The 230,686-nt window shown below is 57.9% G+C and carries 219 protein-coding genes and 7 tRNA genes (2 of these 226 running past the window's edge); 95 read left to right on the top strand and 131 right to left on the bottom strand.

The genetic code is table 11. The features are described 5' to 3' along the window. Positions 1–595, top strand: partial view of a pyridoxal phosphate-dependent aminotransferase gene (locus tag JK621_RS23810; protein ID WP_212557914.1) — the 3' end only. Its footprint begins 620 nt before the window's first position; only the last 595 of its 1,215 coding nucleotides appear in the window; its start codon lies beyond the left edge, outside the window; the stop codon is at positions 593–595. Positions 596–702: 107 nt separating this feature from the next. After that, entirely contained in the window at positions 703–1,302 is a 600-nt protein-coding gene (yfbR, locus tag JK621_RS23805; RefSeq protein WP_006317020.1) for a 5'-deoxynucleotidase, read from the top strand. A 31-nt stretch (positions 1,303–1,333) separates the two neighbouring features. Here the strand turns inward: yfbR and JK621_RS23800 are convergent, their stop codons facing one another. From JK621_RS23800 to yfbV, 4 genes are all read right to left on the bottom strand, one after another. Then, positions 1,334–3,166, bottom strand: coding sequence for an SLC13 family permease (locus JK621_RS23800; protein ID WP_249337115.1), 1,833 nt, complete (start codon positions 3,164–3,166; stop codon positions 1,334–1,336). Positions 3,167–3,265: 99 nt separating this feature from the next. After that, positions 3,266–3,922 carry a sugar phosphatase gene (locus JK621_RS23795; protein WP_212557913.1) on the bottom strand — a complete coding sequence of 219 codons (657 nt, stop codon included), beginning with the start codon at positions 3,920–3,922 and terminating at the stop codon, positions 3,266–3,268. A gap of 16 nt (positions 3,923–3,938) precedes the next feature. After that, the gene (locus JK621_RS23790) at positions 3,939–4,433 is read right to left on the bottom strand and encodes a YfbU family protein (RefSeq protein WP_212560278.1); all 495 of its coding nucleotides are present in this window, start codon (positions 4,431–4,433) and stop codon (positions 3,939–3,941) included. 145 nt (positions 4,434–4,578) lie between these two features. Next, a complete protein-coding gene (yfbV, locus tag JK621_RS23785) occupies positions 4,579–5,034 on the bottom strand; it encodes a terminus macrodomain insulation protein YfbV (RefSeq protein WP_006317028.1) in 456 nt (151 codons plus the stop codon). Between the two features lie 356 nt (positions 5,035–5,390). Here yfbV and ackA point away from each other — a divergent pair, with 356 nt between their 5' ends. Both ackA and pta read left to right on the top strand, forming a co-directional pair. Further along, complete coding sequence (ackA, locus tag JK621_RS23780; RefSeq protein WP_212557912.1) at positions 5,391–6,593, top strand: acetate kinase; 1,203 nt, start codon at positions 5,391–5,393, stop codon at positions 6,591–6,593. 73 nt (positions 6,594–6,666) lie between these two features. Continuing rightward, positions 6,667–8,823, top strand: a complete 2,157-nt coding sequence (gene pta / locus JK621_RS23775; protein WP_212557911.1) for a phosphate acetyltransferase — start codon at positions 6,667–6,669, stop codon at positions 8,821–8,823. Positions 8,824–8,899: 76 nt separating this feature from the next. Here pta and yfcD read toward each other — a convergent pair whose 3' ends face one another. Both yfcD and yfcE read right to left on the bottom strand, forming a co-directional pair. After that, positions 8,900–9,457 (bottom strand): NUDIX hydrolase YfcD, encoded by a 558-nt coding sequence (yfcD, locus tag JK621_RS23770; RefSeq protein WP_004947308.1) that lies wholly within the window; start codon positions 9,455–9,457, stop codon positions 8,900–8,902. Between the two features lie 90 nt (positions 9,458–9,547). Continuing rightward, on the bottom strand, positions 9,548–10,099 hold the full coding sequence (gene yfcE, locus JK621_RS23765; RefSeq protein ID WP_212557910.1) for a phosphodiesterase: 552 nt from the start codon (positions 10,097–10,099) through the stop codon (positions 9,548–9,550). 302 nt (positions 10,100–10,401) lie between these two features. Between yfcE and yfcG the strand changes: the two genes are divergently transcribed. The 3 genes from yfcG to JK621_RS23750 all read left to right on the top strand — a co-directional run bounded on the left by yfcG (position 10,402) and on the right by JK621_RS23750 (position 12,449). Further along, the gene (yfcG, locus tag JK621_RS23760; protein ID WP_004947314.1) at positions 10,402–11,031 is read left to right on the top strand and encodes a GSH-dependent disulfide bond oxidoreductase; all 630 of its coding nucleotides are present in this window, start codon (positions 10,402–10,404) and stop codon (positions 11,029–11,031) included. 104 nt (positions 11,032–11,135) lie between these two features. Beyond that, positions 11,136–11,507, top strand: coding sequence for a dihydroneopterin triphosphate 2'-epimerase (gene folX, locus JK621_RS23755; protein WP_006317046.1), 372 nt, complete (start codon positions 11,136–11,138; stop codon positions 11,505–11,507). A 27-nt stretch (positions 11,508–11,534) separates the two neighbouring features. Further along, positions 11,535–12,449: a TIGR01777 family oxidoreductase gene (locus JK621_RS23750; protein WP_212557909.1), complete on the top strand. Its 915-nt coding sequence runs from the start codon at positions 11,535–11,537 to the stop codon at positions 12,447–12,449. A gap of 43 nt (positions 12,450–12,492) precedes the next feature. Here JK621_RS23750 and hisP read toward each other — a convergent pair whose 3' ends face one another. The 15 genes from hisP to JK621_RS23675 all read right to left on the bottom strand — a co-directional run bounded on the left by hisP (position 12,493) and on the right by JK621_RS23675 (position 27,144). After that, on the bottom strand, positions 12,493–13,266 hold the full coding sequence (gene hisP, locus JK621_RS23745; protein ID WP_006317049.1) for a histidine ABC transporter ATP-binding protein HisP: 774 nt from the start codon (positions 13,264–13,266) through the stop codon (positions 12,493–12,495). A gap of 18 nt (positions 13,267–13,284) precedes the next feature. Next, positions 13,285–13,989 (bottom strand): ABC transporter permease, encoded by a 705-nt coding sequence (locus JK621_RS23740; RefSeq protein ID WP_212557908.1) that lies wholly within the window; start codon positions 13,987–13,989, stop codon positions 13,285–13,287. Further along, the gene (locus JK621_RS23735; RefSeq protein WP_212557907.1) at positions 13,986–14,672 is read right to left on the bottom strand and encodes a histidine ABC transporter permease HisQ; all 687 of its coding nucleotides are present in this window, start codon (positions 14,670–14,672) and stop codon (positions 13,986–13,988) included. Before JK621_RS23735 ends, JK621_RS23740 begins: the two co-directional genes overlap by 4 nt. Positions 14,673–14,758: 86 nt before the next feature. Next, complete coding sequence (gene hisJ / locus JK621_RS23730) at positions 14,759–15,541, bottom strand: histidine ABC transporter substrate-binding protein HisJ (RefSeq protein WP_212557906.1); 783 nt, start codon at positions 15,539–15,541, stop codon at positions 14,759–14,761. A gap of 302 nt (positions 15,542–15,843) precedes the next feature. Beyond that, on the bottom strand, positions 15,844–16,416 hold the full coding sequence (locus tag JK621_RS23725) for a UbiX family flavin prenyltransferase (protein WP_126484197.1): 573 nt from the start codon (positions 16,414–16,416) through the stop codon (positions 15,844–15,846). 131 nt (positions 16,417–16,547) lie between these two features. Beyond that, positions 16,548–18,065, bottom strand: coding sequence for an amidophosphoribosyltransferase (gene purF / locus JK621_RS23720; protein WP_212557905.1), 1,518 nt, complete (start codon positions 18,063–18,065; stop codon positions 16,548–16,550). Positions 18,066–18,086: 21 nt separating this feature from the next. Beyond that, entirely contained in the window at positions 18,087–18,587 is a 501-nt protein-coding gene (gene cvpA / locus JK621_RS23715) for a colicin V production protein (protein WP_006317057.1), read from the bottom strand. Positions 18,588–18,941: 354 nt separating this feature from the next. Then, positions 18,942–19,715, bottom strand: coding sequence for a cell division protein DedD (gene dedD / locus JK621_RS23710; protein WP_212557904.1), 774 nt, complete (start codon positions 19,713–19,715; stop codon positions 18,942–18,944). Further along, the gene (gene folC, locus JK621_RS23705; protein WP_212557903.1) at positions 19,716–20,981 is read right to left on the bottom strand and encodes a bifunctional tetrahydrofolate synthase/dihydrofolate synthase; all 1,266 of its coding nucleotides are present in this window, start codon (positions 20,979–20,981) and stop codon (positions 19,716–19,718) included. A 207-nt stretch (positions 20,982–21,188) separates the two neighbouring features. Beyond that, the gene (gene accD / locus JK621_RS23700; RefSeq protein ID WP_212557902.1) at positions 21,189–22,097 is read right to left on the bottom strand and encodes an acetyl-CoA carboxylase, carboxyltransferase subunit beta; all 909 of its coding nucleotides are present in this window, start codon (positions 22,095–22,097) and stop codon (positions 21,189–21,191) included. A gap of 233 nt (positions 22,098–22,330) precedes the next feature. Further along, on the bottom strand, positions 22,331–22,993 hold the full coding sequence (locus JK621_RS23695; RefSeq protein ID WP_006317062.1) for a DedA family protein: 663 nt from the start codon (positions 22,991–22,993) through the stop codon (positions 22,331–22,333). 93 nt (positions 22,994–23,086) lie between these two features. Beyond that, positions 23,087–23,908, bottom strand: coding sequence for a tRNA pseudouridine(38-40) synthase TruA (truA, locus tag JK621_RS23690; protein ID WP_212557901.1), 822 nt, complete (start codon positions 23,906–23,908; stop codon positions 23,087–23,089). Further along, positions 23,908–24,918, bottom strand: a complete 1,011-nt coding sequence (locus JK621_RS23685) for an aspartate-semialdehyde dehydrogenase (protein WP_065506373.1) — start codon at positions 24,916–24,918, stop codon at positions 23,908–23,910. The genes truA and JK621_RS23685 overlap by 1 nt, the downstream gene beginning before the upstream one ends. A gap of 151 nt (positions 24,919–25,069) precedes the next feature. Further along, the gene (gene pdxB / locus JK621_RS23680; protein WP_212557900.1) at positions 25,070–26,191 is read right to left on the bottom strand and encodes a 4-phosphoerythronate dehydrogenase PdxB; all 1,122 of its coding nucleotides are present in this window, start codon (positions 26,189–26,191) and stop codon (positions 25,070–25,072) included. 179 nt (positions 26,192–26,370) lie between these two features. Then, positions 26,371–27,144 carry an AraC family transcriptional regulator gene (locus JK621_RS23675; protein ID WP_212557899.1) on the bottom strand — a complete coding sequence of 258 codons (774 nt, stop codon included), beginning with the start codon at positions 27,142–27,144 and terminating at the stop codon, positions 26,371–26,373. A gap of 123 nt (positions 27,145–27,267) precedes the next feature. Here JK621_RS23675 and JK621_RS23670 point away from each other — a divergent pair, with 123 nt between their 5' ends. Then, entirely contained in the window at positions 27,268–28,167 is a 900-nt protein-coding gene (locus JK621_RS23670) for a DMT family transporter (protein ID WP_212560277.1), read from the top strand. Here JK621_RS23670 and JK621_RS23665 read toward each other — a convergent pair. From JK621_RS23665 to JK621_RS23655, 3 genes are all read right to left on the bottom strand, one after another. Beyond that, on the bottom strand, positions 28,164–29,582 hold the full coding sequence (locus tag JK621_RS23665; RefSeq protein ID WP_212557898.1) for a sensor histidine kinase: 1,419 nt from the start codon (positions 29,580–29,582) through the stop codon (positions 28,164–28,166). The two genes, JK621_RS23670 and JK621_RS23665, sit on opposite strands and share 4 nt — an antisense overlap. Next, entirely contained in the window at positions 29,569–30,243 is a 675-nt protein-coding gene (gene tctD, locus JK621_RS23660) for a transcriptional regulator TctD (RefSeq protein ID WP_212557897.1), read from the bottom strand. Before tctD ends, JK621_RS23665 begins: the two co-directional genes overlap by 14 nt. Before the next feature lie 203 nt (positions 30,244–30,446). Further along, positions 30,447–30,773 carry a hypothetical protein gene (locus tag JK621_RS23655; RefSeq protein ID WP_212557896.1) on the bottom strand — a complete coding sequence of 109 codons (327 nt, stop codon included), beginning with the start codon at positions 30,771–30,773 and terminating at the stop codon, positions 30,447–30,449. A gap of 279 nt (positions 30,774–31,052) precedes the next feature. Here JK621_RS23655 and JK621_RS23650 point away from each other — a divergent pair, with 279 nt between their 5' ends. From JK621_RS23650 to JK621_RS23635, 4 genes are all read left to right on the top strand, one after another. Next, complete coding sequence (locus JK621_RS23650) at positions 31,053–32,033, top strand: Bug family tripartite tricarboxylate transporter substrate binding protein (protein WP_212557895.1); 981 nt, start codon at positions 31,053–31,055, stop codon at positions 32,031–32,033. A 14-nt stretch (positions 32,034–32,047) separates the two neighbouring features. Further along, a complete protein-coding gene (locus JK621_RS23645; protein WP_212557894.1) occupies positions 32,048–32,479 on the top strand; it encodes a tripartite tricarboxylate transporter TctB family protein in 432 nt (143 codons plus the stop codon). A gap of 11 nt (positions 32,480–32,490) precedes the next feature. After that, positions 32,491–34,008, top strand: a complete 1,518-nt coding sequence (locus JK621_RS23640) for a tripartite tricarboxylate transporter permease (RefSeq protein WP_212560276.1) — start codon at positions 32,491–32,493, stop codon at positions 34,006–34,008. Positions 34,009–34,574: 566 nt separating this feature from the next. Then, complete coding sequence (locus JK621_RS23635; protein WP_212557893.1) at positions 34,575–35,390, top strand: hypothetical protein; 816 nt, start codon at positions 34,575–34,577, stop codon at positions 35,388–35,390. A 297-nt stretch (positions 35,391–35,687) separates the two neighbouring features. Here JK621_RS23635 and JK621_RS23630 read toward each other — a convergent pair whose 3' ends face one another. After that, positions 35,688–36,683: a DMT family transporter gene (locus JK621_RS23630; RefSeq protein WP_212557892.1), complete on the bottom strand. Its 996-nt coding sequence runs from the start codon at positions 36,681–36,683 to the stop codon at positions 35,688–35,690. 294 nt (positions 36,684–36,977) lie between these two features. Between JK621_RS23630 and JK621_RS23625 the strand changes: the two genes are divergently transcribed. Next, positions 36,978–38,435, top strand: coding sequence for a PLP-dependent aminotransferase family protein (locus tag JK621_RS23625; protein WP_212557891.1), 1,458 nt, complete (start codon positions 36,978–36,980; stop codon positions 38,433–38,435). A gap of 8 nt (positions 38,436–38,443) precedes the next feature. Here the strand turns inward: JK621_RS23625 and JK621_RS23620 are convergent, their stop codons facing one another. From JK621_RS23620 to JK621_RS23605, 4 genes are read right to left on the bottom strand one after another with little or no spacing between them, the layout of a single operon-like run. Then, complete coding sequence (locus tag JK621_RS23620) at positions 38,444–38,944, bottom strand: protein disulfide oxidoreductase (RefSeq protein ID WP_212557890.1); 501 nt, start codon at positions 38,942–38,944, stop codon at positions 38,444–38,446. After that, a complete protein-coding gene (locus JK621_RS23615) occupies positions 38,937–39,653 on the bottom strand; it encodes a DsbA family protein (protein ID WP_212557889.1) in 717 nt (238 codons plus the stop codon). Before JK621_RS23615 ends, JK621_RS23620 begins: the two co-directional genes overlap by 8 nt. Next, the gene (locus JK621_RS23610) at positions 39,650–41,686 is read right to left on the bottom strand and encodes a protein-disulfide reductase DsbD family protein (protein ID WP_212557888.1); all 2,037 of its coding nucleotides are present in this window, start codon (positions 41,684–41,686) and stop codon (positions 39,650–39,652) included. The genes JK621_RS23615 and JK621_RS23610 overlap by 4 nt, the downstream gene beginning before the upstream one ends. 49 nt (positions 41,687–41,735) lie before the next feature. Continuing rightward, positions 41,736–42,101, bottom strand: coding sequence for a copper resistance protein (locus JK621_RS23605; protein ID WP_212557887.1), 366 nt, complete (start codon positions 42,099–42,101; stop codon positions 41,736–41,738). Between the two features lie 303 nt (positions 42,102–42,404). Here JK621_RS23605 and flk point away from each other — a divergent pair, with 303 nt between their 5' ends. Next, on the top strand, positions 42,405–43,436 hold the full coding sequence (gene flk, locus JK621_RS23600; RefSeq protein WP_212557886.1) for a flagella biosynthesis regulator Flk: 1,032 nt from the start codon (positions 42,405–42,407) through the stop codon (positions 43,434–43,436). Between the two features lie 4 nt (positions 43,437–43,440). Here the strand turns inward: flk and JK621_RS23595 are convergent, their stop codons facing one another. Beyond that, entirely contained in the window at positions 43,441–43,896 is a 456-nt protein-coding gene (locus JK621_RS23595) for a rhodanese-like domain-containing protein (protein ID WP_212557885.1), read from the bottom strand. A 92-nt stretch (positions 43,897–43,988) separates the two neighbouring features. On the opposite strand from JK621_RS23595, the gene JK621_RS23590 reads away from it, so the two are divergent. Further along, positions 43,989–45,422, top strand: coding sequence for a PLP-dependent aminotransferase family protein (locus tag JK621_RS23590; protein ID WP_432761916.1), 1,434 nt, complete (start codon positions 43,989–43,991; stop codon positions 45,420–45,422). Here JK621_RS23590 and JK621_RS23585 read toward each other — a convergent pair. Beyond that, on the bottom strand, positions 45,409–46,596 hold the full coding sequence (locus tag JK621_RS23585; RefSeq protein ID WP_212557883.1) for an MFS transporter: 1,188 nt from the start codon (positions 46,594–46,596) through the stop codon (positions 45,409–45,411). The two genes, JK621_RS23590 and JK621_RS23585, sit on opposite strands and share 14 nt — an antisense overlap. 196 nt (positions 46,597–46,792) lie before the next feature. Then, entirely contained in the window at positions 46,793–47,689 is an 897-nt protein-coding gene (locus JK621_RS23580; RefSeq protein ID WP_212557882.1) for an endonuclease/exonuclease/phosphatase family protein, read from the bottom strand. Positions 47,690–47,904: 215 nt separating this feature from the next. Here JK621_RS23580 and pepT point away from each other — a divergent pair, with 215 nt between their 5' ends. Next, on the top strand, positions 47,905–49,137 hold the full coding sequence (gene pepT / locus JK621_RS23575) for a peptidase T (protein ID WP_212557881.1): 1,233 nt from the start codon (positions 47,905–47,907) through the stop codon (positions 49,135–49,137). Positions 49,138–49,172: 35 nt separating this feature from the next. Here the strand turns inward: pepT and JK621_RS23570 are convergent, their stop codons facing one another. Then, a complete protein-coding gene (locus JK621_RS23570; RefSeq protein ID WP_212557880.1) occupies positions 49,173–50,285 on the bottom strand; it encodes an SLC13 family permease in 1,113 nt (370 codons plus the stop codon). A gap of 155 nt (positions 50,286–50,440) precedes the next feature. Here JK621_RS23570 and apbE point away from each other — a divergent pair, with 155 nt between their 5' ends. Next, on the top strand, positions 50,441–51,472 hold the full coding sequence (gene apbE / locus JK621_RS23565) for an FAD:protein FMN transferase ApbE (RefSeq protein WP_212557879.1): 1,032 nt from the start codon (positions 50,441–50,443) through the stop codon (positions 51,470–51,472). Between the two features lie 63 nt (positions 51,473–51,535). On the opposite strand, the gene JK621_RS23560 is transcribed toward apbE, so the two are convergent. Then, on the bottom strand, positions 51,536–51,757 hold the full coding sequence (locus tag JK621_RS23560; RefSeq protein ID WP_004947462.1) for a hypothetical protein: 222 nt from the start codon (positions 51,755–51,757) through the stop codon (positions 51,536–51,538). Positions 51,758–51,961: 204 nt separating this feature from the next. Beyond that, entirely contained in the window at positions 51,962–53,176 is a 1,215-nt protein-coding gene (gene fabB / locus JK621_RS23555) for a beta-ketoacyl-ACP synthase I (RefSeq protein ID WP_062868132.1), read from the bottom strand. Positions 53,177–53,346: 170 nt separating this feature from the next. Between fabB and mnmC the strand changes: the two genes are divergently transcribed. After that, positions 53,347–55,368, top strand: a complete 2,022-nt coding sequence (gene mnmC / locus JK621_RS23550; RefSeq protein WP_212557878.1) for a bifunctional tRNA (5-methylaminomethyl-2-thiouridine)(34)-methyltransferase MnmD/FAD-dependent 5-carboxymethylaminomethyl-2-thiouridine(34) oxidoreductase MnmC — start codon at positions 53,347–53,349, stop codon at positions 55,366–55,368. Between the two features lie 43 nt (positions 55,369–55,411). On the opposite strand, the gene JK621_RS23545 is transcribed toward mnmC, so the two are convergent. From JK621_RS23545 to prmB, 6 genes are all read right to left on the bottom strand, one after another. Further along, complete coding sequence (locus JK621_RS23545; RefSeq protein WP_212557877.1) at positions 55,412–55,693, bottom strand: YfcL family protein; 282 nt, start codon at positions 55,691–55,693, stop codon at positions 55,412–55,414. A gap of 148 nt (positions 55,694–55,841) precedes the next feature. Further along, a complete protein-coding gene (locus JK621_RS23540; protein ID WP_212557876.1) occupies positions 55,842–56,399 on the bottom strand; it encodes an elongation factor P hydroxylase in 558 nt (185 codons plus the stop codon). A gap of 66 nt (positions 56,400–56,465) precedes the next feature. After that, positions 56,466–57,266 carry a sulfite exporter TauE/SafE family protein gene (locus tag JK621_RS23535; protein ID WP_212557875.1) on the bottom strand — a complete coding sequence of 267 codons (801 nt, stop codon included), beginning with the start codon at positions 57,264–57,266 and terminating at the stop codon, positions 56,466–56,468. 201 nt (positions 57,267–57,467) lie between these two features. Further along, positions 57,468–58,295 carry a penicillin-insensitive murein endopeptidase gene (gene mepA, locus JK621_RS23530; RefSeq protein WP_212557874.1) on the bottom strand — a complete coding sequence of 276 codons (828 nt, stop codon included), beginning with the start codon at positions 58,293–58,295 and terminating at the stop codon, positions 57,468–57,470. Between the two features lie 5 nt (positions 58,296–58,300). Continuing rightward, positions 58,301–59,386 carry a chorismate synthase gene (aroC, locus tag JK621_RS23525; RefSeq protein ID WP_212557873.1) on the bottom strand — a complete coding sequence of 362 codons (1,086 nt, stop codon included), beginning with the start codon at positions 59,384–59,386 and terminating at the stop codon, positions 58,301–58,303. Between the two features lie 61 nt (positions 59,387–59,447). After that, a complete protein-coding gene (gene prmB / locus JK621_RS23520; RefSeq protein ID WP_126484253.1) occupies positions 59,448–60,380 on the bottom strand; it encodes a 50S ribosomal protein L3 N(5)-glutamine methyltransferase in 933 nt (310 codons plus the stop codon). A gap of 183 nt (positions 60,381–60,563) precedes the next feature. Between prmB and smrB the strand changes: the two genes are divergently transcribed. After that, positions 60,564–61,094 carry an endonuclease SmrB gene (smrB, locus tag JK621_RS23515; protein WP_212557872.1) on the top strand — a complete coding sequence of 177 codons (531 nt, stop codon included), beginning with the start codon at positions 60,564–60,566 and terminating at the stop codon, positions 61,092–61,094. 67 nt (positions 61,095–61,161) lie between these two features. On the opposite strand, the gene sixA is transcribed toward smrB, so the two are convergent. The 4 genes from sixA to JK621_RS23495 form a co-directional block, all read right to left on the bottom strand. Further along, a complete protein-coding gene (gene sixA / locus JK621_RS23510) occupies positions 61,162–61,644 on the bottom strand; it encodes a phosphohistidine phosphatase SixA (protein WP_065506402.1) in 483 nt (160 codons plus the stop codon). 408 nt (positions 61,645–62,052) lie between these two features. Beyond that, entirely contained in the window at positions 62,053–64,218 is a 2,166-nt protein-coding gene (fadJ, locus tag JK621_RS23505; RefSeq protein WP_212557871.1) for a fatty acid oxidation complex subunit alpha FadJ, read from the bottom strand. After that, entirely contained in the window at positions 64,218–65,528 is a 1,311-nt protein-coding gene (gene fadI, locus JK621_RS23500; protein ID WP_212557870.1) for an acetyl-CoA C-acyltransferase FadI, read from the bottom strand. Before fadI ends, fadJ begins: the two co-directional genes overlap by 1 nt. Before the next feature lie 189 nt (positions 65,529–65,717). Next, on the bottom strand, positions 65,718–66,014 hold the full coding sequence (locus tag JK621_RS23495; protein ID WP_126484261.1) for a YfcZ/YiiS family protein: 297 nt from the start codon (positions 66,012–66,014) through the stop codon (positions 65,718–65,720). Between the two features lie 405 nt (positions 66,015–66,419). On the opposite strand from JK621_RS23495, the gene fadL reads away from it, so the two are divergent. Continuing rightward, positions 66,420–67,742: a long-chain fatty acid transporter FadL gene (fadL, locus tag JK621_RS23490; protein ID WP_212557869.1), complete on the top strand. Its 1,323-nt coding sequence runs from the start codon at positions 66,420–66,422 to the stop codon at positions 67,740–67,742. A gap of 107 nt (positions 67,743–67,849) precedes the next feature. On the opposite strand, the gene mlaA is transcribed toward fadL, so the two are convergent. From mlaA to ccmA, 10 genes are all read right to left on the bottom strand, one after another. Beyond that, on the bottom strand, positions 67,850–68,611 hold the full coding sequence (mlaA, locus tag JK621_RS23485) for a phospholipid-binding lipoprotein MlaA (protein WP_212557868.1): 762 nt from the start codon (positions 68,609–68,611) through the stop codon (positions 67,850–67,852). Between the two features lie 35 nt (positions 68,612–68,646). Then, positions 68,647–69,858, bottom strand: a complete 1,212-nt coding sequence (ccmI, locus tag JK621_RS23480; protein WP_212557867.1) for a c-type cytochrome biogenesis protein CcmI — start codon at positions 69,856–69,858, stop codon at positions 68,647–68,649. Further along, on the bottom strand, positions 69,858–70,325 hold the full coding sequence (locus tag JK621_RS23475) for a cytochrome c-type biogenesis protein (RefSeq protein WP_126484267.1): 468 nt from the start codon (positions 70,323–70,325) through the stop codon (positions 69,858–69,860). The genes ccmI and JK621_RS23475 overlap by 1 nt, the downstream gene beginning before the upstream one ends. Then, positions 70,322–70,873 carry a DsbE family thiol:disulfide interchange protein gene (locus tag JK621_RS23470; RefSeq protein ID WP_212557866.1) on the bottom strand — a complete coding sequence of 184 codons (552 nt, stop codon included), beginning with the start codon at positions 70,871–70,873 and terminating at the stop codon, positions 70,322–70,324. The genes JK621_RS23475 and JK621_RS23470 overlap by 4 nt, the downstream gene beginning before the upstream one ends. Further along, complete coding sequence (locus tag JK621_RS23465) at positions 70,870–72,840, bottom strand: heme lyase CcmF/NrfE family subunit (RefSeq protein ID WP_212557865.1); 1,971 nt, start codon at positions 72,838–72,840, stop codon at positions 70,870–70,872. Before JK621_RS23465 ends, JK621_RS23470 begins: the two co-directional genes overlap by 4 nt. Then, positions 72,837–73,331 (bottom strand): cytochrome c maturation protein CcmE, encoded by a 495-nt coding sequence (gene ccmE, locus JK621_RS23460; protein WP_004947520.1) that lies wholly within the window; start codon positions 73,329–73,331, stop codon positions 72,837–72,839. The genes JK621_RS23465 and ccmE overlap by 4 nt, the downstream gene beginning before the upstream one ends. After that, positions 73,328–73,564 carry a heme exporter protein CcmD gene (gene ccmD / locus JK621_RS23455; protein ID WP_212557864.1) on the bottom strand — a complete coding sequence of 79 codons (237 nt, stop codon included), beginning with the start codon at positions 73,562–73,564 and terminating at the stop codon, positions 73,328–73,330. Before ccmD ends, ccmE begins: the two co-directional genes overlap by 4 nt. Continuing rightward, the gene (locus JK621_RS23450; protein WP_013813954.1) at positions 73,561–74,298 is read right to left on the bottom strand and encodes a heme ABC transporter permease; all 738 of its coding nucleotides are present in this window, start codon (positions 74,296–74,298) and stop codon (positions 73,561–73,563) included. The genes ccmD and JK621_RS23450 overlap by 4 nt, the downstream gene beginning before the upstream one ends. Positions 74,299–74,412: 114 nt before the next feature. Next, a complete protein-coding gene (gene ccmB / locus JK621_RS23445; protein WP_212557863.1) occupies positions 74,413–75,072 on the bottom strand; it encodes a heme exporter protein CcmB in 660 nt (219 codons plus the stop codon). Next, positions 75,072–75,692, bottom strand: coding sequence for a cytochrome c biogenesis heme-transporting ATPase CcmA (ccmA, locus tag JK621_RS23440; RefSeq protein ID WP_212557862.1), 621 nt, complete (start codon positions 75,690–75,692; stop codon positions 75,072–75,074). The genes ccmB and ccmA overlap by 1 nt, the downstream gene beginning before the upstream one ends. Positions 75,693–75,945: 253 nt before the next feature. Here ccmA and JK621_RS23435 point away from each other — a divergent pair, with 253 nt between their 5' ends. The 3 genes from JK621_RS23435 (at position 75,946) to dsdC (ending at position 78,222) form a co-directional block, all read left to right on the top strand. Then, positions 75,946–76,875, top strand: coding sequence for a formate/nitrite transporter family protein (locus JK621_RS23435; protein WP_212557861.1), 930 nt, complete (start codon positions 75,946–75,948; stop codon positions 76,873–76,875). Between the two features lie 129 nt (positions 76,876–77,004). Beyond that, positions 77,005–77,079: transfer RNA gene (locus JK621_RS23430), tRNA-Arg, on the top strand. A gap of 213 nt (positions 77,080–77,292) precedes the next feature. Continuing rightward, entirely contained in the window at positions 77,293–78,222 is a 930-nt protein-coding gene (gene dsdC / locus JK621_RS23425) for a DNA-binding transcriptional regulator DsdC (RefSeq protein WP_212557860.1), read from the top strand. A 168-nt stretch (positions 78,223–78,390) separates the two neighbouring features. Here dsdC and JK621_RS23420 read toward each other — a convergent pair whose 3' ends face one another. Further along, positions 78,391–78,681, bottom strand: a complete 291-nt coding sequence (locus JK621_RS23420) for a hypothetical protein (RefSeq protein WP_212557859.1) — start codon at positions 78,679–78,681, stop codon at positions 78,391–78,393. Between the two features lie 426 nt (positions 78,682–79,107). On the opposite strand from JK621_RS23420, the gene JK621_RS23415 reads away from it, so the two are divergent. Beyond that, positions 79,108–80,259: a porin gene (locus JK621_RS23415; RefSeq protein WP_212557858.1), complete on the top strand. Its 1,152-nt coding sequence runs from the start codon at positions 79,108–79,110 to the stop codon at positions 80,257–80,259. Positions 80,260–80,315: 56 nt separating this feature from the next. On the opposite strand, the gene mltB is transcribed toward JK621_RS23415, so the two are convergent. Further along, entirely contained in the window at positions 80,316–81,401 is a 1,086-nt protein-coding gene (gene mltB, locus JK621_RS23410) for a lytic murein transglycosylase B (RefSeq protein WP_212557857.1), read from the bottom strand. Between the two features lie 286 nt (positions 81,402–81,687). Here mltB and JK621_RS23405 point away from each other — a divergent pair, with 286 nt between their 5' ends. From JK621_RS23405 to ypdK, 3 genes are all read left to right on the top strand, one after another. Further along, positions 81,688–82,137: a DUF805 domain-containing protein gene (locus JK621_RS23405; RefSeq protein WP_212557856.1), complete on the top strand. Its 450-nt coding sequence runs from the start codon at positions 81,688–81,690 to the stop codon at positions 82,135–82,137. 75 nt (positions 82,138–82,212) lie between these two features. After that, positions 82,213–82,653: a hypothetical protein gene (locus JK621_RS23400; RefSeq protein ID WP_212557855.1), complete on the top strand. Its 441-nt coding sequence runs from the start codon at positions 82,213–82,215 to the stop codon at positions 82,651–82,653. 559 nt (positions 82,654–83,212) lie between these two features. Then, on the top strand, positions 83,213–83,287 hold the full coding sequence (gene ypdK, locus JK621_RS23395; protein WP_086012885.1) for a membrane protein YpdK: 75 nt from the start codon (positions 83,213–83,215) through the stop codon (positions 83,285–83,287). A 68-nt stretch (positions 83,288–83,355) separates the two neighbouring features. On the opposite strand, the gene JK621_RS23390 is transcribed toward ypdK, so the two are convergent. From JK621_RS23390 to JK621_RS23380, 3 genes are all read right to left on the bottom strand, one after another. Further along, on the bottom strand, positions 83,356–83,880 hold the full coding sequence (locus JK621_RS23390) for a cytochrome b (RefSeq protein WP_212557854.1): 525 nt from the start codon (positions 83,878–83,880) through the stop codon (positions 83,356–83,358). 109 nt (positions 83,881–83,989) lie between these two features. Next, positions 83,990–85,225 (bottom strand): alanine transaminase, encoded by a 1,236-nt coding sequence (alaC, locus tag JK621_RS23385; RefSeq protein WP_212557853.1) that lies wholly within the window; start codon positions 85,223–85,225, stop codon positions 83,990–83,992. Positions 85,226–85,342: 117 nt separating this feature from the next. Continuing rightward, the gene (locus tag JK621_RS23380; protein WP_212557852.1) at positions 85,343–85,882 is read right to left on the bottom strand and encodes a GNAT family N-acetyltransferase; all 540 of its coding nucleotides are present in this window, start codon (positions 85,880–85,882) and stop codon (positions 85,343–85,345) included. A gap of 171 nt (positions 85,883–86,053) precedes the next feature. Between JK621_RS23380 and JK621_RS23375 the strand changes: the two genes are divergently transcribed. The 3 genes from JK621_RS23375 (at position 86,054) to JK621_RS23365 (ending at position 89,831) form a co-directional block, all read left to right on the top strand. After that, on the top strand, positions 86,054–87,298 hold the full coding sequence (locus JK621_RS23375; RefSeq protein WP_212557851.1) for a DUF1479 domain-containing protein: 1,245 nt from the start codon (positions 86,054–86,056) through the stop codon (positions 87,296–87,298). A gap of 110 nt (positions 87,299–87,408) precedes the next feature. Beyond that, complete coding sequence (locus JK621_RS23370; protein WP_283249360.1) at positions 87,409–89,100, top strand: sensor histidine kinase; 1,692 nt, start codon at positions 87,409–87,411, stop codon at positions 89,098–89,100. Then, a complete protein-coding gene (locus JK621_RS23365) occupies positions 89,097–89,831 on the top strand; it encodes a LytR/AlgR family response regulator transcription factor (protein WP_013813970.1) in 735 nt (244 codons plus the stop codon). Before JK621_RS23370 ends, JK621_RS23365 begins: the two co-directional genes overlap by 4 nt. A 7-nt stretch (positions 89,832–89,838) precedes the next feature. On the opposite strand, the gene JK621_RS23360 is transcribed toward JK621_RS23365, so the two are convergent. Beyond that, positions 89,839–90,174 carry a DUF2502 domain-containing protein gene (locus JK621_RS23360; RefSeq protein WP_212557849.1) on the bottom strand — a complete coding sequence of 112 codons (336 nt, stop codon included), beginning with the start codon at positions 90,172–90,174 and terminating at the stop codon, positions 89,839–89,841. Between the two features lie 398 nt (positions 90,175–90,572). Between JK621_RS23360 and JK621_RS23355 the strand changes: the two genes are divergently transcribed. Further along, the gene (locus JK621_RS23355) at positions 90,573–91,799 is read left to right on the top strand and encodes an L-lactate MFS transporter (protein ID WP_212557848.1); all 1,227 of its coding nucleotides are present in this window, start codon (positions 90,573–90,575) and stop codon (positions 91,797–91,799) included. Positions 91,800–91,864: 65 nt separating this feature from the next. Here JK621_RS23355 and glk read toward each other — a convergent pair whose 3' ends face one another. Then, positions 91,865–92,830 carry a glucokinase gene (glk, locus tag JK621_RS23350; protein WP_349305402.1) on the bottom strand — a complete coding sequence of 322 codons (966 nt, stop codon included), beginning with the start codon at positions 92,828–92,830 and terminating at the stop codon, positions 91,865–91,867. Positions 92,831–93,175: 345 nt separating this feature from the next. Between glk and JK621_RS23345 the strand changes: the two genes are divergently transcribed. Beyond that, positions 93,176–94,423: an ion channel protein gene (locus JK621_RS23345; protein ID WP_212557846.1), complete on the top strand. Its 1,248-nt coding sequence runs from the start codon at positions 93,176–93,178 to the stop codon at positions 94,421–94,423. Here the strand turns inward: JK621_RS23345 and JK621_RS23340 are convergent. Next, the gene (locus JK621_RS23340) at positions 94,420–95,112 is read right to left on the bottom strand and encodes an aspartate/glutamate racemase family protein (RefSeq protein WP_212557845.1); all 693 of its coding nucleotides are present in this window, start codon (positions 95,110–95,112) and stop codon (positions 94,420–94,422) included. The two genes, JK621_RS23345 and JK621_RS23340, sit on opposite strands and share 4 nt — an antisense overlap. Positions 95,113–95,184: 72 nt before the next feature. Further along, complete coding sequence (locus JK621_RS23335) at positions 95,185–95,637, bottom strand: multidrug/biocide efflux PACE transporter (protein WP_212557844.1); 453 nt, start codon at positions 95,635–95,637, stop codon at positions 95,185–95,187. Between the two features lie 154 nt (positions 95,638–95,791). Here JK621_RS23335 and JK621_RS23330 point away from each other — a divergent pair, with 154 nt between their 5' ends. Then, positions 95,792–96,682 (top strand): LysR family transcriptional regulator, encoded by an 891-nt coding sequence (locus JK621_RS23330; RefSeq protein WP_212557843.1) that lies wholly within the window; start codon positions 95,792–95,794, stop codon positions 96,680–96,682. Here the strand turns inward: JK621_RS23330 and JK621_RS23325 are convergent. Then, positions 96,658–98,319, bottom strand: coding sequence for an alpha-keto acid decarboxylase family protein (locus tag JK621_RS23325; protein WP_212557842.1), 1,662 nt, complete (start codon positions 98,317–98,319; stop codon positions 96,658–96,660). The two genes, JK621_RS23330 and JK621_RS23325, sit on opposite strands and share 25 nt — an antisense overlap. A 249-nt stretch (positions 98,320–98,568) precedes the next feature. Between JK621_RS23325 and mgrA the strand changes: the two genes are divergently transcribed. Together mgrA and JK621_RS23315 are read left to right on the top strand one after the other, a co-directional pair. Next, positions 98,569–99,558, top strand: coding sequence for an L-glyceraldehyde 3-phosphate reductase (gene mgrA, locus JK621_RS23320; protein WP_212557841.1), 990 nt, complete (start codon positions 98,569–98,571; stop codon positions 99,556–99,558). Between the two features lie 232 nt (positions 99,559–99,790). After that, on the top strand, positions 99,791–100,195 hold the full coding sequence (locus JK621_RS23315) for a DUF2502 domain-containing protein (RefSeq protein ID WP_212557840.1): 405 nt from the start codon (positions 99,791–99,793) through the stop codon (positions 100,193–100,195). Positions 100,196–100,387: 192 nt separating this feature from the next. On the opposite strand, the gene JK621_RS23310 is transcribed toward JK621_RS23315, so the two are convergent. Continuing rightward, on the bottom strand, positions 100,388–101,611 hold the full coding sequence (locus JK621_RS23310; protein WP_212557839.1) for an Nramp family divalent metal transporter: 1,224 nt from the start codon (positions 101,609–101,611) through the stop codon (positions 100,388–100,390). Between the two features lie 378 nt (positions 101,612–101,989). On the opposite strand from JK621_RS23310, the gene JK621_RS23305 reads away from it, so the two are divergent. Continuing rightward, positions 101,990–103,177 (top strand): NupC/NupG family nucleoside CNT transporter, encoded by a 1,188-nt coding sequence (locus tag JK621_RS23305; protein ID WP_126484329.1) that lies wholly within the window; start codon positions 101,990–101,992, stop codon positions 103,175–103,177. Between the two features lie 108 nt (positions 103,178–103,285). Here JK621_RS23305 and JK621_RS23300 read toward each other — a convergent pair. The 3 genes from JK621_RS23300 to gltX form a co-directional block, all read right to left on the bottom strand. Then, positions 103,286–103,361: transfer RNA gene (locus JK621_RS23300), tRNA-Ala, on the bottom strand. Between the two features lie 60 nt (positions 103,362–103,421). Further along, a tRNA-Ala gene (locus tag JK621_RS23295) sits at positions 103,422–103,497 on the bottom strand. A gap of 254 nt (positions 103,498–103,751) precedes the next feature. Next, positions 103,752–105,167, bottom strand: coding sequence for a glutamate--tRNA ligase (gene gltX / locus JK621_RS23290; RefSeq protein ID WP_212557838.1), 1,416 nt, complete (start codon positions 105,165–105,167; stop codon positions 103,752–103,754). A gap of 292 nt (positions 105,168–105,459) precedes the next feature. On the opposite strand from gltX, the gene JK621_RS23285 reads away from it, so the two are divergent. The 4 genes from JK621_RS23285 (at position 105,460) to JK621_RS23270 (ending at position 105,849) form a co-directional block, all read left to right on the top strand. Next, positions 105,460–105,535: transfer RNA gene (locus tag JK621_RS23285), tRNA-Val, on the top strand. 40 nt (positions 105,536–105,575) lie between these two features. Then, positions 105,576–105,651 (top strand) — tRNA-Val (locus JK621_RS23280). Between the two features lie 39 nt (positions 105,652–105,690). Continuing rightward, a tRNA-Val gene (locus JK621_RS23275) sits at positions 105,691–105,766 on the top strand. 7 nt (positions 105,767–105,773) lie between these two features. Next, a tRNA-Lys gene (locus JK621_RS23270) sits at positions 105,774–105,849 on the top strand. A 166-nt stretch (positions 105,850–106,015) separates the two neighbouring features. Here the strand turns inward: JK621_RS23270 and dhbA are convergent. The 4 genes from dhbA to JK621_RS23250 are packed head-to-tail and all read right to left on the bottom strand — an operon-like array spanning position 106,016 to position 110,477. Continuing rightward, the gene (dhbA, locus tag JK621_RS23265) at positions 106,016–106,774 is read right to left on the bottom strand and encodes a 2,3-dihydro-2,3-dihydroxybenzoate dehydrogenase (RefSeq protein WP_212557837.1); all 759 of its coding nucleotides are present in this window, start codon (positions 106,772–106,774) and stop codon (positions 106,016–106,018) included. Beyond that, complete coding sequence (locus tag JK621_RS23260) at positions 106,774–107,628, bottom strand: isochorismatase (protein WP_212557836.1); 855 nt, start codon at positions 107,626–107,628, stop codon at positions 106,774–106,776. The genes dhbA and JK621_RS23260 overlap by 1 nt, the downstream gene beginning before the upstream one ends. 3 nt (positions 107,629–107,631) lie before the next feature. Then, the gene (locus JK621_RS23255) at positions 107,632–109,260 is read right to left on the bottom strand and encodes a (2,3-dihydroxybenzoyl)adenylate synthase (RefSeq protein WP_212557835.1); all 1,629 of its coding nucleotides are present in this window, start codon (positions 109,258–109,260) and stop codon (positions 107,632–107,634) included. Between the two features lie 8 nt (positions 109,261–109,268). Next, the gene (locus JK621_RS23250; RefSeq protein WP_212557834.1) at positions 109,269–110,477 is read right to left on the bottom strand and encodes an isochorismate synthase; all 1,209 of its coding nucleotides are present in this window, start codon (positions 110,475–110,477) and stop codon (positions 109,269–109,271) included. Positions 110,478–110,676: 199 nt separating this feature from the next. Here JK621_RS23250 and fepB point away from each other — a divergent pair, with 199 nt between their 5' ends. After that, positions 110,677–111,636, top strand: coding sequence for a Fe2+-enterobactin ABC transporter substrate-binding protein (gene fepB / locus JK621_RS23245; RefSeq protein WP_212557833.1), 960 nt, complete (start codon positions 110,677–110,679; stop codon positions 111,634–111,636). On the opposite strand, the gene entS is transcribed toward fepB, so the two are convergent. After that, a complete protein-coding gene (entS, locus tag JK621_RS23240) occupies positions 111,623–112,891 on the bottom strand; it encodes an enterobactin transporter EntS (protein WP_212557832.1) in 1,269 nt (422 codons plus the stop codon). The two genes, fepB and entS, sit on opposite strands and share 14 nt — an antisense overlap. A gap of 261 nt (positions 112,892–113,152) precedes the next feature. On the opposite strand from entS, the gene fepD reads away from it, so the two are divergent. Genes fepD through JK621_RS23225 form a run of 3 tightly spaced genes read left to right on the top strand, consistent with a single transcriptional unit; the run spans position 113,153 to position 116,051 of the window. Further along, positions 113,153–114,226 (top strand): Fe(3+)-siderophore ABC transporter permease, encoded by a 1,074-nt coding sequence (gene fepD / locus JK621_RS23235; protein WP_212557831.1) that lies wholly within the window; start codon positions 113,153–113,155, stop codon positions 114,224–114,226. Then, complete coding sequence (gene fepG / locus JK621_RS23230) at positions 114,226–115,251, top strand: iron-enterobactin ABC transporter permease (protein WP_212557830.1); 1,026 nt, start codon at positions 114,226–114,228, stop codon at positions 115,249–115,251. Before fepD ends, fepG begins: the two co-directional genes overlap by 1 nt. Next, a complete protein-coding gene (locus tag JK621_RS23225) occupies positions 115,248–116,051 on the top strand; it encodes an ATP-binding cassette domain-containing protein (RefSeq protein ID WP_212557829.1) in 804 nt (267 codons plus the stop codon). The genes fepG and JK621_RS23225 overlap by 4 nt, the downstream gene beginning before the upstream one ends. Positions 116,052–116,321: 270 nt before the next feature. Here the strand turns inward: JK621_RS23225 and JK621_RS23220 are convergent, their stop codons facing one another. The 3 genes from JK621_RS23220 to fes are packed head-to-tail and all read right to left on the bottom strand — an operon-like array spanning position 116,322 to position 121,853. Continuing rightward, positions 116,322–120,266, bottom strand: a complete 3,945-nt coding sequence (locus JK621_RS23220; protein WP_212557828.1) for an enterobactin synthase subunit F — start codon at positions 120,264–120,266, stop codon at positions 116,322–116,324. A gap of 32 nt (positions 120,267–120,298) precedes the next feature. Further along, positions 120,299–120,505, bottom strand: a complete 207-nt coding sequence (locus JK621_RS23215; RefSeq protein WP_212557827.1) for an MbtH family protein — start codon at positions 120,503–120,505, stop codon at positions 120,299–120,301. Beyond that, the gene (gene fes / locus JK621_RS23210) at positions 120,480–121,853 is read right to left on the bottom strand and encodes an enterochelin esterase (protein WP_212557826.1); all 1,374 of its coding nucleotides are present in this window, start codon (positions 121,851–121,853) and stop codon (positions 120,480–120,482) included. Before fes ends, JK621_RS23215 begins: the two co-directional genes overlap by 26 nt. A 309-nt stretch (positions 121,854–122,162) precedes the next feature. Here fes and JK621_RS23205 point away from each other — a divergent pair, with 309 nt between their 5' ends. Then, positions 122,163–124,442 (top strand): TonB-dependent siderophore receptor, encoded by a 2,280-nt coding sequence (locus JK621_RS23205; protein ID WP_212557825.1) that lies wholly within the window; start codon positions 122,163–122,165, stop codon positions 124,440–124,442. Positions 124,443–124,487: 45 nt separating this feature from the next. Here the strand turns inward: JK621_RS23205 and JK621_RS23200 are convergent, their stop codons facing one another. The 3 genes from JK621_RS23200 to budA form a co-directional block, all read right to left on the bottom strand. Continuing rightward, positions 124,488–126,083 (bottom strand): ABC transporter substrate-binding protein, encoded by a 1,596-nt coding sequence (locus JK621_RS23200; RefSeq protein WP_212557824.1) that lies wholly within the window; start codon positions 126,081–126,083, stop codon positions 124,488–124,490. 181 nt (positions 126,084–126,264) lie between these two features. Continuing rightward, a complete protein-coding gene (gene alsS / locus JK621_RS23195) occupies positions 126,265–127,950 on the bottom strand; it encodes an acetolactate synthase AlsS (protein ID WP_212557823.1) in 1,686 nt (561 codons plus the stop codon). A gap of 41 nt (positions 127,951–127,991) precedes the next feature. After that, positions 127,992–128,771 (bottom strand): acetolactate decarboxylase, encoded by a 780-nt coding sequence (gene budA / locus JK621_RS23190; protein ID WP_212557822.1) that lies wholly within the window; start codon positions 128,769–128,771, stop codon positions 127,992–127,994. Positions 128,772–129,295: 524 nt separating this feature from the next. Between budA and JK621_RS23185 the strand changes: the two genes are divergently transcribed. Continuing rightward, positions 129,296–130,255: a LysR family transcriptional regulator gene (locus tag JK621_RS23185; protein WP_212557821.1), complete on the top strand. Its 960-nt coding sequence runs from the start codon at positions 129,296–129,298 to the stop codon at positions 130,253–130,255. Here the strand turns inward: JK621_RS23185 and eutC are convergent. Together eutC and JK621_RS23175 are read right to left on the bottom strand one after the other, a co-directional pair. Continuing rightward, positions 130,234–131,025: an ethanolamine ammonia-lyase subunit EutC gene (gene eutC, locus JK621_RS23180; protein WP_212557820.1), complete on the bottom strand. Its 792-nt coding sequence runs from the start codon at positions 131,023–131,025 to the stop codon at positions 130,234–130,236. The two genes, JK621_RS23185 and eutC, sit on opposite strands and share 22 nt — an antisense overlap. Further along, positions 131,025–132,407 carry an ethanolamine ammonia-lyase subunit EutB gene (locus JK621_RS23175; RefSeq protein WP_212557819.1) on the bottom strand — a complete coding sequence of 461 codons (1,383 nt, stop codon included), beginning with the start codon at positions 132,405–132,407 and terminating at the stop codon, positions 131,025–131,027. The genes eutC and JK621_RS23175 overlap by 1 nt, the downstream gene beginning before the upstream one ends. A gap of 213 nt (positions 132,408–132,620) precedes the next feature. Here JK621_RS23175 and JK621_RS23170 point away from each other — a divergent pair, with 213 nt between their 5' ends. After that, entirely contained in the window at positions 132,621–133,169 is a 549-nt protein-coding gene (locus JK621_RS23170; protein WP_212557818.1) for a nucleotidyltransferase family protein, read from the top strand. Positions 133,170–133,228: 59 nt separating this feature from the next. Beyond that, positions 133,229–133,705 (top strand): FlxA-like family protein, encoded by a 477-nt coding sequence (locus JK621_RS23165; protein WP_212557817.1) that lies wholly within the window; start codon positions 133,229–133,231, stop codon positions 133,703–133,705. A gap of 1 nt (position 133,706) precedes the next feature. Here the strand turns inward: JK621_RS23165 and JK621_RS23160 are convergent, their stop codons facing one another. Beyond that, the gene (locus JK621_RS23160; protein WP_212557816.1) at positions 133,707–134,627 is read right to left on the bottom strand and encodes a LysR family transcriptional regulator; all 921 of its coding nucleotides are present in this window, start codon (positions 134,625–134,627) and stop codon (positions 133,707–133,709) included. 94 nt (positions 134,628–134,721) lie between these two features. On the opposite strand from JK621_RS23160, the gene JK621_RS23155 reads away from it, so the two are divergent. Beyond that, positions 134,722–135,714, top strand: a complete 993-nt coding sequence (locus tag JK621_RS23155) for a bile acid:sodium symporter family protein (protein WP_212557815.1) — start codon at positions 134,722–134,724, stop codon at positions 135,712–135,714. Positions 135,715–135,743: 29 nt separating this feature from the next. Here JK621_RS23155 and JK621_RS23150 read toward each other — a convergent pair whose 3' ends face one another. From JK621_RS23150 to zipA, 3 genes are all read right to left on the bottom strand, one after another. After that, a complete protein-coding gene (locus tag JK621_RS23150) occupies positions 135,744–135,959 on the bottom strand; it encodes a DUF3820 family protein (protein WP_004947672.1) in 216 nt (71 codons plus the stop codon). Continuing rightward, complete coding sequence (gene ligA / locus JK621_RS23145; RefSeq protein ID WP_212557814.1) at positions 135,959–137,980, bottom strand: NAD-dependent DNA ligase LigA; 2,022 nt, start codon at positions 137,978–137,980, stop codon at positions 135,959–135,961. The genes JK621_RS23150 and ligA overlap by 1 nt, the downstream gene beginning before the upstream one ends. 80 nt (positions 137,981–138,060) lie before the next feature. Then, on the bottom strand, positions 138,061–139,059 hold the full coding sequence (gene zipA / locus JK621_RS23140; protein ID WP_212557813.1) for a cell division protein ZipA: 999 nt from the start codon (positions 139,057–139,059) through the stop codon (positions 138,061–138,063). A 221-nt stretch (positions 139,060–139,280) separates the two neighbouring features. Here zipA and cysZ point away from each other — a divergent pair, with 221 nt between their 5' ends. The 5 genes from cysZ to crr all read left to right on the top strand — a co-directional run bounded on the left by cysZ (position 139,281) and on the right by crr (position 144,182). After that, positions 139,281–140,042, top strand: a complete 762-nt coding sequence (cysZ, locus tag JK621_RS23135; protein WP_212557812.1) for a sulfate transporter CysZ — start codon at positions 139,281–139,283, stop codon at positions 140,040–140,042. Positions 140,043–140,225: 183 nt separating this feature from the next. Then, entirely contained in the window at positions 140,226–141,194 is a 969-nt protein-coding gene (cysK, locus tag JK621_RS23130) for a cysteine synthase A (protein WP_004947678.1), read from the top strand. A gap of 397 nt (positions 141,195–141,591) precedes the next feature. After that, positions 141,592–141,849 (top strand): phosphocarrier protein Hpr, encoded by a 258-nt coding sequence (gene ptsH, locus JK621_RS23125; protein ID WP_024484477.1) that lies wholly within the window; start codon positions 141,592–141,594, stop codon positions 141,847–141,849. Between the two features lie 46 nt (positions 141,850–141,895). Beyond that, positions 141,896–143,623, top strand: a complete 1,728-nt coding sequence (gene ptsI, locus JK621_RS23120; protein WP_004947683.1) for a phosphoenolpyruvate-protein phosphotransferase PtsI — start codon at positions 141,896–141,898, stop codon at positions 143,621–143,623. A gap of 49 nt (positions 143,624–143,672) precedes the next feature. Beyond that, the gene (gene crr / locus JK621_RS23115) at positions 143,673–144,182 is read left to right on the top strand and encodes a PTS glucose transporter subunit IIA (protein WP_004947686.1); all 510 of its coding nucleotides are present in this window, start codon (positions 143,673–143,675) and stop codon (positions 144,180–144,182) included. A gap of 306 nt (positions 144,183–144,488) precedes the next feature. Here crr and JK621_RS23110 read toward each other — a convergent pair whose 3' ends face one another. Beyond that, positions 144,489–145,802, bottom strand: coding sequence for an ATP-binding protein (locus JK621_RS23110; protein WP_212557811.1), 1,314 nt, complete (start codon positions 145,800–145,802; stop codon positions 144,489–144,491). Between the two features lie 5 nt (positions 145,803–145,807). Beyond that, positions 145,808–146,488, bottom strand: a complete 681-nt coding sequence (locus tag JK621_RS23105; RefSeq protein WP_013814009.1) for a response regulator transcription factor — start codon at positions 146,486–146,488, stop codon at positions 145,808–145,810. Positions 146,489–146,663: 175 nt separating this feature from the next. Here JK621_RS23105 and JK621_RS23100 point away from each other — a divergent pair, with 175 nt between their 5' ends. Together JK621_RS23100 and JK621_RS23095 are read left to right on the top strand one after the other, a co-directional pair. Further along, positions 146,664–147,863, top strand: a complete 1,200-nt coding sequence (locus tag JK621_RS23100) for an efflux RND transporter periplasmic adaptor subunit (RefSeq protein WP_212557810.1) — start codon at positions 146,664–146,666, stop codon at positions 147,861–147,863. A 3-nt stretch (positions 147,864–147,866) separates the two neighbouring features. After that, the gene (locus JK621_RS23095; RefSeq protein WP_212557809.1) at positions 147,867–149,816 is read left to right on the top strand and encodes a MacB family efflux pump subunit; all 1,950 of its coding nucleotides are present in this window, start codon (positions 147,867–147,869) and stop codon (positions 149,814–149,816) included. Positions 149,817–149,819: 3 nt separating this feature from the next. Here the strand turns inward: JK621_RS23095 and cysM are convergent, their stop codons facing one another. The 8 genes from cysM to JK621_RS23055 form a co-directional block, all read right to left on the bottom strand. Continuing rightward, positions 149,820–150,701 (bottom strand): cysteine synthase CysM, encoded by an 882-nt coding sequence (gene cysM / locus JK621_RS23090; protein ID WP_212557808.1) that lies wholly within the window; start codon positions 150,699–150,701, stop codon positions 149,820–149,822. A gap of 155 nt (positions 150,702–150,856) precedes the next feature. Then, positions 150,857–151,945 carry a sulfate/thiosulfate ABC transporter ATP-binding protein CysA gene (gene cysA, locus JK621_RS23085; RefSeq protein ID WP_212557807.1) on the bottom strand — a complete coding sequence of 363 codons (1,089 nt, stop codon included), beginning with the start codon at positions 151,943–151,945 and terminating at the stop codon, positions 150,857–150,859. After that, a complete protein-coding gene (cysW, locus tag JK621_RS23080) occupies positions 151,935–152,810 on the bottom strand; it encodes a sulfate/thiosulfate ABC transporter permease CysW (RefSeq protein WP_212557806.1) in 876 nt (291 codons plus the stop codon). Before cysW ends, cysA begins: the two co-directional genes overlap by 11 nt. Further along, positions 152,810–153,643, bottom strand: a complete 834-nt coding sequence (cysT, locus tag JK621_RS23075) for a sulfate/thiosulfate ABC transporter permease CysT (RefSeq protein ID WP_126484382.1) — start codon at positions 153,641–153,643, stop codon at positions 152,810–152,812. The genes cysW and cysT overlap by 1 nt, the downstream gene beginning before the upstream one ends. After that, positions 153,643–154,665 carry a sulfate ABC transporter substrate-binding protein gene (locus JK621_RS23070; RefSeq protein WP_212557805.1) on the bottom strand — a complete coding sequence of 341 codons (1,023 nt, stop codon included), beginning with the start codon at positions 154,663–154,665 and terminating at the stop codon, positions 153,643–153,645. Before JK621_RS23070 ends, cysT begins: the two co-directional genes overlap by 1 nt. Positions 154,666–154,868: 203 nt before the next feature. Further along, entirely contained in the window at positions 154,869–155,768 is a 900-nt protein-coding gene (locus tag JK621_RS23065; protein ID WP_212557804.1) for a Dyp-type peroxidase, read from the bottom strand. A 202-nt stretch (positions 155,769–155,970) separates the two neighbouring features. Beyond that, positions 155,971–156,555, bottom strand: coding sequence for an RpoE-regulated lipoprotein (locus tag JK621_RS23060; RefSeq protein WP_212557803.1), 585 nt, complete (start codon positions 156,553–156,555; stop codon positions 155,971–155,973). Between the two features lie 129 nt (positions 156,556–156,684). Next, a complete protein-coding gene (locus JK621_RS23055) occupies positions 156,685–157,149 on the bottom strand; it encodes a DUF2919 domain-containing protein (RefSeq protein ID WP_212557802.1) in 465 nt (154 codons plus the stop codon). A 170-nt stretch (positions 157,150–157,319) separates the two neighbouring features. Between JK621_RS23055 and JK621_RS23050 the strand changes: the two genes are divergently transcribed. Further along, complete coding sequence (locus JK621_RS23050; protein ID WP_006317164.1) at positions 157,320–157,712, top strand: YgiW/YdeI family stress tolerance OB fold protein; 393 nt, start codon at positions 157,320–157,322, stop codon at positions 157,710–157,712. A gap of 67 nt (positions 157,713–157,779) precedes the next feature. Here the strand turns inward: JK621_RS23050 and JK621_RS23045 are convergent, their stop codons facing one another. Then, the gene (locus JK621_RS23045; protein ID WP_004947724.1) at positions 157,780–158,205 is read right to left on the bottom strand and encodes a GNAT family acetyltransferase; all 426 of its coding nucleotides are present in this window, start codon (positions 158,203–158,205) and stop codon (positions 157,780–157,782) included. A gap of 205 nt (positions 158,206–158,410) precedes the next feature. On the opposite strand from JK621_RS23045, the gene amiA reads away from it, so the two are divergent. From amiA to JK621_RS23030, 3 genes are all read left to right on the top strand, one after another. Continuing rightward, a complete protein-coding gene (gene amiA, locus JK621_RS23040) occupies positions 158,411–159,298 on the top strand; it encodes an N-acetylmuramoyl-L-alanine amidase AmiA (protein ID WP_212557801.1) in 888 nt (295 codons plus the stop codon). A gap of 62 nt (positions 159,299–159,360) precedes the next feature. Further along, positions 159,361–160,281 (top strand): oxygen-dependent coproporphyrinogen oxidase, encoded by a 921-nt coding sequence (hemF, locus tag JK621_RS23035; RefSeq protein WP_212557800.1) that lies wholly within the window; start codon positions 159,361–159,363, stop codon positions 160,279–160,281. Continuing rightward, positions 160,281–160,736, top strand: coding sequence for a YaiI/YqxD family protein (locus tag JK621_RS23030; RefSeq protein ID WP_013814021.1), 456 nt, complete (start codon positions 160,281–160,283; stop codon positions 160,734–160,736). The genes hemF and JK621_RS23030 overlap by 1 nt, the downstream gene beginning before the upstream one ends. Before the next feature lie 26 nt (positions 160,737–160,762). Here the strand turns inward: JK621_RS23030 and JK621_RS23025 are convergent, their stop codons facing one another. After that, positions 160,763–161,602 (bottom strand): ChaN family lipoprotein, encoded by an 840-nt coding sequence (locus JK621_RS23025; RefSeq protein WP_212557799.1) that lies wholly within the window; start codon positions 161,600–161,602, stop codon positions 160,763–160,765. 192 nt (positions 161,603–161,794) lie between these two features. Here JK621_RS23025 and mmuP point away from each other — a divergent pair, with 192 nt between their 5' ends. Together mmuP and mmuM are read left to right on the top strand one after the other, a co-directional pair. Next, entirely contained in the window at positions 161,795–163,204 is a 1,410-nt protein-coding gene (mmuP, locus tag JK621_RS23020; protein WP_212557798.1) for an S-methylmethionine permease, read from the top strand. Then, positions 163,194–164,132, top strand: coding sequence for a homocysteine S-methyltransferase (gene mmuM / locus JK621_RS23015; RefSeq protein WP_212557797.1), 939 nt, complete (start codon positions 163,194–163,196; stop codon positions 164,130–164,132). The genes mmuP and mmuM overlap by 11 nt, the downstream gene beginning before the upstream one ends. 49 nt (positions 164,133–164,181) lie before the next feature. Here mmuM and maeB read toward each other — a convergent pair whose 3' ends face one another. From maeB to JK621_RS22990, 5 genes are all read right to left on the bottom strand, one after another. Then, a complete protein-coding gene (gene maeB, locus JK621_RS23010; RefSeq protein ID WP_006327110.1) occupies positions 164,182–166,461 on the bottom strand; it encodes an NADP-dependent oxaloacetate-decarboxylating malate dehydrogenase in 2,280 nt (759 codons plus the stop codon). A 184-nt stretch (positions 166,462–166,645) separates the two neighbouring features. Then, a complete protein-coding gene (lysC, locus tag JK621_RS23005) occupies positions 166,646–166,819 on the bottom strand; it encodes an Rz1-like lysis system protein LysC (RefSeq protein ID WP_212557796.1) in 174 nt (57 codons plus the stop codon). Continuing rightward, a complete protein-coding gene (locus tag JK621_RS23000; RefSeq protein ID WP_212557795.1) occupies positions 166,800–167,183 on the bottom strand; it encodes a DUF2570 family protein in 384 nt (127 codons plus the stop codon). Before JK621_RS23000 ends, lysC begins: the two co-directional genes overlap by 20 nt. After that, a complete protein-coding gene (locus JK621_RS22995) occupies positions 167,180–167,581 on the bottom strand; it encodes a M15 family metallopeptidase (RefSeq protein WP_212557794.1) in 402 nt (133 codons plus the stop codon). Before JK621_RS22995 ends, JK621_RS23000 begins: the two co-directional genes overlap by 4 nt. Further along, the gene (locus JK621_RS22990) at positions 167,571–167,897 is read right to left on the bottom strand and encodes a phage holin, lambda family (RefSeq protein WP_062790035.1); all 327 of its coding nucleotides are present in this window, start codon (positions 167,895–167,897) and stop codon (positions 167,571–167,573) included. The genes JK621_RS22995 and JK621_RS22990 overlap by 11 nt, the downstream gene beginning before the upstream one ends. 298 nt (positions 167,898–168,195) lie before the next feature. On the opposite strand from JK621_RS22990, the gene JK621_RS22985 reads away from it, so the two are divergent. Then, complete coding sequence (locus JK621_RS22985; protein WP_212557793.1) at positions 168,196–169,695, top strand: glycosyl hydrolase family 18 protein; 1,500 nt, start codon at positions 168,196–168,198, stop codon at positions 169,693–169,695. 85 nt (positions 169,696–169,780) lie between these two features. On the opposite strand, the gene JK621_RS22980 is transcribed toward JK621_RS22985, so the two are convergent. After that, positions 169,781–170,722 (bottom strand): LysR family transcriptional regulator, encoded by a 942-nt coding sequence (locus tag JK621_RS22980; protein WP_212557792.1) that lies wholly within the window; start codon positions 170,720–170,722, stop codon positions 169,781–169,783. A 407-nt stretch (positions 170,723–171,129) separates the two neighbouring features. Between JK621_RS22980 and JK621_RS22975 the strand changes: the two genes are divergently transcribed. The 3 genes from JK621_RS22975 (at position 171,130) to tkt (ending at position 174,961) form a co-directional block, all read left to right on the top strand. Next, positions 171,130–171,723 (top strand): lytic polysaccharide monooxygenase, encoded by a 594-nt coding sequence (locus JK621_RS22975; protein ID WP_212557791.1) that lies wholly within the window; start codon positions 171,130–171,132, stop codon positions 171,721–171,723. Between the two features lie 275 nt (positions 171,724–171,998). After that, complete coding sequence (tal, locus tag JK621_RS22970; protein WP_212557790.1) at positions 171,999–172,949, top strand: transaldolase; 951 nt, start codon at positions 171,999–172,001, stop codon at positions 172,947–172,949. Positions 172,950–172,966: 17 nt separating this feature from the next. Then, entirely contained in the window at positions 172,967–174,961 is a 1,995-nt protein-coding gene (tkt, locus tag JK621_RS22965) for a transketolase (protein ID WP_212557789.1), read from the top strand. A 72-nt stretch (positions 174,962–175,033) separates the two neighbouring features. Here the strand turns inward: tkt and nudK are convergent, their stop codons facing one another. The 6 genes from nudK to napF all read right to left on the bottom strand — a co-directional run bounded on the left by nudK (position 175,034) and on the right by napF (position 180,102). Next, positions 175,034–175,609 carry a GDP-mannose pyrophosphatase NudK gene (gene nudK, locus JK621_RS22960; protein ID WP_212557788.1) on the bottom strand — a complete coding sequence of 192 codons (576 nt, stop codon included), beginning with the start codon at positions 175,607–175,609 and terminating at the stop codon, positions 175,034–175,036. A gap of 128 nt (positions 175,610–175,737) precedes the next feature. Next, positions 175,738–176,355 (bottom strand): cytochrome c-type protein NapC, encoded by a 618-nt coding sequence (gene napC / locus JK621_RS22955; RefSeq protein WP_212557787.1) that lies wholly within the window; start codon positions 176,353–176,355, stop codon positions 175,738–175,740. A gap of 11 nt (positions 176,356–176,366) precedes the next feature. After that, entirely contained in the window at positions 176,367–176,816 is a 450-nt protein-coding gene (napB, locus tag JK621_RS22950; protein WP_212557786.1) for a nitrate reductase cytochrome c-type subunit, read from the bottom strand. 52 nt (positions 176,817–176,868) lie between these two features. Further along, the gene (napA, locus tag JK621_RS22945; RefSeq protein ID WP_212557785.1) at positions 176,869–179,355 is read right to left on the bottom strand and encodes a nitrate reductase catalytic subunit NapA; all 2,487 of its coding nucleotides are present in this window, start codon (positions 179,353–179,355) and stop codon (positions 176,869–176,871) included. Continuing rightward, positions 179,352–179,615 carry a chaperone NapD gene (gene napD, locus JK621_RS22940; RefSeq protein ID WP_212557784.1) on the bottom strand — a complete coding sequence of 88 codons (264 nt, stop codon included), beginning with the start codon at positions 179,613–179,615 and terminating at the stop codon, positions 179,352–179,354. The genes napA and napD overlap by 4 nt, the downstream gene beginning before the upstream one ends. Next, positions 179,608–180,102, bottom strand: a complete 495-nt coding sequence (gene napF / locus JK621_RS22935; RefSeq protein WP_212557783.1) for a ferredoxin-type protein NapF — start codon at positions 180,100–180,102, stop codon at positions 179,608–179,610. The genes napD and napF overlap by 8 nt, the downstream gene beginning before the upstream one ends. A 361-nt stretch (positions 180,103–180,463) precedes the next feature. Between napF and narQ the strand changes: the two genes are divergently transcribed. Both narQ and narL read left to right on the top strand, forming a co-directional pair. Further along, complete coding sequence (gene narQ / locus JK621_RS22930; RefSeq protein WP_212557782.1) at positions 180,464–182,146, top strand: nitrate/nitrite two-component system sensor histidine kinase NarQ; 1,683 nt, start codon at positions 180,464–180,466, stop codon at positions 182,144–182,146. Between the two features lie 160 nt (positions 182,147–182,306). Beyond that, positions 182,307–182,939, top strand: coding sequence for a two-component system response regulator NarL (gene narL / locus JK621_RS22925; protein WP_212557781.1), 633 nt, complete (start codon positions 182,307–182,309; stop codon positions 182,937–182,939). Between the two features lie 26 nt (positions 182,940–182,965). Here narL and JK621_RS22920 read toward each other — a convergent pair whose 3' ends face one another. Continuing rightward, entirely contained in the window at positions 182,966–183,244 is a 279-nt protein-coding gene (locus JK621_RS22920; RefSeq protein WP_212557780.1) for a winged helix-turn-helix domain-containing protein, read from the bottom strand. 281 nt (positions 183,245–183,525) lie between these two features. On the opposite strand from JK621_RS22920, the gene acrD reads away from it, so the two are divergent. Then, on the top strand, positions 183,526–186,651 hold the full coding sequence (gene acrD / locus JK621_RS22915) for a multidrug efflux RND transporter permease AcrD (protein ID WP_212557779.1): 3,126 nt from the start codon (positions 183,526–183,528) through the stop codon (positions 186,649–186,651). Between the two features lie 119 nt (positions 186,652–186,770). Here the strand turns inward: acrD and ypfM are convergent, their stop codons facing one another. Further along, complete coding sequence (gene ypfM, locus JK621_RS22910; protein ID WP_100396732.1) at positions 186,771–186,830, bottom strand: protein YpfM; 60 nt, start codon at positions 186,828–186,830, stop codon at positions 186,771–186,773. A gap of 468 nt (positions 186,831–187,298) precedes the next feature. Between ypfM and JK621_RS22905 the strand changes: the two genes are divergently transcribed. The 5 genes from JK621_RS22905 to JK621_RS22885 all read left to right on the top strand — a co-directional run bounded on the left by JK621_RS22905 (position 187,299) and on the right by JK621_RS22885 (position 189,724). After that, a complete protein-coding gene (locus tag JK621_RS22905) occupies positions 187,299–187,643 on the top strand; it encodes a hypothetical protein (RefSeq protein ID WP_212557778.1) in 345 nt (114 codons plus the stop codon). Positions 187,644–187,837: 194 nt separating this feature from the next. Then, positions 187,838–188,317: a tetratricopeptide repeat protein gene (locus tag JK621_RS22900; protein WP_212557777.1), complete on the top strand. Its 480-nt coding sequence runs from the start codon at positions 187,838–187,840 to the stop codon at positions 188,315–188,317. A gap of 9 nt (positions 188,318–188,326) precedes the next feature. Further along, a complete protein-coding gene (locus JK621_RS22895; protein ID WP_212557776.1) occupies positions 188,327–188,758 on the top strand; it encodes a GNAT family N-acetyltransferase in 432 nt (143 codons plus the stop codon). A gap of 17 nt (positions 188,759–188,775) precedes the next feature. After that, positions 188,776–189,096, top strand: coding sequence for an isochorismate lyase (locus tag JK621_RS22890; protein ID WP_212557775.1), 321 nt, complete (start codon positions 188,776–188,778; stop codon positions 189,094–189,096). A gap of 22 nt (positions 189,097–189,118) precedes the next feature. Further along, positions 189,119–189,724 carry a GNAT family N-acetyltransferase gene (locus tag JK621_RS22885; RefSeq protein WP_212557774.1) on the top strand — a complete coding sequence of 202 codons (606 nt, stop codon included), beginning with the start codon at positions 189,119–189,121 and terminating at the stop codon, positions 189,722–189,724. 15 nt (positions 189,725–189,739) lie between these two features. On the opposite strand, the gene JK621_RS22880 is transcribed toward JK621_RS22885, so the two are convergent. Further along, positions 189,740–190,165, bottom strand: coding sequence for a GNAT family N-acetyltransferase (locus tag JK621_RS22880; RefSeq protein WP_212560275.1), 426 nt, complete (start codon positions 190,163–190,165; stop codon positions 189,740–189,742). Positions 190,166–190,391: 226 nt separating this feature from the next. On the opposite strand from JK621_RS22880, the gene JK621_RS22875 reads away from it, so the two are divergent. From JK621_RS22875 to JK621_RS22845, 7 genes are all read left to right on the top strand, one after another. Then, the gene (locus JK621_RS22875) at positions 190,392–190,757 is read left to right on the top strand and encodes an ArsC family reductase (protein WP_212557773.1); all 366 of its coding nucleotides are present in this window, start codon (positions 190,392–190,394) and stop codon (positions 190,755–190,757) included. Continuing rightward, on the top strand, positions 190,754–191,881 hold the full coding sequence (dapE, locus tag JK621_RS22870) for a succinyl-diaminopimelate desuccinylase (RefSeq protein WP_212557772.1): 1,128 nt from the start codon (positions 190,754–190,756) through the stop codon (positions 191,879–191,881). Before JK621_RS22875 ends, dapE begins: the two co-directional genes overlap by 4 nt. Further along, on the top strand, positions 191,878–192,552 hold the full coding sequence (locus tag JK621_RS22865; RefSeq protein ID WP_212557771.1) for a M15 family metallopeptidase: 675 nt from the start codon (positions 191,878–191,880) through the stop codon (positions 192,550–192,552). The genes dapE and JK621_RS22865 overlap by 4 nt, the downstream gene beginning before the upstream one ends. Positions 192,553–192,554: 2 nt before the next feature. Continuing rightward, entirely contained in the window at positions 192,555–192,746 is a 192-nt protein-coding gene (locus tag JK621_RS22860) for a YpfN family protein (protein WP_212557770.1), read from the top strand. 263 nt (positions 192,747–193,009) lie between these two features. After that, complete coding sequence (locus JK621_RS22855; RefSeq protein WP_212557769.1) at positions 193,010–196,297, top strand: DUF2126 domain-containing protein; 3,288 nt, start codon at positions 193,010–193,012, stop codon at positions 196,295–196,297. Between the two features lie 106 nt (positions 196,298–196,403). Beyond that, entirely contained in the window at positions 196,404–198,896 is a 2,493-nt protein-coding gene (locus tag JK621_RS22850) for a circularly permuted type 2 ATP-grasp protein (RefSeq protein ID WP_249337114.1), read from the top strand. After that, on the top strand, positions 198,893–199,819 hold the full coding sequence (locus JK621_RS22845; RefSeq protein ID WP_212557767.1) for a transglutaminase family protein: 927 nt from the start codon (positions 198,893–198,895) through the stop codon (positions 199,817–199,819). The genes JK621_RS22850 and JK621_RS22845 overlap by 4 nt, the downstream gene beginning before the upstream one ends. 38 nt (positions 199,820–199,857) lie before the next feature. Here the strand turns inward: JK621_RS22845 and ypfH are convergent, their stop codons facing one another. The 6 genes from ypfH to dapA all read right to left on the bottom strand — a co-directional run bounded on the left by ypfH (position 199,858) and on the right by dapA (position 206,795). Next, the gene (gene ypfH, locus JK621_RS22840) at positions 199,858–200,547 is read right to left on the bottom strand and encodes an esterase (protein ID WP_212557766.1); all 690 of its coding nucleotides are present in this window, start codon (positions 200,545–200,547) and stop codon (positions 199,858–199,860) included. A 111-nt stretch (positions 200,548–200,658) separates the two neighbouring features. Further along, positions 200,659–202,647: a tRNA(Met) cytidine acetyltransferase TmcA gene (locus JK621_RS22835; RefSeq protein ID WP_212560274.1), complete on the bottom strand. Its 1,989-nt coding sequence runs from the start codon at positions 202,645–202,647 to the stop codon at positions 200,659–200,661. Positions 202,648–202,722: 75 nt separating this feature from the next. Next, positions 202,723–203,589 carry a KPN_02809 family neutral zinc metallopeptidase gene (gene ypfJ / locus JK621_RS22830; protein ID WP_004951822.1) on the bottom strand — a complete coding sequence of 289 codons (867 nt, stop codon included), beginning with the start codon at positions 203,587–203,589 and terminating at the stop codon, positions 202,723–202,725. Positions 203,590–203,758: 169 nt separating this feature from the next. Next, entirely contained in the window at positions 203,759–204,472 is a 714-nt protein-coding gene (gene purC, locus JK621_RS22825; RefSeq protein WP_004951825.1) for a phosphoribosylaminoimidazolesuccinocarboxamide synthase, read from the bottom strand. Between the two features lie 247 nt (positions 204,473–204,719). Further along, a complete protein-coding gene (gene bamC, locus JK621_RS22820) occupies positions 204,720–205,772 on the bottom strand; it encodes an outer membrane protein assembly factor BamC (protein ID WP_212557765.1) in 1,053 nt (350 codons plus the stop codon). Positions 205,773–205,904: 132 nt separating this feature from the next. Beyond that, a complete protein-coding gene (dapA, locus tag JK621_RS22815) occupies positions 205,905–206,795 on the bottom strand; it encodes a 4-hydroxy-tetrahydrodipicolinate synthase (protein WP_212557764.1) in 891 nt (296 codons plus the stop codon). Between the two features lie 110 nt (positions 206,796–206,905). Here dapA and JK621_RS22810 point away from each other — a divergent pair, with 110 nt between their 5' ends. Next, positions 206,906–207,511, top strand: coding sequence for a glycine cleavage system transcriptional repressor (locus JK621_RS22810; RefSeq protein ID WP_199685709.1), 606 nt, complete (start codon positions 206,906–206,908; stop codon positions 207,509–207,511). Positions 207,512–207,513: 2 nt separating this feature from the next. Then, positions 207,514–207,978, top strand: coding sequence for a thioredoxin-dependent thiol peroxidase (gene bcp / locus JK621_RS22805; protein WP_006316879.1), 465 nt, complete (start codon positions 207,514–207,516; stop codon positions 207,976–207,978). Positions 207,979–208,021: 43 nt separating this feature from the next. On the opposite strand, the gene JK621_RS22800 is transcribed toward bcp, so the two are convergent. Continuing rightward, positions 208,022–209,092 (bottom strand): AI-2E family transporter, encoded by a 1,071-nt coding sequence (locus JK621_RS22800; protein ID WP_212557763.1) that lies wholly within the window; start codon positions 209,090–209,092, stop codon positions 208,022–208,024. Positions 209,093–209,685: 593 nt separating this feature from the next. Between JK621_RS22800 and JK621_RS22795 the strand changes: the two genes are divergently transcribed. Beyond that, the gene (locus JK621_RS22795; protein WP_212557762.1) at positions 209,686–210,603 is read left to right on the top strand and encodes a bestrophin family protein; all 918 of its coding nucleotides are present in this window, start codon (positions 209,686–209,688) and stop codon (positions 210,601–210,603) included. A gap of 62 nt (positions 210,604–210,665) precedes the next feature. Here JK621_RS22795 and moaE read toward each other — a convergent pair whose 3' ends face one another. The 7 genes from moaE to JK621_RS22760 all read right to left on the bottom strand — a co-directional run bounded on the left by moaE (position 210,666) and on the right by JK621_RS22760 (position 215,697). Next, positions 210,666–211,115 carry a molybdopterin synthase catalytic subunit MoaE gene (moaE, locus tag JK621_RS22790; protein WP_212557761.1) on the bottom strand — a complete coding sequence of 150 codons (450 nt, stop codon included), beginning with the start codon at positions 211,113–211,115 and terminating at the stop codon, positions 210,666–210,668. Between the two features lies 1 nt (position 211,116). Beyond that, the gene (gene moaD / locus JK621_RS22785; RefSeq protein WP_212557760.1) at positions 211,117–211,362 is read right to left on the bottom strand and encodes a molybdopterin synthase sulfur carrier subunit; all 246 of its coding nucleotides are present in this window, start codon (positions 211,360–211,362) and stop codon (positions 211,117–211,119) included. Continuing rightward, positions 211,355–211,840, bottom strand: a complete 486-nt coding sequence (gene moaC, locus JK621_RS22780) for a cyclic pyranopterin monophosphate synthase MoaC (protein WP_212560273.1) — start codon at positions 211,838–211,840, stop codon at positions 211,355–211,357. The genes moaD and moaC overlap by 8 nt, the downstream gene beginning before the upstream one ends. 130 nt (positions 211,841–211,970) lie before the next feature. Then, a complete protein-coding gene (gene moaA, locus JK621_RS22775; protein ID WP_212557759.1) occupies positions 211,971–212,957 on the bottom strand; it encodes a GTP 3',8-cyclase MoaA in 987 nt (328 codons plus the stop codon). Between the two features lie 144 nt (positions 212,958–213,101). Further along, on the bottom strand, positions 213,102–213,248 hold the full coding sequence (locus tag JK621_RS22770) for a DUF2474 domain-containing protein (protein ID WP_212557758.1): 147 nt from the start codon (positions 213,246–213,248) through the stop codon (positions 213,102–213,104). A 27-nt stretch (positions 213,249–213,275) separates the two neighbouring features. Continuing rightward, the gene (gene cydB / locus JK621_RS22765) at positions 213,276–214,286 is read right to left on the bottom strand and encodes a cytochrome d ubiquinol oxidase subunit II (protein ID WP_212557757.1); all 1,011 of its coding nucleotides are present in this window, start codon (positions 214,284–214,286) and stop codon (positions 213,276–213,278) included. Position 214,287: 1 nt separating this feature from the next. Then, positions 214,288–215,697: a cytochrome ubiquinol oxidase subunit I gene (locus tag JK621_RS22760; RefSeq protein ID WP_212557756.1), complete on the bottom strand. Its 1,410-nt coding sequence runs from the start codon at positions 215,695–215,697 to the stop codon at positions 214,288–214,290. A gap of 625 nt (positions 215,698–216,322) precedes the next feature. On the opposite strand from JK621_RS22760, the gene JK621_RS22755 reads away from it, so the two are divergent. The 3 genes from JK621_RS22755 (at position 216,323) to JK621_RS22745 (ending at position 222,878) form a co-directional block, all read left to right on the top strand. After that, complete coding sequence (locus tag JK621_RS22755; RefSeq protein WP_212557755.1) at positions 216,323–217,288, top strand: Dyp-type peroxidase; 966 nt, start codon at positions 216,323–216,325, stop codon at positions 217,286–217,288. Positions 217,289–217,549: 261 nt separating this feature from the next. Then, positions 217,550–220,324 (top strand): ATP-dependent Clp protease ATP-binding subunit, encoded by a 2,775-nt coding sequence (locus JK621_RS22750; RefSeq protein WP_212557754.1) that lies wholly within the window; start codon positions 217,550–217,552, stop codon positions 220,322–220,324. 265 nt (positions 220,325–220,589) lie between these two features. Further along, a complete protein-coding gene (locus JK621_RS22745) occupies positions 220,590–222,878 on the top strand; it encodes an FdhF/YdeP family oxidoreductase (RefSeq protein WP_283249342.1) in 2,289 nt (762 codons plus the stop codon). Between the two features lie 64 nt (positions 222,879–222,942). On the opposite strand, the gene JK621_RS22740 is transcribed toward JK621_RS22745, so the two are convergent. Then, on the bottom strand, positions 222,943–223,560 hold the full coding sequence (locus JK621_RS22740; protein WP_212560271.1) for a LysE family translocator: 618 nt from the start codon (positions 223,558–223,560) through the stop codon (positions 222,943–222,945). 209 nt (positions 223,561–223,769) lie between these two features. Between JK621_RS22740 and JK621_RS22735 the strand changes: the two genes are divergently transcribed. Together JK621_RS22735 and JK621_RS22730 are read left to right on the top strand one after the other, a co-directional pair. After that, entirely contained in the window at positions 223,770–224,225 is a 456-nt protein-coding gene (locus tag JK621_RS22735) for an Lrp/AsnC family transcriptional regulator (RefSeq protein WP_126484476.1), read from the top strand. A 29-nt stretch (positions 224,226–224,254) separates the two neighbouring features. Continuing rightward, positions 224,255–224,461, top strand: a complete 207-nt coding sequence (locus JK621_RS22730) for a DUF2767 family protein (protein WP_212557753.1) — start codon at positions 224,255–224,257, stop codon at positions 224,459–224,461. A 95-nt stretch (positions 224,462–224,556) separates the two neighbouring features. On the opposite strand, the gene JK621_RS22725 is transcribed toward JK621_RS22730, so the two are convergent. Then, complete coding sequence (locus JK621_RS22725) at positions 224,557–225,762, bottom strand: NAD(P)/FAD-dependent oxidoreductase (protein WP_212557752.1); 1,206 nt, start codon at positions 225,760–225,762, stop codon at positions 224,557–224,559. A gap of 166 nt (positions 225,763–225,928) precedes the next feature. Beyond that, positions 225,929–226,468, bottom strand: coding sequence for an RrF2 family transcriptional regulator (locus JK621_RS22720; RefSeq protein ID WP_212557751.1), 540 nt, complete (start codon positions 226,466–226,468; stop codon positions 225,929–225,931). A gap of 165 nt (positions 226,469–226,633) precedes the next feature. Here JK621_RS22720 and JK621_RS22715 point away from each other — a divergent pair, with 165 nt between their 5' ends. The 5 genes from JK621_RS22715 (at position 226,634) to JK621_RS22695 (ending at position 229,678) form a co-directional block, all read left to right on the top strand. Beyond that, a complete protein-coding gene (locus JK621_RS22715) occupies positions 226,634–226,822 on the top strand; it encodes a hypothetical protein (RefSeq protein ID WP_212557750.1) in 189 nt (62 codons plus the stop codon). Between the two features lie 29 nt (positions 226,823–226,851). Next, positions 226,852–228,321, top strand: a complete 1,470-nt coding sequence (locus JK621_RS22710; RefSeq protein WP_212557749.1) for a beta-barrel assembly-enhancing protease — start codon at positions 226,852–226,854, stop codon at positions 228,319–228,321. Positions 228,322–228,341: 20 nt separating this feature from the next. Continuing rightward, complete coding sequence (arsC, locus tag JK621_RS22705; protein ID WP_212557748.1) at positions 228,342–228,695, top strand: arsenate reductase (glutaredoxin); 354 nt, start codon at positions 228,342–228,344, stop codon at positions 228,693–228,695. Between the two features lie 199 nt (positions 228,696–228,894). Then, entirely contained in the window at positions 228,895–229,125 is a 231-nt protein-coding gene (locus JK621_RS22700) for a hypothetical protein (RefSeq protein ID WP_071919919.1), read from the top strand. Positions 229,126–229,138: 13 nt separating this feature from the next. Beyond that, positions 229,139–229,678 (top strand): helix-turn-helix transcriptional regulator, encoded by a 540-nt coding sequence (locus tag JK621_RS22695; RefSeq protein WP_212557747.1) that lies wholly within the window; start codon positions 229,139–229,141, stop codon positions 229,676–229,678. 27 nt (positions 229,679–229,705) lie between these two features. Here the strand turns inward: JK621_RS22695 and hda are convergent, their stop codons facing one another. Next, entirely contained in the window at positions 229,706–230,407 is a 702-nt protein-coding gene (gene hda / locus JK621_RS22690) for a DnaA inactivator Hda (RefSeq protein WP_013814077.1), read from the bottom strand. A 229-nt stretch (positions 230,408–230,636) separates the two neighbouring features. On the opposite strand from hda, the gene JK621_RS22685 reads away from it, so the two are divergent. Continuing rightward, positions 230,637–230,686, top strand: partial view of an E3 ubiquitin--protein ligase gene (locus JK621_RS22685; protein WP_212557746.1) — the 5' end (the start) only. The gene runs 466 nt beyond the window's last position; 50 of the gene's 516 nt are visible here — the first part of the coding sequence; its start codon is at positions 230,637–230,639; its stop codon lies off the right edge, out of view.

The following is a 230,686-nucleotide window of genomic DNA, read 5'->3' as shown; positions in this document are numbered from 1 at the left end:
CGAGATTTACGACAAAATTCTGTATGACGAAGCCGAACACCATTCGATCGCCGCGCTGGCGCCGGATCTGCTGACCGTCACTTTCAACGGGCTGTCCAAAACCTATCGAGTCGCGGGTTTCCGCCAGGGTTGGATGGTGCTGAACGGGCCGAAAAAACACGCCAAGGGCTATATCGAAGGGCTGGAGATGCTGGCCTCCATGCGCCTGTGCGCCAACGTGCCGATGCAGCACGCGATCCAAACTGCGCTGGGCGGCTACCAAAGCATCAGCGAGTTTATTCAACCTGGCGGCCGCCTGTATGAACAGCGTAACCGTACCTGGGAACTGCTGAATGATATTCCCGGCGTTTCCTGCGTGAAGCCTAAGGGTGCGTTGTATATGTTCCCGCGCATCGACGCCAAACGCTTTAACATTCACGACGACCAGAAAATGGTGCTGGATCTGCTGCTGCAGGAAAAAGTGCTGCTGGTGCAAGGCAGCGCATTCAACTGGCCGTATCCCGACCACGTGCGCATCGTTACCCTGCCGCGCGTCGATGAACTGGAAATGGCCGTGGGCAAACTGGGCCGTTTCCTCGAAGGCTACCGCCAGTAATCGCCTGGGGCGCAGCGCCTTGCTGCGCCCTTCTCTCACAGCCCGGTTGCAAAATTCGCCGTCACTGCTTCACAATGGGGCCCTCACTTGCCGTTAAAGAGAGCACCATGAGCCAGAGCCATTTCTTTGCCCATCTGTCCCGCCTGAAACTGATCAACCGCTGGCCGCTGATGCGCAACGTGCGTACCGAGAACGTTTCCGAACACAGCCTGCAAGTGGCGTTTGTCGCCCACGCGTTGGCCGTGATCAAAAACCGAAAATTCAATGGCAACCTGAGCGCCGAGCGCGTCGCCCTGCTGGCGATGTACCACGATGCCAGCGAAGTGATTACCGGTGATATGCCAACGCCGATCAAGTACTACAATCCGCAGATCGCCCATGAATATAAGAAAATCGAAAAAATCGCCCAGCAGAAACTGTTGGATATGATCCCGGCGGAATTACGTAACGATTTCCGGTCGATTCTCGATGAGCATTACTACACCGAAGACGAAAAGCTGGTGGTAAAACAGGCCGATGCGCTGTGTGCCTACCTGAAATGTCTTGAAGAGCTGTCTGCCGGCAACAACGAATTCAAGCTGGCGAAAGCCCGGCTCGAAAAGACCCTGCAGCAACGCAGCAGCCCGGAAATGGATTATTTCATGAACGTGTTTATCCCCAGCTTCAGCCTGTCGCTGGATGAAATCAGCCTGGACTCTTCCCTGTAATTTTAACGGCGCAGCCCGCTGCGCCGTTAAGTTAAAAGGCATACAACCACGGCACAATAATCACGCTGACCAGCATCACCAACAACGTGAACGGCACGCCGATCCGCACGAAATCCCCGAACTTATAGTTCCCCGGCCCCAGCACCAACGTGTTCACCGGTGAAGAAACTGGCGTCATAAACGCAGCGGAAGCGGCGACGGCGATAATCATGGCGAACGGGTATGGCGAAACGCCCATCTCGCGCGCGGCGGCAATGGCGATCGGCGCCATCAGCACGGCGGTGGCGGTGTTGGAGATAAACAGGCCTATCGTGGCGCACAGCGCAAACAGGCACACCAGCATCACGCGTGGCCCGGCCCCGCCGGCAACGTCCATCAGCCCACGCACGATCAAGTCCACCCCGCCGGTTTTCTGCAGCGCCTGGGCAAACGGCATCATGCCGACGATCAAGATAATACTCGGCCAGTGAATCGACTTATAGGCGCTTGCCATATCGATGCAGCGGAATTTACCCATCAGCAAACAGGCAATCAGCGCGGCGATCGGATTGGGGATTTCATCGGTCAACATCATCGCCACCATCAGCGCCAGGCAAAACAGCGCGTGCGGGGCCTGGGTGATGGCCGGCGCGACCTCATCCACCTCTGCCGGCAGATGGAGGACAATAAAATCATGGGTTTTCGCCTGCAACTGACGGATCGCCTTCCAGTCGCCGATCACCAACAGGATATCGCCCAGCGCCAGCGGCTCATCCACCAACTTGCCCGCCAGGGTTTCGCCATTGCGGCGAATACCGACCACGTTTAAATCATAGCGACTGCGGAACGTCGATTCGCGCAGGCTTTTGCCCAGTAGCGTCGAATCCGGAATCAACGACACCTCCGCCATGCCGACGTTGCGCGCCTGTTCGGAGAAATAGTCGCCCCGCAGCACCATCGGTTCCAGTTGCTGCTCGCTGCAAAACTCGCGCAAGTCGATCTGGCTGTCCGACATGTCGATCAGCAATACGTCTCCTTCTCGCAGTTCGGTACTGCCGGATGCGCTGACCATCACTCGCCGAAAGCGCTTCCAGCGTTCGATCCCCACCACGTTGGCGCCGTAACGGGCGCGCAGATGCAACTCATCCAGCGAGCGGCCCACAAGCGATGAGCCGCTGCGGATCGCCAGCCGGCGCGCCCTGCCGGTCAGTTTATAGTCGCGGATCAGATCGCGGAAAGTGCGGCGCTGCCAGGTTTCCCGGCTGTTATCACCGTCGCTATTGCCCAGCCAGCGCCGCGCCACCAGCATGTATCCCACGCCCAACACCAATACCGCCAGGCCAACCGGCGTCACGCCAAAGAAACCGAAGCCGTCGATACCCTCGCGCACCAACTCGCTGTTCACCACCATATTCGGCGGCGTTGCCACCAGCGTCATCATGCCGCTGATAAGGCCGGCAAAACTCAGTGGCATCATTAGCCTACCCGGCGTGATTTTCATCCGTGCCGCCACGCTGAGCACCACCGGGATAAAAATCGCCACCACCCCGGTAGAGCTCATGAAAGCACCCAGCCCGGCCACGGTAACCATCAACAACATCAGCATTTTGGTTTCACTGCTGCCGGCGACCTTCACCAGCCAGTCGCCCACCTGATAGGCGACCCCGGTACGCACCAGCCCTTCGCCAATCACAAATAACGCGGCAATCAGGAGTACATTGGGATCGCTGAAACCCACCGTCGCTTCCTGCAAGGTCAGCGTGCCGCTCAAAACAAAAGCGATGATCACCAGCAGCGCCACCACGTCCATCCGCAGCTTGTTGGTGGTAAACAGCACGATGGCAATCAACAGTAAACTCAACACCCACAGTAATTCGCTGTTCAAAACGGCCTCATCCGGCAGACATAGTCAGGGCCTTAAAAACTAGCATAAAAAAACCCCGCCGATGCGGGGTCTAATCAACTTGAGTGAAGATAGGGCTTGTCAGGCGACCCGCTCAATCGCAGCACCCTGCACTGTCTTTCTGACCGCGATTTGCTCCAGAGACGACAACAGCAGATCGACCTGATCCAGCTTGGGCGCATCGGCCGGCGCATTAACCGCAATCACCTGGCAGCCCGCAGCCAAACCGGACAGGATCCCGGCCGCCGCATCCTCAACCACCACGCAATCTTGCGGTGCCAACCCCAGGCGCTCGGCGCCCAACAGGTAGGCATCCGGCTGAGGCTTGCCATGTTTTACCTGCTCGGCGGTGATAAACACCTCCGGCTGCGGCAAACCGCCGGCGTTACGGCGGGCGGTGGCAACCGGAATAGAGCCGGAGGTGACAATCGCCCACGGAATATCGAGCGCATTCAGCCGCGCCAGCAAGGCAGTGGCACCCGGCAGCGCGGTGACGCCGTCGGTGTCCTGCGCTTCTTCCTGCTCCAGCAGCAAAAACTCCTGCTGAATGGCAGCCTCACTTTCACCGGGCATAAAGTGACGCAACGAGGTAATGGCCTGTTTACCGTGAATAAAATCCAGTACGTCCTGCGGATTAATACCGCGGCGTTTGGCCCAGTTAATCCAGGCACGCTCTACCGCCGGCAGAGAATCAACCAACGTCCCATCAAGATCGAACAGAAAACCCTTACACTCCACAGGAAACCTCTTTTAATCAGGCATTGATAATTTGCGCAATCTCAACGGCGCTCAGGTGATATTGACGTGGGCATGACAGCCAGATAACCAACATACGCTGGTATTTTTCCCACATTTTGGTTTGGGCGTTAAAGCCGTGGCTGCCGGAATCGAAATGAGTATAGCGCCCCTCGGTGGTAACAAGGAAACGCACATAGCTCAGATAGCGCGCTTCCGTAGCCGCATCAAAGCCGAGAAATGCCAGGCGGCGCGCCTCAATCCCCTGTTTCTCTTTCAGATTATCCCAGGATACCTGCAACGCGTGGTGCATCTCCATCACGTTGATGATAGTGCGGCACACCTCTTCGCTCATTTCGCCGAAATCGCGATCCAGCTCGCGCATCTGCAAGCCAAAGCCACGTTCGATGATAGTCTGCAAACGACGGTAACGTTCGGTGTTATCCGGGTCGAGCAGCGTCATCATCTTGTACTGGTTCGACAGGATCAGTCGTTGGGCGTGGGTCATTTCCATCATAATTTCCTCGGTAAATTGCTTATGACGAAAGCATCGCACAGCGCAATATCGCAGGAAATCACAACTCGCAGGTTCTTTGATTTAAACCGGGGTTATTGGTCCGAAGGGTAAAAAGGCCGCAATCAATGCGGCCTTTTCGTTGTTAAAGATCGTCCAGGAAGGTTTTATCCAACTGCTTGAAGGCGCGTTTCAGCAGATCCGCCAGCGTTTGATAGGTCGGAGTCCCTTCCACCGGCGCGACAGCCTGGCCTGCTTCCGCCAGCCTGTTGCGCACCTCATGGAACCACTGCAACAGCGTTGGCGGCAACGGAGTGACAGAACGACGCCCCAGCCACCACAGGCCTTGCATCGGCATGCTGCAGGCGAACAACGCGGTGGCGATCGCCGGACCGAGCTGGCCGCCCAGCGCAATCTGCCAGGTCAAAGTAAACACCGCCAGCGGCGGCATAAAGCGGACGGCAAAGCGGGTGACGCTCGCAACGCGATTCTCCGGAAAGACCGGAGCCAGACGTTTGTCTGACGGCCAGGTTTTCATATAATGCTGCCCGCGCTGGAAGACCTGAAACCAGCTTACGGAACCAGACGGTTTGCTCGTCATCGCGTACCTCAACGTCACGTAGTAAAAATGGGGGGTACTGCAAACACAATACTAAAAAATTTGAAGCTTTAAATTTATTTTGTGTTTGCTGCAGGCTATCGGTATCCTAGGCCGGCCTTTTGGCCGGTAGAAGATGACAATAATTCTGTCAACTTTTAGCCCTATAAAAATGAAGATTACTTAAACCGCAGAGAAATCATCGGTTTTTTCATCGTCATGTGATTTATGCACTTCACATGATGTTAATCATAAATGTCAACGGCATTATGCGCTACGCTTGTTGTCTGATTGACGATTAATTCACCACGTGTATGGGTTTTTCTTTAACAACACGAACTATTTAAGTAGGTACTTCCATGTCGAGTAAGCTAGTACTGGTTCTTAACTGCGGCAGTTCTTCCCTGAAATTCGCTATCATCGATGCTGTCAACGGTGAAGAACACCTCTCCGGCCTGGCCGAATGTTTCCACCTGCCTGAGGCTCGCCTCAAGTGGAAGATGGACGGCGCCAAACACGAAGCGGCCCTGGGTGCCGGCGCTGCGCATAGCGAAGCACTGAACTACATTGTTAATACTATTCTGGCACAAAAACCGGAGCTTTCTGCACAGCTGACCGCTATCGGCCACCGCATTGTGCACGGCGGCGAGAAGTTTACCGCTTCTGCCGTGATCAATGACGAAGTCTTGCAGGGTATCAAAGATTCGATACCATTTGCACCACTGCATAACCCGGCGCACCTGATCGGTATCGCTGAGGCATTGAAATCATTCCCTAACCTGGCGGATAAAAACGTTGCCGTGTTCGACACCGCGTTCCACCAGACCATGCCGGAAGAATCTTACCTGTACGCCCTGCCGTACAGCCTGTACCGCGATCACGGCATTCGCCGCTATGGCGCACACGGCACCAGCCACTTCTACGTGACCCAAGAAGCCGCGAAGATGCTGAACAAGCCGGTTGAAGAAGTGAACGTGATCACCTGCCACCTGGGCAACGGCGGTTCCGTTACCGCAGTGCGCAACGGCAAATGCGTTGACACCTCCATGGGCCTGACCCCACTGGAAGGCCTGGTGATGGGCACCCGCAGCGGCGACATCGATCCGGCGATCATCTTCCACCTGCACGACTCCCTGGGCATGAGCGTTGATCAAATCAACAAAATGCTGACCAAGGAATCCGGCCTGCTGGGCCTGACCGAAGTCACCAGCGACTGCCGTTATGTTGAAGACAACTACGCCAGCAAAGAAGACGCCAAGCGCGCAATGGACGTGTTCTGCCACCGTCTGGCCAAATACATCGGTGCGTACAGCGCGCAGATGGACGGCCGCCTGGACGCAGTGATCTTCACTGGCGGCATCGGCGAAAACGCCGGCATGGTGCGTGAGCTGACCCTGGACAAACTGGGTCTGCTGGGCTTCGAGATCGACCACGAGCGCAATATGGCCGCCCGTTTCGGTAAATCCGGCGCCATCACCAAAGACGGCAGCCGCCTGGCGCTGGTTATCCCGACCAACGAAGAATTGGTCATCGCGCAAGACGCATCCCGTCTGACCGCGTAACGCTCTCCGACACCGTCAGCCAAGGCTGACGGTGCTGTTTTAGCCTCATGTTAATCGTGAAGAGGACTATTCTGTGTCACGTACAATTATGTTGATCCCCACGGGCACCAGCGTCGGTCTGACCAGCGTCAGCCTGGGTGTCATCCGCTCCATGGAGCAGCAAGGCGTTCGTCTGAGCGTATTCAAGCCTATCGCCCAACCACGCACCGGCGGCGACTCTCTCGACCAGACCACCACCATCATCCGCAGCAACTCCACCATTCCGGCGGCCGAACCGCTGCGCATGAGCTACGTTGAGAGCCTGCTGAGCTCCAACCAGCAAGACGTGCTGATGGAAGAGATCGTAGCGCGCTACCATGAGAACACCAAAGACGCGGAAGTGGTGCTGATCGAAGGCCTGGTGCCGACCCGTAAACACCAGTTCGCCAACGCGCTGAACTATGAAATCGCCAAAACCCTGAATGCGGAAATCGTCTTCGTCCTGGCGCTGGGCAACGATTCCCCTGCACAGTTGAAAGAGCGCATTGAGCTGGCCCGCAGCAGCTTCGGCGGCAGCAAAAACAAAAACATCACCGGCGTCATCATCAACAAACTGAACGCTCCGGTCGACGAGCAGGGCCGCACCCGTCCTGACCTGTCCGAGATCTTCGACGACTCCACCAAAGCCAGCGTGACTAACGTCGATCCTGCGCAGCTGTTCGCCAACAGCCCGCTGCCGGTGCTGGGCTGCGTACCCTGGAGCTTTGATCTGATCGCCACTCGCGCCATCGACATGGCCCGCCACCTGAAGGCTACCGTGATCAACGAAGGCGATATCATGACTCGCCGCGTGAAGTCCGTGACCTTCTGTGCGCGCAGCATTCCACACATGCTGGAACACTTCCGCCCAGGCTCACTGCTGGTCACCTCCGCAGACCGCCCTGACGTGCTGGTTTCCGCCTGTCTGGCGGCGATGAACGGCGTGGAAATCGGCGCCATTCTGTTGACCGGCGGTTACGCCATCGATGCGCCGATCAAAAAGCTGTGTGAACGCGCCTTCCAGACCGGCCTGCCGGTATTTATGGTCGACACCAACACCTGGCAGACTTCGCTCAGCCTGCAAAGCTTCAACCTCGAAGTGCCGGCGGACGACCATCAGCGCATCGAGAAAGTGCAGAACTACGTGGCCAGCCACATCAACGCAGAGTGGATCGAGTCGCTGACCGCTACCTCCGCGCGTTCACGTCGCCTGTCTCCACCGGCATTCCGCTACGAGCTGACCGAGCTGGCGCGTAAAGCCGGCAAACGTATCGTACTGCCGGAAGGCGACGAGCCACGCACCGTGAAAGCGGCAGCCATCTGTGCCGAACGCGGTATCGCGGAGTGCGTCCTGCTGGGTAACCCGGAAGAGATCCAGCGTGTCGCTGCGGCTCAGGGCGTTGAACTGGGCAAAGGCATCGAAATCGTCGATCCGGTCGTCGTGCGCGAGCAATACGTGCCGCGTCTGGTTGAGCTGCGCAAGAGCAAGGGCATGACCGAAGTGGTTGCGCGCGAGCAGTTGGAAGATAACGTGGTTCTCGGCACCCTGATGCTGGAGAAAGGCGAAGTCGACGGCCTGGTTTCCGGTGCGGTTCACACCACCGCCAACACCATCCGCCCACCACTGCAGCTGATCAAAACCGCACCGGGCAGCTCGCTGGTGTCCTCCGTGTTCTTCATGCTGCTGCCTGACCAGGTTCTGGTGTACGGCGACTGCGCGATCAACCCGGATCCGACCGCCGAGCAGCTGTCAGAAATCGCGATTCAGTCGGCAGACTCCGCAGCGGCCTTCGGTATCGAGCCACGCGTGGCGATGATCTCCTACTCTACCGGCAACTCCGGTGCGGGCAGCGACGTCGAGAAAGTGCGCGAAGCGACCCGCCTGGCTCAGGAAAAACGCCCTGATCTGATCATCGACGGCCCGCTGCAGTACGACGCCGCCATCATGGCTGACGTAGCGAAATCCAAAGCGCCGAACTCGCCGGTTGCCGGCCAGGCTACCGTGTTCATCTTCCCGGATCTGAACACCGGTAACACCACCTATAAAGCGGTACAGCGTTCTGCTGACCTGGTATCCATCGGGCCAATGCTGCAAGGCATGCGCAAACCGGTGAACGACCTGTCACGCGGCGCCTTGGTAGACGATATCGTTTACACCGTAGCGCTGACCGCCATTCAGTCTGCACAGGCTGATGCGGCTGCCAACGCCTGATAACCCCAGCGTTGTCGGATAAAAAAAGCCGGTCAATTTATTGACCGGCTTTTTCATTTCGGTAACCTGCGACTCATCAGGCGTTTTCGTCGGTGTCGCGTAACGGTTTACCGTAAGCCTGTTCGTTGTTGCGCGTCAGCCACAGCGACAGCGCCTTCAGCGAATCCGGGGTGAACTCGTCGCAGCGGGCGGTGATCTCTTCCGGCGTCAGCCAGCTCACCTCAACCACTTCTTCTTCCTGCAGGGCGAACGGCCCGTGGGACACGCAGCTAAACAGTGCGCCCCATACCCGGCATTGCTCTTCTTCAAAATAGAACAGGCCATGTTCGGCGAAAGGCACGCCGGCAATCCCCAGTTCCTCTTCCGCCTCGCGGCGTGCGGAATCGAGCACATTCTCGCCGCTTTGCACTACTCCGCCCGCGGTGGCGTCCAGCCAGCCCGGATAGAAGTCTTTAATGTCGGTGCGACGCTGCACCAGAATTTTACCCATTCCATCATGCACCACAATATAGGTAGCACGATGACGCAGCCGTTGAGCACGCATTTGTTGGCGACTTGATTGAGCAATCACTTCGTTTTGCTCGTTGACGATATCAACCCACTCGGTATCTGCAGCCTGACCCTGTTCCGCCATCCTCTAAAACCTTCTATTTTGGCGCGTTGCATCCCGCGCACTGGTTAATCAATGAGTGTTTTTCAAAGATTTTTATTGTGTGTGTATAAATTAGTGCGTTAATGCCACCTCTGCAACAGCCTTGCCGCTCTGCAATGTGACCACACTTAAAATGCCGTCCTCCAGTATGCCATAACTGGCGGGAAAGCCCCCCTTCGGAATGCTGACCGACCCTGGATTAAAGCAGTAAATCTCTCCCTGCCGTTCCGCCTGCGGTACATGACTGTGGCCATAGACCAGGACATCGCCGGAAGATAACGGCGGCAGTGCCGAGGGATGATAAAGGTGACCGTGGGTTAAAAACAATCGTCTTTTTTGCAGCAACACCTGCTGCCAGGGTGCGGTGATGGGAAACGTCAGCAACATTTGATCAACTTCACTGTCACAATTGCCGCGAACGGCGATGATCTTGTCGCTATAGCGATTCAATTGTTCGGCAACCTGAGCGGGCTGATAACCTGCCGGCAACGCATTTCGCGGCCCATGATTCAGCAAATCGCCCAGAAGAATCAGCCAGTCGGCGCCGCTTTGTTCAAATCGATCCAAAAGGCTTTCGGTGGCGGGGAGTGAACCGTGTATATCGGAGGCGAATATCAGCTTCATAACCATTCCTTTAGCAGGGGCATATGCGCTATTTTATCTCAGCGGCCAAGGACGGCAAGGCTGACAAGAGGTCAAGACCTCGTTGGCCAAGCATTGTGATGTCTCTTGCGGATATAGCATCAGACGAATCTCACATAGCCTGCTATTCTTAGCTGCTATTGTTGGTAACCTTAATGCCCGCGGTCTTTCAAGTTGCAGCTTGGAATTCATGGGTATAATTGAAACTCTGATGTACCTTTGTGCGCGGCGAAGACCGCGACAACGTGTAATGACTTACAGATCACTTTACCGCAGGAGGCACCATGATTGACCTGTATTACGCGCCTACTCCCAACGGTCACAAGATTACCCTGTTTCTGGAGGAGGTTGGCTTACCTTACCGTATCCACCGCGTCAATATCAGCGCCGGCGATCAGTTCAAGCCGGACTTTCTGAGCATTTCACCCAACAACAAAATCCCGGCGATTGTCGATCAGCAACCGGTTGACGGCGGTGCGCCCATCAGCCTGTTCGAATCCGGCGAAATCCTGCTGTACCTGGCGGAGAAAACCGGCAAGTTGCTGAGCAAAGGGCTGCGCGAGCGCGCCGCCACGCTACAGTGGCTGTTTTGGCAGGTGGCGGGTTTTGGGCCCATGCTCGGGCAGAATCACCATTTCAACCATTACGCGCCGCAGCCGGTGCCTTACGCCATCGAGCGTTACCATCTGGAAACCAAGCGCCTGTATGGCGTGCTGGAAGCCGAGCTGCAAAAACACCCGTATCTGGGCGGCGACAACTACAGCATCGCCGATATCGCCACCTATCCCTGGGTGGTTTCGCATCCGCGCCAGCGCATCGATCTGGCGGATTATCCGGCGGTGCGCAACTGGTTCGAACGTATCAGCAACCGCCCGGCGACCGGGCGCGCCTATAAGCTGGCCGAGCAAGGTTAACCACCCGACTCCCCGGTTTCCGGGGAGTTTCTCCCGGCTCGTTATCTTTTCCCTACTTTCCGTGTATTCTGAGCGCCAATAATCAGACCTGTGGAGACTCTCTGATGTCATTCAGTCAACCCGACGCCATTATTCGTATCAAAAATCTGCGGTTGCGTACTTTCATCGGTATCAAGGAAGAAGAAATCAACAATCGTCAGGACATCCTGATTAACGTGGCAATCCACTACCCGGCGGATAAGGCGCGCAATAGCGAAAACATCGACGACGCGCTCAACTACCGCACCATCACCAAAGCGATCATCCGCCATGTTGAAGATAACCGCTTCGCCCTGCTGGAAAAATTAACTCAGGATGTGCTCGATATCGTGAAAGAACATGCCTGGGTAACCTATGCTGAAGTAGAGATCGATAAACTACTGGCCCTGCGTTATGCCGACTCGGTTTCCATGACCATGAGTTATCGCCGGGGCTGAAACAATAGCGTATCAGGGAGGTTGACCATGCGGATCCTGATCACCGGCGCCACAGGATTGATAGGGAGCAGCCTGACGCGGCGGCTGCTGAGTCTGTCTCACTCAATCACGGTGCTGACCCGTGACGTACAACGTGCGCATGAACGGTTTGGCGAACAAGTCAGCTACTGGTCAACGTTGCAGGACCAAACGTCGCTGGATGGCTTTGACGCCGTGATCAACCTGGCCGGTGAGCCTATCGCCGATAAACGCTGGAGCAAGGCGCAGAAAGCGCGCCTGTGCCACAGCCGTTGGGATCTGACAGAACGGTTAGCGGCGTTGATTAACGCCGGCAGCTCGCCGCCCGGCGTGCTGATTTCCGGCTCCGCCGTCGGCTACTATGGCGATCAAGGCCAGGCAGTGGTCACCGAAGATGAAGCTCCGCATGACGAATTCACCCATCAGCTCTGCCAACGGTGGGAATCCCTGGCGCTGCAAGCACAAAGCGACGCAACCCGCGTCTGCCTGCTGCGCACCGGCGTGGTGCTGGCAAGCACAGGCGGAGCGCTGGCGAAAATGCTGCCGCCGTTCCGTCTGGGGCTGGGCGGGCCGATAGGCGATGGCCGCCAATATCTGCCCTGGATTCATCTGGACGATATGGTCAACGGTATTCTTTATTTGCTGGAACACGCCACCCTGCAAGGCCCCTTCAATATGGTCGCCCCCTATCCGGTGCACAATGAACAGTTCGCAGCCCAACTCGCCAACGTGCTCGATCGTCCGGCGTTTTTGCGCGTGCCGGCATTTGCCATACGTTTACTGATGGGAGAAGCGGCGGTGCTGGTCCTGGGCGGTCAGCGGGCGGTGCCGAGGCGGCTGGAGGAAGCGGGTTTCAGTTTCCGTTTTCTGGAACTGGAACAGGCGCTGGATGACGTTATTAATCAACGGCTCGACAGCCGCTGAGCGGGATGCCTGGGGCCAGGCAGAACCGGCCCCAGGCAAGCGTTTATTTTAAAGCGCCGGAAAGGAACTGCTGCAGGCGCGGGCTTTTTGGATTGCCGAACAGCTCGGCCGGTGGCCCCTGCTCTTCAATCAGCCCCTTATGCAGGAAAATCACGTGGCTTGAAACATGGCGCGCAAATTCCATCTCGTGCGTCACCACCACCATGGTTTTCCCCTCTTCAGCCAGCTTCTGCATGATGCGCAGCACTTCGCCCACCAGCTCCGGATCCAGGGCCGACGTCGGTTCATCAAACAACAGCACCTCCGGCTCCATCGCCAACGCACGGGCGATGGACACGCGCTGCTGTTGCCCCCCGGACAGATGCACCGGATATTTACCGCGCGCGCGTTCGTCGATGCCCACCTTATCCAGATAGCGCACTGCGCGCTCGCGCGCTTCGGCCTTGCTCAACCCCAGCACCTGCACCGGCGCTTCCATCACGTTCTCCAGCACCGTCATGTGGCTCCACAGGTTAAAATGCTGGAATACCATGGTCAGACGAGTACGCAACAATTGCAGCTGTTTCTTGTCAAACACCTTCAGTTGGCCGTCTTTGTCGCGCACCATGCGGATATCTTCGTTGTTCAGGCTGATGGAGCCTTCGCTGGGTTTCTCCAGGAAGTTAATGCAGCGCAAAAAGGTGCTTTTACCTGACCCCGAAGAGCCAATGATGCTAATCACATCCCCTGCGTTCGCCGCCAGTGACACGCCTTTCAGTACTTCGTGTTCGCCATAACGTTTATGCAGTTCAGTGACGGCTAATTTATTTTCAGACATGGTTTTTCCCCGTCATTATCAGTGATTAACGTGCGCCATCCAGCGTTTTTCTGCCTTGCGGAACAGGCTGATCAGCACGTAGGAGATCGCCAGATACAGCACCGCCGCGATGCCGAAGGCATAGAACGGCTGATAGGTCGCCGCGTTGATATCGCGCGCGATCTTCAACAGATCCGGTACGGTGGCGGTAAATGCCAGTGCGGTGGAGTGCAGCATCAGGATCACTTCGTTGCTGTATGCCGGCAGCGCGGTACGCAACGCCGAAGGCAGAATGATACAGCGGTACATTTTGAAGCGAGAGAAACCATAGGCGCTGCCCGCCTCAATTTCACCGTGCGGCACCGCGCGGATTGCCCCGGCGAAGATCTCGGTGGTGTAGGCGCAGGTGTTCAGCGTCAGCGCCAGAATGGTGCAGTTAAGCCCGCTGCGGAAGAACGCGTTGAGGAAATCCGAACCCCGCACGATCTCCAGGCTGTACATCCCCGAATAAAACACCAGCAGCTGCACATACAGCGGCGTGCCGCGGAATATGTAGGTATAGAGCCACACCGGAAAACGCACCCAGGAGATTGAGGAAACGCGCGCCACCGCCATCGGTATCGCCAGCAAGCCCCCCATCACCACCGACGAGATCAGCAGCCATAGCGTGACCGCCACGCCGGTGAAACGGTAGCCGTCGCTCCACAGCAGCGATTGCCCATACTGTTGCAAAATCTCGATCATAATTCGGCCCTCTTGACGCCCAATGAATAACGCCGTTCAAGCCACAGCAACACGCCATTGGAAGCGGTGGTAAAAATCAGATAAACCACACCGGCCACTATCGCAAAGAAGAATGGCTGATAGGTGCCTTTGCCAGCCAGTTGAGTGGCTTTCACCACGTCGTTCAAACCCAGAATCGACACCAGCGCCGTCGCCTTGAGGATCACCTGCCAGTTGTTGCCGATACCCGGCAGGGCAAAACGCATCATTGCAGGGAACAAAATGCGGCGGAAAATCTGCGAGCCGGAGAAACCGTAGGCGGTAGCCGCCTCGATTTGCCCCTTCGGCACCGCCATATAAGCGCCGCGAAAGGTTTCCGTGAAATAAGCGCCATAGATAAAGCCGAGGGTGATAATCCCCGCGCTGAGCGGATCGATATCAATTTGCGAAAAACCGAGCAGTTCTGTGAGGTTGTTCAGCGCAATCTGCAGACCGTAGAAAATCAGCAGCATCAACACCAAATCAGGCACGCCGCGGATCAACGTGGTATAGGCACCAAACAGCGTAGAAAGCAGGCGGTTATGGGAAAGCTTGCCGCCGGCACCGATCAAACCAATCACCAGCGCCAGCAGTACGGAACTGAGGGCCAGCTCCAGCGTCACCAGAGCCCCCTCAAATATCAGTTGGGAATAGCCTTGCAGCATCTACTTCACCCTGTCGTCATTGGAGCCCGAACCATCGGGGCCAGCGAACTGACCCCCGTAGTCACACCATGGAACGGTACGTGGGATTAACCGCCGTAGACGTCAAAATCGAAGTATTTTTTCGCAAACTTGTCGTAAGTGCCGTCTTTGCGCATCTCGGCAAAGGCTTTATCCAGCGCCGCCTTCAGCTCGGTATCGGTCTTGCGCAGCCCCATGCCGGTGCCCACGCCAAAGAACTTGTCATCCTTCACCGATGCGCCGGCGAAAGCGTAATCCTTGCCCGGAGGTTGCTTCAGGAAGCCGTCGCTGCCCGCCACTTCATCCTGGAAAGCGGCATCGATGCGGCCGGATGCCAGGTCGGCGTACACCAGGTCCTGGTTCTGGTAAGGCACCACGGTGATGCCCTTAGGCTGCCACATGGCGTTCGCATAGGCTTCCTGGGTGGTGCCTTGCAGCACGCCCACGCTCTTGCCTTTCAACGCGTCCACGGTTGGCAACAGCTTCGAGCCTTTCGGCGCGATCAGGCGGGCGTTAGCGGCGTACAGCTTGTCGGTAAAGGCAATTTCCTGCTGGCGTTTTTCGGTGATCGACAATGAAGAGATGATGGCGTCAATTTTCTTCGCCTTCAGAGAGGGGATCAGCGCGTCAAAATCGCTTTCCACAAAGGTACATTGGGTATTTATGCGTTTGCACAGCTCTTTGGCCAAATCGATATCAAAGCCGACCAACTCACCTTTGGCATTTTTGGATTCAAATGGTGCGTAGGTCGGATCGGTACCTATCTTCAGCGTTGATGGCACTGCGGCGAATGCGCTGCTTACTGCGCTCAAAGCCAAGACTAAAGGAAGAACCTTAACCAGCTTTTTCATAAATTACCCTCAAATTGATTTTTTTGATGCCACTGCGGGCATTACTTTCCCACCAAATCAATTTGCAGTAATCGTGCCACATTTGTTGCGGTAGGCGGAGGGAACGGCTCCGGCCTTCACAAAACTGTTTCCTGGGACGATAACCGCAAAAATAAATCGGCCAGTCAGGGCCGCGTCACGGACAATGACAAAATGCCAGAGCCTTGAAACAGTGAGCGTGATGGAGTGGGATCATTATGGTGCATGTGCCGCCCTAATTCAGTGCGGTGTTGCACAAATGTGCCAAATTGGGGATAAATTTGTTAATTGGAGCCTTGCCAACGGGTGAACAAATCTTTCGGTAATTCAATGTCGAACTGATCGACCACCCGATTCACGGTTTGATCGATGATGTCATCGACGCTTTTCGGTTGGTGATAAAACGCCGGCACCGGTGGCATGATCACTGCGCCCATTTCCGCCGCCTGCGTCATCAGGCGTAAATGGCCTATATGCAATGGGGTTTCACGCACGCACAACACCAGCCGGCGGCGTTCCTTCAGCACCACATCGGCGGCGCGCGTCAGCAGGCCGTCGCTATAACTGTTGGCAATGCCGGATAACGTCTTGATTGAGCAAGGTAAAATCACCATACCCAGGGTTTTGAACGAACCGGAAGAGATGCTGGCACCGATGTCGCGCGCATCATGCACCACGTCGGCCAGCGCCTGCACTTCACGCAGGCTGAGCTCGGTTTCCAGCGACAGCGTTTGCCGCGCCGCGTTGCTCATCACCAAATGGGTTTCCACCTCTGCGACGTCGCGCAATGCCTGCAACAGCCGCACGCCGTAGATTGCGCCGCTGGCGCCGGAAATACCGATGATGAGTCGTTTCATAAGTCTGGCCTCTGCCGAAGAGAAAGTAGGATCAGGCAGACTTTGCCGGAATGGCGGAGCATAAGCAAGTCAGGGGAGGATAATGCACCGCGACAAACGCCGCGGTGCACCTTTTTGGCTAGCGCCGAGGCTTAACCTTCGTTATGCATTTCCAGGTTTTCTGCTTCGGTCTGGCCACGTATCGCCTTGGCGTCGTCGTTACGCAGCGACTCCAGATACTCGAGGTAGCTCTGGTCTACGTCTTTGGTGACATAGATGCCGTTAAACACCGAGCATTCGAACTGGCTGATGTCCGGGTTCTCTTCACGCACCGCTTCGATCAAATCGTCCAAATCCTGGAAGATCAGACCGTCGGCACCGATGATCTGGCGGATTTCATCCACTTCACGGCCGTGGGCAATCAGTTCGTTGGCGCTTGGCATATCAATGCCGTACACGTTCGGGAAACGAATTTCCGGCGCAGCGGAAGCCAAATAAACGCGTTTCGCCCCGGCGTCACGCGCCATCTCAACGATCTGCTCGGACGTGGTGCCGCGCACGATGGAGTCGTCCACCAGCAGCACGTTCTTGTCGCGGAACTCGGCGCGGTTGGCGTTCAGCTTGCGGCGTACCGACTTACGGCGCGCCTGCTGGCCCGGCATGATGAAGGTACGGCCGACATAGCGGTTCTTCACAAAGCCCTGGCGATACGGCTTATCCAGAATACGCGCGATTTCCAATGCGATATCGCAGGACGTTTCCGGGATCGGGATCACCACGTCGATGTCCAAATCTTCCCACTCGCGAGCAATCTTCTCGCCCAGCTTCTGCCCCATGCGCACACGGGCGCTGTAGACCGAAATCTTGTCCATAAAGGAGTCTGGACGGGCAAAGTAGACGTATTCGAACAGGCACGGGTTGGTTTTCGGGTTCTCTGCGCACTGGCGGGTGAACAGTTGGCCTTTCTCGGTGATGTACACCGCTTCGCCCGGCGCCACGTCGCGCAAGAACTCAAAGCCCAGTGTATCCAGCGCCACGCTCTCGGAAGCCACCATATACTCGCAGCGACCGTCTTCAAGCTGACGTTTGCCGATCACCAGCGGGCGAATGCCGTTCGGGTCGCGGAACGCCAGCAGACCGTGGCCGATGATCATCGCCACGCAGGCATAGGCACCGCGCAGCTGCTGATGCATGGCGGCAACGGCGGTAAAGATGTTGTCTGACTCCAGCGGATAGTCCTGGAAGCGGTCCAGCTCACTGGCCAGAACGTTCAGCAGGATTTCGGAGTCGGAGGTGGTGTTGACATGGCGGCGACCGCTTTCAAACAGCTTTTGGCGCAGCTCATGGGCGTTGGTCAGGTTGCCGTTGTGGGCCAACGTAAGGCCGAACGGCGAGTTTACATAGAATGGTTGAGCCTCTGAGGCACTGGAGCTGCCAGCCGTCGGGTAGCGCACATGGCCAATACCCATGTTGCCCTGCAAGCGCTGCATATGGCGTGCCTCAAACACATCCTTCACCAGACCATTTGCCTTACGCAAACGGAACCCGTTATGGGCATCTATGGTGACGATGCCTGCGGCATCCTGGCCACGGTGCTGAAGCACCATCAACGCATCATAAATCGACTGGTTTACCGGCATAAAACCGGCGATACCGACAATACCGCACATGTTGTCTTTTCCTCATCAGCGCTACCGCCCCGGTAAATGGGTCGGTAAGAAACTCGACGTGCTCTGCAGGTAGTCAAAGAACCACCTGATGATATAACTGAACTGGGGAATGAGCTGTGACTGCTTCCAGTCGTCACTTTGCGAGAAGCCGGTAAAGGTATCCAGGAAAAACAGTATCGCCGAAACGATCAACACGCCGCGCAGTGCGCCGAAACAGACGCCCAGCACCCGGTCGGTGCCTGATAACCCGGTTTTCTCTACCAGTGAGCTAATCACATAGTTGACAATAGCTCCTACGATCAAGGTCGCGATAAACAAGATGGCAATCGCGATGCCGTTTCGCACCAGTTCATCTTCAAAACGAGTGAAGTAGACCGCAAGGTAAGAGTAGAAATGGCTGGCAACAAAAAACGCACATCCCCATGTCACAAGTGACAATGCTTCGCGAACAAACCCTCGGATCAGGCTCACCAGAGCCGAAAACCCAATCACCGCTATAATGACGTAATCAATCCAGACCATGAACTATTCCAATAATGAATCGCCCCTGCCCCCTTCATCTTTCAAACCGCATCTGCGTCGGCTGCCTTCACTCACCCCAGTGACTTGGTTGACCAAGCTCCGGGGATTCGTTCAGTTGCCGCCTTGATGCGACATGAAATTTATCGGGTGATCCAATTCGCGGCGAATTCTAACAGAAAAAGAAAACGTTTGCGTAGGGGATTTCCCAGCACGCAACAAATAAAAAACGGCGATAAAAAAATTCTCAATCGCCGCGCCTACATAGGCCATTTGGCCTGTGAAAGGCACATTTTCAATAGTGATTATACCAGCACTCATCGATTCAGGGGCACAGCATGCTGTGCCCCAATCCTGTCAATGTGCGCCGTAGGGCTTCACCTGGCCGCTCAAACCGCTGATGGAGTTCAGCGCAGACAGTGAAGACTGCAACTTCTGTTTTGACGCGTCCGGGCCAACGTAGATCCGGGTGATTTGCCCCTGTACCGGCGTTGACGGCACGGTGAAGGCGCGATAGCCGGATAACCTGAGCGACGCCACGACCTCATTCACCTTGGCGGCGTTCTTCAGTGCACCCAGTTGTACTACATAAGCCTGCCCTGCCGGCGCTTTCTCTTCCGCAGCCGGTTTCGGCTCCGGTTTAGGTTCTGGCTTCGGCTCAGGTTTGGGTTCCGGTTTAACTTCCGGGACAACCTCAGGCTTAGGTTGGGCGACCGGTTTCGGCTGCTGCACCGGTTTTGGCTGCTGCACCGGTTTCGGCTTCACTTCCACCGGCTTGGTTTCGACCGGCTTCGGCTTCGGTTGCTGTGCCGGGCGAGTTTCCACCGGCGGCGCAACCTGCACCGGCTGTTGAGCCGTCTGGCGCGCTGCCTGCTGCGAGGCCGCTTCGTTGGCCGCCTGCTGCTCAACCAACGCGCCCGCCCCTTCCGGCGGTTGCGCCGGCAAAGACTGGGTTACCGGCGGCACCGCGTCGTTCTCCTCCACATCACCCGGTTTTGGCACCAGGGGAATGGCCGCGAACTCATCCTCGTAATGTTTCTTTTTTCCATCCAGCAGCCCTGGCAGGATAATGACCCCCAGTGCGACCAGAATGACGGTTCCTACCAATCGGTTTTGAAATTTGCTTGCCACTCACACTCCCCGCATCTCGTCTAACGCCGCCATCACGTGCGCAACGGTGTGGAACGATCCACAGACGATCACAATATCCTGAATATCAGCGTCCTGCATAGCCTGACGCCAGGCAGTTTCGACATCGGCAAACTGCCGCGGTTCCGTCAAATGTTGCGCCAGCAATTCGACGCCGGCACCGCGCGGCCCTTCCAGCGGCGCGCAATACCATTCATCCACCTGCTCGCTCAGGCAAGCCAGCGTGCCGGCGATGTCTTTATCCGACAGCATGCCCACCACGGCGCGCACCTTGCCGCCCTTGCGCGGCAGCTTCGCCAAACGCCCGGCCAGATAGCCTGCGGCGTGCGGGTTATGCGCCACGTCGAGGATCAGCATCGGATCCTGTCGCACAATCTGGAAACGTCCAGGCAGCGTCGCCTGCTGCAGGCCGGTGAAGATCGCCCGCTCATCGATTTCCAACGAGGAATAATGCAACGCCGCCAGCGCGGTCGCAGCATTGGCTAGCGGGACGTTGGGCATCGGCAGGTCGGTCAGCAGCGTGCCGCCGCCTTCCCACTGCCAGCGTTCGCCCTGTTCGCTGAAAGTCCAGGCTTCGCCACGACGATACAGTGCCGCGCCCAGTTTTTCCGCCACCTCGCGGATGGTGTCAGGCATATCCGGCTCGCCTACCACCGCCGGCTTGCCGCCGCGGAAAATTCCGGCCTTCTCGCGGCCGATGCTTTCGCGATCGTTGCCCAGCCAGTCGGTATGATCCAGCGCGATGCTGGTGACCACAGCCACGCTCGGATCGACGATGTTGGTCGCATCCAGGCGGCCGCCAAGGCCAACTTCCAGGATCACCACGTCAAGCTTAGCCTGTTTGAACAGTTGCAGCGCCGACAGGGTGCCAAATTCGAAATAGGTCAGTGAGGTTTCACCCCGGCCCGCCTCAATGGCGGCGAACGAGCGGCTGTGCTCCGCCTCGCTCAACTCATCGCCCTGAATGCGTACCCGCTCGGTATAACGCACCAGGTGCGGCGAGCTGTAAACGCCAACGCGCAGACCGGCCGCCATCAGAATGGCTTCCAGCGTTCGGCAAGTCGTGCCCTTGCCGTTGGTGCCGGCAACGGTGAACACCGTCGGTGCGGGAGTGAGCAAATCAAGATGCGCCGCAACGCGCTGTACGCGTTCCAGGCCAAGCTCGACAGCCTGGCTGTGCAGACGTTCGAGATAATAAAGCCACGAGCTCAAGGGCGACGTGGCTTGGGGAATTTGGTGGTTTTGCATGAGTCCCATCACTGATTGGGTTCATTGATCCATCAGGGCACCCCCTCACCGCGGTAAAGGCGATGCTCTCCGTAACACCCGTCACCTTTCAAGCCACAGCGGGATGACTGCAACGTGAAATTCATAGGGCATATCAGCCGGCACTTAGCCACAAAATGGCGGCTGAACCCCGCGCGGGCTTACGCCTGCACGGGGGACTTTTTTGCCTCAGGCGTCGACCTGATTTTCCTGTGCGACTACCGGTTCTGCCTCATCGAAATGCGGCTGCGGCTGGTTGGTCAGCTTGGAAAGGGTACTCGCCAGAGTGCGACGCATTTCCGGGCGACGCACGATCATGTCGATGGCGCCTTTTTCAATCAGGAACTCGCTGCGCTGGAAGCCCGGCGGCAGTTTTTCACGCACGGTCTGCTCGATAACGCGCGGGCCGGCAAAGCCGATCAACGCTTTCGGCTCGGCGATATTGATATCGCCCAGCATCGCCAGACTGGCGGAAACACCGCCCATGGTCGGATCGGTCAGCACCGAAATGTACGGCAACCCGCGTTCCTGCATTTTCGCCAGCGCTGCGCTGGTCTTCGCCATCTGCATCAGCGACATCAGCGCTTCCTGCATGCGCGCACCGCCACTGGCCGAGAAACACACCAGCGGGCAGTTGTCTTCCAGCGCCTGTTCGACCGCGCGCACGAAACGCGCACCGACCACGGAAGACATGGAACCGCCGATAAAGGCGAATTCGAAAGAAGCGGCGACAATAGGCATGCCGTACAACGTGCCTTTCATGACGACCAACGCATCTTTCTCGCCGGTCGCTTTCTGTGCGGCAACCAGACGATCTTTATACTTTTTGGAATCCTTGAACTTCAGAACGTCTTTCGGCTCCAGTTCGCTGCCCAGTTCTACCTCACTGCCCTCGTCAAGCAGGGTATGCAGGCGCATGCGCGCAGTCATGCGCATGTGGTGGTCGCACTTAGGACACACTTCCAGATTACGCTCCAGCTCGGCGCGATAGAGAACCTGACCGCAGCTGTCACATTTGGTCCAGACCCCTTCAGGAATGCTCGCCTTACGGGTTTGTGTAATATTGCTCTTGTTAAGAATTCGTTCAATCCAGCTCATCGATGACCTTTCTGTCTGAACCTGACGGACACCCGTCCGCTGTTCATGCTTTAACAATCCCCCCGCCGACAGACCCAATGAAAAAGTGCCCGAGCGAAACGCGACAAACGCGTGACCTAGGCACTGGCTTCAGGGCTTATTCGCGAGAACAGACCATAAATGTCGCTCATTAAACCATATCGACCCGACACTGTGGATAAAAAACTGGTCGAACCGACAGGTTAAGCGATGTTTTACTGTTTTTGCTGGCGGGCAGCCGCGCGCTTATGGCGCCAGATTTCAATGATGCCCGGCAAAATCGAAACCAGGATGATCGCTACGATCAACAGTTTCAGGTTTTCCTGCACGATCGGCAAATCACCGAAAAGGTAGCCAGCATAAGTGAAGAGCAGCACCCAAACCAGCGCGCCAATCACGTTGTAGGCAGCAAAATGACGGTAGGACATTTTCCCCATACCGGCGACGAACGGCGCAAATGTGCGCACGATCGGTACAAATCGCGCCAGAATAATCGTTTTCCCACCGTGTTTTTCATAAAACTGATGGGTTTTATCCAGATAGCTGCGGCGGAAAATTTTCGAATTCGGGTTACTGAACAGCTTGTCGCCAAACAGCCGGCCAATAGTATAGTTCACCGCGTCGCCCAAGATCGCGGCCCCTACCATCAGCGCAACCATGGTATGCACATTCAGATCGTTAGTCGGCAGTGCGGCCAGCGCGCCGGCGACAAACAGCAGAGAATCCCCCGGCAGGAAAGGCGTGACCACCAGCCCGGTTTCGCAAAACAGGATCAGGAACAAAATGGCATAGACCCACATGCCGTATTGCGCGACCAGTTCGGCCAGATGTACGTCAATATGCAGAATAAAATCAATCACAAACTTGATGATGTCCATAGGTTCTCTCTTTTTGCCGGGTGTCTCACCCACCCGGCAGATGCACAAGGGAACAACGCGTCGGGCGCGCCGGCGTCTAATCGTCAGCTAAAACTAATCGTCGGGTAAAAACAGCGGCCCCATCGGCGGCCGGGGCAGACCAAAATGCTCAGGGTAATCGACGGAAACCAGATACAATCCTTCGGCACGCGCCGTCGCCGCTGCCAGATTCCGATCCTTCAGCGCCAGCAGTTCGGCCATCCAGTTCTCATCCTGATTGCCGCAGCCGATTTCCATCAGGCTGCCGACAATATTGCGCACCATATGGTGCACGAAGGCATTCGCCTTGATATCTACCACGATATACTCGCCGTAGCGCGTAACCTTAACGTGTTTTACGTTACGCCAGGGCGTGCGCGACTGACATTGCACGGCGCGGAACGACGTAAAATCGTTCTCGCCCAGCAGCGCCTGCGCCGCCCTTTCCATCCGTTCGGCATCCAGCGGGTGATAAAAATGGGTTACCCCCTGCTGCAATACCGCCGGGCGGTAGCGGTGGTTATATATAATGTAGCGGTAGCGGCGGGCGGTGGCGCTGAAACGCGCATGAAAATCCTCGGCCACGCCGGCCACCCAACGTACGGCAATATCCGGCGGCAGATGGGTATTGACCCCCATAGTCCAGGCCGCGTCCTTGCGTTGCGCGGTGGTTTCAAAATGCACCACCTGGCCGGTAGCGTGCACGCCGGCGTCGGTACGCCCGGCGCACAGCACCGAGATCGGCGCGTTCGCCACCTTGCTCAACGCCTGTTCCAGGCAGGCCTGCACGCTGGCGACTTCCTGCTGACGCTGCCAACCGTAGTAACGGCTGCCGTCATATTCAATCCCCAGCGCGATTTTTAACTTCGGCTGGGTGGGCAAGACAACTTCAGACATCAGTACATCTGCTCCTGCACCAGACGTTCTGCGGTTTCGATCGCCATCAGCGCGCCGCCGAAGCGCACGTTGTCCGCCACCGACCAGAATTGCAGGATTTCAGGAATGCCGTAGTCATTGCGCAAACAGCCGACGCTCAACGCATCGCTGCCGGACGCTTCCGTAACCTGAGTCGGGTAGTCGTCTTCTTCGCTCAGTTGGATATCATCCACCTGCTCCAGCTCGCTGCGAGCCTCTTCGGCAGACATCGGGCGCAGCGCTTCCAGGTGAACCACTTGCGCGTGGCCGTAGAACACCGGCGACTGCACGCAGCTCACGGAAATCGGCAGCCCTTCGTCCTGCAAGACTTTACGCACCTGATCGACAATCAAACGTTCTTCGCGCACGCTGCCCTGTTCGTCTGCCAGCAACGGCAGCAGATTGAACGCCAACTGCTTGGCGAAAACGCCCGGTTCAGCCGGAATGCCGTTCAGCAAGCGCGCGCTTTGGCCCGCCAGATCGTCAACCGCCACTTTGCCGCGTGCCGATACCGACATCAGGGTGGTGACGTGCAGACGGGAAAGCCCGGCCTGTTCGGTCAAGGGTTTGATCGCCGTCAGCAGTTGGCTGACCATGCTGTCGGCCACGGCGACGATATTGCGATTGCGATAATCCGCCAGCACCTGCGGGTTCACGCCAGGCACCACCAAGGGGATATCCGGCTCCAGTGCAAACAGGCCGCTGGTGTCGATCACCAGGCAACCCATGTTACCGGCTTCTTCCGCATAGCGGGCCGCCGCCTCGGTACCGGCGACAAAGAACGCCAGCTGCGCCTGCGACCAGTCAAATTCTTCCGCTTTTTGCACCAGCACCGACTTGCCGTTGAAGCGTACCGTTGCCCCGGCGCCGCGTTCACTGGCCAGAGGATAGAGTTCGCCCACCGGGAACTGGCGTTCCTGTAATAATTCCAGCAACGCTTCACCTACCGCGCCGGTGGCGCCAAGCAGAGCGATATTCCAGCCGTCAGACATTGGGTTTCTCCAGAGTATTCATTTAAAAAGCAGACGGGCAGTGTTGCCACCGCCCGATAATCCTTTGCCGCTTACTATAGCGGCGATTGCTTAAGGCAACCTTACGTATTGGGCCGATGCCTTTTTGGCAAGGAGCCGGCATGCCGGCCCCTTACAGCACGCTGAAGCCCAGCTTGTGCAGCAGTTCCGCACTGGCGTTGTCATTGCACTGGACGCGCAACGAGGACCATTCGCGGCGCTCCTGATAATGCTTGCGCAGGCGATCAAACTCGCCCGGTTGCCCAGCCACTTTGCGCAGCGGCGCATCATCGCGGCGCACATCATACACCAAGTGCATCAATCGTTTTAATTTGCCTTCATCCAGCGGGCCGTTCAGCTGGATCTGGCTGAATTCAGGCACCGGCAGCAGCGAGGCCAGCTCAATCTGCTGAGGCCGACCCACATGGCGGCTGAAGGCCTCGAACACCTGAGTGGTGCCCCGCGCCTTGCCTTCCAACGTGTAACCGGCGATATGCGCGGTGCCGATATCCACCCGCGCCAACAGGGGTAATGAAAGCTCCGGTTCAGGTTCCCAAACGTCCAGCACCGTGCTCAGCTTTTTGCCTTTTTCCAGTGCCTGCAGCAGCGCGGCGTTATCCACCACCTCGCCACGGCAGGCATTGATCAGGATACGGTTATCGGGCAGCGCCGCCAGCAACTCGGCATCAACCAAATGCAGCGAGTGATAGGGGCCGGATTTATTCAGCGGCGTATGGAACGTCAGCACGTCGGCTTCAGCGACCAGTTTTTCCAGCGGCCAGAACTCCCCGGCGTCACCGCGTTCGGCGCGCGGCGGATCGCACAGCAGCGTGCGTACGCCCAATGCTTTAAGACGGGCATCCAGACGCGAACCTACGTTGCCCACGCCGATAATACCGACGGTTTTATCGCGCAACTGAAAACCGTCGCGTTCGGCCAACAGCATCAGCGCAGAGAACACATATTCCACCACCGCAATGGCGTTACAGCCTGGCGCCGCGGAAAAACCGATGCCCTGCTGTTTCAGCCAGGCATCATCCACGTGGTCGGTGCCGGCGGTAGCGGTGCCGACAAAACCAATGCGGGTACCGGCCAGCAGATCTTCATTCACTTTCGTCACCGAACGCACCATCAGCGCGTCGGCATCCGCCAGCGCATCTCGCGGGATCGGGCGGCCAGGCACCGCCTGCACGTCCCCCAAACGACTGAACAGTTCAGCCGCGTACGGCATATTTTCATCAACCAGGATTTTCACTTGTTGCTCCGACGGTTTACGGCTTATTTATACCCAAAATAATTGGCGTTGCATCACTGCGGCAAGAGCAGAAGTCCCCAGGCGCTTACTCAAGTAAGTGACTGGGGCGAGTGCTCGCAGCCGGCACAGAGGCGGCGTCAAGTATGAAGAGGTTATCTGGGAAAGAGTGTGCCACCGAATCAGGCCCGACGAAAGCGTTCGGGGGTGCTGCCGGCGATTTGCTGAAACATGACGATAAACGCCGAGGCCGAGCTGTATCCCACCTCCAGCGCGACGTTCTGCACGGTTTTGCCCTGTTCAAGCAGCGAAACGGCATGCAGGAAACGCAACCGCTGACGCCATTCACTGAATGACATGCCCAGCTCTTGCCGGCAACGGCGTGACAGGGTGCGTTCGGTGGTATAGACCCGGGCGGCCCAGACGGCGAGCGGGGTGTTGTCCGACGGGCAATGCTCCAGCGCTTCCAGCACCGGTGCCAGGAATTTATCGTTGGACGACGGCAAATAAGTTTGCTGGACCGGCGACAGATGCAGTTGATCGATCAGCGCCCGGCACAGACGCAAATCCTGCTTGCCGCGCGGGATATATTGCTTGCGTGCGTAAAAATCTTCGGCGATGGCACGGAAAATCGGCGTCACGCTCACCAGGCAGGGCTCGGCCGGCAGCCCGACGCACAGCGACGGCATGATATCCACCAGGCGGCACTGCGCCAGCCGCTGGTTGTAGCAGGAGTGCTCGATCCCCACCGGCGCCCACAGCACAAACTCCGGTGGAGCCAGAAAACGTTGATTGCCGACCTTCATCACCATCACCCCGGCTTTCACCCACATCAGTTGTCCCCAACGATGGCTGTGCGGCTGGAATTCCGTGCGGACATTAAACTCCTCGCAACGAAACTGCACCGGGCGCGGCGCCGGGATCAAGGCTTCAGGAAAGTGACGGATTTCTGACATGGTTGCATACCGTGATTTGTCTTGTTGGCACAAAATATTGTCTGGATATCGCTATATATAATAAACCGGACACGAGTAGACTAGCCAGCATGTCCGTCGTTATTGAGAATAATCATCGTGAATATGCTCTTCCCGCTGTTGGCGGTGCTGATCTGGTCGGTCAACGCCGTCGTCAGCAAACTCTCCGCCACCGCTATCGATCCGGCCGCCATCTCGTTTTACCGTTGGCTGCTGGCGCTGATCGTCCTGACCCCCTTCGTATTACCCGGCGTGATCCGCAATTGGCGGGAGGTGCGCGCCAACGGGTGGAAATTGCTGATCCTTGGCCTGCTCGGCATGGTGCTGTACCAAAGCCTGGCCTACTATGCGGCGCACAGCGTCAGCGCGCTGTTTATGGGTATCATTGTGTCGCTGATCCCGTTGCTGACCATCCTGATCAGCATCGTGCTGCTGCGCATTGCGCCGACCGTCGGCGTGGCGATCGGCAGCCTGTTGTCCTTCGGCGGATTGATATGGCTGGTCAGCGCCGGTCATCCAGGCGAGTTGCTGCAACATGGCATCGGCAAAGGAGAACTGATGATGTTCGCCGCCGCCGCTTCCTATGCGCTGTACGGCGTGCTGACCAAACGCTGGATGATTGCGCTGCCTAATTGGCAGGCGCTGTATGTGCAGATCCTGCTCGGCGTCGTGCTGTTGCTGCCCAACTTTCTGATGGCGCAGGATGTCGGACTGAACAGCCAGAATATCCCGCTGGTATTGTTCGCCGGTATCCCGGCTTCGATCATCGCCCCTTTCTTGTGGATCCAGGGCGTTATTCGCCTCGGGGCCAATACCGCGTCGATATTCATGAACCTGTCGCCGGTATTTACCGCTGTCATCGCCGTGCTGTTCCTCCATGAACAACTGCACAGTTACCATTTGATCGGCGGCGGCGTCACGTTGCTGGGCGTAATTTTGTCGCAGCGCCTGCGCACGCCGTTAGGGCGCAAGGCAAAAGCTTCGGCCCCGGGGATGGGGTCTTAAGGCAACAGTTGAAAACGCACCCGCACCAGCAGGCCGCCAAGCGCGGCCGAGGTCAACAGCTCCGGGCGGGTGCCGTGATAACGGGTAATGTCGCTGACCAGCGCCAGCCCCAGCCCGGCGCCGGGCTGTTCGCCCACGTTATCCAGCCGATGAAAGGGTTGCAGCGCCTGCGCGGTATCCTGCTGAGCGATACCCGGGCCGCTGTCTTCGATTTCCAGCACGCACTCCCCCGCCGGCTTGTCGAGCGTCAGTCGAGCGGTGACCACGCCCTGATTCGGCACATATTTCAGCGCGTTATCCAGCAGATTGGCGCACAGCTCGGTGAGCAACAGCGTCTCACCGCCGACCCAGCATACCGACTCCCCTTCATAGCCTAAATCAATGCGCTTGCTGCGCGCCTGCGGCAGGCGCGAAAAACAGGCGTCGCGCAATACCTGCGCCAAATTCACCGGTTGCAGCTTGCGATCGGCATGATGTTCATGGGCTTTAAGCCGCGAGAGGTAGAGCAGACGATCGGTCAGGGCCACGGTGTTATCCAGCGTGACGCTCATCGCCGCCAGGCTCTCCCGCCACTGCTCCGGCTTATCGCTGGCCAGCGCCACTCCCACTTGCGTTTTCAGCACCGTCAGCGGCGTGCGCAGTTGATGAGAAGCGTCGGCGCTGAAACGCTCCTGACGCGCCACCATTACCCGCAGCCGTTCGATATAACGGTTGAACGCCAGCAACAGAGGCTGCATTTCCGACCAGGGCAACACCATCGGCAACGGCGTCAGTTCGCCCGGATCGCGCCGCAGCATGATGCCGGAAAGCTTGCGCATCGGCTTTAGCACTCGCTTGAGCAAGGCGAAGGCCAGAATCATCGTCAGTACCACCACGGTCCCCTGGCTGAGCAAGGCAGAAAGCATCATCTGCCGTGCCAGGTAATGGCGCGACTCCAGCGTTTCCGCCACCAGGATCGTCGCCATGCCCATTACGCCCGATTCATTGACCGGCTGGTACAGCGCAGCCACGCGGATAGGCCGGCCGCTGTATTCGGCGTCATAGAAATGCACCAGTGCCGGGTACAAACTCGAGCGCAGGATATGCGGCGGCATGGTCGGCAGATCGTCATAACCGGAGATACTTTTGCCCTGCGGAGAGATCACTTCGTAATAGAGCTGATCGTTCATGTTGCGCTCAAAGCTGTCGAGCACCACGTAAGGCACATCCACTTCCAGGCGGCCGTTGCGCACCACCAGCCGCTCCGCCACGGTGCGCGCCGATGCCAGCAGCGTGCGATCGTAAGCCAGCGTGGCGGCGTTCATGGCGCTGAAGTAATGGGTGTATATAGAGATGCCGCCCAGCACCAACAAGGGTAAACCGAAAAACAGCAGCAGTTGGTAAAACAGGGAGCGCGGTGCGTTAAACCACCTCATTGCAGAGCTCCAGGCTGTAGCCCAGACCGCGCAGAGTGACGATCGCCACGTTGCTGCCCTGCAGTTTTTTCCGCAGCCGATGCACGTACAGCTCAATACTCTCCGGATTGGCCTCGTCAGACAGGGTAAACACCTGTTCAAACAGCTGTTGCTTCGCGACCGGCCGGCCGCGCCGGTGGATCAGGGCGGTCAGCACCGCCAGTTCACGCGGCGTTAACTGCAGCGGTTTATCGTCCAGTTGAAAATAGCCTTCATCGTGATAGGTCAGCGCGCCATATTGCAACGCCTGCCGGGGCACGCCGATGCTGCGCCTCAGCAACGCCCGGATACGCGCTTCCAGCTCATCGAGTTCAAAGGGTTTGGTGAGGTAGTCATCGGCGCCCAGATTCAGCCCCCTGACCCGATCGGCAACGTCGGTTCTGGCGGTCAACAACAACACCGGCAGGTCCTGGCCGCGCTTACGCAAACGGGCCAGCAGATCCAGCCCATTCAGACGCGGCAGCGCCACATCCAGCACCACCAGCGCATAGCGTTCGTTTAACAACAGATGGTCGGCCGCCACCCCGTCCGGCGCGACGTCCACGGCAAAACCGGCGCCGGTCAGCGCCTTTTGCAACCAGTGGGATAACTCGGGATGATCTTCTACCAATAACAGCCGCATTTTTCCATTCCGTTGATTTATCTGTACAAGCAGGATGAATACAGCGCCGTATCGTCAGGAGACGGCATATCGCTTGTTAACATGTTTATAACAGCAGGATGGCACGGAAGGCGGTGTGATAGAAGGGTGATGCAGAACCCGTTTTGGGAGCTGGAGCACAATTACGCTACAGAACAACGGGCGCCACCAGCGCCCGGTTTATTTCAACATGGAAGCCCGCTGTCGGCCAGAGCGATATCAAGCACCGGCCGCACTTTGGCGGGACTGAACGGCGGGGAAACCAGCACAGAGCGATTGTTGGCGGCAAACACGATATCCACGCCGGTGATGCAGGCAGTCATTTGGCAGGCATGTTTTTCGCCGTTGGCCGCAGAAAAATGCAGTTCAAAAACGCCGATCTCCGGGCGCAGGCGTTTTAACCGACAATGCCCCGCTTCCCCAATCATTTCAGCATAGGCCACAGGCAACATCTTGATGGCGTTTACCTTGGCGCTGTCCTTGCCACCGAACAATTTCCCCAAAAAAAACATAATAATGCATCCGTAATAATTTTATTTTTTATTATTTTACCCCAAGACCAACACGGCAAAACTGACATTACACATGTTTTAAGCAAAGTTTAAGGGCTGTTCTTACCATGCTTTATGTGTTAGCACCCGGGCAGTTTTGGCCGCAAACAGGAGACGCATATCACATCCTGTAAACTTTTCCCCTCACTGAAAGGTAAATGAAAGGTTGCTGATTTAACAATTCGGCAACCCCGTATCGGCGGGGATTCACTCCGACAGAAAAACACCTTGGGGAAAGCAATGAAAAAAATAATCACCCGTACTCTGACCGCAACCGCCCTGCTGCTGGCGGCCAATCAGGCATTTGCCGTAGAAGCGCCGAAACGCACCGAATGTATCGCCCCCGCCAAGCCCGGCGGCGGTTTTGATCTGACCTGCAAGCTGATTCAGGTGTCGCTGCAGGAAACCAACGCCATCGACAAACCGATGCGCGTTACCTATATGCCCGGCGGCGTCGGCGCGGTGGCCTATAACGCCATCGTCGCCCAGCGCCCGGCGGAATTCGGCACCGTGGTCGCCTTCTCCGGCGGCTCTCTGCTTAACCTTTCGCAAGGGAAGTTCGGCCGTTACAACGTCGATGACGTGAAATGGCTGGCCGCCGTCGGCACCGATTACGGCATGATCGCCGTGCGCGCCGACTCGCCGTACAAAACCCTCAAGGACCTGATGGATGCCTTCCAGAAAGATCCCAACAGCGTGGTATTCGGTGCCGGCGCCTCGATCGGCAGCCAGGACTGGATGAAAACCGCCCTGCTGGCGCGCGAGGTCGGCGTCGATCCTCACAAGATGCGCTACGTCGCGTTCGAAGGCGGTGGCGAGCCCGTTACCGCGCTGCTCGGCAACCATATTCAGGCGGTGTCCGGCGATTTGAGCGAAATGGTGCCCTATCTGCAGGGTGACAAAATTCGCGTGCTGGCGGTGTACTCCGAACAGCGTCTGCCGGGCCAGTTAGCCAACGTGCCAACCGCCAAAGAGCAGGGCTTCAATCTGATCTGGCCGATCATCCGCGGCTTCTACGTTGGCCCGAAGGTCAGCGAAGAAGAGTATCAATGGTGGCTCGACACCTTCCAGAAAATGACGGCAACCGACGAATTCAAAAAGCAGCGCGACCTGCGCGGCCTGTTTGAATTCAACCTGGCCGGCAAGGAACTGGATGCCTACGTGAAAAACCAGGTCAATCAGTACCGCGAGCAGGCCAAAGTCTTCGGCCTGGCTAAATAACCGGGGGAAATACCATGAGCGATCGCATTTTTGCCGGTTTCTGGTTGCTGCTGTGCATCGGCGGCCTGTTTATCGGCTGGGGCATTCAGAGCGAATACAGCTATGAACCGCTGGGGCCGCGCCCCTTCCCGCTGGCCATCCTCAGCCTGATGTCGCTGTGCGCGGCACTGCTGCTGCTGAACAAACCGCAGGCCGTCGAATGGCCGCACAACAAGGTAATGCAACGCCTGTTGGTGCTGGTGATTACGCTGGTGCTGTACGGCTGGGGCTTCGAATGGCTGGGCTTTCCGCTGGCCACCGCACTGCTGACCTTCAGCATTGGCCTGCTGTTCCAGGCCAGCCTGCCGGCGGCGGCGGTCTCCGGCGTGGTGATGGGCGTTGCGCTGTACTACGCCTTTGACCAATTACTCGACGTAACACTGCCACTCGGCGTTTGGCTGAGCTAACGGGGGCGATGATGGAAACCTGGATGTATTTGACCCAAGGGTTCGAAGTGGCGCTGGTGCCGCAGAACCTGATTATCGCGCTGATTGGCTGCTTCGTCGGCACCATCGTCGGCCTGCTGCCGGGGCTGGGGCCGATCAACGGCGTGGCTATTCTGCTGCCGCTGGCGTTTGCTCTCAAGCTGCCGGCCGAGTCCGCGCTGATCCTGCTGGCGACGGTCTATATCGGCTGCGAATACGGCGGCCGCATCTCGTCCATCCTGCTCAACGTACCCGGTGACGCGGCGGCGATCATGACCGCGCTGGACGGTTACCCGATGGCGCAACAGGGCCGCGCCGGCGTGGCGTTGTCGATCTCGGCGGTCAGCTCTTTCGTCGGTTCCATAATCGCCATCGGCGGCATTATCCTGTTCGCCCCGCTGTTGGCGCGCTGGTCGCTGGCATTCGGCCCGGCGGAGTACTTTGCCCTGATGGTGTTCGCCATCGCCTGTCTGGGCAGCATGATGAGCCAAAACCCGCTGAAGTCGCTGCTGGCAGCGCTGATTGGCCTAGGGCTGGCGACGGTAGGCGTAGACGCCAACACCGGCGTTTACCGCTTCACCTTCGACAGCGTGCATCTTTCCGACGGCGTGCAATTTATCGTGGTGGTGATCGGGCTGTTCTCGGTCAGTGAAATCCTGCTGATGCTGGAAAGCACCAGCGGCGGACAAAAGCTGGTGCGTAAAACCGGTCGCCTGTTGTTTAACCGCAAAGAGGCCGCCGAGTGCGTTGGCCCGACGCTGCGCTCTTCGGTGATCGGCTTCTTCGTCGGCATTCTGCCCGGCGCCGGCGCCACCATCGCCAGCGCGCTCACCTATATGACCGAAAAGAAAATCAGCGGCAACAGCGAGACCTTCGGCAAGGGGGATATTCGCGGCGTCGCGGCGCCGGAAGCCGCCAACAATGCTTCGGCCTGCGGCTCGTTCATTCCGATGCTGACGCTGGGCGTGCCGGGTTCCGGCACCACGGCGGTGATGATGGGCGCATTGACGCTGTACAACATCACGCCGGGCCCGGCGATGTTCACCGAGCAGCCGGACATTGTCTGGGGCCTGATCGCCGCGTTGCTGATTGCCAACGTGATCCTGCTGATCATGAACCTGCCGCTGGTCGGCCTGTTTACCCGCATGCTGACCATCCCGCTGTGGTTCCTGGTACCGGCGATTGCCGCCGTATCTGCAGTGGGCGTTTATGCGGTGCACAGCACCACCTTCGACCTGTTGTTGATGGTCGGGCTGGGAGTGTTCGGTTATATCTTGCGCAAAATGCACTTCCCGATGTCGCCGCTTATTCTGGGCTTCGTGCTGGGTGAAATGCTGGAACAAAACCTGCGCCGCGCGCTGTCGATCAGTAACGGCGAGTTTGGCATCCTGTGGAGCAGCAGCATCGCGCAAACGCTGCTGGTGCTGGCGGTGGCGGTTTTGGTACTGCCGTTGTTGCTGCGCAGGATACGCAAGCGCCGCCGGCTGGCGGAAACGGCGAAGGCCGAATAGGTAAAAAGGACGGGGTAATAACCCTAATACCGATCGTTTAAGAGCACTTGAACGATCAGGCCAACGAGAGATAATCCGGAGTCAGCCGCCTGACTCCGGATTTTTTATGTCTGAACAGGATCTGGATTTCGTTGTTGATGCTTTTTCCGTCCCCTTGCCCCAGCATTAGAACCCAAACACAGCCTAAAATTTGGCAATGCACAGGATAGGGACCGCCTCCTATCTAGATGTCATCTTATCGGCTCTGCTCCGAGAAGAACTCAAAAAGCCAATCGATCGATATAACCGATTCATATGATACATTTGATAGAATTTGACTATCAATTGAATTTTATCGATCGGTATAAGTGATTTGCAACACACCAAGAATTAGTCAATATATAAATTGCAGCTTTCATTATAAAAAATTTATTAAATCGGTCAATCTAATCATTGCCATTTATAAATCAGGTTTATAAATGACACACCACACAGCTGCACGAAACCGCTTCATGCATCGAATATCACTTTTATCTTAAACACCAAGGGATCTGCATGGGAATCTTCACAATGGAATGGGAATTAATATGAAACCAGGGATTGCAACGTATAGAAATTTTATTTTTTTTACTGTTTTTTCATTCTCTCAGCAAGCTGTAGCTGGCGCATATATGCTTCCTGTATCTTTTGTTAACTGGACTGTTGTTCAATCTTTGGTTGCATGGGATGAGAGTACCTCCGATCTCAATCCTTGCTATAGATGGTCCTCTTGTTTTATAGGCCCGGATGTAAAATACAGCACCCGATATCCTGGGCTATATGGTTCATGTATAGAGTCTCGTAACTGTCTCCGAATCGAAAATTACAGAACAGCAAAAGAAGTAGAGATCGCGTGGAAGGCTTCCTTTGGTATTCCCTGGACCTCAAGGCCTTATAGAGTAAATGGCAGTGATGCCAGCTGCGTTGGACTTTTTTATGTACAGACCCCCGCAATAGCCGGAGGTGCACGTTTATGGCCCAACTCTGTTTGTGGTAAGTTACCGCCACAAAACCAATCTTGTAATGTGAATCTCCCAACGGTGATAGATTTTGGTACGCTTTCACAAGATGAAATTTCCGTGGCGGAGAAGAGCATTCATGGAACAGTTGAGTGCTCCCAATCAGGAACTGTAAAGATATATTCCCAGTCTACATTAGCCGAAGACAGGATTTATCTAAACAACAACAAGAACTTTTATTCCACGCTGTTTCTGGATGAGAAATCCGCCTGGGCCGGTGTCAACTATTATTTAACTGGCGGAATACCAAAATACATGTCCCTAAAAGCAAAAATGACAGCTAATGAGATCATCAGTCCAGGACCTTTCTCAGGGAATGCTATTATTTACATTGCTTATTTATAGCGTCCCACTGTATGACTGCAGTGGTCACTTAATATTGACCCACGTATTAAACTGTTTAGCATTACTCTGGAGCGAGCCGGATTACGGTATTTAATAAACGTCGTCTGACGTTGGAAACGGCCAAGGCTGAGTGAGTCAAGGGGGGCGGGGTAACTCCCCTGCCCTGTTCATTTAACGCTTAATTTCGCTTATCGCACGTTCAAGCCCGCAATATCATTGCTGGCCAGCAGCCATCTCCCAAGCAGATATCGCCTTTCGGCCGATGTTGTCTCCACATCTTGGCCTAAGGGTAACAAATTACGCCTCAACCGTTTTGCTCTTCAGCATCAGCACCCCGCCCATCACCAGCGCGCTGCCCAGCAGTTGCAGCTGGTTCATGTTTTCCCCCAGCAGGAAATAGGCAATGACCGCCGTGAACACCAGCTCCAGCGACAAAATCAAGTTTGCAACCGCCAGCGGTAACGTCTTCAGGCTGATGTTGTACAAACCGAACCCCAGCAGCGTCGGCCCGGCGGCCAGGATCACCAGCAATAACCAACCACTCCACTCGATACCTTGCGCCCCCTGGGAAAGGAACCACAAAGAGCCGGTCATCCCCTGAAATGCAGCCAGAGGAAACAGCGTCAACGCGGTGTTGAACAGCCATTGGTAAATCGCCGAAAAGCCAAACACATACAAAATGGTATTCCACACCGGGTAGCGCCGCTCTGTGGCTACCCGCCCTCCCAGGGTATAAAGGGTATAGCCGATACCCGACAGCATGCCGATCAACAGCCCCAGCAGATTGAAATGGGTAGTGCCCAGGCTATCGCCGTTGCTGACCAGGAAACAGCCGCCCAGGCTGACCGCAATCACCAGCATCTGGCGCAGGTTCAGCCGTTCGCTGTACATCACCCAGCCAAGAAATACGGTAAAACCTACCGAGCAGTAAGTAAGAATGGTCGCCACCGACGCGCCGTTCAAGGCTACCGACAACGTCCACAGGCTGTTGAATACCGCCAGCAGCAAGCCATAACAGGCATAAAAAGGCACCTGCGCAGGCTGCAAGCGCGCCCATTCGGGTTTAATAAGCAACAGCAGAGGCAATAACACCAGGGCCACCAATGCCGCTCGCCAAAAGGCCAGCACGAAGGTAGGCAGGTGATAATGCTGCGTCAGCACGCGGATGATAATGGCGGTAAAGGCCAGCAGCATGGCACTGATGATGGCAATGACATACCCCTGACTGCTGCCTTGCAAAATACGCGCGCCGGGGAAAGCCGGCCTTGCTGAAATACCCGACGGTAATGACATAACACCCTCAAAAAACGGCGATAATATATCCGTCATACTTCAAGCTGCAGGTGTGTTGACTGCAAGCGTTCACCCGAATCACTTACTTGAGTAAGCTCATCGGGACTCTCGCTCTTGTCGCCTTCCTGCAACCCGAATTATTTAGGATAGAGACTCAGGCAGGAATTCTAACGCGGCGACATTTTGCCGCCAGAGCCACTTTCCCCCATTGTTATGCAGGCCACTTTTACCCTCTTGAAGGCAGACAGCGATGAGGTATAGTAAAAATCATCGCACCTGACCGAGCCAATTTCCATGCATATCCCGTTAGACCGCCAGCAGGATGTCCCGCTGTATCTGCAAATTGAAGAGGCATTGCGGCGGGCGATATTGAGCGGCGTCTTTGTCGATGGCGACAAACTGCCTTCCACCCGCACATTGGCGGCCGAACTGGCCGTCAGCCGGCTGACGGCCGACAATGCCTATGCCGAACTGGCGTCCAAAGGATTTCTGCGCCAGCGACGCGGCAGCGGCGCCTATGTTCTGCATCCGGGCGCGCGGCCCGCTCAACCGCAGCCGACGTCCGATACGTCGTTCCCGGCAGCGCGTTTCACCACCCTGACCTCGCGGCTGGACGGCTACCCCGACACGCCGCTGCCGGATAACATCATCAACTTTGCCGCCGGCGTCGGCAGCCCGAAGGTTTTCCCCCAGGAGGAATTCCGCAAGATCTTGCTGTCGGTGCTCAGCCGCCATGCGGAAGAGGCTTTCGGCTATGGCGAATACTGCGGCTACTACCCGCTGCGCGATACGCTGGGGCGGATCCTCACCGCCCAGGGCATCCCTACCCACGCGGAACAGGTGCTGATCACCAACGGTTCGCAGCACGCCATCAGCCTGATTGTGCAAAGCCTGCTTGAACCGGGGGATACGGTGATCGTCGAAGAACCCACCTATGCCGAAGCGCTGGGGCTGCTGCGTCTGCACAGGATCAATATCGTCACTGTCCCCAGCGATCGACACGGCATGCTGGTTGAACACCTGCCGGCACTGCTGGAAAAGCACCGGCCAAAACTGATTTACACCATCCCCAATTTTCATAACCCGACCGGGCGCTGCATGAGCGAAGCCCGCCGCCGACGCCTGCTGGCGCTGGCTCAACGTGCCGGAGTGCCGATACTGGAAGACGATTTTGTCGGCGATTTGCGCTACAACGGCAAACAGCTGCCGTCGCTGCGGGCGCTGGCGCAGCCGGGCGCGGTGATATATGTCAGCACCTTTTCCAAAATGCTGCTGCCCAGCATGCGTATCGGCTACCTGGTCGCCGACAGTGAGCAATATCAGCAGATAGCACGGTTAAAACACGTCGACAGCTTTACCAGCTCCAACCTGATCCAGCGGGCGCTGGACGCCTTTGTCACCATTGGCCGCTATGACAAACAGCTGCGGCGCGCCGGGCGGATCTACCGCCAGCACCGTGATGCCATGGTAACGGCATTGCTGCAGCATCTGCCGCACGGCTGCCGCTTTGAAACGCCCGAAGGCGGGTTATTTATCTGGCTGACGCTGCCCGCTGCGGTTAACAACGAAGCGCTGATGCCGGTGGCCTGGCGCCACGGCGTCACCTTTGCACGCGGAGAGTGTTTTTATGCCCGGGAATCGCATGGCGCGCATGGCCTGCGACTGAATTTCGCCGCCAACACGCCACCGCTGATTGAAGAAGGTATCGCCCGGCTCTGCCGGGCGATTAATGAGGTCATCACCGCCAAATAAAACGGCGCTTACCGCCCGGCCCACCACAAGCGCAGTTTCATCCCCCAGTAGCTGGTCCAGCCGGTGGTGCTCTGCACCACCTTGCCCTGGGAAATGACCACCAGCGTCGGGGTGACGCCCACCTGCCACTGCGCCGACAGCTCGCCGCGCGGATCGTTAACCACCGGCAGCGTCAGCCGTTTGCGCGCCAGCCACTGTTCGACCTGCGGATCGTCACCGGAACGCAGCGCCACGGTCAGCACATTGCCGCCTTCCTCCGCCAGCCTGGCAACATACGGCGTGGTAAAGCGGCACACGCCGCACCAGCTGGCCCAGAAGTAGACCAGCAGCGGCTTGTCCCGGCTGAGCTGCGCGAGTGAAACCCTCTCGCCGCTCAATGTGGTCAACGCCTGTGAATCGAAAGCCGCCGGCGCCTGCGGCGCACGCAGCCAGTCCATCGCCACCACCACCGCCAGCACAATCAGCAGCAGGATCAAGAGTTCGCGCCCCCAGCGCCGCAGCTTAGCCATTTTGGGCCTTCGCCAGTTGCTGTTTCACTATCGCCTCCAGTTCCTCGTAAGACACCGCACCCGGCAGCATCTGATCGCCAATCAGCGTCGCAGGCGTTCCCTGCACCCCCAGTTTTTCCGCCAGTTCCATGTTGGTGCGCAGCGTGGCCATGCTCAGCTCACTCGGCGCCACCGCTTTCACCCCGGTTTTCTGCTGGGCGGCGGCGATGCTGGCGTTGTCGTGGAAGCCCTTCTTCGCCATCAGCCGCTGGTGCAACGCCCAAAACTGGTCCGGATGTTGCTGCCAGGCAGTTAAAGCGACACGCGCCGAACTGACCGAGCTTTCGCCCTTGAACGGCAGCAGTTTTACCACCAGCGCTACCTCCGGATTTTGTTTGACGACTTTTTCCAGCATCGGATCAAAACGCTTACAGTACGGGCAGTTGTAATCCGTGAACACCACCAGCGTCAGCCTGGCGTTGCCGGCCCCCAGACGCGGGCTGGCAGGATCTTCATACAAAGCTTTGGCATTTTGCTTAATCACCTGCTCAATCTGCTGACCGGCGGTCTGCTGCTGCCAGGCATCGACCGCCTGCGCCAGAATATCCGGGTTCGATACCAGGGTTTCGCGGATCAATGCCTTAATGCGCAGCTCCTGCTCTGGGGTAAAGGGGGCGGCGGCCCAGACGGGAGCGGCAATCAGCATCAATAACATCAGTAACTTTTTCATTGTGAATTTCCTTTGGCGGCGGACAGGGTTTGCAACACGGCATCGCGGGTTAACAACGGGGACAACACCACGCCGTCAGGGCTGCCGGGGCCATAAATCTGGTTAAAAGGCACGGCAACGCTGCCGCGCCGTTGCAGGAAGGCGCTAATCTCGGCAGAAGGCCGGCTCCAGTCGCCGCGCAGCGCCACCACGTCGTCGGCGCTCAGCGCCTGTTGCACATCATCGCGCAGCAATACGTTGAATTTATTGGCTTTACAGGTAACGCACCAGTCGGCGGTAACATCGATAAATACCCGCTTACGCTCGGCCAAGGCCTGGGTTATCGCCTGCTCGCTCAGCGGTTGCCAGCGCACATTGTCCTGCAACGGCTGACGCCACAACCCGGCGGTGAGCGAACCGGCCAACAACGCCACGCCGAACAGCGCCAGCGTGACGGCAACCAATCCGGCAGCCAGGCGCACGCCATGCCGTCGCCATACCGCCAACAGCAGAGCCAGCAGCGCTATGCCGCCCACGGCCAACGTCGGGGTTGCGCCAATATGATTCGCCATCAGGCTCAGCAGCCACAGCGAAGAGGCCAGCATCAACAACCCCATTGCCCACCGTAACGCGTTCATCCAACGCCCCGGACGCGGCAAACGCAGCGCCAGCGCCGGCCAGGCGGCGATCAGCAGCCAAGGCAGGCTCATGCCTATGCCCAAGGCGACAAACATGCCCCACAGCACCGGCAGCGGCGCGGCCAGGGCAAAAGCCACCGCGGTGCCAAGAAAGGGCGCAGAACAGGGCGTCGCCAACAAGGTGGCAAAGGCGCCCTGCAAGAAATGCCCGCTCAGGCCGTGCCCGTTATGGGTCGCCAGTTTGGTATTCAACGAAGAGGAAAGTTGCACGTGGAACAGGCCGAACAGGTTGGCGCTGAACAACAGCGTTACCAGCACCATAAAGCCGATAAACCACGGGTTTTGAAACTGAATGCCCCAGCCAAGCGCCTGATTGCTCAGCCGCAGCACCGTCATCAGCAACGCCAACGCCATAAAGGATGCGACGATGCCCAATGACGAGGCCAGAAACTGCAGCCGGATGCTGCGCCGGTCCCGCAGTTCTACCTGCAAAATCGAGCCCAGTTTGATGCCGAGCACCGGCAGCACGCAGGGCATCAGATTGAGGATCAGGCCACCGGCCAGCGCCATCAGCACCGCCTGCCACAGCGGAAAAGCCGCCGCTGGCGGTGAGGCCAGCGGCCCGCCAATCGGCAGTTGAACCTGCTGCGCGATACCGCCGTCACTGATGACCAGCGTCAGAGTTTTGCCGCGCAAGTCCGGTGCGGTATCCCCCCAGCCATCACTGACCGGTACCCGCGCCAACATCCGGTTGCCGTCGGTGCTGACCTGCGGTTTGCCGAGATCGGCATCCGCCAGCGTATCGAAGAACAACTCGGGCTGCCGCCAACCGGCGGCGCGCTCGGCGCTGATCTGCAGTTCCCCGCGCTGATAACCGGCTTTAATGCCGTCAACCAGGCCATCGGCAATCGGCACCTGCCCCATCGCCTGAGCAAAGTCGTGGTTAAACTGCGCGTCTTGCGGCGCGCCGAGATCGAGACTGAACGGATAGTCGGTCAAAATGCAGACGTTACTGCAGGTAGACAGCGTCAGGGTGCCCGCCAGTTGAGGCGGTGTGGCTCCCTTTATCACCATCGGCAGTTCAACCCGATCGTGATATCCCTGGGTGGAAATGCCGGCTACGTCAAAACGCTGCGGCGTCGGCCAAAACCAGGTGGCCGGCGGCGGATTGCCTTGCCAGCTTATCGCCGGCGCAATACCGCCTTCGCCGGGTGAACGCCAGTAGGTTTTCCAGCCTTGTTGCAGCTCTATTGCCAGCAGCAACCGGGTCTCCCCAGTGTGCGACGTGTCGGCCCGCAGCCGCACTTTGGCGTGATCGTTGGCCGGGCTTTGCAGCCAGCCGCTGTCTGCCGCCTGCAAGGCGGGCAGCCACAGCATTAACAGGCAGGCAAGCGCCGACCTGATGATATTCAACATGTTTTTTCTCCATAAATGAGTTAATCACCAAACAAGAGGGGCGATTAACTCATTCACGGAATACGCATAATCGGAGGTGTACCCTGAGGGTGGTGGGAGAAATCACTCTGGGAGGGGGAATACGCAGACGCGCGGCCACAGTGGGCGCCAGCAGCACCAGCAGCAGGCCAAGACCGAACAGCAGGGTTTCGAACATTACCGGCGGCGCAGCCAACAGTGATTTGGCGCTCAGTTCGCAGGGCTTGGGCTGAAGTGCAGCGTCGTCATCGGTAGCGGAGAGTTCGGCACTGGCGACGGGCAAGTCCATCGCCTGCTGCAACGCATGCAGGCCCGCCATGCGTTGAGTCATGCAGGTCAGCATCACCAGGCAAGCCAGGCATAAAAACCATTTCGCAATCCGCTGCTGTTTAACCATGCTGCCCTCAATGCCAAGTCTGGGCTTATCTTAGCGGCGCAGACGTGATTAGCAATCATTTTGCCTGTAAAGAAATGTCTGGGGGCGGTATTGATGGCGACCATTTACAGGTATCATGGGGGCACACCTGCGCTTTTCGCCGGGTACGACGATTTTTCTCTCCCCAAAGTCATTGAGGTTGCGGCAAGGCGGCAGGCAAGTGAATCCCGATGAGCTTACTCAGGTAAGTGATTGTGAGATTGCACAGTCAACGCGGCTGCGACGTCAAGTTAGAAGGGGGATACACAGCGAAGGACTGGTGATATGCAACCTTTGAGTGGACCGGGCACCCCGATCGCCAGCGATCGCCCTCCGAACCCGGGCAAAACCACAGCCACCGACGACAGCCCGCTCTCTCCGGCGCAGCGCACTACGCTGGAGAAATTGGTCGTTAAGATCATGGCGCTCAGTCCTGCCAAGTCCGCAGAAATCTGGGCCACGCTGCGTCACGATCTCGGGGCAGACCATAATAGCAGCGAGCTGCAGGCGCGCCATTTCCAGCCGGCCGAGCAACTGTTGCAAAACCGCCTGAACCAGGTGCAGCAAAGCCATGCCAACCGCCAGTTGCTGCAGCAGCTCACCGAACTGTTGCCGCAGGGCAATAATCGTCAGGCCGTCAGCGATTTTATTCGCCAGCAGTTTGGCCACACGGTACTGAGCCAATTGAGTCACCCGCAGTTGCAGCAGGTGTTGAACCTGTTGCAGACCGGCAGCCTGGCCATTCCGCACCCGCAGCAAACCGCCACCAGCGATCGTCCACTGCTGCCTGCCGAGCATCAAAGCCTGCAACAGCAGGTGACCAAGCTCAGCGCCGCTACCGGTGAGTCACCGATCAAGATCTGGCAGAGGCTGTTTGATCTGGCCGGGGTAAAAACCAACGATCCGCTGCCGGCTCGCCACTTCCAGCTGCTCAACCAGTTTTTGCAGGTCAAAGTCGCGCTGAGTCCGCAGACCGCGCCGACGCTGAACAACCTGTTGGCCGCACTGAAACAACCGGCCGACCCGCAGGAACAGCAACTGTTGAATGACTATTGCCAGTCACGTTTCAACTGCAGTGCCAGCGCACCGCTGACCCACCCGCAGATGAGCGATGCCGTCAACCAGCTGTTCGCCCGTCGTCTGGAAAAAACCGGCCCGGCTCAGCCCATAACCGAGAGCTGTTCCGAGCCGCAGCCGTTGCTTAATCCGTTGATCGCCGCCTTGCCCCAACCGCTGCAAAAGGCGCTGAGCAAGCCGGCGGTGGCGTTTATCCTGCTGATTCTGGTGCTGGTCGTGGTATTGGCGCTGGTGTTTTAACCCTTCAGGCGCAGCCGCAGTCTTCCCCTGCCGCACTGCCCTGCAGCGAACCCGGTTGTTCACCGCTGGCCAACGGATGGCCATCGCGTTTCCAGAAATCCAGCCCGCCAATCAGTTCCTTCACCCTGAACCCCAGCAGCGCCAACTTGTACGCCCCCTTGGTTGAACCGTTGCAGCCGATGCCGTCGCAATAGGTGACATAGACTTTGTCGCGAGCCAGATGCGCCGTACCGGCCTCATCCATCAGCCGATGCGGCAAACTGATGGCGCCGGGAATATGCCCGGCCGCATACAAGGCTTGCGCACGGGTATCTATCACCAGGATCTCGCTGACGCCGTTGCGCAGATCTTCCGCCACGTCCCATGCGTCCGCGTAATAACTCAATTTCGCCGCCAGATAATCCAGGCTTTGCGCCGCCGGCCCAGGGGGAAATGCCAAAACCAATGAAGATGCCGCCATAAAATTCACTCCTGTTGATGAGACTGATGACAATATTGCCTGATTTTGGTCTTATGATTGATACCCATTATTGCCACAAGACAAGACCCATTATGAACAGTGCGCTCATCTCGCTTTTCCAACGGCCGGAACACGGCGAAGGTACCTTGCGTGAACGCGTTTGCGGCACGCTGCGCCGCGCCATTCATAGCGGGGCGCTGAGCCGTGGGCAGCGGTTACCCTCATCACGGGTTCTGGCCTGGGATTTGGGCGTATCGCGGGTGACCGCCGAGGCGGCGTACAGCCAGCTGGAGGCTGAGGGATATCTGCAGCGACGGGTTGGCCAGGGCACCTTTGTGGCGATAGACATCGTTAAGTCCCCTCCGGCCACCAAAACCACCGGCGAGCCGCGCCTGTCATCACGCGGCCGGCTTATCGTGCAAACCGGGGGCTGCCGCGATCCGCAGCAACCGCTGCCGTTTGCCGCCGGTTCACCGGATCTGCGCGCCTTCCCGCTAAAACTGTGGAAACAGCTCACCGCTCAACAATTGCGCCTGCGGGGAGAAGCCCTGATGCGCTATGGCGACCCTCAAGGTTATTTGCCGCTGCGCGAAGCCATTGCCGGTTACATTAGCCAGGCGCGCGGGGTCAACTGCGACGCGCGACAGGTTATGGTGCTGACCAGTTCGCAACAGGCGCTGCAGCTGATCGCCGCCCTGCTTTTGGACAGCGGCGACAAGGTATGGATGGAAGAACCCGGTTATGCCGGCGCCAGAAACGCCTTTACCAGCGCAGGTGCCGAGCTGGTGCCGGTCAAGGTGGACGACGCCGGTATGCGGCCACACGAGCAGTTACCCAGGCCGCAGCTGATTTACCTGACGCCCTCGCATCACTATCCCACCGGCGTGGCACTTAGCCTGGCGCGGCGGCTCGAACTGCTGGCGTTGGCCCAGCGGCAGCGGGCATGGATTATTGAAGACGATTACGACAGCGAGTTTCATTATGACGGCCAGCCGATGCCGGCGATGCAGGGGCTGGATAGTCAGGGCAACGTGCTGTATTTAGGGACCTTTTCCAAAGCGCTTTTCCCCTCTCTGCGCCTGGCCTATCTGGTGGTGCCGCCCGCGCTGGTGGAAGCTTTTACCACCGCACGTACGGTTTACGACGGCCACGGCGCCCAACTGATGCAGGCGGTCACCGCCGAATTCATCCATCAGGGGCATTTTGCCGCCCACATCCGCTACATGCGCCAGCTGTACCGCAGCCGCCGTGACCACTTGCTGCAGCAAGTGCAGGAAAAGCTTGGGCATTATGCCGCCCCACAGCAGGCAGGCGGCGGGTTGCAACTCAGCGTCTGGCTGCCGCCGGGCCAGGAAACGGCCCTCACCCGCCAGGCGCAGCAGTTGGGCGTGGTCACCCCCGGGCTGGCGGCTCAGTATCAAACGGCGCAGGCGCGACGCGACGGCTGGCTGTTGGGTTTCGCCGCCCTGACGCCGGGGGAGATCCGCGCTGCCGTCGAACGGCTGGCGCGCATTATTCCCGTTTAGCGTTGCTGCGCGCAAACAACAGCGTGAAAGCCACGCCGGTCAACGCGCACACCACTCCGGCCATAAACACCGACGAATAACCCAACGACGTGGCCAACAGCCCGGTCAATGGGCCGGTAATGGCGTAAGAGACATCCTGAAACGCCGAGTAACCACCGATGGCCGTGCCGCGTACCTGCGGTGGTACGCGTTTCACCACCTCTACGCCCAGCGAGGGGAAGATCAATGAGCAACCTAAACCGGTGAAGGCCGCCCCAACCAACGCCATCAGCGGCGTGGCGGCCGAGAACAGCAGCAGCAGGCCAAAGGCCTCAATCAGCAATGAAATCAGCGCCACGCGGATACCGCCGAACCTGTCGGGATAATGGCCAAACAGCAGGCGCATCACCACAAATGCCACACCGAACATCGTTAACGCCAGGCCGGCATGCCCCCAGCCGTTGGCGGTGAAATACAGAGAAACAAAGGTGCCAATCACCGCAAAACCCACGCCCTGTAATGCCAGCGCTACGCCCGGCTGCCAAATGCTGCCCACCATTTTCCACAATGAAGGACGCTCACCGTGCGTAGGCGCTACCGCCGTGACACGCATATTGAGCAGCATGGCGATCAGCGGCAGCAGCAAGGTAGACACGCCAAGAGCCACAAAACCCCAGCGCTGATGCAACATCAGGCCTATCGGCGCACCGGCCGCCAGCGAGCCATAGATCGCCATGCCGGTCCAGGACATGACCTTGCCGGAACGGGCGGTCCCCACCAGGCCAAAACCCCAGGTCAGGGTACCGGTCAGCAGCAGGCTTTCGCCGTAGCCTAAAATCAGGCGCCCGAGGATTAGCAGAACGAATTTGATCTCTGGCGCCGCCGGCAGCAGCGCCGATGCCAGATAAGCGACGCCGGCCAGCGCACAGGCAATCATCCCCTGTCGCGCCGAACGTTTGCCGCCAAAGCGGTCGGCCAGCCGGCCGGCGTAACCGCGGGTCAGGACCGTCGCCAGAAACTGAATACCCACTGCGATCCCCACCATCAGGTTGCTCATGCCCAGTTCAAAATGCACGTACAGCGGGATCACCGGCAACGGCAAGGCCACCGTCAAATAGGTGAGAAAGATCGCGCAGGTCAGCGAAAGCAGCGCTTTGTTCGCGGAAGGTTCCGCATGTGAAATCGTAGATGACATAGATTGCTCACTCAAAGTGGGGAAATACAGAGAGAGCCGGATGACTCCAACGCTCTCTTCTCTCATTGCCAAAGGCAACAAGAACGAGCGCGTTGGATTACGTGAACGCCTACGCAACCCAGAACCCTGGGTTGTATCGCCAGATACTAACCAGCGGGCTCTGCGGCTGTCAATCGCCCGTGGTTACTCAGCCCCTTTACTGCTCGGTCAGCCGCAGCTCGGCTACCACCGGCAGGTGATCGCTGACCGCAGGCCAGTGAATGCTATTCCAGTCGCCGCTGGCGTTAGGCACCGTCAGGCTGTCGAGATGCCAGCGTTGAGCATTGCCGCTAAAAATATAATCGACTTTGATTTCCGCATTTTCCGCCGGCCAACTGCGGCCATCTTGCGCCGCGGGCATGATGTCGTTCCAGTAACGACTCAGTTCGGTCCAGGTGACGCTGCCCGGCACGTCGTTCATGTCGCCGAACAGTAGCTTGATGCCGCGCATTTCAATGGTGCGATCGTTTAATTCACGCACCTGATCCAGGCGCATGGCCGGGTCTTCCTTGGTATCCAGATGGGTATTGATCAGGGTGATCGGCGCCGGGAACTCGGGCACGTCGGTCTGGGCGCTAAAGGCAATGCGCTGTTCACGCTGGCCGGAGGGCAGCGGGTAAATCTTGCTGTCATGCAATGGGTATTTTGACAGAAACGCCAGGCCATATTCACCGCCGTCAAAGTCTATCGCCCGGCCAAAGGCAACGTGCATGCCGGTCAGTTTGGCCAGCTCCGCCGCCTGATCGAGTTTCCCGCTGCGTCCGGTGAGCTTATCCACTTCCTGCAGCGCCACCACGTCGACGTTCATCGCCCTGATCGCCTTGGCGATGGCGGTCATGTCGCTGACCTTGCCGGCGGCAATATTGAAGCTGGCGATGCGGATCTTCGGCGCCTGCTCCAGGTCATAGGTTTTGTTCTTCAGACCACCGAGTGCGCTGGCCACTTCGCGGCTGTTGACGTTGCTGTTGGCATTACCGGCAGCGGTGGATGACCAGGCAGCATGGGACATTCCCAGGGATAACAGAGTAATAAGCAAAGCATTACGTGAGCGCATAGGTTCTCCTTTAACGATCAGATTTTTGTTGGGGCACCCTTTCCCCCACAGCTAACAACGATTCTGCCGCAGATACCTGCGACTATTTCCTAGTTGCGCCGCTATTTTTTTATTCTGCGCGGCGTCTCGCATTCCGGTAGCGAAAGCATCGCAGCGATGGACAACCGGCTGATTTAGCATTAAAACCGATAGACAGCTTATCGAGAGGAACCCGCATGACCAGCGCCATTGCCGAACAGCTTACCGAACGCTTCTTTCGTTATCTGGCGATCACCAGCCAGAGCGATGCCGCCGCCAGCGCCCTGCCCAGCACGCCCGGCCAGCATGATATGGCAACGTTGCTGGCGGCTGAGTTGCGCCAACTGGGGCTAAAAGATGTGCAAATCGACGAGCACGCCACAGTAACCGCCCGCAAGCCCGGCAACCAACCCGGTGCGCCGCGTATCGGTTTTATTACCCATATCGATACTGTCGACGTCGGCCTGTCGGCGCATATTCATCCGCAGCGCCTGCACTTCAGCGGCGAAGATCTCTGCCTGAACGCGGAGCACGACATTTGGCTGCGCACCGCCGAACATCCGGAGATCCTGGCCTATCCGAACGAAGACATTATTTTCAGCGACGGCACCAGCGTGCTCGGTGCCGATAACAAGGCGGCGGTTACGGTCGTGATGACGTTGCTGGCTAATCTGAGCGCCACAGACCGCCACGGCGATATTGTGGTGGCCTTTGTGCCGGATGAAGAGATCGGCCTGCGCGGCGCCAAAGCACTGGATTTGGCGCGCTTTGACGTGGATTTCGCCTACACCATCGACTGCTGCGAACTGGGCGAAGTGGTTTATGAAAACTTCAATGCCGCGGCGGCGGAGATCCGTATCGAGGGCGTGACTGCGCACCCGATGTCGGCGAAGAACGTGCTGATCAACCCGATTCGCATCGCCAACGACATCATCAATCAGTTCGATATCCTGGATACGCCGGAGCATACCGAGGGGCGCGAAGGTTATTTCTGGTTCAACGACATTACCGCCAATGCCAACCTCGCCACGCTGAAAGTGTCGATTCGCGATTTCGACCTGGCCGCTTTCAATGCGCGCAAGGAGCGTATTCAGGAAGTGGTGCGGCAGGTGGCGGCGAACTACCCGCGCGCCAGGGTGAGCTGCAGCGTTACGGATATCTACAGCAACATCAGCAATTCAATCGGTGAAGACAAGCGCGCCATCGAGCTGATTTTCGGCGCTCTCGCCGCACACGGCATTCCGCCGAAGGTGATCCCGATGCGCGGGGGCACCGACGGCGCGGCGCTGTCCAGCCGTGGAGTGGTGACGCCGAACTACTTCACCGGCGCGCACAATTTCCATTCGCGTTTTGAGTTTCTGCCGGTCAGTTCGTTCGTGAAATCTTATCAGGTGACCCGCAGCATTTGTTTGCTGGCGGCACGTGGTTAGAAAAGAGTTGGCCGCGCAGCAAAGCGCGGCCGGCGTCAGGCCAATAGCCAGCCGAGCAGCCCACCCCAGGCCAGCAATGGCAGCGAGTAGTAATGGAATTTCAGCCAGATCTTGCGCTCCCCTGCCATGCGCAGCGCAATCAGGTTCGCCAGTGAGCCAATCGCCAGCCCAAAGCCCCCGGCATTCACCGCATAGGCCACCAGTTGGCTGGAAGGCACGTAATTGAGCAGCAAAATGGTCGCCGGCACATTGCTGATGATCTGCGACAGCCCAATCCCCAAAGCGTAAACACCGCCGTCACCAAGCCGGGCGATATCGGCGAACCAGGGTTGAATCGCCTGCAATTGGGTAAACAGGCCGACGTCGATAAACATGGCGATAAAGACAAAAATCAGGCTCCAGTCGATCTGCAACAGCACCCGACGCGCCAGCAACAAGAAACCGGCAAACACCGCCAACAGACCGTACAGCGGCAAGCCGACATCCAGACACAGCAGAAAAATCACGTACAGCGCCACGCAGCTCAGCAACAGCGGCCGCTGATAGGGATAACCCTCGGTGTGCGGCGCCTTTACGATATCCCGCGCCGGGAAGCTGAACCAGGTCAGGACCAGCAGGCTGGCCATCATCGCCGCGCCAAACGGCGCCATCTGAATGATAAAACCCAGGAAAGAGAGCGACGACTTGCTCCACAGCAGAATGTTTTGTGGATTGCCGATCGGCGTTAACAGCGAACCGGCGTTGACCGCCAGCGCCTGGAAGATAATCAGCCGGCTAATCGGCAGCGAAGAAAGTTTTTTTAGCGTAATAGTCAACGGAATGGCGATAAACAGCGCCACATCATTGGTCAGGAACGAAGACAGCAGCGCGGCGGAAAACACCAAAAACATCGCCAGCCACCGTTCACTGTGCAACGTGTTGATGATTTTACGACCAACAAAATCAAAATAGCCGCTGACCTCAACGCCCTTGGTCAACAACATCAACCCAAGCAGGGTAATAATGGTACGCCAGTCGATAAAACCGGATAGCGCCGGCAATTGTTGCGGGTTAAGGGCGGCCATCACCACGCCGGCCAACAGCAGGATATGCAGGAAACGATCTTTCAGGAACGGTTGGATCAGTCGGGCAACGGCGTTTGAACTCATGGTCATCGCTTCAAAAATCAATCTGGAATCAGGAGCCAGACGTTAGCCGAAGCGCGGCGTCAACGCCAGCAAAATGCTATTTTACCTTTCTGCGCTTTTCATTTGCCGCGCTTTACTTTATTTGTAGCGCCTTTCTACGTTTCAAAGGACTTTTCATGGTCAACGCTATCGCCAAAGGGCTGTTGCTGAGCGCAGCGCTCAGTGTGCTTGCCGCCTGTAACGATCAACCAACCCGCACGCAGATCGACCTCGAAGGCAAAACCATGGGCACCTTCTACAGCGTCAAAATCAGCGGTGACGTTAAGATCGGCAAACCGTTGCTGCAACAGCAGGTCGACGCCTTGCTCGAGCAGGCCAACGATGATATTTCCACCTACCGCCCCGCGTCGGTGCTGTCGCGCTTTAACCAGTCGCGCAGTACAGACCCGCAACCCATCCCCCGGGGGATGGCGGATATTATCCTGATGGCCCAGCGCATCGGCCGCGATACGCAGGGCGCGATGGATATTACCGTCGGCCCACTGGTGAATCTGTGGGGTTTTGGCCCGGACAAACGCGCCGTCAAAGTGCCGCAGCAGCAACAGATTGAAGCCGCGCAAAAAAATATTGGCCTGCAGCATCTCAAACTGCTCAGCGATAGCCGCGGCGAATGGCTGCAAAAAGATCTGCCGAACATGTATGTCGATCTCTCGACTCTGGGTGAAGGCTACGGCGTTGACCAGCTCGTTAAACTGATGGCGCGTAACGGTATCACCAACTATCTGGTGTCGGTTGGCGGTGCGGTGTCCTCACGCGGGGTCAACGGTCAGGGCAAGCCGTGGCGGGTAGCGATCCAAAAACCGACCGACAGGGAAAATGCGGTGCAGGCGCTGGTTGATCTGCAAGGCTACGGCATCAGCACCGCCGGCAGTTATCGCAACTACTTCGAACAGAATGGTCAGCGCTATTCGCACGTTATCGATCCCGTTACCGGCCGGCCCATTACCCACCGGCTGGTCTCCGCCACGGTGATCGCGCCAACGGCGCTGGAGGCCGACGGCTGGGATACCGGGCTGATGGTGCTCGGCACGGAAAAAGCGCTGAAGCTGGCGGAAGAGAAAGGGTTGGCGGTATACCTGATCAGCAAAACCGATGACGGTTTCAGCGCCGTGATGACGCCGCAGTTCAAAGCGTTTCTGGTGCAGTGATGTGAAAAAGCCCGGCAGTGCAAATGCCGGGCTTTTTTATCACTATCGGATTTGACGCGAAGGTTATTTCGTCAGTGCGATAATACCCAGCGTCAGGCCGGCAACCGCCGCCGCACCGCCGGCGATAGCGCCCGCGGTTTCCCAGTTATCCTGTGTCGTGCCCTTCATGCAGGTGTTGGTGTGCACCAAACGCCCCTGATCGTCATAAACCGGGACACAAGGTGACTCAGTCGCGCACCCCGCCAGAAACACTGACAGCAACCCAACCGCAATTAACTTTTTCATACTCATGCCTCAAGGTTCTCTCACTCTGAAACGCTACGCCGAGTGATAATCGCGTTATCGAGCTATTGTATGCGTAAAAAGCTGAACGAGGCGTTAATGATCTGCCAAGAGATGTAATTTGGGATAACTCTGAACGGCCAGCGACAGGCAATAAAAAGCCCGCTGAGAAGCGGGCTTGTTCAACTGGCATGGATTACGGCTACATTACTTTTGCAGCTTGCGCATGACCAGCGTGGCGTTGGTGCCGCCGAAACCGAAGCTGTTGGACATCACGGTAGTCAGCTCGCGTTTAGTCGGCTGAGTCACGATGTTCATGCCTGCGGCTTTCTCATCCAGGTTGTCGATGTTGATGCTCGGCGCAATAAAGCCGTGCTCCACCATCAACAGGCTGTAGATCGCTTCCTGTACGCCGGCGGCGCCCAGAGAGTGGCCGGTCATGGCCTTGGTGGAAGAGATTGCCGGGGTGTTGTCGCCAAACACTTCACGGATTGCACCCAGTTCTTTCACGTCGCCAACCGGCGTGGAAGTTCCGTGCACGTTCATGTAATCGATTGGGGTATCAACGCCTTGCAGCGCCATCTTCATGCAGCGCACCGCGCCTTCGCCCGAAGGCGCTACCATGTCAGCACCGTCGGAGGTCGCACCGTAACCGATGATTTCAGCGTAGATGTGCGCGCCGCGCGCCAGAGCGTGCTCCAGCTCTTCAACCACCACCATACCGCCGCCGCCGGCGATGACGAAACCGTCACGCGCCGAGTCATAGGTACGGGACGCTTTTTCCGGCGTTTCATTGTAGCTGGTGGACAGTGCGCCCATCGCATCGAACTCGCAGGCCATTTCCCAGCACAGTTCTTCACCGCCGCCGGCAAATACCACGTCCTGCTTGCCCAGTTGGATCAGTTCCACCGCGTGACCGATGCAGTGTGCAGAGGTTGCGCAGGCCGAGCTGATGGAGTAGTTAACGCCACGAATTTTGAACGGAGTTGCCAGGCAAGCGGAAACGCCTGAAGCCATGGCCTTGGTCACCATGTAAGGGCCAACGCCGCGCAGGCCCTTGGCGCGCATGCCGTCGGAACCGGCAACCTGGTTGCGCGGAGAGCCGCCACCTGAGCCAACCACCAGACCGGTGCGATCGTTGGAAACCTGATCGGCAGCCAGACCGGAATCCTTGATGGCTTCTTCCATGGAAAGATAGGCATAAACGGACGCGTCGCTCATAAAACGCATCACTTTACGGTCGATCAGACCGGTAGTGTCCAGTTTAACATCGCCCCATACGTGACTACGCATGCCGGAATCTTTCAGCTCCTGGGAGAAAGTGATCCCAGAACGTCCTTCCTGCAGGCTCGCCAGGACCTCCTGCTGGTTGTTACCAATGCTGGAGACGATTCCCAGGCCAGTAATCACTGCACGTTTCATTCAGTACCTCTTCCACAATTTTACATTCGGGATTTTGCATCGCACTTTAGCGTACAGATGTACGCCGAACAAGTCCGATCAGCGTTTTTCAGCTTTATTCTTATCCAGTTTGCGCCATTTCGCTAGCCCCGTTAGAATCCCGTCACCCCTTGAGTTACGAGCAACTAACCGTGAGCCACGCCCCGATCCAAACCGCAGCGTTATCCTGGAACGAACAGGGTACACCTGTTTCGAAACAGTTTGATGACGTCTACTTTTCCAATCAGGATGGGCTGGAAGAAACCCGTTACGTATTTCTCAAAGGCAACCGGCTGCCGCAGCGTTTTAGCGAGCACTCGCGCCCGCTGTTTATCGTCGCGGAAACCGGCTTTGGCACCGGGCTCAACTTTTTAACCCTGTGGCAGGCGTTTGCCGGTTTTCGTGCGGCGATGCCTGACGCCCCGCTGCAGCGGCTGCATTTCATCAGTTTTGAAAAATTTCCGCTGCTGCATGAGGATCTGGCAGCCGCACACGCACGCTGGCCGGAACTGGCCCCCTATGCCGATGAGCTCCGCGCCCAGTGGCCGCTGCCGTTGCCAGGCTGCCACCGCCTACTGCTGGCGCAGGGCCGCATTACGCTCGATTTGTGGTTCGGCGACGTCAATGTGCTGCTGCCGCACTTTGACCCCAGCATGAATAACCAGGTCGACGCCTGGTTCCTCGATGGCTTTGCGCCGGCGAAAAACCCGGATATGTGGACTGAGCAGCTGTTCGCCGCCATGGCGCGATTCGCCCGGCCCGCAGGCACCCTCGCCACCTTTACCGCTGCGGGTTTTGTACGGCGCGGATTGCAGCAGGCCGGTTTTGACGTCGCGAAAAGCAAAGGTTTCGGTCAAAAACGTGAAATGCTGATAGGCGAATTGCCCGCTGATGCGCCGGCGGTCCCGCACCCCGCCCCCTGGTTCCTGCGCCCGGCGGCGGAAAATACTGACGATATCGCCATCATCGGCGGCGGCGTCGCCAGCGCGCTTACCGCCCTCGCCCTGCTGCGGCGCGGCGCGAAGGTCACGCTGTACTGCGCCGATCCGCAACCGGCCGAAGGCGCGTCGGGCAACCGCCAGGGCGCGCTCTATCCGTTGCTGAACGGCCGCGGCGACGCGCTGGAAAGCTTTTTCAGCGCCGCCTTCCCGTTTGCCCGCCGCCAGTACGATGCGCTGTTGCAACAGGGTGTGGCATTCGATCATCAATGGTGCGGCGTCAGCCAGTTGGCCTTTGATGAGAAGAGCGCAGGGAAAATTGCCAAAATAGTGGCGATTGAATGGCCTTCTGCGTTGGCGGCACCGGCCGACCGCGCCACGCTAAGCGCGCTGTGCGGCGTAGACTGCGGTTTTGGCGGCGTCAGCTACCCGCAAGGCGGTTGGCTGTGCCCGGCCGAGCTGACGCGGGGTGCCATTGCATTGGCGCAGCGCCAGGGAATGCGTTGCCATTACGAGTACGACGTCAACAGCCTCATGCACGCAGACGGCAATTGGCAGCTCGGCTTCGGCAATGGAGAAACCCGCCGGCATGCCACGGTCATTCTGGCCAATGGCCACCGCCTTTCAAAGCTGCCGCAAAGCGAAGCCTTGCCGGTGTATGCGGTGCGCGGCCAGGTTTCCCATATTCCCACCACCCCGGCGCTGAGAGAATTGAAGCAGGTGCTGTGTTACGACGGCTATCTGACGCCGGTCAATGTCCATAATCAACAACACTGTATCGGCGCCAGTTACCAGCGCGGCGATACCGCCATTGAATACCGCGAGGAAGAGCAACAGGAGAACCGTGCGCGGCTGTTGCGCTGCCTGCCGGAACAGGCGTGGCCGCGGGAGGTGGACGTCAGCGCGCACCATGCCCGCTGCGGCGTGCGGAGCGCCACCCGCGATCACCTGCCGATGATTGGCGCAGTGCCGGACTATCAGGCCACGCTGAAGCAATATCAGGATCTGCAGCGCCGCCATCAGCTTGGCGAAGCCGTAGCGGATGCCCCGCGTTATCCCAACCTGTTCGTTCTTGGCGCACTGGGTTCACGTGGGCTGTGTTCGGCCCCGCTGGCGGCAGAGATCCTGGCGGCGCAATTGTTTGGCGAACCCTTGCCGGGCGACGCAGAGATGCTGGCAGCGTTGAATCCGAACCGGATGTGGGTGAGAAAATTGCTAAAGGGGCGTGCGGTTTAATGCGGAAATAACAGGGCGCCTTGAGAGCGCCCCGTTAGGGCGATTAGGTAGTCGGCAGTGCGGTTTGGTACAGGTTTTCCCACATGCCGCGCACCAGTACCTGGTCCGGCGGCGACAACTCACCGGCGGTAATGGCTTTGTGCAGGCTGTTTTCCACCCGCGCTTTCAGCGCTTCGGCGGTGTGTTCGCCGTGCTCTTCCGCTTCGGCCACCGCCAGCGTCAGATGACCGCGCAGGTAGCCACCGGCAAACAGTTCATCATCGCTGGCGTGCTCTACCATGTCATCAATCAGCGCCAGAATGCGCGCTTCGAATTCTGCGATCATCAAATTTCCTCTATTACCCTTCATCTTTCAAACCGTCGCGTTGTCGGCTGCATTCACTCCCCAGTCACTTGCTCCTGAGGACTCATTCGCTTGCCGCCTGGCTGCGGCTTGAAAGCTATTGGGTATATATTTTCAGTTAAATATATGGTCAGTTGAGATCTTCCGGGTAGGGAAAATGCTCGGCCGCCAGTGGTGGCGTATTGTAGAACGATTGTAACGCCTGAATAAAGCGCGCGGGTCTTGTGGGTATTCCCCGTTCCAGCAGCGACAGCACTCGGTCACGCACTTTGCGCTGGAAGGCGATGCGATCCGGCTCGCAATCCCCATTCAGGTTGTCGCAGCTGACGTTAAACGGGAAACCGGCGGCCACGCAGAACATCCACTCCAGCGCCTGCGGTTTGATTTCTACCGCTTCGAATTCGCTCTGTGTTTGCGCATCGCGCCCATCCGGGCAGTACCAGTAACCGAAGTCCACCAACTTGCGGCGTTCTTCGCCGGCAATGCACCAGTGCGAGATCTCATGCAAGCCGCTGGCGTAAAAGCCATGGGCAAAAACGATGCGGTGGTACGGCAGTTCATCGTCGGCCGGCAGATAAATCGGCTCATCATCGCCCTTGACCAACCGCGTGTTGTTGTCTTCGCTAAAGCATTGATTAAATATATCAATCAGCTGCTCGTATTGATGGGTAGTCTGTGTGTCTAACATAAATAAAAACTCTATAACCACAAAAATAAAGTGGCAATTATTCCACTTTAGTGCTCTGCCGGCACGCTAAATATGCAGCGCCAGCCACTGCTGAATTTCCGCGCCGTGGTTGTCGTACAACAGCTTGCAACTCATCACCAGCGAGACGATGACGATCATCGGCCGAATCAGCTTCTGCCCGCGGGTCAGCACCATGTGCGCGCCGAGACGCGCGCCGAGCACCTGCCCTACCAACATCACCAGGCCAATGCCCCACACCACTTTGCCGCCGATGATAAAAAACGTCAGGCCGCCAACGTTGGAGGTGAAGTTCAGCACCTTGGCGTGCGCGGTGGATTTGGCCAGATTAAAGCCGCACAACGTCACGTAGGCCAGCGCATAGAACGAACCGGCGCCGGGGCCAAAGAAACCGTCGTAAAAACCGACGCAGCCGCCGGCCGCCAGCCCGAACGGCAACGCGCTCAGGCGGCGCTGCCGATCGTTTTCCCCCAGACGCGGGGTCAGCAAAAAGTACAGACCTATGCCAATCACCAGCAGCGGCAGCATTTGTCGCAGCAGATCGGCGCGCATATGCTGCACCAGAATCGCCCCGGCGATGGAGCCGATCAGCGCCAGCAGGATCGTCAGTTTCTGATCGTTAAGATCTACCGCCCGCCGGCGGATAAAGTACAGGCTGGCGGAAAACGAACCGCCCACCGACTGCAGCTTGTTGGTTGCCAGCGCCTGCGCCGGGGAAACGCCCACCGCCAGCAGCGCCGGCACGGTCAGCAGGCCGCCGCCTCCGGCAATGGAATCGATAAAACCCGCCAGCAACGCCACCACAAACAAAACCCCGAGCATCTCGGGGCCAACGACGAACCAATCCATTTATACCCTCTTACTTGAAATTGCATCTGTGTCAGTTGCACTCCCTCACCCGAATCACTTACTCGGGTAAGCTCATCGGGATATATGAGCCTCTTCCCTGAGGCTCACCCTTCGGGCCAGCGTAAATACTGTTCAAATCGGTTCCCGACCGATTTGTCATTCCCTTACCGTCTTGATGCAACTCCAATGACTTTGGGTATATTATTTCGCAGCGAAATGGTTATCCAACAAAGCCTGACAGGAAGGCGGCAATGGCGGTGGGACCGGCTTGCCCGGCTTGGCGCTCGGTTGATGCGGCACGAACCAGCTTGCCAGCTCCGCCCCACAGCCGTCGCCCGGCGGCGGGGTATCTTGTTCCTGGCACTCCAGGCTGCCCGCCGGACAACGCAGACGCACGTGCATGTGCGCGCGGTGGCCGAACCACGGGCGCACCTTGTGCAACCAGTCGCGGTCGGCGCCGGCATCCAGACACAGGCGTTGCTTGATAGCCGGGTTGACGAAAATGCGCGTCACTTCCGCATCCTGCGCCGCCATTTTGATCAGAGATTCAATCTGCGGTTGCCATTGGCGCGCCACTACCTGTTTGCCGTCGCCGGAAACCAGATCGATCGGCTGCGGTTTGAGCAGTTGCTGCGCGCTCCAGCGCTGGCGCGGCAGCTGTAACCAGATGTCGACATCCAATCCGGATTGATGGCTGGCGTGACCGCTGCTAAAGCGCCCGCCGGCGGGCATCGCCATATCGCCGATCAGCACCGTGCCCAGGTTCTTTTGGGTGGCCTTACCGCTCAGGCGCTGAATGAACGCCAGCAGATCGGGGTGGCCGAAATAGCGGCGCTGATCGGGCCGCATGACCTGATAATCCGGTGAATTCAGCGGCAACGGCTGGGCGCCGACGATGCAGCCATTGGCAAAACCGCCAATCGCCTGCGGCGCGCCGGCCACCGGGTGATCAATTTTCTGCCACGGCGTCATCGCCATGGCGGAACCTGAGGCCATCAGGGCAACGATGCCTAACATCCAGTTTTTCATCGCAATTACCAGCGCGGAACGTTAGAAACCACATCACCGTTTTGCGCACGCTGGCGCAGCAGGTGATCCATCAGCACAATCGCCATCATCGCTTCGGCGATCGGAACCGCGCGAATACCTACGCAGGGATCGTGGCGGCCACGGGTAACCATTTCTACCGCTTCGCCCTGGCGATTGATGGTACGGCCCGGCACCATGATGCTGGAAGTCGGTTTCAACGCCAGATGAGCGACCACCGGTTGGCCGCTGCTGATGCCGCCGAGAATGCCGCCCGCATGGTTGCTCTGGAAACCTTCTGGCGTGATTTCGTCGCGGTTTTCGCTGCCGCGCTTGGTCACCACGGCAAAACCGTCGCCGATTTCCACGCCTTTTACCGCGTTGATGCTCATTAACGCATGCGCCAGATCGGCATCCAGACGGTCAAACACCGGCTCACCGAGGCCCACCGGCACATTTTCGGCAATGACGCTGACCTTGGCACCGATCGAGTCGCCCTCTTTTTTCAGCGCGCGCATCAGTTCGTCCAGCGCTTCCAGCTTGCCCGGATCCGGGCAGAAGAACGGGTTCTGTTCGACCTGATCCCAATCTTTCAGTTCACAGACCACGTCGCCGATTTGCGCCAGATAGCCACGCACCCGTACGCCGAATTTCTGCTGCAGGTATTTCTTGGCTATCGCCCCCGCCGCTACGCGCATCGCGGTTTCACGCGCCGAAGAACGGCCGCCGCCACGGTAATCGCGTACGCCGTATTTTTGCTCGTAGGTATAATCCGCGTGGCCCGGACGGAACACGTCTTTGATGGCACCGTAATCCTGCGAACGCTGATCGGTGTTTTCAATCATCAACCCAATGCTGGTGCCGGTCGTCACGCCTTCGAACACGCCGGAAAGAATGCGTACCTGGTCCGGTTCGCGGCGTTGAGTGGTGTAGCGAGAAGTCCCCGGACGGCGGCGGTCCAGATCGTGCTGCAAATCGGCTTCGGTAAGCGGGATACCCGGCGGTACACCGTCTACGATACATCCCAGCGCCACACCGTGAGATTCACCAAATGTGGTGACGCGGAAAATCTGCCCAATACTGTTTCCTGCCATCACGGCTCCTTACCGTTAATGATTATCTTTGTGGGCCCGTCAGAGCAGGCCCGAAGAAGGCTTAGCTGCGGTAGATGCTGAAGTGTTCTTTGCAATCGACCAATTGCTGTTTGGTCAGCATGAACACGCCGTCACCGCCGTTTTCAAACTCCAGCCAGGTGAACGGAATATCCGGATATTGTTCCATCAGATGTACCATGCTGTTGCCCACTTCACAAATCAGCACGCCGTCGTCGCTCAGGTAATCCGGCGCGCAGGCCAGAATGCGGCGCACCAGCTTCAGGCCGTCGCTGCCCGCCGCCAGGCCCAGTTCCGGCTCAAAGCGGAACTCCTGCGGCAGATCGGACATGTCTTCCGCATCCACATACGGCGGGTTGGTGACGATCAGATCGTACTGGATCGCGGGAACGTCGCGGAACAGATCGGAACGGATCGGGATAACCTGGTGCTCGACGCCATGCGCCTGAATGTTGCGCTCGGTCACCGCCAGCACGTCGCTGGAGATATCCACCGCGTCCACTTCCGCTTCAGGGAAAGCGTAGCCGCAGGCGATGGCGATGCAGCCGCTGCCAGTGCACATGTCCAGAATGTGACGCGGCGGGTGCGGGATCAGCGCGCTGAAGCGATCGTTGATCAGTTCGCCAATCGGCGAACGCGGCACCAGCACGCGTTCATCGACATAAAACTCCATGCCGCAGAACCAGGCCTTGTTGGTGAGATAAGCCACCGGAATGCGCTCGTTGACGCGGCGGATCACGCGTTCAACGATGCGATGGCGCTCGCTGGAGGTCAAACGTGCGGTGTGCATGTCCTCCGGGATATCCAGCGGCAGGAACAGGGTTGGCAGCACCAATTGCACCGCTTCGTCCCACGGATTATCAGTTCCGTGACCATAGTAGATATTGGCGGCGTTAAAGCGGCTCACCGCCCAGCGCAGCATATCCTGAATGGTGTGCAGTTCATTCACTGCTTCGTCGACGAAAATTTTGTCCAATTTGCCCTCCGGCAGGCACTGTGATTCATGATTTAGCCGCATAGTTTGCCATGAAGCCCGCGACAAATCAGCAGCAATAGTCGCGTTAAGGCATTCTCATTTTCATTCTGACGGGAGTTTTGCGTCGACAGATCTCCGCTACACGGTAAACTGTCGTGATAAATGATTTCCGGTGAATGAAAAATGAAGAACAAGCACCCTCTGAGCAAAGATGAACTGCAGCTCTTCAGAGAGTCGATAGCAGGCGCAAAAAAACTGCGCCAGGATACCGTTGTCCACCCCAAACCCAAGCCAAAAACCCGGCAAATGGCACCGCAGCGCCTGCTGCAGGAGCAGGTGGACGCCAGCTATTATTTCTCCGATGAATATCAACCGCAGTTGGAAGAGGAAGGGCCGACCCGCTATGTGCGCCCCGGCTACAGCGCGTATGAGTTGAAGAAACTGCGACGCGGCGATTATTCACCGGACCTGTTTCTCGATCTGCACGGCCTGACCCAGATGCAGGCTAAACAAGAGTTGGGCGCGCTGATTGCCGCCTGCAAGCGTGAACACGTGCACTGCGCCTGCGTCATGCATGGCCACGGCAAGCACATCCTCAAACAGCAGACGCCGCTGTGGCTGGCGCAACACCCCGACGTTCTGGCGTTTCACCAAGCCCCCAAAGAATGGGGCGGCACCGCGGCGATTCTGTTGCTGGTCGAACTGGCCGAGTAAACCGCAGATATGACAAAGGGCGATGTTAAACATCGCCCTTTTCTGGTGGAACCCGATATACGGTGCTCTAGACTTTAGCCATCACCTGCGACGGGCTGACCTGCCATTCAAACTTGCCGTAGCTGCCGTCGGTTGCCAGATCGACATTGGCGATCGCGGAGGTTGCGAACATCGGCGGACATTCGCCCGGACACAGCTCGGCGACCAGATAGCCCACCAGCGGCAGGTGAGACACGATCAGCACAGAGTTGACCCCCTGCTGCGCCAACGCCTGCAGATAGCTGCCGACCAGACTGGCATCACCGCCCGGCGTCAGCTCAGGCAGCACTTCTTCGCTTTCCGGCAGCGCCAAAGCTTCGCGCACCGTTTCCAGCGTCTGCTCGGCCCGCAGATAGGGGCTGACCAGCACTCGTTCAATATCCACAGACTTGGTGTTTAACCAGGCCGCCATCTGACGTGACTCATCACGGCCACAAACGGTAAGAGGTCGTACCGAATCGCTGGCCGCATCAAGTGCCGCCTCTCCGTGACGCATAATCAAAACTTGCATATTGCACCGCTGTTGTTGACAAAATAACGCTATACAGAAACGCCGAGCGTGCTGTATCGCCGAGTTTTACAACCCCAAAGCAAAAGCTTTGAAACGATAACGCGCCGTCTCTTTTATGGCGGCCGGGCATTTTGCCTGAAAGTTCACGTAAAGAAAATGCTGTTTTTTACATCAACATCGTCCCGACGTGAATATGACGCTCACATAACAACCAATTCAACAGGTTAAATTTCAACCTTTCCATCATGAAAGTTATTGATGGCGATCGGTTTTTTCGGCCTCATCGGGTTACGTTACTCCGTCACTATCTCCCTGTATAGCGCCCGGGATTGCAGGTATTTCAAGGAGTGATAACGATCACACTGCGGCCCTGATCCAACTCTAGTACAAATCAGGGTGCCGTGCCGCTCACTCCCCTTGCGGATAAAAACGTTCGCCCTGCTGCGCCATGCGCTGCAAGCGTTCGCAGGGGGCAAAGTTTTCGCCGTATTGCTGCTGCAGGTAGCGCAGCGTTTTAACCACCTTCTCAGCGCCGAGCTCGTCCATATAACGGAACGGCCCCCCGAGGAATGGCGGGAAACCAATACCGAATACCGCACCGATATCCCCATCGCGCGCGCTGCGGATCACGCCTTCTTCCAGGCAACGCGCCGCTTCATTCAACATCATCATTACGCAGCGCTGGGCGATGACCGCCGGCTGTAAATGCGACTTCGGCGTAATGCCCAGCAGGAGATATACCGAGGTATCGGCGCGCTTGCCCCGCTGGCGTTGCTGGCCTTCGCTTGGATACAGGTAGAAACCCCGGCCGTTTTTGCGCCCTTTGCGCCCGTCTTTCAGTACCGCATCGAAGGCGGCCGGCGCGGCAAAACGCGGCCCGAGCTGTTCCACCAGCACCGGGATAATCTTGGTGCCCACATCAATGCCCACTTCATCAAGCAGGGTAATCGGCCCTACCGGGAAGCCAAAATCCACCAGCGCCTTGTCCAGCGATTCGACAGGCTCGCCTTCCAGCAGGCAACGCGCCGCTTCATTTATATAAGGGGCCAGAATGCGGTTGACGTAGAAACCGGCGCGATCGGCGACCACGATCGCCGTCTTGCCCTGTTTGTGCGCCAGCGCCACGGTGGTGGCGATGGTTTCCTCACTGGTGGAGGCATGGGGGATCACCTCTACCAACGGCATTTTGTCGACCGGGCTGAAATAATGCAGGCCGATCACCTGCTGCGGCCGCTGCGCGTTGGCGGCAATCTGGCCAATCGGCAACGACGAGGTATTGGAGGCGAAAACGGTATGCGGCGCAGCGTGCTGTTCAATCTCGGCCACCATTTTCTGCTTCAGGGCCAGATCCTCAAACACCGCTTCCACCACGATATCCACGCGCTCAAAGCCGGTGTAATCGGTCGAACCGGAGATCATCATCATCTGTTTTTGCCGTTCCGCCGGGCGCATGCGTTTGCTGCGCACGCGCTTGCCGAGCACGTCCCAGCTGTATTTCAGCGCATGGTTGATGCCGGTTTCATTAATATCTTTAATTCGCACCGGCAGGCCGCCGCGCGTGGCGGTCACGCAGGCAATTCCGCCGCCCATCAGGCCGCCGCCCAGGATGCCGACGCGGTGCAGCGCATGGGGTTGCGCATTGCCGCCGCGCTCTTTCTTCAAGGCGGTAGAGGCAAAGAACAGGCTGCGCAACGCCGCCGACTGCGGCGTCATGGCCAGCTCGCCAAAGGCTCGCGCCTCGGCTTCATAACCGCTGGTGCTGCCGCTGTCCAGGCCGGTACGCACCACCTGAATGATTTTTTCCGCCGCCGGATAGTTACCGTGGGTTTTCGCCAGCGTTTTTTTGCGCACAATGCTGAACAACAGGCTTTTCCCCAGAGGGCCGTTGAGCAAGCGCTCCTGCCACGGCAGTTCACGCCGGCTCTGCCAACCCTGTTTGACCCGTTCAATGGCGGTCTGCAACAAAATCGCCTGCGGCACCGCATCATCCACCAACCCCATCCGCAACGCCTGACGCGCGCGGATATGTTTGCCGGTCAGCATCATGTCCAGCGCCTTGCTGGCGCCGATCAAGCGCGGCAATCGCTGGGTGCCGCCGGAGCCTGGCAACAAGCCAAGCTGAACCTCCGGCAAGCCGAGAGCGGTTTTGTCATCCAGCGAACAGATGCGGCCATGGCAGGCCAGAGCCAGTTCCAGCCCGCCCCCCAGGCAAGCGCCGTGAATAGCCGCCACCACCGGCACCGGGAAAGCGGCGATCTGCGCCAGCGTGCTTTGCCCTTTTTTCGCCAGCGTTTCGGCCTCTTTGGCGCTGGTGCAGGCGGCAATCATGGTGATGTCCGCTCCGGCGATAAACGAATCCGGCTTACCGGAGATAATCACCAGCCCTTCCAGCGCGGTATGCTGCTGCGCGCGGATCAGTACGTCATTCACCTGCTCGACGAACTCGGCCTTCAGCGTGTTTACCTTGTCGCCCGGGACGTCGATGGTAATCACGCCGATGTTGTCCGGACGCAGCGTCAGTTGAAAGGCTGAGGGTTTGGCCCGCTGTTCATGCAATGCGTTTTCAAAGCTCATTATTCCACCTCTACAATCATTGCGGCCCCTAACCCTCCGGCCGCGCAGGCGGTAGTCAGCCCCAGTCCGCCGCCACGGCGTTTCAGCTCATGCAACGTCTGGGTGATCATACGCGCGCCGGTAGCGGCAAACGGGTGGCCATAGGCGATCGAGCCACCCAGGACGTTAAATTTATCCATATCCACTGTGCCAATCGCTCTGCTGCGCCCCAGTTTTTGTTGGGCGAACTCATCGCTGGCGAACATCTTCAGGTTTGCCAGCGTCTGTGCGGCGAAAGCTTCATGCATGTCTATCAGGGTCAGATCGTCCAGGCCAATGCCGGCACGATCCAGCGCCAGCGGCGTGGCGTAGGATGGCCCCAGCAGCATATCTTCCCAAACGTCGATGGCGGAAAAAGCAAAGCTGCGCAGGTAGCCCAACGGTTGCAACCCCAGCTCTTTCGCACGCGATTCGCTCATCATCAGCACCGCCGCCGCGCCGTCGGTCAACGGCGTACTGTTGGCCGCGGTGACGCTGCCATGTTTGCGGTCAAATGCCGGTTTCAGTTTAGCGTATGACGCCAGGCTGGAGTCTTTGCGGACGTTGTTGTCTTCGGTGATTTGCGCGCGGTAAGGCGGGACGTAAGCGGTCATGACTTCATCGTGCAACAGCCCCTGTTCCCAGGCCTTGGCCGCCAACTGGTGAGAGCGGTGCGCCAGCGCATCCTGCTCTTCGCGGGTGATGCCGTGGCTTTTCGCCATTTGTTCGGCCGTATCGCCCATGCGCAGACCGGTCGAGTATTCAGCCACCGCTGGCGGTACCGGCAACAGATCGCGGAACTTCAATCGGCTAAACAGTTTGAGGCGTTGCGACAGAGTGCGCGCCTTATTGACATCGACCAGCGTGCGCGCCAGCGCTTTGCTGACGCCGATCGGCAACACCGAGGAGGAATCGGCGCCGCCGGCAATGCCGATACTGATGCTGCCCGCCATGATGCTTTCCGCCACGTTGGCGATCGCCTGGAAGCTGGTGGCACAGGCGCGCGACACGCTGTACGCATCGGTATGTACGCTCATGCCGGTGCCCAGGACAATTTCACGCGCGATATTTGGCGCCTCGGGCATTTGCACTACCTGGCCGAACACCAGCTGTTCGATCAGCGCCGGATCAATGCCGCTGCGGGCCAAGAGTTCGCTCACCGCCGTTTTACCCAGATCCACCGCCGGAATGCCGTGATAAGCGGTTGCCTGTTTGGCAAAAGGGGTACGCAGTCCATTTACAATCGCGATACGGTCACCGTGACGGGTCACCAACGGCAGTGCCTTACTCATAAACGCTCCTGAAAAAATAACGTCAGCGCAACGGGCAAAAAGAGGTCTGACCTGATGAGGTCATTGTTAACTAAATGTTTACATTTGGCAAACCGTCAGAAGTGAAAACTGAGAGCAGGAGCAACTTTCTACTGGGGGAAAACGGCGAGGCGGCGGCGCGGGTTTACCCCGCACCGTTTTGGGCAGGAATTAACGCAGGCCGAGCTGGAAAATCAGGGTTTCCGCCTGGCAGGCGAAGGTGAAATCCGCAACCAGTTGCACACCACCGTCAACAGGTTTAATGCTACTGCTGATGTCACAAGGGTCAGACTCCACGCCACGGGCTTTTTCCGTCAGCGCCGCCAGCGTTTGCTCGGCATCCTGTTGATTGGCAAATACCTGGCTGTAGGATGCGGTGCAATCGGTGTTGTCCATCACGGTACCGACATCGACACAGCAACAGGCTGCGGTTTCCTGGGCGCTGCATTTATTCATTGCATCTGACATGATTAATTCTCCTCGGGGACCGCCATTACGCGAGTCCAAACTGCCATTAACTTTCTGGCGCAAAGACGCAAGATTCTGCGTTTATTTTACCCCGCAGCGAAACCCATCGCTAGCACTTACTTTTTATAGGTGTTTTAAGTGATGGAAATCACAAATGAAAATCGATGTCTGCTAAGGAATGGTAAGAAGTTTGTTATGTGCCGCTGGTTTTTTGTTAAGCAGATCTCTTTTTTGATACCAATCTTGAAATATCTCAAAAACAAAGTTGCAACATTCTCACAGGTCGGACCTATAATTCAGCCACTGGTCTGATTTGTCTGAATGATAACGGACCCTACAATCCCGCGCTCCTTGTTACCTTGTGTAACATAGTTTAAATAATAAACACATAATGAGGTTTTGGTCATGAGCCAGAAAAACCTATTTACTAAATCAGCTCTCGCAGCTGCAGTGGCAATTATTTCTTCAAACGTGTCTGCCGCAGGATTCCAGCTGAATGAGTTCTCATCAGCGGGTTTAGGACGTTCGTATTCTGGTGAAGGCGCCATCGCGGATACCGCGGCATCCGCCAGCCGCAACCCTGCCCTTTTGATGATGTACACCCGGCCAGAATTCTCGATCGGCGCGGTATTTATCGATCCGGATGTGGACATTACCGGCAAGTCACCTTCAGGCGCCAGCCTGGATTCCAAAAACATCGCGCCAACCGCCTGGGTGCCGAACCTGCACTATGTTCACCCGATTAACGATCAATTCGCCGTGGGCGGCTCGGTCACCAGCAACTTCGGTCTGGCCACCGAATTCAACGACGGTTACACCGCGGGCGCTTACGGCGGTAAAACGGACCTGACTACCGTAAACCTTAATCTGAGTGGTGCTTACCGCCTTAACCAACACTTCAGCTTCGGTCTGGGTTTTGATGCGGTCTACGCTAAAGCCAAACTTGAGCGTTATGCCGGCGAATTGCCGAAACTGATTGCTGGCTCAGGCCAATTGCCACCTCAGTTAGCCGGCCCTGTTTCACAAATCCCGGCCGATACCCAAATCTCTCACCTGAAAGGCGATAAATGGGGCTACGGCTGGAACGCAGGCATCCTGTATGAAGTGGACGAAAACAACCGCTACGGCTTCACCTACCGTTCCGAAGTGAAAATCAAGTTTGATGGCGACTACAAAAGCAGCCTGCCATCCGCCTATAACCCAATCTTGGGGTCTCTCGGCCTGCCTTTGGGCACCAACGGCAGCACCATCCCAGGTTCTCTGGATCTGAACCTGCCGGAAATGTGGGAAATCTCGGGCTACAACAAAGTGGCGCCGCAGTGGGCTGTCCACTACAGCCTGGCTTATACCAGCTGGAGCCAGTTCCAGGAGCTGAAAGCCACCGGCAGCAACGGCCAGACGCTGTTCGAGAAGCATGAAGGCTTCCGCGACGCCTACCGCATCGCGCTGGGTACCACCTACTTCTATGACGATAACTGGACCTTCCGTACCGGTGTCGCGTTCGATGACAGCCCGGTGCCTGCCCAGAACCGCTCTATCTCGATCCCGGATCAGGACCGTATGTGGATCAGCGCCGGTACCAGCTACGCGTTCAACAAAGACGCGTCGGTCGACGTCGGTGTTTCCTACATGCATGGCCAAAAAGTCACCATCAAAGAAGGCCCATACACCTTCAATTCGGTGGGCAAGGCCTGGCTGTACGGCGCCAACTTCAACTACCGCTTCTGATCGCGTTTTTCTGCAAGCTCAAGCGCCCCACGGGGCGCTTTTTTTATTGCCGTTATATAGTAAAAAACCCGCCTGGCGGCGGGTTCTCATATTCTCTTGGCGGGGAATTATTTCCCCGAATCGATCTCGTCCAGATCGCCCTGGATCGCCTTGGCGTTCGGGTTTTCCTCCGGCTTCAGTGAACCCCCACGCGCCAGGAAGTCATGACGCTGGAAGTAGGCTTCACGCACCATCACGTAAGGATCGGAAGAGTTATGCAGCAGGCCGTCGGAATCCAGCAGTTGGGCGCGGGTTTCAATCCCCTCAACCACCCATTTACCCGCCGACATCCAGAAGGTCAGGTAGCTCAGTACCGGATAAACCGTATCCGCCCAGTCGCCGCCGTCTTCACGCAGGGTGAAGCTGCCATAACCCGGTAACATTACATAAGGGCCGTAGCCGACATCGTAATGCCCCAGCGTGCTGCCGAAACGGTTCGGTTCTTCGCGCGCCAGTTTCGGGTTGGCCATTCCCGCCACGTCGATCAGGCCGCCCATCCCCAGCAGGGTATTCAGGAAGAAGCGGTTGAAGTGAATCATCCCGCGATACGGGTCGCCTTTCAGGAAGGCGTTGACCATGCTGGCCGGCTCTTCCAGGTTCGACGTGAAGTTACTTAAACCGTTACGCGCCGGCATGGGCACATAGTCGCGCCAGGCCACGGCCACTGGGCGCAATACGTAAGGATCCAGGACGTTATAGTTAAAGTCGAACATCGTCCGGTTAAATCCTTCCAGAGGATCGGATCGCCCTTGTGGTTCATCTTGCGGCGCGCTGGCACAGCCCACCAATAGCACAGTTGCGAAAGCCAGCCCAGTCAGGCGAAAGTTCATATTTTTCTCCATGAAAACACGTTCGGTCTTTTTATTCAGGGAACCTGCTTGTTAATCTGAACGCTAACTTGCTCTTTACCGCTGAAATTCTGCAGTTCGCTCTCACCAAACCAGTCACCCGCCTGCGGCGTGGCCAAACCGTCGTGAGAAATCCGTACCCGCACCTTCACCTGATGCTGCGCCGAAAGCAGGCGCTCAGGCATCATGGCGTTGCTGTCATCCAAAGAGAATGACAGTGGGAAACGGCTTAAGGGCAGTTGTTTTACCGCAACCGGTACCGGGTTGGTGCCATCTGTCACCGAAATTACCAGCGTCCCCTGCTGCGGTAAAGCGTTAGTCGCCTCGGGCGATAACGTCACGTTTACATTCAGTTTAACAGCTTCTTCGCCCGCCTGTGATTTTGCTTGTGCAATACTGCGCTTTAACACCTCGGTGCGCTGATCGTTGGCCGGCAGCAGTTTCAACATCACCTGCCAGGCACCGATCGCCTGTTTGAAATCACCCTGTTCGAAGGCATTGAACGCCAGCAAGCTCAATACGCGCAGGTTGGTATGATCGTCGGCGATCATCTTGCGCAGCATCTGCGTGGCCTGCTTGTTATCCTCCGGATCGTTGGAGCGCGTCAACACCTCCGCATAACCGAGGCGCACTTCCAGATTATTCGGATCCAATTGATAAGCATGAGCAAATGCCTGCGTCGCCGTTGTGGCGTTATTCAGCGCCATGCCGACGCGGCCCAGCATCATCCAGTCGTTGATATTGCGATCGTCTTGTTGCAGCGCGGTGCGCAGCCCCAGCCCAAGGCGAGCAATCTCTTCCATGCTCAGCGGCTGAGCGCGCTCATTGGCGACGCGCGCACGCAACTCCGGCATTTGGGCTTGCACCTGCTGCCAGTCCATCACCTGCGCCAGCCCACCGGTTTTCAGATAAAACCCCAGGCTAACCACCACCAGCAGCAACACGCCAGGCACCAGTGCCCAACGGGTGATCGGTTTCGTCTGCACGTCCTGTTGGCCGGGAATGTCGTTCAGCAGGTTCTGTTGCAGTTCTTTTACCAGCTCCGGGCGCTCGGCAACCACGCCCTGATCTTCATCCTGTTCCAGCTCGTTCAGGCGATCCTGATAAAGCGCCTTGTTCAACGCATCGCGGCTGGTGGCCGCACCCTGCTTGCCCTGGCGCATCGCAGGCACCACCAGCAGCGCCGCGGCGCCGGCCAACAGCACAATAATAATCAGCCAAAATGCCATTAGGGTTTCTTCCTGTCAGTCTCTTTCAATAGCGCCGCCAAGCGCTGCTGCTCCTGCTCGGAGAATTCATCGTTAACAGCACCGGCGCGGCGGCGGCGGGTGCGCAATATCACCACCGCACCGCCGATCAGCACAAACAGCAACGGGCCAACCCACAGGATCAGCGTCGCCGGGGTTACCGGCGGTTCATAGGTGACGAAATTGCCGTAGCGCGCCACCATATAATCAATGATCTGCTGTTTGTTCTGCCCCTGCATCATCAGCTCGTACACCTTGGTGCGCATATCGGCGGCGATGATGGCGTTGGAATCTGCGATGCTGTTGTTCTGGCATTTCGGGCAGCGCAGCTGTTCGGTCAACTCGCGGTATTGCTGTTCCTGCTCAACCGAGTTGAATTTATAGGTATCGATGGCCGCCGCCGCGCTCCAGCTCAGCAATGCGGCAAACATCAGGGCAATCAGCCTCATGCTTCACCCCCGTACTTTTTGTACAGCGGCAGCACTTCCTGCTGCCAGACGCGCTCGTTCATATCCCCGGCATGGCGGTAGCGAATAATACCCTGACCGTCGATCAGGAACGTCTCCGGCGCGCCGTACACGCCAAGATCCAGCCCCAGCATGCCATCGCCGTCATACAGGCTGAGCGCATAGGGATTGCCCAATGAATTCAGCCAGGTGACCGCTTTGCTGCGGTCGTCCTTATAGTTCAGCCCCACCACGCGAATGCCGCGCGTCGCCAGGGTATTGAGATATTGATGCTCGGCACGGCAGGTTGGGCACCAGGTCGCCCAAACGTTCAACAGCATCGGCTTGCCGGTGCGCAGCACCGCCTGATCGAAGGTTTTTCCGGGTTGGTCGAGCGACTCCAGCTTAAAAGTCGGTACCGGTTTGCCGATCAACGCAGACTCCAGCAGGGTCGGATCCTCGCCGCCGGCATTGCGCGTCAGTTGCACCATAAAGGCCGCCACCAGCAACAGGAACAGGATTAACGGGATAAACAGCAATTTACGCTTCATGCCTGCTCCTCCAGCTTGCCTTCACGCTTGAGTTTTTTGCTCATCCGATAGCGCGGATCGAGAATGCACAAGATACCGCCAATCGCCATGAATACTCCGCCGAACCAGATCCAGCGCACGAAGGGTTTGTAATACAGCCGCACCGCCCAGGAGCCGTCGTCCAGCTCTTCCCCCAGCGCCGCATACAGATCGCGGCTGAAACCGCCGTCGATAGCCGCCTCGGTCATCATGCTGCGCGCCACGCTGTAATAACGTTTCTCCGCATGCAGCGTGGCTTCCGGCTTGCCGTTGCGCGTGACGTCGATAATGCCGACGCCGCCGCTGTAGTTCGGGCCGCGAATATCGTGCACGTCGCGGAACACAAAGTGGTAGCTGTGAATGTCCACGCTGTCGCCGGCCTTCATGCGCACATCGCGCTCCACGCTGTAGTTCTGGCTGAACGCAATGCCGATCACCGTCACCGCGACCCCGAGGTGGCCCAGCACCATGCCCCAGTGGCTGCGGGAAAGATGGCTCAGGCCGCGCCAGAAACCGTGGCGATGGGTAGCGCGCTCATGCAATTCCATCAGCGTCAGGATAATCACCCACACCGCCATGATCAGCCCGACCACCGTCATGCCGGCGATGCTGTCTTGCAACAGCCACGGCAACAGGATCGACAACGCCAGCGTGATCGCCAGCGCCACGCTCAAACGGCGCCACAGCTTGGTCGGTTCATCGCGACGCCAGCGCACCAACGGGCCGATGCCCATCAACAGCGCCATCGGCGCCATCAGCCAGCTGAACATGGTATTGAAGAAGGGTTCGCCGATAGAAATGCTGCCCAGGCCCAGCTGTTTGTGCACCAGCGGCAGCAACGTGCCCAGCAGCACGACCAGCATGGCGGCAATCAACAGCACGTTGTTGCCCAGCAGGAAGGTTTCGCGCGAAAAGGTTTCATGCTGCACCCGGCTGCGTACCTGCCCGCCCTTGACCGCGTAAAGCAGCAGAGAACCGCCGATCACGATCACCAGATAGGCGAGGATAAACATGCCACGCGCCGGGTCGGAAGCAAAAGAGTGCACCGAAACCAGCACGCCGGAGCGCACCAGGAAGGTACCCAGCAGGCACAGCGAGAAGGCGGTAATGGCCAGCAGCACCGTCCAGGCCTTGAAGGTGCCGCGTTTTTCGGTCACCGCCAGCGAGTGCATCAGCGCCGTACCGGCCAGCCAAGGCATAAAGGACGCATTTTCCACCGGATCCCAGAACCACCAGCCGCCCCAACCCAGCTCGTAATAGGCCCAGGCGGAACCCAGTACGATCCCCAGGGTGAGGAACACCCAGGCCGCCGTGGTCCAGGGCCGCGACCAGCGCGCCCAGGCGGTATCCAGCCGGCCGGCCATCAGTGAAGCGATGGCGAAGGCAAAGGCCACCGAGAAGCCGACATACCCCATGTACAACAGCGGCGGATGGAAGATCAGGCCGATATCCTGCAGCAACGGATTAAGGTCGCTGCCGTCGATCGGGAAGTTCGGCAGCGTGCGGGTAAACGGGTTGGAGGTCATGATGATAAACAGCAGGAAACCTGCGGTGATCATACCCATCACCGACAACACGCGCGCCACCGCATCCTGCGGCATTGAACGGCTGCACAGCGCCACCGCCAACGACCAGCAACTGAGCAACAGCACCCACAGCAGCAGCGAGCCCTCGTGCGCGCCCCAGGTGGCGGCGATGCGGTAATACACCGGCAGTTGGCTGTTAGAGTTGGCGGCCACATAAGCCAGGGTAAAATCATTCACGACAAAGGCGTGCACCAGGCAGATGAACGCCAGCGCAATGGCGGCGAACATGCCGTAGGTCAGCGGCCGCGCCACCGCCATCATGCGGCGATCCTGGCGCGCTGCGCCCCACTGTGGATAAATGCTCAGCAGCAGCGAAATCGCCAATGCCAGGCACAGCAGAAAACTTCCCGTTTCCGGCATCATGACTTGCCGCCCTCATTTTGCGGGGCGGTATAGGCCGAAGCCGGCCCCTTATGGTTTTCTTTCATCGCGTCTGCCACTTCCGGCGGGGTGTATTTTTCATCGTGTTTCGCCAGCACTTCACGCGCGTTAACCACGTTGCCTTCGCCCAGTACGCCTTGCGCCACCACGCCCTGCCCTTCGCGGAACAGATCCGGCAGAATGCCGGTATAGGTGACATCAATCACGCCGCGCGCATCATAAATCTTGAAGTTGACCTGCAGCGTTTTCTGATCGCGCTTCACCGAACCGGGCATCACCATGCCGCCAATGCGCAGGCGTTGGCCCACCTCCGGTTTTTCGTGATCCTCGCCCTTGCCCTGCAAAATTTCACTCGGGGTATAAAACAGATCGATGTTGGAGCGCAACGCGTACAGCGTCAGGGTAGCGGTCAGCGCCACGCCGATCAGTACGACAATCGCCAGATACAGGCGGCTTTTACGACGTGGATTCACAATGATTTCTCCCGCGGATTGGCGGATTTTTGTTTCGACTGCTGCGACTGACGGATGCGTCGTTCGCGCGCCTGACGGCGGCTGACTTCATCCAGCAATTGCCTGCGCTGCCAACAGGTGTGGGCCAGCAGGCCCAGCAAGGATAACAGCGTGACGGCCACCGCCAGCCAAACGTAAAAGGCGTAGCCGCCCATGGCGAAAAACGCCGACCAGGAGGCAAATGCGCTATTCATGGTTGGCGCTCCTTGTTGACCAGACCGGCAACCCACGGGCGCTGACGCTCCTGGGCCAGGATCAGATTGCGCAACCGCATCAGGGTCAGCGTGATGAAGAACAGCAGATAGCCGAGGATCGCCCAACGCAGCGGGGTACGCATGCTTGGCGCGATGCTCTGTTGCATATTGGTGGAGCCCTGGTGCAGCGTGTTCCACCATTCGACGGAGAAATGAATAATCGGGATGTTCACCACCCCCACCAGCACCAAAATACCGGCGGCGCGGCCGGCCAGACGGCGGTCTTCAAAGGCGTTATACAGCGCAATAATGCCCATATAAAGAAACAGCAGCACCAGTTCAGAGGTCAGACGCGCATCCCACACCCACCAGGTGCCCCACATAGGTTTGCCCCAGGCGGCTCCCGTGACCAGCGCGATAAAGGTAAACACCGCGCCGACCGGCGCCATCGCCGCCACCACGGAATCGGACATTTTCATCTGCCACACCAGGCCGATAAACGCCGCCACCGCCATCGAAGCGTAGATGCCCATTGACCACATGGCGGCCGGCACGTGGATATACATGATGCGGAAGCTGTCGCCCTGTTGATAATCCTTCGGCGCAAAACCAAAGCCCCATACCCAGCCGATCGCCAGGCAGAGCGCGCCGGCCAGCCCCAGCCACGGGACAAAACGGCCGCAGACACGATACAGCCGTTCAGGCTGGGCGAATTGATGTAACCATTTCCACATTGTCGTCATTGCTCACGGTAAATGTTTTTAGGTGGCCCCCTATTGTGGGGCGACAAAAATAGCTTTCGCGGTGGAACACGCTCTTAACGGCGTTAACCCGCATGTTAATTGATGCTAGTGCACGCTCACTCGCAGAGCGGCGGCGGTGGCAAAGGGGGCCAGCGTTATGCTGCCCGCCAGCATTGCGCCCAGAATCGCCAGATACCCCGTTATCGGCATGCCCATGGAAGCGGCGTCGATAGCGGCGGTGGAAAATATCAACACCGGAATGTACAGCGGCAGCACCAGCAGGCTGAGCAGCACGCCTCCTTTGCGCAACCCGACGGTCAGCGCCACACCGATGGCACCGACCAGGCTCAGCGTCGGGGTGCCCAGCAGCAACGTAAACGCCACCGCCAGCCAGGTGTGCATATCCAGCGACAGCAGCAGCGCCACCAGCGGCGACAGGATTAACAGCGGCAACCCGGTCACGACCCAGTGAGCACACACTTTGCCTAACACCGTCATCGGCAGCGGCGTCGGCAACAGCAGCAGCTGTTCCAGCGAGCCATCGAGAAAATCGTCGCGAAACAAACGCTCCAGCGACAACAGCGAAGCCAGCAGCGCCGCCACCCAGATAATCCCCGGCGCAATGCGCGCCAGCAATTGCGGTTCAGGCCCAATGCCCAACGGAAACAACGTGATAACGATCAGAAAGAACCACAGCGGATTAACGATTTCCGACCCTTTGCGAAAGGCGATTTTCAGCTCGCGGCGCAATACCGTCAAAAACATCAGAGATTCTCCGCCAGGCTGATTTTACCTACCGCCTGCGTCGTGCCGGCCAGATCCTGGTGCGTGGTCAACAATACCATGCCGCCTTGCTGCGCATGTTGCTCAAAAAGGCTAATCAATTCAGCCACGCCTTGTTTATCGATTGCCGTCAGCGGTTCATCCAGGATCCACAGTGGGCACTCACTTAACCATAAACGCGCCAGCGCGACCCTGCGCTGCTGGCCGGCGGAAAGCTGCGCCACCGGCAAATCCTCATAACCGACCAACCCCACCAGCTCCAGCGCCCGCCAGATGGCCTGACGATCGGGCGCGGCGCGTACCGCCTGGTAAAACTGCAGGTTCTCGAAGGGCGTCAGCATGGTTTTAATCCCCGGCTGGTGGCCGAGGAACAGCAGATCCTGATGATAATTCTCACGGTGACGCAGCGTATTTTGCCCGCGCCAGCACACTTCGCCGTTTTCCGGCTGCGCCAGCCCGGCCAGAATGCGCAACAGGCTGGTCTTGCCCGCGCCGTTCGGCCCTTCCACCTGAATAATCTCGCCCGGCTTCACCGTAAAGCTTAACTCGCTAAACAGGATGCGTTCATCGCGGACGCAGCTCAGATTTTTAGCTTCCAGCATCGGGAGAACTCATATTTTTCTTTGGGATAGCGAATCATAGCATAAGGCGCCTGCGGCACGCAGCCCGCCACCGGCCGCTCGGCTACTCCAATAGGGGTAATATGGCGGCCCAGATCAATAATGCGTAGGAAAAACCGACGACATTAAACTCTTGTTACTTTTTTCCGTCATTTTCCGCACTTCTGTCGCACCGCCCATGCGCCAACTACGCTTGATAAATGGCCCTGACGACATCTGACGGAGAAAATTAATCATGAGCGACGAACAACCCCGCACAACAACGAATGCCGATGATCCGCTAAAAGTGGAGAGCAAAGAGCACGAACAGGGCAAATCAGAAATCGAAGTAAAGGAAGAAAACCTGCCCTCACGCGCGGCGGCGGTGCATGAGCTGATCCGTACGGAAGGCGAAAAAGAGCTGGAACGCGACTGGGTAGCGCTGCTGTGGTCCGCCGTGGCCGCCGGGCTGTCGATGGGCGCTTCACTGATGGCGAAAGGCATTTTTCACGCCCGCTTGCCGGACGATCCCAGCCGTTTCTTTATCGAAAATATTGGCTACACCTTCGGCTTTATCATTGTGATTATGGCCCGCCAGCAGCTGTTTACCGAAAACACCGTCACCGCCGTGCTGCCGATCATGCACAAACCGACGCCAAGAAACTTCCTGATCCTGTTCCGCCTGTGGGGCGTAGTGCTGCTCGGTAACCTGATTGGCACCGGGCTGGCATCGCTGGCGTTTATCCATATGCCGATTTTCGACGACAATACCCGCATCGCCTTCGTCAACCTGTCGGAAGAGGTGATGAAAAACTCGCCATCAGAAATGTTCGCCAACGGCATTCTGGCAGGCTGGATCATCGCCACCATGGTGTGGATGTTCCCCTCCGCCGGTGCGGCCAAGATTTGGATAATAGTGCTGATGACCTATCTGGTGGCGATCTGCGACCTGACCCATATCGTGGTCGGCTCGGTCGAGATCCTGTATCTGGTGTTTAGCGGCGCTCTCCCCTGGCAGGAATTTTTCTATCCGTTCGCCATTCCGACGCTGGCGGGCAACATTATCGGCGGCACCTTTATCTTCGCACTCATCAGCCACGCGCAGATCCGTAACGATATGAGCGTTAAAAACAAGGCGGCGAAGCTGGAGGCGGAAAAAGGGGCCGCCAAGGCGAAAAAACCGTGATCGCAGCCGGGGCTACGCACAAAATTCACCGCATATTGGCGAGGGAATGAGCAAACGCACCGCTAAGCGCTTATTCTGCGGGTAAAAAAAGGTATACTGCCCCGGCAGCTCAGGTTACCGGCCCGCAGGGTCCCCGTAGTTAAACGGATATAACAAGCCCCTCCTAAGGGCTAGTTACTGGTTCGATTCCAGTCGGGGACACCATTAATACGCAAAAAACACCTTTACAACAGCCCCCCTTCCCTCGGTAAGCAGCAAGACACCCTCCACATATTTAAGAGCCCCAACCTAATCACCAACTCGGTCAGGTCGATAACCTCATTAATCTCAGCCGTTATTTTCAAATAAGAGAAATCGCGTTTCAGCCCCGTTCAATTAAATGCTAAAATCGTTTAATTATAAACATGGAGGTCTGACATGCTCCCCGATAAAAAATATTTTCAACGCGCCAGTCCGCTGACCAGCTATCAATTTTCACGCCTGCATACCTTTGAATGCGTCGCCCGTAATTTATCCTTTTCACTGGCGGCGGAAGAACTGTCTATTACACCCAGCGCAGTGAGCCACAGAATTAATCTGCTGGAAAAAGAGTTGGGATTTCTTTTATTTCAACGCTTCCACCGCAGAATTATGCTGACACCGGAAGGCGAGCGCATGCAATGGGCGTTAAGCCGCTCCTTCGATACGCTGAATCAGGAAATTCTTGATATTAAAAACCGTGAGTTAACGGGCAACCTGACTATTTATTCGCACCCGTCCATCGTGCAGTGCTTGCTGATACCGCGGATCGGCGATTTTATTGCCCGGCACCCCACCATTCATTTGAGCATAGTCACCGGGCAGGAAATCATCAGCCTGGCCAATCGGGGCGTTGATTTAGCCATGTACTTTGGCAAACTGCCGTCCGGTAAACAAATAAACGAAGCTTTTATGCAGGAATCTATAGTCCCGATCTGTACTCCGCAGTACGCCAAGGCACATAACCTCTACGGCGCACCGGAAAACCTGGCGCATTGCACCCTGCTGCATGACAGATACAACTCTGGCGAAGACGAATGGTTGACCTGGTCGCAACATTTTGATTTGGCGCTGGATACAGAAAGCAAAAGCATGGAGTTCGATCGTTCGGATCTGGCCGTGCTGGCGGCGACCAAACACCTCGGCGTCGCCATGGGGCGGCTTAATCTGGTGCAAGACTGGATCAAAAGCGGTGAGCTGATTATCCCATTCAGCAACATGACCTTGCCTTGCGAACACTGTTATTTTATGTCGACCATCTCCGAACGTCAGTGGCCGAAGATCCTCGCCTTCAAAGAGTGGATGATGAAGATAGCGCCTCTGGCCTGATGGCCGGAGGCATTGACAGCTTTTCTTGAAATCAGCGCCATTGCTTTGGGGTATAAGAGAAATCAAGCGCGCAGTTATATAACCTTCTGGCCTTTGAATAATAAATATTATCCCTCGCCGCGAATAAGAGCGGCGATAGAGAATAAAATCGCAGTAATATCTAAAAGACTACTCTTTATAAACCACTATTTCTTGGTACATCTTAATCACTTCATTATCGCTATCGGTGTCGCCGGTATATTCGCTTTGTTGCGCCACATGAATAACCCGCCAACCCCGCTTCGCCAAGTCAGGAATAGTAACGCGGCCAATATCACGGCAGGCAAACACCGTATCATCACTCAACCTGAGTTGACCAATACTTGCATAATCATAAGATTGAGACTGGCACACGTGCGACTCCGCCGCCATCAGCGGCAATGAAAACACGCCAATAAATAATGCCACCAAAGCTTTCATAGTCATCTCCCTCTCTCTTATTAATCCAATCCATCTAACCGATATCGGCAAAATTAACTCCACTCACAGTCGGATTGTTTAATGTACTCCTGTCGATTAAATTACACGGCATCCGCCATTCACTGACAAGTGAAAAATATAAGGCTATGCGTTAACTGAGTTCATCCAAGTATTGTCATCATGGCCCTGCCACTATCTCGAGCATGTCCCCCCTGCGTCAGGCTCCGCCGCCCTCTCCCCGGTCAACGATTAATATTCAATCAAATAATTAGCAAGAAAAGTAACTTTTTGTGACGCACATCGTGTTACATATGCGCTTCGCTTCAACCACGCCAAAAAAAATGAAAACGCTCAGAAAAAACCTGAGCAAATCACCGATGCCGATGCACAGGTGATGTTGGCAATCAACAACAGGGATAAAAACACATGACTTTCACATTGCGCGCATTGACTCAGGCGGTCGCTTTGGGGCTGGTGATGGGCACCGCCTCTTTCGCTGCCCAGGCTGAAATCACCCTTCTGAAGCAGGATCCGCAGGCAGGCGATCCACTGAGCCGCCTCAACTTTACCGTCGGCGGCAGCATCCGCCCGCAGTTCAACAACATGACCGGCGATGGCGATAAAGGCTCCTATAAACGCAACGGCTTCGACGGCGGTACCCGCTTCCGCTTTGCCGCGGACTACTACCTGTTCGACGACATCAGTTGGATCAGCTACTACGAGCTGGGGGTGAATATCCCTGCCCTGTTCGACTGGGATCACCACTATGCCGACGGCGCCAATAACACCAGCCGCCGCATGCTGTACACCGGCCTGAAAAGCAAAACCTGGGGGCAACTGACCTTTGGCCAGCAAAACAGCGTGTATTACGACGTGGTGGGCGCCAAAACCGATATCTGGGATTACGACATGCTGGCCCAGGCGCCGGGCAACGGCATCAACGGCGACTACGACGGCTCTTACCGTTCGCGCAAAATGCTGAAGTATAAAAACACCTTTGGCGATGCGGACGTCTACGCCTCTTACCTGTTCAGCGATAACGACTATCTGCCAGGCAACGGTCTGCGCTACAAACGCAAAGGCGGCGGCTCGCTGGGCGTGGATTACCACCTGACGCCGGATCTGACCTGGGGCGCCGCGTGGAACTATACCCGCGCCGAGATGCGTAACCCTTCCACCAGCGGCTCGAAAGACTACGATCAGAACATTGTGGGCACCGCGCTGAGCTGGAAGCCGGACAGTTGGACCCTGACCTTTGGCGGCGGTTGGTACAACAACTTCCTGACCACCAAAAAAGCCGACGTTGACAACTACTTCGCCGGCGACGCCTGGGGTATCGAGTATCTGGCCGGTTATACCGTGCCGGTAGGCCAGTATGCGGTGAAATCCGTGATGCCTTACTTTATGGGCGATCGTCTGGAATACGTGAGTGGCCGCAACTATCAGCGTATCGATAACGGCCTGGGCGTTACGGTGCAGTTTGATTACGGTTTCCGCGTCGATGTGGAACACGTGCTGACTTCAAGCACCGATAACCTCGGTGATATGACGCTGGTGCGTCTGCGCTACGATTTCTGATCGGTATAGACGTAAAAAAGGCCGTTTTCACGGCCTTTTTCATTATTATCGGCGTATCAGAACCCGCCGCGCGCCGAGCGCCCCACCGCTTCGCCCAACTGCCACACCGCCATGGCGTAATGGGTGCTGTGGTTGTAACGGGTAATGGCGTAGAAGTTCGGCAACCCGTACCAGTATTGGTAGCTGGTCCCCATATCCAGCCGCAGCAGGCTGGCTTCTTGCTCAGTGCCGAGCGAGCCTTGCGGGGTCAGCCCTGCCGCCGCGAGGGTGTCAAGCGAGTAGCGAGTTTTAAAGCCGTTATCCAGCCCCGGTGCCTGGCCGCTGGCCGGTACCGCCACGGCCTCGCCACTGATCCAGCCATGTTCTTTAAAGTAGTTGGCGACGCTGCCGATCGCATCCACCGGATCCCACAGGTTGATGTGGCCGTCACCGTTGAAATCAACCGCGTAGCTCTTGAACGAAGAAGGCATAAACTGGCCGTAGCCCATGGCGCCGGCAAAGGAGCCGCGCAGATCCAGCGGGTCATCCCCTTCGGCGCGCGACATCAACAGGAAGGTTTCCAGCTCGCCGGCAAAGTAATCGGCGCGGCGCGGATAGTCAAAGGCCAGCGTGGACAAGGCATCGATAATGCGGGTTTTACCCATCACGCGGCCCCAGCGGGTTTCAACGCCGATAATGCCGACAATGATCTCCGGCGGCACGCCGTATACCTGCTGGGCGCGCTGCAGGGCTTCCTGATATTGGTTCCAGAACTGCACGCCGTTTTGCACGTTATCCGGCGTAATGAACTTGTTGCGATAGCGCAACCAGGAACCGTTCGGCACGGACGGCGCCTGAGTGGTTGGGGTCGGCGCTTGACGATCCATCAACCGCAGCACCGAATCCAGCCGTTTTGCCTGGGCCAGTACGTCATGCAATTGCTGACGATCGAATCCGTGTTCCTGCACCATTTTATCGATAAAGCGGGCAGTGTTTGGATTATTGGCAAAATCACCGCCCAACGGCTGGCCGCTATGCGCCGGCGTCAGCAGGAAACCGCCTTTTATGGTGTTAGCCTGAGGAGCTGCTGGGGTAGGCTTCGGCCCGCTGCTACAGGCTGTAAGTAAGGTAAGCAGAGGAAGAAGAGCAACTAAATGACGCATCGGATATCCATATAAGCCAGGCCAGTGATAAGTGAGCATTATGTTAATCCATTGTCCGGTGCGAACAAACTGGATTATGCCGCTCATGGCCGGGCGGGAAGCTAAAAATTCATAAATCGCGATAAGTCACGCAGAAAACCGAAACCACTTAGGGTAAGAAGGCAAGATCCTCAACCTTAACTAAATGAGAAAAATTATCATATTGACTCGGCGTCGAATGCCACTAAAATACGCCCCCCTTGGCTGACAACCCGGCCAGCGCTGATTGCTACAACGGAATGTTACTTTGGACTCCCTCGGACAGATCGCTAAAAACGTCTTTAAACGCCGCATTACGCGTAAAAACTATGTTTTATCCCTGGCTATTTTCGCCATCGGCCTGACATTGCTGTCATTCCTGTCCCCCTATCTGGATAAAAACCTGTTCCGCGCCTATGCGCACAGCGACATCGCCGCGTTTTTTTCGGTGTTTGTCTACCTGCTGTGCATCATGCTGTGGTCGCTGTGTTGGATCGGCCTGACGCTGTGGTTTGTCGCCCGCACCGCATTTCGGCTCAATGACGTCGGCACGCCCGGCTGGCCGCTGGCCTTGGCGCTGTATGCGCTCAGCGTGGTGAATAACTACCACCCCGGCCCGGTTGAACGCTGGCTGATCCTCATCAGCCTGATTGGCGTCCTGTGCGCGCTGGCGTTGCCATCGAAGGCCCGAGCGAGCGAGGCCGAGCAGGCCGGCTAGCGAAACCCGGTACTGGCTATCTGCAGGCCAAGCGGTCACAATGCCGCATACTCCACGCGCCATACAGGAAACATCATGTCTTGCCACTACCCCGCCCATTACGCCTTTGATAACGAAAGCGACGCCTGGCAGATTCATTTTCGCGATTTTCCTGAACAGCAGGCCGCCTGCTATAAACGTGAAGATATCGAACTGGAAGCGCAGGAAAGCCTGCTGATCGCCATCGCTACGGAAATGGAAGAAGGCCGCCCGGTGCCGCCCCCATCCCGCGCCTTGCCGGAAGACCTGGAGATCCACGTACCTGTGCTGGTCAAACTGAAGCTCGAGTTGCATAACATCATGCTGGCCGGCGCGACGTCCAAAGCCGATCTGGCGCGCAAACTGGGCTTTAACGGCGGCCAAATGGATCGTCTGCTGGACGTTGCCTATGCCTCAAAAGTGGAAGCGCTGGAACAGGCTCTTTACCTGCTGGGATATGAGGTGAAGGTCGCGGTAGCAGAGATTCGGCAACAGTAAGAAAAATATTATCGCCGGGGACTAAATGTTCTCCCTTTTTTGCCGATGTGTTCGTTACCGAATCACCAAGAGCAAAAAGTGAAGGCTAAAAATGGAGTGGAGTCGCCGTAATATCTGGACCGTTATTCTGCTGTCGTGCCTTGTCTTCTGGGCCATCCTGCTGACGGGCGCAAACGCCGTCGCCTGATCCCTTTTCATAACATCACAGCAAACATAATTATAAAGCCCGCACCAGCGGGCTATTCCTCTTTTTTCCCGTTAAAAACGTAAATAAAAATCGTTTAAAAACAGTCAGGGCTGAGTAAAAAAGCAGCAAAAAGTGTGATCAAAAACACAGTATTGTAATCAGTCTCGCATTGGGAGTACATTAGCGCCGATCCTGTCGTGGTTCATGCTTTACCTCACGGACTTTGAAGCACGACAACCGGGTAACTCGTGGTCAAGGACGTTGTTCTTCCTGATTGAAGAACCCGCCAATAAACCGCAGGTTATCCACAAAATACTCAGCACAACAATCGGGATCATTGGCTTGCGAGAAACTCCAGATGGGAGTTGTTCAATGAAATATTTTGTTATGGGCGTTTCGTTCATGCTGGTAGCGTGGATTGGCACCTTTATGTTGATGGTTGCATAACCCTCAGCATGACCGGGAACTATAGATAAAGGGGCGCAGAAGCGCCCCTTTGTTGTTTCTGAATGCGGTTATTTGCCGGGCATCATGCGGCGCAAGGTATCATCCTTGCGCAGATAATGATGATACAGCGCCGCCAGCGTGTGAGCGCCGATGATAAAATAGCCGGTATTGGCGAGCGTTTCATGCGCGCTCTTGATAATGCGGCGCAGCGCCGGGTCCGGCGTGACAAACTGCGGCACCTGCCAGCCCAGCAACACCCACTCCTTTCCACCGAAGGCCAGCGTCAGCACTCCCAGCACCGGCAACGCCAAAAACAGCACATAGAGCAGCACGTGGAAAATCTTGGCGCCCCACTCCTGCCATTCTTCCAGCGGCGGCGTGGTAGCCGGTGCGGCATGACGATGACGCAGCCCCAGCCGGATAAACATCAGCAAAAATACCGCCAGGCCAAAGTTAAAATGCAGATTTTTCACCAGTGACGTCATATCATCCGGCACCGAATCCTTCAACAGCATTGCCGCATAGGTCAGGATCACCATCAGCAGCGTCAGCCAGTGTAAAATAATTTGCGATCTCGCGTAGCGGTTGCTCATACACTCTTCCTGATTAATTAAAAAAGATTAACCAAGCATAGTGGGGGAATAATGAAGAAAACCTTAGCGTTGCGAAAAAAACCGGCGCGAATGCGCCGGCCTGAAGTGATTATTTTGCGGCGGGGGGAGTGCTCTTGGCCGGTTTGATCAACCCGTCGGCACGGAACATGGCTTTGATGCCGCGCACCGCCTGACGGATGCGATCCTGATTTTCTATCAGTGCAAAACGCACGTGGGTGTCGCCGTAATCGCCAAAACCAATGCCCGGCGATACGCAGACCTTGGCTTCCGCCAACAGGCGTTTGGCGAACTCCAGCGAGCCGAGATGCGCATAAGGCTCCGGTATTTTGGCCCATACGTACATCGCCGCTTTCGGGTTATCGACCATCCAGCCGGCTTCATGCAACCCTTTCACCAACACATTGCGGCGCTGACGGTACTGCTCTGCGATATCGCGCACGCACTGCTGGTCGCCTTCCAGCGCGGCGATGGCCGCCACCTGCAACGGAGTGAAGGTGCCGTAATCGTGATAGCTCTTGATGCGCGCCAGCGCGCTGACCAGCTCCGCATTACCGACCATAAAACCGATGCGCCAGCCCGCCATGTTGTAGCTTTTCGACAGGGTGAAAAACTCCACCGCGATGTCCTTGGCACCCGGCACCTGCATAATCGACGGCGCTTTCCAGCCGTCATACACGATGTCGGCATAAGCCAGATCGTGGATCACCAGCACGTTGTACTGTTTGGCCAGCGCCACCACCCGCTCGAAGAAATCCAGCTCAACGCATTGGGCGGTCGGGTTGGAAGGGAAGCCGAGGATCATCATTTTCGGACGCGGGATGGTTTCACGAATGGCGCGCTCCAGCTCACCAAAGAAATCCACGCCGTCCACCAGCGGCACCGAACGCACCTGCGCGCCGGCAATCACCGCACCGTAAATATGGATCGGATAACTTGGGTTAGGCACCAATACGGTGTCGCCGTGATCGAGCGTCGCCAGCATTAGGTGCGCCAGCCCTTCTTTCGATCCGATGGTGACAATGGCTTCGCTTTCGGGATCAATCTCCACCTGGTAGCGATCGGCGTACCAGCGTGAAATGGCGCGGCGCAAACGCGGGATGCCGCGCGAGGTAGAATAACCGTGGGTATCGTCACGCTGCGCAACGGCGCAGAGTTTTTCCACAATGTGCGGCGGCGTCGGGCCATCCGGGTTACCCATGCTGAAATCGATAATATCTTCGCCGCGACGGCGAGCAGCCATCTTCAGTTCGGCGGTGATGTTGAATACGTAAGGGGGAAGACGTTCGATACGCGTAAAACGGCGTTGTGGACTGTTATCAGCCATAGATTCCTCGAAGAGACGTTAGCGCCCGGACCGTCCGAGCGACGCTGACCAGCCTTGTGGTCGGATATTGAACATATCGCAGCGGTGACGGGATTGTCGATACCCGCCGCAATATTTTTATTTTTCCGCCTGAAACTCCGCCGCCAACAGCCCGAACATCCAGTCCGCGTGCCATTGCCCGGCCAGGCGGAAATTATCGCGCAATGTGCCTTCCAGCTGAAAACCGCACGACTCCAGCAACCGGCGCGAAGCGATGTTGCCTGCGGTGACGGTGGCCGTCAGCTTGTGGAAGCCGCAGGCGTTGAAGCCAAAATCCAGCACCGCTCGCAGCGACTCCTTGCCGTAGCCCTTGCCATGCCCGGACGGCAAAATGCCGTACCCCACCTCCGCCTGTTGGCAAGGCAGCCACATCGGACGAAAACCCGTGATGCCTACCGCCTCGCCTCCGGCCTTTTCACGCATCACCAGGCACAACCATTGCTCCCCATGCTTATCCCAGGCCGGCAGCCGCGTCTCAAAGCGCGTGCGTATTTCCGCTTCGGTCAACGGATCGGCGATATAGCGAATCACTTCAGGGTCCTGATACAAACGTAAAAACAGCGGCCAATCGTCGGCGGTTATCGACTGCAGGGTCAAACGCTCAGTGAGCAATTTCATTGCGCTAATCTCCGAAAAACGAAAATAGGGAAGTTACGAATGAAAGCCATCCCTTTATTTTCCTCTATTAAATCCAGATAATCGTTAACGTCAAAACAACAAAACCATAACGTCTTACCCAGTCCTCTACAACCGTCCATCGTTGCCCACGGGCAGCGTGAGGAGAACACCATGGCATCATTACTCATTGACGACATCCCTACCGCCATCAAAACCGTAAAACGGCAGTTGCGTCAGGCCCTGCCAAACTACCGCGAGGTATTTCTGGCGCTGGAAGACCACATTCGCCGACAGGTCGAACAAATCCGCCGGGAGTTGGCCGCCGGCAAAAATCCGGTGCCGCAAATCGATGCGGAGGATATTTTGCAGCAGCGGGTCAGCGAGCAGCAAAAGGCGTTGATCAAACAGCGCGGCGCCTGCGCTATCCGCGGCGTGTTCCCCCGTAGCAAGGCCGAAGCCTGGAACCGGGAAATCGGCAACTATCTCGATCGCAACAACTTCGTCGAACGCCTGAAAAATGCCGCCGAAGACAACTACTTCGGCAAACTGGCCGCCGGCAAACCGCAAATTTACGGTATTTACTGGTCAAAACCGCAGGTGGAAGCCCGTCAGGACGCGCGCATGCACGCCGTGCAGGTGTTTCTCAACAGCCTGTGGGAAACCGAAAGCAACGGCAAACAGCATTTTGACCCGACCCGGGTCGCCACCTATGCCGATCGCACCCGTCGTCGCCCGCCGAACTCGTCTTCGCTGGGCCTGTCGCCGCACGTGGACAGCGGCACCATTGAACGCTGGCTGGATGAAAATTTCCGCTATGTTTACCGCCACGTGTTCTCCGGCGACTGGCAAGCTTACGACCCGTTCGCCGCCGATGGCCGCACCGAAGTGCGCGAAATCGCTTCGCCGGCCGTCTGCTCAATGTTCCGTACCTTCCAGGGCTGGACGGCGCTGACGCCGCAACGCACCAACGCCGGCACGCTGAACCTGGTGCCGATAGCCAACGCCATGGCCTACGTTCTGTTGCGCGCATTGCAAGATGACGTCGCCGAAGACGATTTGTGCGATGCCGCCCCAGGGCGCGCGCTGTCAATCTCGGAAAAATGGCATCCCCTTTTAATCAGTGGGATTTCCCCTATTCCCGATCTGGAACCGGGCGACACGGTGTTCTGGCACTGCGACGTGATTCACGCGGTGGAAAACGAGCATAACGGCGAGTTCGACAGCAACGTGATGTACATCGCCGCGGCGCCGGGTTGCGAGAAAAACGATGCCTATCTGCAACGCCAACTGCCCAGTTTTATCGCCGGCAAAACGCCGCCGGATTTCGCGCCCGACGATTTCGAAGTGGATTTCAACGGCCGCGCCACCCTCGATCTGCTGACGCCACTCGGCAAGGAGCAGCTCGGCATTAAATAACCCCGAGTCCCGTGGCACGCCGCCCGGCCGCCACGGGGCCACTGCGCTGTGGTATACTCCCACGTATCTGTCCGCCGCAGCGAGAGCCCGTCGTGCACCCTTTTTTTGAAATGCTGTTAGCGGTGTTTGATCGCGCCGCACTGATGTTAATCTGCCTGTTTTTCCTCACCCGTACCCGGTTGTTCCGCCAACTGCTGCAAAAAGAGGACCACACGCCGCTTGAGCTGGGCATGGTCACGGCGATCTTCTCGCTGTTCGCGCTGTTCAGCACCTATTCCGGCATCAACGTCGAAGGTTCGCTGGTCAATGTGCGGGTCATTGCCATTATGGCCGGCGGCATTCTGTTCGGCCCCTGGGTGGGTATCATCACCGGCATCATCGCCGGGGTGCACCGCTACCTGATCGATATCGATGGCATCACCTCCGTTCCCTGCCTGATCACCAGCATCATTGCCGGCATCGGCGCCGGTTATATCAATCTTAAAGTGAAAAAAGAGCAGCGCTGGCGCGCCGGCATCCTCGGCGGCATGCTGTGCGAGTCCCTGACCATGCTGCTGATCGTGCTGTGGGCCAAGCCGACCGCATTGGGGCTGGATATCGTCTCCAAGATTGCGCTGCCGATGATCCTCGGTACTGTGTGTATCGGCCTGATTGTGCTGCTGGTGCAAAGCGTAGAAGACGAAAAAGAAGTGATCGCCGCCCGGCAGGCCAAGCTCGCGCTGGATATCGCCCGTAAAACCCTGCCCTACTTTCGCAATATCAACAGCGAAACCCTGGCGACCATCTGCGACATCATCCGCCAGGATATCAAGGCCGACGCGGTGGCGATCACCGATACTCACCGGGTGATGGCCTATGTCGGCGTGGGGGAAGAGGCTTACCCGATCGGCCGCGAAGGCTTGAGCCGCGTGACCCGCGAAAGCATCCGCCACGGCAAGATCGTCATCAAAAACAACCTGGAAAACCCGGCCACGCCGCAAATTCACTCGCAACTGGTGATCCCGCTGTGGGAAAAAGGCGAAGTGACCGGCGCGCTGAAAATTTACTACTGCCATGCCCATCAGATCACCAATACGCTAAAGGTCATGGCGGTGGGCCTGTCGCAGATTATCTCCACCCAAATGGAGGTCTCGCGCATTGAGCACCTGCGCCAGATGGCGGACAAAGCGGAAATGCGCGCGTTGCAGAGCAAGATCAACCCGCACTTCCTGTTCAATGCCCTGAACGCCATTTCTTCGTCGATCCGCCTCAATCCGGACACCGCGCGCCAGCTGATTATCAATCTGTCACGCTACCTGCGCTACAACCTGGAGCTGAACGACGAACTGATCGATATCCGCAAGGAACTGCACCAAATCCAGGATTATATCGCTATCGAACAGGCGCGATTCGGTGCCAAACTGACGGTAATTTACGACATCGACGACGATATCTCGGTGCGTATTCCCAGCCTGTTGATCCAACCGCTGGTGGAGAATGCCATCGTACACGGCATTCAGCCGTGCAAAGGCAAAGGCGTGGTAGTGATTGCGGTGAAGGACCAGGGCGATCGGGTCAAGATTTCGGTAAAAGACACCGGTAACGGCATCAATCAGGAGGTCATCGACCGGGTGGCGCGCAACGAAATGCCGGGCCACAATATCGGCCTGTTGAACGTGCATCACCGGGTGTCGCTGCTGTATGGCGAAGGGTTGCGCATCCGTCGGCTGGAGCCGGGTACCGAAATCGCCTTTTACATCAGCAAAAACGGCGGCAAACTGCAGATGGAAAACAGCGCACTGCCGGCCGGGGAGCCATCATGAAAGCCATTATCGTTGAAGACGAGTTCCTCGCCCAGGAGGAGCTCAGTTACCTGATCAAAAAGCACAGCAACATCGTTATCGAAGCCACCTTCGACGACGGGCTGGACGTGCTGAAATACCTGCAGAATCATCAGGTCGACGCCATTTTTCTCGATATCAACATTCCGTCGCTGGACGGCGTGCTGCTGGCGCAGAACATCAGCAAGTTCGCGCACCGGCCTTCGATTATTTTCATCACCGCCTATAAAGAACATGCGGTGGAAGCGTTCGAAATCGAAGCGTTTGACTACATCCTCAAGCCCTATCACGAAGCGCGCATCGTCACCATGTTGCAAAAACTGGAGGCGCTGCATAACCGGCCCGCTAACGCCCCGGAACAAGCCAGCGCGCCAAACCGCAGCAGCCACAGCATTAACCTGATCAAAGACGAGCGAATTATCGTCACCGATATCAACGACATCTATTATGCCGCCGCCGATGAGAAAGTGACGCGGGTCTATACCCGCCGCGAAGAGTTTGTGATGTCGATGAACCTCACCGAATTTTACGGCCGCCTGCCGGAAGAGCATTTCTTCCGCTGCCACCGGTCTTACTGCGTTAACCTGTCGAAAATCCGCGAGATCGTGCCCTGGTTCAACAACACCTATATTCTGCGGCTGAGCGACCTGGAGTTTGAAGTGCCGGTCAGCCGCAGCAAGGTGAAAGAGTTCCGCAAATTAATGCGTTTATAAGCGCGCGTTACCAGCGCGGCCCGGGGCCGTAGTAATACCCCGGCGGTGGCGGTGGCGGCATGCGATGATAATGCGGGCGATCGCGCCATTCGTGTCGCGGCTCCTCGTAATAGATCACGCGTGGCGGCGGCCCGTAGTAATACTCGCGAGGGCGCTCATAGACGCGGTGTTCAGACCACCAGCGCGGATCGCGCCAACGGCCGCCGTCCCAGTAATGGCCACGATCGTCACGGTCGCCAATGTGCAATGAAATACCCGGCACGTTCACGCCAATGGATACGTCCGCCTGGCTGACCAACGGCAACGACAGCAGCGCGGCCAACAACAACAGTGTTTTTTTCATCTCATGACTCCTGCAGAGCGGAACCTGTCCGTTCACCGATAACATAGACTCCCCGCTATCGCCGCTCTATAGGAATAATGCCCATTTACCCATTCCAGACGTTTCCTTCACAATTTGAGCACAATCCCGGACGCCTGGCCGACAATAAATCGTGGCTATCTTTGATGTAGATCACGTGGCGCCGGCGGCATTTCATCCCCTTTTAACCGCTAAAACGGCAACTCATGCGCCACCGGATGCATTTCATTCCTTCCTCCGTGCAACTCATTCCCGATCTGCCGCCGAGTGGTATTACCAGCTTTATAATATGCCCATACCGCGGGACCGCAGAGGTTCTCCGCAAATTTCCGCCAACGGCTGACCGCCCGGCAACGCACACACAGAGAAGGAGACCGGCCATGAACACCAAACCGGCAAATCGCAGCTTAATCGTTCTGGGCACCATCATCTGCCAGATGGGGCTCGGCACTATCTATACCTGGAGCCTGTTCAACCAGCCGCTGGTCGACAAATTCCATTGGGGCCTCGGCGACGTCGCTACCACCTTCTCCATCACCAGTTTCTTCCTGGCCTTCGCCACGCTGTTTGCCGGCAAACTGCAGGAACGCTTCGGCATCCGCAATCTGACGCTGTGCTCGGGCATTCTGGTCGGTCTGGGCCTGATCGCCAGCGCCCACGTCAGCTCATTGGATATGATCTATCTGTTGGCCGGCGTCGTGGTTGGGTTCGCGGTGGGTATCGCCTACATCTCCACCCTGTCCAACCTGATCAAGTGGTTCCCGGCCAATAAAGGGCTGATCTCCGGCATCTCGGTGGGCGCATTCGGCAGCGGCAGCCTGCTGTTCAAATACGTTAACGCCGCGCTGATTGCCGACGTCGGCGTGTCCGCCGCCTTCTTCTACTGGGGAGCTATTGTGATGGCGCTGATTGTGCTGGGTTCGCTGCTGTTGAAAGAACCGGTGCTGGCCAGCCAGTCTGCGCAGCAAAAGGCCGGCACCTTGGGTAACGACTTCAGCGTGCGCCAGATGTTGGCGACCAAAGAAGCCTACCTGCTGTTCATCATTTTCTTCGCCGCCTGCATGAGTGGCCTGTATCTGATTGGCATCGTGAAGGACATGGGCGTACAACTGGCCGGGATGGATTTAGCCACCGCCGCCAACACCGTTTCCGCCGTAGCGATTTTCAACACCGCAGGCCGCATCATTCTGGGTACGCTGTCGGATAAAGTGGGCCGCATGCGCGTCATCAGCTTCACCATGCTGGTTACCGTGCTGGCGATTGTGTCGCTGAGCTTCCTCACCCTGAACCATACGCTGTTCTTTATCTGCGTCGGCGCGGTCGCCTTCTGCTTCGGTGGCAACATCACCGTGTTCCCGGCGATTGTCGGCGACTTCTTCGGCCTGAAAAACCACAGCAAAAACTACGGCATCATCTATCAGGGCTTCGGTCTGGGCGCGCTGGCCGGCTCGTTCGTCGCCAAATACTTCGGCGGCTTCCATGCCACATTCATGGTCATTGGCGTGCTCTCCATCGCTTCCCTGCTGATCACCCTGTTCATCAAGGCGCCAAAAGCGGTCGAACGGGAAGAAGACAGCCGCGAGCCGGCAGACCTGGTCAAAGCCTGATTTTCAAATGGCAAAAAGGGGCGCAACCCATTGGGTTGCGCCCCTTTTTTTATCGCCGATATGGGTTACAAATGCATGCCCAACGTCTGGCGCAGGTGGGCGCCCGCCCCCAACAGGCCCGGTTGTGCATGGGTGATCATAAAGACCGGGATCTCATGCACGTAATCCTTGAAACGCCCTTTGTCTTCAAACGCCGCGCGAAAACCCGATGCCTTGAAGAACTCCATAAAGCGCGGCACGATGCCGCCGGCGATATAAACGCCGCCGAACGTGCCGAGATTCAACGCCAGATTGCCGCCAAAGCGCCCTAAAATAACGCAGAACAGCGACAAGGCACGGCGGCAGTCAATGCAGCTGTCGGCCAGCGCGCGCTCGGTGATGTCCTTTGGCTCGAGCTTTTCCGGCAGGCGTTGATCGGATTTGACGATAGCGCGGTAAAGATTGACCAACCCCGGGCCGGACAGCACGCGCTCGGCGGACACGTGCCCCACTTCGGCCCGCAGCACCTCCAGAATGCTATCTTCCTCTTCGCTGTTCGGCGCAAAATCAACGTGGCCGCCTTCCCCCGGCAAGCTCACCCAGCGGCGGTTAACGTGTACCAGATGCGCCACCCCCAGGCCGGTGCCGGCGCCGTACACCGCAATAGGTTTGTCTTTCTGCGCGCTGCCGCCGCCGAACTGCAACACATCGTCTGGCGACAACATCGGGATCGCCATCGAGACGGCGGTAAAGTCGTTGATCACTTCCAGATGGCTGAGCCCCAGATTGGCCTGCATCTCTTTGATCGAGAACGCCCAGGTGTGGTTGGTCATCGCCACCCAGTCTTCGGTGACCGGGCAGGCAATCGCGATGCAGGCGTCCTGCACCTGGATATCCTGCTCCTTCAGATATTGGCGGATCACCGCCTCCAGGCTGTCAAACTCCAGGCCGGAATAGGTTTTTGCCTGGGTAATTTCACCCGTCGCCACAGTGCACAGCGCCAGGCGGGCATTCGTCCCGCCAACATCACCTACGAGGGCATAGGTCATCAGTATCTTCTCCGCAAAATGAATAATAGAAAGCTGTCCACACTGTAAAATCCCGCCGCAAAAACAACAATCACCATCCTTCGCGCTGCCATCCATTAGCGATCCAGATCACAAAAAACGTTTCAGCTCGGCGGTTTTGCCGCTGTTTGAAACAAATTGCGGCAAAAAAACGTGCCGTGGCGGCTGTTAACCGTCATAACAGAGAGGCACTATTAATCAGCCGGCGCCCTTTTGCCTGTCGGTCATTGCTTCGCACGCCGGCGTCCGTGTTTGTCCGGCAAACAGAGGCACAAGCCCAATCACCCATCCTCCCTGCCACTCAGGGGGGCATTGACAAGGGATCCTTGCATGCTGCACCCGCGCGCCAATACCATGTTGGCTTTCGCCCTGCCCGCTCTCGTTATCGGTTCAGCCTCAAGCCTGGTGCTTATTCTGGTGATGAAGTTCGCCGACGCGCTGCAACAGCTGCTTTGGGTGAATATGCCCGCAACCTTGAATATCGATTCCCATTCGCCCTGGTGGCTGCTCAGCATCCTGACGCTGGCCGGTATCGCCGTCGGGCTGATTATCCGTTACATGCCCGGTCACGCAGGGCCGGATCCGGCTACCGAATCGCTGATCGGCATGCCGTTGCCACTTTCTGCCGTGCCCGGCCTCGGGCTGGCGTTAATCATTGGTCTGGCGGGCGGCGTCAGCCTGGGGCCGGAAAACCCCATCACTGCCATCAATATTTCGCTGGTAGTCGCTGTAGGTTCGCGGCTGTTGCCGAGAGTACCGCGCATGGACTGGATTATTCTCGCCGCCGCCGGCACCATCGGCGCGCTGTTCGGCACTCCGGTTGCCGCCGCGCTGATCTTTTCGCAAACCTTGGCCGGCAATAACGACGTGCCGCTGTGGGATCGGTTGTTTGCCCCGCTGATGGCGGCGGCGGCCGGCGCGGTGACCACTCAGCTGTTTTTCACGCCGAACTTCGCGCTGCAAATTGACGCCTATGCCGCCACCCGGCTGACGGATATTTTCAGTGGCTCCATCGTCGCCCTGATCGCCATCGTGCTGGGTATGGTGGCGCTGTGGAGTTTCCCTCATCTCCACCGCCTGTTCCATTCGCTGAAAAACCCGGTGCTGATGCTGGGGTTGGGCGGCTTTGCGCTCGGGGTGCTGGCGCTAATCGGCGGGGAGATCACGCTATTTAAGGGATTGGATGAAATGAAGCGACTGGCCGTCGGAGAAGACTTCTCGGTCACGGAGCTGCTGCTGATTACGCTGACCAAGCTGGCGGCGTTGGTGATTGCCGCCGCCAGCGGTTTTCGTGGCGGGCGTATCTTCCCGGCGGTGTTTGTCGGCGTGGCGCTGGGCCTGATGCTGCATCAGCACGTCCCGGCGGTGCCGGAGGCCATCACCGTCTCCTGCGCCATTATGGGGCTGGTGCTGGTGGTCACGCGTGACGGCTGGCTCAGCCTGTTTATGGCCGTCGCGGTGGTGCCGGAGCTGCACCTGCTGCCGGTGCTGTGCATTGTAATGCTGCCCGCCTGGCTGGTACTTGCGGGTAAACCCTTGATGCTGGTGGGTAAACGCCAACCGCCGCACGACGATTAGGCCAGCGCGTATTCCGCGGCGGCGCGCGCATGGATAGCGGTGGTGTCGAACACCGGCACCGAAGCATCCTGCGCGCTGACCAGCAGGCCAATCTCGGTACAACCGAAAATAATGCCCTGCGCGCCCTGCTGTTCCAGGTCACCGATGATGCGGCGATACTCATCGCGCGATGCGTCGCGGATTTTCCCCAGACACAGCTCGTCATAAATAATGCGATGCACGATACCGCGATCGGCCGCCGTAGGCGTCACCACCTCGATGCCGTGCCGCTCTTGCAACCGCCCGCGATAAAAATCCTGCTCCATGGTAAAACGCGTGCCGAGCAGCCCGATGCGGCGGATCCCCTGTTGGCGCACCTGCAACGCCGTGGCGTCGGCGATGTGGATCAGGGGCAGGCCGCTGGCCTGTTCAACCGCATCCGCCACTTTGTGCATGGTGTTGGTGCAGATCACGATGGCCTCCGCGCCTGCGGCTCGCAACGAGGTCGCGGCGGCGGCCAGCAGACGCCCGGCGCCGTCCCAATCCCCCTGATGCTGCAGGCGTTCAATCTCGTGAAAATCGACGCTGTAGAGGACGATCTTGGCCGAATGCAGCCCGCCAAGACGCGTTTTCACCTGTTCATTGATCATGCGGTAATAAGGGAGGGTTGATTCCCAGCTCATGCCGCCCAACAGACCCAACACTTTCATCGTTTTTCCCCGCTTGGTTGCCGTATGTGTCTCTCTCCGACACTACCGGAGAATCGCGGTGATGACGATGCCTTATTTCGCCCCGGAACTGGCCGGTTGGCGCGCTTCGAACCAGCGTTGACGCAGCGTGTCGTACACCCAGTTATAAATCATGGTGTACGGCAGGAAGAACAGGAAGAAGCCGATCTCCAGCATGAAGGCTTGCGCGAAGGAAATATTCAGCATCCAGGCGGCAATCGGCACGCCGATCAGGATAAACCCGGCCTCAAAGCCCAGGGCGTGAAGCCCCCGCACCTTGAGATTGCGCACCACGCGGCCCACCGGCCACAGGCGGTCAAACACCGTGTTATAAATCATGTTCCATACCATGGCGACGCTCGACAACATCACCGCCAACGCACCGACCTGCACCATCGAACGGTTGAGCAACCAGGCGCCCAGCGGGGCGCAAATCATCACGGCAATGGCCTCAAAACCGACGGCATGGACGATACGTTCTATAAAAGACTTGTTTTGCAGTTGCATACATCACCTGTTTTTACCCTGTGGATTGATAGGGGCGCAGCAGGCCGCCCGCATTAATCGGCGTTGATTTATTCATCTCCAACTAAAGCCAGGTGATTATCATCGATTTTTTGGGTAGATTAAAAATAGGTTACATCGATAAAGTAGATACATCATGCGCTATTCACCCGAAGCCCTGCAGGCATTTGTCGAAGCCGCCGCCCTCGGCTCTTTTTCTGCCGCCGCGCGCAAGCTGCGCAAAAGCCAATCGACCATCAGCACCGCCATCGCCAATCTGGAGGCCGATCTCGGCTTGATCTTGTTCGATCGTCAGGGGCGACAGCCGGTATTGACCGCCGCCGGCCGTAAAGTGCTCGGCCATGTGCAGGAGATCCTCGCCGCCGGCGAACGGCTTGACGCACTGAGCATACGCCTGGCGGACAAGACAGAGCCCCGGCTAACTATCGTATTTTCCGATACCTACCAGCCGAATCACCACGACAGGTTGATGTTGCACTTTGAGCGGCGCTATCAGGATATTGAACTGGAATGCATGATTGCTGAGGACGGCGACGTGATCGATCTGCTGCAAAGCGGCCGCGCGCACCTTGGCATGGTAGAAGTACAGCCCGGTTATCCGCCGGATATCGCCTTTGCGCGGCTGCCGGAACAGACTGAAATGGGGCTGTTCGTCGCCCGCTCGCATCCTCTGGCGCACACGGCCTCGCCAACGCATGAGCAGTTGTCCAGCACCCGCCAGCTGTATTTGAATACTTACACCGGCGCAAGCGCGGCGCGCCCTCAGGGGTTGGTATGGTCCGCGCCGAGCTATCTGATGCTGCTGGAAATGGCGGAACAAGGTTTTGGCTGGGCCGCTTTGCCGCACTGGCTGGTGAAACAGTATGGCCGCGACAAATTAACCGAGCTGAAGCCGCGCGGTTGGCCGAAACTGATCTCCGTGGATGCGGTATGGTCTAAGCTCACCCCGCCGGGGCCGGCGGGGTATTGGTTGCTTGAGCGCTTGCTGGAGAGCGCAGAGGATCAGGCCGCCGCATTGCGTGATTGAATGGCGCGCGAAATGATATCCAGCAATTCGGGGATGTCCATCTTCGGCAATACGACTTCCACGAAGGCCAACTGCTGGCTGTCACCCACTTCGCGCAACGCCTGGCGCAGTTGCTCCGGTTCGGTGACCCGCAGCGTTTTCACCTGATGCTCGCCGGCCAGCGCCTGCGGCAGCTGCGTCCAGTTCCACTGGGCGATGTCGTTGTAGCGCTGTTCCGGCCCGTGGATCGCTCGTTCGACGGTGTATCCCTCATTATTCAGCAGGAAGATCACCGGTTTCAGCCCGTCGCGCAGCATCGAGCCAATCTCCTGCGCGGTGAGTTGCGCGGCTCCGTCGCCGATCAAAAGCAGCACCCGGCGATCCGGCTCCGCCGTCTGCACGCCAAACGCCGCCGGCAGGGTGTAGCCGATAGACCCCCACAGCGACTGAACGATAAACCGGCAGCCCTGCGGCAGGTTCAACGCCGCAGCGCCAAAACAGGCGGTGCCCTGCTCGGCGATCACCATGTCGCCCGGCCGCAAGAAGTCCTGGATCTGTTGCCAGAAACCGTGCTGATCCAGGCCGCTGCCGTTCGGCGCCGGCAATTCCGGCCTTGTGATCGCCGGCAACTGCCATTGCAACGCCAGTGGCAGCGTCAACTGATGCAGGGCTTTTACCGCATCATGCATCGGGATCTGGCTGAATACCTGCTGCCCGACCCGCGCCTCAAAAGGTTGAATATCGATACACTTCTCCGCCGGCAAGTGATGGCTGAAGCCGGCGGTAATGGTATCGGTAAAACGCACGCCGACGTTAATCACCACATCGGCGTTCTCAATCAGCTGCTTCACCTGCGGATCGCTGGCCGCACCGGCGTAGGTGCCGGTAAAGCAGGCATGGGTTTCATCAAAGACGCTTTTTCCGAGCAGCAGCGTCGAATGCGGCATATCGACCTCATTCATCCACTGTTCCAGCACCCTTTCGGCGCCGAAGCGTTCAGCGAGAAAATCTGCCAGCAGAGAAACCCGTCGCGCCGGCAACAGCATTTCCCGCGCTGCAGCGATAAACGCCTGCAACGACGCCTGTGAAAGATGGGCCTGTCTCAGCATCAGCGGCGCCGGCCGTGACGCCAGTGGCGCCTCCGCCACGTCGCTCGGCAACATCAGGTAAACCGGGCGGCGTTCAAACAGCGCGGTGGTCAGCAGGCGATCGATTTCCGCCTCGGCGTTGGCGGCGGTGAGGCTGGCCTGGGCGACAGTCACTTCTTTGGCCATGCGGGCAAAGTGGCCAAAATCCCCATCCCCCAGCGAGTGGTGCAGTAAATCGCCGGCCCGCTGCGCGCGCAGCGCCGGTGCGCCAACCACGTGGATCACCGGTAAATATTCGGCGTAGCTGCCGGCAATACCATTTACCGCGCTCAGTTCGCCCACGCCAAAGGTGGTCAGCAAGGCGGCTGCCGGTTTGCAGCGTGCATAACCGTCCGCGGCATAGGCGGCATTGAGTTCGTTGGCGCACCCCACCCAGGCGATCTGCGGGTGAGCAATCACGTGGTCGAGAAACTGCAGGTTATAGTCTCCGGGCACGCCAAAGAAGTGCCGGATGCCGATCTGGGCTAAACGATCGAGTAGGTAATCGGCCACCGTATAGCTTTTACTCATGATCATCACCTGCCGAAGGCTGAGATTGTTAGTTTTAAGTATCAAATATGTTGCTTAAATGTCGAGTTTTGTATTTAAAAAGCGGATGGCAACCCTGCGTTACATCTACGCACCCGCCGCAAGCATTCACCCGCCTGACAGGCGGCATTTAAAAAGTTGACGGTGATTTAGCGTGATCCTGAGCTCTGACAATGGGTGTGAAAACGCATACACTAAAACTCACTCTCACCTCTGCCGAAAAGGGTTTGTATGCTTTACCAGGCTGATTCTTCGCGTTATCAACATATGGAATATCGCCGCTGCGGACGCAGCGGGCTGAAATTGCCCGCGGTTTCGCTCGGCTTATGGCACAACTTTGGCGACACCGCCTTGTATGACAATGCGCGCAAGCTCATTCATTGCGCGTTAGATCACGGCATCACCCACTTCGATCTGGCCAATAACTATGGCCCGCCCCCCGGCTCCGCCGAGGAAAACTTTGGCCGCATCCTCAGCGCAGACCTGAAACCCTGGCGCGATGAGCTGATCATCTCCTCGAAGGCCGGTTACACCATGTGGCCTGGCCCTTACGGCGACTGGGGTTCGAAAAAGTATCTGGTCGCCAGCCTGAACCAAAGCCTGCAACGCATGGGGCTGGAATATGTGGATATCTTCTATCACCATCGCCCGGATCCGGATACGCCGCTGGAGGAAACCATGGGCGCGCTGGATCTGCTGGTACGCCAGGGCAAGGCGCTGTATGTCGGGCTGTCCAACTATCCGGCCGACCGAGCGCGCCAGGCGTTCGAGATTCTGCAACGGCTCGGCACGCCTTGCGTGATCCATCAGCCGAAATACTCTCTGTTCGAGCGCTGGGTTGAGCCGGAGTTGCTGGATACGCTCGAAGAACATGGCGTCGGCTCCATTGCATTCTCCCCGCTGGCCGGCGGCCTGCTGACCGATCGTTACCTGCTCGGCATTCCGCAAGATTCACGCGCAGCCAGCGGCAGCCAGTTCCTGCAACCCAATCAGCTCACCGAGGAAAAACTGGAAAAGGTGCGCCAGCTTAACGCTCTGGCGCAACAGCGCGGACAGAAACTGTCGCAGATGGCGCTGGCCTGGGTATTGCGCGGCGATCGCGTGACTTCGGTGCTGATTGGCGCCAGCAAGACCAGCCAGATTGAAGATGCCGTCGGCATGCTGGCTAACCGTACCTTCAGCAGCGACGAAATCGCCCAAATCGAACGGATATTAATGTAATCGATTACAATTATCGCCGGGCGCATGGCCGGCGATAACCTTTGCAGCGCCAGACAAATCTTAAATCCTCATCCCGTCGCCGCTTTTCAGAATCCCACTAAGATTCAACCCTATCCGCAGGCGCTAATATACCAATATTGCAGTAAAAAAATTATAAGGCCGTTTTATAAACTGATGAACGCGCTTCGTTATTATAAAGCTGGCCAACCCGCTGCGGCGGAAAGGAGAAACCATGTTTAAACCTCTGTTATTGGCCGCTCTGTTGGTGGCGTCTACGGTACCCGCCATCCAGCAGGCGCATGCGGAAGGCCTCAGTATCAATCTGATGCCGGGCGTATCATTGCGCATTGGCGAAGAAGACAATCGCGGTCGTTATTGGGACGGCTACGACTGGCGCGACCGCGACTGGTGGCAAGGCCATCAGGGCCGCTACCTGGGCGATCGCAGCCGTCGGGGCTATTACTGGGATGGTTATCGCTGGCGCGATAACGATTACTGGCGCAAAAATTATTACTATCATGATGGCCGCTATCGCAAATTCGATAAGCATTATTACAAGCATCATGATAAAGACCACTGGAAGGATCGACGCCACGATGACGATCGCGGTCGTCGCCATCATGGCCATGATGATTAATAGCAAAAGATCGGCGTAACGCCGTAATGCCAGCCAGCTAAGCCTGACTGGCATTTTTTATCCCCTCTCGGTGCGTCTCGTGCAGGTTGCAAGGGACCCCGCCCTGGGCCCCTTGCTCGGTTGAGGTGCGTGGGCCTCAGGGTACATCTCACTTTTATCGACCGAAAACGTCCCCCCACCGGCAGAAAAACGCTAACTGACCAGCAGATAACCATTCAGGCCGACGACCACCAACACAATCAGCTTGCCCAGCGTCTGTATGCTGCGGCTGTTCACCATCTCCCCCATCAGCTCCCGGTTGCCGGTAAAGGCGAGCAGCGGCACCAGCGCCAATGCAATGCCGAAGCTCAGCAGCACCTGGCTCAACACCAGAATGCGCGTGGCATCCATCCCCAGCATAATGACGATAAACGACGGCAGCATAGTGACCACCCGGCGCACCCACAGCGGAATGTAAAAGCGTACAAATCCCTGCATCACCACCTGCCCTGCCAGCGTCCCCACGACGGTGGAAGACAGACCGGCGGCCACCAGGCTCAGCCCGAAGAGCGTCGCCGCCGCCTGGCCCAGCACCGGTTGCAGTGTCAGATAGGCCAGATCAAGATCGGCCACGCCGCTGTGCCCACTAAAATGGAAGGTGGCGGCGGCGGTTGCCATCATTGCCAGGTTAACAAAACCGGCGATGGTCATGGCGATGGCGACATCGACCTTGGTGGACGCATACCGATCCGCCTTTGAATTCTCGCCGACAGCCTGGGTTAAGGATGAATGCAAATAAATCACGTGCGGCATGATGGTCGCGCCCAGCACGCCGGCAGCCAGATATACCGCATCGCCATTCGGCAGATCCGGGATCGCCATGCCTTTTAACAGCGGGCCAAGTTGCGGCTGGGAAAACGCCAGTTCCACCATATAGGCAGCGGCAACAAACAGCAGCAGCCCGCCGATCGCCATCTCCAGCGGTTTTTGACCGCGTTTTTGCAGCGTCAGGATCAGAAAAGTGGCGATCCCCGTCAGGATGGCGCCCTCAAGCAGCGTAACGCCCAACAGCAGTTTGAAACCGATCGCCGCGCCGATAAACTCCGCCAGATCGGTGGCCATCGCAATAATTTCCGCCTGCACCCAATAAGCCCATACGGCCGGGCGCGGAAAGCGATCGCGGATGTGCTCCGCCAGGTTTTTGCCCGTGGCGATACCGAGTTTGGCGGAGAGCAGTTGGATAAGCATGGCCATAACGTTGGCCCAGACCACGACCCACAGCAGGCTATAACCCAAAGAGGCACCGGACTGGATGTTGGTGGCGAAATTGCCGGGATCGATATAACCGATGGCCGCGATAAATGCGGGCCCCATCAGCGACAGTTTGATTTTTCTGGATGGGCGACGGGTGTTCTCAACCACGCGACTGTTTGGCATACCCTGAACCCTTACGTCTGATAAACTAAGGGTTATCTTATTTAAATGATAATAATTATCAAGCGCATTTATAACGGTAAAACTTATCTCTGCAATCGGGGATAACTCAGGTTTTAACGAAGGGTGTAACGTGCAGATTACGCTTTTCGGCCCTCTGCCAAGCCATATTCCAGACGAAATACGCCTGCTAATCAAATTAGCACAAGAATAGGAATTTCGTATGGATTCAGTAACATCTTGATTTTTTGTGGCTTATTATAATAATTTAGGATGTTTCCCACTGCGATTTTCCATATTTGCAATGGACCTCTCGTTTTTAAACGTGGCGTTACATAAAATGACATCCGAAATTCAGCCTGCCTCAAATTTGGAGCAAACATGTCCCATATTGCGCACTTTGCGTTAGCGTTGGTGGTGGTTGCGATCTTGGCACTGTTAGTGTGCCGCGACCGTAAAAACATCCGCATTCGCTACGTTATTCAACTGTTGGTTATTGAAGTACTGCTGGCCTATTTTTTCCTGCATTCGGAAGCGGGTTTAGGCTTTGTAAAAGGATTCGCGGCGCTGTTCGACAAGCTGCTCGGGTTTGCTGGGCAAGGGACTGATTTTGTATTCGGCGGTATGGGTGATAAAGGTCTGGCCTTCTTCTTCCTGAAGGTACTGTGCCCGATCGTCTTCATCTCTGCGCTGATCGGTATTCTGCAATACATCAAAGTGTTGCCGTTTATCATCCGGATTATTGGTACCGTGCTGTCAAAAGTAAACGGTATGGGCAAGCTGGAGTCGTTTAACGCCGTCAGCTCGTTGATCCTGGGCCAGTCTGAAAACTTCATTGCCTATAAAGATATCCTGGGCAAGATGTCGGAAAAACGCATGTACACCATGGCGGCAACCGCGATGTCTACGGTTTCCATGTCGATCGTGGGTGCTTACATGACCATGCTGGACGCCAAGTTTGTGGTTGCGGCGCTGGTACTGAACATGTTCAGCACCTTTATCGTGCTGTCATTGGTCAACCCGTATGACACCAGTAAAGAAGAAGAACTGCATCTGGGCAATCTGCACGAAGGCCAGAGCTTCTTCGAAATGCTGGGTGAATACATTCTGGCGGGTTTCAAAGTAGCTATTATCGTTGCCGCCATGCTGATCGGCTTTATTGCCCTGATCGCTGCGCTCAACGGCCTGTTCAGCGCCATCTTCGGCCTGAGCTTCCAGGAAATTCTGGGCTACTTCTTCTATCCATTCGCCTGGATTATGGGGATTCCTAAACACGAAGCCTTGCAGGTGGGCAGCATCATGGCGACCAAACTGGTCTCCAATGAGTTCGTGGCCATGATGGAGCTGCAGAAAGTCTCTGCCGAGCTGTCGCCACGCAGCCTGGGCATTCTGTCGGTGTTCCTGGTTTCCTTCGCCAACTTCTCTTCCATCGGTATTGTGGCCGGTGCGATTAAAGGGCTGAATGAGAATCAGGGCAACGTAGTGTCCCGCTTTGGTCTGAAGCTGGTTTACGGTTCCACGCTGGTCAGCCTCCTGTCTGCGTCCATCGCGGGCCTGGTTCTGGGCTAAGCCGAAACGGCAACAACGAAAAGGTCGCTTCGGCGGCCTTTTTTATTGCCCACAGTTTAGAAAACAGGAAAGACAGAAAGCCGACCCGGAGGTCGGCTTTTTAAATGGTGGTGGAGCTAGACGGGATCGAACCGTCGACCTCTTGCATGCCATGCAAGCGCTCTCCCAGCTGAGCTATAGCCCCACAAAAGTGGTACGCTTTGACCGGCGTTACGGTATTCCCCAACCCTTCTGAGATAAAGGTTGGTGGAGCTAGACGGGATCGAACCGTCGACCTCTTGCATGCCATGCAAGCGCTCTCCCAGCTGAGCTATAGCCCCAATCCACAAACACAAAATCCTGTGAACGGGGCGCATAATATGAAACCCCCGAAACACTGTCAACGGCTAAATTGAATTACTCGATCAAGCGCTGAAAAAGCCGCCAAATCAGCGCGTTTAGCGCTAAAAAATCGCCATTGCGGATAAAAATCAGCCAGGCATAAAAAAAGCCCTGCGGATCGCTCCACAAGGCTTTATCTGTTATCGCGTCATCTTGCCGCCGGCTAACCGCCTGGCGGCATGGGGCAAATCTATCAGGCCTGAGCTTCGCGCCCGGCGATGTAAGCCAGCGCCAGGTCGATACGCTGCAAAGAACGCGCCTGGCCGATAGCGTGCACGGTCACATCCATACCCGGTGACTGACCGGCGCCGGTCACCGCTACGCGCAGCGGCATGCCAACCTTGCCCATGCCCACGCCCAGCTCATCAGCGGTGCCCTGAATCGCGTCATGCACGTTCTCCGGCGTCCAGGCACTGATAGCGGCCAGTTTGGCGCGTACCGCCTCCAGCGGCTGGCGTGCCACCGGGCGCAGGTGCTTCTTGGCAGCGTCAGCGTCGAATTCGCTGAAGTCTTCATAGAAGTAACGGCAGGACTCGGCCATTTCCTTCAGCGTCTTGCAACGCTCGCCCAGCAGTTTGACGATATCTTTCAGCTCAGGGCCGTTGCGAGTCTCAATGCCAAGCTGCTCAACGTGCCACGCCAGATACACCGCAACTTCTTCCGCCGGCATATGGTTAATGTAATGGTGATTCAGCCACTGCAACTTCTCGGTATTGAAAGCGCTGGCGGATTTGTTGATCGCTTCCAGGGTGAAGAACTCTTTCATCTCATCAATAGAGAAGATTTCCTGGTCGCCGTGGGACCAACCCAGGCGCACCAAATAGTTCAGCAGCGCCTGCGGCAGGTAGCCGTCATCGCGGTACTGCATCACGCCCACCGCGCCGTGGCGTTTTGACAGCTTTTTGCCGTCGTCGCCCAGGATCATGGAGACATGCGCATATTCCGGCACCGGCGCACCCAGCGCTTTCAGAATGTTGATCTGGCGAGGGGTGTTGTTGATGTGGTCTTCGCCGCGGATCACGTGGCTGATTTCCATATCCCAGTCGTCCACCACCACGCAGAAGTTATAGGTTGGCGAACCGTCGGTACGGCGGATGATCAGATCGTCCAGCTCCTGGTTGCTGAATTCGATCGGGCCGCGGATCTTGTCATCGAAGATAACCGAACCTTCCTGCGGGTTACGGAAACGCACCACGCACGGCTCGTCATCGGTATGGCTGTCCTGGCTGTCGCGGCAGTGGCCGTCGTAACGCGGTTTTTCACCGTTTTCCATCTGCGTTTCACGCAGCGCTTCCAGACGTTCCTTCGAGCAATAGCATTTATAGGCGGTATCCTGCACCAGCATGTCGTCAATCACCGCGTTATAACGGTCAAAACGCTTGGTCTGGAAGTACGGACCTTCGTTCCAATCCAGGTTCAACCAATTCATGCCATCCATAATTGCGTCGATAGCGTCCTGCGAGGAACGTTCCAGATCGGTATCTTCGATACGCAGAACGAACTCACCGCCCGAATGGCGGCTGAACAACCAGGAGTAAAGCGCAGTACGGGCGCCACCGACGTGAAGATAGCCGGTTGGGCTCGGTGCAAAACGGGTTTTGATTTTCATTGGTTTCACTGCCTTATTACGCAATGCGGGTCGACGGTTGCCGACGATTGCTCGGAATTGAAAAAAGTGGGCAACATTGTACCACCCCCCGCTAATTCCTCAACGCCGACACGATATTGCCGCACCGGTTTTCGTTATCGCTGCGGCGCATTTCGCATAACAATGTGCAAAGAATCATCGTTGGCGGTGATAAATATCGCATCCTGTTTAAATTTGCGGCGAACGATTGAAATCATTTTAAAAACCGTTGACTCACTTTCAACTATCCCTATAATGCGACTCCAACAAGACGGGGCGATTAGCTCAGTTGGTAGAGCATCTCCTTTACACGGAGGGGGTCGGCGGTTCGAGCCCGTCATCGCCCACCATCTTGTTGAGCAGTAAAGCAGTAAGAAATGAGAAGAATGAGGGTGATTAGCTCAGTTGGTAGAGCATCTCCTTTACACGGAGGGGGTCGGCGGTTCGAGCCCGTCATCACCCACCACTCATTCTCTTGTTTGGCAGTACCCGGAAGTTCTGAAGTGGGTGATTAGCTCAGTTGGTAGAGCATCTCCTTTACACGGAGGGGGTCGGCGGTTCGAGCCCGTCATCACCCACCACTTCTGCGGGTCGTTAGCTCAGTTGGTAGAGCAGTTGACTTTTAATCAATTGGTCGCAGGTTCGAATCCCGCACGACCCACCAATACAGAAAAAAGCGCCTTTTGGCGCTTTTTTCGCATCTGTCATCCATAAATCATCATCCCCAAATTCCCCTGCGCCTTCAAACAGCCAACAAGGCTTGTTATTAGGGAGAGCGCTGCAAGCAGCGCCCTATGGTTATGGTCACACACCCTAAATAAACTGGTATCTCAGGCCGCCAGCGTCGCCCCGCCGTCAATCACGATATCCTGCAGGGTGATATGGCTGGCGCGATCGGAAGCCAGGAACAAAATGGCATCGGCAATTTCCTGCGGTTGGGCGATCTTGCCCAATGGAATACCCAGCTTGAACTGCGCCGGGAAGCCGTTGATGGTGTTTTGTTCACCGCTTTCATCCTGCCACATGCCGCGTTGCATCGGCGTGTTGGTCGACCCGGGTGAAACCAGATTGCAACGCACGCCATAAGGCGCCATTTCCAATCCTACGGTTTGGCACAGGCTGCGCAACGCCGCCTTGGAGGCGCAATAGGCCGCCATGCCGACGCGCGGCACATGGGCCGCGTTTGAAGCCACGCTGACAATCGCGCCGCGCCGCTGGCGACGGAACACCGGCAAGGCATGGCGGAACATATTGAACGCCCCGCCGGCATTGACCGCCATGCAGGCCAGCCAGTCTGCGGTACTGGTCTCATCCGCCAGCCCCATCCGCAAAATGCCCGCCCCGTTCACCAGCACGTCCAGCGCCGGCTGCTCTGCCAGCAAACGCCCGCACAGACTGTCTACCGCATCGCTATCCGCGACATCCAGCACTTCGGTGCGAAACGGGTATTCCGGTTCGCCAAAACGCAGGTCGAAGCCAATCACTTCTGCACCGGCTCTTACAAACGCCAACGCCGTCTCCAGGCCAATACCGGCACCCGCGCCGGTAACCCAGACCCGCTTACCGGCAAAATCCCCTGCTTTGCCCATCAGGATTTCCCCTGCGACAACATCGCCCACCAGCTGTCAATGGTCGGGTTCTTGGCCAGCGCGATAAAATCAATATCGCTGCGGATTTTACGCCAGCGCGCGGCCAACTCCATGATACGCACCGAATCCAGACCGTAGTCGATCAGGTTCTCATCGTCGCCCATCTCTTCGCTGTCTTCATCGAGGAACGGCATAATTTGCCGGCGCAGCGCAGCTTTACTGGCGATGCCCGGCAGCAGTTCGGCAGTCGTCACCACTCGGCCACAGCGGCCGGCGGTGTAACGCAGCGCCATCAGGTGTTCGTCGCGGGAGAAATCCGCCAGGCCATCGGCCACCATAAACGGCTGGATATTGCGCATAAAGGCATCGATAGCGGTAGTCATGCAGCCGATATGAGCATACACGCCGCAAATGATCAGTTGATCGCGCCCTGACTCCTGCAGAATTTCCTGCAGCGGCGAACGGTGGAAGGCGCTGTAACGCCACTTCACCAAAACCGTATCGTCATCTTCCGGTGCCAGAGCCTGAACCACCGCCTGCTGCTCAGGGTGTTTATTCAGCCCTGGCCCCCACATATCGTTCAGCAACGCGCGGTCTTCGTCGCTTTGCTGATTAGGCTGCGCGGTGTAAAACACCGGAATACCCTGTGATTTGCAGTAACGACGCAGGTTAGCGATGTTCTCTACCACCTGTTTAATCAGCGGGCTGTCTTCACCCCAAAAATTCAGGAAATACTGCTGCATATCGTGGATCAGTAACGCAGCCCGCTGCGGTTCTACCGCCCAGCTCACTTTGTTGGTCGGCAGCTCAGCCTGAGTCGGCAGCGCGTAATCATTAAGTTTAGGAATGGCCATGACTTATTCTCCCTGGGCCTGAGTCAGTGGTTGCGCCTCCAGGCGTTGACGCAACCGTTTTTTATCCACTTTGCCTACCGGGGTGAGCGGCAGCGTATCGACCTGTATAAAGCGGTCGGGTAATTTAAATTCGGCCACGCCCTCCGCACGCAAATGGCGGCGCAGCACCACCGGCTTCAGCGCGTTGGTGGCGATAATAAAGGCGCAACTCTTCTCGCCCATCAGCTCATCCGGCATGGAAACCAGCGCCGCATTGATCACCTCCGGGTGGCGCAACAGCAGGTTTTCGATCTCCTCGGCGGCGATCTTCTCCCCACCGCGATTAATCTGATCTTTCTGACGCCCTTCCACTTTCACATAGCCGTCTTCAGTCAGGCTGATCAGGTCACCGGAACAGTAAAAACCGTCTTTATCAAAGGCGGCGGCGTTATGTTCCGGGCTTTGGTAATAACCGCGGAAGGTGTAAGGGCCACGGGTCATCAGGCGCCCGGTTTGCCCCACCGGCAGCGGGTTACCCTCGTCATCGGCCACCCACAGTTCGTCGTCCGGCGACATCGGGCAGCCCTGAGTGGTGAGAATATGCCGGTCGTCATCGTCCAGCCGGGTGTAATTCACCAGGCCTTCCGCCATGCCGAAGACCTGCTGCAACTGGCAGCCGATTTCCGCCGGAATGCGCGCGGCCAGGGTCTCGCTCAGCTTGGCGCCCCCCACCTGCAACAGTTTGAGGCTGGCCAATGGTTGCCCACCGTCCCACTCTTCGATTGCCTGTAGCCACAGCGTCACCGCCGGCGGCACCAGCGCCGTCACGTTAATCTGGTGCTGCTCGATCAAACCGAAGCATTGCCCGGCATCCGGATCGCTGGCGAACACCACCAGCCCGGTGCCGTAAAACACGCCGAGCACGCCCGGAGAACTCATCGGGTAGTTATGCGCCACCGGCAGCGCGCACAGGTAGCGGGTATGCACATCGAAATGGCAAATTTCCACGCTGCGACGAATGCTGTAGTAGTAATCATTGTGGGTGCGCGGGATCAGCTTTGGCGTCCCGGTGCTGCCGCCGGAGAGCTGGAAGAACGCCACCTGGTCAGCCGGGGTCGGCGTCGCGATAAAATCGTCGGCGTCCTCTTCCAGCCAGGCGGCCAGCGACTGCTCGCCTTCCGCCTGGCTGCGCAGCCCTACTACGCGCAATGAAGGATTTTCGGCGCGAAACGCCGTGAGGAATTCGTCGTTGCCGAACAGGCCATGCCGGCGATCGGCAATCAGCAGCGCGGGCTTGATTTGTGCGGCATAAGCCTTGAGTTCGTTGCGTTGGTGGCTGAACAACGCATTCACCGGCACCACGCCAATTTTCAGCAGCGCAAAGAAGGTCACATAGAACTCGACCACGTTGCCCAACTGCACCAGAGCGGTATCGCCGCGCTGCATGCCCCGGCGTTGCAGCGCGGCGGCCAGCCGGTCAGAAAGTTGATTGAGCCGGCGATAGCTCAGGCTGCATTGCGGATCGATCAGCGCCACGGCGTCATTTTTGGCCTGGCGGGCAATAATGTCGGTCAATGGCCGGTCGGTCCAATAACCGCGTTCGCGATAGCGACGGGCCAACGCCTCAGGCCAGGGAGTAAAATCAATGCTCATGGGTATGCCTATCCTTGGTTCAGGCCAAACGCCCGCGAAATGGTACTGAGTTTGGTGCCGGTTTCACGCCATTCGGATTCCGGCGAAGAGTCTTGCACGATGCCGGCGCCGGCAAACAGCCGCACCTGATTGCCCTGCACTGTGCCGCAACGAATGGTCACGACCCACTCGCCGTTGCCTTCGGCATCACACCAGCCGACAATGCCGCCGAACAGGCCGCGATCAAAGGGTTCAAGCTGTTTGATCACCTGGTGCGCAAGCCGGGTTGGCGTGCCGCACAAAGCCGGCGTCGGGTGCAACAGGCAGGCCAGCGAAAGCGCATTTTCCGCCCGGCTGGCGGCTTCGCCATCAATAGGCGTAGACAGGTGCCACAGCGTGGTGGTGCTCAATAATTCAGGGGATGACGGGATGTTCAAGTGGCGGCAGCGGTCGGCCAATACCTGGCGCATCCCTTCGGTGACGAACTTGTGCTCATAAAGGTCTTTGTCCGACACCAATAGCTGTTGGCTGATGTCACGGTCCCGTAGCGGATCGGCATCGCGGCGGGCAGAGCCGGCCAGCGGATTGGAATGGAACTGCGCGCCGGATTTGCGCAACAGCAATTCCGGGCTGGCGCCTACCAGCGCCCCCTGCTCCAGCGGTACGTGGAAGTGGAAACCGTTAGGGTTCTGGGCGATGATTCGCGCCATCAGCGCCCGGCAATCAACAGGTTCGCGGGTTTCAATCTCCAGCAAGCGCGACAACACCACTTTATCCAACCGGTCGCCACGGGTAGCCAGCACCGCATCGGCAACCATCTGCATGAAGGGCTGCCGGGCAGGTACTTCGGTTTGCCGGGTAATTTCCGGCAAGGCATCCTGCGGCGGCGTTACGCCGGCCAAAAAGGCATCGCGCTCAAACCACTGAGTTTGCTGGGGAATAAACAACGCTGAAGGTTGATGAGTATCAAAAGGAATGGCGCCACAGAGTACCGGGTTCTTCACGCCGGCCAGTTTCGCTTCGGCGAAAGCGTGCCGTACTTCTCGCTGGAACTCCCCATTCACCTGGTCCCCACCTGCTGCGGGCAGCGTGATTTTCGCGAAGCAGCCCTGGGTACTCAGGCTACGGAAAGGAGAGGTAAAGAAGAAGCCCGAGGTGGGCGAAACGCCTGCAGTATTCAGTTCGCTCCCCTTGCTTTGCGGTTTCTTTTGGCCGGCACCCTTTACAGTCACGCTCATCGGTACTCCATTCATCTTCGTTAATGATAATAAACATAATAATGATTATCATTTATGTTTGACCGCGTTAAAGTACCCTTGGAAATTTGCCATGTCAATAATTGTAAACAGCTCTTCTCCTTATCATCGGGGTAGAAAGTCAGCAGCATAAATTATATAAATGATAAGTATTACTATTTAAAACCTAGGGACTTCCTTTATGAAGACGAATCTGATCTTCGGTCTGGCGCTGTTCGGGCTAGCGGCAATCAGCGCCGCTCACGCATCCGATACCGGCTGGCCGCGTAACATTGCAACCTCACACGGCGTGGTCACCCTCGATCAGCCCCCTGCCCGCATCGTTTCTACCAGCGTTACCGTCACCGGCACCCTGTTGGCCATCGACGCGCCGGTGGTAGCCAGTGGGGCAACCACGCCCGGCAGCCGTCTGGCGGACAAACAGGGGTTTTTCCGTCAATGGAGTGACATCGCAGCACGGCGCGGCGTCAAACGTCTGTACGTCGGCGAACCCAATGCGGAAGCCGTCGCGGGGGCTGCCCCCGATCTGATTATCATGTCAGCCACCGGTGCCGATTCCGCCCTGCGCCTGTACGATCAGCTCTCTGCCATCGCCCCGGTGCTGGTGGTCAATTACGACGACAAAAGCTGGCAGGAACTGGCCGCAGAACTGGGCCAGGCCACCGGGCATGAAGCCCAGGCGCATAAGATCATTGGCAATTTTGATGCGCGTGAAAAAGCGCTGAAACAACGGATGACCCTGCCTGAACAACCGGTCTCCGCGCTGGTGTTCGGTTCGGACGGCAAAACCGCCAATCTGTGGACCGCCGAATCGTCCCAGGGGCAGATGCTGAAACAGCTCGGTTTCACCCTGGCGGTGCCGCCCGCCAAATTGAACAACAGCCGCAGCATGGGGGTGCGTAAGGACATCATTCAGTTGAGCGGCGAGAACCTGGCGGAAGGCCTGAACGGCCAGACGCTGATGCTGTTCGCCAACGGCGACGCCGACACGCAGCGCCTGCTGGCCAATCCTTTTCTCGCTCACCTGCCGGCGGTGCAACATAAACGGGTTTACGCGCTGGGCAACGATACCTTCCGGCTGGATTATTACAGCGCCGGCAACTTGCTGACGCTGTTGGAAAAACAGTTTATTTCTCGCTAGTCTCGCTGGCGGGCCGGAGGCTTTCTTCCTGCCCGCCGCTGCCCACCTGGCGCAAGCCGCGCATGGCGAAAGCCAGTACCACACCCAGCACCGCTACCCCAAAACCAAAATGGGTCGACGTCATCGCCGGCAGCATAAACGCCCCCATTGCCCCCAGCAGTAACGCCCCCAACGCGTCGCCCACGACGTTTTGCGCCGTCCACAGGCCATTGATGCGCCCCAGAAAGGCATCCGGCGTCAGGTTCTGAATCAGCCCGTATTGCAGCAATGAGTTCACCGCGCTCAGGTAACCAAAAATCACCAGGAAAAACAGCGCTAAACCGTACCACGGCATCAGACCGAACAGACCGATGGCGACGAACGCGCCTATCGCCGTCGTCAACATCATCCAGCCCGGCCGCGCTACGTGAGCGACCCGGCCGCTGGTGAACGCGCCGATCGCCGCGCCGAGCGGGACGGCGGAATACATAAAGCCCAATTGCGTAGCGCTGACGTGCCACATGCCGGACATCGCCGGATATAACACCCGCACAGCACTGGCCATGGTCAGCAGCGCGCCGATCAACGCCACCATGCCGATTACCCGGTTGCGGAACAAGAAGCCGAAACCACCGACCAACGCGCGCAGCGGGTGTTCGCGCGGTTGTGGCGGCGGTGCTAACTGCGGCAAACGCAGCAAGGGGATCAACGTCAGTAAAGTGCCCAGCGCCGCCAGGCCGTAGTTCCACATCACGCCGGAGTGAGCGATCACCAGGCCCCCAATCGCCGGCGACAGAATCGAGCCAAAACGCACCGTCAGCATACTGATGGCCCCGGCCTGGACGATGTTTTCACGCCCCACCAACGCCGGCGTGGCGGCCAGCAGCGCCGTCACCCCGACCGCACCGAAGAAACCGTCCCACACGGCCAGCAAATAAATCGCCGTCAACGATGGGGCCGGCAAGGCGGCATTCAGGCACAGCCCGATAAAACCAATGCCGCAGGTGGAACGAGCAAACAGGATCAAACGGCGGCGCTCGTAGCGATCGGCCAATACGCCCCCCATCAGCAAACCGGCAAACATGCCGCTGCCCGCCAGCGTTACGGACAGCCCGACCAACAGGGTCGAACCGGTCAACGCCTGGATCTGAACCGGGATCGCAATGGCCATCAATCCCAGCGCCAGAATGGAAATAAAACGCGCGCAAAATACGGCGCGAAACGCGCCATTGGTCTTAAGCAGGCCAAAATCCAGCAAAACAGAGGGCTTACTCATCAGCTTTCTCACCACAACGTAGGAAAAGGGGCAGCGTCTATAGCCAAAATAATTGGAGCGGCATCACGGCGGCAACCAAGCGCATCCCCATGAACGTACAGGAAATACGTGATTGGGGGTAAGTGCGGGCAGCCAACACAGATGCAGCTTCAAGAATGAAGGGTATGTGCTGCAATAGCGAAGGAAGTCATGGTAACATAGATGAAAGCAATCGATAATGATAATAAATATCATTTATATTCAATTAAATAACGGATTGTTATGTTACGGATTACACGCAATGGCACACCGTCCATTCCGGCCCCCAGGGATCGTCTTGTTAGCGGCACCTCCCACTCATTTCGTCGCAAACTATGTGGTTTGCTGCTTGCCGTTTGCGCGCTGTTGGCCATCATGCTGCTCAGCCTGTCGCTCGGCGCTAAATCCATCCCATTTGATACGGTTATCCAGGCGCTGAACGGTCAATGCCGTGGAGCGGACTGCACCATCATTACCGAAGCCAGGTTGCCGCGCACGCTGGTGGGCGTATTGGCCGGCATTGCGCTGGGCCTGTCCGGCGTATTGATGCAAACCCTCACCCGCAACCCACTGGCCGATCCGGGCATTCTCGGCGTGAATGCCGGGGCGGGATTTGCCGTAGTACTGAGCATTACCTTCTTTGGTGCCGCCGAGGTTAGCCAATACCTGTGGTTCGCCTTTGCCGGGGCGATGCTCGCTGCACTGCTGGTCGCGTTGATCGGCGCTCTGGGCGGCAGCAGCCTGAACCCGGTTCGCCTGACGTTGGCCGGTGTCGCCCTGGCGGCGGTGCTGGAGGGCATGACCTCCGGGATTTCTCTGCTGAACCCGCTGGTGTTCGATCAACTGCGGTTTTGGCAGGCCGGTTCGCTGGATATTCAAAATATGCAGGTGGTACGCACCGTCACCCTGCCGATCCTGCTGGGCACGCTAATCACGCTGTGGATGAGCAAATCGCTTAACAGTCTGAGTATGGGCAGCGAATTGGCCACCGCGCTGGGCACCGGCATCGTCCGCACCCAATTGCTGGGCCTGCTGGCGATCACCCTGCTGTGCGGCGGCGCCACCGCCGCCGTCGGCCCGATTGCCTTCGTCGGCCTGATGATGCCGCACATTGCCCGGCGGTTGGCGGGCTCCGAGCTGCACTGGATGCTGCCGTGGACACTGGTCTTGACCCCCATCCTGCTGCTGAGCGCCGATCTGCTCGGCCGCTTTCTGGTGGCCGGCGAGCTGCGCGTTTCCATCGTGACCGCCCTGATTGGCGCCCCGCTGCTGATCGTGCTGGTGCGCCAACGCCATATGTTCAGGAGGCAACGCTAATGTCGATGCTGGCTGCCCGTCTGATGACCAGTCAAAAATTGCGTACCCTGCCGAGGCCGGCGCTGACCGCGTCGATGCTGGCGCTTGCCTGCGCGGTACTGGCGATTTACGCCTTAGGTTCCGGTTCCCTTTCGCTGAACGCCACGCAGGTGATCGACGCTCTCCTCGGCAAAGGCCCGGCAAACCTGACGGTAATAGTCACCCAGTGGCGTCTGCCACGCGTCGCGATGGCGTTGCTGTTGGGCGCCGCGCTCGGGATCAGCGGCGCTATTTTCCAGTCTCTGCTGCGCAACCCGCTCGGCAGCCCGGACGTGATTGGCTTCAATACCGGCGCCTACAGCGGCGTATTGGTAGCCATAGTGCTGTTTAACGGCGGCGTTATCGGCATCACCTCCGGGGCGCTGGCTGGCGGCCTGCTGACCGCCGCGCTGGTTTATCTGCTGGCATGGCGCAACGGCGTCGAGGCTTTCCGTTTGATTATCGTCGGCATCGCCGTGCGCGCCCTGCTGGTCGCCGGCAATACCTGGCTTATCATCAGCGCCTCTCTGGAGTCCGCCATGACCGCCGGGCTGTGGAGCGCCGGGTCTCTTAACGGCATAAGCTGGGCGAAAAGCCTGCCGGCGCTGGCCGCGATCGCGCTGTGCTGCCTGCTGTTGCTGACGCTGTCACGCCGCATGCGGCTGCTGGAAATGGGCGACGACACCGCCTGCGCCCTCGGCGTGCCGGTGGAACGTTCGCGCCTGCTGCTGCTGCTGATCGGCGTAACGCTGACCGCTGCCGCCACCGCCGTGGCCGGGCCAATCTCCTTTATTGCCCTGGTGGCGCCGCAGATTGCCCGCCGCTTGTGCGCCAACCGCAGCGTCCTGTTGCTGACCGCACTGACCGGCGCGCTGTTGCTGCTGATCGCCGATGTCGCCGCCCAGCGCCTGTTTATGCCTTATCAATTGCCGGTAGGCGTGCTGACCGTCAGCCTCGGCGGCATTTATCTGATTTGGCTGTTAATCCGTGAGTCACGAAAAAAATGAATGCTGATCCCCTGCTGCCCGCGCCGCTGCGCGCTGAACATCTGACGCTTAGCTATGACAAGAAAATCGTCGCGTGCGATCTTTCCGTCGCCATCCCCCAGGGTGAACTGACGGTGATTATCGGCCCAAACGCCTGCGGTAAATCTACCCTGCTGCGCACCCTCAGCCGCCTGATGCAGCCGCAAGCCGGTACGGTCTGGCTGAACGGCAAGCACATCAGCGAATACGCCACCAAAGAGGTGGCGCGCCAATTAGGCCTGCTGCCGCAAAGTTCGACCGCCCCCGGCGACATCACCGTCTTTGATCTGGTGGCCCGCGGGCGCTACCCGCACCAGCGTCTGTTTAGCCGCTGGCGCGAAGAAGACCAGCAAGCGGTGGAGCAGGCAATGCGTTCCACCGGCGTGTTTGAACTGGCCGAACAGCCGGTGGATACGCTTTCCGGTGGGCAGCGTCAGCGGGTCTGGATTGCGATGGTGCTGGCGCAGCAAACGCCGCTGCTGTTGCTGGATGAGCCTACCACCTGGCTGGACATTAGCCATCAGATCGACCTGCTGGAGTTGATGCGCCAGTTAAACCGTGAAAACGGCCACACGCTGGTGGTGGTGCTGCACGATCTCAACCACGCCTGCCGTTACGCCACCCATCTGATCGCCATGCGCGACGGCAAAGTCGTGGCCGAAGGTGCGCCTAAGGATATCGTGACGCCGGAGTTGATCGAAGACGTGTACGGCCTGCGCTGTATGATCATTGACGATCCGGTTTCGCACACGCCGTTGGTGGTGCCGCTAGGTAAATCATAGATATTGTGGGGGCCCAGCATGCTGGGCCCGTGAGTTTGATGACAACGTGGTCTTTGAACCCGAGATACCCGGGCCTGGCGCACCGAGGGGCCATTATGGGACACATCCATGTGTCCCACCCTTCGGGCCGACTGAACGTCGTTCCAATTTGCTCCCGGCAAATTGGTCGGCGGACAAGCCGCTACGACCCCTTCGGCACGCTCTCCCTAATAACGGGCTTTGTCAGCAGTCTGAAGGGCGAATCTATTCGCCCCCTACTGTCACTGGGTATTACAAAGCTCGAAGTATGCGGTTCAGCAACGGCCCCAGCACCTTAAACGAGGCCGGCGAGACGATATCCACATGCGCGCAATCCAGTTCATGAACCTGTAGCGCGTCCACATATTCCGCCCAGGTTTGCTGCACGTCCATCCCTTCCTGCAATGTCTGACGCGCGACAAACAGCGTCGCCTGCCCGCTGAAATTCGCCGTCTGGGTCGCGGAAAGCAGACGTACCGAATCGGCATAGTTGGCTTCGATATTGTCGAACATCGCCACCCGGGTTTCGCCCAGTGCCGGATCCAGCGTATCTTCCGATACCGCCAGAAACTGCTGGCGTTCGCGCTGCACTTCTTTCAGCACGTTGTCATCCAGCATCACGTCCCAGTTTTGCGTTTCCGGCGGGTAGGTATCCAGCAGGCCGAGGAAGGCCACCTCTTCGCCCCGCGCCTGCAACCTGGCGGCGATCCCCTGCGCCAACGTGCCGCCCAGCGAATAACCGATAAAGTGGTAAGGCCCCTGCGGCTGGACCTGCAATACCGTCGCCAGATGCGCCTCGCAAACCTGATCCATATTCTCGCTGAGCGCCAGCGGGCCATCCGGACGTGGCGATTGAATGCCCACCAGTGACCAATGTTGATCGATATAGCGCGGCAACACGCTGAACTGCCAGGAGAATCCGGAAGCCGGATGCAGGCAGAACAGCGTCGGGCCGTCGGTGGTACGCAGCGGCAATACGCTGTCGAAACCGGTTTGGTCGGCTTCTTCCTGCGTGCGCTCTTGCGTGAGCAGTTGCGCCAGTTGCTCCACCCGGGAAGCGACCATCACCTGCCCTACCGAAACCGCCTTGCCCAACTCGCGCCGCAGCTCCGCCGCCAGCCGCATCGCCAGCAGCGAGTGGCCGCCGAGGGCGAAGAAATCATCGTCGGCAAATACGGTTTCACGTTGCAGCAAGCGCGCAAATACCGCCGCGATCGCCGTCTCCAGCCCTGGTTCAGGTTCACGCCCCGCAGCCCCGGCGCCGTTTTGCGGCTGCGGCAACGCTTTGCGATCCAGCTTGCCGTTAGCGCTTAGCGGTAAAGAATCCATCTCGACCAACGCCACCGGCACCATGTGTGGCGGCAGGCGATCGGCCAAGGCGGCACGCAGACCGTCGAGATCCAGGCGCACGCCAGGCTGGGCCACCAGGTAGCCCACCAGTTGACGGGCATCCCCGCCGCCGGTGTCTGCCGGCGTATTGCCCAGCACCAGCGCATGGGTCACCGCCTGCTTAATGCCCGGCAGCGACAGCAATGCATGGTCGATTTCGCTCAGCTCAATGCGCTGACCACGAATTTTTAGCTGATCGTCGCTGCGGCCGAGGTATTCCACTTCGCCACCCGGCAGCCAGCGTGCAACGTCGCCGGTACGATACATCCGTCCGCCGTTGCCTTCGGGATCGGCCACAAAGCGGCTGGCGGTCAGCGCCGGGCGGCCAAGATAGCCCTGCGCCAGCTGCACGCCGGTAAGATACAAATCACCGGCCACACCCGGCGGCACCGGCCGCAGACGTGCATCCAGGATGCGCAGCCCGGTATTCCACACCGGCAGGCCGATCGGCACATTGGCGCCCGTGATTGCCGCCAGCGGCTCGCCCCAGGCCGGATGCCAGCTGACATCCACCGCCGCTTCGGTCGGGCCATACAGGTTATGCAAGGGTACGCCAGTGCGGCGTTGCCACAGGCGGCACAGTTCAGACGGCAGCGCTTCGCCGCTGCAAAAGACCTGCCGCAACGGCGCGCAGCAGGCCACCGCCGGCGGGTTGTCCAGCGCGCCGACAAAGGCCGCCAGCATCGAAGGCACGAAATGCAGCGTGGTAACCCGATGCCGGTCAATCAACGCCAACAGCTGCTGCGGATCGCGGTGCGCTTCCGGCGGCGCCATCACCAGTTGGGCCCCCACCATCAACGGCCAGAAAAACTCCCACACCGAGACGTCAAAGCTGCATGGCGTTTTCTGTAGCACCACATCGTTCGCCGCCAGCGGATACTGATGCTGCATCCACAGCAAACGGTTGACGATCGCCTGATGCCCCACCAGCACACCTTTCGGCCGCCCGGTAGAACCGGAAGTAAAGATGATGTAAGCCGGGTGATGCGGCGTTGGCCCGCTGAGCGCCACCTCAGCCGCGCAGTCGGCGGCCAGAGGCGCATCAAACAGCAGGATCTCCCCCTTGCCGGCAAAACGCGCCTGCTGGGTAGGTTCGGTGACGATCAGTCGCGGTGCGGCATCTTCCAGCATCATACCGAGGCGTTCGTCAGGGTAGCCGGTGTCCAGCGGCAAGTAGGCGGCCCCCGCTTCGACAATCGCCATCAGCGCCAGCGCCAGGAACACCGAACGCGGCAGCGCAACGGCAACGATATCGCCGGGCTGTACCCCCTGTGCCGTCAGTTGGCGCGCCAGCGCGGTGACCTGTTCACGGGTTTCGCGATAACTGAACCGGTATTGCGCGTCCCTCAGCGCCGGGGCGTCCGGCGTTTTCTGCGCCTGTTCGGCCAGCAGGCCGCTGAGAGTATGCGCCGCCACCGGATGAGCGGTGTCGTTAACCCTGGCCAGCCGTTGGCGGTCCTGTGCGGTCAGCAAATCGGCTTCGCCAATCGGCATCTGCGGCCGGGCGGCAAACTGACGCAGCAACAGCGGCAGGCGTTGTAAATGCGCCGCCAGCTCATCGCGCTGATAACGTTCGGCATTGGCCAGCAGATCCACTTTCAGCGTGCCGGCCTCGTCGAGATACAGCGCGATCTCCAGATCCCGCACCGGCCCCGAGGCCAGCTCGTGAGTAATGCCTTCGATACCGCCGAAATCCAACTGGAAATCGAACATTTTAAAGTTGAAAACGGTGCCGTACAGCGGCTGGGCATCGCCAATCCGCCCCAAATCACGCTGGATCTGTTCCGCCTCGTAACGCTGATGACGGCGGACGGTTTTCAGCTCGCGGCCGATACCGCCGGCTGTCTCGCACAGCGTGGCCTGGGGATCGAGGTGCATTTCGATCGGCAATACGTTGATCACCGGGCCATTGGCGCACAGCGCAGCAGAACCGGTGCGGCGCATAAAAATGAAACCGGCGCTGAAGCTGCCGTGGCCGCTCAGGCGAGACACCCACAATGCCACCAGCGCCAACGCCATATCCGCCACGCTGAACTGCTGCGGGCTGGCGTTCACCAGCCGGGTAAAATCTTGACGATCGCACAGCTGCGATAACCGGTGGATGCGGGTGGTTGGCGTCTGCCCGGCCAGCGGCTGCGGGCAAAGCGTGGCCGGCTCAGGCAACTGCTGCGCCTTGTTTAGCCAAAAAGCGGCATCGCGCCGGCAGGTTGCCGACTGCCGGTAGCGCTGATATTCCTCTACCACCTCGCTGAAGGAGGTAAACGGCGTCGGGTCGGGCTGTTCATCGTTGAGCATGCGGCTGTAAATATGGGCGATTCTGCGGGCAATGGCGGTAAAACTGAAGCCATCGACCAGAATATGATGATAACGCTGATACCAGAACCAACGCCGGTCCGACAGGCGGATCAACATATGGCGATACAGTGCCTTGCCGCTGCCGATGCGCAAATCACCGGACATATCCAGCTGCATCACCGCCTGCGCCGCCGCCAGGGCATCGGGAGAGTCGCGCAGATCGAGAGATTCTGTCGGCAGGATCGCCAGTTCGGCGTCATGCCACTGTACCGGCACCCCATCCCGCTCTTCAAAGCGGAACTGAAGGGTATCGACTTCGGACAACCCCTGCGCAATCGCCTGCAATAGCCGCTCTTCGTTCAGTGGACCGCTGAGTTCGATATAGTGGGAAACCGCATAGGCATTGGCGTACGGCGATATTTGATCGGCCACCCAAATGCCAGGTTGCGCGGCGACCAGCGGCAATTCGGTGGCAGGCCGCTCTTCGGTCGGTAATAAAATAGGGTCTGACAAGGGACTGACTCCTGTTAACGGTAATGGCGCCATCACGCCTTACGCAGCGATGCGGGCCGCATATCCTGCCAATGCTGTTCCAGCCAGTTCACGCACAGCGAGCGTGCCGCCGGGCCGAAAACCGGCGTCCACCCCGCCGGTACTGCGCTGAAATCAGGCCACAGGCTGTATTGCTGCTCATCGTTTTGCAGAATCAGGCAGATTTGGTGTTCATCATCGAACGGATTCAGCGTTTCCATCACGGACTCCTTGGGTTTTGAAAGTTAGCCTGGCGAACGGCGCCGCAGGCTGATCCGCCCACAACGCCTGCAGCCCGTCGATCAGCCCGCCGCGCCAGCACAAAGAGTCGTGCCCGCCTGCCACCACCCGGTATTGCACCTGATGGCCGGCATCGCGCAGCGCCTCCGCCATCCGATCATTCACCCTGCGCGCCACCTGTTCGTGGGTGCCGGCCTCCATGAACACCTTCAACCCGCCCTGGCGGCCAACGCCCTGTTCGGCCTGGCGCAGCAGCCAACCGGCATCGGCCGGCACGGCGGGTTGCTGGTACATGTCGCGACGCGGCCACCAGAAAGAGCCGGACTGAGCAATCACGCCGCCAAAGCGCTGCGGCCAGTGGAGACCGGCATACAAAGAAGACAGGCCGCCGAAGCTCTGGCCACACACCAGCGTGCTGGCAGGGTTGCCGCTGTGGGGGGCCCAGTCAGCCAATTGCGGCAACAGTTCTTCCTGCACCGCCAACCAGAAATCTTCATTGCAGGCTAACTCATGCGCACGCCGTTTTTGATCGATGGCATCGATCAACAGATACACCGCCTCCGGCAGCTTGCCTTCACGCGTCAGTTGCATCAGCGGATCCCAGACCGGCATGTTGCTCGACCAGAACTGGCCGTCCAGCAACAGGGCCAACGGCCGTTGCGCCGGGCTGCTGTCGCCGGTGGTGTAAACCCAAACGTTACGGGTATTGCCCAATCGCGCGCTGTGCCAGCTGTGGCGTTGCAGCCTGGCGGGGGGAGCCGGGGTACAACGCCCGCAGGCCGACGCATAACGATCGAAATCCTGCCAGGCCGGTTGCGGCAGCGCCGCCGGCATATGCAGGCCGGACAAGACGTTGCCGTTGGCTCCGGGCCAGGAACGATGAGGATTAAGCAGATCCTGGGTGGCGCTGGCAAACACCTGATGCCACCAGTGACGGACCGAATGCATATTGGCGTGCGCATCGTTATCACTGAGCGTCAGCGGCCGATCGTCCATGCAGGGCATAAAGCAGTAACTGCCACGCCAATCGGCGTTCAGCTCGGTTTGCCAATACCAGACGTCGGTCCCTTCCAGCCGTTGCAAGCTCTGCGGTGGCGAGGGCTGATGGTGGTCGGTGAGGCAGTTGATGTGGATCCAGACCCGTCGATAGGCTGAAGTGAGCTCGCATCCCTGAGGATCACGCCATAAAAATGTGACCTTCCCTCGCCCATCGCCTTGCAGCTCCACCAGCGGCGTACCGCGTTTGGCGATATTCAGCCACCATCCATGACGCCCGGCGTGCTTGCTCGATAATAATCTGCTGCTTTCTGACTCGGATTTTGTTTTCAAAACGCCTATTCACTTTTAGCTGGCAGCTTCAGGAACGCCGGCACAATCGCGGCGCGAGGCGCTGCCCAAAAAACGGTAAACCGAATACTATTGATAATTATTTGCATTTGCAATAGTGTGTTAAGGCTCGCAAACAGAGCAGGTATTCTTCAACAGGGACGGATACCGCGTTTTAGCGCCGAATCCAATGCCGTTGCGTCTCGGCCTGTTGGATTTTTATTTCCGCGATCACAAAAACTACAACCGCCCTTCTCTCTGTCGGAGGCCTGTCTTCGGCCCCGGGAAAGGCAGCAAGGTAGGAACACTCAAATGAACCGCAAACTTTCACGTTATTCTTTAGCCACACTCATCGGGTTAGGGTTAGGCGCGTCCGCCTTTGCGCACGCCGCACAGCAAACTGATACCACCGCAGAAACCGATACCGCCGCCAAAAGCCAAAAAGAAACCGCCGAGGACACCATTGTCGTCACCGCCGCCAGGCAGAACCTGCAGGCGCCGGGGGTGTCCGCCATCACCGCCGACGAAATCAAAAAACGCCCTCCGGCGCGCGATATCAGCGAACTGATCCGCACCATGCCCGGCGTTAACCTGACCGGCAACTCCACCAGCGGCCAGCGCGGCAACAATCGCCAGATCGACATTCGCGGCATGGGCCCGGAAAACACCCTGATTCTGATCGACGGCATCCCGGCCAGCAGTCGCAACTCGGTGCGCCAGGGGTGGCGCGGCGAACGTGACTCCCGCGGCGATACCGCCTGGGTGCCGCCGGAGATGATCGAACGCATCGAAGTGCTGCGCGGCCCGGCCGCCGCACGCTATGGCAACGGCGCCGCCGGCGGCGTGGTCAATATCATCACCAAAAAGAGCACCAAAGATCTGCACGGCTCGCTGAACACTTATTTCAACGTGCCGCAGCATAAGCAGGAAGGCTCCACCAAACGCACCGACTTCAGCCTGTCCGGCCCGCTGAGCGACCAGTTGAGCTTCCGCCTGTTCGGCGGCTACAGCAAAACGCAGGCCGACGCCTGGGATATTAACGAATCGCACAAATCCGAACGCGTAGGCGCTTATGCCAGCAGCATTCCCTCCGGGCGTGAAGGCGTGGTCGACAAAAACATCGACGCCCTGCTGCACTGGGACTTCGCTCACTTGCAGTCGTTGGAATTTGAATATTCCTATGGCCGCCAGGGCAACCTGTACGCCGGCGACACGCAGAACACCAACACCAACGCGCTGGTGCAAAGCAACTACGGCAAAGAGACCAACCGCATCTACCGCGAAACTTTCGGCCTCAACCATCGCGGCGCCTGGGACAACGGAGTCAGCACCAACAATTACGTTCGGTTCGAGCGCACGCGTAATACGCGTCTGAACGAAGGTTTGGCAGGTGGCACCGAAGGTATTTTCGACACCAAAAATGCAGGCTTCGGCACCACCAAATTGGACGATTTTCTGGCGCACAGCGAAGTCAGCGTGCCGTTTGAATTGGGCGTCACGCAAACCGCCACGCTGGGCACCGAGTGGAACCAGCAGCGCATGAAAGATGGCACGTCGACCAGCCAAACGCTGATGGGCGGCACCATCCCTGGCACAGAGACCGGCACCCGTAGCCCTTACGCGTCGGCGAATATCTTCTCGCTGTTCGCCGAAGACAATATCGAGCTGACCGACAGCACCATGCTGACGCCCGGCCTGCGTTACGATCACCATTCCGAGGCCGGCAATAACTGGAGCCCGGCGCTAAACCTGTCGCAAGAATTGGGCGACAACTTCACGCTGAAAATGGGCATCGCCCGCGCCTACAAAGCGCCGACGCTGTTCCAGACCAATCAAAACTATTTGCTGTACAGCAAAGGCCAAGGTTGTGCGGCCAGCGATACCAAAAATGGCTGCTATCTGCTCGGCAACGACGATCTGAAGGCGGAAACCAGCGTCAACAAAGAGATCGGGCTGGAGTTCCATAATGAAGGCTGGCTGGCCGGGGTGACCTACTTCCGCAACGATTACCGCAACAAGATCGAGGCGGGCAACAGCAAAATCGCCACCAGCAGCACAGGTACGGCGGTTTATCAGTGGGAAAACGTGCCGAAAGCGGTCGTACAGGGCCTGGAAGGGACACTGAACGTACCGATCAGCGAGACCCTTTCCTGGAGCAACAACGCCACCTACATGATCGAGAACAAGAACAAGAGCACCGGCGATTATCTGTCGGTGATCCCTAAATTCACTATCAACTCGACACTGAGCTGGCAGGCGACCCAGGAACTGTCAATGCAATCGACCCTGACCTGGTACGGCCGTCAGAAGCCGAAGAAGTACAACTACCAGGGTAAACCGGCGACCGGCAGCGAAACCCGCGAGGTCAGCCCTTACGCCATCGTCGGCGCCAGCGCCACCTATGACGTCACCAAAAACGTCAGCGTCACCGCCGGCATCGACAACCTGTTCGACAAACGCCAGTTCCGCGCCGGCAACGCGCAAAACGTTGGCGATCCCAACACCGGCGCCATCAACATCGCCGGAGCGGGTGCGGCAACCTACAACGAACCGGGCCGCACTTATTATATGAGCATCAACACGCATTTCTGATGCCTGTTGAGAAACATCGGGGGCTGCCGCGCAGCCCCTTTTTTATTATTTCTCCAGCGATACCTGTTTGAAGATGTGCTTGCCGAACGGGTCGATCTCGTACCCTTTCACTTCCTTGCGTACCGGCTCAAAAATGGTCGAGTGGGCAATCATCAACGCCGGCATCTGCTCATGCATCATCACCTGCGCCTGCTCGTACAGCGCTACCCGCTTGGCATGATCGTTCTCTTCACGCGCCTGCAGGATCAGCTTATCAAACGGCGGGTAACACCATTTGGCCGAGTTTGAACCGCCGTTGGCCGAAACGCAGGTAAACAACGGGCCGAAGAAGTTGTCCGGATCGCCGTTGGCGGTGGTCCACCCCACCAACGCGGTCTGGTGTTCGCCATTTTTGAGCCGCTGCAGATATTCGCCCCATTCGAAAGTGACAATGTTGGCCTTCACGCCAATCTTCGCCCAATCGGACTGGATCATCTCCGCCATGCGTTTGGCGTTCGGGTTGTAAGGCCGCTGCACCGGCATCGCCCACAGATCAATCGCAAAACCCTGGCCCAAACCGGCTTCCTTCAGCAGTTGCCTGGCTTTCTCCGGCGCGTACGGATAATCCTCAATCTTGTCGTTGCTGCCCCATTGGGTCGGCGGCAGCAGGTTCTTCGCCTGCTGGCCCGCGCCGTGAAACACCGCTTCGATAATCGCCGGTTTATTCACCGCCATCGCCAGCGCCTGGCGCACCTTGACGTTATCCAGCGGTTTTTTCTGGGTATTAAACGCCAGGAAGCCGATATTCAAACCGGATTTCTCCATCACCTGAATGTTCGGGTCCTGCCGCATCCGCGCTAAATCCGCCGGGTTGGGGAATGGCATCACCTGACATTCATTTTTTTGCAGCTTGGCATAGCGCACCGCGGCGTCCGGCGTTATCGAGAACACCAGGCGGTCAATCTTCGGTTTGCCCTCCCAATAGTGGTCGAACGCCTTGTAGAGGATCTTCGCGTCTTTCTGGTACTGCACCAGTTGGAACGGCCCGGTGCCGATCGGATCGTTATCCACCCGCTGCGGCGTGCCGGCCTTCAGCATCGCATCGGCATATTCCGCCGATAAAATGGTGGCGAAATACATGCCGAGATCGGCCACGAACGGCGCTTCGGCGCGCGAAAGCTCAAAGCGCACCGTGCTGTCGTCCACTTTGACAATCTTGTCGATCAGCGTGCCGAATTCCATGGATTCAAAGTTGGTGTAAGCGCCGTTGGAGACCTTGTGATACGGATTATCGGCGTCTTTTTGCCGCATGAAGGAGAAGATCACGTCGTCGGCGTTGAAGTCACGCGTGGGGGTAAAGAACTTGTTACTCTGGAATTTCACGCCCTTGCGCAGATGAAAAGTGTACTGCCTGCCGTCCTCGCTCACTTCCCAGCTTTCCGCCAGGCTGGGTTGCAGCTCGACGGTGCCGGTTTTGAAATCCACCAGCCGGTTGTAAATCGTCGCAGAGCTGGCGTCTACGGTGGGGCCCGAGGTGAACAGCTGCGGGTTGAACCCTTCCGGCGAACTTTCGGAACAATAAACCAGCGTGCGGGCGTGCGCGCCGCCCATCATCGCCAAAGCCAACAATCCCAGCGTCATTGTGAGTGCTTTTCTTTTCATCCTGCCATCCCCAGTGGTTATCCCCGTCGCCTGGCCGTAACTCGACATGCACAGGGTATAGAAAACGGACCCGACGGATACCAATAAATCATGCAGTTAGGGTTGTAAAGCACAAATTTCGAGCATAAAAAACGGGGTGCGCCGCAAAGGCCGCTCCCCGTGGTTAACCGACATAATGAAATTAAATCATCTGGCTGAAGTTCATCTGCGCCATCAGTTTGTAGTTGTCGGAATAGTCGACCGGGATAGCCACCACCACCGGCCCTTCAATTTCCATCGCTTTGCGCAGCATCGGCCGCAGGTCATCTACCGACTGCACGGCAAACCCTACCGCACCGCAGGATTCCGCATAGGCTTTAAAATCGATCGGGCCAAATTCCACGCCGGATTTGCGTCGGTACTTATTCACCTCCTGCATTTCCACCATGTTGTAGGCGTTATCCACCCAAATCACGTGCACGATGTTATTTTTCAGCCGCACCGCGGTTTCCAGCTCCATGCTCGACTGCATAAAACCGCCGTCGCCGGAGATTGACACCACTTTGTCCCCCGGGCGCACCAGCGCTGCGCCAATCGCCCACGGCAACGCCACCCCCATCGTCTGCTGGCCGTTGGAGATCAGCAATTGTCTTGCGCGGAAGCTATAGAGATAGCGCGCGATCCAGATGTGAAAACTGCCCATATCCACGCACAGCGTCACATCGTCGCTGACGATATCCTGCAACTCTTTCACGATGCGCAGCGGATGGATCGGCATGCCGCCACGGCGTGCGGCGCGTTCCGCCAGTTCGGTACGCTGCCGCCCCAGATCGCTGAGGATCAGTTCAACCTCTGCCGGCACGCTCACCACGGCGCTGAAGGCTTCGGTCATCATATCGAGGGTCGCGCTGATATTGCCCACCAGCTCCACGTCCGGGCGGTAGCAGGTATCGATATCCGCTGGCAGCACGTCGATATGCACCAACTTCAATTTGCCCTGGCTGTTCCACATGCAGGGATCGTATTCGATCGGGCCGTAGCCGACGCTGACCACCAGATCGGCTTTCTGCAACAGTTGATCGGCCGGCTGGTTGTTGAACAACCCGACGCGGCCGGCGAACCGGGCGAAATGATTGACGTCGATCACCCCCGCGGCCTGATAGGTGCCCACCACCGGCATATGGGTGCGGTGCAGCAGATGCCGCACCGCCTCGCTGTTTTCCGGGCGGCTGGCCTGCAGACCCAGCAGCAGCACCGGGCACTTCGCCTGCTGGATCAATGTTACCGCCGTGCGAATGTCATCGGCGGCGGCGGCCCCCATGCGCGGCAGGCGGCACCCCGCCAGCACCGGCGCGCTGACAGGTTCATTCACGATGTCCATCGGCAAGCTGATGAACGACGCCCCCGGGCGGCCAAACTCGGCATGGCGGAAAGCATTGGCGATCACTTCGGAAATCGCCACGCCGGCATGCACTTCGGCGCAATATTTGGTCACCGGCCGGAACATGCTAACGGTATCCATGCTCTGGTGGGTCTGTTTGAGGTTATCGGCGCGCTTCACCGCACCGCCGATCGCCACCACCGCATCCCCTTCCGAGGTGGCGGTCGCCAGCCCGGTGATCAGGTTGGAACTGCCTGGCCCGGAGGTGACCAGCGCCACCCCCGCCTTGCCGGTCAACCGCCCGACCGCCGCCGCCATAAACGCCGCGTTGGCCTCGTGCCGCACCACTACCGTTTCTATCGACGGCGCGTCCTCCAGCGAATCGAATACCCGGTCGATTTTCGCCCCCGGAATGCCGAACACGTATTTGACGCCCTGCGCTTCCAGATTTTTCACCACTAAATCTGCGCCACACGTCCAGTTATTGTCTGTTTTTGCCTTGTTCATGGAACACACCTCCTGAAAATACACCCACGGCTGTCGCGGAATTAACCCTCGGCAGAACGAATCGCGCGATCCAAATCCTCCGGACAGAGGTCGGCGCGCAGAAAATCCGCATCATGCGGCAATTGAAGATTGAGACGGGTGATCACGCCAAATTGCAGACGACCGTGGTCAAGCTGGTAATCCAGCACGTGGCCGCCACCGCTGCGATCGTCGGTAACAAAGTGCTCGTGATAACCGGCTACGCCGACGCCCTGCATGTAGTCCGGCGAACGGAAACCGACCAGGGTTCCCTGCCGCTTGAGAAAGGCAAAGGTCGGTTGCTCCTCGATGGCCTCCAGCATCGGGCGATAGGGCCGCTCCTGGCGCGGCACGGTGCGGGTTTCCACGTGGCTGAATTCACCGTCGACGCGCACCGCGCAGAACAGGTTCGGCGAAGCCACCTGCTCATCGATGCACTGGTGCAGTTGCGCTTTGGTGATAGGACGATCGAAACTTTGGGTAACGCTGGGTTGGAAAAAAGTGACAACGGCAAAGGGGGTTTTCTGATCGTGGCCGGCTGGCCGAGCGCTGCCGTCGGCGCGCAGTTGATGAATTTCATCATCAAAGGCGATCAATTCGCCATCAAGGTGGTTGAAGGTGCCTAGGCCAAAGTTGCCGTGCCGGAGCAATTCGGCAATGGTCACTTCCCCTTCGTAAACGCCGCTGATTAACGCGCTCATCAGCGAGATTTGATAGATTTCGCCCTCCCCGGCACTCACTGACTGTCTGGCGAAACCCTGCACCAGATGGTGCGCACAGGAACAACCCTGCTTTTCGTTCATTACGTACTCCTCCACCAGCGCGGTGCGAAATGCCCCCGCGCGTTCAAAAATGCTCACCTGAAAGGTAAGCAAAGATGTCGCCGACGACGCGTTCAGGTGGAACGATTCAGCCAACGGCGACAAAAAAACCGGCACGGCAGGCCGGCGACGCTCAACCTCAACAACGGTTTAGATTCACTAATCATTGTTGGTTGGCACAGCGTCAAATTGAACGTTTACTCTGGTATTGAAGCAGCAATCACTGTCGCAGGCGCATGGCGGCGCCTGGGAGAATGACGTTGTTTTAAGGTCTAAAATCCGCTTGATTTATACATTCAGTCTGCTGGCAAAGCCCGTTATTAGGGAGAGCGTGCCGAAGGGGTCGTAACGGCCTTGGCCGTCGGACCGCCCCTCGGTGCGCCAGGCCCGGGTATCTCGGTCGTAAAAACACCGTTGTCATCAAACTCGTTTATCTATTTTTCTCTTTGCGGCGGGATCCCGGTTCGCTGTTGCCGTCCGTAAGCCCCAAAAAAAGAGTAACCGCAATGCGGTGGGCAGAGAACCCGGTATTCATAAGAAACGCTTTTGCATATAATGCAAAGATGAATGACGCCCGCTATGTTGAACATCTGCCGATATTTCTCGAAGTGGCCCTGCTGGGCAGCTTCTCCGCTGCCGCCCGTAAACTGGGCATGGTGCCCTCTTCGCTGGTTCGCCACATCGACGCGCTGGAGAGCGCCCTTGGCGCCACGCTGTTTATCCGCTCGACGCGCGGCCTGATGCTGACGGATGCCGGGGAAATGCTGAAGGCGCGGGCGGCGGCGCTGCTGTCGGACATCACCGACATCCGCGCCGAACTGGCCTCGCTAAGTGATGTGCCGCAGGGAACGTTGCGCATCAGTTGCCTGCCGACCTTTGGCAAAACCTATATCCTGCCGCTGTTGCCGACGCTGGCTGAACGCTACCCGCAGCTGTTTGTCGATCTGGATCTGACCGAACGCCAGACCGATCCGACGCAGGAATTGCTGGACGCCGCCATCCGCATCGGCGAACAGAAAGACAGCGGGCTGTACGCCAGCCGAATAGCCACTCAGCGCTGGGTCATGTGCGCCAGCCCCGACTATATCGCCCGCTATGGCTGCCCAGAGGACCTGAACGCGCTGCCGAAACATCGGCTGATTGCCCGTTATAACAAACAGCAGCCGGCCTGCTGGACGCAAATCCTCAGCGGCCAGCTACTGAACCGTTGCAGTATGGTGCTGCGCTGCAACGACTTTACCGCCCAGCGCCAGGCGGCGCTGCTTGGACTGGGTATCACCTTTTTACCCAACTGGGTGGTTGGCCCGGATATCCAGGCCGGCCGCTTGCAACCCGTGCTGGAGGATCCGCGCCAGGAACAACAGGGCATCTACCTGCTGCGGCCGGTGGCCAAGATCTCCGCCCGCTTAAACGCATTCACCACCCTGCTGCAGCAAAGTATCGGTCAACCCCCCAGTTGGGAATGAAGCGGCGATACCCGACCATACAACGCCGGGTTATCGCTTTCGTCTTTCAGTTCAATCCCGGTCAGCCTCCGCTGGAACGCCTGTTCCAGCAGCCACGCCAGCTTGAACGCCGCCTGCGGGTAATCCAGCCCTTCCGGGCGCACGTTGGAGATACAGTTACGCTCCGACTCGCGCCGCCGGGTGTTCGGCCCCCAGGTGAGGTAAATCCCCAGGCTGTCCGGCGACGACAGCCCCGGCCGCTCGCCAATCAATATCGCCACCGCTTTTGCCCGCAGACACTCGCCGATATCATCCCCCAGCGCCACCCGCGACTGATGCGCCAGCACCACGGGCGCAACGGAGAGCCCCAACAGATCGAGATAAGGCCGCAGCGCCTGCAACAAGGGTAACGCCTGACGGTGCACCGCCTTGGAAGACAGACCGTCCGCCACCACCAGCAGCAGATCGGCCGCCTTGTCCGGCTGGCCCAACAGCAGACTGCGGCTGTCCGCCGCCAACCGCCGCCCCAGATCCGGCCGGCTCAGGTAGGCGGTGCGGTCAGCGGCCTGGCTGTGTACCCTCAGCGTCTGCCAGCCACTCTCCTGCAACGCCCCGGCCAGCGTATCGCTGTCGAACGGCTGGTGTACCGCATCGCGCGCCTGCGCATGCGCCAGCCCGAATTTAAGCAGCTCCCCGGTGGGCAGGCTGGCGCCAGTGCGGCCCAACGCGATACGCGCATCGGTAAAAGCGCGCAGCGCATCCCAGCCGTTGACGTGAACCGGTTTATTCATCAGCTCTCTCCCTGCAACGCCAGCAACAGCGGATGGTTGGACGCCGTATCGCGCAGCCGCCCCAGATCGTCGGTGATGTGCATTTTCACCAACCAGTCGGCAAACTCCGGCGCATGTTTGAGCCCCAGCAGTTCGCGGATATACAACGCGTCGTGGAAAGAAGTGCTCTGATAATTGAGCATGATGTCGTCCGCTCCCGGCACGCCAATCAAAAAGGTTAATCCTGCGGTGGCCAACAGCGTCAGCAAAGTATCCATATCATCCTGATCCGCCTCCGCGTGATTGGTGTAGCACACGTCGCACCCCAGCGGCAGGCCGAGCAGCTTGCCGCAGAAGTGATCCTCCAGCCCGGCGCGAATAATCTGTTTACCGTCATACAGATATTCCGGGCCGATAAACCCGACCACGGTATTGATCAACAACGGAGAGAAATGGCGCGCTACCGCATAGGCACGCGCCTCGCAGGTTTGCTGATCGACGCCGTGATGCGCATTGGCCGACAGGCAACTGCCCTGCCCGGTTTCGAAATACATCACGTTATTGCCCAGCGTGCCACGATTGAGGCTCAGCGCCGCCTGCTGCGCCTCCGCCAGCAGCGCCAGATTAATGCCGAAACCGGTGTTGGCGGCTTCTGTGCCGGCGATCGACTGGAACACCAGATCCACCGGCGCACCGCGCTCCATCAGCCGCAGCGTGTTGGTGACGTGCGTCAGCACGCAGGACTGCGTGGGTATGGCGAAACGCTGAATCACGTCATCCAGCATGTAATTGAGCTTTTCCAGCAGCGGCAGGCTGTCGCTGGCCGGGTTGATGCCGACCACCGCGTCGCCGCTGCCGTACAGCAGGCCGTCGAGCATGCTGGCGGCGATGCCCTGCAGGCTGTCGGTCGGATGGTTCGGCTGCAGCCGCACGCTGATACGGCCTGGCAGGCCGAGAGTATTGCGAAATCTCGTCACCACCCGGCACTTCTTCGCCACCAGGATCAGATCCTGATTGCGCATAAGCTTGCTCACCGCCGCCGCCATTTCAGGCGTAATCCCGGCGGCGACCTGCGCCAGCATTGCGCTGTCCGCCTGCTCGCTCAGCAACCAGTCGCGAAAATCCCCCACCGTCAGGTGGGAGATCGGCGCAAAGGCCAGGGCATCATGGCTGTCGATAATCAGCCGCGTGACCTCATCCTCTTCGTAAGGCACCAGCAACTGCTGCAAAAACGTTTTCAGCGGTACCTCCGCCAGCGCAATGCGCGCCGCCATACGTTCCTCCGCGCTCTCCGCCGCCACCTCCGCCAGATAGTCGCCGGAACGAGCCGGTGACGCCTTTGCCATCAGTTGGCGTAAATCATTGAAACGGTAGCTGCGCCGGCTAAGCGTTGCCTGATACATAGCGCCCCCTGTTTTGCCTGGAATGATCAGCGGAAGTTGCAAACCCTGTACCAAGTGTAGCCAGTTGGCGGGTGATTTTATTTTTCACAGGAAATCATGCAGTTAATGCCGGTTACCGCCAGGCTCCGGGCCGCGTGAGCCTGCACTAAAATCATGCATTGCATTCCGCCGGCGAGCGCTTCGGGTTACAGTAGCCGCAACAAAGGAGAGGTAATGAATCGGCAACAGCAAATTATCCAGTGGTTACAGCAAGATAACGAAAGAATGGCGGTATTGCGCACCGTACGGCGGCTCGGCCTGAATGACTGGTGTCTGGGCGCCGGATTTGTACGCAATCTGGTGTGGGACCGGCTGCACGGCTATGCCTCCCCGACGCCGCTCAACGACATCGACGTGATTCATTTTGATCCGCAACGGGTAGAAGCGGAGCGCGACAGGATGCTGGAGGCGCGGCTGCAACAGTGGTTGCCGCAGCCGTGGTCGGTGAAAAATCAGGCTCGCATGCACCTGCGCAGCGGGCGGACGCCCTACCTCAACAGCGAAGATGCCATCAGCTTTTGGACCGAGCTTGAAACGGCGGTTGGCGCGCGTCTGAACGCCGATGACAACATCCAGCTGGTAGCGCCTTTCGGCCTCGAGCGACTGTTCGACGACACCATTACCTTCAATGGCAAAAACGGCGATATCCACACATTCGAGCAACGGGTGGCCGACAAAGGCTGGCTGCAGCGTTGGCCGCGGCTGCGGCAAGTTCGCGGGTAAAGTTTTACCCGCCGCTGCCGATACCCTGAGCAGCTACATCAAGACTCAGGGAGAGCATTATGTCCACCAGCATTACCATGATCGTACCGGTAAAAAACACCGTGCCCGGCGTCAGCAACGTCTTCAGCGCCCCCGGTAAACAGGGCCAGGTGCTGATGGCCAAGCCTGTCAATCAGCAGCCCGAAGGCGGTAAATCGAAAGAAACCGAAGGTGCCGGCAGCGGCGAACAGGTCAATATCTCCGACAGCAGCGCCTCGGCACGCATCAAGGCGCTGAATAAACAAATCCAGGATCTGCAACAGAAACTGGTGGATCTCAAAGACTCGGGCGGCGATGCCAGACAGATCGAAAAACAGAAACAGCTGATCCAGGCGCAGATCAAAATGCTGCAGGCTGAAATCGAACGCATTCAGAAAGAAGAAATGGAAAAGCAACAGCAGGAACAGATGGCGAAAGCCGCCTCCGGCAGCGCTCCGGCCAAAGGCGATGGCGTCAATCGCCCCACCGCGCTGAATGCCGTGGACCTGTATATCTGATTCAATAATCCGCCTGTTGGCGGCGTTGCTGTTGCAGCAATGCCGCCTGCTGCCCAACGACCTGCCAAATCACCTCCGCCGCCGGCGTCAGGGAGCGGTTTTTACGCCGTACCAGCATCAGCGCGCGATTAATTTCCGGCACCAGCCTACACACTTTCAATTGCCCGCCTTCCGGCAGCGGTAACGCCAGCGCCGGGAAAATGCTGATGCCGATACCCGCCGCCACCATCGGAAACAGCGTCGCCGGGTGACCGATTTCCTGCACCACCGAGGCTTCCACGCCCTGCTGGCGCAGAGCGCTGTCAATCAATGGCCGGCTGCCGGAAGCATAATCCTGCAACACCAAACGGCTGCCGTTCAGGGCCGACCAGTGCACCTCGGGCAGTGCGGCGAACGGGTGATCGCGGCGGCACAACAGCAGGAAGGGTTCATGCAGGATCGGCTCGCAGTCCAGATCCACCGCCTGGACCGGATCCACCACGATGCCAAAATCCACCTCGGCGTTACGGATGCTGTGCAGCACCTGCTGTTGCGCCTGGTCACGCAGCATGATGCGAATATCCGGATACCGCTGCTCCCCGGCGGCGATGCATTGCGGCATCAGGTGGGCGGATATGGTCTGGCTCGACGCCACGCGCACCGTACCGCTGCGCTGCACGCCGAAGCTGCGTGCATCCAGCAACGAGGTTTGCAATTCATCCAGCAGGCGTTCAACGCGGTTGGCCAGCCGTTGTCCGGCGTCGGTCAGCACCACTTCGCGCGTGGTTCGATCCAGCAGGCGCACGCCAATCTCCGCTTCCAGTTCTTTCACGCTGTGGCTGACCGCCGACTGGGTCAGGCCAATAGCCTCACCGGCCCGGCTGAAGCTGCGGTGCCGGGCAATGGCGACAAAAACTCTGAGCTGTTTGATGGAATAATTCATGTATTTTTTTCATAAATAAATTAAATAAATCAATTTAATTATTATATCCCGCAGCGCCACAATAAGCGCATCATTTTTATTCGAGTACGCCATCATGAGATTCCTGCCCGACCGCTTTACCCTGACGCTGCTCGCCACCGTATTGCTGGCGTCGTTCCTGCCTGCGCGGGGCGAATTTGTCGGCTGGCTAAACGTGCTGACCATCGCCGCCATCGCCTTGCTGTTTTTTATGCACGGCGCCAAGCTGTCGCGCGAGGCCATTCTGGCCGGCAGCAACAACTGGCGGCTGCATCTGTGGGTGATGTTCAGCACCTTTATCATTTTTCCGGCGCTCGGCGTGCTGTTTAAATGGTGGTCGCCGATCGACGTCAGCCCCGAGCTGTATTCCGGCTTTATCTATCTGTGCATTCTGCCCGCCACCGTGCAATCGGCCATCGCCTTTACCTCGCTGGCGGGGGGCAACGTCGCCGCCGCGGTATGCAGCGCGTCGGCCTCAAGCCTGCTGGGGATCTTCGTTTCACCGCTGTTGGTCGGGCTGCTGATGAACGTCCACGGTGAAACCGGCGGCCTGCAACAGGTCGGCTCGATTGTGCTGCAACTGTTGGTGCCGTTCGTCGCCGGCCATTTGTCACGACCGCTGATCGGCAAGTGGGTCGAACGCAATCGCAAACTTATCGGCAAAACCGACCAGACGTCGATTCTGCTGGTGGTCTATGCCGCCTTCAGCGAGGCGGTTACGCACGGTATCTGGCATCAGGTGGGCATGGGTTCGCTGGTGTTTATCGTGGCGGGCAGCATCGTCTTGCTGACCATCGTGCTGGTGGTGAACACTTACATGGCGCGCTGGATGGGCTTTAGCAAAGCCGACGAAATCACCATCGTGTTCTGCGGCTCGAAGAAAAGCCTGGCGAACGGCATTCCGATGGCCAATATCCTGTTCCCGGCCTCAACAGTGGGGATTATGGTATTGCCACTGATGGTGTTCCATCAGGTGCAATTGATGACCTGCGCCGTGTTGGCGCGACGTTATCAGAAGAAACAGCAGGAAAAACAGTCGGTTCTTAACGCAGAGGCGTCGCGGGGATAAACGAAACGGGCTTTCGCCCGTCTGTCTGTTCAACTCTTTTTTAACGGCTTGACCAGGTGGTCAAGCCCTTCGATTTTAATCGCCAGCGTCATTTCCATCAGCATGCCGAGTTTGCCGTTGGGGAACTCGCCTTTGCGGGCAAACCACAGCAGATACTCTTCAGGCAGGTCAATCAGCGCCCGCCCTTGGTACTTGCCAAACGGCATCAGGGTATTGGCGATCTCGATCAGATTCTCTTTTTCCATCAGACACCCAACAGGCGGATCATTTCCGCTTCATCGATCACTGCAATGCCCAGTTCCTGCGCCTTCACCAGCTTGGAGCCGGCCGCTTCGCCGGCAATCACCAGATCGGTCTTTTTCGAGACGCTGCCGCTGACCTTGGCACCCAGCGCCGTCAGACGATCTTTGGCCTCATCGCGTGACAGTTGGCTCAGCGAACCGGTCAACACCACGGTTTTTCCGGCGAATGGACTGTCGATCTCTTCAGGTACCACCACCACCACGTCTGGCCAGTTGATGCCAATCTCGGCGCCAATCAGTTCGTCGATCACCTTCTGGTTAAGCTCTTCATCGAGGAAATGACGCACATGCTTCGCCACCACCTCACCGACGTCCGGCACCTGTTTCAACGCGTCGATATCGGCGGCATACAGCTTTGGAAGCTCACCGAAGTGCGCCGCCAGGTTAGCCGCCGTGGCCTCGCCCACTTCGCGGATGCCGAGCGCATACAGGAAACGGGCAAAGGTGGTCCGTTTGGATTTCTCCAGCGCGTTGACCAGGTTCTGCGCCGACTTCGGCCCCATGCGATCCAACCCGGTCAGAATACCGGCGGACAGGCGGAATAAATCGGCCGGATTCTTCACATACTCTTTTTCTACCAGTTGCTCGATGATCTTGTCGCCCATGCCGTCGACGTCCATCGCACGGCGGGAAACGAAGTGCTTCAGCGCTTCCTTACGCTGCGCGGCGCAGATCAGCCCACCGGTGCAGCGCGTTACCGCTTCGCCCTCTACCCGCTCCACGTCGGAACCGCACACCGGGCAATGCAGTGGAAATACTATTTCACGCGCGTCCTGCGGGCGGCGATCTTCAATCACCCCGACCACCTGCGGGATTACGTCACCGGCACGGCGCACTATCACCGTATCGCCGATGCGCAGGCCCAAACGTTCGATCTCGTCGGCGTTGTGCAGCGTGGCGTTACTGACAATCACGCCGGCAACCTGTACCGGCTCCAGCCGCGCCACCGGCGTTATCGCCCCGGTGCGCCCAACCTGAAACTCCACTTCGCGCACCTGGGTAATCTGCTCCTGCGCCGGGAACTTGAAGGCCGTCGCCCAGCGCGGCGCGCGCGCCACAAATCCCAGCGTTTCCTGCAGATTGATATCATCGATTTTGACCACCACGCCGTCGATATCGAACCCGAGCTGCGTGCGGTCCTGCTCCACCTGGCGGTAGAAAGCCAATACTTCGTCGCTGCCGGTGCAGCGTTTGGCGCGATCGCTGACCGGCAACCCCCAGTCTTTGAACTGCGTCAGGCGCTGCCAGTGGCTGCGCGGCAGCTCGCCGCCTTCCAGCAGGCCAACGCCGTAGCAGAAAAAGGTCAACGGGCGTTTGGCGGTAATGCGCGGATCGAGCTGGCGGATAGAACCGGCGGCGGCATTGCGCGGGTTGGCAAATATCTTGCCGTCCTTGCGACGCGCCTCTTCGTTCATCTGCTCGAAGCCGGCCTGCGGCATAAACACTTCACCGCGCACTTCCAACCGGCGCGGGATATTGTCGCCGCTCAGACGCAACGGGATGGCGCGGATAGTGCGCACGTTGGAGGTAATGTTCTCGCCGGTGGTGCCGTCGCCGCGCGTGGCTGCACGCACCAGTTCACCGTCTTCGTACAGCAGGCTGACCGCCAGGCCGTCCAGCTTCAGCTCGCAACAAAAGGTGAGCGGATCGCTGCTCTTCAGGCGATCCTGCACGCGTTTGTAGAACGCCAGGAAGCTTTCTTCGTCGAAGACGTTATCCAGCGACAGCATCGGCACTTCATGACGTACCTGATCGAACGCCGCCAGCGGCGCGGCGCCCACGCGCTGGGTCGGTGAATCGGCGGTGATCAGCTCCGGGTGCGCGCTTTCCAGCTCGCGTAGCTCGCGCATCAGGCGGTCGTATTCCGCATCCGGCACTTCCGGCGCGTCAAGCACGTGATATTGGTATTCATGATGGCGCAGTGAGGCTCGTAGTTGATTGATTTGTTGAATTATCGATTCCATGGCTCACCATCTTAAAGATAAAAAACCCCCGACTAGCGGGGGCTTTAGGATTACGGGTATTCAGTGCGCGTGGCTACCGGTCAGGCGTTGCTTTCCAACACTTCACGGATGCGCGCTTTGTAGGTTTCCAGCTTCTGCGGGGTCATCATGCGGCGCTCGTCGTCCAGCACCACACCGCCCACGTCGTCGGCGATTCGCTGTGCCGACTGCAGCATCAGCTTGAAGTTCTGATTGGCGTCGCCATAAGACGGCACCATCATGAACATCGACACGCCCGGCGTGGAGAAATCGGACATCATGTCAGGATCAAAAGATCCCGGCTTGACCATGTTCGCCAGGCTGAACAGCACAGGGCCGCTGCCTGCCGGGCTGATATGGCGATGGAAAATCCCCATTGCGCCGAACTGGAAGCCCGCTTGCAGCACGCTCTGCAGCAGAACTTCGCCGCCGATTACGCCACCCTGATGTGCGGTAACATGCAGCACCAGTACGGTTTCTTTCAGTTTTGCCGGTTTAATGGCTGCCGGAGAAGGCTGAGGTTCTACCGCCGCTGGTTTCACTTCCGGCTGCGGCTGATGCGCAGGTTCGGCGCGGAACGCCGGCTCTGCTGCAGGCGCCACAGGCGGCAGATCATCAACGCGCGGTTCACGGCGCGGCGCAGGCTGCTGCGGCACGTCGTCCTCTTCGTCCTGCGCGTAGGTGTCCAGCAGGATGTCATCATAATCCGGCCGCTGAGACAGCGGTGGCGGAGACTGATGAGCAGCCGGTTGAACGGCACGTGGCGTTGGCTCGGCCGCCGGAGCAGGCTTGGGCGCAACCACGGGTTCTTCGCGTGCGGCATCAAAATGACCAAAAGACGGCTCATCGTGCGGGTTGGCGGCGCGTACACGCACCTCTCCCACGCCTTCATCGAGATCGTCGATCGGGGATTGTTCACGTTCTTTTTTAGAACGCTTGGCTGGGCGATCGCGGAAAAGCGATGAGCGTTCTTTGCGACTGGTCCACAGACCGTGCAATAACAACGCTATTATGGCGATCGCGCCAACAACGATTAATATCAGACGCAAATCCTGCATCATTGCTATCTCTGTTGTTCCAATACATTGCCACCGCGGCAAACATTCACTCTTTAACTCTATTTGCCCGCGCACACAAGTGCAAGTCCGTGCTGAACTTTATGCCAATAAAGATGATTATACTGCCTTTTTTTGCTGTTTTTTCAGCCAATGCCACCCTAGCCAGCAGAAAATCATCCCGATATGATAGCGATGCCTGTTCAGACAAAGAGATAACTTAAGATATGTCCTATAAGCAGTCAGCTTCTCCCTCCACCAGCGGCTTTCATTATTTTGCCGAAGGCTGGCGCCTGATTTCCCGCCCGGGGATTAAACGCTATGTCGTCCTGCCGTTGCTGGTCAACGTGCTGCTGATGGGCTCCGCTTTCTGGTGGCTGTTCAGCCGGCTTGGCGATTGGATCCCCGGCATGATGAGTCATGTGCCCAACTGGCTGCAATGGCTGAGCTATCTGCTGTGGCCGCTGGCGGTCGTTTCCGTCCTGCTGGTATTCAGCTATTTTTTCAGCACCATCACCAACCTGATAGCCGCGCCGTTCTGCGGCCTGCTGGCCGAACATCTGGAGGGCAGCCTGACCGGCAAGCCACTGCCGGACACCGGCATCTTCGGCATGGTGAAAGACTTGCCGCGCATCATGGCGCGTGAATGGCGCAAACTGGCGTACTACCTGCCGCGTGCGCTGCTGTTGCTGATTCTCTATTTCATTCCGGGGATTGGCCAAACGGTGGCGCCGGTGTTGTGGTTTCTGTTCAGCGCCTGGATGCTGGCGATCCAGTATTGCGACTACCCGTTCGATAACCATAAGGTGAGCTTTGCCGATATGCGCCGCGCGCTGCGTCAGCATAAAACCGACAACCTGCAGTTTGGCGCCATGGTCAGCCTGTTCACCATGATCCCCATCCTTAATCTGGTGATCCTGCCGGTCGCGGTTTGCGGCGCCACCGCCATGTGGGTCGACCGTTACCGCACACAATTCGTGCGTTCCTGAGCCGTTTAACTCGCCGCATTACGATTAATTCTTCGACAGGGCGCGCAATTTGCGCCCTTATCATTGTGCTTAAAACTTATTTCCTAATAACATATAGATATACCAATTCTTTACTTCCCTGCCGGTACTGTTAGCGTATGCTTTCGATGTTCCCCACATTTTCATAGAGTTAAAGGACGGGCTATGAGCAAGATATATGAAGACAACTCATTAACGATCGGCCATACGCCGCTGGTTCGTCTGAACCGTATCGGCAACGGACGCATTTTGGCCAAGGTTGAATCACGCAACCCAAGCTTCAGCGTTAAATGCCGCATCGGTGCCAATATGATTTGGGACGCAGAAAAACGCGGCATCCTGGTCGCCGGCAAAGAACTGGTGGAACCGACCAGCGGCAACACCGGCATCGCTCTGGCCTTCGTCGCCGCCGCACGCGGCTACAAACTGACGCTGACCATGCCGGAAACCATGAGCATCGAGCGCCGCAAGCTGCTTAAAGCGCTGGGCGCCAATCTGGTGCTGACCGAAGGCGCAAAAGGCATGAAAGGCGCCATCGCCAAGGCGGAAGAAATCGTCGCCACCGATCCTGAGCGTTACCTCATTTTGCAGCAGTTCAGCAACCCGGCCAACCCGGCCATTCATGAGAAAACCACCGGCCCGGAAATCTGGGAAGACACCGATGGCGAGGTCGACGTTTTCATCTCCGGCGTCGGCACCGGCGGTACGCTGACCGGCGTCAGCCGCTATATCAAGAATACCAAAGGCAAAGCGATTACCACCGTGGCGGTAGAACCTACCGATTCCCCGGTGATCACGCAGGCGTTGGCCGGTGAAGAAATCAAACCGGGCCCGCACAAGATTCAGGGCATCGGCGCCGGTTTTATCCCCGGTAACCTGGATCTCGACCTGGTTGACCGCGTAGAACAGATCACCAACGATGAAGCCATCAGCATGGCGCGCCGTCTGATGGACGAAGAAGGCATCCTGGCGGGCATTTCCTCCGGTGCGGCGGTGGCGGCGGCGGTGAAAATCGCAGAAGAAGCCGACTTCGCCGACAAAACCATCGTCGTGATTCTGCCTTCCTCCGGGGAACGCTATCTCAGCACCGCGCTGTTTGCCGATTTGTTCACCGAGCAAGAATTGCAACAGTAGTGCCACCTGTGCACAAATAGCTAAAAAAGCACCTTCCGGGGTGCTTTTTTGTGGGCTGGATCAAAGTTTATAGCAGTTGAAGATTGATTTTACACGCCAGCTTTAGTATTTAACGGTGCATTATTTCGATGCACAAAATTAATCACCCTCCGTCCCTTGTTTTAAGCTGAATCGATTTACTCGTTTGTCGCAGCGAGGTTAAACACGGCATAATGGAGAGCTGATTGAAACGACGGCAGAAGCCAAATTTTTTTGATCTGAAGGGTCAAATCCGTCGTTTTCTGTTGCATCAATACTCGCCCCTGTACCATAGTCAGGCGCTAACCAGACAAGCTAAAGTAATACCCTTGGGCTAAACTTTAGCTCCACAACACACCAATAAGTTGGGGAAACATCAATGTTCCAGCAAGAAGTTACTATTACCGCTCCGAATGGTCTGCACACTCGCCCTGCCGCTCAGTTCGTTAAAGAAGCCAAAGGCTTCACCTCTGACATCACCGTAACTTCCAACGGTAAAAGCGCCAGTGCCAAGAGCCTGTTCAAACTGCAAACTCTGGGGCTGACTCAAGGGACCGTAGTGACCATCGAAGCTGTTGGTGAAGACGAGCAGAAAGCCGTTGAGCACTTGGTAAAACTGATGGCAGAGCTTGAGTAATCGGCCCGTCTTTTTAGTTAACACCAGTCAAGAGTAAGGTAGGGTTATGATTTCAGGCATTTTAGTATCACCGGGTATCGCTTTTGGTAAGGCTCTCCTACTGAAAGAAGATGAAATTGTCATCAACCGGAAGAAAATCTCTGCAGACCATGTAGAACAGGAAGTCTCGCGTTTTCTGGCTGGCCGCGCCAAAGCGTCCGAGCAGTTGGAAGCGATCAAGACCAAAGCTGGCGAAACCTTCGGCGAAGAAAAAGAAGCTATCTTCGAAGGCCACATCATGCTGCTGGAAGACGAAGAGCTTGAGCAGGAAATCATAGCCCTAATCAAAGACGATCTGGCTTCTGCCGATGCGGCTGCCTATACCATCATCGAAGGCCAGGCGAAAGCGCTGGAAGAACTGGATGATGAATACCTGAAAGAACGTGCGGCCGACGTACGCGACATCGGTAAGCGCCTGCTGCAGAACATTCTGGGCCTGGCTATCGTCGATCTGAGCTCAATCCAGGACGAAGTGATCCTGGTTGCAACCGATTTGACCCCGTCTGAGACCGCTCAGTTGAACCTGGACAAAGTGCTGGGCTTCATCACCGATCTCGGCGGCCGTACCTCTCACACCTCCATCATGGCCCGCTCCCTGGAACTGCCGGCAATCGTAGGCACCAGCGACGTCACCAAGCAGGTGAAGAACGACGACTACCTGATTCTGGACGCGGTTAACAATAAAATTTACGTTAACCCCACTGCTGACGTTATCGATCAGCTGAAAGCCGCACAGACCCAGTACGTTACCGAGAAAAACGATCTGGCCAAGCTGAAAGATCTGCCGGCGATTACGCTGGACGGTCATCAGGTTGAAGTCTGCGCCAACATCGGCACCGTGCGCGACGTCGCGGGTGCGGAGCGCAACGGCGCTGAAGGTGTCGGCCTGTATCGTACCGAATTCCTGTTCATGGACCGCGACTCGCTGCCAACCGAAGACGAGCAGTTCCAGGCCTATAAAGCCGTTGCTGAAGCCGTCGGCGCACAGGCCGTGATCGTCCGCACCATGGACATTGGCGGCGACAAAGACCTGCCGTACATGAACCTGCCGAAAGAAGAGAACCCGTTCCTCGGCTGGCGCGCCATCCGCATCGCCATGGACCGCAGAGAAATCCTGCACGCCCAGCTGCGCGCCATTTTGCGCGCTTCCGCGTTCGGCAAACTGCGCATCATGTTCCCGATGATCATTTCCGTCGAAGAAGTGCGCGATCTGAAAGGCGAACTCGAGACGCTGAAAGCGCAGCTGCGTGAAGAAGGCAAGGCGTTCGACGAAACAATCGAAGTGGGCGTAATGGTGGAAACACCGGCTGCGGCGGTGATTGCTCACCATCTGGCGAAAGAAGTCGACTTCTTTAGTATTGGGACAAACGATCTAACCCAGTATACTCTGGCGGTAGATCGCGGCAACGAGCTGATTTCTCATCTCTATAACCCGATGTCCCCATCGGTGCTTGGCCTGATCAAACAGGTCATTGATGCATCTCACGCGGAAGGCAAGTGGACCGGCATGTGCGGCGAACTGGCTGGCGATGAGCGTGCTACACTGTTGTTATTGGGCATGGGGCTGGATGAGTTCAGCATGAGTGCGATTTCAATCCCGCGCATCAAGAAAATTATTCGTAATACGAATTTCGAAGATGTGAAGGCGTTGGCAGCGCAAGCCTTGGCACAGCCAACGGCGCAAGATCTGATGAATTGCGTGAATAAATTCATCGAAGAAAAAACGCTCTGCTAAACTTCCACGACACTGGAACGCCGCCCAATTTAATGCTTAGGAGAAGATCATGGGTTTGTTCGATAAACTGAAATCTCTGGTTTCTGATGACAAGAAAGACACGGGCACTATCGAGATCGTAGCTCCACTTTCTGGCGAAATCGTTAATATCGAAGATGTACCTGACGTAGTTTTCGCTGAAAAAATCGTTGGCGACGGTATTGCCATCAAACCGACAGGCAACAAAATGGTTGCCCCGGTTGACGGCACTATCGGTAAAATTTTCGAAACCAACCATGCTTTCTCTATCGAATCCGACAGCGGCATCGAGCTGTTTGTCCACTTCGGTATCGACACCGTTGAACTGAAAGGCGAAGGCTTCAAACGCATCGCTGAAGAAGGCCAGCGCGTCAAGAAAGGCGACGTGGTTATCGAGTTCAACCTGGCACTGCTGGAAGAGAAAGCCAAGTCTATCCTGACGCCGGTTGTTATCTCCAACATGGACGAGATCAAAGAACTGATCAAACTGTCCGGCACCGTTATCGTTGGTGAAACTCCGATCATCCGCATCAAGAAGTAATCGCGGATGGACATAAAAACGGCGCCCTCGGCGCCGTTTTTTTATGGCACCAGGCAATCCCCTTCGTCTTTCGAACCGCAGCGTTGTTGGCTGCCCGTGCTCACCCCAGTCACTTACTTGAGTAAGACCCTGAGGATTCCCCCGCTTGCCGCCTGGCTGCAATTCGAAATTCGTTGGGGACTCTCCGTAGTGCAATAGGCGTTATCGGCGCAGGCAGTTTGAACATGGACAGCGCGCAATCCTCGGAGCGTACACGCAGTACGTGACGAGGGTGAGCACTGCCCTGGTTCAAAATGGCCAGTAAGATTACTGCCAGCGCGGGATACGCAGAGTGATGACCAAACCACCAGACTCGCCATTACGCGCATCAACCTGGCCGCCGTGCGCCAGCACCACCTTGCGGGTGATCGCCAACCCCAGCCCGTAGCCCTTGCCCGACATCGCCGATTTCACCCGAACAAACGGATCAAAGATGCTGGAGAGCTTGGCCTCTTCCACCCCAGGCCCCTGATCGCTGACCTCGATCTGGAACAGTTGGTCGATACGCGTCAGCACCACTGTTACCCGCTGCCCGTGGCTGGAGAAACGCAACGCGTTACGCACGATGTTGTCCACCGCACGCCGCATCAATTCGGCATTGCCCTTGACGGTGTACTCCACGTCCGAACTGGCCCGCAGCACGATCTCTACCCCCGGGATCTGCGCTTCGTAGCGCGCATCGTTCACCACCGCATCCACCAGCCCGTAAAGATCGAAATACTCCTCGTCCGGCAGGTTGTTGCTCTCGGCGCGCGACAGCGCCAGCAACTCGCCAATCATCTTGTCCAGCCGCCCCGCTTCGTGCTCTATGCGCTGCAATGAGTTCTCGACGTTACCGTCATTCTGCCGCGCCAACCCGATGGCGAGCTGCAACCGGGCAAGCGGTGAACGCAGTTCATGCGAAACGTCGTGCAACAACTGCTCGCGGGCACTGACCAGCAGCTCCAGCCTTTCGGCCATGGTGTCGAAATCGCGCGCCACGTCAGACAGTTCATCGTGACGCCGGCGCATCGCCGGGAACAGCCGCACGGATAAATCCCCCTGCGCTACACGATCAAAACCGGCACTCAATTTGCGCATTGGCCAGGTCAGGTTCCACGCCAGCACGGCGCTGAACAACAACCCACCCAGCCCGCCCACCCACAGCATCGGTGGCGGGATATTGAAGAAATGCGAACGCTTGTTGGGGCGGTATTGTTCACGCAGGGTACGCACGTCATAATTCAACAGGTAGCCGCTGTTGTCCCCCGTTTGTACCCATGCCGTGATATTCGGCATGTGACGAACCTCGAAAGGCCCCTCAGCCGGCGCAGGCGGATGCGCCATCGGGGTTACCGACAAAAAGCGCCGGTCATCGTCCGACCAATCTTTCATCATGGCATTCAGGGCGGGCTCGCCGCCGCTGCGCAGCAAAGTGCCGGCCGTTGCCAACTGCAGATTGATGAGCCGCCGGGCCATGGCGTTTTCCGGTGGCTCATAGCGATCGCCGTACAGGGAAAAAGCGACCCACAGCGCCTGGGTCATGATGATAAACGTGAGCCAGAAACCCAGCAGAATTTTCCAGAATAGTCTTCCGCGCATTGGCATTACCTGATGCGGTAGCCGATGCTGCGCACCGTTTCGATGCTGAGCACGTTGTCGGTCAGCGCGCCCAGCTTCTGGCGGATGTTGCTGATATGAACGTCAACGCTGCGGTCATAGGCCTCACGCGGGCGCCCCAATCCCTTTTCCGACAGTTCGTCCTTGGACACCACACGCTCCGGCGCGCGCAGCAGCAGTTCCAGCAGGTTGAACTCCGAAGCGGTCAGATCAAACGCCTTGCCGCGCCATTCGCTGCTGCGGGTGGAGGGGTTAAGCGTCAGCTCACCGAAGCTGATGGCAATCTCGTCATCCACCTCTTCCGGCCGCTCGTCGAAACGGCGCAACACTGCGCGCAAGCGCGCCACCAGTTCACGCGGATAGCACGGCTTGGGCATGTAGTCGTCGGCGCCCATTTCGAGGCCGATGACCCGATCGATATTGTCGCCTTTGGCCGTCAACATGATGATCGGCATACGGCTTTTTTTACGCACGTCGCGCAGCACATCAATACCGCTCATGTCCGGCAGCATGATGTCGAGGATCATCGCGGTATACTCGCCCGATAGCGCGCCTTCCACCCCCGCCTTGCCGGTCAGCACCAGCGTGGCGTTAAACCCTTCGCCGGTCAGGTATTCGCTCAGCATGGTGCCGAGCTCCAGGTCGTCATCGACCAATAAAATTTTCATGCCTTGCTCCTTCGCGGATTTTCGTCATTTTCACGCCTATTTGCCGGCTTCGCAGCCGGTTTTACTCAATCCTTACACATTCCTGAACGCCACTTAACCGCAGCCTGGCCGAGGGCGCGCTAAATTAGTGCAAATAGATTTTTGCCGCGCTTTTCTGCCAGGGAACCTCTTCGTCATGCCATCGTTTCTACGCTCAAAACCCTATCTGCTGCCCACTGTCATTGTGGCTGCTATCGCCTTATTTCTCTACTTCAGAGCGCCAGGCACCGCCGAAACGCCCCGTTATATCACCGCGGTGGCGCAAACGCGCGATCTGGAACAAACCGTACTGGCCGATGGCACCATCGAAGCGCAAAAACAGGTCAGCGTCGGCGCGCAGGTCTCTGGCCAGATAAAGGCCCTGCGCGTGGCGCTGGGCGATAAGGTGCATAAAGGGCAACTGGTGGCCGAGATCGACGATTTAACCCAGCAGAACTCGCTGAGGGACGCAGAAGCGGCATTGAAGAACGTACAGGCGCAGCGCGCCTCAAAACTGGCGGCGCTGCGCAACAATCAGCTCGCCTATCGGCGCCAACAGACCCTGGTGGCGCGCGGCGTCGGCGTACAGGCGGATTTTGACAGCGCCAGAGCTACGCTGGATGCCACCCGCGCCGACATCAACGCGCTGGACGCGCAGATCGTGCAGGCGCAGATCGCGGTGAACACCGCGCAGGTCAACCTCGGCTATACCAAAATCACCTCCCCGATCGACGGCACCATCGTTGCGCTGCCGGTTGAAGAAGGCCAGACGGTGAATGCGGTGCAAAGCGCCCCCACTCTGGTCAAAGTCGCCCGGCTGGACACCATGACCATCGAAGCGCAGATCTCCGAGGCCGACGTAGTGAAGGTGAAAACCGGCATGCCGGTCTATTTCACCATTCTCGGCGAACCGGGCAAACACTACCGCGCCACGCTGCGGGCGATAGAGCCCGCACCCGACTCGATCAATGATGAGACCACCACGTCGAGCTCCAGCAGCACCAGTTCCAGCAGTTCTTCCACCTCCAGCACCGCGATTTACTACAACGGCCTGTTCGACGTGGCAAACCCGGACGGCGCGCTGCGCATTTCCATGACCGCGCAGGTGTATATCGTGCTGGCCAAGGCGAAAGGCGCGGTGGTGATCCCCGCCACCGCGTTACAGGGCGACTGGGTGCAGGTGGTGGACGAACAGGGCAATATCGCCCGCCGCCCGGTGAAGGTCGGCATCAATAACAATGTCGACGCGCAGATCATCAGCGGCGTGCTGGCCGGCGAAAAAGTGATTGTCAGCCAGGTCAGCGCCGCGACGCAAAGCGGCACGCGGCGCATGGGCCCGCCGCCGATGGGGATATGATTGATGAACCCACCTCCTCTGTTGCAACTGCGCGGCATCAGCCGCCATTTTCAGGCCGGCGAACAGCGCGTGACGGTGCTGAACAATATCAATCTCGCTATCGGTCAGGGCGAAATGGTGGCGATAGTCGGCGCTTCCGGCTCCGGCAAATCGACACTGATGAACCTTCTCGGCTGCCTGGATCGCCCCAGCGAAGGGGATTATCGGGTCGCCGGGCGCAGCACCGGGCAGTTGGATCGCGATAGCCTGGCCGAACTGCGCCGCGAACATTTCGGTTTTATCTTCCAGCGCTATCACCTGCTGGCGGAACTCACCGCGCAAGACAACGTAGAGGTGCCGGCGGTCTACGCCGGGCGTCAGCGTGCCGCACGCCGCCAGCGTGCCGCCGATCTGTTGCAGCGGCTCGGGCTGGCGGACCGGCTGAACTACCGCCCCAGCCAGCTCTCCGGCGGCCAGCAGCAACGCGTCAGCATCGCCCGCGCGCTGATGAACGGCGGTGAAGTGATCCTGGCGGATGAACCGACCGGCGCGCTGGACAGCCACAGCGGGCAAGAAGTACTGAGCATTCTGAAAGACCTGCATGCACGCGGTCATACGGTGGTGATCGTCACCCATGACATGCAGATCGCCGAACATGCCCAACGCATTATTGAGCTGCGCGACGGCGAAGTTGTCGCCGATCGGCAAAAAACCGCCCAGACCAACGCGCCGCTGCCGAAGGCGCCGGAAAGCGCAGGCAGCCGTTGGCAATCGCAGCGCGACCGCTTTTACGAAGCCTTCAAAATGGCGTTGCTGGCGATGGCGTCACAGCGTCTGCGCACCCTGCTGACCATGCTCGGCATTATCATCGGCATCGCTTCGGTGGTGTCGGTGGTGGCGCTGGGCAAAGGTTCGCAGCAGCAGGTGCTGGCGAACATCAACGCCATGGGCACCAGCACGCTGGAAATCTACCCAGGCAAGGATTTCGGCGACATGCGCTCTGCGGCGATCCAGACGCTGCGCGCCACCGACGCCGACGCGCTGGCGCAGCAGGGATACGTCCACAGCGTGACGCCGACCCTGTCCAGCAGCACCACCTTTCGCTATGGCAATCAGTCGGTCAGCGGGACGGTCAATGGCGTCGGCGAGCAATATTTTCTGGTGCGCGGCTACAGCATCGACAGCGGCATGGCGTTTAACCGCCGCAGCGTCGACAACCTGATGCAAGAAGCGGTGATCGACGAGAATACCCGCAATAAGCTGTTCCCCAACGGGGCTAATCCGCTTGGCGAAGTGATCCTGCTCGGCTCGCTGCCGTGCCGGATTATCGGCGTGGCCGCCAAAAAGCAGAGCGGCTTCGGCAGCGATGAAAACCTGAACGTCTGGATCCCCTACACCACCGTCATGAAACGCATGCTGGGCCAAAGTTACCTGAAAAGCATCACCGTACGGGTCAACGACGATGTCGACCTCGGCAGCGCCGAAGACGGCGTCACCCGTTTGCTGAGCCGGCGCCACGGCACCAAGGATTTCTTCGTCATGAACACCGACAGTATCCGCCAAACCATTGAGAAGACCACGGCCACCCTGACGCTGTTGGTGTCGATGATCGCGTTGATCTCGCTGGTGGTGGGCGGTATTGGGGTGATGAATATCATGCTGGTGTCGGTCACCGAGCGCACGCGTGAAATCGGCGTACGCATGGCGGTAGGCGCCCGCGCCGGGGATATCATGCAGCAGTTTTTAATCGAGGCGGTGCTGGTGTGCCTGCTGGGAGGCGGATTGGGGGTGGCGTTATCACTGGGGATCGGCGTGCTGTTCAGCCAGTTCAGCAGCAACTTCACCATGATCTACTCCGGGGCCTCGATCGTCGCCGCGTTTGTCTGTTCGACGCTGATCGGGGTGATCTTCGGCTTTTTCCCGGCGAAACGCGCCGCCGGGATGGATCCGATCCATGCGTTGGAACGGGAATAGCCTTCAGTCAAAAACGCCGGTGGAGAGATAACGATCGCCGCGATCGCAGATAATCGCCACAATCACGCTCCCCGGGTTCGCCGCAGCGATGCGCAACGCGCCGGCCACCGCGCCGCCGGAACTGACGCCGCAGAAAATGCCTTCGCGCTGCGCCAACTGGCGCATGGTCTGCTCGGCGTCGGTTTGCTGGATATCCAGAACCTGATCCACCAGCTCCGGGCGGAATATGCCCGGCAGATAGGCCGGTGACCAACGGCGGATGCCGGGGATGCTGCTGCCTTCCGCCGGCTGCAGGCCAATGATTTGCACCTGCGGATTTTGGCTCTTGAGGTAACCGCCTACGCCGGTAATGGTGCCGGTGGTGCCCATGCTGGAGACGAAATGCGTAATGCGCTGCTGGGTCTGTTGCCAGATTTCCGGGCCGGTGGTGGTGAAGTGGGCGTAGGGATTATCCAGATTATTGAATTGATCCAGCACCTTGCCCTGCCCTTGGCGCTGCATTTCCAGCGCCAGATCGCGCGCGCCTTCCATCCCCAGTTCACGGCTGACCAGAATCAGTTCGGCGCCATAGGCGCGCATTGCCGCCTGGCGTTCCTGGCTCATGTTTTCCGGCATCAGCAGCTTTAGAGAATAGCCTTTCAGCGCCGCGATCATGGCCAGCGCAATGCCGGTGTTGCCGCTGGTGGCTTCGATCAGCTTGTCGCCGGGTTTTATTTCGCCGCGCAGTTCCGCCTGTTGGATCATCGCCAGCGCGGCACGATCCTTTACCGAGCCCGCCGGGTTGTTGCCTTCCAGTTTGAGCCAGACTTCGCTGCCGAGTCCTGCGGCCAGACGTTGTACTTTTACCAGCGGGGTATTGCCGATGCATTGTTCGAGCGTTGTCACGATCTTTGCCTGTGTGTTGAAGTGCTGAATGTAAAAAGGCAACCCCGGGGGTTGCCTTTAACGTCAGTTAAAACCTATACCCAAAATATTTCGAGGTGCAGGAAGGGCGAGTAAAGGCAGCCAACACACCTGCAACTTGAAAGATAAAGGGTATATCAGGCGCTTTTGGCTAACGCAACAGGTTGTAGCAGTTGATCGCCGGCGTACAGCCGCGCATTCAGGCTGCCGACATAGTAACGGCCGCCGCGCACCGGGGCTGGGTTGCCCTCAGGCAGCACTACGCTGATCGGTTCCTGATGCCAGCCGATCGGCTGTACGGTCAGCTGCCAGAAGTGGCCGCGCGGGCTGGCTTCCAGCACCTGCACCGGCAGCGGGCAACGCTCGCTGCTCTCGGTGGCCACTTCCATTTCCCACGGCCGCAGGAACAGATCGACGCTGCCCTGATGCATCGGCTGGAACGACAGCGGCCACTGGTGCGCGCCGACAAACAGCTGCGAGCCGCGGATTTCGCCGCTCAGGCGGTTCACTTCGCCCATAAACTCCAGCACGAAACGGCTGGCCGGTTCACGCATGATTTCATTCGGTGAACCAACCTGTTCAATATTGCCCTGGCTCATCACCACGATGCGATCGGCCACTTCCATCGCCTCTTCCTGATCGTGGGTCACGAACACGCTGGTGAATTTCAGCTCTTCGTGCAACTGACGCAGCCAACGGCGCAGCTCTTTGCGCACCTGCGCGTCCAGCGCGCCGAAAGGTTCGTCCAGCAGCAGGATTTGCGGCTCTACCGCCAGCGCACGCGCCAACGCCACACGCTGCTTCTGGCCGCCGGAAAGTTGCGACGGGTAACGGTTAGCCAAATGGCCAAGCTGCACCATTTCCAGCAGTTGGGTCACTTTCTGTTTGATCGCCGCAGCGTTCGGGCGCTCACGGCGCGGCAGCACGCTCAGGCCAAAGGCGATATTGTCGAATACCGTCATATGGCGGAACAGCGCGTAATGCTGGAACACGAAGCCCACGCGGCGATCGCGTGCATGCACATGGCTGACGTCGGTGCCGTGGAAGCCCAGCTTGCCGCCGCTCTGGCTTTCCAGCCCGGCGATAATGCGCAGCAGCGTGGTTTTCCCGGAGCCGGACGGCCCCAGCAGCGCCACCATTTCACCGGAGGAAATATCGAGCGAGATATCGTTCAATACCTTGGTACGACCGAAAAATTTATTGATACCGCTAATCTCAATGCTCATGATTTTCCTCCCGCTCGAGGCGCGCATTTTGACGTTCCAGACGCCATTGCAGGCCACTCTTCAAAAATAAGGTAATTATCGCCATCAGGGTCAACAGCCCGGCGGCGGTAAAGGCGCCGACGGTGTTGTAATCCTGTTGCAGCAACTCCACCTGCAGCGGCAGGCTGAAGGTTTCGCCGCGAATAGAGCCGGACACCACAGATACCGCACCGAACTCGCCGATGGCGCGCGCGTTGGTCAGCACCACGCCGTACAACAGCGCCCAGCGGATGTTAGGCAAGGTAACGCGGCGGAACATCTGCCAGCCGGACGCGCCCAGCAAAATGGCGGCCTCGTCTTCCTGGCTGCCCTGGCTGAGCATCATCGGCACCAGCTCACGCACCACGAATGGGCAAGTCACGAAAATGGTCACCAGCACCATACCCGGCCAGGAGAACATCACCTGGATATTGTGCGTATCCAGCCAACCGCCCAGCAGACCATTGCTGCCGTAAAACAGCAGATAAATCAGCCCCGCCACCACCGGTGAAACGGCGAACGGAATGTCGACCAACGTCAGCAACAACTGGCGGCCCGGGAACGTGAAACGCGTCACCAGCCACGCCAGCAGCGTGCCGAAAATCAGGTTGAACGGCACGCTGATCAACGCGATCAGCACCGTCAGCCAGATGGCGTGCAGCATGTCGCGTTCGATCAGGTTGCCCCACATCGCGCCAACGCCTTTGGAAAAGGCCTCGGCGAAAATCGAAATTATCGGCACCACCAGCAGCAGCACCGAGAACAGCACGCCAATGCCGATCAACGTCCATTTACCCCAGTTGACGCGCGGGCGCTCGACGCCATTGAACTCAGAGATATCAGCCATCAGTGCCCCCCGATGCGTCGGCCGAAGCGGCTTTGCAGAACGTTAATGCTAAACAGCAACAGCAGCGACGCCGCCAGGATCACCGAAGCAATCGCGCTGGCCGCCGGATAGTCGAACTCCTGCAAGCGCATAAAGATCATCAGCGACGTCACTTCGGTCTTCCAGGCGATATTGCCGGCGATAAAAATCACCGCGCCAAACTCACCCAGGCTACGGGTAAAGGAAATCGCCGTGCCGGCCAGCAGCGCCGGTGCAAGCTCAGGGATCACCACGCGGCGGAAACTCTGCCAGCGGGTCGCGCCCAGGGTTTCGGCCGCTTCTTCATATTCCGGCCCTAACTCTTCCAGCACCGGTTGCACGGTGCGCACCACGAACGGCAGGCTAGTAAAGGCCATCGCCACCGCAATCCCAAGCCAGGTGAAGGTCACCTTGATATCGAAATGCGCCAACCATTGGCCATACCAGCCGGTGGTGGAGAACAGCCCCGCCAGCGTCAGGCCGGCCACCGCCGTCGGCAACGCGAACGGCAGATCGATCAGGCCGTCCAACAGCGTACGGCCGGGAAAACGGTAGCGGGTCAGGATCCAGGCCATCAGCATGCCGAACACCGCGTTAAACAGGCTGGCGACGCCCGCCGACAGCAACGTCACCTTATAGGCCGCCACCACCTGCGGATTGGAAATCACTTCCCAGTATTGCGCCAGGCTCATCTGCGCCAATTGCATCACCAGCGCGCTGAGCGGCAGCAGCAAAATCAGGCAGGTGTAAAACAGGCTGCTCCCCAGGCTGAGGCCGAATCCGGGCAGAACCCGTTTGCTGGACAACGACAACATTACTTATGCCCTGCCGCTAACAGTTGATCCAACTCGCCGCCGGTGGAGAAATGCGTTTTCATCACCTGCGGCCAGCCACCGAACTGATCTTCCACCCGGAACAGCTTGGTGTCCGGGAACTGGCCCTTCGCCGCGTCCATCGCCTTTTTGTCGTAAACGCGATAGTAGAAGCTGGTGATCACCTGTTGGGCCGCCGGGCTATAGAGATAATTGAGGTAGTCTTTGGCGGCCTGTTCGGTGCCGTTTTTCTCGACGTTTTTGTCCACCCAGGCCACCGGGAACTCCGCCAGAATATCGACCGGCGGCACGATGACCTGGTATTTGTCTTCGCCGTACTGTTTGCGGATGTTGTTCACTTCCGACTCGAAGCTGATCAGCACGTCGCCCAGGCCACGTTCCACAAAGGTGGTGGTCGCGCCGCGGCCGCCGGTGTCAAACACCAACACGTTTTTCAGGAAACGGGTCATGAAGGCGCGGGTTTTGGCCTGATCGTTGCCGTCGGCCTGGCTGGCGGCGCCCCAGGCGGCCAGATAGGTGTAACGGCCGTTGCCGGAGGTTTTCGGGTTCGGGAACACCAGCTTCACGTCGTCACGCACCAGATCGTTCCAGCTGTGGATACCCTTCGGGTTGTCCTTGCGCACCAGGAAAGCCATGGTGGAATAGAACGGAGAGCTGTTGTTCGGTAAACGGGCCTGCCAGTCTGCCGGGATCAGTTGGCCGCGATCGTGCAGGATCTGTACGTCGCTCACCTGGTTGTAAGTCACCACGTCGGCGCGCAACCCCTGCAGGATCGCCAGCGCCTGCTTGGAAGAACCGGCGTGGGACTGCTTGATGGTCAGCTTGTCGCCCGGGTGCTGCTGGTTCCACTGCTGTTCAAAACCCGGGTTCAGCGCAGTAAACAATTCACGGGAAACGTCATAGGAGCTGTTCAGCAATTCCGTGGCCGAGACGGTGCCGCTGGCTAACAGAGCCGCAGCCAACCATCCTTTCAGCACGATATTTTTAACCCGGGTTTGTTTCATTCTGCACCTTAGCTAACTGAGTCAATCTTTCAGGCTTTCGCCTTATTGATGACCAGTGTATTTATAACTAGGTGCGGAGCTGTAACGCTTTTATATACCGTTTAGTGATTTTCAAGCATCAAACGCTATAAGGCAGGAGCGGAGCGGTTTCGCCGGGGCGGGAAAGCGTATCGGAGCCGGCATGGCCGACCCCGATAAGTGCATCAAAGCGACAGCAGGCGCGTCAGCGAAGGGGCAAAGTAATAGCTGCCGGTCACCGCACGGCTAAAACGCAGCATCGCATCGCGTTTGCCGTCCAGATCGCCAAACATGCTCAGCAGCTGTTTTTCGATATTATGCAGACGTGCGCAGTAGGCGATAAAATAGAGCCCGTGCTTGCCGCTGGCGGTGCCGTAAGGCAGGCTCTGGCGCAGAATTTTCAGGCCTTTGCCGTCTTCTTTCAGATCAACCCGGCTGACGTGCGAAGTCTCTGGCCGCTGATCCGACGGCAGCTCTTCGCTGTCGTGCTTGGTGCGACCGATAATCTGCTCTTGCTGCTCGGTGGTGAAGCGCTGCCACTGACGCAGATTGTGTTCGTAACGCTGCACCAGCACGTAGCTGCCGCCTGCGTCTTCTTCGCCTTCGGCAATCACCGCCACTTCCGGGCGCTGGTCGCCCTGCGGGTTTTCGGTGCCGTCGATGAAGCCGCTCAGATCGCGCTCTTCCACCCAACGGAAGCCGTGGGTTTCCTCTTCAATCTTGATGGCGTTGCCGAACGCCGCCAGCGCCGCCTGCGCCAGCGTAAAGTTAACGTCATGACGCAGGGATTGGATATGGATCAACAGATCGCGTTGGGTGGCCGGCGCCAGCCCTTTGCCCAGTGGGGTAAACGGCTTCAGCTCTTTTGCCCCCTGGCCGCTGGACAGGTCGTGCCAGACGTCGTAACCAAAGGCGATGACCGCCCCCAGGCGCGCATCCGGGAACTGCTGCTGCAGCTCGGTAAGCGTCTGGCAAAACTGCTTGCAGCCCTGACGCAAATCAGCGAATTCGCCCTGTACGGTAGCTTCCATAAAAATGGCGAAACGGCAGTGCTCCAGCAAAATGCCGCTCTGAACCTGTGTCATGTCGTTATCCTCAGTATCGCAATCGGGTAACAGGCTTGGGTATCCTGTTACAAACGCGCGTTATCATAACGCATGCGTGCAAGATTGCCTTAGCGGAACGCAAAGAAAATAGGGTTACTCGTCGCTTTTCAAGCCAGGACGTTGTTGGCTGCGCCCGGTGAGGGTCGGAGCGAATATATTCGCCCCGAACAGGGTGTCAGGCTTACTGCGGTTTGGCGTGCCAGACGATCTTGCTGACCGTCCAACTTTTCAGCGTGTCGTCCGGCGGGATGATGTCTTGCGGGCCGGCCCACTTGCCGCTGAAGATGTAGGTGACGTATTTGCTCTGCTCCGCCACGCACTCTACCTTGCCGGCATCGTCGCCGTCGGCCGGTTTGCAAGCGCCAAACGCCTTGTCGTACATGGCGCTGAACGGCGTGCCGAGCTTGTTGCCCCACTCGGTCGCCACTTTGCTGTCCATCACGGCCACGCGCTGTACGTTGCCCTTGGGCTCGCCGGTGATCACCAGCTTCACGTCATTGCCGTCCATTGCCTGGTAGTAAGAAACAATCTGGCCCTTGTCGGTGGCCATGCCGCCGCGCAACCGATAATCGCCGTTCAGCCCGTCGTTGATCGCGCTTTCCGACATCGGGGTGCCGGCGTTGAGATCGCCAACGCCCTTGGCGCTGACCTCAAGGCTGCTGCCGAACCAGTTAAACGGCGACAGGCTCGACCAGGAGAAGTTGGACATCGTCGAACAGCCGGTCAGTAACAGCGGGAGCCCTAACAGCAGTGGGCGAATATTCATTTATAGCTCCTTAACATCAAAGGCATGGCTCAGTCAGGCCGTGTGTCAGCCTCTCACAACTGCCCGCGCTACGCCATCGGTTGCGAGATTGGAGTGCGGAAAATGAGAAAAGTGCCGCATGTGCGGCATTTAAGCGACCTCGTCTTGTGGCGTGAAGCACGCCTTCAGCCGCGCGTTCAGCAGCAGATAGGCCAGCGCCAAAGCATCGAGCAACGCCAAAACGCCATCCAGCGCCGGCAGATTGCTGTCCTGCTGCCACAGGCTGAACAGGGAGCCTCCCAGCGCCGCCAGCACCGAGGCGCTGAGCACCCAACGCCAGGCCCGCCACAGCCGCGGCCACAAATATCTGCGCGGGCCAATCAAAAATGCCAGCGCGGCCGGCAGCCCCAGCAGGATGCCATACCAGAACCTTTGGGTATCCGGGTAAAACAGTGACAACAATCCTCCTCCCTGTTGCTGCGAGACGCCGGCCATCACAAACAAGATCCAGGTGCGGGCCTGCAAAACCAGCACGCCCCAAAACCACAGCGGCAGGCGCAGCACGCCATGATGATCGTAATCGTCGGGGGAAAATCGGTGTGAGTGCGGCTTCAAGGTCGGTTCCTTGCCTGTTTGTCATTACTCCATCAAATGGGAGCCGTAACTGTTGTTTTCAATGCGCCCGCTTAAGAAGCTCTTAAGATCTTTATGTTTTACTTGCCACATCAACACAGCAGTCCTGATTGGCAGGGCTTTGATTCTCGATTGAGATAAGGAAGCTTCACATGAAAAAATATACCCTGGCCGCTTTGATCGCTTTGTGCAGCGCACCGGTTCTGGCACAACAAGGCGGGTTCCTTGACCCTTCCGCACCGCAGACGCAAACCGCTCCGCAGGGCGGCTTCTCCGGCCCCAGCGCCGCGCTGACCACGGTGGATAAGGTGAAATCGATGAGCGACGACGCCTGGGTGATGCTGCAGGGCAACATCGAGCAGCGCGTCGGCGACGATACCTATACCTTCCGCGACGCCAGCGGCACCCTGACGGTGGAGATCGACAAAAAACGCTGGAACGGCCAGACCATCACCCCGAAAGATAAAGTGCAGCTGGAAGGAAAAGTGGATAAAGACTGGAGCAGCGTGGAAGTCGATGTGAAAAACATCAAAAAGCTGCCGTAACGGGTGGTCTCGGGCTTAAAGGCAACTTTGTCAGTAACGGGCGGTGAAGGTTCACCGCCTTATTGACTCAATATTCCTGGTCTTCGATCAACCGCTTGCCCAGGCTGGTGATGTTCTGGATCTCGTAACCGAGTTTTTCGTACATCTCGATCACCGTGTCGTTGTCTTCACGCACCATCAGTTGGATCTTCGGGCAACCGCGCGCGACCAACTTTTTCTCCAGACGGCTAATCAACGCATTGGCAATGCCGCGCCCACGATAATCCGGGTGCACGCCCAGGTAATACGCCGAACCACGGTGGCCATCGTAGCCCCCCATCACCGAGCCGACCACTTCGCCGCCCACTTCCGCCACCAGAAACAGATCCGGATCGTGATTGAGTTTGCGCTCAATATCCATTTCGGGATCGTTCCACGGCCGCAGCAGATCGCAACGCTCCCACAGGGTGATGACTTCTTCAAAGTCGTCTTGTCGAAATACGCGAATTTCCATCGATGTTCGCCGCTGTTAATTAAGATGTTTATCTGATTATCGCGGGATTATTCACTTAAGCAATATCAAACTGCGATTTCCCACGCCAATCAGGCAGAAAACTGCGGTAACTGGCGTAATAAATGGACATAGTTAACCGTTCGATTAATGATTATCAATACGATATAACGTCGCAAAATAGAATTTATCGATGGGGCGTCGCGTTATGAAAAAGCAGGTTAAACAATTCCTCAATTTTAAACCGCTCTCCACCTCCCGCACTCGACGTCAGTTACTGCTCTCAGGCCTGGCGATGGCGCTGCTCGGCTGCAAAAGCCAACCGGCCAAAGCGGAGTCCGGCGGCATGCTGCGCAATCAACACGCCAAACCGGCACCGAAACCGACCGGCAGCAAACGGCTGGTGATGATCGATCCCGGCCATGGCGGCATCGATTCCGGCGCGGTCGGCAGCGAAGGTTCGCAAGAGAAACACGTGGTCCTTGAGATCGCCAACCACGTACGCCGCATGCTGCATGAGCACGATCACGTCGAAGCCCGGTTGACGCGGGAAGAAGACGAATTTATCCCGCTGTTCCAGCGGGTTGAGATTGCCCACCAGCATCAGGCCGACCTGTTTATTTCGATTCACGCCGACGGTTTTACCAACCCCGACGCCTCAGGCGCCTCGGTGTTCGCCCTGTCCAACCGCGGCGCCAGCAGCGCCATGGCGCGCTATCTCTCCAACCGCGAGAACGCCGCCGATGACGTGGCCGGCGGCAAATATAAAAATCAGGATAACTATCTGCAACAGGTGCTGTTCGATCTGGTGCAGACCGATACCATCAACAACAGCCTGACGCTCGGCCGCCACGTGCTTGGCCAGATCCGCCCGGTGCATCACCTGCACAGCGACAGCACCGAGCAGGCGGCGTTTGCGGTGCTCAAATCCCCGTCCATTCCTTCGGTGCTGGTGGAAACCTCGTTCATCACCAACCCGGCGGAAGAACGCCTGCTCGGCACCACCGCATTTCGCGAGAAAATCGCCCGCGCCATCGCCGACGGCGTGATCAGTTTCTTCAGCTACTACGACGCGCACCAACGAAAAACCGGCTGATAAGCGGCAGCGAATGCGGGTATACTTTGCGCCTTGTTTCGTCAGACGCGTAAATTATCCGTATGAGCTTACCGACCATCGCAGAAGTAAAATCCTTCCTGCTGTCGCTGCAGGACAATATCTGCGCGCAACTGGCCCAGGCCGACGGCGGTGCCGTTTTCAACGAAGACCGCTGGACGCGTGAAGAAGGCGGCGGTGGCCGCAGCCGCGTGTTGACCGGCGGTGCGGTGTTTGAACAGGCGGGGGTAAACTTCTCGCATGTCTCCGGCGCTACCCTGCCCGCTTCCGCGACCGCCCACCGCCCCGAGCTGGCCGGGCGCAGCTTCCAGGCGATGGGCGTGTCACTGGTGATCCACCCGCACAGCCCTTATATCCCCACCAGCCACGCCAACGTGCGTTTTTTCATTGCGGAAAAACCGGGCGAAGATCCTGTATGGTGGTTTGGCGGCGGCTTTGACCTGACGCCGTTCTACGGTTTCGAAGAAGACGCCGTCCACTGGCACCGCACCGCCGAACGGCTCTGCGCGCCCTTCGGCGACGAGGTCTACCCCAAATACAAAAAGTGGTGCGACGACTATTTCTTTATCAAGCACCGCAACGAGGCGCGCGGTATCGGCGGCCTGTTTTTCGACGATCTCAACACCCCAGACTTTGACCGCTGCTTCGCTTTCACCCGCGCGGTGGGCGAAGGCTTCCTCGATGCCTACCTGCCGATCGTGGAAAAACGCAAAGCGCTGCGCTGGGGCGACAACGAACGTCAGTTCCAGCTCTATCGCCGCGGCCGCTATGTCGAATTCAACCTGGTGTGGGATCGGGGCACGCTGTTCGGCCTGCAAACCGGCGGCCGAACCGAATCCATCCTGATGTCGATGCCGCCGCTGGTGCGCTGGGAATACAACTATCAACCGGCAGAAGGCAGCCCGGAAGCGGCGTTGTACCGCGATTTTCTGCCGGTGCGCGACTGGCTGAAGGAGCCTGAGTAATGCAGATTTGGGTCGATGCGGACGCCTGTCCGAACGTGATCAAAGACGTGCTGTTCCGCGCCGCCGAGCGCACCGCCATGTCGGTGACGCTGGTTGCGAATCAACCGCTGAGAACGCCGCCGTCAAAACACATCCACACCCTGCAGGTGGCGGCCGGTTTTGACGTGGCTGATAACGAAATCGTCCGCCGCTGCGAAAAAGGCGATCTGGTGATCACCGCCGATATTCCGCTGGCGGCCGAAGTGATAGAAAAAGGCGCAGTGGCGCTCAACCCGCGCGGTGAGCGCTACACGCCGGACACCATCCGCGAACGCCTGAACATGCGCGATTTTATGGATACCCTGCGCTCCAGCGGCATCCAGACCGGCGGCCCGAATACCCTGAACCAGCGCGACCGTCAGCAGTTCGCCAACGAGCTGGACAAGTGGCTGCAGCAGGCGAAGCGGGCGCAGTAACGGCACCGCTTTTCCCTGGCACGCCGTCATTTTACCGGCGGCGTGACCCACAGGTAATCCGCCATCCGGCCGTCAACCTGCGCCCCCTGCTCCGCCAGCATCAACACCCTCGGCTGCGCGCCCGGTTGCAGATCCCGCACATGCAGCGGCACCCCCACCCATTTTGAGGCGTGATAACCACCGGCAATCAACAGCGCCGGCGTTGACGCAGCCAGCAGGCGCTCGGCCATACGCCGATCGCGCTGCTGTTGGATTGCCAGCATCGCGTGCAGCTGTCGGGGTTCGATTTTTCCGCCGTGCGAAGTGCGAATGGTGTCTTCCAGCGCCTTCTGCACCGCCGGGCGTACCGACAATTGCCCCTGCGGAAACACCGGCTGCCGGTAAAACGCCATGATCTCCTCGCGATCCAGATTGGCTGACCAAAGCGGATACGGCGCCCGCATCGCCGCCATCACCACCTCGCCGTACAGCGACCATTTCCAGCCTTTCTGCCAGTCAATCAACTGCGCCACGCGCTCATCAGGCAGGGCGCAATTGCCCCGCAGCGCCTGCTTGACCTTTTCCACCTTGGCCTGCTGATTCGGGGAGATCATTTCCATCAGAACGCTGCCCTGCGGCCGCCGCTGCGGCAGATTTTGCACCAGCCACAGTTCGATCCGATGATGATAGGGATTGTCGTGTTTTTCCCCGACCATCACCCTGGGATGAGCGGCCAAGCGGGCAACAAGCTGTTCAGGCGACAAGGTTTCGCCGCTGCGTAAATCGGTAATTTTCCCCAGGCCGTCAAGAGGGTTGTTCGGTTCGGGCACCGGAGCCTGACTGCAAGCGCCAAGTGCCAGCGCGGCCAGAAAAATCAGGAATCTCATGCTGCCTCCTGCGGTAAAAAGTGATGGCATTATAGATAATAATTATCATTTGCATATATCTGGCCCCCGCCCCGAGACGGCGCTGACTGTTTTTTTAGTTTATGACGCCCGGTCTTACATTGATTTCATCAAGTATTACAGGTATAACCAATAGCCATTTAGCTGCTTAGACGTCTATACGGATGAAATACCATGCACTCACCTGAACCCGCCGAAGGGCACTTCAAACGCACCATGAAAGCCCGGCATCTGGTGATGCTGTCGCTGGGCGGCGTGATCGGCACCGGGTTGTTCTTCAACACCGGCTATATCATTTCCACGACCGGTGCTCTGGGCACCCTGCTGGCTTATCTGATCGGCGCATTGGTGGTTTATCTGGTGATGCTGTGCCTGGGTGAACTGGCCGTCGCGATGCCGGAAACCGGCGCCTTCCACGTCTATGCCTCGCGTTATCTTGGCCCGGCTACCGGCTATACCGTCGCCTGGCTGTATTGGCTGACCTGGACGGTGGCGCTGGGCTCCAGCCTGACCGCCGCCGGTTTTTGCATGCAGTATTGGTTCCCGCAGTCGCCGGTGTGGCTGTGGTGTTTGATCTTCTGCGCGGCGATTTTCCTGCTCAACGTGATCACTACCCGCTTCTTTGCCGAAAGCGAATTCTGGTTCTCGCTGATCAAGGTCGTCACCATTCTGGCCTTTATCATTCTGGGCGGCGCCGCGATGTTCGGCCTGCTGCCGATGAAAGACGGCACGCCTGCGCCGTTCCTGCATAACCTGACCGCCTCCGGTTGGCTGCCGAACGGAACGCTGCCGATCCTGATGACCATGGTGGCGGTGAACTTCGCTTTCTCCGGCACCGAACTTATCGGCATTGCCGCCGGCGAAACCGAGAACCCGGAAAAAGTGGTGCCCTGGGCGATACGCACCACGGTGATCCGCCTGATGCTGTTCTTTATCGGCACGGTATTTATTCTGGCGGCGCTGATCCCGATGGATCAGGCCGGGATTGTGAAAAGCCCGTTCGTGCTGGTGTTTGAACGCATCGGCATCCCTTATGCCGCCGATATCTTTAACTTCGTGATCCTCACCGCCATCCTGTCGGCCGCCAATTCCGGTCTGTACGCCTCGGGGCGCATGCTGTGGTCGCTGGCCAATCAACGCACCCTGCCGGCCTATTTTTCACGCGTGAATAAACGCGGCATCCCGGTCAATGCCTTGACCTTCAGCATGCTCGGCGGCGTACTGGCGCTGCTGACCAGCGTTATCGCGCCGGACACGGTGTTTGTCGCGCTGTCGGCCATTTCCGGCTTTGCGGTGGTGGCGGTCTGGCTGAGCATCTGCGCCGCGCATTACGCCTTCCGCCGCCATTATCTGCGCAGCGGTCAGCCGATCGAGGGCCTGAAATACCGTGCGCCGGGTTACCCCTTGACGCCGATCCTCGGCTTCGCCCTGTGCCTGCTGGCCTGCGTAGGGCTGGCTTTCGATCCGGCGCAGCGCATCGCGCTTTATTGCGGGCTGCCGTTTGTCGCACTGTGCTACGCCGCCTATTATCTGACCCGCCGTGCCGGGCAAAAATCTTCGTTGGGAGAAAATAATGTCAGTTAACAATACTGTCGCCGCCTTATTGGCCGCTAACCGCACGCTGATTTTAGACGGCGCGCTGGCCACCGAGCTGGAGGCGCGCGGCTGCGATCTCAGCGATCCGCTGTGGTCGGCAAAAGTGCTGATTGAAAATCCCGAGCTGATTTATCAGGTTCACCTCGACTATTTCAACGCCGGGGCGCAATGCGCCATCACCGCCAGTTATCAGGCGACGCCGCTGGGCTTCCTGCGCCGCGGTCTGGACCAGCAGCAATCGCTGGCGCTGATCGCCAAAAGCGTGCAACTGGCGCAACAGGCGCGCAGCGACTATCTGGCGCAGCATCCGCAGGCCGCGCCGCTGTTGATCGCTGGCTCTGTGGGGCCGTATGGCGCCTATCTCGCCGACGGTTCCGAATACCGCGGCGATTATTCGCTGCCGCAGGACGAGATGATCGCCTTCCATCGCCCGCGTATCGCCGCGCTGGCCGAGGCCGGGGTCGATCTGCTGGCCTGCGAGACGCTGCCGTCGTTCAGCGAGCTGCAGGCGTTGCTGGCATTGTTGCAGGAGTTCCCGACGCTCGGCGCCTGGTTCGCCTTTACCCTGCGCGACAGCCAACATCTCAGCGACGGCACGCCGCTGACGCAGGTGCTGGCAGCACTGCACGGCAATCCGCAGGTGTTGGCGATTGGCATCAACTGCATTGCGCTGGAAAACGTCACCCCGGCGTTGCGGCAGTTGGCCGCGCTGGCCGACAAACCGCTGCTGGTCTATCCGAACTCCGGCGAGCATTACGACGCGGTAACCAAAACCTGGCATGCCTGCGGGGGCGAGCATGGCAGCCTGATCGAGCAGATTGGGGAGTGGCAAAACATCGGCGCCCGGCTGATTGGCGGCTGCTGCCGCACTACGCCGCAGGATATCCGCCAGATCGCCGCGCGCTGCAAGGCATAAAAAAAAGCCCCCTGCGCCAGAACGCAGGGGGCTTGTCGTCACTCAAGACTTATAGCGGTTCGGTCTGCGCTTCCACCACCGCCAACGCCACCATATTGACGATGCGGCGCACCGAGGCGATTGGCGTCAGGATGTGTACCGGTTTCGATACCCCCATCAGCACCGGCCCCACGGTTACCCCTTCCGAAGAGGATACGCGCAGCAGGTTGTAACTGATGCGCGCCGCTTCCATATTCGGCATGATCAGCACGTTGGCCGCGCCTTTCAGCGGGCTGTCCGGCATCAGATCGTGGCGGATACTCTCAACCAGCGCGGCGTCGCCGTGCATCTCGCCGTCAATCTCCAGCTCTGGCGCCATCTGGTTCACCAGCTCCAGCGTTTTGCGCATTTTGCGCGCCGCCGGGCAGTCAGAGGAACCGAAGCTGGAGTGGGACAGCAGCGCGACTTTCGGCTCAATGCCGAAGCGGCGCACGGTTTCCGCCGCCATCAGGGTGATTTCCGCCAGCTGTTCCGGCGTCGGATCGTCGTTGACATAGGTGTCGGCAATAAAGGTGTTGCCGCTTGGCAGCAGCAGCGCATTCATCGCCCCGGCGACGTGCGCGCCCTCGCGGAAGCCGAACACGTTTTTCACTACGTCGTAGTGCTCATGGTAGCTGCCGATGGTGCCGCAGATCATCGCGTCCGCCTCGCCGCGATGCAGCATGATGGCGGCAATCAGCGTCGGGTTGCCGATCACCGCACGGCGCGCCTGCTCCTGCGAAACGCCGCGACGCTTCATGATCTGGTAATACTCGCCCCAGTATTCGTTGAAACGCGGGTCGGACTCGTTGTTCACCACTTCAAAATCTTTGCCCGGCGTCAGTTGCAGGCCGAGTTTTTGCAACCGCATCTCAATCACGCTCGGGCGGCCGACCAGGATCGGATAAGCCAGCCCCTGCGACACCAGCTCCTGGGTCGCATGCAGCACCCTTTCCTCTTCGCCTTCCGCCAGCACCACACGCTTCATTTCCTTCTTCGCCAGAGCAAAGATCGGCTTCATGAACAGGTTGGTTTTGTAGACGAACTCGGACAGTTTTTCTACGTAGGCGTCAAAGTCTTCGATCGGACGCGTCGCCACGCCGGACTCCATCGCCGCCCTGGCCACCGCCGGGGCAATTTTAACGATCAGGCGCGGGTCGAAAGGTTTTGGAATGATGTATTCGGGGCCAAACGACAGGTCCTGATCGCCATAGGCGGAAGCCACCACGTCGTTCTGTTCCGCCAGCGCCAGATCGGCAATCGCATGCACGCAGGCCAGCTTCATCTCTTCGTTAATGGTGGTGGCGCCCACGTCCAGCGCCCCGCGGAAGATGAACGGGAAACACAGCACGTTGTTCACCTGGTTCGGGTAGTCGGAACGGCCGGTACAGATAATGGCGTCCGGGCGCACGGCTTTCGCCAGCGGCGGCAGAATTTCCGGCTCCGGGTTGGCCAACGCCATGATCAACGGATCCCTGGCCATGGTTTTCACCATGTCCTGGGTCAGCACGCCCGGGCCGGAACAACCGAGGAAAATATCGGCATTGGGGATCGCATCCCCCAGCGTGCGCTGGCCGTTATCTTCGATGGCATAAGCCGCCTTGGTTTGCTCCATGTTGGCGTCGCGCCCCTTGTAGATCACCCCTTTGGAATCGCAAACGGTGATATTTTGCTGACGTAGCCCCAGCGCCACCAACAGGTTCAGACAGGCTATCGACGCAGCGCCGGCGCCGGAAACCACCAGTCGCACGTCGGAAATATTCTTTTTCACTACCCGCAGGCCGTTCAGCACTGCGGCGGTGGTAATAATGGCGGTGCCGTGCTGATCGTCATGGAACACCGGAATTTTCATGCGCTCGCGCAGTTTTTGCTCGATGTAGAAACACTCCGGCGCCTTGATGTCTTCCAGATTGATGCCGCCAAAGGTCGGCTCGAGGGAAGCGATGATGTCGATCAGCTTGTCCGGGTTAAGTTCATCCACTTCGATATCGAACACGTCGATACCGGAAAACTTCTTGAACAGAACGCCTTTGCCTTCCATTACCGGCTTACCGGCCAATGCGCCGATATTGCCCAACCCCAGTACCGCCGTGCCGTTGGAAATCACCGCAACCAGGTTACCCCGGGCGGTGTATTTGTAGGCCGCCAGCGGATCGGCGGCAATTTCCAGGCAAGGGGCAGCAACACCCGGTGAATAGGCCAGCGCCAGATCGCGTTGCGTTGCCAGCGGTTTGGTTGGAGAGACCTGGATCTTCCCTGGGACCGGAAACTGATGGAAATCAAGGGCACTCTGTTTGAGCTGTTCGTCCATTATGGGTTCCTTTGCTTTTTGCTTTTATGTTGAGGTAAGACTTGTCAGATCGATAAGGCTTAAGGCTAGACCAGTATAATGAGAGAAACGTCACAAACTTTGAAGCGGGCCATAACCTTGATCGAAATACTTTTATAAAAGTAAAAAAAGAAGTATCACAGGACGGGAAAGAAAAACACTGCCGTCATTGCAACGGCAGTTTCGCTCGCCAGGCATTGAGCGTCGCCACCCGGCCCGCGCAAATTTGCAATGCGGTCTGCAATGCCAGCGTATAGCCGACGGCATCGCCCCAGGTGTCTCCCTGCAACAGAGGTTGCTCGCAGGGCGTGAAGACGGATTCAGGGGGCAGAACCGCCACGGGCGTCGGTACCGCCGGCGGCCGGGCGCAGGAGCTCAAGCACAGCGCCAGGCATAGACTGCCCAGCGCAGGCATCATTTTTAATCGCTTCACGGTATTTCCTCTGGTAAAGGTCGCTTTGCCGGCGCAACTGCTGTTCCTGCTGCTGCTGAGCGGCCATCAGCACACGGTTCTGCGCATCCTGGGTTTGCAGCGTGGCGATAAGCCCGGCCTGCTGCGCCAAGGTCTTTTGCTGTTCGGCCGCCTGCCGCCGCGCCAGCTCCAGCCGGTGCGACAGCAGCGAGCCGTACCCGCCGAGGCAAATCGCCGCCGCCAACAGCAACAGCAATCCCCCCTGCATGATCTTATTCAGCCAACCGCTCATGCCGGGTAATCTCTGAAGGAGAGCTGGAAATGCGGCCCGTCCTTCAGCGTGCGCCACTCGCCGCCCCACTCGACGCTGACCGCGCATTCACGCGCCGCACGGCGTACCGCCACGGCAATTTGCGCGTAGTAATCCCACTCCCAGGACACCACGCCCGCCGGCATCGCCACCACGTCCACCGCGTGCCCGGTCAGATGCCGGCTCCTCAGCGTCTGGCTTTTGCCGGTGCGCAGCATGTCACGCTGCCGCGCCATGCTGCGCACGCCTTCGCTGATGGAAAAAGGCACCAGCGAATAATTCAACGCCAGCCGCATTACCCGTACCAGATCCGGATGCACGCCAATTAAATTGTCCTCACTGCGTGCGGTAAAGCGCATTTCCTGAATGTCATTTAACATTTTTTAACCCCGTCTTCTTGCCAATGATTTTTTTGATTAATGCGCTAATATAATCGGCGCCCAGAAAGCCAATCAGCACGCTGGCAAGATTCGCCCATTTTAATTCCAGGCCTGCCAATGCCAATGCATCACGCACCGTCCAGGCCAATAACGCGCACATGCCTGCATTTAATAACCGACGTCGCATCCCTACGTTGCGATAAGCGCCATGCAAAAGCGCCATAATGCCGGCCAAAATGGCATTCATTGCCGGCTGAAGGTATTCACACGCTCGCTGAATAATTAAGCCAACAGCGTCTGGCTCTATGCTGGACATAGCTACTCTCCTGTTTTTAATTTTAATTAAATGCCAATCACGGCCGGCCGGGTATCGGTACAGTCAGAATCTAGTTAAGGATGCTATAACAAAGCAAATGAATAAAAACAGTCTCTATGGTCAAATTCATTCACACTCAACACTGACACAACAACTTCCGTGAATAACGGCAGGCATCGAATAAAAACTTCATCTTTACTGTGATTTATTTCGACTTCTCTTTATCAGAGAAATAAACATTTAATAGCACCGAGAGAATCACTCTCGATGACAAAAACCTTAACTCTGGAGAAACACCATGTCTGTACGTAAAGCGGTGATTGGTTATTATTTCATTCCGACCAACCAAATTAATAACTATACCGAATCCGATACCTCAATTGTGCCTTTCCCGGTGTCCAACATCACGCCGGCCAAAGCCAGGCAACTGACCCACATTAATTTCTCGTTCCTCGACATTAACGCCAATCTGGAGTGCGCCTGGGATCCGGCAACGATAGATGCCAAGGCACGCGATGTGGTCGGTCGGTTGACCGCGCTGAAAGCGCACAACCCCAGCCTGCGCATCATGTTCTCCATCGGAGGCTGGTATTATTCCAACGATCTGGGGGTTTCGCATGCCAACTATGTCAACGCGGTGAAAACCCCGGCGGCACGGACCAAATTCGCGCAATCCTGCGTGCGCATCATGAAAGACTATGGCTTTGACGGCGTAGATATCGACTGGGAATACCCGCAGAGCAGCGAGGTGGACGGTTTTGTCGCCGCGCTGCAGGAGATCCGCACTTTGCTGGATCAACAAACCCAGGCCGATGGTCGCCAGGCGCTGCCATACCAACTGACCATCGCCGGCGCCGGCGGCGCGTTCTTCCTGTCGCGCTACTACAGCAAACTGCCGCAGATCGTCGCCTCCCTCGATTACATCAACCTGATGACTTACGATCTGGCCGGCCCATGGGAGAAAATCACCAACCATCAGGCGGCGCTGTTTGGCGACGGTGCCGGGCCGACCTTCTATAACGCGCTGCGCGAAGCCAATCTGGGTTGGAGCTGGGAAGAGTTGACCCGCGCCTTCCCGAGCCCGTTCAGCCTGACGGTGGACGCCGCCGTACAGCAACACCTGATGCTGGAAGGCGTGCCAAGCAGCAAAATCGTCATGGGCGTTCCCTTCTATGGCCGCGCGTTCAAGGGTGTCAGTGGCAGCAACGGCGGCCAATACAGCAGCCACAGCACGCCGGGGGAAGATCCGTTCCCAGGTACGGATTACTGGCTGGTGGGCTGCGAAGAGTGCATCCGCGACAAGGACCCGCGCATCGCCTCTTACCGCCAACTGGAACAGATGCTGCTCGGCAACTACGGCTATCAGCGCCTGTGGAACGACAAGACCAAAACGCCGTACCTGTACCACGCGGCCAACGGCCTGTTCGTTACTTATGACGACGTCGAAAGCTTCAAATACAAGGCCAAGTACATCAAGCAGCAGCAACTGGGCGGCGTGATGTTCTGGCACCTGGGGCAGGACAACCGCAACGGCGATCTGCTGGCTTCGCTGGATCGCTATTTCAACGCTGCCGACTATGACGACAGCCAATTGGATATGGGCACCGGCCTGCGCTATACCGGCGTCGGCCCCGGCAATCTGCCGATCATGAGCGCGCCGGCGTACGTGGCGGGCACGACCTACCCACAGGGCGCGCTGGTGTCTTATCAGGGCTACGTCTGGCAGACCAAGTGGGGCTTTATCACCTCCGTACCAGGCTCCGACAGCGCCTGGCTGAAAGTGGGCCGCGTAGCTTGACGGCATAAAAAAACCCCGTGGCTCAGGCTGCGGGGTTTTTACTGCTTTAAAGGTTTAATTTTCGCATCCCTTCGTTGTTATTCCCTCAGTTATTGCACCAAGGGTAACCCCCATCCCGCACCACTTCGCGCCCCATCAGGCTGAAAACGTCGCTTTTACGCGTCAGGCGTTCATGCCACCAGGTAAAACCGGTCCCCTTGCTGGCCGGGTGCCAGGCCAGCCAAATCATTTCGTCACCTTTTTGCATATCGACCGGTACCGTCACCAGCTCGCCGCTCGCCAGCTCTTTTTCAATCAGCGAAGGCGGCAGAAAACCGTGGCCGATACCGCGTTTCAACAGCGCCAGCTTGCTCTCGACGTCGCACACCACCAATTGGCGCTGCAACGGCATCGTACCGTGGTTGCGCTTGGGCAGCTCGTGGCTGCTGTCGGCGATCGCCACCACGATGTCATTCAACCGCTGATTTTTATCCACCGGTTTTTTCTGCGCCGCAAAGGGATGCGAAGGAGAAACGCACAGCACGAAATTCAGCTTGCCGAGCATCAGCGTCTTGGCCTGCACGCTGTCCGGGATCTGGCCGATGGCGATAATCAAATCCGCCCGATTGTTCTTCAGCGCATCCCAGGTGCCGTTCAGCGCTTCCCGCTGTACCGAAATGTTGGCGTTCGGGCTGTGCTGAATATAATCGCGTATATCCTGGGTGAGGGTTTCCAACGGAAAGAACTTATCGACGACGATGCGGATATTATTATCGAGTTTCGGGATATTCCTCACCCGGCTCTCGAGATCCTGCACCGCATTTAAAATCCAGCTGCCCTCTTGCAGCAGGAATTCCCCTTCATCCGTTAGGGTAATCATCGGGCCATTTCGATGAAATAGTTTCACGCAGAGTTTACTTTCAATATTGGAAACCCGATAAGATATCGCCGACGGCGTTTTATGCAGCGCCTCCGCCGCCATAGAGAAAGAGCCGGTACTTTTTATGGTGCTGATTATTTTAATCGCATCCAGGGATAATCTAGTCATACTAATTCCTCTTTGACATAAAATAAGAAAAATTGACACTAAATTCCCAGGCAACTGGCGCGTAAAAAACGTTCAAGTCATACAAGAGTAAGCAAAATCACAAGCAATATACTCCATATCGGAGAGCATCATCTGAAAGAGTATTCATCAATCCATTAAGTAAAATTCATCATGGTGCTGCGATTTTAGACAGCAGCCTTTAAATAAATTCAATCAAAGAATAAAAAGACATTCATCATAATAATTTTAGTTAATAGCCTATAAAACATTCCACCCCCATCCATGACACGAATGATAAAAATAAAACAAGCCACCCATAATGATGTTTTTTAATTTCGTTAATGACCTCTCATTTCAGTGGTGAAAATACACTCAACTTACAATATAACTTCAGTCAGGAGTGACTCATGAACAATACTTCCCGTACCCTTATGTCCCTCGGTCTGCTGAGCGCCGCCCTGTTTGGCGTATCGCAACAGGCTAGCGCCCACGGCTATGTCGAAACGCCGGCCAGCCGTTCTTACCAGTGCAAGCTGCAGCTCAATACCCAATGCGGCAGCGTGCAGTACGAACCGCAAAGCGTCGAAGGCCTGAAAGGCTTCCCGCAGAACGGTCCGGCAGACGGCCATATCGCCAGCGCCGACAAGAGCACCTTCTTCGAATTGGATCAGCAAACGCCAACTCGCTGGAACAAGCTCAATCTGCACACCGGCGCCAACACCTTTACCTGGCGGCTGACCGCCCGTCACAGCACCACCGGCTGGCGCTATTTCATTACCAAACCAAACTGGGATGCGTCGCAGCCGCTGACCCGCGCCTCCTTTGACCTGACGCCGTTCTGCCAATACAACGACGGCGGCGCGATCCCGGCCGCGCAGGTCACCCACCAGTGCAACATACCGGCAGACCGCAGCGGTTCGCATGTGATCCTCGCCGTGTGGGATGTAGCAGACACCGCCAATGCCTTCTACCAGGCGATTGACGTGAATTTGAGTAAATAACCGGAGGAAGTCCCCTGGGGTTCAGCCAGGTGCTGAACCCTTTTTTTATCGCTGTCGCCCCTCTTCTTCTCGCCGTACTCCCCACGCCAAAACCGCATTGCCGCAGGTGCAACCCGCCGCCGGCCAGGTTCGAAACGGGATCCATTGTTCTTATCCATCGCAACAATCAGAAAAAGCGCATTTTATTCATCAAGCTTATGATGCAGTGTGTTCACCCTATGATGAAAAAGGTTCTCATTTCCCTACATGTTTGGCACTGATCAAGGAGCGTATAAATGAACCAATTAGATGCACTCAAGCAGCTGACGACGGTTGTGGCCGACAGCGGCGATATTGAATCCATCCGCCAGTTCGAACCCCAGGACGCCACCACCAACCCTTCGCTGATCCTGAAGGCCGCAGCGCTGCCGCAATATAAGCCACTGATCGTCGAAGCGCTGAACTATGCCCGCCAACAGGGCGGCAGCAAAGAAACCCAGCTGATTAACGCCAGCGACAAACTGGCGGTCAACATTGGCGTCGAGATCCTGAAAAGCGTGCCGGGCCGTATCTCCACCGAAGTGGATGCCCGTTTGTCGTTCGATCGCGGCATGTGCGTAGCCAAAGCACGCAAACTGATTGGCCTGTATCAGGAACAGGGCATCGACAAGTCCCGCATCCTGATCAAACTGGCATCAACCTGGGAAGGCATCAAAGCCGCCGAGGAACTGGAAAAAGAAGGCATCAACACCAACCTGACGCTGCTGTTCTCCTTCGCCCAGGCCCGCGCCTGCGCCGAAGCCGGCGTGTTCCTGATTTCACCTTTCGTCGGCCGCATCTATGACTGGTACCAGGCCAGGCAGCCTGCCGCCGAGTACGATGCCGAGCAGGATCCGGGCGTGAAATCGGTGCGCACCATTTATGAATACTACAAACAGCACCGCTACCAGACGGTGATCATGGGCGCCAGCTTCCGCAAAGTTGAGCAGATCCTCGCGCTGGCCGGCTGCGATCGCCTGACCATAGCGCCGAACTTGCTGGAACAGCTCAAGCACAGCGAGCAACCGGTCGAGCGTAAGCTGACGCCGTCCACCGAAGGTTTCTACCAGCCCGCCCCACTGGCCGAAGCCGAATTCCGCTGGCTGCATAATCAGGACGCCATGGCGGTTGAGAAACTGGCCGAAGGCATCCGCCTGTTCGCCGTCGACCAGCAGAAGCTGGAAGACATGCTGGCCGCTGAACTGTAATTATTTTGGAGTTATGAATGTCCTCTCGTAAGCAACTCGCCAACGCCATCCGCGCACTCAGCATGGACGCCGTCCAAAAAGCAAATTCCGGCCATCCGGGCGCACCTATGGGCATGGCGGACATCGCCGAAGTCCTGTGGCGCGACTACATGAACCACAACCCGACCAACCCGCACTGGGCTGACCGCGACCGCTTCGTGCTGTCCAATGGCCACGGCTCCATGTTGATTTACAGCCTGCTGCACCTCACCGGCTACGACCTGCCGATGAGCGAGCTGGAAAACTTCCGCCAGCTGCACTCCAAAACCCCGGGCCACCCGGAATACGGCTACACCCCGGGCGTCGAAACCACCACCGGCCCGCTGGGCCAGGGCATCGCCAACGCCGTCGGTTTCGCCATTGCCGAACGCACCCTGGGCGCGCAGTTCAACCGCCCGGGCCATGACATCGTCGACCACCACACCTACGCCTTTATGGGCGATGGCTGCATGATGGAAGGCATCTCCCACGAAGTCTGTTCGCTGGCCGGTACCCTCAAGCTCGGCAAACTGACCGCGTTCTACGATGACAACGGCATCTCCATCGACGGCCACGTGGAAGGCTGGTTCACCGACGACACCGCCGAGCGCTTCGAAGCCTACGGCTGGCACGTGGTGCGCCACGTCGACGGCCACAACCCGGACGCCATCAAGGCGGCGATTGAAGAAGCCCGCAAGGTCACCGACAAGCCGTCCCTGCTGATGTGCAAAACCGTGATTGGTTTCGGTTCCCCGAACAAGGCCGGCACCCACGACGTGCACGGCGCGGCGCTGGGCGCCGCCGAAGTGGCCGCCACCCGCGAAGCCCTGGGCTGGAAATACGCCGCCTTCGAAATCCCGCAGGACATCTATGCCCAGTGGGACGCCAAAGAAGCCGGCCAGGCCAAAGAAGCCGCCTGGAACGACAAGTTCGCCGCCTACGCCAGGGCCTTCCCGGAACTGGCTGCCGAGTTCAAACGCCGCGTGAACGGCGAACTGCCGGCCAACTGGAAAGCCGAGGCCAAAGCCTTCGTTGAAAAACTGCAGGCCAACCCGGCCAACATCGCCAGCCGCAAGGCGTCGCAGAACGCGCTGGAAGCCTTCGGCAAGGTGCTGCCGGAATTCCTCGGCGGCTCCGCCGACCTGGCGCCAAGCAACCTGACGATGTGGTCCGGCTCCAAAGCGCTGAATGTTGACCTGGCGGGCAACTACATCCACTACGGCGTGCGCGAGTTCGGCATGACCGCCATCACCAACGGCATCGCGCTGCACGGCGGCTTCCTGCCGTACTCCGCGACCTTCCTGATGTTCGTGGAATACGCCCGCAACGCGGTGCGCATGGCGGCGCTGATGAAAATCCGCAATGTGTTCGTCTACACCCACGACTCCATCGGTCTGGGCGAAGACGGCCCGACGCACCAGCCGGTCGAGCAAATCGCCAGCCTGCGGGTGACCCCGAACATGAGCACCTGGCGCCCGTGTGACCAGGTGGAATCGGCGGTAGCCTGGCAGTACGGCATCGAGCGCAACGACGGCCCGACCACGCTGATTTTCTCGCGTCAGAACCTGACCCAGCAGCCGCGTACCGCAGAGCAACTGGCGAACGTGTACCGTGGCGGCTACGTGCTGAAGGACTGCGCCGGTACGCCGGACGTTATCCTGATTGCCACCGGTTCGGAAGTGGGCATCACGGTGGAAGCGGCAGACCAGCTGACCGCCGCGGGCCGTAAGGTGCGCGTGGTGTCGATGCCGTCGACCGACGCGTTCGACAAGCAGGATGCGGCCTACCGTGAATCGGTGCTGCCGGCGGCAGTGACTGCCCGTGTGGCGGTGGAAGCGGGTATCGCGGATTACTGGTACAAGTACGTGGGCCTGAACGGCGCCATCGTGGGCATGACCAGCTTTGGTGAGTCGGCACCGGCGGAGCAGCTGTTCAAAGAGTTCGGCTTCACCGTGGACAACGTGGTGGCCAGGGCGCAGGCGCTGCTGAAATAAGTCACGGCAGGGGCGGCGCAGGCCGCGCCCTGAAGCTGATGACGCCAGGCCCGGCAACTCTGCCGGGCTTTTTTATGCCATAATTCGGTGAATTTGCAGGTATTGCAGCAGCATAATGGTTTTGCCGTCCTTGATCCGCCCGTCGGCGATCATCGCCACCGCTTCGGCGAACGGCAGCTCCACCACTTCGATATCTTCGTCTTCGATACCGCCACCGGCGGCACTGCGCTCGTCGTCATGGTATTCGGCGATAAAGAAATGCACGATCTCGGTCACGCCGCCCGGCGACATGTAGGCCTCGAAAATCTTCTTCACGTCACCGACCTGAAAACCGGTTTCCTCCACCGCTTCACGGCGCGCGCACTGCTCCGGGGAATCCGCGTCCAGCAGGCCGGCACAGGCTTCCAGCAGCATGCCGCTGTCGTTGCCGTTGACGTAGGTCGGCATGCGGAACTGATTGGTCAGCACCACAGTACCCTTGGCGCGGTTATACAGCAAAATGGTGGCGCCATTGCCGCGATCGTACACCTCGCGCATCTGCTGAACGGAACCGCCATCCTTGCGCTTCAAATCAAAGGTGTACTTGTGCAGCACATACCAGTTATCCGACAGCAGCTCTTTCTTCACATTCTCAATTTTCGCCGACATGAGCCCTTCTTGTTTTCCGTTAGCTGAATCGCAAAAATGATACCGCGATTGGGTCTCCAGGCGACAACGGATTTGCAACAAAAAACCCGCGGCTCCGGGAGAGCGGCGGGCTATGGGTCTTGGAGGGTTTAAAACCCGTTGGGAACGTCGCGCATATCCGGCAGCTTGTGGGCGATGCCCTTATGGCAATCGATGCAGGTTTTGCCTTCGGTTATCGCCTTGTCATGCATCTTCGCCGCCACGGTTTTCTGCGCGGTGAAGTCCATATACTCGAAGTTATGGCAGTTACGGCACTCCTGCGAATCGTTGGCCTTCATCCGCGCCCATTCGTTGTTGGCCATCGCCAATCGGTGCCGGTCAAACTTCTGCGGCGTATCGATCAGGCCGAATGCCTTGGCGTACAGTTCCTTGCTGGCCTTCAGTTTGCGCAGCATTTTCGGTGCCCACTCGTGCGGCACGTGGCAATCCGGGCAGGTGGCGCGCACGCCGCTGCGGTTGTTGTAATGCACCGTGCCCATGTATTCCTCATACACGTTTTCGCGCATTTCGTGGCAACCGATACAGAATTGCTCGGTATTCGCCGCTTCCATGCCGGTATTAAAACCGCCCCAGAAGATAATTCCGGCGCCAAAACCCAGCAGCAGCAACGTGCCCAGGGCCAGGCGGCTGGGCCTGCGCCACCAGCGCCACAGCCGCAGCAACGGGCCGGCTTTTTTTTCGGTTGGGGTGTGATCAGGTTCTGCCATAAGGCCTCCGTTTAGCGCCCAAAGCCCGGCATGGGCTGGAAATCATTGCCGACAATCGGTGCCGCATCGGTTTGCGGCACGTGGCACTGCAGGCAGAAATAACGGCGCGGCGCGACGTCGCTCAGCACCCGGCCATCACGATCCATAAAGTGCGTCGGGCTGATACGCGGCGCGCCTGTGGTGCGGTAATGCTCCACCCCGTGGCACTGCAGGCAGCGGTTGGTATTTTTGCTGACCTGATAACCGTCCACGCTGTGCGGGATCATCGGCGGCTGATTGACATAGTTCAGCGCCATCCGCTCCTGCTGTTTAGGCGTGGAGATAGGCCCGACGGCGGTGGCGGAGACCTCCGGCGACCGGCTGAGATCGACATCGCCGGCGGCAAAGGCCAGGCCGGCAAACGCCAGCGACAACGCCGCCGCCCACAGGGCAAGCGTCTTTTTCACGACAGGGCTTTTCATTTTTATTTGGCTCCCGGGTAATAAAATGGCTGTTGAGCGCGCCAAGGCGCACTCACACCTTCTCCAGCTTCACCGCGCATTTCTTGAAATCGACCTCTTTCGATAGCGGATCGGTGGCGTCCAGCGTCAGGGCATTCACCAACTGCGCGGCATCAAAGAACGGCATATACACCAACCCACGCGGCGGACGATTGCGGCCACGGGTTTCGACCGTGCTGATCACCTCGCCGCGGCGCGACAGCACTTTGACCTTATCGCCACGGCGCAGATTACGGCTCTTGGCATCCAGCGGATGGATAAACAGCACCGCCTCCGGGAAGGCGCGGTGCAGCTCCGGCACCCGCCGGGTCATCGAACCGGTATGCCAGTGTTCCAGCACCCGGCCGGTAGACAGCCAAAGGTCGTATTCGCCGTCCGGGCTTTCCGCCGCCGGTTCAAACGGCAGCGCGAAGATCACCGCCTTGCCGTCCGGTTTGCCGTAGAAACGCACCGCTTCCCCCGCTTTGACATAAGGATCGGTACCTTCGCGGTAGCGCCACAGCGTCTCTTTGCCGTCGACCACCGGCCAGCGCAGGCCGCGCGCCTGATGGTACATATCGAACGCCGCCAGATCGTGACCGTGGCCGCGGCCAAAGCCGGCATATTCTTCGAACAACCCTTTTTGCAGATAGAAGCCAAAGGCGCGCGCCTCGTCGTTGAGCTGGTCCGCCGGGATTTCCGTCAGCGGGTATTTATTCACCTCGCCGTTGGCGAACAGGACGTCGTACAGCGTTTTGCCCCGGTATTGCGGGTTTTGCTCCAGCAGTTGCGCCGGCCACACCTCGTCCACCGTGAAGCGCTTGGCGAACTCCACCAGTTGCCACAGATCGGATTTGGCCTCGCCCGGCGCTTTCACCTGCTGGCGCCAGAACTGGGTGCGGCGCTCCGCATTGCCGTAAGCGCCCTCTTTCTCCACCCACATGGCGGTCGGCAGGATCAGGTCGGCGGCCAGAGCGCTGACGGTCGGATAGGGATCGGACACCACCACAAAGTTGCGCGGATCGCGCCAGCCCGGCATCCGTTCCTCATTGATGTTCGGCCCGGCCTGCATGTTGTTGTTGCACATTACCCAGTAGGCGTTCAGCGTGCCGTCTTTCAGCGCACGGTCCTGCGCTACCGCATGCAGCCCGACTTTTGCCGGAAGGGTACCGGCCGGCAACTGCCATTTCTGCTCGGCTGTCTGGCGGTGTTTTTCGTTGGTGACCACCATGTCGGCCGGCAGGCGGTGGGCAAAGGTGCCTACCTCGCGCGCGGTGCCGCAAGCGGAAGGCTGGCCGGTCAACGAGAACGGCCCGCAGCCCGGTTTGGCGATCTTGCCGGTCAACAGGTGCAGGTTGTAGCACAGGTTATTGGCCCAGACGCCGCGCGTATGCTGGTTGAAGCCCATGGTCCAGTACGACACCACCTTGATGTTCGGATCGGCATACAGCTTCGCCAGCGCTGCCAGTTGGTCTTCCGGCACGCCGCTCATTTTGGCGACTTTTTCCAGCGTGTATTCCGCCACGAAAGCCTTGTACTCTTCGAAACTCATAGGTTCGGAGGCATCCGAGCCTGGATTTTTCGCCGCTTTTTCCAGCGGGTGGGTCGGGCGCAGACCGTAACCGATATCCGTCGCCCCCCGGCGGAAATTGACGTGCCGATTGAGGAAGTCCTGATCTACCGCGTTGTGTTGAATGATGTAGTTGGCGATGTAGTTCATGATCGCCAGATCGGTCTGCGGCGTGAACACCATGCCGTTATCCGCCAACTCGAAGCTGCGGTGCTCATACGTCGACAGCACCGATACGTTGACCTGCTCGTTGCTCAGACGGCGATCGGTAATGCGCGACCACAGGATCGGGTGCATTTCCGCCATGTTGGAGCCCCACAGCACGAAGGCGTCGGCCTGTTCGATATCGTCATAGCAGCCCATCGGCTCGTCCATGCCGAAGGTGCGCATAAAGCCCACCACCGCCGAAGCCATGCAATGGCGGGCGTTCGGATCCAGGTTATTGGTGCGCAACCCGGCTTTGAACAGTTTGGCGGCGGCGTAGCCTTCCCACACCGTCCACTGGCCGGAGCCGAACATCCCCACCGCGTCGGGTCCCTTCTCCTGCAAAGCCTGTTTGAATTTTTCGGCCATGATGTCGAAAGCCCGTTCCCAACTGATGGGGGTGAACTCGCCTTCTTTATGGTACTGGCCGGCTTTCATGCGCAGCAGCGGCTGGGTCAGGCGATCTTTGCCGTACATGATTTTCGGCAGGAAATAGCCTTTGATGCAGCTCAACCCGCGGTTGACCGCCGCATCCGGATCCCCCTGCGAGGCGACGATACGGCCATTTTGGGTGCCGACCAGCACGCCGCAACCGGTGCCGCAAAAGCGGCAGGGCGCCTTGTCCCATTTGATGGCATCCGCACTGCCCGCCACCGCCTGCGCTACCGTTGGAATAGTCAGCCCGGCCGCCGCCGCAGCGGCCACCGCGGCGTTAGCCTTCATGAAGTCTCGACGACTGAGTTTCATGGCGTTACCTCACCTTGCAAGTCCTGCTGGTGATAAACCAGCGACACCGCCAGCACGCCGTCCAGATTGCGCACTGACTCAATTTTTTCCAGCAGCGCCTGGGAGCCAGCCGCCTGCATCACGACCACCAGCTTGCCCTGCGGGCGATCCTGCACCGGGATTTCCGTGTCCGTTATCGCCAGCAGCGCCGTGACAAGCCGTGGAATTTTTTCCGGCCGGGCCTGTACCACCAGCCCACTTACGTGCCATTCGTTATTCATTGTTTTCGCTCCGGATTAGAGTAACGGCATTCGCCGGGCAACCGGCGACACAGGCGCCGCAGCCGTTGCAGGCTGCCGTATCCAGCATCGGCTGCGCCATCTCGCCCAACCGTGGCCGAAAGCGGATCGCCTGCGGCTCGCAGCTGTCCTGGCAACTGCGGCATTCAATACCTTTTTGCGCCAGACAATCGGCGCCAAACGCCGCATATTGCCGCCAGGGGGTTTCCGCCAGCGGGCGAAACAGCGGCGCTTCGCAGGCCTGTGCGCAACGCCCGCAAAACGTGCATTCCGCCCGCCGGAAATCAATCTCGGGAAAGCCGCCGCTGCCGCCGATCAGCACGCCGGTTTCACAGGCGCGAATGCAGGCCTGGCAGCGGGTGCAACCGGCAATAAAAAGGGATTCGTGATGCGACCACGGGGGGCGGATCGCCGCCGAAGAAAGACGCCATTGTCCACCGAGCAGCCTGCGCCGCGACAATACGGTCATGCTGTTGATCCTTGAGGTTGCAAACATGCCCACAGGCCAGTTGGTGGGGCAGCGGCTATAGCCCAGGGATTTAAAACCCTGAAAAATACGGGGGTAACATAAGAGGAGTCCGAGGGGTATATAATCACCCTTTAGGGGTAAATGCGGGGGTAGCTTGCGCCAGATCAATCAATTACTGTGCCTAAGGGTATTTTGTCGCGCCCTTTTCACTCAATCGCTATCTCTTTAATTATACAGCGATCGTTTTTCCCGTTGCTTACATCTTGAGATAAAACCCGGCGAATTTTAGTTGCAAAACTTATAATTTTGCTTTCGAATGAAACCTGACGATGCGCATCGCCCGTGAGAAAAGGATCCGTGATTGCTTGTTAAACGTTCAGTGACCGGCAGCCTGGCCAAGGCGCTGTTTTGCATCGTTATTTTGTCCGTTATCTCCACCGGACTGGCCTTGACCACCGTCGCCGGCAGCCTGCGTGACGCCGAAGCGGTCAATATCGCCGGTTCGCTGCGCATGCAGAGTTATCGGTTGGCTTACGACCTCACCCGGCAGGCAACGGGGCTGGATCAGCATCTGCAGCAATATCAACAATCCCTGCAGGCCCCGGCGCTGCAAAACCTGGATCGCTTTTACGTACCTGCCGACGTCCGTGAGAAATACCTGTCGCTGCTGCAAACCTGGCAACGGTTGGCGCAGCAGATCCGCGCTGGGCAGTCGGCAGACTATCAGGCCAACGTCGCCGGTTACGTTAACCAGATTGACCATTTCGTTTTAGCGCTGCAACGCTACTCCGAACTCAAGCTGGCCATAGTGGCGACCATCAGCGTGATGGGCTATATCGCCATTATCGGGCTGGTGCTGTTTTGCATTCGCTTTATGCGCCGCCAGGTGGTGGCGCCGCTGAAACACCTGGTGGATGCCAGCCAGCGCGTGCAACAGCGGGATTTTCATCACCCGCAACTGGATGTGGCGCTGCCGAACGAGCTGGGCGTGCTGTCGCAGGCCTTTGCCGCCATGTCGGACGATCTGGCCAAGCTGTATCAGTCTCTTGAGCTAAAGGTTCAGGAAAAAACCCAGCGTTTGCAACAGGCGAACGAGACGCTCGAAGTGCTCTACAACTGCTCGCAGGCGCTGAGCGTGCGGCAAATCGGCAGGCAGGCCTTTGAGCAGGTCCTGCACATCGTGCGCCAGAGCGAACAGTTGCTCTGTATCCGGCTGAACGTGGCGGACAGCCTCAGCGAATGGCAACTGACCAGCGGCACGCCGTCTCCCACGCAGGCCTGGCAGCGGCTTGCCATCGTTCAGGACGGCAAGCCGCAGGGGGAACTGAGCTGGCAGCATCAGGACCAACCGCCGCATCCGCACCTGATGCAAAGCGTGGCTAACATGCTGAGCCGCGGCGTTTATTTTAATCGCGCGCAGAAACAGCACATGCAGTTTTTGCTGATGGAGGAACGTGCCACCATCGCCCGCGAACTGCACGATTCATTGGCCCAGGCGCTGTCGTTTTTGCGCATTCAGTTGACGTTGCTCAAACGTACGCTGGCGGGCGGCGCCCCCCAGGCGCAGGAGATCATTAACGATTTTGACCGCGCACTGGCCGACGCCTACCGCCAGTTGCGCGAGTTGCTGGCTACCTTCCGCCTGAACATTCAGGAGGCCGATTTGAACGCCGCGTTGCACCAGTTGCTGGCGCCATTAAAGGTTCTAACCGGCGCGCGGATTCAGTTACACTGTCGGCTTTCCTCTCAGGCGCTCAATGCCCAACAACAGGTACATGCCTTGCAGATTGTGCGGGAAGCGGTGGTCAACGCCATCAAACATGCCGATGCGCGGGAGATAGTGATCCGCTGCGAGGTCACCGCAAGCGGTGATAATGCCATCAGCATCGTTGACGACGGCTGCGGCATCGCCAGCCTGAACGAGCCGGAAGGCCACTATGGGCTGACCATCATGAGCGAACGCGCCGCGCGGCTGGGAGGCACGCTGCTCATCCAGCGAGGCGACCCCAAGGGTACGGAAGTCCGTTTGACGTTTCCGTCATAAATCAGTGCCATTCACCCCTCGTTACCTTTTAGGCGGGTATAAAGGCGATTTCAGGATGTTCGTGGCGTTGATTGCCGCTATTTTACAAGAGTCTGTCCCACTGTGAAGCGCGCCGCACAGCGCGTTTGAGTGGCTTTACTCGTTACAGGGAGCATATGTCATGGTGATGAAGAATTACCGAGTATTGATCGTCGACGACCATCCGCTGATGCGCCGCGGCATCAAACAACTTCTGGGGCTGGACCCGTGGTTTACCGTGGTAGCCGAAGCCAGCGACGGCAACGAGGCGATTGCCCTCGCGCTGCAGCACACGCCGGACGTGATCCTGCTCGATCTGAACATGAAAGGGCTGTCCGGCCTGGACACGTTGAAAGCGCTGCGCAATGAGGGCATCGATGCGCGCATCATCGTGCTGACGGTTTCCGATTCGCGCAGCGACCTGTATGCGCTGATCGACGCCGGCGCCGACGGCTATCTGCTGAAAGACAGTGAACCGGAACAGCTGCTGGAACATATTCGCGCGGCGGCGGAAGGCCGGAACGTGATCAGCGATGCGATGGCGGACTTTCTGTCATCCCGCAGCGAACAGCACGATCCCTTCGCCGAACTGACCGAACGCGAGCTGGATGTATTGCAGGAAGTGGCGCGCGGCATGTCCAACAAACAGGTGGCGGCACAGCTGCACATTTCCGAAGAGACGGTGAAAGTGCATATCCGCAATATGCTGCGCAAACTGGACGTCCGTTCACGCGTGGCCGCGACGGTGATGTACCTGGAACACAAGAGTCAATGATGCTTCCCCGGCATGCCGGGGAAAGTTTATTCGATGGCGGCAAACAACGCCTGATGATGCTGGTAGATCCAACTCTTGTTGAGAGGCCCCCAGTTTTCCAACTGGTAAAAACCGTCGTTATTGCGCACGCCCTGCTGTACAAACTGCAGCTCCACCCCCAGCCCAGGCAAGGCTTTCAGCACGTCTTGCAGCGTACGGCGCGGCCAGCCGGTCAATTCCATCAAACGCGGAACGTTTGGCCGCTCACTGTGGCTGATCAGCCAGCACAGATAAAGGCGACGGGCGAATACCGGGTTAATTTCCATGCCAAGCTCCTGCTTTGCGGTGAGTCCTGATGATTTTCCGGGAACCTTGATCGGCCAGGTCCTTGATAGTCATAAAATTGTCTTAATGACGTTTTTCTCTGGCATTGAGGCGTCATTGCCGATTTCTACTACCGTTATTTACACTATCTCCTTTTTTTCTCCACGCTTTACTCCCCCTTCGCGAGTAAAGTGCAATAACGCCGGAATCCTTCCCAGCCGCTGATAAACGCAATCCAGATGCGTCTTAAAGATAGAACAAGTCATAACGAGGTTCGCGCTGCATGGCCAATTTTTTTATTGATCGCCCGATTTTCGCCTGGGTTCTGGCAATTATTCTTTGCCTGACCGGCGCTTTGGCGATTTTTTCCTTACCCGTCGAACAGTATCCGAACCTCGCGCCACCGAACGTTCGCATTAGCGCCACCTACCCTGGCGCCTCGGCGCAAACGCTGGAAAACACCGTTACCCAGATTATCGAACAGAACATGACCGGCCTGGACAACATGATGTATATGTCGTCGCAGAGCACCAACACCGGGCAAGCCACGGTCACGCTGACCTTTGAGGCCGGCACCGACCCCAACGAGGCGATGCAGCAGGTGCAAAACCAGTTGCAGGCGGCGATCAAACGGCTACCGCAGGCGGTGCAAACTCAGGGCGTGACGGTATCAAAATCCGGTGATACCACGCTGATGATGGTGGCATTCGTCTCGACCGACGGCAGCATGGACAAACAGGATATCGCCGATTACCTGGTGTCCAATTTGCAAGACCCGCTCAGCCGCATCAACGGCGTGGGCAGCATGGACGTTTACGGTTCGCAGTACGCCATGCGCATCTGGCTCGATCCCAACAAGCTGACCAGTTACCAGCTCACCACCCAGGACGTGGTGACCGCCATCAAGTCCCAGAACGCCCAGGTGGCGGTCGGCCAGCTCGGCGGCACGCCGTCCGTCGACAAGCAGGCGCTTAACGCCACCATTAACGCCCAGTCGCAATTGCAGACGCCGGAACAGTTCAGGCAAATCACCCTGCGGGTCAATCAGGACGGTTCGCTGGTGACGCTGGGCGATGTTTCCACTATCGAGCTGGGCGGCGAAAACTATAACTTCCTCAGCCGTTATAACGGCATGCAGGCCGCCGGCATCAACATCAAGCTGGCTTCCGGCGCCAACGAGCTGCAGACCGATCAGTTGGTGAAGGACAAAATCGCCGAGCTGTCGCAGTATTTCCCGCACGGGCTGGAGGCGAAGGTCGCCTATGAAACCACCCCGTTCGTTAAGGCCTCCATTAAAGACGTGGTGAAAACCCTGCTGGAAGCCATTGTGCTGGTGTTCCTGGTGATGTACCTGTTCTTGCAGAACTTCCGCGCTACGCTGATCCCCACTATCGCCGTACCGGTCGTCTTGCTGGGCACCTTCGCCATTCTTTCCGCCTTCGGATTTAGCATCAACACCCTGACCATGTTCGCCATGGTGCTGGCGATCGGCCTGTTGGTGGATGACGCCATCGTGGTGGTGGAGAACGTCGAACGCGTGATGAGCGAAGAGGGCCTGCCGCCGCGCGAGGCCACGCGCAAATCCATGGGGCAGATCCAGGGCGCGCTGGTCGGTATCGCCATGGTGCTGTCGGCGGTGTTTATCCCGATGGCGTTCTTCGGCGGCACCACCGGCGCGATTTATCGCCAGTTTTCGATCACCATAGTCTCCTCCATGGTGCTGTCGGTGCTGGTGGCGATGATCCTGACCCCGGCCCTGTGCGCCACGCTGCTCAAGCCGATCGCCAAGGGCCACCACCACGGCAAGCGCGGCTTCTTCGGCTGGTTCAACCGCATGTTCAACCGCAATGCCGATCGCTACGAGCGCGGTGTGGCGCGCGTGCTGCATTTCAGCTTGCGCTATATGGCGATTTATCTGCTGCTGCTCGCCAGCATGGCGCTGCTGTTCATCAAGCTGCCGAGCTCGTTTCTGCCGCAGGAAGACCGCGGGGTATTCACCGTACAGGTGCAATTGCCGCCGGGTGCGACCCTGCAACAGACCGCCAAGGTGGTGGAAAAAGTCGAGCACTACTTCCTGACCAAAGAAAAGCAGGACGTGCTGTCGGTGTTCTCCACCATCGGCGCCGGGCCAGGGGGCAACGGGCAGAACGTGGCGCGCATGTTTATTCGTTTGAAAGACTGGGATCTGCGCACCTCGGGCGCCAATACCTCTTTCGATATCATCAATCGCGCCACCCATGCGTTCAGCAAGATTAACGAGGCGCGGGTGATTGCCAGCAGCCCACCGGCGATTACCGGCCTGGGCAACTCCGCCGGCTTCGATATGGAGCTGGAAGACCACGCCGGGCTGGGCCACGCCAAGCTGATGGCGGCGCGCGACCAATTGCTGCAACTGGCGGCGGACAACCCGCTGCTGGCTCGCGTTCGCCATAACGGCCTGGACGACAGCCCTCAGCTGCAAATCAATATTGACCAGCGTAAGGCGCAAGCGCTCGGTGTGGCTGTCGATGACATCAACAACACGCTGTCCACCGCCTGGGGCTCGACCTACGTCAACGACTTTGTCGATCGCGGCCGGGTGAAAAAGGTGTACGTGCAGGCCGCCGCACCCTTCCGCATGCTGCCTGGCGATATCGACAAATGGTATGTACGCAACAATGCGGGCGGCATGGTGCCGTTCTCGGCCTTCTCGACCTCGCACTGGGAATATGGCTCCCCGCGCCTGGAGCGTTACAACGGCAGCTCGGCGGTGGAAATCGTCGGCGAGGCGGCGGAAGGCGTCAGCACCGGCACCGCGATGACCGAAATGGAGAAAATCGTCAGTCAGTTGCCGACCGGCTTCGGCCTGGAATGGACCGCCATGTCCTATCAGGAACGGCTGTCCGGCTCGCAGGCGCCTGCGCTGTACGCTATCTCGCTGCTGGTGGTGTTCCTGTGCCTCGCGGCGCTGTACGAGAGCTGGTCGATTCCGTTCTCGGTGATGCTGGTGGTGCCGCTCGGGGTGATTGGCGCCGTCGCCGCCACCTGGCTGCGCGGACTGGAGAATGACGTTTATTTCCAGGTTGGGCTGTTGACCATCATCGGGCTGTCGGCGAAGAACGCCATTCTGATCGTCGAGTTCGCCAACGAGCTGAATCACAAAGGGCAGGATTTGACGTCCGCCACGCTGGAAGCCTCACGCATGCGCCTGCGGCCGATTTTGATGACCTCGCTGGCCTTTATCTTCGGCGTATTGCCGATGACCATCAGCAGCGGCGCCGGCTCCGGCAGCCAGCATGCGGTAGGCACCGGGGTGATGGGCGGCATGATTTCCGCCACCCTGTTGGCGATCTTCTTCGTACCGCTGTTCTTTGTGCTGGTGCGGCGGCGCTTCCCGGGTAAACCCTTGCCGGCGGCAAACGCGGAATAGCAGGCATAAAAAAGCCGCATCGGCAAACCGATGCGGCTTTATCCTGAACGAGAATGTCGTTCCCAAGGTGTTTCAAATACCGGCAAATAAACCAACCTTGTTATCGCCTCAGCGCAGTGTCAGTTACCTAACATCTCATCGATGAAGTCTTTCCAATTTCCCAATTCACGATCAACCATAATACTTTACAACCTCAATTATTAGACGAAGCGAATTCTACGCCTGTTTTTTGAGCAAGTGAAGCCTTTCGGGAACGATGCCGGCCACGGAAACCGGGGTTGGCGCACATTTTCGTATTAATCCTACCCAAGGCAGCCACGTAACCGCACGAGTTCTGATCGCCCTGCCATAAAAACCGGCTCAGGACAACGGGGCCGGGTCTCCCGATGACGTTTCCTCACTATCGGCAGTCGGCAAAGTCTCTCGCAAACGTGAAACCTTTAAACATAAACCCATTTCATGGGTAACAATCAGATAGTATTTGGGTATCCCCCGCCCTAACGGGAGTCTGCTTTCTATGTCATTAACTACCCGACTAAATGAATAACGTAAAAAGTTAGGGCTTTACTGCCGGCCAGAGGATCGAGAAGATCACCGAGCCGGCAACAGTCGATTATCCGCATTGCGCCAGCCACGGAGGGCACAACATGAACATTACTTTTACCCCGGAACCCATCCCCGAGTTAACGATCGCAGGTATTGAACTGGCCGAACTGGGCTTTGGTATCGGTGAGCCGCTGCAAATTACGCTGCGACCGGATGGGCTGTGGATCACCGTCGTCACCGATGACGCCATTTGGGAAGAACTCTGCGAAGCCAGCCAGCATAGCCCGGATCTCGGCGCAGACTGGGTCCGGGAGAACGGCGAGCTGGTGATTGGCGGGGATTGGCTTATTGAGGCCGGGATCACTGAGGCCGAACAGTTGGAGATCACTTCCGCACCCGGTGTTATTCGGTTACGGCGGCAGGAAGATGGGGGATTAGAGGCTTAAAAGCGCCCCCCGGCACAAAGCCGGGGGAAAACGGCAGACTTAAGAGGGGCGAGGCGTTCGCCATCCGCTCCTGCGGCCTCAGCGCGCTGGCGGTCCACTGCCCGCGCAGGCCGATGTAATATTCCTTGTAGGATGAATGCTTCCGTAGTAGCGTGCCAACGGGGAAAAAAACCCCACATTTCTGAGGCCATGACATGTCCCCTACGCTGACGATCGAACAATTGAAACAGCTGGGCCGCTATCAGGAAGCGACCGAGCTGGCGCAACAGCAATTGCAGCAAAAACCGGAAGAAGCCACGCTGCATTACCAATTAGCCTGTCTGTACGACGTACAGGGGTTTGAGCAGCAGGCGGTCCCCTGCTATCTCGCGGCGTTGGCACGCACGCTGCCGGCGGCGCAGCGGCAGGAGGCCTGGCTTGGCCTGGGCAGCACCTACCGCGCGCTCGGGCTGTATCGGCAATCGCTGGCCGCCTTCGACAACGGATTGGCCGAGTTCCCGCAGGCCAGGGAACTCACCCTGTTCCGCGCCATGACGCTGTACAACCTGGGGGAAACCAAACAGGCGGTGGCCGATCTGCTGCTGCTGTTGGCGGAAACCTCCTCGCATCGCGACATCAGCAGCTACCAGCGCGCTATCCGTCAATATGCCGCCGACCTGGACCGCATCGACTAGGAGAGAAGCATGGAGATTGTGACCGACCCAAACCGCTACCACATCGACTGGGCGCAATTGGGCGCGTTGTTGGCCGCCGCCGGGCTGGGCCAGCGTGACCCGCATCAGCTACAGCGCGTTTATCAGCACAGCCAGTTTTGCTATTGGGGATACCTCGACGGCGAACTGGTGGCCACCGCCCACGCCATCAGCGACATGACCTCGGTGGCTTACCTGGCCGACGTGGCTATCCATCCTCACTATCAGGGCCGCGGTCTGGGCAGGCTGCTGATGGATCGGGTGATGCAGGATTTGGCGCCGCTCGGCAAGGTGTTTATCTATTCGGTGCCCGACAAACTGGAATTCTACAAAAAGTATCACTTCCGCGAGCTGACTACCGGCATGGTCTATGCCGAAGGCCCGGCGTTGGATCGCCTGCAACAAAATGGCTATGTGCGCTAAAACAAGGGAAACCCAGAGTGATTATCGAGAACAAACTTTCTCCGCAAGATTGTGCGGACATGGGCGATATCCGCGCGGAAATCGACATGCTGGACGAACACATCATCAAACTGATCGCCCAGCGCTTTGCCTACGTGAAAGCCGCCGCCAAATTCAAAACCAGCCCCGATGCGGTGCGGGCCAAAGAGCGCTTCGAAGCCATGCTGCAACAAAGAAGAGCCTGGGCCGATGAACAGGGCTTAAGCCCGGAAGTGATAGAAAAAATGTATCGCGACCTGGTGAATTATTTTATTGGCGAAGAGATGAAACACTGGTCGCGTGAAAACGGCGAAAAGTGAATGAAAGGGGAAATAGCGGCAAATGTCTGACTCATCCTGGCTTATCGAAACCGAGCTGAAAAGCAAAACCGTCAGCCTGCTCCCTCTGCGCAAAGAACATGCGGCGGCGCTGGCGACAGCCGCCGCTGATGGGCGCCTCTGGGAGCTTTGGTTTACTTCGGCGCCCAACGAAAACACCGTCGATGATTATGTCGCTTTCGCTCTGAGCGAACAGGCCGCCGGGCGGTCATTGCCTTTTGTCGTGGTGCATAACGACACGCAAAAGATTGTCGGCACCACCCGCATTTGCAATGCCGATGGGCATAACCGCCGCGTTGAAATTGGCTATACCTGGTACGCCAAAAGCTATCAGAGAACCGCCGTCAACACCGAGTGCAAACGCCTGCTGCTCGGCTACGCGTTCGAAGCGCTGGCGGTGATTGCCGTTGAATTTCGCACCCACTGGCACAATCACGCATCGAGAACGGCTATCGCGCGTTTAGGCGCCAAGCAAGACGGCGTGCTGAGAAACCACCAGAAAAATGCGGACGGCAGCTATCGCGATACGGTGGTTTTCTCGATCATCGACCATGAATGGCCAATGGTTAAAAAAAGCCTGGAGTATAAATTACGCCAGACCAGGGAGTGATTGCCGCAGACCCGGTCATAAGGTCTTCGACATAAAAATTCGGCTGGTGCCTGCCGGTAGGCAAGGCACTTCGCCAAAGCGCGTCCAACCGTTCAGTTCGTAAAACCTCGGCGCCTGGAAGCTGATGGTGTACAGCACTGCGGAAACGCATCCCCTGCGGCGTCCTTCCTGCTCGAAGCGGCGCAGCAGTTCGCTGCCCAGACCGATACCCCGCATTGATTCAGGCAGGTAAAACAAATCCACAAACAGCAGGCCCAGCGAAGAGCGCCCGGTAATGCCGCCAAGCACCTCGCCGCCGATCGGGTCTTTCACCGTCACCGCCAGCGGGCGACGATCGCTGCTGCCGGTCACCTCATCGTTATACTGATTCAGCCCTTCCGCAATCAGCGCTGCTATTTTATCGACAGCGTACTCGGTGGTTTCGATACGGTATTTTTCCACATTACTCTCTCCAAGAGGATGGCAGGCCGCCGCATTCAGATTAGCAAACATTCGCCGCACCGAATGCGGCCCGAATTTTTTCGCCCTTTCCCTGGCTTTCGGACCATTGTACGGTGGAACTCCCCGCCATTTTTCGGCATGCTGGGCGCTGGTTTTCATTTTACCGCCACGGCGGTTTACCACTGGCGCCATGCCGGTGTTGGGTTGCAGAGAAGGTTCTTATTCCATGACGTTGACCATGTACGGCATCAAAAATTGTGACACTATCAAAAAAGCGCGCCGCTGGCTGGAAGAGCAAGGCGTGGCTTATCAATTTCATGACTACCGCGCCGACGGGCTGGATGAACGGCAGTTGCGCGGGTTCGTCGAACGTCTGGGCTGGGAACCGCTGCTCAATACCCGCGGCACCACCTGGCGCAAGCTGGATGAAGCGCAGCGCAACGCCTGCGACAACGCCGATGCGGCCATCGCGCTGATGCTGGCGCAGCCGGCAATCATCAAACGCCCGCTGCTGGACGACGGCAAGGGGCACGCCCTGCTCGGTTTCAGCGCCGAAGGCTACCAGCAATTTATATCTGAGGTAACAGCATGATTTGCCCGGTTATCGAACTGGCTCAGCAGCTCATCAAACGCCCGTCTCTCAGCCCGCACGATGAAGGTTGCCAGGCGCTGATGATCGAACGTCTGGAAGCGATCGGTTTTACCGTTGAACCGATGCACTTCGGCGACACCCTGAACTTCTGGGCCTGGCGCGGCGAAGGGCAAACGCTGGCGTTTGCCGGCCACACCGACGTGGTGCCGACCGGCGATGAGAAACGCTGGGACAACCCGCCGTTTGAACCCACCATTCGCGACGGCATGCTGTATGGCCGTGGCGCGGCGGACATGAAAGGTTCGCTGGCGGCGATGGTGGTGGCTGCGGAGCGCTTTGTGGCGGCCAACCCGCACCATCAGGGCCGTCTGGCGTTCCTGATCACCTCCGACGAAGAGGCCAGCGCCACTCACGGCACGGTGAAAGTGGTGGAAACGCTGATGGCGCGCAACGAGCGCCTGGATTATTGCCTGGTCGGCGAGCCGTCCAGCACCGAACGCGTCGGCGACGTGGTGAAAAACGGCCGCCGCGGTTCGATCACCGCCAACCTGCACATTCACGGCATTCAGGGCCACGTCGCCTATCCGCACCTGGCGGATAACCCCGTGCATCGCGCCATGCCTGCGCTCAATGAGCTGGTGGCGACCGAGTGGGATCGCGGCAACGAATTCTTCCCGCCGACCAGCATGCAGATCGCCAACGTGCAGGCCGGTACCGGCAGCAACAACGTGATCCCGGGCGACCTGTTCGTCCAGTTCAACTTCCGTTTCAGCACCGAGTCAACCGACGCGACGATAAAACAGCGCGTGGAAGAGCTGCTGGAGCGGCATCAGTTGAACTACAGCATCGAATGGCGTTTGTCCGGCCAGCCGTTCCTGACCGCGCGCGGTGCGCTGGTGGACGCGGTGGTTAACGCCGTCGAACACTATTGCGAACTGACGCCGCAATTGCTGACCACTGGCGGTACTTCGGACGGCCGCTTTATCGCCCAGATGGGTGCGCAGGTGGTTGAGCTGGGGCCGGTCAACGCGACCATCCACAAGGTCAATGAATGCGTACACGCCGCCGATTTGCAACTGCTGAGCCGCATGTATCAACGCATCATGGAGCAGTTGGTCGCATGATCACGCCGACAATGCTGACCGGGCTCTCGACCGAACATCTGGCGCCGCTGAGCGGTAACCATCGCCTGCAACCTGCGGCGGTGACCGCGTTCCGCGCCATGCAGCAAGCGGCGCTGGCGGCCGGGTTCGATCTGCAGCCCGCCAGCACATTTCGTGATTTCGATCGGCAACTGGCGATCTGGAATGGCAAATTCTGCGGCGAACGACCAGTATTAGATAAAGACAGCCGGCCGCTCGACATCGAGCCGCTGTCCGCCGCCGAGCGCTGCGAAGCGATCCTGCGCTGGTCAGCCCTGCCGGGCGCCAGCCGCCATCACTGGGGCAGCGATCTGGACGTGTACGACCCGTCGTTGTTGCCGGAAGGGCAAAAGCTGCAGCTGGAACCGTGGGAATATGAGGAAGGCGGTTACTTTTATCCGCTCAATCAATGGATGACGGAACATATGGCCGAATTTGGTTTTTACCGCCCGTTCACCGAAGACGGCGACGGCGTGGCGGTAGAACCCTGGCATCTGAGCTACCGACCGCTGGCGCAGGAAGCCGAACATCTGCTGACGCCCGCGCTGCTGCTGGCCGCCTGGCAAAATAAGGACGTTGCCGGTGCCGAATGGCTTGAATGCCATCTGCCCGCGATATTTTCACGTTTTATACGCAGTGAAGGAAAGGAGTAAACATGCAATGGTTAGCTGACTACTGGTGGATTATCCTGCTGATTTTAGTCGGGATGATCATCAGCGGGATCAAAGAACTGCGTCGCGTCGACGTAAAACGTTACCTCGCCGATAAGCCCGAATTGCCGCCACACCGCGATAATAATGCCCAGTGGGACGACGACGACGACAACTGGCCGAAGAAAAAACCCTGACCGCCTGCACGCGCCGTCCTCCGAGGGCGGCGCTTCATTTCCCCCTCTTTCCCGCAGAAAAAAGAATCGACTTCTCAAGAAATTGTCTCTAGATTTAACCCTAATTGGTTAATGTGATGATCATCACACTCCCAGCAGGTAAAACGGTCTGAATACAGACGGGAGTTAACCAAAGCACCACCCTCCACGGTAACGGCTACAGCATGGCATCAGCAGACTGATGTGACCCGATTTCAGATTCCCCTATTCTGAGGCTCGAGCTTATGGCTATTAACATTGCGCTAAACCACGTTACCGAATACCGCTACGACCGACGCATCAACCTGGGTCCCCAAGTCATACGCCTGCGCCCTGCCGCGCACAGCCGCACCTCTATTTTGGCCTATTCACTGAAAGTGACCCCGGAAAACCACTTTATCAACTGGCAGCAGGATCCTAACGGCAACTACCTGGCCAGGCTGGTGTTCCCGGAAAAAACCGACCACTTCCGCGTGGAAGTGGATATGCGGGTTGAGATGTCGGTGATTAACCCCTTCGATTTCTTCCTTGAGCCGCATGCGGAACATATTCCGTTTTGCTATTCGGAAGAGCAGAAAATCGAACTGGCGCCCTATCTGCACTGCCAGCCGCTAACCCCGGAACTGGAAAACTACCTGAGCAGCATTCCCGATGAAGCCCGGCGCAGCGCGGAATTCCTGGTGGCGATCAACCAGCAGTTGCAGCAACACATCGGTTACACCATCCGCATGGAGCCGGGCGTGCAGACGCCGGAAGAGACGCTGACCCTGCGCAGCGGCTCCTGCCGCGATTCCGCCTGGCTGCTGGTGCAGATCCTGCGCAATCTCGGGCTGGCCGCCCGCTTCGTATCCGGTTATCTGATCCAGCTGACGCCGGACGTCAAATCGCTGGATGGCCCGTCGGGGCCGGAGGAAGACTTCACCGACCTGCACGCCTGGACCGAGGTTTACCTGCCCGGCGCCGGCTGGATTGGCCTGGATCCCACCTCCGGGTTGTTTGCCGGCGAAGGACACATCCCGCTGGCCTGCACGCCGGAACCTTCCAGCGCCGCCCCGATCAGCGGCGCGATTGATGAGTGCGAATGCGAATTTGAGCACCTGATGGCGGTCGCCCGCGTGGACGAAGTGCCGCGCGTGACCAAGCCCTACAGCGAGAAACAATGGCAGGCGATCGACGCGCTAGGTTATCGGATTGACAGCGATTTGCAGGCCAACGGCGTTCATCTGACGATGGGCGGCGAGCCGACGTTCGTCGCCGTCGACGATCCTGACGGCGACGAATGGAATACCGACGCTCTGGGGCCAACCAAGCGCCTGCGCGCCGCCGAATTGTTCCTGCGCATGCGCGAGCGCTACGCTCCCGCCGGGCTGGTGCATTTTGGTCAGGGCAAATGGTACCCCGGCGAGCAACTGCCGCGCTGGTCGCTCAACTGCTTCTGGCGCCGGGACGGCGAGCCGCTGGCCGATCCGGCCATGTTTGCCGATGAACGCGAACCTTCTGCGGTCACCACCGGGCAGGCGGCGGATTTCCTGCAACGCGTCGCGCTGTATCTAGAGGTTTCCGACCAGCATATCTTCCCGGCTTATGAAGACCCGCTCTACTACCTGTGGCGCGAACGTCGCCTGCCGGACAACGTCGATCCGTCGGATTCCCGGCTGGAAGATCCGCTGGAGCGAGCGCGGTTGCACAAGGTGTTTGAACAAGGCCTGGGAGCCATCATCGGCCACGTTCTGCCGCTGGCCAGAGAAGAGAACCAGCCGTGGCAAAGCGGCTCCTGGTTCCTGCGCAGCGAGCACTGCTACCTGCTGCCGGGCGATTCACCGCTGGGTTACCGCCTGCCGCTGGATTCTCAACCCTGGGTGCATAAAAGCGACTACCCCTACATTCACAGCGCCGATCCGCATCAGTCTTTCCCTACGCTGCCGGCCTACCGCCAACTGCTGCAACCGCATTCGTCTGCGGCCGAAAATACCCGACCTCAGCCGATAACCCGGCGTCCGGAGCAAAAACAGTCGGCGGACTGGATTGCCCGCACCGCGCTGTGCGCCGAGCCGCGCAACGGTATTCTTTATCTGTTCATGCCGCCGACGCGCACGCTGGAAGATTACCTGCAGGTGGTGGAGGCCATTGAGGCCACCTCACTGGCGCTGGGCATTCCGGTGGTGCTGGAAGGCTACGAACCGCCTTCTGACCCGCGCCTGACCTGTTTTCGCATCACTCCCGATCCCGGCGTCATCGAAGTCAACATTCAGCCGGCGGCCAGTTGGGGCGAGCTGGTGGAGCAGACCACCTTCCTGTACGACGCCGCGCGCCAGTCGCGTCTGACCACCGAAAAATTCATGATCGATGGTCGCCATACCGGCACCGGCGGCGGCAACCATATGGTGATGGGCGGCGCCACCCCGGCGGAAAGCCCGTTCCTGCGCCGCCCGGACGTGCTGCGCAGCCTGATCGGCTATTGGCATAACCACCCGTCGCTTTCCTATCTGTTCTCCGGCCTGTTTATCGGCCCGACCAGCCAGGCGCCGCGCATTGACGAGGCGCGTAACGATTCGGTCTATGAAATGGAGATCGCCTTTAGCCGCTTCCCGGAGCCGGGCGAGGAAGTGCAGCCCTGGCTTATCGACCGCCTGCTGCGCAACCTGCTGATCGATTCCAGCGGCAATACCCACCGGGCGGAGTTCTGCATCGACAAACTCTATTCGCCGGATGGCCCAAGCGGCCGTCTGGGTCTGCTGGAACTGCGCGCTTTTGAAATGCCGCCGCATGCCCGGATGTCGCTCACCCAACAGCTGTTGCTGCGGGCGTTGCTGGCCCGTTTCTGGCAGCAGCCTTATCAACCGGAGCGGCTGCGCCGTTGGGGCACCGAACTGCACGATCGCTTCATGCTGCCGCACTTTGTGCGTCAGGACTTTAACGACGTGCTCGCCGAACTGCGTGAATTCGGCTACCCGTTCGAAGCCACCTGGTTCGACGCGCACTTTGCCTTCCGCTTCCCGCAGCATGGCGAATTCTCCGCCGACGGCGTCCAGGTGCAAATCGATCATGCACTGGAACCCTGGCATGTGATGGGCGAAGAAGGTGCAAGCGGCGGAACCGTGCGCTATGTTGACTCATCCGTCGAACGTCTGCAGATCAGGGTTACCGGATTTAATGACGATCGCCACCAGGTGACCGTCAACGGCCGCCCGGTGCCGCTGCAACCCACCGGCAACGTCGGCGAGGCGGTCGGCGCCGTGCGCTACCGGGCATGGCAACCCGCAGCCAGCCTGCATCCCACCATTGGCGTGCACGCGCCGCTGACCGTGGAACTGGTGGATACCTGGATGCAACGTTCGCTGGGCGGCTGCCAGTACCACGTCGCCCATCCGGGCGGACGCAGCCACGATACCCACCCGATCAACGCCTATGAGGCTGAAGGCCGCAGGCTGGCGCGTTTCTTGCAAATGGGTCATACGCCTGGAAAATTAACCGTCGAACCCCAGACGCGCAACCCGAACTTCCCGTTCACGCTAGATTTGCGCTGGAAATAGGGGTTCGATACCGAGGAGGGCGCACGTCGGCACCAGGAAGGTGCCGGCCTGCGCCGCAAGGGAGTTGCCGTCGCAAGGCCTCATGGAAAACGGGAACGCAATGCCTATGCCGCAATCACTATTTACCCACTATCGCCACTCGCAAGCGCACTATGACGAGCTGTTTGCCGGCGAGGCTGTCTTTCGCCCACACTGGCAGCGTTTTGCCGCCGAGCTGGCCGCCTATCCGGACGAACAGCTGCAAAGCCGCCTCAACCACGTGGCGCGCCAGATTTTTGAAAACGGCGTCACCTATAACGTCTACGCCGATCCGCAAGGGGTTAAACGCCCCTGGGAACTGGATCTGCTGCCGCAGATTATCCCTCACGACGAATGGCAGCAGATAGAATCCGGCATTGCCCAGCGTGCGGAACTGATGAACCGTATCCTGGCCGACGTGTACGGTGAGCAGACCCTGCTGCGCGACGGCCTGCTGCCGCCTGCGCTGGTGCATGGGCATGCCGGTTTTCTGCGCCCGGCGCACGGCATTCGCTGCCCGGGCAACGTCTATCTGCATCTGTACGCCGTCGATCTGGCCCGTTCCGCCGATGGCCGCTGGTGGGCGCTGGCCGATCGCGCCCAGGCCCCGTCCGGCGCCGGCTACGCGCTGGAAAACCGCACGGTGATTTCCCGCGCTTTTCCGGAACAGTTCCGGGACCTGAAAGTACAGCGGCTGAATACCTTTTTCCGCACGCTGCAACAGAGCCTGCGCCACTGGGCGCCGTTCGCCGCCGGGGATGGCGAGGCCCCGCACATCGTGGTGTTGACCCCCGGCCCTTACAACGAAACCTATTTCGAGCATGCCTATCTGGCGCGGCATTTGGGATTCCCGCTGGTGGAAGGCCAGGATCTGATGGTGTCCCAGGGGCGCGTCTGGCTGAAAACCCTGGACGGCCTGCAGCGCGTCCATGTGATTTTACGGCGGCAGGATGATGACTTCTGCGATCCGCTGGAGGCGCGCCCCGACTCTTCGCTGGGCATTCCGGGGTTGATCCAGGCGGCACGCGAAGGCCAGGTGCTGATCGCCAATGCGCTCGGCTCCAGCCTGATTGAAACCGGCGCGTTGTACGGCTTTCTGCCAAAACTCAGCCAGCAGATCCTCGGGCAGCCGTTGCTGTTGCCTTCCGTCGCTTCCTGGTGGTGTGGGGAAAGCACCGCGCGGGAAACGGTGCTGGAAAACCTGCCTAACCTGATTGTCAAAGGCGCTTTCCCGCAGTTGCGCATCAGGACCTGCATCGCCGGCGATCTGAGCGCCACCGAGCTGGCTCAGCTAAAGGAACGCATCCGTGCGCGCCCTTACAACTATGTCGCTCAAGAGCTGATCGGCCTGTCGCAGGCGCCGGGGCTGTCCCCGCGTCCGCCCTATCAGTTGCAAAACCATGCCACCTGCCTGCGGGTATTCGCCGTCGCCACCCCAGACGGCTACCGGGTGATGCCCGGCGGCCTGACCCGCATCTCCGGCCCCAACAGCCGCCAGATCGTGACCATGCAGCAGGGCGGCGGCAGCAAGGATACCTGGGTACTGGCACCGCCTTCCGCGCCACCGCCACGGCCCGGCGTGCTGAGGCAAGAGTTGCCGCCGACCGGCCACAGGCTGTCGACGCGGGTGATTGAAAACTTGTTCTGGCTGGGCCGCTATACCGAACGCTGCGACAACATCGCTCGTCTGCTGCGTACTACCCTCACCCTGCGGCTCGACGAAGACGAAGGCAGCGAACAGCAGCATAAAGCCGTGATGCAGCTTTGCCTCCATTACGGTCTGTTGCCGAACGACGAAGCCTCTCCGCTTGAAGAACTGGCGCCGCAACAGTTGAACACCCTGCTGCTGGAAGCGCTGTTCAACCCGGAGATCCCACAGGGGTTTGCCGGCACGTTGCAACAACTGCTGCGTATCGGTTTTCAACTGCGCGAGCGGCTTTCGCTGGACAACTGGCATATCCTCAACCGCTTAGCCAAAGATCTGGAACAGCACCATCAGGCTCAACGCTGGAACCTGGCGGAGGCGCTGGCGTTTCTCGATCAGGCGATCGGGCATATGATGGCGCTCTCCGGTTTTGCGCTGGACGGCATGACGCGTGACGTGGGCTGGCGCTTCCTCAGTATTGGCCGTCGGCTGGAACGCCTGCAGCAGGTGACGCATATGCTGACGCTGGTGCTGGACGATGACGAAGTGCGCGACGCCGGGCTGGAGTGGTGGCTGGAGTTGTGCGACAGCACCATCACCTACCGCTCCAGTTATCCGCAGCGGCCGGATCTGGCCACGGCCCTGCCGCTGTTGTTGACCAGCCCGGAGAATCCGCGCTCGGTGATGTTCCTGCTGAAGGGACTGGTGGAATACCTGAAAAAACTGACCGACCAGTTCGGACCTTTTACCGAACAGGCCATTTTCGATCTGCCGGAGAAAATTGCCGGCCTGGGTAACGCCGGGTTTGCCGACGACCCGCAACCCTTGTCAGAATCGGTGTCGCAGTTGCAACTGGCGCTGAACCGGTTGTCCGATCAGATTAGCCTGCGCTTCTTCAACCATGGCCCCCACTACACCACGGGAAACGACGAATGAGCCAGAGCCAAACTCAAACTGCCGGCCAATCTCTCACCTCCGCCGACGCAAACCGCTATAGCGTCAGCCACGTGACCGAATACCAATACAGCCTGCCGGTGCCGCATTCGCGTCAGTTGCTGCGGCTGTCGCCGCGCAATCTGGCCTGGCAACAGTGCCAGGCTTCGCGGATCCAGGTGGATCCGCAGCCCGATGAATGGTTTGAACTGGACGATTTTTATGGCAACCACCTGGTGCAATTCGCCCTGCGAACGCCGCATACCCAACTGACCGTGCGGGTGGATTCGCAGGTGCTGGTCTTGCCGCACGCCGCACAGTGGGTGGCGGAAAACAGCCTGTCCTGGGAGCGGGTACGCCAACAGTTGGCCAACGGGGGAACCGAAGTGCTGGATCCCATTCAATACCTGTTTCCTTCCACGTTTATTCCCATCGATAACGCACTGAGCCACTACGCCCTGCCGAGCTTTACCCCGGATCGGCCGCTGCTGTCGGCGCTGCTGGATTTTACCGGGCGCATTTTCAACGACTTTACCTTTGATCCGACGGCCACCACCATCGCCACGCCGGTAGAAACCCTGCTGCGGGAGAAGAAAGGGGTTTGTCAGGACTTTGCCCACCTGCAAATTGCCTGCCTGCGCTCGCTGGGGCTGGCGGCACGCTATGTCAGCGGCTATATCCTCACGCAGCCGCCGCCGGGGGAGGAGCGAATGATTGGCGCCGATGCCTCTCACGCCTGGGTGTCGGTTTATTGTCCGCCCTATGGCTGGGTAGATGTCGATCCGACCAACAATGTGTTGGCCGATACCCAGCACATTACCGTGGCCTGGGGCCGCGATTTCGGCGACGTCAGCCCGATGCACGGCATTATTTTTGGCGGGGGCGCTCACCAGTTGGACGTTAAGGTTACGGTGATGCCGCAATGACAACGGGCGCAGCATAGCCGCGCCCGTCGGGGAGAATATTAACGAAAGGCGATCAAATCGCCACGTTTGCCAAACAGCGCTTCATCCCAGTAGCGCTGAGGTACGTAGTAGTGCAACCGCTCGAGGGCATGATTCATCATCTCCTGATTGATGCCGTGCCCGACGCCCGGCTCCACGTCCAGCGTGAAATCCACGCCGATGGCCTGCAGCCGTTCCGCCGCCGCTTTGGCGTGCTGCACGGCGATCACCGCATCCTCTTCGCCGTGGATCAGATGCACGACGCTTTCGCCGAAGGCCTGCTCCGGCAAGCTGGCAAAGCGCCCGCTGAAGGCCACCACGCGGCCGGCCAGTTTAGCTTCCGCTTTCAAGGCTTCCAGCGCCATGATCGATCCCTGAGAAAAACCGACCAACGCGGTTCCGGCGTAACCGACGCCGCTCTGCTGTTGCCAGTAGCGCACGGTTTCGACGAATTGCGGCATCGCCTGTGCGATACGCTCGGCGCGGTTCTCTTCCGTCACGCCCTGCACCGAAAACCACTGACGACCGTTGCCGTTACCGAAAGCCATCGGGCCGCCGATACTGACGACCAGCGCCTGCGGGAAATCTTTGGCGAAGTAGCTGCCGATCTCGCCCATTGCCACCGGGTTATCGCCGACGCCGTGAAACAGCAAGATCAGCTGTACCGCCGGTGTTGCCGGATTTTGGACAACGAAATGCTCGTGTTTCATGGTGACTCCTCGTCTTCATCAGATGTCGCCCGGAGGTGCCGGGCCGTTGGCGTCTACTATACGCCGCTGAGAAATCAGGAAAATCAGGTTTTATTGAACAACATTGTCGATTTATTGCAATGACTGCGCCCAGTTGCGCCAGCGCAGGCAGTGTTGCTCATCCAGCTGTTCGAGCGCCTGCGCCGCCTCCAGCCGCCAGTGGCGCAGCAAGGCTTTTTGGCCGCTGAGGCCAAACTGCGTCACACAGTCTGCCGTCGTCCTTTGTCGTTGCAGATGCCCGCGCAGCGCGGGCAGCGGCAGGCCGCTCGCCAACAGCAAGCGTTGCAGCGCACCCAGGCTGGCCTCCAGCGGCCGGTGGGCGAAGGAAAAACCGGCCAGTTCACGCCAGTCGTCCTCGCTCAGCTGCGTATCGCCGTCATCGCCGGTGATCTCCAGTTGCAGATCAACACGTTGCTGCAACCAGCGCCAATCGCGCGCCAGGTGCTTATGCGCCGCATGCCGCAACGCTTCCCCCTGCTCGCTCAACGCCAGGATGGCCATTGCGGCATAGCAGCCGCTGCTGGCCTCCGTCTTGCTGCCGATGCGCACCAGTTCAAAACCGCAGGATTGCCAAAAGCGCCACAGCGGTTCGGTGTAGCCAAAACTGACCGAAAGGAAATCCAGCCCCTGCGCCTGTTGGCGTTGCTGCGCGATCAGGCTGCGGGCAATGCCCTGTTGGCGCAGCGCGGGCAGTACCGCAATGCGGGTAATTCGGCGCGAACGCAGCGTCGGCGCCCACCACTGGCCGCCATGCGCCGCCAGCGACTGAGCCACCAGGTTGCCGCGCGGCCGCCGTCGCCCTGCCCAGACCTCATGCGCCAGTTCGGCGCTCAGCCCTCCTTCATCCACCAGCCACAGCGCGCCAACCACTTCGTCTTCCACCTGCGCCACGCCAAAGTGCATGCCGGGTGCATCCATCAGCCGCCGTAAATCGAGCGGCGAGGTGCGGTAATGCGCGCTGCTCAACAGAGCGTAAAAGCGCGCCAGTCGTTGGGGATCGGCGCACAGCGCGCTCTGTTCGACCAGGCTGAAACGGGCGGCCTGCTCGGTCGCTCGCCATTCCGGTTGTTCGTTGAACAACAGCGCATTATCTATCACCCGCTCCAGCGCATCACCCGGTGCCCAGCGCATCGGCTGCTGTAAAGCCAACGGCCGGAACGAAGGCAACCCGGCGCAGAACTTCAGCAAAAACCCCCGGCCGGTGCCTTCATAGCCCTGCACGGTGGTGGTCAGCAAGACACGAGGGAAATAACCGACCAACTGCTGCAACAGCGGGCCAGGAATGGCCGCCGCTTCATCCACCAGCAGCCAGCCCACGTTGCCGACGTCATGCTCGCGGCAATGGGCGAGCAGCGCGTCCGGCGCCCAGAACTGCGCGCGCCCCTGCGCCCATTCGCCGGCAACATCGGTGGCGGCACGGCTCGGCCCGGTCATCCAGCAGGTCAGCGACGTGTTCGCTACCAGCATGCCCGCCAGCGTTGACTTGCCGCGGCCACGGGCCGCAGTCAGCACCCAGACCCCCGCCGAGGCATTCTGCAGTTGCTCCAGTAGCCTTTGCTGTTCGGCGGTGGGGTGACCATCGGGCGCCAGCCACGGCGGGCGCTCCGGCAATGCCGCCAACGCCAGCGTCTCACCCTGCCGCCAGAGCGTGACCTCGCTGTCCGCCGCCAGGTGGCGTTGCAGATGATGGATAAAATGCGGGGTGGTGATCGGCTGGGGACAATCGCTCCAACGCAGGCTGTCGGCATCCGGTTGCTGATGCCACTGGCGCCATGGCGGCGTCAGCAACAACAGCCAACTGCCGGCGCGCAGCGTACCCGCCAGCGCCGCCAGGGCTTCAACATCCAGGGCCGTTGTCGCGTCAAACACCGCATGCAGCCGCTCTTGCCCCAGCAGCGTTCGCACCGCGCCGCTCGCCAAAGGTTGCAGGCCGGCCGGCGGGTTTTCCCCCACCCACGGCCAGTCGCCCGGCAGGCTTGCAGCCAGTTGTTGCGCCTGTTGGCGGCACCATTGCGGTTCACCGCTGAGCACCAGCAAGCGCCTGATGCCCTGCTGCTGCATAAGTTGTTGCATTGCCTGTAGCAAGGCTCTGTTCCTACCTAAAAAAATGCCGGAGTCAGGCTCCGGCAGGGTATGTTAACGGGATGCGAAGGTGTTGCAGGTGTTAGGGTCACCGCTGTCGAAGCCCTGTTTAAACCAGGTGTAACGCTGTTGCGAGGTGCCGTGGGTGAAGCTGTCCGGCACTACGCGCCCCTGGCCCTGCTGCTGCAAACGGTCGTCGCCGATCGCCTGCGCGGCGTTCAATGCCGCCTGCAAGTCACCCTCTTCCAGCATCTGCTGCTTCTCGGCATATTTGCCCCAAACGCCGGCGAAGCAGTCTGCCTGCAGTTCCATTTTTACCGACAGGCGGTTCACTTCAACCTGGCTGGCGCCCTGTTGCATCTGACGCACCTTAGGCTCAATGCCCAGCAGGTTCTGCACGTGGTGGCCGACTTCGTGCGCCACCACATAGGCCTGCGCAAAGTCACCGCCGGCGCCCAGCTTGGTTTTCATATCCTGGTAGAACGACAGATCGATATATACCGTTTTGTCGCCCGGGCAATAGAACGGCCCCATCGCAGACTGGCCGGTGCCGCAGTTGGTGCGCGTCACGCCGCGATACATCACCAGTTTGGGCGGTTGATAGGTTTTGCCCATACGCTGGAAAACTTCTTTCCAGTTATCTTCGGTAGAAGCCAGCACCACCGAGGTAAACTTGGCCAACTCATCATCTTTTGGACTGATGCTGGCGCTCTGTTGCTGAGTTTGCGGACTCACGTCGCCGCCGTTCAACAGCGGTGAGAGATCGATGCCGTAATAGCCGGCCACCAGCACCACCACCAGAATGACGATGCCGCCTTTGCCGCCGATTGGCGCGCGAAAGCCTCCGCCGCCACCCAGACCTGAAGACTCCCCGCGACGATCCTCAACATTGTCACTTTCCCGACGCCCTTGCCAACGCATAAGTAAACTCCAGATTAGGTTTTTAATAATCGTAGGAAACTAGCCCACTGATTGCCATTATAAATGGTTAACGATGCGGGAAATGTAGAATTTTTCTGGAAATGCAGGCGGAAGAGAAAATGAATGACGGGGCGCTCCGGCTGGATCGCCCCGTATTGCGGCAGAGCGCTTAGTCCAGTTTCACGCCGATGCGGCGCGCCACTTCTTCGTAGGCTTCGATCAGGCCACCCAGGCTCTGACGGAAACGGTCTTTGTCCATCTTGTCCAGGGTGTTTTTGTCCCACAGGCGGCTGCCGTCCGGCGAGAACTCATCGCCCAGCACCACTTCGCCGTTGAACAGACCGAACTCCAGCTTGAAGTCGACCAGGATCAGGCCCGCGTCGTCAAACAGCTTGCTCAGCACGTCGTTCGCCTTGTAGCTCAGCTCACGCATGCGCGCCAGATGCTCTTTGTTAACCCAGCCGAAGGTTTCGCAATAGGATTCGTTGACCATCGGATCGTGCATCGCATCGTTTTTCAGGAACAGATCGAACAGCGGCGGGTTCAGCACCAGGCCTTCTTCAATGCCCAAACGCTTCACCAGCGAACCGGCGGCGCGGTTGCGGATCACGCATTCGACCGGCACCATATCGAGCTTCTTCACCAGCACTTCGTTGTCTGACAGCAGGCGTTCCATTTGCGTCGGGATGCCGGCTTCTTCCAGTTTGCTCATGATGAAATGGTTGAACTTGTTGTTCACCATGCCTTTGCGATCAAACTGCTCAATGCGCTGACCATCCAGTGCTGACGTATCGTTGCGGAACTCTAACACCAGCAGATCGGGGTTTTCGGTGGTGTAGACGGTTTTTGCCTTTCCGCGATACAGCTCAGCTATTTTTTGCATCTCACTTACTCCAAAAAAATTTTTAAAAACGCTTCAACGCACAGGCGTGATATACCCAGAATAATTGGAGTTACAGCAAGGCGGCAAGGGCAGGAGTCCCCGGGAGCTTACTCAAGTAAGTGACCGGGGTGAATGCACGCAGCCAACACAGCTGTAGCTTCAAGAATGATGGGTACATTGTGCCAAATCTGCGACGCAAACGATACCGTAACCATCAAACAAAAAGGGGCCGCGGCCCCTTTTTTAGTTATTTAACGCTGGTTTTACTGAACGCAGCCTGGAATGCCGCAACCAACCCGTCGTTTTGCGACTGGGTCAACGGCTTGCCCTTAGGATCGATAAATTGCAGGCTGGTGCGGTTGTTCAAATCACCCACCTGCAGTTTGTAATCACCTTCGGTCAGTTCAGGATCCTTGGCGCCCAATGCATCCCAGTCGCTACCGCTCAGGGATTTATAGGTCACGGCGACGGTGCCCTGCGGACGGCTGCGGTCACCCACTTTCATCCCCAGTTTTTCCAACGCCGCAGGCAGGCGATCCCACACGACGGTGTAAGGACCACGCACGACCAGCATCGGCAAGCCGGTGTCATCCGCGCCGCTCTGTACGTCCAGCGCGCCGAAGCGGTTGGCCGTTTGGCTGCTCGCCAGGTTGTCCTGCTTGTCCAGGCCCTCAACGATAGTGTTCATCATCATGCCGTTGTAGCGCTGCACTTCAGAAGGGTCGGTAACCTGCTCGGTTTTGCCCTGCTGCTGCAAACCAAGGGTTTTCACCACCAGCGCCTGCTGGTAGCCCTGCTGCTGCACGCTGATCTGGTAACGGCCTTCGTACTGGTTGTCTTCATCCAGACGGTTCCACTTCACCCAATCGGTCGTCAGGGTCTGGCCGGCATCTTGACGCGAGGCAATCGCGATATTTTTCGTCTGCAGCATGCTGACGACGCGTGACCACAGATTCTGGTTTTGCGGGCTGTTTTCCAGCAGCAGCGTACCGCTGTCGCCGGCATATTGCGCACGTGAACCGCTCAGCAACGCCAACGGCTGCACAGGCGGACGAATATCCAGTTGCTTGCCAACGCCGCCTTTCAGCGTGGTTGCCGGAACATCATAATTCCCGCTCTGCACCGGCAGGATCATACCGGCCGGCGCGTTCAACGATTTGAGCTCCGACGCGTTGAGGTAAGACTCATCGCCGCTGACCTGGCGTTTGTAACGTTGATCGGTGGTACAGGCGGCCAGCATCATGACCAGCGAAATACCCACGACTTTTGCTACCGTCGACTTTTGCAATGAATAAGACATCAAATTTCCCTTAGAGTTACATCCTCGTCGCACTTGAAACCGCCGCGGTGTTGGCCACGCACGCTCCCCCCGGTCACTGGGTTAGCCAAGCTCCCGGGAACTCGCGCACTCGCCGCCTTGCGGCCGCTTCAATTACTTAGAGGAGAGCAAACCGGCGCTTTTCAACGCGCGCTCAACGATCGGGCGAGCAGCGTCGGTCAACGGCGTCATAGGCAGACGCATCGTATCGGTTGCCATCAATCCCAATGCCTTACAGGCCCATTTCACCGGAATTGGGTTTGCTTCTACAAACAAATCCTGATGCAACGGCATCAAGCGCTGATTTAAGCGGCGTGCTTCAGCAAAGTTGCCCTGTGCTGCCAGCGCGCAAAGCTGCGCCATTTCACGCGCCGCCACGTTGGCGGTCACGGAAATCACCCCTTTGCCGCCCAGTTGCATGAAGTCCAGACCGCTGGCGTCATCGCCGCTCAGCAAAATGAAATCTTCATCATCAACCAGCACTTGGATCTGACTTACACGGCTTAAGTTCCCTGTTGCCTCTTTAACGGCAACAATATTCTTAATTTTTGCTAAACGCGCAATCACCGGCGGCAGCATGTCACAACCGGTGCGTGAAGGCACGTTATAGAGGATCTGCGGCAACGCGGTGCTTTCGGCAATCGCCTTGAAGTGCTGGTACAGCCCTTCCTGGGTCGGCTTATTGTAGTAAGGCGTTACCGTCAGGCAACCCACTACGCCGGTATTTTCGAAGCTTTTGGTCAGCGAAATGGCTTCGGCGGTGGCGTTGGAGCCCGTGCCGGCGATCACCGGAATGCGGCCTGCGGCCAACTCCAGCGTCTGCAATACCACTTCAACGTGCTCGTCATGGGCAAGCGTTGCGGACTCGCCGGTCGTCCCTACGGAAACAATGGCCGAGGTCCCACTGGCTACATGATAATCAATCAGTTTTTTTAGGCTCGCACGATCGACAGCACCTTTGTCGTCCATCGGCGTAACCAGTGCAACAATACTTCCCGTAAACATTGGCCGTCCCCTCCACAAACAAGTCACTCATGGTACTTTTGCTGCCTATCCAAAAGCAAGCAAACAACAGCGTTGTAAGCGCTTGGCAGGCGGTTTTTTTTATGTTTACCATGGTAACCCCATTGAGCACGACAGGAAGATCCATTTTGCCTAAGCCAGATGAACACTATCTCGTGATTACCGCGCTCGGCGCCGACCGCCCCGGAATCGTTAATGCCATCACCCGCCACGTCAGCAGTTGCGGATGCAATATCGAAGATAGCCGTCTGGCCATGCTGGGTGAGGAGTTCACTTTCATCATGCTGCTTTCCGGCAGTTGGAACGCGATTACCCTGATTGAATCCACTCTGCCGCAAAAAGGCGCGGAGCTGGAGCTGCTGATTGTGATGAAACGCACCAACTCGCATGAAAGACCGCCGATGCCAGCCACGGTGTGGGTGCAGGTTGAGGTGAAAGACTCGCCGCACATCATTGAGCGCTTCACCGATCTGTTCGACTCCAGCCAGATGAACATTGCCGAGCTGGTGTCCAGAACCCAACCGGCGGAAGGTCACCTGCCGCCGCAGCTTTACATTCAGATCACCGCGCACAGCCCCGGCGACGCGGATGCATCAAATATCGAGCAAGCCTTCCATCGCCTATGTACAGAATTGAACGCACAAGGCAGTATTAGCGTTGTTAACTATCCACAGCATGATGAGAAAGATGGAGAGTAGTGATGAGCCCATTGAAAGCCGGTGACACAGCGCCGAAATTTAGTTTGCCTGACCAGGACGGTGAGGAAATTAATTTGGCCGACTTCCAGGGACAGCGAGTGCTTGTTTATTTTTATCCGAAGGCGATGACGCCGGGTTGTACCGTTCAGGCCTGTGGCCTGCGGGATAACATGGATGACTTGAAAAAAGCGGGTGTCGAAGTGCTGGGCATCAGCACGGATAAACCAGAAAAGCTGTCGCGTTTTGCCGAGAAAGAGTTGTTGAATTTCACGCTGTTATCTGATGAGGATCATCAGGTGGCGCAGCAGTTCGGCGTTTGGGGTGAAAAAACCTTTATGGGGAAAACCTATGACGGCATTCACCGTATCAGCTTCCTGATTGATACCAAGGGTAAAGTCGAGAAAGTGTTTGATGATTTCAAAACCACCAATCACCACGACATCGTTCTGAGTTACCTGCAGCAGTAATTCTCACGAAGCGCAGCGGCCTGCTGCGCTTCGTCATTCGCGCTTAGTCTGGTTCCGTTTCCACCCGCAGTTCGTCCGGCCAGGCGTGTATCACCGCCTTCACCAGCGTGGCTAATGGGATAGCGAAGAACACCCCCCAAAAACCCCACAGCCCGCCAAAGATGATCACCGACAAGATAATCACCAGCGGGTGCAGATTGACCGCCTCGGAAAACAGGATTGGCACCAACAGGTTGCCGTCCAGCGCCTGCACCACCAGATAGGCGACGATCAGCGTCCAGAAATCGGCGCCGACGCCCCACTGGAACATCGCCACCACCACCACCGGAATGGTCACCAACACCGCGCCTATATAGGGGATCAGTACCGAGAAACCGACCAGCACCGCCAGCAGCAGCGAATAGCGCATACCCAAAATAACGAACACCAGATAGGTCGCCACGCCGACGATCACCATCTCCAACACCTTGCCGCGAATATAGTTGGTGATCTGCTGGTTCATCTCGATCCACACCTGCCCTGCTAACCCGCGATTGCGCGGCAGCACGCGGCGCACCGCGTTGAGCATTTGTTCTTTGTCCTTCAGCAGGAAGAACATCATCATCGGCACCAGAATCAGGTAAATCGCCAACGTCAGCAGCCCGACCAGTGAAGCCAGCGAGAATTTCACCACCGACTCCCCCATGCCCGACAGCCGCCCGCGCAGGTTCTCCGCCATCATATCGATGATGCCGGCATCGACCAGCGCCGGATAACGCTTCGGCAGCGTCGCCGCAAAGTTATAAAACTGATTGAGCATCCCCGGCAGATCGGTCATCAGGTTGATGCCCTGCTGCCAGGCGGTCGGCGCCACCACAAACACCAGCAGCATCGCGATGCCGGCGAACATGATCATCACCATGCTCGCCGCCCAGTTGCGCGAACAGCCGATACGCTGCAACCGCGCGGTCGGCCATTCGAGCAGGTACGCCAGCACGATGGCCACCAGCAGCGGCGTCAGAATGCCATGCAGAAAATAGAGAATAAGGAACCCGGCGACCAGTATCACCAGCAGCGCGATAGCCTGCGGATCGGTAAAGCGTCGGCGGTACCATTGTAATAACATCTCCAGCATCAGAGAGTGCTCCCAGAGGTTTGACTTGCAGGCATTGCGGTTCCTGGAGTGGGTGATTTTTATGAAATGAATGGGGTACAGGCCTGGGCACATCGACACTCAAGGCTCGCTATGCTTCAACGCCTAACGGATTGGATGCCCCGCCCCAGAGAACATCCAACTCACAACATGCTCCATAAGAATACCAGAGCCCAGGGCAAGCGTATCCTTAAACCGGGCCGAATCGCAATCCGCGCATCCCGGTAATGCGCATGGAAGGCCGTTGGCGGCAAATACTATTTATTCTCATTTAGCCTGCGCGCCTCGGCCGTTAAACGAAAACGGAGGCGTGCAAACGGCGGGTCATTCAATAACTCTTATTTATCTTAACGTCACAAGCTTAATTATTTTTCGGACGTATTGATTATTGAATAAATAAATCAGATAATTTAATCAGCGACTCAGAGAGTCTGATTGCCATCGCCCAAAGTCATACACTAAACATTCACTTGCCGACGAGAAACCTCATACGTTGTTACATATTATCGGCCATAATAATTAATCATCACTAAAAAACCATAGCCAAAAACAAACTGCCAGGGAGTAGTAACCCCATGATTATTCGCCCAAACCAGCATTGGTTTCTTCGCCTGTTTGACTGGCACGGTTCGGTGCTGTCAAAAATCACCTTTCGTCTGTTTTTAAATATCCTCATGTCTATTGTCGCCATCATTATTTACCAATGGTATGAACAACTTGGCATACATCTCACTATTGCCCCCTTTAGCCTGCTGGGGATCGCCATCGCTATTTTTCTGGGCTTTCGCAACAGTGCCAGCTATAGCCGCTTTGTAGAAGCGCGAATGTTATGGGGAACCTTGCTGATAGCGGAACGCACATTATTAAGACAATTAAAAAATTTGCTTCCAGAAGATACAAAGTCTCATGATGAAATAGCAAAATATCTTATTGCGTTTAGCTGGAGTTTGAAGCACCAATTAAGAAACACCGATCCCACTGCTGATTTGTATCGCATTTTACCGAGAGAGGCCTTCTCGGAGGTCATCGCCAGCCCAATGCCAACCAACAGAGTCTTGTTATTATTGGGCGATCAGATTGGCAAATTGCGCCTGGAGGGAAAATTAAGCGATGTCACCTATAAAATGCTCGATAATAAACTGGATGAACTCGCGCATGTTCTCGGCGGTTGCGAAAGAATAGCCAACACGCCGGTGCCTTTTGCCTATACGCTGATCCTGCAACGCACCGTATATTTATTCTGTTCCTTGCTGCCGTTTGCGCTGGTTTCTGATTTGCATTATATGACGCCGTTTGTTTCCGTCTTTATTTCCTATACCTTTTTGTCCTGGGACTCACTGGCCGAAGAGTTGGAAGATCCTTTTGGCACCAGCGCCAATGATCTGCCATTGAATGCCATCTGCAATACCATCGAACGTAATCTGATGGAAATGAACAATCAAAAACCTCTGCCTGCTCTGCTCAAACCCGATCGTTATTTCAATCTGATCTGACGCCACTCTTCGGCACGGTGTAAACCGTGCCGAAACCCGATGGGAATAAAATGTTCAGATAGCTACCAACGCTCAGCTGCCGCACAATCTTTATCCCTTGCGGCAACCCATCGTTCGCCCTGCGGCGTTGATTCCCTTTTCCAGAATGGCGCTTTGGTTTTCAAATAATCCATAATAAATTCGGCGGCAAGAAAGGCATCGGCTCTATGAGCGCTGCTGACGCCGACCAAAACGATGCCATCTCCAGCCTGCATCTCGCCAATACGGTGAAACACCACCACCCGCCCCAGTTGCCAACGGCGGCGGGCCTCGTCAACAATCTGCGCCAGCAACTTTTCGGTCATGCCGGGATAATGTTCCAGCGTCAGGGAACTGACATCGCTGCCCAGATTATTATTTCGTACTTTGCCGACGAAAGTGACCACGGCGCCTTCGGTCTCTGAGGCTGATAACCATTGATGTTCCCGTGCGATATCAAAATTTTCGGTATCGACGACAATTTTGTTTTGCATCTCAACCTCCGGTGACCGGCGGATAAAAAGCCACTTCATCGCCGGCATTCAAGGGGTGATCGAAAGGCACCAGCGTTTGGTTTACCGCCGCCAAAAGTTTATCGCCGTCCAGCGCCAGCGCCCAACGGTCGCCTTTTAACAACAGCGCCTGGCGTAACATCGCCACCGTGGCGTAGTCGGCAGGGAGTTGCAGATGGTTGCAACCGATCAGCTCACGCACCTGAGCAAAGAATAAAACGTCAATCATGATCCACCGCCGTGTAATCGGAGGATTTCCCCCCTCGCTTCGCCAGTAAACGCACATTGCCGATGACGATGTCTTTTTGCACGGCTTTGCACATGTCATAAATAGTCAGCGCTGCAACCGAAGCGGCGGTCAGGGCTTCCATCTCGACGCCGGTTTTACCGTTTAAACGGCACCGCGCCTGAATAACCACCCTATTGTTTTGCTCATCGGCGCGCAGCACGACTTCAACTTTATTCAGCATTAACGGATGGCATAGCGGGATAAGCTCCCAGGTACGTTTCGCCGCCTGAATACCGGCAATGCGGGCGGTAGCAAAAACATCGCCTTTATGGTGTTTGCCTTCAAAGATCATTTTTAACGTTGTCGGATTCATCGACACCGTAGCTTCGGCAACGGCTTCACGTTGCGTCTCTGGTTTGGCGGAGACATCCACCATATGGGCCTCGCCCATCGTATTGATATGTGTGAAATGCGCCATGATTACACTTTCTTTATAAGGAACGAATTGACAAGGAGCGGCGGGTGCGCACGGATGGCGGCCCGACACTGCCCGGTTTGCAGGGACAAATTCAGCCGAAGTTTTGGCCATGCTCTTTCTCCAGTAAAATTTATCCCCCGATAAACGACAGGTTTTGCGTGATGCCGGTATTCCCCTGATGCAGGAAATGCGTTTGTTTTTTCTGCAATAGACTGTGCGCAATACGCTCCTGCAATTCTTGCTGGCTGCTGTCGGCCTGCAACAGGTCACGCAAGGCGACACCGCCGTCACCAAACAGGCACAGGTGCAACTTACCCGTTGCGGAGACCCGCAGCCGGTTACAGCTGGCGCAGAAGTTTTTTTCGTACGGCATTATCAGGCCGATTTCCCCCTGATAATCCGGGTGGAAAAACACCTGAGCCGGGCCTGCGCTGCGCTCTTGCTCCCGGCGCTGCCACCCCATGGCGACCAGGCGTTCGCGGATCACCTCTCCCGAAATATGATGTTGGCGAAACAGCTCTCGCCCTTCCCCCGTTTCCATCAGTTCGATAAAACGCAGCTGAATCGGGCGGTGCTTAATCCAGTCAAGGAAGGTCTGCAGGCTATGATCATTGATTCCGCGCATCAAAACGGCATTGACCTTGACCTTGTCAAAACCCGCCGTAAAGGCGGCGTCAATTCCGTCCATCACCAGCCTGAACTTGTCCTGGCCGGTAATGGCGCGAAACTGGTTGGCGTCCAGGCTATCCACGCTGACGTTAATGGAGGTCAGCCCAGCGGCCCGCCAACGCGCCACATCACGCGCCATGCGGTAGCCATTGGTGGTCATGGCAATATTGCGGATTTCCGGGTTTTGTCTGACGGTATCAATGATCTCGACAAAATCTCTGCGCAGTGAGGGTTCGCCGCCGGTCAGACGGACCTTTTCCGTACCGCAGGCGGCAAACGCCCGCGTAACCCGCCGGATTTCATCCAACGTCAGAAAGCTTTTGTTGTTGCCCCCGGTGGGACGATACCCATCAGGCAAACAGTAGCTGCAACGGAAGTTACACACATCCGTAATGGAGAGCCGCAAATAATAAAACTTGCGTTCCCAGGGATCGGTAAATGTCGACATCTGCAATACCTCCCAAATGAGCAGTAACAAGAAATCATCAGGCACTGATGACTTAAATAATGGCGTTGCCGTTTATTGCCCCGAGGCTGACCGAAAAGCCAAGCCAGGCTGTCTATCAAGCCGATAGCCTGGCTGCTTGCTTTTTCAGTGAGACTTCATGCCGGCGGCGAGCATCAGCAGTTTAAATACCGATGCCACTACGCCGAGGGCCAGCACGCTTGCGGCCCAAATCGCCATCATCCACATCAAGCGCCGCCAAAAGGCCGGGTGGCTGTCTGTCACAGGTTTCATGTATTCGTCTCCTGGCAACGTTATCGATCAATGGTAACCTTCGTCCGGTTTGATTTTTCCTCGGAACACGTAATAGCTCCAGCAGGTGTAAGCCAGAATGACCGGGATAATCAGCAACCCGCCGACCAGCATAAAGCCCTGGCTCTGAGGCGGTGACGCCGCCTGCCAGATGGAGATCGACGGCGGGATGATATTCGGCCAAATGCTGATCCCCAGGCCACTGAAACCCAGGAACATCAAGCCCAGGGTCATCAGGAATGGACCATAGCTGGCCCGGCGGTTATACGCCGCCCGCACGATGCCCCAGGCAAAGGCCAGAACCAACAGCGGCACCGGCAGAAACAAGAAGATATTCGGCGTGGTGAACCAGCGTGCGGCAATATCTTGGTGCGCCAACGGCGTCCAGATGCTGATGATGGCGATAGCGGCCAACAGCACCAGCGTCAAGGGGATCGCCAGCTCAGACATCTTGCGGTGCAAGGCCCCTTCCGTTTTCATAATCAGCCAGGTACAGCCCAATAACGCATAGGCGACCACCAGGCCGAGGCCGCAGAACAGCGGGAACGGCGCCAGCCAGCTCAGCGCCGAACCGCTGTAGACGCGGCCGGTGACCTCGAAGCCATTCAATATTGCCCCGACGGCAACCCCCTGGCTGAAGGTCGCCAGGATCGAGCCGACAATAAACGCCTTGTCCCAAAACGGACGGTGCTCCGGCGTGGCCTTGAAGCGGAATTCGAACGCCACGCCGCGAAAGATCAGGCCGATCAGCATCGCGGTCAACGGAATGGATAACGCATCGGTGATAACGGCATAAGCCAGCGGGAAAGCGCCATACAACGCCGCACCGCCCAACACCAGCCAGGTTTCGTTGCCGTCCCAGACCGGCGCCACGGTGTTGACCATCATGTCGCGCTCGGTGGCATCCTTATTGAACGGGAAAAGGATACCAATCCCGAGATCGAAGCCATCCATCACGATGTACATCAAGGTGGCGAATACGATGATGGTGAACCAAATAATTGAAAGATCGATGCCCATGTTAGTTTCTCCCTTCCGGCTTGTTCAAAGGATCCTGAACCGCAGACAGCGGGCGCGCCGGCGTGCCGTCGACAACGGTGCCATGCGTATCGTCGCTCCCCGGGCCTTTCTTGATCAGACGCATCAGGTACATATAGCCGACGCCGAACACCGAGCAATACACCGCGATAAAAGCCAGCAGGCTGAAGCTCATATGCATATCGCCGTGCGCGGAAACGGCGTCGCGGGTCCGTTGCACCCCATAAACCACCCAGGGCTGACGGCCGATTTCAGTGGTGAACCACCCGGCCAACAGCGCAATCAGGCCAGAAGGCCCCATTAACAACGCGAACCACAAAAAAGGACGCGACTGATACAGACGGCCTCTCCAACGCAACCATGCGCTGACGACGCCAAGCAGAATCATCAGCATGCCCAGGCCGGCCATCACGCGGAACGACCAAAAGATGATGGTGGAATTCGGGCGATCCTCCTTAGGGAAGCTTTTCAACGCCGGCACTTGCTTGTCGAGGCTGTGCGTCAGGATCAGGCTGCCCAGATAAGGAATTTCCAGTTTGTAGCGGGTTTTTTCCTGTTCCATATCCGGCACGCCGAACAGCACCAGCGGCGTGGCTTCCCCCGGCCGGTTCTCCCAATGGCCTTCAATGGCGGCAATTTTCGCCGGTTGATACTCCAGGGTATTCAAGCCGTGGGCATCGCCGATTACCGCTTGAACCGGGGCGACAAACAGCGCCATCCAGAGCGCCATGGAGAACATTTTGCGCACCGCCGGCGAATCATTGCCCCGCAGCAGGTGCCAGGCAGCCGATGCCCCGACAAAGAAGGCGCTGGCCAGGAAAGCGGCGGTAGACATGTGCAACAAACGGTAAGGGAATGACGGGTTAAAGATAATTTTCAGCCAGTCGACCGGGACAACGATGCCGTTTTCGATCGCATAGCCTTGCGGCGTGTGCATCCAGCTGTTCGAAGCCAGGATCCAAAAGGTTGAGATGAGCGTACCCAGCGCGACCATACAAGTGGCAAAGAAATGCAGCCCGCGCCCTACCCGGTTCCAGCCAAACAGCATAACCCCGAGGAAACCGGCCTCCAGGAAGAAAGCGGTAAGCACTTCGTAGGTCAATAACGGCCCGGTAATGCTGCCGGCGAATTGCGAAAAACCGCTCCAGTTGGTGCCAAACTGGTAAGCCATTACCAGACCCGACACCACCCCCATACCAAAATTGACCGCAAATATCTTCGACCAAAAATGATAAAGCTCACGGTAGGTGTCATTACGTGTTTTCAGCCACAAACCTTCCAGCACCGCCAGAAAACTCGCGAGCCCGATGGTAATAGCCGGAAAAATAATATGAAAGGAGACAGTAAAGGCAAACTGTATCCTCGCTAAATGGAAGGCATCTAATCCCAACATTGTTCACCCCTGTGTATCACCATTTTGATAAGTTTATAAACCACGCGTTATATTGCTATTCCAGGTCACTGCCTGTTATCCATTAAAAAACGGGCCACATCCCTTACATGAGCCACGCAAAAAATGAGGAAAACCTCATACCGCACTTTGTTTTACAATCCCGGTAATGTTTTAATTTCTTTTCCTGGCCGTATTTTTTAGCGAAACAGGCCTGCGGGTGCCCCAAAGGTTGGTTTATGGGCACGAACATGGGATAAATCAGGATAATTAATTAGCCTCGACACGCCTCAGTCGACGCAGATGATTTTATTTAAAATTTTAACGGCATAGTTTATGAACTTACCGCCCATTTTTTTCAGCTCATGATCGCTTGGTTTTTCTCGGTTTCCTCGCCTTGTGAATTAATTTTACCTGCCAATAACATTTCGTCAAATTGGTTAATTTTATTGCGCAATAGATACAATCTATCACGCACCTTGTTAAGTTTTGATATGCTATTTGGAAAGGTTGTTTCAACATTGACAATGCAAAGTAAAAAAGGTAGCTCTATATTTAATGCGTTTTACATCAGTTGTTGTTGCTTTTTAAATATCATATTTAACCCTTACTGGATGGTAGACGACTTATGAGCACGTATTATGATGATTCACAGGCAGTTTTTAGCCCTGTTACGCGCAGTGCCATCTTCATTGTCGCGACAATAACAAATACGCCGGAGCACCACGCCACCGTACGCGACTGGTGTGCCGACGTGGCGGCAGTGGTGCGTTCGGTAGCGAAAAGAGCGCCAGATGGGCGGCTGTCATGCGTCTGCGGATTCGGTTCCACCGCCTGGAATACGCTTTTCGGCATTCCGCGCCCGGCGCAATTGCATCCTTTTCGTGAAATAGGATCCGGTGGCCGCGTCGCCGTCGCTACCCCCGGTGACATCCTGTTACACATTCGTGCCGAAGAAATGGATCTGTGCTTTGAGCTGGCGACCCAGTTGCTGAATAAGCTCGGCGATGCCGTCACCGTCGTGGATGAAGTTCAGGGTTTCCGTTATTTCGATCAGCGCGCGATGATCGGCTTTGTCGACGGCACCGAAAACCCAGAGGGCCGCGGAGCCATCGACTTCACCGTAGTGGGTGAGGAAGACCGTGCCTTTGCCGGCGGCAGCTATGCGTTGGTGCAGAAATACCTGCATGATATGAAAGGCTGGAATTCGCTGACCGTTGAACAACAAGAAGGCATTATCGGCCGCCATAAACAATCCAATATTGAGCTGGACGCCGACGTAAAACCTTCCTCATCCCACAGCTCACTCACCACGCTGGAAGACGAGAACGGTAACGAAGTAAAGATCCTGCGCGATAACATGCCGTTTGGCAGACCCGGCATGGGCGAATTCGGTACCTACTTTATCGGCTATGCCCGCTCCCCGGCGCCGATAGAACAAATGCTTGAAAATATGATTATTGGCCTTCCGCCGGGTAATTATGATCGTTTGCTCGATTTCAGCCATGCCGTCACCGGCGGTTTATTCTTTATTCCATCGCTGACGTTATTAGAAGCCCTGTCTACGCGCAGTGTACCGCCCAATAGTCATTGACGCCACGACCTGTAAAAGCATCATTCAAGGATAATTAAAGAGTAACGCATCCAGCATTTTACTGAAAAATGCCGGATGCACCTTATTTCGTCATCCGGCATTGTGATAACGATGCCTTAACTCACCACCATCAAAAGGAACCGGCATTAAATTCGTCAACACCCTTATTTAATCCGACAAGATTAAATAAATAACAGACATATCCAAAACACCTGTTTTATTGAAGTTAAATCGCTTTAACTTGATAGGAGTTAATTCACCATGCCTATTTTATGTGATATTTGTCATGCTCGCCCGGCATCGGGCCGTGTGACAGTGATGCAAAATGGTCAGAGGAAATCCATTGCCATCTGTGATTACGATTACCGGCAATTAACGCGCCATCAAAATATTCTCAATCCATTCGACTCTCTGTTGGGTGGCGGTGGCGCCTTATCGCGTTTCTTTAATGAGTTAACCGAAGACGAAGCGGCGGAAGAAACGTCCGGGTTCTCTGCGGAAGTCCCGCGCGAATCCGTCGATGCCACCGACGCCTTCAGCAAACAAACGCTTGAGCTGCTGCAACGCGCGGCAGAAAAAGCGCATGAACTGCACCGCAGTGAACTTGATACCGAGCACCTGCTGTATGTGTTGGCAGATACCGATGTCTGTTCCGCCCTGCTGACAGAGCTCAAATTGTCGCCGCAGGACATCAAGGCCTACATTGACCAGCATGCTTACAAGGGAGCGGCCGAAACCGGCGCGACGCTGGAAGACATGACGGTTTCCCCACGTCTGAAAAAAGCCTTCATGTACGCTTTCCAGGCCTCCCGCGATTTGGGCCATTCTTATGTTGGCCCGGAGCATTTGCTGATCGGGCTCAGTGAAGTGCCGGACAGCATTGCCGGCGCCCTGTTGAAAAAATACGGCGTCACCCCGGCCGCTCTGCGACAGAAAGTGGTGAAGCTTGTGGGTAAAGGTGCGGAAGACGGCCGTATCGACACCCCGACAGGCACGCCGACGCTGGACAAGTTTGGCCGCGACCTGACTGAAATGGCGCGCCAGGGCAAGCTGGATCCGGTGCTCGGCCGCGCGCAGGAGATTGAAAGTACCATCGAGGTGCTTGCCCGCCGCAAGAAAAACAACCCGGTACTGATCGGCGAGCCGGGCGTGGGCAAAACCGCCATAGTGGAAGGACTGGCGCAGCGCATTGTCAAAGGTGACGTGCCCGAAGTGCTGCGGGGCAAGCGGCTGGTCGAAGTGAATATCAACTCCATGGTGGCGGGCGCAAAATACCGCGGCGAATTTGAAGAACGAGCCAAACAGTTGATTGATGAAGTCAGCGAGAAAAATGCCGAACTGATTTTGTTTATCGACGAACTCCATACCATTGTCGGTGCCGGTCAGGGCGGCGGCGAAGGTGGCCTGGACATTGCCAACGTACTGAAACCGGCGCTGGCGCGCGGTGAACTGAGCCTGATTGGCGCGACAACCCTCAACGAATACCAAAAACATATCGAGAAAGATGCCGCACTTGAACGTCGATTCCAGCCGGTTTTGGTACCGGAACCGACCGTCGACCAGACCATCGTCATTTTGCGTGGCCTGCGCGACAAGCTGGAAGCGCACCATCAGGTGACCTTTGTTGATGAAGCGTTCGTCGCTGCGGCCGAACTGTCCGATCGCTATATCACGTCACGCTTCTTGCCGGACAAGGCCATCGATCTGATTGACCAGGCGGCGGCCCGCGTTCGCATCTCCGCCACCTCCCGGCCGGCGGATATTCAGGAACTGGAAGCGGAAATCGCCCACCTGAAACGCGAGCAAGACTCGGCGTCTTCACGCAAAAAGTTTGACGACGTTAAAAGCTTCGAGGCGCAAATTGGTGACAAACGTGCGCGCCTTGAGGCGTTAACGGAAGCCTGGCAGCGCAAAACGGGTTCAGAGACGCTGGAAGTCACCCTGTCTTCCGTCGCTGAAGTGGTTTCGCGCCTGACCGGCATCCCGGTGACCGAGTTAACCCAGGAAGAGCGGAAAAAACTGCTCAATATGGAAGACAAACTGCGTGAACGCGTGGTCGGGCAAGATGATGCAGTCGAAGCCGTCAGCGACGCCGTACGCCTGTCGCGCGCAGGGCTGAGCCAGGCACACCGCCCTATCGCCACTTTCTTGTTCCTCGGCCCTACCGGCGTCGGCAAAACCGAGCTGGCCAAGGCCATCGCCGAAACGGTGTTCGGTGACGAACAGGCCATTATCCGTATCGACATGTCGGAATACATGGAGCGCCATGCCGTAGCCCGCCTGATCGGCGCCCCTCCGGGGTACGTGGGATATGACGAGGGCGGCCAGTTAACCGAGCGCGTAAGACGCCGTCCTTACAGCGTAATTTTGCTCGACGAGATCGAGAAAGCGCACCCGGACGTCTACAACGTGTTGCTGCAGGTCTTCGATGATGGACGCCTGACGGACGGTAAAGGGCGAGTGGTCGATTTCAGCAACACCACCATCATTGCCACCAGCAACCTCGGTTCTGCGGTGATCATGAATAACGCCTCGCTGCCGGAGGCGGAACGCAAGTCAGACAAGGCGATTCACGATGAACTGATGCAAGTGCTCAAGGGCCACTTCCGCCCTGAGTTCCTGAACCGCATCGATGAAGTCATCGTGTTCAACTCCCTGTCTCAGGAAAACATTCGTTTAATCGTGAATATCCAGCTTGAGCATTTAACGCGCACGGCGGCGGCTCAGAATATCACCCTCGATATTGCCGATTCCCTGGTGGAACACCTGGTGGACGTGGGCTATCAGCCTGACTTCGGCGCCCGCGAATTGAAACGCCGGATCCGCCAGGAAGTGGAAACCCGATTGGCGAAGGAAATTCTTGGCGACAACCTGAAGTCGGGCGACAGCGTCGAGATTGGCTATGATCAAACAACTGACAAGGTCGTGTTCAACAAACTGCCCCCCACAAGCAAGGAGACTGCAGCCCCACCGGCAACACCAGAACCGCCTGCAACTCAGGCTGGGCCGCAAACGCCCGCGGAGCCGCAGGCATAAGCGAAAACGCCGTCTTACGGCGGCGGAATATCGGGCGTGAAGTCACCCGACGTCTTTTTCACGCCCAGGGAATCACCCATAAAAGATTTATTGCCGCCTGAGCACCCGCTCTGCCTGGCCACCGGCGCAGGCAGAGTAATGGCAACGCGCACGCAGCCATTATCGGGCCGCAATAATAGTTGTCGGTTATCCCGCCTCCCGAGGGGAACACCGAATACACCTGTCTCAATAAGATATCGCCCACTCAAGGGCGGTAGGAGTTCATATGATGAAGAAGAAACGCGCCGTTCCCGGAATACGGCCCTATGATGGGCCGGCAGGTGGCTGGGGCGCCTTGAAAGCGACGGCTATCGCCGTGAAAACACAAATGGAAACCTTCGAAGCGCCGGTCACGCTGATGCGCACCAACCAACCGGACGGCTTCGACTGCCCCGGGTGCGCCTGGCCTGACAAAGAGCACCACTCGACCTTCCAGTTCTGCGAAAACGGCGCCAAGGCGGTCACCTGGGAAGCCACCAGCAAGCGGGTAACGCCGGAGTTTCTGGCGGCCAACACCGTGACTTCCCTGCTGGAAAAAACGGATTTTGAGCTGGAAGGCTACGGTCGTCTGACGCATCCGCTGGTTTACGACAGCGTCAGCGATACGCTGCGCCCGGTCGAATGGGAAGATGCCTTCAAGCGCATCGGCGAACTATTGCGCGGCATGCAGTCGCCGGATCAGGTTGAGTTCTACACCTCCGGCCGCGCCTCCAATGAAGCCGCCTACCTGTTCCAACTGTTTGCCCGTGAATTCGGTACCAACAACTTCCCGGATTGCTCCAACATGTGTCACGAACCGACCAGCGTTGGCCTGCCGCAATCCATCGGTATCGGTAAGGGCACGGTGTCATTGGATGACTTCGACAATACCGAACTGGTGATCTCCATTGGCCACAACCCGGGCACCAACCACCCGCGCATGATGGGAACCTTGCACGAACTGGCTCGGCGCCAGATCCCGATTATCGTCTTCAACCCGCTGCGTGAACGCGCGCTCGAGCGCTTTGCCGACCCGCAAAACGTTATCGAGATGGCGACCTACAGCTCCACCAATATCGCTTCAACCTACTATCAGGTTAAAGCCGGCGGCGACGCCGCCGCATTGAAAGGGATCGCCAAGGCGCTGTTGGAATATGACGCCGCGCAGGGTGCGGGCAGCAACGTTATCGACCGTGATTTCATTGCCGAACACACCCAGGGGTTCGCGCAATTCGCCACGGATTTGGCCGCCACCCCGTGGCAAGACATTGAAGCGGAGAGCGGCCTGACTCAGGAAGATCTGGAGCAGGTTGCGCTGGCCTATGCGAAATCCAAAGCCACGATCATTACTTACGGCATGGGCATTACCCAGCACAACAAAGGAACGGCAAACGTACGTTTGATTGCCGATCTGCTGTTGATGCGCGGCAATATCGGCAAACCCGGCGCCGGGATCTGCCCGCTGCGCGGCCATTCCAACGTTCAGGGCAACCGCACCGTCGGCATCACTGAAAAACCTTCGCCAGAGTTCCTGGCCAATCTGGAAAACGTGTTCGGCTTTGTCGCGCCGAAAGAGCACGGGCATGATGCGGTAAAAGGCATGCAATCCATGGTGGAAGGCACCTCCAGGGCGCTGATTTGCCTTGGCGGCAACTTCGCGGTGGCCTTGCCGGACCCGGATCTGTGCTTCCCGGCGATGAAATCGCTGGATTTAAGTGTCCATCTCGGCACCAAGCTGAACCGCTCGCACCTGCTGGTCGCCAAGGAAACCTACATCCTGCCTTGCCTGGGGCGTACAGAACTGGATATGCAGGACAGCGGTCGCCAGTCGATCACGGTGGAGGATTCCATGTCGATGGTGCACGCCTCTTCCGGCAAACTGAAACCGGCATCGCCGTTCCTGCTTTCAGAACCGGCGATCGTCGCCGGCATGGCCAAGGCAACCCTGCAGGACACCAAGGTGCCCTGGATGGAACTGGTGGCCGATTACAGCATCATTCGCGATCTGATTGAAAAAACCATTCCCGGTTTCGATAAATACAATGAGCGTATCGCACAGCCCGGTGGATTCCGTATGCCGCTGCCGCCAACCGAGCGCATATGGCCGACGCCAACCGGCAAAGCCATGTTCTCGGTGTTCAGCGGCGTAGAAGAAGACGCCGAGGTTCAGGGCGACGACGTGTTGCGGCTAATCACCCTGCGCAGCCATGACCAGTACAACACCACTATTTACGCCATGGATGACCGTTATAGAGGCGTATTTGGCCGTCGCGATGTTCTGTTCATGCACGACATCGATCTCGAGAAGCGGGGCCTGGAACATGGTGATCTGGTGGATATCGAAACCGTGGTGGCCGGACGCAAACTGCGGCTGGAAAATATCACGGTGATCTCCTACAACATCGCTCCAGGCTCCGTCGGGGCCTATTATCCTGAGGCGAACGTGCTGGTTCCGCTGGATTATATCGACAAGGAAAGCGGCACCCCGTCTTATAAATCGGTGCCGGTTCGCGTAACTCACGCTACGGCCAGCTAACGGCGTAACAGACCGCCGTTAACGCATCTGCATTGAAGGGGGTGAAATCACATTCACCCCCTTTTTATTTGAACGCCTGCCCAGCGAGCAAACCGATGGCAATAAACAGCATGGCAACGCCGGAAATGCGGCTGACGACACGGGCGGCCTGCGGACGTGTCTGCAATAGGGACTGCGACCCCCACCCCACCAACAGATAAACCAACCCGCAACTCACCAGATGCAACAGACCCAACGCCAGGATCTGCATCGGAATCGACCAGGCGGCATTGGCATCGGTGAACTGCGGCAACAGCGCCAGAAACAACAGAAAGACCTTGGGGTTCAGGCCGCTGATGCACACCCCTTTACCGGCCCAACGCAGCCAGGAGCCGGACGGCTGCCCTTCACCCGCGCTGGGCGCAGGGGGATAAAGCAACATGTTGCAACCGATCCACAACAGATAAGCCGCGCCAATCAGAGTCAGCGCCGTGAGGGCCAGCGGATTGCCCGCCACCAGCGCGCCCACGCCGGCCGCCACGATCGCTATCGCCATCAGATGCCCCAACAACAAGCCCGCCACCGCAGGCACCACTACCCGTCCGCGTATGCCTGCCGATATGATATACGCCCAGTCCAGCCCTGGGGTAATGACAAACAGCATAGATACCGCCCAGAAGGCGGCAAAAATAGCCGGCGTCATGTGAGCGATGCCTTTTGCGGCCACCGACGCGCGGTGCATTGGCTTATCCGTTTTATCACTTCACCTTCCTCCGCAGGACCACCGCTTTCAGGCTCCAAAAGCCAGTAATGTCCAAAATTGTTCAATTATTGAAAAGAATATCCCCAAGTTGTTAGAATGTGGTTTCAATTATTTGCGTATAAATTGCAGATTGAGGGAAATTATTCCAAATGGATAAGATCGACCGCAAAATCCTTGCTGAACTCCAGTTCGATGGCCGTCTTTCCGTTACCGAATTGGCTGACCGGATCGGGCTCAGCGTTTCCCCCTGCCATCGCCGGGTACGCGCTCTGGAGCAATCCGGGGTGATAAGGGGTTACCGCGCGCATCTCGATCCCGGCTGCCTTGGCTTTAACTTTGCCGCATTGGTGTTCGTCACTATGCGGGAAGGGGATCGTCAGGCCGTTGAAGCCTTCGAGAATGCCATGCTGGACATTCCCCAGGTCATCCAGGCGCAGCGGCTGTTCGGCGACCCCGACTATCTGCTGCACGTCATCGCCCGCGATCTGCCGGCTTTTCAGCGGCTCTACGACGAACGGCTTTCCGCCCTGCCCGGCGTACAGCGCCTTACCTCCACACTGGTCATGAAAAGCGTGGTGCAAGACCGGCCTTTTCTGCCGTTGTAGATCCAAATCAATCCCAAGAGGAAACAGTAATGAGCAGTGGTTTCGAGGATTCAAAAGCCTTATACATCGGCATCTGTACGGTGGTAGGCGATGCCTTCCTGGCATTGGCCAATGAGGAGCGTCAAACGCAAAAAGCAGACGTGATTAATGAGCTCAAAACGGCGATTACCCGCGAAGGCCGGGATGTCGGCCTGGATGAAGCGCGCGAATTGGCGATCGAGTGGCTGGAGCGATAACCGTGCCGAGGATAAAAACCGCAGTGTGGCCACGCTCTTTTTTACCCGCGGGAAACCGGCAATAAAACGGGAGCGTCTCCGCTCCCGCATGTGGCTCAGGGCACAATCACAAAGTCCGGATTAGCAACGGCGAAAAGCGCATCGCGGTCCGCCGCAGGTGGGTAGATCCACTGCGTATTGATCTCCTGCTTAATCTTTTTGCCCTCCTGCCGGGTGAAGCGTACCTGACGATCCCAGCCTTCGGTGTAGAGCGCCCCCCAGGAGCCGAGATCAAGACAAGTGACATATTTCGGCTGGCTGTAAGGGTGTACCGGCAGCCCCGTCAGTTCTGCCGCCGCGTTATGGCCGGCAACGCGGCCGAGGCTCATGGCGTGCTGGCAGGACATCACGTTGTAGTTGCCGTAATCGTCGGTCGCTGCCTTCACCGTATCCCCGGTCACGAAGACGCCCGCCGCCGGTGCGCGCAGGAACGCATCGCCGATCACCCTCCCGCTGCCGTCGCGTTCACCGGGGATCTGCGCAGTGAGCGGATGCGCACGCATGCCCGCAGCCAGTATCACCGTGTTGGCCGCGATACGTTCGCCGTTCGACAGCGTAACGCTGTCCGCATCCATCGCAATAACGCGCACTCCGGCCCGCGACTCGACGCCGCACTCGGCCAGCGCCTGCTGGATCACCGCGGCGGATTCAGCGCCCATTCCGGCGCCGACCTCTGGCGCGGTATCAACAATCACCACGCGAATATCCGCCTGGCTGCCCAAAATATCGCGTAGCCGCATTGGCATCTCGGTGGCACTTTCCAGCCCGGTCAACCCGCCGCCGACCACCACCACGCTATTGCGCGCCGCAGTTTCCGCTTTATTGCTCAGCGCTTTTAAATGGGCATCCAGGCGCTGCGCGTTTTCCAGCGTATCCACGTTGAAACCGTATTCTGCAAACCCCGGCACCGCAGGAACAAACAGCCGGCTGCCGGTCGCCAGTACAAAGCGGTCATAACCCAGGGTGATTTTTTGCCCGTCGGCCTGTTGAACCACCAGCGATTGACTCAGGGTATCAACCTGCTCCACCAAACCCGCCAGATGATGCACGCCGACGGCGGCAAGCTGGGAGGAAATGTCGGGGTTCATGTTTTCCAGCACCGCCTCATAGAGGCGCGGTCGTATGGTGACATTTGGCGTCGGCGAGACCATCGTCACCTCAATCGTCCCGGTTTTGCCGGCAAGCGTGATGGCACGCATAGCGGAAACGGCAGCCCAAAACCCGGCAAAACCCGAACCGGCGATCACTATTTTCTGTGTCATTGCTTTACTCCTTCAAAAGTACAGATAACCGGGCCTTCAGGCTGCCCGTGACGTTTTCCGGACGAACGGCGCCGCTCCGCCGCCCGTCAACGGGGCACAGAGGGGCCCGCGCCTCTTCCGGAGAGGCGGGAAAAAAGAGTCTTTTCAGGAAAGTACTGCGGCGACGTTAGGGCTTGGAGCGCGCCGGTTTGCCGCTGCGGGTGGTGCGCTCGGTCATGCGTTCATCGATCCAGATATTGACCTCGCTGAAGAAGCCCTGCGGTGCCTTGCGGCCAAAACGAGTGGCCACGGCACCCAGCGTTTGCGCCGCCAGGGCGTCGCGCATGGCTTTTTCCGCCTGCAGCATCACCGCATGGATCGCGCACTTGCCGGAAACTGCCCAGTCGGGCGGCGAATTGTCGAATACGGCGCAGCGGCCACGCACTTCCTGGCAGTCGAACAAGGGCTTGTGCCCTTCAATGGCGTCGATGATTTCCAGGAAACTGATTTCATCCGCCGGGCGCGCCAGCCGGTAGCCGCCGCGCACCCCTTCGCTGGCCGCAACGATCCCCGCCTTTTCGAGTTTGGGAAAAATTTTGGCGAGGAAGCTGGGGGAAACGCCCTGCAATTCTGCCAGCTCACGGCTGCTGAGGGCGCGCTGATTATCGCCGACCAGCCAGAGCAAACAGTGGATACCATATTCAACGCTGGTTGTGATGTACGCCATTTTTGAGTCTTCAGTATGATGTGGCCTTCAATAACACAGACTATATGAGTCTCCGTTTATCTTGTCAATAAAACACGGACAAACTTGATCCTGGTTTTATCGTGCGGCCTGAGTCAATCGAAAGGGGAACGGCGCGCAAAGCGGGATGACAGCGAGGGTTCAGAAATGAAAAATAAAACTTTTTTGCCCGGTTATTCCCTGACGGAAGTTTCATTGTCGCCTGCGGCTGACTATGATGTGATCGGTTTAAACGGCGCTGCAGTGTGCCGTTTTGTGAGCCACCGCACTTTCGCGCTGATTGTTTTGGCGAGCCCGGCACGGAAGAAGAACTCTTATGTGATGCTGACGTCTTAGAGATGACTATTTAAGGGAAAGGCCTGACTATGACCACCCGGTTGACCAAAACAGCGATTGCAGTACTGTTGCTCGGCGCGATCAACGCCACGGCGATGGCGCCGGCGAAGGCGGAAACCCAGGATCAACTGCCGGACATGGGCACCTCTGCGGGCGGCACCCTGAGCATCGGCCAGGAGCTGGCGATGGGTGATTTCTATGTGCGCCAGTTACGCGCCAGCGCGCCCCTGATCAACGATCCGCTGCTAACCCAATACATCAACCAGTTGGGCAACCGGCTGGTGGCGAGCGCCTATTCGGTGCGTACGCCGTTCCATTTCTATCTGGTGCGCAACGACGAAATCAACGCCTTCGCTTTCTTTGGCGGCAACGTGGTGCTGCACTCCGCCCTGTTCCGTGAAACCGACAACGAAAGCCAACTGGCCTCGGTGCTGGCGCATGAAATCTCGCACGTGACCCAGCGCCATCTGGCGCGGGCGATGGAAGACCAGCAGCGCAATGCCCCGCTGACCTGGGTAGGCGCCCTCGGCTCGATCCTGCTGGCGATGGCCAACCCGACCATGGGCATGGCGGCGCTGAGCGGCACGATGGCCGGCACCCAACAGGGCATGATCAGCTTTACCCAATCGAATGAGCAGGAAGCCGACCGTATCGGCATTCAGGTGCTGCAACGCGCCGGGTTCGATCCGGAAGCGATGCCCAACTTCTTGCAGAAACTGTCCGACCAGTCACGCTATGCCTCCAAGCCGCCGGAAATGCTGCTGACGCACCCCTTGCCCGACAGCCGCCTGTCCGATGCGCGCAACCGCGCCAACCAAATGCCCAAGCACCTGGTGCAGTCCACACAGGATTACCTGATGGCCAAGGTGCGTTCGCTGGGCATGTACAGCACGGAAGGCTACAGCCTGAATGAAGAGCTGCTCGACACCTACAGCAAAGGCAACGTACGCGAGCAGATGGCCGCCAAATATGGCCGCGCCATCCTGTTCTATGAAGCGAAAAAATACGACGACGCCCGTAACATCCTGCAGCCGCTGCTGACGCAAGATCCGAAAAACGTCTGGCTGCTCGATCTGATGACCGACATCGATCTCGGACAGAAGCGCGCGCCGCAGGCCATTGCGCGGCTACAGGCCGCCAACGCCGCACAGAGCAACAACCCGGTGCTGCAGCTCAATCTGGCCAACGCCTATGTGGAAGGCAACCAGCCGGCGCAGGCGTCAAAAATACTTAACCGCTACACCTTCGCCCACCCGGACGATCCCAACGCCTGGGATCTGCTGGCGCAAGCCAGCGCCGCACAGGGGCTGCGCGACGAAGAGCTGTCTGCCCGCGCCGAGAGCCTGGCGCTAACTGGCCGCCTCGATCAGGCGATCGGCCTGCTCAGCAACGCCAGTTCGCTGCAAAAACTCGGCAGCCTGAAACAGGCGCGTTATGATGCGCGCATCGACCAACTGCGCCAGTTGCAAGAGCGTTTCCGCCAATACCAGCGCGGCTGATTTTCATAAGGATGAATTAAATGAAAAACGTCACTATTTATCACAACCCGCGCTGCTCCAAGAGCCGAGAAACCCTGGCGCTGCTGGAGCAGCACGGCGTAACGCCCGAAGTGGTGCTGTATCTGGAAACGCCGCCGTCGGCGGAAGAGCTGAAGAAACTGCTGAAGGAACTGGGTTTCAGTTCCGCACGCGAGTTGATGCGTAAAAAAGAGGATCTGTACAAAGAACTGAAGCTGGCGGATGACACCCTGAGCGAAGCGCAATTGCTGGCGGCAATGGTGGCGCATCCGAAGCTGATCGAACGCCCTATAGTGGTCAAAGGCAGTAAAGCGCGTATCGGCCGGCCGCCGGAGCAGGTGCTGGAGATAGTGTAAACGCCGCTCCGGTAACCCCATTGACCAAGATTATGATCATAGCCCTTACCTGGGCTATTTTTAATTAATTGTTATATAAATACTTTTCATCATCCCTTTTGGTTCTTCCTGCTATTCTCCCGGCGTGCAGTTTTAGCTCACAAACAGCGTTGACAACCGTCAACAGTTAAAATATCCTCACCCTGACTTTAGGTGGCCGATGAAAAACCACCCTAATAAACATATTCAGGCCGCGTTATCCTATGCCATCTCGCAAGGTTGGTTTTTTCGCTCCAGCAATGGGCACGCGTTTGGCCGCCTGCAATGTTCTCTTCCGGAACATCGGGAACACATGATGAGCATCTGGTCCACGCCAAAAAACCCTGAACAGCACGCCATGCAAATACGGCGCAAGGTAGATCAATGTCTTGCTCAATCAGGAAAAAAGTAACAGGGGGCCCCCTATGCCGCTTTACCATTTCTCGCTGACGCTGACCGGCGTAACCTCGGAGACCGCCAACCTGGAGGATGCATTGTATGCCGGCGGGTGTGATGACGGCTTAATCTGTTTCTATGGCAAGACCGTTTACCTGGAGTTCGATCGTGAAAGCGACAGCTTCGCCAAGGCTATTTTCAGCGCCATCGAAGATATCGAATCCGCCGGTATTGCCGCTCAGGTAGTGTCCGTCGATTCCTCTCTGGTGGGCTTAAGCGATATCGCCGAGCTCACCGACATGTCGCGGCAAGCCATCGCCATGCTGAAGGACGGCACACGCGGTTCGGGTGATTTCCCCTCACCGATCCAAAGAATCAAAGGTTCGTCGCCCTTATGGCGTTGGGCCAGCGTAGCTACCTGGCTGGCGAGCAAAGGTAAAATTGGCCAGGAATTGGCAGATAATGCGCGCTGTCTGGAGAACATCAATCTGGCGTTGCAACTGAGGGCCAGCAAGGAACGCGGTCAGATTGATCGCTATTTTGCCTTACTGGAACACGCGGAAGAATAACGGCGATAGGTCATTGCAGGACTAGGGCTACAGCCCCAGAATTTCTTTGACGAACGGGATGGTCAGCTTGCGCTGAGCGGTGATCGAAGCGCGATCGAGCTGATCCAGCGTCGTAAACAACGTGCGCATCTCGCGATCCAACCGTTTCAACAGGAAACGGCCTACGTCTTCCGGCAGTTCAAACCCACGCAGTTTACCGCGCAGTTGCAAAGCCTGCAGTTTCTCTTCATCCGACAGCGGTTGCAGCTTGTAGATTTGCCCCCAGTCGAGGCGCGAAGCCAGGTCAGGCAGATGGAGGTTCAATTGACGCGGCGGGCGATCGCCGGTAATGAACAGGCGCGTGCGGCCGGTTTCCAGAATGCGGTTGTAGAGATTAAAGATCGCCATTTCCCACTCTTCGTCGCCTGCGATGCATTCGATATTGTCGATGCACACCAGGGCCAACTGCTCCATGCCATCCAGCACTTCCGGCACGAAATAGGCGCGCTTATCCAGCGGAACATAGCCCACTGCTTCACCACGCTGTGAAAGCTCCGCACAGGCCGCATGCAACAGGTGACTGCGCCCACCGCCCTCGCGAGACCAGAAATAGATATAGCTGCCATGTTCCTGACGAACGGCAGACTGGATCGCGCTCAATAGGGATGGGTTCTCGCCCGGATAAAAACTGGCAAAAGTTTCATCATCGGGAAGATAAAGTGGCAGTGAAAGCTGTGCCGGCGTATTCAGGGAAGCACCTCAACCAAAACTGGCAGGAAAACACGGTGAGTCTATCACAAAAAGCAGGCTCTGTTGAACCGGCAGGATTTTATGCCGCAATAGTGAGCAACCGCCCTCCGTGAGCGTAAAGTAACTCACTGCCATCGCTGGCGAAATTTGTATTTTATCCAAGATTTATCCTAGTATAGAGGGGCGAAATGCAGTCACCATAAACCAGGTTTCTACAAGGACATAGACAATGAAAGTATGGAATAAAGTGCTTTTGGCCTCAATCATTGGGCTGTTGGT

The organism is Serratia plymuthica (assembly GCF_018336935.1).
In the GTDB taxonomy this organism is placed as follows: Bacteria; Pseudomonadota; Gammaproteobacteria; order Enterobacterales; family Enterobacteriaceae; genus Serratia; species Serratia plymuthica_B.
This window is presented reverse-complemented; position numbering and strand designations above follow the sequence as displayed.

Coding starts and splice junctions, on each gene's coding strand:
- yfbR (WP_006317020.1), top strand. CDS start 703: ATGAGCCAGAGCCATTTCTTTGCCCATCTGTCCCGCCTGAAACTGATC.
- JK621_RS23790 (WP_212560278.1), bottom strand. CDS start 4,433: ATGGAAATGACCCACGCCCAACGACTGATCCTGTCGAACCAGTACAAG.
- yfbV (WP_006317028.1), bottom strand. CDS start 5,034: ATGACGAGCAAACCGTCTGGTTCCGTAAGCTGGTTTCAGGTCTTCCAG.
- ackA (WP_212557912.1), top strand. CDS start 5,391: ATGTCGAGTAAGCTAGTACTGGTTCTTAACTGCGGCAGTTCTTCCCTG.
- yfcD (WP_004947308.1), bottom strand. CDS start 9,457: ATGGCGGAACAGGGTCAGGCTGCAGATACCGAGTGGGTTGATATCGTC.
- yfcE (WP_212557910.1), bottom strand. CDS start 10,099: ATGAAGCTGATATTCGCCTCCGATATACACGGTTCACTCCCCGCCACC.
- yfcG (WP_004947314.1), top strand. CDS start 10,402: ATGATTGACCTGTATTACGCGCCTACTCCCAACGGTCACAAGATTACC.
- folX (WP_006317046.1), top strand. CDS start 11,136: ATGTCATTCAGTCAACCCGACGCCATTATTCGTATCAAAAATCTGCGG.
- JK621_RS23750 (WP_212557909.1), top strand. CDS start 11,535: ATGCGGATCCTGATCACCGGCGCCACAGGATTGATAGGGAGCAGCCTG.
- hisP (WP_006317049.1), bottom strand. CDS start 13,266: ATGTCTGAAAATAAATTAGCCGTCACTGAACTGCATAAACGTTATGGC.
- JK621_RS23740 (WP_212557908.1), bottom strand. CDS start 13,989: ATGATCGAGATTTTGCAACAGTATGGGCAATCGCTGCTGTGGAGCGAC.
- JK621_RS23735 (WP_212557907.1), bottom strand. CDS start 14,672: ATGCTGCAAGGCTATTCCCAACTGATATTTGAGGGGGCTCTGGTGACG.
- hisJ (WP_212557906.1), bottom strand. CDS start 15,541: ATGAAAAAGCTGGTTAAGGTTCTTCCTTTAGTCTTGGCTTTGAGCGCA.
- JK621_RS23725 (WP_126484197.1), bottom strand. CDS start 16,416: ATGAAACGACTCATCATCGGTATTTCCGGCGCCAGCGGCGCAATCTAC.
- purF (WP_212557905.1), bottom strand. CDS start 18,065: ATGTGCGGTATTGTCGGTATCGCCGGTTTTATGCCGGTAAACCAGTCG.
- cvpA (WP_006317057.1), bottom strand. CDS start 18,587: ATGGTCTGGATTGATTACGTCATTATAGCGGTGATTGGGTTTTCGGCT.
- folC (WP_212557903.1), bottom strand. CDS start 20,981: ATGCAAAACCACCAAATTCCCCAAGCCACGTCGCCCTTGAGCTCGTGG.
- accD (WP_212557902.1), bottom strand. CDS start 22,097: ATGAGCTGGATTGAACGAATTCTTAACAAGAGCAATATTACACAAACC.
- JK621_RS23695 (WP_006317062.1), bottom strand. CDS start 22,993: ATGGACATCATCAAGTTTGTGATTGATTTTATTCTGCATATTGACGTA.
- truA (WP_212557901.1), bottom strand. CDS start 23,908: ATGTCTGAAGTTGTCTTGCCCACCCAGCCGAAGTTAAAAATCGCGCTG.
- JK621_RS23685 (WP_065506373.1), bottom strand. CDS start 24,918: ATGTCTGACGGCTGGAATATCGCTCTGCTTGGCGCCACCGGCGCGGTA.
- JK621_RS23675 (WP_212557899.1), bottom strand. CDS start 27,144: ATGTCAGAAATCCGTCACTTTCCTGAAGCCTTGATCCCGGCGCCGCGC.
- JK621_RS23670 (WP_212560277.1), top strand. CDS start 27,268: ATGCTCTTCCCGCTGTTGGCGGTGCTGATCTGGTCGGTCAACGCCGTC.
- JK621_RS23665 (WP_212557898.1), bottom strand. CDS start 29,582: ATGAGGTGGTTTAACGCACCGCGCTCCCTGTTTTACCAACTGCTGCTG.
- tctD (WP_212557897.1), bottom strand. CDS start 30,243: ATGCGGCTGTTATTGGTAGAAGATCATCCCGAGTTATCCCACTGGTTG.
- JK621_RS23655 (WP_212557896.1), bottom strand. CDS start 30,773: ATGTTTTTTTTGGGGAAATTGTTCGGTGGCAAGGACAGCGCCAAGGTA.
- JK621_RS23650 (WP_212557895.1), top strand. CDS start 31,053: ATGAAAAAAATAATCACCCGTACTCTGACCGCAACCGCCCTGCTGCTG.
- JK621_RS23645 (WP_212557894.1), top strand. CDS start 32,048: ATGAGCGATCGCATTTTTGCCGGTTTCTGGTTGCTGCTGTGCATCGGC.
- JK621_RS23640 (WP_212560276.1), top strand. CDS start 32,491: ATGGAAACCTGGATGTATTTGACCCAAGGGTTCGAAGTGGCGCTGGTG.
- JK621_RS23635 (WP_212557893.1), top strand. CDS start 34,575: ATGAAACCAGGGATTGCAACGTATAGAAATTTTATTTTTTTTACTGTT.
- JK621_RS23630 (WP_212557892.1), bottom strand. CDS start 36,683: ATGTCATTACCGTCGGGTATTTCAGCAAGGCCGGCTTTCCCCGGCGCG.
- JK621_RS23625 (WP_212557891.1), top strand. CDS start 36,978: ATGCATATCCCGTTAGACCGCCAGCAGGATGTCCCGCTGTATCTGCAA.
- JK621_RS23620 (WP_212557890.1), bottom strand. CDS start 38,944: ATGGCTAAGCTGCGGCGCTGGGGGCGCGAACTCTTGATCCTGCTGCTG.
- JK621_RS23615 (WP_212557889.1), bottom strand. CDS start 39,653: ATGAAAAAGTTACTGATGTTATTGATGCTGATTGCCGCTCCCGTCTGG.
- JK621_RS23610 (WP_212557888.1), bottom strand. CDS start 41,686: ATGTTGAATATCATCAGGTCGGCGCTTGCCTGCCTGTTAATGCTGTGG.
- JK621_RS23605 (WP_212557887.1), bottom strand. CDS start 42,101: ATGGTTAAACAGCAGCGGATTGCGAAATGGTTTTTATGCCTGGCTTGC.
- flk (WP_212557886.1), top strand. CDS start 42,405: ATGCAACCTTTGAGTGGACCGGGCACCCCGATCGCCAGCGATCGCCCT.
- JK621_RS23595 (WP_212557885.1), bottom strand. CDS start 43,896: ATGGCGGCATCTTCATTGGTTTTGGCATTTCCCCCTGGGCCGGCGGCG.
- JK621_RS23590 (WP_432761916.1), top strand. CDS start 43,989: ATGAACAGTGCGCTCATCTCGCTTTTCCAACGGCCGGAACACGGCGAA.
- JK621_RS23585 (WP_212557883.1), bottom strand. CDS start 46,596: ATGTCATCTACGATTTCACATGCGGAACCTTCCGCGAACAAAGCGCTG.
- JK621_RS23580 (WP_212557882.1), bottom strand. CDS start 47,689: ATGCGCTCACGTAATGCTTTGCTTATTACTCTGTTATCCCTGGGAATG.
- pepT (WP_212557881.1), top strand. CDS start 47,905: ATGACCAGCGCCATTGCCGAACAGCTTACCGAACGCTTCTTTCGTTAT.
- JK621_RS23570 (WP_212557880.1), bottom strand. CDS start 50,285: ATGAGTTCAAACGCCGTTGCCCGACTGATCCAACCGTTCCTGAAAGAT.
- apbE (WP_212557879.1), top strand. CDS start 50,441: ATGGTCAACGCTATCGCCAAAGGGCTGTTGCTGAGCGCAGCGCTCAGT.
- JK621_RS23560 (WP_004947462.1), bottom strand. CDS start 51,757: ATGAAAAAGTTAATTGCGGTTGGGTTGCTGTCAGTGTTTCTGGCGGGG.
- fabB (WP_062868132.1), bottom strand. CDS start 53,176: ATGAAACGTGCAGTGATTACTGGCCTGGGAATCGTCTCCAGCATTGGT.
- JK621_RS23545 (WP_212557877.1), bottom strand. CDS start 55,693: ATGATCGCAGAATTCGAAGCGCGCATTCTGGCGCTGATTGATGACATG.
- JK621_RS23540 (WP_212557876.1), bottom strand. CDS start 56,399: ATGTTAGACACACAGACTACCCATCAATACGAGCAGCTGATTGATATA.
- JK621_RS23535 (WP_212557875.1), bottom strand. CDS start 57,266: ATGGATTGGTTCGTCGTTGGCCCCGAGATGCTCGGGGTTTTGTTTGTG.
- mepA (WP_212557874.1), bottom strand. CDS start 58,295: ATGAAAAACTGGATGTTAGGCATCGTTGCCCTGATGGCCTCAGGTTCC.
- aroC (WP_212557873.1), bottom strand. CDS start 59,386: ATGGCAGGAAACAGTATTGGGCAGATTTTCCGCGTCACCACATTTGGT.
- smrB (WP_212557872.1), top strand. CDS start 60,564: ATGAAGAACAAGCACCCTCTGAGCAAAGATGAACTGCAGCTCTTCAGA.
- sixA (WP_065506402.1), bottom strand. CDS start 61,644: ATGCAAGTTTTGATTATGCGTCACGGAGAGGCGGCACTTGATGCGGCC.
- fadJ (WP_212557871.1), bottom strand. CDS start 64,218: ATGAGCTTTGAAAACGCATTGCATGAACAGCGGGCCAAACCCTCAGCC.
- fadI (WP_212557870.1), bottom strand. CDS start 65,528: ATGAGTAAGGCACTGCCGTTGGTGACCCGTCACGGTGACCGTATCGCG.
- JK621_RS23495 (WP_126484261.1), bottom strand. CDS start 66,014: ATGTCAGATGCAATGAATAAATGCAGCGCCCAGGAAACCGCAGCCTGT.
- fadL (WP_212557869.1), top strand. CDS start 66,420: ATGAGCCAGAAAAACCTATTTACTAAATCAGCTCTCGCAGCTGCAGTG.
- mlaA (WP_212557868.1), bottom strand. CDS start 68,611: ATGAACTTTCGCCTGACTGGGCTGGCTTTCGCAACTGTGCTATTGGTG.
- ccmI (WP_212557867.1), bottom strand. CDS start 69,858: ATGGCATTTTGGCTGATTATTATTGTGCTGTTGGCCGGCGCCGCGGCG.
- JK621_RS23475 (WP_126484267.1), bottom strand. CDS start 70,325: ATGAGGCTGATTGCCCTGATGTTTGCCGCATTGCTGAGCTGGAGCGCG.
- JK621_RS23470 (WP_212557866.1), bottom strand. CDS start 70,873: ATGAAGCGTAAATTGCTGTTTATCCCGTTAATCCTGTTCCTGTTGCTG.
- JK621_RS23465 (WP_212557865.1), bottom strand. CDS start 72,840: ATGATGCCGGAAACGGGAAGTTTTCTGCTGTGCCTGGCATTGGCGATT.
- ccmD (WP_212557864.1), bottom strand. CDS start 73,564: ATGAATAGCGCATTTGCCTCCTGGTCGGCGTTTTTCGCCATGGGCGGC.
- JK621_RS23450 (WP_013813954.1), bottom strand. CDS start 74,298: ATGTGGAAATGGTTACATCAATTCGCCCAGCCTGAACGGCTGTATCGT.
- ccmB (WP_212557863.1), bottom strand. CDS start 75,072: ATGTTTTTGACGGTATTGCGCCGCGAGCTGAAAATCGCCTTTCGCAAA.
- ccmA (WP_212557862.1), bottom strand. CDS start 75,692: ATGCTGGAAGCTAAAAATCTGAGCTGCGTCCGCGATGAACGCATCCTG.
- JK621_RS23435 (WP_212557861.1), top strand. CDS start 75,946: ATGAGCGACGAACAACCCCGCACAACAACGAATGCCGATGATCCGCTA.
- dsdC (WP_212557860.1), top strand. CDS start 77,293: ATGCTCCCCGATAAAAAATATTTTCAACGCGCCAGTCCGCTGACCAGC.
- JK621_RS23420 (WP_212557859.1), bottom strand. CDS start 78,681: ATGAAAGCTTTGGTGGCATTATTTATTGGCGTGTTTTCATTGCCGCTG.
- JK621_RS23415 (WP_212557858.1), top strand. CDS start 79,108: ATGACTTTCACATTGCGCGCATTGACTCAGGCGGTCGCTTTGGGGCTG.
- mltB (WP_212557857.1), bottom strand. CDS start 81,401: ATGCGTCATTTAGTTGCTCTTCTTCCTCTGCTTACCTTACTTACAGCC.
- JK621_RS23400 (WP_212557855.1), top strand. CDS start 82,213: ATGTCTTGCCACTACCCCGCCCATTACGCCTTTGATAACGAAAGCGAC.
- JK621_RS23390 (WP_212557854.1), bottom strand. CDS start 83,880: ATGAGCAACCGCTACGCGAGATCGCAAATTATTTTACACTGGCTGACG.
- alaC (WP_212557853.1), bottom strand. CDS start 85,225: ATGGCTGATAACAGTCCACAACGCCGTTTTACGCGTATCGAACGTCTT.
- JK621_RS23380 (WP_212557852.1), bottom strand. CDS start 85,882: ATGAAATTGCTCACTGAGCGTTTGACCCTGCAGTCGATAACCGCCGAC.
- JK621_RS23375 (WP_212557851.1), top strand. CDS start 86,054: ATGGCATCATTACTCATTGACGACATCCCTACCGCCATCAAAACCGTA.
- JK621_RS23370 (WP_283249360.1), top strand. CDS start 87,409: ATGCTGTTAGCGGTGTTTGATCGCGCCGCACTGATGTTAATCTGCCTG.
- JK621_RS23365 (WP_013813970.1), top strand. CDS start 89,097: ATGAAAGCCATTATCGTTGAAGACGAGTTCCTCGCCCAGGAGGAGCTC.
- JK621_RS23360 (WP_212557849.1), bottom strand. CDS start 90,174: ATGAAAAAAACACTGTTGTTGTTGGCCGCGCTGCTGTCGTTGCCGTTG.
- JK621_RS23355 (WP_212557848.1), top strand. CDS start 90,573: ATGAACACCAAACCGGCAAATCGCAGCTTAATCGTTCTGGGCACCATC.
- JK621_RS23345 (WP_212557846.1), top strand. CDS start 93,176: ATGCTGCACCCGCGCGCCAATACCATGTTGGCTTTCGCCCTGCCCGCT.
- JK621_RS23340 (WP_212557845.1), bottom strand. CDS start 95,112: ATGAAAGTGTTGGGTCTGTTGGGCGGCATGAGCTGGGAATCAACCCTC.
- JK621_RS23335 (WP_212557844.1), bottom strand. CDS start 95,637: ATGCAACTGCAAAACAAGTCTTTTATAGAACGTATCGTCCATGCCGTC.
- JK621_RS23330 (WP_212557843.1), top strand. CDS start 95,792: ATGCGCTATTCACCCGAAGCCCTGCAGGCATTTGTCGAAGCCGCCGCC.
- JK621_RS23325 (WP_212557842.1), bottom strand. CDS start 98,319: ATGAGTAAAAGCTATACGGTGGCCGATTACCTACTCGATCGTTTAGCC.
- mgrA (WP_212557841.1), top strand. CDS start 98,569: ATGCTTTACCAGGCTGATTCTTCGCGTTATCAACATATGGAATATCGC.
- JK621_RS23315 (WP_212557840.1), top strand. CDS start 99,791: ATGTTTAAACCTCTGTTATTGGCCGCTCTGTTGGTGGCGTCTACGGTA.
- JK621_RS23310 (WP_212557839.1), bottom strand. CDS start 101,611: ATGCCAAACAGTCGCGTGGTTGAGAACACCCGTCGCCCATCCAGAAAA.
- JK621_RS23305 (WP_126484329.1), top strand. CDS start 101,990: ATGTCCCATATTGCGCACTTTGCGTTAGCGTTGGTGGTGGTTGCGATC.
- gltX (WP_212557838.1), bottom strand. CDS start 105,167: ATGAAAATCAAAACCCGTTTTGCACCGAGCCCAACCGGCTATCTTCAC.
- dhbA (WP_212557837.1), bottom strand. CDS start 106,774: ATGGGCAAAGCAGGGGATTTTGCCGGTAAGCGGGTCTGGGTTACCGGC.
- JK621_RS23260 (WP_212557836.1), bottom strand. CDS start 107,628: ATGGCCATTCCTAAACTTAATGATTACGCGCTGCCGACTCAGGCTGAG.
- JK621_RS23255 (WP_212557835.1), bottom strand. CDS start 109,260: ATGAGCATTGATTTTACTCCCTGGCCTGAGGCGTTGGCCCGTCGCTAT.
- JK621_RS23250 (WP_212557834.1), bottom strand. CDS start 110,477: ATGAGCGTGACTGTAAAGGGTGCCGGCCAAAAGAAACCGCAAAGCAAG.
- fepB (WP_212557833.1), top strand. CDS start 110,677: ATGAAGACGAATCTGATCTTCGGTCTGGCGCTGTTCGGGCTAGCGGCA.
- entS (WP_212557832.1), bottom strand. CDS start 112,891: ATGAGTAAGCCCTCTGTTTTGCTGGATTTTGGCCTGCTTAAGACCAAT.
- fepD (WP_212557831.1), top strand. CDS start 113,153: ATGTTACGGATTACACGCAATGGCACACCGTCCATTCCGGCCCCCAGG.
- fepG (WP_212557830.1), top strand. CDS start 114,226: ATGTCGATGCTGGCTGCCCGTCTGATGACCAGTCAAAAATTGCGTACC.
- JK621_RS23225 (WP_212557829.1), top strand. CDS start 115,248: ATGAATGCTGATCCCCTGCTGCCCGCGCCGCTGCGCGCTGAACATCTG.
- JK621_RS23215 (WP_212557827.1), bottom strand. CDS start 120,505: ATGGAAACGCTGAATCCGTTCGATGATGAACACCAAATCTGCCTGATT.
- JK621_RS23205 (WP_212557825.1), top strand. CDS start 122,163: ATGAACCGCAAACTTTCACGTTATTCTTTAGCCACACTCATCGGGTTA.
- JK621_RS23200 (WP_212557824.1), bottom strand. CDS start 126,083: ATGAAAAGAAAAGCACTCACAATGACGCTGGGATTGTTGGCTTTGGCG.
- alsS (WP_212557823.1), bottom strand. CDS start 127,950: ATGAACAAGGCAAAAACAGACAATAACTGGACGTGTGGCGCAGATTTA.
- budA (WP_212557822.1), bottom strand. CDS start 128,771: ATGAACGAAAAGCAGGGTTGTTCCTGTGCGCACCATCTGGTGCAGGGT.
- JK621_RS23185 (WP_212557821.1), top strand. CDS start 129,296: ATGCGGTGGGCAGAGAACCCGGTATTCATAAGAAACGCTTTTGCATAT.
- eutC (WP_212557820.1), bottom strand. CDS start 131,025: ATGAATAAACCGGTTCACGTCAACGGCTGGGATGCGCTGCGCGCTTTT.
- JK621_RS23175 (WP_212557819.1), bottom strand. CDS start 132,407: ATGTATCAGGCAACGCTTAGCCGGCGCAGCTACCGTTTCAATGATTTA.
- JK621_RS23170 (WP_212557818.1), top strand. CDS start 132,621: ATGAATCGGCAACAGCAAATTATCCAGTGGTTACAGCAAGATAACGAA.
- JK621_RS23165 (WP_212557817.1), top strand. CDS start 133,229: ATGTCCACCAGCATTACCATGATCGTACCGGTAAAAAACACCGTGCCC.
- JK621_RS23160 (WP_212557816.1), bottom strand. CDS start 134,627: ATGAATTATTCCATCAAACAGCTCAGAGTTTTTGTCGCCATTGCCCGG.
- JK621_RS23155 (WP_212557815.1), top strand. CDS start 134,722: ATGAGATTCCTGCCCGACCGCTTTACCCTGACGCTGCTCGCCACCGTA.
- JK621_RS23150 (WP_004947672.1), bottom strand. CDS start 135,959: ATGGAAAAAGAGAATCTGATCGAGATCGCCAATACCCTGATGCCGTTT.
- ligA (WP_212557814.1), bottom strand. CDS start 137,980: ATGGAATCGATAATTCAACAAATCAATCAACTACGAGCCTCACTGCGC.
- zipA (WP_212557813.1), bottom strand. CDS start 139,059: ATGATGCAGGATTTGCGTCTGATATTAATCGTTGTTGGCGCGATCGCC.
- cysZ (WP_212557812.1), top strand. CDS start 139,281: ATGTCCTATAAGCAGTCAGCTTCTCCCTCCACCAGCGGCTTTCATTAT.
- cysK (WP_004947678.1), top strand. CDS start 140,226: ATGAGCAAGATATATGAAGACAACTCATTAACGATCGGCCATACGCCG.
- ptsH (WP_024484477.1), top strand. CDS start 141,592: ATGTTCCAGCAAGAAGTTACTATTACCGCTCCGAATGGTCTGCACACT.
- ptsI (WP_004947683.1), top strand. CDS start 141,896: ATGATTTCAGGCATTTTAGTATCACCGGGTATCGCTTTTGGTAAGGCT.
- crr (WP_004947686.1), top strand. CDS start 143,673: ATGGGTTTGTTCGATAAACTGAAATCTCTGGTTTCTGATGACAAGAAA.
- JK621_RS23110 (WP_212557811.1), bottom strand. CDS start 145,802: ATGCGCGGAAGACTATTCTGGAAAATTCTGCTGGGTTTCTGGCTCACG.
- JK621_RS23105 (WP_013814009.1), bottom strand. CDS start 146,488: ATGAAAATTTTATTGGTCGATGACGACCTGGAGCTCGGCACCATGCTG.
- JK621_RS23100 (WP_212557810.1), top strand. CDS start 146,664: ATGCCATCGTTTCTACGCTCAAAACCCTATCTGCTGCCCACTGTCATT.
- JK621_RS23095 (WP_212557809.1), top strand. CDS start 147,867: ATGAACCCACCTCCTCTGTTGCAACTGCGCGGCATCAGCCGCCATTTT.
- cysA (WP_212557807.1), bottom strand. CDS start 151,945: ATGAGCATTGAGATTAGCGGTATCAATAAATTTTTCGGTCGTACCAAG.
- cysW (WP_212557806.1), bottom strand. CDS start 152,810: ATGGCTGATATCTCTGAGTTCAATGGCGTCGAGCGCCCGCGCGTCAAC.
- cysT (WP_126484382.1), bottom strand. CDS start 153,643: ATGTTGTCGTTGTCCAGCAAACGGGTTCTGCCCGGATTCGGCCTCAGC.
- JK621_RS23070 (WP_212557805.1), bottom strand. CDS start 154,665: ATGAAACAAACCCGGGTTAAAAATATCGTGCTGAAAGGATGGTTGGCT.
- JK621_RS23065 (WP_212557804.1), bottom strand. CDS start 155,768: ATGACACAGGTTCAGAGCGGCATTTTGCTGGAGCACTGCCGTTTCGCC.
- JK621_RS23060 (WP_212557803.1), bottom strand. CDS start 156,555: ATGAATATTCGCCCACTGCTGTTAGGGCTCCCGCTGTTACTGACCGGC.
- JK621_RS23050 (WP_006317164.1), top strand. CDS start 157,320: ATGAAAAAATATACCCTGGCCGCTTTGATCGCTTTGTGCAGCGCACCG.
- JK621_RS23045 (WP_004947724.1), bottom strand. CDS start 158,205: ATGGAAATTCGCGTATTTCGACAAGACGACTTTGAAGAAGTCATCACC.
- amiA (WP_212557801.1), top strand. CDS start 158,411: ATGAAAAAGCAGGTTAAACAATTCCTCAATTTTAAACCGCTCTCCACC.
- hemF (WP_212557800.1), top strand. CDS start 159,361: ATGAGCTTACCGACCATCGCAGAAGTAAAATCCTTCCTGCTGTCGCTG.
- JK621_RS23030 (WP_013814021.1), top strand. CDS start 160,281: ATGCAGATTTGGGTCGATGCGGACGCCTGTCCGAACGTGATCAAAGAC.
- JK621_RS23025 (WP_212557799.1), bottom strand. CDS start 161,602: ATGAGATTCCTGATTTTTCTGGCCGCGCTGGCACTTGGCGCTTGCAGT.
- mmuP (WP_212557798.1), top strand. CDS start 161,795: ATGCACTCACCTGAACCCGCCGAAGGGCACTTCAAACGCACCATGAAA.
- mmuM (WP_212557797.1), top strand. CDS start 163,194: ATGTCAGTTAACAATACTGTCGCCGCCTTATTGGCCGCTAACCGCACG.
- maeB (WP_006327110.1), bottom strand. CDS start 166,461: ATGGACGAACAGCTCAAACAGAGTGCCCTTGATTTCCATCAGTTTCCG.
- JK621_RS23000 (WP_212557795.1), bottom strand. CDS start 167,183: ATGAGCGGTTGGCTGAATAAGATCATGCAGGGGGGATTGCTGTTGCTG.
- JK621_RS22995 (WP_212557794.1), bottom strand. CDS start 167,581: ATGTTAAATGACATTCAGGAAATGCGCTTTACCGCACGCAGTGAGGAC.
- JK621_RS22990 (WP_062790035.1), bottom strand. CDS start 167,897: ATGTCCAGCATAGAGCCAGACGCTGTTGGCTTAATTATTCAGCGAGCG.
- JK621_RS22985 (WP_212557793.1), top strand. CDS start 168,196: ATGTCTGTACGTAAAGCGGTGATTGGTTATTATTTCATTCCGACCAAC.
- JK621_RS22980 (WP_212557792.1), bottom strand. CDS start 170,722: ATGACTAGATTATCCCTGGATGCGATTAAAATAATCAGCACCATAAAA.
- JK621_RS22975 (WP_212557791.1), top strand. CDS start 171,130: ATGAACAATACTTCCCGTACCCTTATGTCCCTCGGTCTGCTGAGCGCC.
- tal (WP_212557790.1), top strand. CDS start 171,999: ATGAACCAATTAGATGCACTCAAGCAGCTGACGACGGTTGTGGCCGAC.
- tkt (WP_212557789.1), top strand. CDS start 172,967: ATGTCCTCTCGTAAGCAACTCGCCAACGCCATCCGCGCACTCAGCATG.
- nudK (WP_212557788.1), bottom strand. CDS start 175,609: ATGTCGGCGAAAATTGAGAATGTGAAGAAAGAGCTGCTGTCGGATAAC.
- napC (WP_212557787.1), bottom strand. CDS start 176,355: ATGGCAGAACCTGATCACACCCCAACCGAAAAAAAAGCCGGCCCGTTG.
- napB (WP_212557786.1), bottom strand. CDS start 176,816: ATGAAAAGCCCTGTCGTGAAAAAGACGCTTGCCCTGTGGGCGGCGGCG.
- napA (WP_212557785.1), bottom strand. CDS start 179,355: ATGAAACTCAGTCGTCGAGACTTCATGAAGGCTAACGCCGCGGTGGCC.
- napD (WP_212557784.1), bottom strand. CDS start 179,615: ATGAATAACGAATGGCACGTAAGTGGGCTGGTGGTACAGGCCCGGCCG.
- napF (WP_212557783.1), bottom strand. CDS start 180,102: ATGACCGTATTGTCGCGGCGCAGGCTGCTCGGTGGACAATGGCGTCTT.
- narL (WP_212557781.1), top strand. CDS start 182,307: ATGGTGATGAAGAATTACCGAGTATTGATCGTCGACGACCATCCGCTG.
- JK621_RS22920 (WP_212557780.1), bottom strand. CDS start 183,244: ATGGAAATTAACCCGGTATTCGCCCGTCGCCTTTATCTGTGCTGGCTG.
- acrD (WP_212557779.1), top strand. CDS start 183,526: ATGGCCAATTTTTTTATTGATCGCCCGATTTTCGCCTGGGTTCTGGCA.
- JK621_RS22905 (WP_212557778.1), top strand. CDS start 187,299: ATGAACATTACTTTTACCCCGGAACCCATCCCCGAGTTAACGATCGCA.
- JK621_RS22900 (WP_212557777.1), top strand. CDS start 187,838: ATGTCCCCTACGCTGACGATCGAACAATTGAAACAGCTGGGCCGCTAT.
- JK621_RS22895 (WP_212557776.1), top strand. CDS start 188,327: ATGGAGATTGTGACCGACCCAAACCGCTACCACATCGACTGGGCGCAA.
- JK621_RS22885 (WP_212557774.1), top strand. CDS start 189,119: ATGTCTGACTCATCCTGGCTTATCGAAACCGAGCTGAAAAGCAAAACC.
- JK621_RS22875 (WP_212557773.1), top strand. CDS start 190,392: ATGACGTTGACCATGTACGGCATCAAAAATTGTGACACTATCAAAAAA.
- dapE (WP_212557772.1), top strand. CDS start 190,754: ATGATTTGCCCGGTTATCGAACTGGCTCAGCAGCTCATCAAACGCCCG.
- JK621_RS22865 (WP_212557771.1), top strand. CDS start 191,878: ATGATCACGCCGACAATGCTGACCGGGCTCTCGACCGAACATCTGGCG.
- JK621_RS22860 (WP_212557770.1), top strand. CDS start 192,555: ATGCAATGGTTAGCTGACTACTGGTGGATTATCCTGCTGATTTTAGTC.
- JK621_RS22855 (WP_212557769.1), top strand. CDS start 193,010: ATGGCTATTAACATTGCGCTAAACCACGTTACCGAATACCGCTACGAC.
- JK621_RS22850 (WP_249337114.1), top strand. CDS start 196,404: ATGCCGCAATCACTATTTACCCACTATCGCCACTCGCAAGCGCACTAT.
- JK621_RS22845 (WP_212557767.1), top strand. CDS start 198,893: ATGAGCCAGAGCCAAACTCAAACTGCCGGCCAATCTCTCACCTCCGCC.
- ypfH (WP_212557766.1), bottom strand. CDS start 200,547: ATGAAACACGAGCATTTCGTTGTCCAAAATCCGGCAACACCGGCGGTA.
- JK621_RS22835 (WP_212560274.1), bottom strand. CDS start 202,647: ATGCAGCAGCAGGGCATCAGGCGCTTGCTGGTGCTCAGCGGTGAACCG.
- ypfJ (WP_004951822.1), bottom strand. CDS start 203,589: ATGCGTTGGCAAGGGCGTCGGGAAAGTGACAATGTTGAGGATCGTCGC.
- purC (WP_004951825.1), bottom strand. CDS start 204,472: ATGCAAAAAATAGCTGAGCTGTATCGCGGAAAGGCAAAAACCGTCTAC.
- bamC (WP_212557765.1), bottom strand. CDS start 205,772: ATGTCTTATTCATTGCAAAAGTCGACGGTAGCAAAAGTCGTGGGTATT.
- dapA (WP_212557764.1), bottom strand. CDS start 206,795: ATGTTTACGGGAAGTATTGTTGCACTGGTTACGCCGATGGACGACAAA.
- JK621_RS22810 (WP_199685709.1), top strand. CDS start 206,906: ATGGTAACCCCATTGAGCACGACAGGAAGATCCATTTTGCCTAAGCCA.
- bcp (WP_006316879.1), top strand. CDS start 207,514: ATGAGCCCATTGAAAGCCGGTGACACAGCGCCGAAATTTAGTTTGCCT.
- JK621_RS22800 (WP_212557763.1), bottom strand. CDS start 209,092: ATGCTGGAGATGTTATTACAATGGTACCGCCGACGCTTTACCGATCCG.
- JK621_RS22795 (WP_212557762.1), top strand. CDS start 209,686: ATGATTATTCGCCCAAACCAGCATTGGTTTCTTCGCCTGTTTGACTGG.
- moaE (WP_212557761.1), bottom strand. CDS start 211,115: ATGCAAAACAAAATTGTCGTCGATACCGAAAATTTTGATATCGCACGG.
- moaD (WP_212557760.1), bottom strand. CDS start 211,362: ATGATTGACGTTTTATTCTTTGCTCAGGTGCGTGAGCTGATCGGTTGC.
- moaC (WP_212560273.1), bottom strand. CDS start 211,840: ATGGCGCATTTCACACATATCAATACGATGGGCGAGGCCCATATGGTG.
- moaA (WP_212557759.1), bottom strand. CDS start 212,957: ATGTCGACATTTACCGATCCCTGGGAACGCAAGTTTTATTATTTGCGG.
- JK621_RS22770 (WP_212557758.1), bottom strand. CDS start 213,248: ATGAAACCTGTGACAGACAGCCACCCGGCCTTTTGGCGGCGCTTGATG.
- cydB (WP_212557757.1), bottom strand. CDS start 214,286: ATGGGCATCGATCTTTCAATTATTTGGTTCACCATCATCGTATTCGCC.
- JK621_RS22760 (WP_212557756.1), bottom strand. CDS start 215,697: ATGTTGGGATTAGATGCCTTCCATTTAGCGAGGATACAGTTTGCCTTT.
- JK621_RS22755 (WP_212557755.1), top strand. CDS start 216,323: ATGAGCACGTATTATGATGATTCACAGGCAGTTTTTAGCCCTGTTACG.
- JK621_RS22750 (WP_212557754.1), top strand. CDS start 217,550: ATGCCTATTTTATGTGATATTTGTCATGCTCGCCCGGCATCGGGCCGT.
- JK621_RS22745 (WP_283249342.1), top strand. CDS start 220,590: ATGATGAAGAAGAAACGCGCCGTTCCCGGAATACGGCCCTATGATGGG.
- JK621_RS22740 (WP_212560271.1), bottom strand. CDS start 223,560: ATGACGCCGGCTATTTTTGCCGCCTTCTGGGCGGTATCTATGCTGTTT.
- JK621_RS22735 (WP_126484476.1), top strand. CDS start 223,770: ATGGATAAGATCGACCGCAAAATCCTTGCTGAACTCCAGTTCGATGGC.
- JK621_RS22730 (WP_212557753.1), top strand. CDS start 224,255: ATGAGCAGTGGTTTCGAGGATTCAAAAGCCTTATACATCGGCATCTGT.
- JK621_RS22725 (WP_212557752.1), bottom strand. CDS start 225,762: ATGACACAGAAAATAGTGATCGCCGGTTCGGGTTTTGCCGGGTTTTGG.
- JK621_RS22720 (WP_212557751.1), bottom strand. CDS start 226,468: ATGGCGTACATCACAACCAGCGTTGAATATGGTATCCACTGTTTGCTC.
- JK621_RS22715 (WP_212557750.1), top strand. CDS start 226,634: ATGAAAAATAAAACTTTTTTGCCCGGTTATTCCCTGACGGAAGTTTCA.
- JK621_RS22710 (WP_212557749.1), top strand. CDS start 226,852: ATGACCACCCGGTTGACCAAAACAGCGATTGCAGTACTGTTGCTCGGC.
- arsC (WP_212557748.1), top strand. CDS start 228,342: ATGAAAAACGTCACTATTTATCACAACCCGCGCTGCTCCAAGAGCCGA.
- JK621_RS22700 (WP_071919919.1), top strand. CDS start 228,895: ATGAAAAACCACCCTAATAAACATATTCAGGCCGCGTTATCCTATGCC.
- JK621_RS22695 (WP_212557747.1), top strand. CDS start 229,139: ATGCCGCTTTACCATTTCTCGCTGACGCTGACCGGCGTAACCTCGGAG.